Annotated in this window: 160 protein-coding genes and 1 tRNA gene; 84 read left to right on the forward strand and 77 right to left on the reverse strand. The window is 66.9% G+C overall.

The annotated features are described in order from the left end of the window. The first annotated feature begins 105 nt into the window (after window positions 1-105). Complete coding sequence (locus tag ACN6PJ_RS11045) at window positions 106-1,005, forward strand: DMT family transporter (protein WP_427996055.1); 900 nt, start codon at window positions 106-108, stop codon at window positions 1,003-1,005. A gap of 39 nt (window positions 1,006-1,044) precedes the next feature. Here the strand turns inward: ACN6PJ_RS11045 and ACN6PJ_RS11050 are convergent, their stop codons facing one another. Both ACN6PJ_RS11050 and ACN6PJ_RS11055 read right to left on the reverse strand, forming a co-directional pair. After that, window positions 1,045-1,536 carry a cupin domain-containing protein gene (locus tag ACN6PJ_RS11050; RefSeq protein ID WP_427995901.1) on the reverse strand — a complete coding sequence of 164 codons (492 nt, stop codon included), beginning with the start codon at window positions 1,534-1,536 and terminating at the stop codon, window positions 1,045-1,047. Between the two features lie 54 nt (window positions 1,537-1,590). Then, window positions 1,591-2,247 carry a GntR family transcriptional regulator gene (locus tag ACN6PJ_RS11055; RefSeq protein WP_427995902.1) on the reverse strand — a complete coding sequence of 219 codons (657 nt, stop codon included), beginning with the start codon at window positions 2,245-2,247 and terminating at the stop codon, window positions 1,591-1,593. 155 nt (window positions 2,248-2,402) lie between these two features. Between ACN6PJ_RS11055 and ACN6PJ_RS11060 the strand changes: the two genes are divergently transcribed. From ACN6PJ_RS11060 to ACN6PJ_RS11075, 4 genes are all read left to right on the forward strand, one after another. Beyond that, a complete protein-coding gene (locus tag ACN6PJ_RS11060; protein ID WP_427995903.1) occupies window positions 2,403-3,377 on the forward strand; it encodes a Bug family tripartite tricarboxylate transporter substrate binding protein in 975 nt (324 codons plus the stop codon). A gap of 24 nt (window positions 3,378-3,401) precedes the next feature. Next, entirely contained in the window at window positions 3,402-4,997 is a 1,596-nt protein-coding gene (gene ggt, locus ACN6PJ_RS11065; protein WP_427995904.1) for a gamma-glutamyltransferase, read from the forward strand. A gap of 156 nt (window positions 4,998-5,153) precedes the next feature. Further along, on the forward strand, window positions 5,154-5,876 hold the full coding sequence (locus ACN6PJ_RS11070) for a 2OG-Fe(II) oxygenase (RefSeq protein ID WP_427995905.1): 723 nt from the start codon (window positions 5,154-5,156) through the stop codon (window positions 5,874-5,876). 58 nt (window positions 5,877-5,934) lie between these two features. Next, window positions 5,935-6,633: a 2OG-Fe(II) oxygenase gene (locus ACN6PJ_RS11075; protein WP_427996056.1), complete on the forward strand. Its 699-nt coding sequence runs from the start codon at window positions 5,935-5,937 to the stop codon at window positions 6,631-6,633. A 22-nt stretch (window positions 6,634-6,655) separates the two neighbouring features. Here ACN6PJ_RS11075 and ACN6PJ_RS11080 read toward each other — a convergent pair whose 3' ends face one another. Then, window positions 6,656-8,161: a tripartite tricarboxylate transporter permease gene (locus ACN6PJ_RS11080; RefSeq protein ID WP_427995906.1), complete on the reverse strand. Its 1,506-nt coding sequence runs from the start codon at window positions 8,159-8,161 to the stop codon at window positions 6,656-6,658. A gap of 228 nt (window positions 8,162-8,389) precedes the next feature. On the opposite strand from ACN6PJ_RS11080, the gene ACN6PJ_RS11085 reads away from it, so the two are divergent. The 3 genes from ACN6PJ_RS11085 to ACN6PJ_RS11095 all read left to right on the forward strand — a co-directional run bounded on the left by ACN6PJ_RS11085 (window position 8,390) and on the right by ACN6PJ_RS11095 (window position 10,802). Further along, window positions 8,390-9,931, forward strand: a complete 1,542-nt coding sequence (locus ACN6PJ_RS11085; RefSeq protein ID WP_427995907.1) for an acetolactate synthase large subunit — start codon at window positions 8,390-8,392, stop codon at window positions 9,929-9,931. A gap of 182 nt (window positions 9,932-10,113) precedes the next feature. Then, on the forward strand, window positions 10,114-10,434 hold the full coding sequence (locus ACN6PJ_RS11090) for a BON domain-containing protein (protein WP_427995908.1): 321 nt from the start codon (window positions 10,114-10,116) through the stop codon (window positions 10,432-10,434). Between the two features lie 98 nt (window positions 10,435-10,532). Next, the gene (locus tag ACN6PJ_RS11095) at window positions 10,533-10,802 is read left to right on the forward strand and encodes a hypothetical protein (RefSeq protein WP_427995909.1); all 270 of its coding nucleotides are present in this window, start codon (window positions 10,533-10,535) and stop codon (window positions 10,800-10,802) included. An 8-nt stretch (window positions 10,803-10,810) separates the two neighbouring features. Here ACN6PJ_RS11095 and ACN6PJ_RS11100 read toward each other — a convergent pair whose 3' ends face one another. Next, window positions 10,811-12,019, reverse strand: coding sequence for a two-component system sensor histidine kinase NtrB (locus ACN6PJ_RS11100; protein WP_427995910.1), 1,209 nt, complete (start codon window positions 12,017-12,019; stop codon window positions 10,811-10,813). On the opposite strand from ACN6PJ_RS11100, the gene ACN6PJ_RS11105 reads away from it, so the two are divergent. The 3 genes from ACN6PJ_RS11105 (at window position 12,018) to ACN6PJ_RS11115 (ending at window position 13,627) form a co-directional block, all read left to right on the forward strand. After that, window positions 12,018-12,707 (forward strand): CinA family protein, encoded by a 690-nt coding sequence (locus ACN6PJ_RS11105; protein WP_427995911.1) that lies wholly within the window; start codon window positions 12,018-12,020, stop codon window positions 12,705-12,707. The genes ACN6PJ_RS11100 and ACN6PJ_RS11105 overlap by 2 nt on opposite strands. 79 nt (window positions 12,708-12,786) lie before the next feature. Beyond that, entirely contained in the window at window positions 12,787-13,347 is a 561-nt protein-coding gene (locus tag ACN6PJ_RS11110; RefSeq protein WP_427995912.1) for a DUF4142 domain-containing protein, read from the forward strand. Window positions 13,348-13,393: 46 nt separating this feature from the next. Then, a complete protein-coding gene (locus tag ACN6PJ_RS11115; protein WP_427995913.1) occupies window positions 13,394-13,627 on the forward strand; it encodes a DNA-3-methyladenine glycosylase in 234 nt (77 codons plus the stop codon). Between the two features lie 5 nt (window positions 13,628-13,632). Here ACN6PJ_RS11115 and ACN6PJ_RS11120 read toward each other — a convergent pair whose 3' ends face one another. Then, complete coding sequence (locus ACN6PJ_RS11120; protein WP_427995914.1) at window positions 13,633-13,824, reverse strand: hypothetical protein; 192 nt, start codon at window positions 13,822-13,824, stop codon at window positions 13,633-13,635. Between the two features lie 147 nt (window positions 13,825-13,971). On the opposite strand from ACN6PJ_RS11120, the gene ACN6PJ_RS11125 reads away from it, so the two are divergent. Together ACN6PJ_RS11125 and galU are read left to right on the forward strand one after the other, a co-directional pair. Then, entirely contained in the window at window positions 13,972-15,051 is a 1,080-nt protein-coding gene (locus tag ACN6PJ_RS11125) for a mechanosensitive ion channel family protein (protein WP_427995915.1), read from the forward strand. 68 nt (window positions 15,052-15,119) lie between these two features. Then, a complete protein-coding gene (galU, locus tag ACN6PJ_RS11130) occupies window positions 15,120-15,965 on the forward strand; it encodes a UTP--glucose-1-phosphate uridylyltransferase GalU (RefSeq protein WP_427995916.1) in 846 nt (281 codons plus the stop codon). Window positions 15,966-16,098: 133 nt separating this feature from the next. Here the strand turns inward: galU and ACN6PJ_RS11135 are convergent, their stop codons facing one another. The 5 genes from ACN6PJ_RS11135 to ACN6PJ_RS11155 all read right to left on the reverse strand — a co-directional run bounded on the left by ACN6PJ_RS11135 (window position 16,099) and on the right by ACN6PJ_RS11155 (window position 20,900). Then, a complete protein-coding gene (locus ACN6PJ_RS11135; protein ID WP_043541653.1) occupies window positions 16,099-16,497 on the reverse strand; it encodes a PRC-barrel domain-containing protein in 399 nt (132 codons plus the stop codon). A 56-nt stretch (window positions 16,498-16,553) separates the two neighbouring features. Next, window positions 16,554-16,883 carry a four-helix bundle copper-binding protein gene (locus tag ACN6PJ_RS11140; protein ID WP_427995917.1) on the reverse strand — a complete coding sequence of 110 codons (330 nt, stop codon included), beginning with the start codon at window positions 16,881-16,883 and terminating at the stop codon, window positions 16,554-16,556. A gap of 75 nt (window positions 16,884-16,958) precedes the next feature. Further along, window positions 16,959-17,300, reverse strand: coding sequence for a hypothetical protein (locus tag ACN6PJ_RS11145; RefSeq protein ID WP_427995918.1), 342 nt, complete (start codon window positions 17,298-17,300; stop codon window positions 16,959-16,961). A gap of 4 nt (window positions 17,301-17,304) precedes the next feature. Beyond that, window positions 17,305-19,848, reverse strand: coding sequence for a cbb3-type cytochrome c oxidase subunit I (locus tag ACN6PJ_RS11150; RefSeq protein WP_427996057.1), 2,544 nt, complete (start codon window positions 19,846-19,848; stop codon window positions 17,305-17,307). Beyond that, window positions 19,848-20,900: a cytochrome c oxidase subunit II gene (locus ACN6PJ_RS11155; RefSeq protein WP_427995919.1), complete on the reverse strand. Its 1,053-nt coding sequence runs from the start codon at window positions 20,898-20,900 to the stop codon at window positions 19,848-19,850. The genes ACN6PJ_RS11150 and ACN6PJ_RS11155 overlap by 1 nt, the downstream gene beginning before the upstream one ends. 81 nt (window positions 20,901-20,981) lie before the next feature. On the opposite strand from ACN6PJ_RS11155, the gene ACN6PJ_RS11160 reads away from it, so the two are divergent. Both ACN6PJ_RS11160 and ACN6PJ_RS11165 read left to right on the forward strand, forming a co-directional pair. Then, window positions 20,982-21,377, forward strand: a complete 396-nt coding sequence (locus ACN6PJ_RS11160) for a c-type cytochrome (RefSeq protein ID WP_427995920.1) — start codon at window positions 20,982-20,984, stop codon at window positions 21,375-21,377. A 17-nt stretch (window positions 21,378-21,394) separates the two neighbouring features. After that, complete coding sequence (locus ACN6PJ_RS11165; protein ID WP_427995921.1) at window positions 21,395-22,246, forward strand: c-type cytochrome; 852 nt, start codon at window positions 21,395-21,397, stop codon at window positions 22,244-22,246. A gap of 25 nt (window positions 22,247-22,271) precedes the next feature. Here the strand turns inward: ACN6PJ_RS11165 and ACN6PJ_RS11170 are convergent, their stop codons facing one another. Further along, entirely contained in the window at window positions 22,272-22,451 is a 180-nt protein-coding gene (locus ACN6PJ_RS11170; protein ID WP_427995922.1) for a hypothetical protein, read from the reverse strand. Between the two features lie 107 nt (window positions 22,452-22,558). On the opposite strand from ACN6PJ_RS11170, the gene ACN6PJ_RS11175 reads away from it, so the two are divergent. After that, complete coding sequence (locus ACN6PJ_RS11175) at window positions 22,559-23,092, forward strand: DUF421 domain-containing protein (RefSeq protein ID WP_427995923.1); 534 nt, start codon at window positions 22,559-22,561, stop codon at window positions 23,090-23,092. A gap of 71 nt (window positions 23,093-23,163) precedes the next feature. On the opposite strand, the gene ACN6PJ_RS11180 is transcribed toward ACN6PJ_RS11175, so the two are convergent. The 15 genes from ACN6PJ_RS11180 to ACN6PJ_RS11250 all read right to left on the reverse strand — a co-directional run bounded on the left by ACN6PJ_RS11180 (window position 23,164) and on the right by ACN6PJ_RS11250 (window position 39,052). Continuing rightward, window positions 23,164-23,796: a UdgX family uracil-DNA binding protein gene (locus ACN6PJ_RS11180; RefSeq protein WP_427995924.1), complete on the reverse strand. Its 633-nt coding sequence runs from the start codon at window positions 23,794-23,796 to the stop codon at window positions 23,164-23,166. A 16-nt stretch (window positions 23,797-23,812) separates the two neighbouring features. Continuing rightward, entirely contained in the window at window positions 23,813-24,850 is a 1,038-nt protein-coding gene (locus tag ACN6PJ_RS11185; RefSeq protein WP_427996058.1) for a UDP-glucuronic acid decarboxylase family protein, read from the reverse strand. Further along, window positions 24,850-25,824 (reverse strand): glycosyltransferase, encoded by a 975-nt coding sequence (locus ACN6PJ_RS11190; RefSeq protein WP_427995925.1) that lies wholly within the window; start codon window positions 25,822-25,824, stop codon window positions 24,850-24,852. Before ACN6PJ_RS11190 ends, ACN6PJ_RS11185 begins: the two co-directional genes overlap by 1 nt. Continuing rightward, window positions 25,821-26,882, reverse strand: coding sequence for a glycosyltransferase family 9 protein (locus tag ACN6PJ_RS11195; protein WP_427995926.1), 1,062 nt, complete (start codon window positions 26,880-26,882; stop codon window positions 25,821-25,823). Before ACN6PJ_RS11195 ends, ACN6PJ_RS11190 begins: the two co-directional genes overlap by 4 nt. Beyond that, on the reverse strand, window positions 26,879-27,868 hold the full coding sequence (locus tag ACN6PJ_RS11200; RefSeq protein ID WP_427995927.1) for a glycosyltransferase family 2 protein: 990 nt from the start codon (window positions 27,866-27,868) through the stop codon (window positions 26,879-26,881). Before ACN6PJ_RS11200 ends, ACN6PJ_RS11195 begins: the two co-directional genes overlap by 4 nt. Continuing rightward, window positions 27,865-29,601: a carbamoyltransferase family protein gene (locus ACN6PJ_RS11205; RefSeq protein ID WP_427995928.1), complete on the reverse strand. Its 1,737-nt coding sequence runs from the start codon at window positions 29,599-29,601 to the stop codon at window positions 27,865-27,867. The genes ACN6PJ_RS11200 and ACN6PJ_RS11205 overlap by 4 nt, the downstream gene beginning before the upstream one ends. Continuing rightward, a complete protein-coding gene (locus ACN6PJ_RS11210; protein ID WP_427995929.1) occupies window positions 29,589-30,707 on the reverse strand; it encodes a glycosyltransferase family 9 protein in 1,119 nt (372 codons plus the stop codon). Before ACN6PJ_RS11210 ends, ACN6PJ_RS11205 begins: the two co-directional genes overlap by 13 nt. 1 nt (window position 30,708) lies before the next feature. Beyond that, complete coding sequence (locus tag ACN6PJ_RS11215) at window positions 30,709-31,299, reverse strand: D-glycero-alpha-D-manno-heptose-1,7-bisphosphate 7-phosphatase (protein WP_427995930.1); 591 nt, start codon at window positions 31,297-31,299, stop codon at window positions 30,709-30,711. Further along, the gene (locus ACN6PJ_RS11220) at window positions 31,290-32,018 is read right to left on the reverse strand and encodes an SDR family oxidoreductase (protein ID WP_427995931.1); all 729 of its coding nucleotides are present in this window, start codon (window positions 32,016-32,018) and stop codon (window positions 31,290-31,292) included. Before ACN6PJ_RS11220 ends, ACN6PJ_RS11215 begins: the two co-directional genes overlap by 10 nt. A gap of 11 nt (window positions 32,019-32,029) precedes the next feature. Further along, entirely contained in the window at window positions 32,030-33,301 is a 1,272-nt protein-coding gene (locus ACN6PJ_RS11225) for a glycosyltransferase (protein WP_427995932.1), read from the reverse strand. After that, window positions 33,298-33,819, reverse strand: a complete 522-nt coding sequence (locus ACN6PJ_RS11230) for a BON domain-containing protein (RefSeq protein ID WP_427995933.1) — start codon at window positions 33,817-33,819, stop codon at window positions 33,298-33,300. Before ACN6PJ_RS11230 ends, ACN6PJ_RS11225 begins: the two co-directional genes overlap by 4 nt. Window positions 33,820-34,075: 256 nt before the next feature. Then, window positions 34,076-36,808 carry an ATP-binding cassette domain-containing protein gene (locus ACN6PJ_RS11235; RefSeq protein WP_427995934.1) on the reverse strand — a complete coding sequence of 911 codons (2,733 nt, stop codon included), beginning with the start codon at window positions 36,806-36,808 and terminating at the stop codon, window positions 34,076-34,078. A gap of 94 nt (window positions 36,809-36,902) precedes the next feature. Next, the gene (locus ACN6PJ_RS11240) at window positions 36,903-37,373 is read right to left on the reverse strand and encodes a hypothetical protein (RefSeq protein ID WP_427995935.1); all 471 of its coding nucleotides are present in this window, start codon (window positions 37,371-37,373) and stop codon (window positions 36,903-36,905) included. A 69-nt stretch (window positions 37,374-37,442) separates the two neighbouring features. After that, the gene (locus tag ACN6PJ_RS11245) at window positions 37,443-38,327 is read right to left on the reverse strand and encodes a glycosyltransferase family 2 protein (RefSeq protein WP_427995936.1); all 885 of its coding nucleotides are present in this window, start codon (window positions 38,325-38,327) and stop codon (window positions 37,443-37,445) included. Further along, on the reverse strand, window positions 38,324-39,052 hold the full coding sequence (locus ACN6PJ_RS11250; protein ID WP_427995937.1) for a PIG-L deacetylase family protein: 729 nt from the start codon (window positions 39,050-39,052) through the stop codon (window positions 38,324-38,326). The genes ACN6PJ_RS11245 and ACN6PJ_RS11250 overlap by 4 nt, the downstream gene beginning before the upstream one ends. A gap of 234 nt (window positions 39,053-39,286) precedes the next feature. Between ACN6PJ_RS11250 and ACN6PJ_RS11255 the strand changes: the two genes are divergently transcribed. Further along, complete coding sequence (locus tag ACN6PJ_RS11255) at window positions 39,287-39,637, forward strand: hypothetical protein (RefSeq protein WP_427995938.1); 351 nt, start codon at window positions 39,287-39,289, stop codon at window positions 39,635-39,637. A 76-nt stretch (window positions 39,638-39,713) separates the two neighbouring features. Here ACN6PJ_RS11255 and ACN6PJ_RS11260 read toward each other — a convergent pair whose 3' ends face one another. Further along, a complete protein-coding gene (locus tag ACN6PJ_RS11260) occupies window positions 39,714-39,869 on the reverse strand; it encodes a hypothetical protein (RefSeq protein WP_427995939.1) in 156 nt (51 codons plus the stop codon). Between the two features lie 118 nt (window positions 39,870-39,987). Here ACN6PJ_RS11260 and ACN6PJ_RS11265 point away from each other — a divergent pair, with 118 nt between their 5' ends. From ACN6PJ_RS11265 to ACN6PJ_RS11275, 3 genes are all read left to right on the forward strand, one after another. Further along, window positions 39,988-40,350 carry a hypothetical protein gene (locus ACN6PJ_RS11265; RefSeq protein WP_427995940.1) on the forward strand — a complete coding sequence of 121 codons (363 nt, stop codon included), beginning with the start codon at window positions 39,988-39,990 and terminating at the stop codon, window positions 40,348-40,350. A gap of 144 nt (window positions 40,351-40,494) precedes the next feature. Next, window positions 40,495-40,737 (forward strand): CrpP-related protein, encoded by a 243-nt coding sequence (locus tag ACN6PJ_RS11270; protein ID WP_427995941.1) that lies wholly within the window; start codon window positions 40,495-40,497, stop codon window positions 40,735-40,737. A 541-nt stretch (window positions 40,738-41,278) separates the two neighbouring features. After that, window positions 41,279-41,500: a CrpP-related protein gene (locus ACN6PJ_RS11275; RefSeq protein ID WP_427995942.1), complete on the forward strand. Its 222-nt coding sequence runs from the start codon at window positions 41,279-41,281 to the stop codon at window positions 41,498-41,500. A 43-nt stretch (window positions 41,501-41,543) separates the two neighbouring features. Here ACN6PJ_RS11275 and ACN6PJ_RS11280 read toward each other — a convergent pair whose 3' ends face one another. The 3 genes from ACN6PJ_RS11280 to ACN6PJ_RS11290 form a co-directional block, all read right to left on the reverse strand. Then, the gene (locus tag ACN6PJ_RS11280) at window positions 41,544-42,746 is read right to left on the reverse strand and encodes a pyridoxal phosphate-dependent aminotransferase (protein ID WP_427995943.1); all 1,203 of its coding nucleotides are present in this window, start codon (window positions 42,744-42,746) and stop codon (window positions 41,544-41,546) included. Between the two features lie 76 nt (window positions 42,747-42,822). Continuing rightward, window positions 42,823-43,797 carry a D-2-hydroxyacid dehydrogenase gene (locus ACN6PJ_RS11285; RefSeq protein ID WP_427995944.1) on the reverse strand — a complete coding sequence of 325 codons (975 nt, stop codon included), beginning with the start codon at window positions 43,795-43,797 and terminating at the stop codon, window positions 42,823-42,825. 9 nt (window positions 43,798-43,806) lie between these two features. Next, window positions 43,807-44,595: a class II aldolase/adducin family protein gene (locus ACN6PJ_RS11290; protein WP_427995945.1), complete on the reverse strand. Its 789-nt coding sequence runs from the start codon at window positions 44,593-44,595 to the stop codon at window positions 43,807-43,809. A gap of 157 nt (window positions 44,596-44,752) precedes the next feature. On the opposite strand from ACN6PJ_RS11290, the gene ACN6PJ_RS11295 reads away from it, so the two are divergent. Continuing rightward, a complete protein-coding gene (locus tag ACN6PJ_RS11295; protein ID WP_427995946.1) occupies window positions 44,753-45,757 on the forward strand; it encodes a LysR family transcriptional regulator in 1,005 nt (334 codons plus the stop codon). 48 nt (window positions 45,758-45,805) lie between these two features. Here ACN6PJ_RS11295 and ACN6PJ_RS11300 read toward each other — a convergent pair whose 3' ends face one another. The 8 genes from ACN6PJ_RS11300 to ACN6PJ_RS11335 all read right to left on the reverse strand — a co-directional run bounded on the left by ACN6PJ_RS11300 (window position 45,806) and on the right by ACN6PJ_RS11335 (window position 52,211). Continuing rightward, window positions 45,806-46,783 (reverse strand): Bug family tripartite tricarboxylate transporter substrate binding protein, encoded by a 978-nt coding sequence (locus tag ACN6PJ_RS11300; protein WP_427995947.1) that lies wholly within the window; start codon window positions 46,781-46,783, stop codon window positions 45,806-45,808. Between the two features lie 298 nt (window positions 46,784-47,081). Further along, window positions 47,082-47,158 (reverse strand) — tRNA-Arg (locus tag ACN6PJ_RS11305). 74 nt (window positions 47,159-47,232) lie between these two features. Beyond that, the gene (locus ACN6PJ_RS11310; RefSeq protein WP_427995948.1) at window positions 47,233-47,817 is read right to left on the reverse strand and encodes a helix-turn-helix domain-containing protein; all 585 of its coding nucleotides are present in this window, start codon (window positions 47,815-47,817) and stop codon (window positions 47,233-47,235) included. A gap of 12 nt (window positions 47,818-47,829) precedes the next feature. Beyond that, window positions 47,830-49,122 (reverse strand): NAD(P)/FAD-dependent oxidoreductase, encoded by a 1,293-nt coding sequence (locus ACN6PJ_RS11315; RefSeq protein WP_427995949.1) that lies wholly within the window; start codon window positions 49,120-49,122, stop codon window positions 47,830-47,832. A gap of 11 nt (window positions 49,123-49,133) precedes the next feature. Beyond that, entirely contained in the window at window positions 49,134-49,823 is a 690-nt protein-coding gene (locus ACN6PJ_RS11320; RefSeq protein WP_427996059.1) for an amino acid ABC transporter permease, read from the reverse strand. 2 nt (window positions 49,824-49,825) lie between these two features. Beyond that, a complete protein-coding gene (locus tag ACN6PJ_RS11325) occupies window positions 49,826-50,518 on the reverse strand; it encodes an amino acid ABC transporter permease (protein WP_427995950.1) in 693 nt (230 codons plus the stop codon). A gap of 4 nt (window positions 50,519-50,522) precedes the next feature. Next, on the reverse strand, window positions 50,523-51,314 hold the full coding sequence (locus ACN6PJ_RS11330; protein WP_427995951.1) for an ABC transporter substrate-binding protein: 792 nt from the start codon (window positions 51,312-51,314) through the stop codon (window positions 50,523-50,525). 147 nt (window positions 51,315-51,461) lie between these two features. After that, window positions 51,462-52,211 carry an amino acid ABC transporter ATP-binding protein gene (locus tag ACN6PJ_RS11335; protein WP_427995952.1) on the reverse strand — a complete coding sequence of 250 codons (750 nt, stop codon included), beginning with the start codon at window positions 52,209-52,211 and terminating at the stop codon, window positions 51,462-51,464. A gap of 181 nt (window positions 52,212-52,392) precedes the next feature. Between ACN6PJ_RS11335 and amaB the strand changes: the two genes are divergently transcribed. Next, window positions 52,393-53,895, forward strand: coding sequence for an L-piperidine-6-carboxylate dehydrogenase (gene amaB, locus ACN6PJ_RS11340; RefSeq protein WP_427995953.1), 1,503 nt, complete (start codon window positions 52,393-52,395; stop codon window positions 53,893-53,895). 148 nt (window positions 53,896-54,043) lie between these two features. Next, a complete protein-coding gene (locus ACN6PJ_RS11345) occupies window positions 54,044-55,336 on the forward strand; it encodes a phospholipase A (protein ID WP_427995954.1) in 1,293 nt (430 codons plus the stop codon). Window positions 55,337-55,348: 12 nt separating this feature from the next. Here the strand turns inward: ACN6PJ_RS11345 and pdxK are convergent, their stop codons facing one another. From pdxK to ACN6PJ_RS11375, 6 genes are all read right to left on the reverse strand, one after another. Beyond that, complete coding sequence (gene pdxK / locus ACN6PJ_RS11350; protein WP_427995955.1) at window positions 55,349-56,212, reverse strand: pyridoxine/pyridoxal/pyridoxamine kinase; 864 nt, start codon at window positions 56,210-56,212, stop codon at window positions 55,349-55,351. Between the two features lie 43 nt (window positions 56,213-56,255). Then, a complete protein-coding gene (locus ACN6PJ_RS11355) occupies window positions 56,256-56,621 on the reverse strand; it encodes a cupin domain-containing protein (protein ID WP_427995956.1) in 366 nt (121 codons plus the stop codon). A gap of 57 nt (window positions 56,622-56,678) precedes the next feature. Continuing rightward, window positions 56,679-57,233, reverse strand: coding sequence for a helix-turn-helix domain-containing protein (locus ACN6PJ_RS11360; protein WP_427995957.1), 555 nt, complete (start codon window positions 57,231-57,233; stop codon window positions 56,679-56,681). A gap of 123 nt (window positions 57,234-57,356) precedes the next feature. Beyond that, window positions 57,357-58,139, reverse strand: a complete 783-nt coding sequence (locus ACN6PJ_RS11365) for an aldolase (protein ID WP_427995958.1) — start codon at window positions 58,137-58,139, stop codon at window positions 57,357-57,359. A gap of 24 nt (window positions 58,140-58,163) precedes the next feature. Beyond that, complete coding sequence (locus ACN6PJ_RS11370) at window positions 58,164-58,805, reverse strand: glutathione S-transferase family protein (protein ID WP_427995959.1); 642 nt, start codon at window positions 58,803-58,805, stop codon at window positions 58,164-58,166. A 2-nt stretch (window positions 58,806-58,807) separates the two neighbouring features. After that, window positions 58,808-59,773 (reverse strand): Bug family tripartite tricarboxylate transporter substrate binding protein, encoded by a 966-nt coding sequence (locus ACN6PJ_RS11375; protein WP_427995960.1) that lies wholly within the window; start codon window positions 59,771-59,773, stop codon window positions 58,808-58,810. A gap of 424 nt (window positions 59,774-60,197) precedes the next feature. Between ACN6PJ_RS11375 and ACN6PJ_RS11380 the strand changes: the two genes are divergently transcribed. The 3 genes from ACN6PJ_RS11380 to ACN6PJ_RS11390 all read left to right on the forward strand — a co-directional run bounded on the left by ACN6PJ_RS11380 (window position 60,198) and on the right by ACN6PJ_RS11390 (window position 64,370). Then, the gene (locus tag ACN6PJ_RS11380) at window positions 60,198-60,725 is read left to right on the forward strand and encodes a sigma-70 family RNA polymerase sigma factor (RefSeq protein WP_427995961.1); all 528 of its coding nucleotides are present in this window, start codon (window positions 60,198-60,200) and stop codon (window positions 60,723-60,725) included. Between the two features lie 4 nt (window positions 60,726-60,729). After that, window positions 60,730-61,758 carry a FecR domain-containing protein gene (locus ACN6PJ_RS11385; protein ID WP_427995962.1) on the forward strand — a complete coding sequence of 343 codons (1,029 nt, stop codon included), beginning with the start codon at window positions 60,730-60,732 and terminating at the stop codon, window positions 61,756-61,758. Between the two features lie 131 nt (window positions 61,759-61,889). Further along, entirely contained in the window at window positions 61,890-64,370 is a 2,481-nt protein-coding gene (locus tag ACN6PJ_RS11390; protein ID WP_427995963.1) for a TonB-dependent siderophore receptor, read from the forward strand. Window positions 64,371-64,459: 89 nt separating this feature from the next. Here the strand turns inward: ACN6PJ_RS11390 and ACN6PJ_RS11395 are convergent, their stop codons facing one another. Beyond that, window positions 64,460-65,452 (reverse strand): AraC family transcriptional regulator, encoded by a 993-nt coding sequence (locus ACN6PJ_RS11395; RefSeq protein WP_427995964.1) that lies wholly within the window; start codon window positions 65,450-65,452, stop codon window positions 64,460-64,462. A 70-nt stretch (window positions 65,453-65,522) separates the two neighbouring features. On the opposite strand from ACN6PJ_RS11395, the gene ACN6PJ_RS11400 reads away from it, so the two are divergent. Together ACN6PJ_RS11400 and ACN6PJ_RS11405 are read left to right on the forward strand one after the other, a co-directional pair. Further along, entirely contained in the window at window positions 65,523-66,758 is a 1,236-nt protein-coding gene (locus tag ACN6PJ_RS11400; RefSeq protein WP_427995965.1) for an MFS transporter, read from the forward strand. 244 nt (window positions 66,759-67,002) lie between these two features. Continuing rightward, the gene (locus tag ACN6PJ_RS11405; protein ID WP_427995966.1) at window positions 67,003-68,331 is read left to right on the forward strand and encodes an MFS transporter; all 1,329 of its coding nucleotides are present in this window, start codon (window positions 67,003-67,005) and stop codon (window positions 68,329-68,331) included. On the opposite strand, the gene ACN6PJ_RS11410 is transcribed toward ACN6PJ_RS11405, so the two are convergent. Further along, the gene (locus tag ACN6PJ_RS11410; RefSeq protein ID WP_427995967.1) at window positions 68,306-69,088 is read right to left on the reverse strand and encodes an IclR family transcriptional regulator; all 783 of its coding nucleotides are present in this window, start codon (window positions 69,086-69,088) and stop codon (window positions 68,306-68,308) included. The two genes, ACN6PJ_RS11405 and ACN6PJ_RS11410, sit on opposite strands and share 26 nt — an antisense overlap. Before the next feature lie 119 nt (window positions 69,089-69,207). Between ACN6PJ_RS11410 and ACN6PJ_RS11415 the strand changes: the two genes are divergently transcribed. Together ACN6PJ_RS11415 and ACN6PJ_RS11420 are read left to right on the forward strand one after the other, a co-directional pair. Then, entirely contained in the window at window positions 69,208-70,857 is a 1,650-nt protein-coding gene (locus ACN6PJ_RS11415) for a N,N-dimethylformamidase beta subunit family domain-containing protein (RefSeq protein WP_427995968.1), read from the forward strand. Window positions 70,858-71,120: 263 nt separating this feature from the next. Then, the gene (locus tag ACN6PJ_RS11420; RefSeq protein ID WP_427995969.1) at window positions 71,121-71,834 is read left to right on the forward strand and encodes a phytanoyl-CoA dioxygenase family protein; all 714 of its coding nucleotides are present in this window, start codon (window positions 71,121-71,123) and stop codon (window positions 71,832-71,834) included. A gap of 203 nt (window positions 71,835-72,037) precedes the next feature. Here ACN6PJ_RS11420 and ACN6PJ_RS11425 read toward each other — a convergent pair whose 3' ends face one another. The 4 genes from ACN6PJ_RS11425 to ACN6PJ_RS11440 form a co-directional block, all read right to left on the reverse strand. Then, the gene (locus tag ACN6PJ_RS11425; RefSeq protein ID WP_427995970.1) at window positions 72,038-73,462 is read right to left on the reverse strand and encodes an MFS transporter; all 1,425 of its coding nucleotides are present in this window, start codon (window positions 73,460-73,462) and stop codon (window positions 72,038-72,040) included. Between the two features lie 176 nt (window positions 73,463-73,638). Continuing rightward, entirely contained in the window at window positions 73,639-74,862 is a 1,224-nt protein-coding gene (locus ACN6PJ_RS11430) for an MFS transporter (protein WP_427995971.1), read from the reverse strand. Window positions 74,863-74,971: 109 nt separating this feature from the next. Next, window positions 74,972-76,018, reverse strand: coding sequence for an alcohol dehydrogenase catalytic domain-containing protein (locus tag ACN6PJ_RS11435; RefSeq protein WP_427995972.1), 1,047 nt, complete (start codon window positions 76,016-76,018; stop codon window positions 74,972-74,974). A gap of 16 nt (window positions 76,019-76,034) precedes the next feature. Further along, window positions 76,035-76,808 carry an SDR family NAD(P)-dependent oxidoreductase gene (locus ACN6PJ_RS11440; RefSeq protein WP_427995973.1) on the reverse strand — a complete coding sequence of 258 codons (774 nt, stop codon included), beginning with the start codon at window positions 76,806-76,808 and terminating at the stop codon, window positions 76,035-76,037. Window positions 76,809-76,954: 146 nt separating this feature from the next. Between ACN6PJ_RS11440 and gcvA the strand changes: the two genes are divergently transcribed. Then, window positions 76,955-77,896, forward strand: coding sequence for a transcriptional regulator GcvA (gene gcvA, locus ACN6PJ_RS11445; protein WP_427995974.1), 942 nt, complete (start codon window positions 76,955-76,957; stop codon window positions 77,894-77,896). Between the two features lie 18 nt (window positions 77,897-77,914). Here gcvA and ACN6PJ_RS11450 read toward each other — a convergent pair whose 3' ends face one another. Genes ACN6PJ_RS11450 through ACN6PJ_RS11465 form a run of 4 tightly spaced genes read right to left on the reverse strand, consistent with a single transcriptional unit; the run spans window position 77,915 to window position 82,588 of the window. Further along, window positions 77,915-79,045, reverse strand: a complete 1,131-nt coding sequence (locus tag ACN6PJ_RS11450; protein WP_427995975.1) for a CaiB/BaiF CoA transferase family protein — start codon at window positions 79,043-79,045, stop codon at window positions 77,915-77,917. A 40-nt stretch (window positions 79,046-79,085) separates the two neighbouring features. Next, window positions 79,086-80,282, reverse strand: a complete 1,197-nt coding sequence (locus tag ACN6PJ_RS11455) for a thiolase family protein (protein WP_427995976.1) — start codon at window positions 80,280-80,282, stop codon at window positions 79,086-79,088. Between the two features lie 44 nt (window positions 80,283-80,326). Next, window positions 80,327-81,397, reverse strand: coding sequence for an acyl-CoA dehydrogenase family protein (locus tag ACN6PJ_RS11460; RefSeq protein ID WP_427995977.1), 1,071 nt, complete (start codon window positions 81,395-81,397; stop codon window positions 80,327-80,329). Between the two features lie 27 nt (window positions 81,398-81,424). Further along, complete coding sequence (locus tag ACN6PJ_RS11465) at window positions 81,425-82,588, reverse strand: acyl-CoA dehydrogenase family protein (protein ID WP_427995978.1); 1,164 nt, start codon at window positions 82,586-82,588, stop codon at window positions 81,425-81,427. Window positions 82,589-82,788: 200 nt separating this feature from the next. On the opposite strand from ACN6PJ_RS11465, the gene ACN6PJ_RS11470 reads away from it, so the two are divergent. Further along, window positions 82,789-83,706, forward strand: coding sequence for a LysR family transcriptional regulator (locus tag ACN6PJ_RS11470; RefSeq protein WP_427995979.1), 918 nt, complete (start codon window positions 82,789-82,791; stop codon window positions 83,704-83,706). Between the two features lie 19 nt (window positions 83,707-83,725). Here ACN6PJ_RS11470 and ACN6PJ_RS11475 read toward each other — a convergent pair whose 3' ends face one another. The 6 genes from ACN6PJ_RS11475 to ACN6PJ_RS11500 all read right to left on the reverse strand — a co-directional run bounded on the left by ACN6PJ_RS11475 (window position 83,726) and on the right by ACN6PJ_RS11500 (window position 90,062). Continuing rightward, the gene (locus ACN6PJ_RS11475; protein ID WP_427995980.1) at window positions 83,726-84,697 is read right to left on the reverse strand and encodes a Bug family tripartite tricarboxylate transporter substrate binding protein; all 972 of its coding nucleotides are present in this window, start codon (window positions 84,695-84,697) and stop codon (window positions 83,726-83,728) included. 63 nt (window positions 84,698-84,760) lie between these two features. Beyond that, on the reverse strand, window positions 84,761-85,744 hold the full coding sequence (locus ACN6PJ_RS11480; RefSeq protein ID WP_427995981.1) for a tripartite tricarboxylate transporter substrate binding protein: 984 nt from the start codon (window positions 85,742-85,744) through the stop codon (window positions 84,761-84,763). A gap of 72 nt (window positions 85,745-85,816) precedes the next feature. After that, complete coding sequence (locus ACN6PJ_RS11485; protein ID WP_427995982.1) at window positions 85,817-86,602, reverse strand: crotonase/enoyl-CoA hydratase family protein; 786 nt, start codon at window positions 86,600-86,602, stop codon at window positions 85,817-85,819. Then, window positions 86,595-87,812 carry a CaiB/BaiF CoA transferase family protein gene (locus ACN6PJ_RS11490; protein WP_427995983.1) on the reverse strand — a complete coding sequence of 406 codons (1,218 nt, stop codon included), beginning with the start codon at window positions 87,810-87,812 and terminating at the stop codon, window positions 86,595-86,597. Before ACN6PJ_RS11490 ends, ACN6PJ_RS11485 begins: the two co-directional genes overlap by 8 nt. Before the next feature lie 185 nt (window positions 87,813-87,997). Further along, window positions 87,998-88,981, reverse strand: coding sequence for a tripartite tricarboxylate transporter substrate binding protein (locus ACN6PJ_RS11495; protein WP_427995984.1), 984 nt, complete (start codon window positions 88,979-88,981; stop codon window positions 87,998-88,000). A gap of 76 nt (window positions 88,982-89,057) precedes the next feature. Beyond that, complete coding sequence (locus ACN6PJ_RS11500; RefSeq protein ID WP_427995985.1) at window positions 89,058-90,062, reverse strand: LysR family transcriptional regulator; 1,005 nt, start codon at window positions 90,060-90,062, stop codon at window positions 89,058-89,060. Between the two features lie 334 nt (window positions 90,063-90,396). On the opposite strand from ACN6PJ_RS11500, the gene ACN6PJ_RS11505 reads away from it, so the two are divergent. The 9 genes from ACN6PJ_RS11505 to ACN6PJ_RS11545 all read left to right on the forward strand — a co-directional run bounded on the left by ACN6PJ_RS11505 (window position 90,397) and on the right by ACN6PJ_RS11545 (window position 100,638). Then, the gene (locus tag ACN6PJ_RS11505) at window positions 90,397-91,314 is read left to right on the forward strand and encodes an SDR family NAD(P)-dependent oxidoreductase (protein WP_427995986.1); all 918 of its coding nucleotides are present in this window, start codon (window positions 90,397-90,399) and stop codon (window positions 91,312-91,314) included. A gap of 8 nt (window positions 91,315-91,322) precedes the next feature. Next, the gene (locus ACN6PJ_RS11510; RefSeq protein ID WP_427995987.1) at window positions 91,323-92,198 is read left to right on the forward strand and encodes a MaoC/PaaZ C-terminal domain-containing protein; all 876 of its coding nucleotides are present in this window, start codon (window positions 91,323-91,325) and stop codon (window positions 92,196-92,198) included. Next, on the forward strand, window positions 92,195-93,667 hold the full coding sequence (locus tag ACN6PJ_RS11515; RefSeq protein ID WP_427995988.1) for a 3-oxoacyl-[acyl-carrier-protein] synthase III C-terminal domain-containing protein: 1,473 nt from the start codon (window positions 92,195-92,197) through the stop codon (window positions 93,665-93,667). Before ACN6PJ_RS11510 ends, ACN6PJ_RS11515 begins: the two co-directional genes overlap by 4 nt. Then, window positions 93,648-94,853 carry an acetyl-CoA acetyltransferase gene (locus ACN6PJ_RS11520; protein WP_427995989.1) on the forward strand — a complete coding sequence of 402 codons (1,206 nt, stop codon included), beginning with the start codon at window positions 93,648-93,650 and terminating at the stop codon, window positions 94,851-94,853. The genes ACN6PJ_RS11515 and ACN6PJ_RS11520 overlap by 20 nt, the downstream gene beginning before the upstream one ends. A 42-nt stretch (window positions 94,854-94,895) precedes the next feature. After that, window positions 94,896-96,047: an acyl-CoA dehydrogenase family protein gene (locus tag ACN6PJ_RS11525; protein ID WP_427996060.1), complete on the forward strand. Its 1,152-nt coding sequence runs from the start codon at window positions 94,896-94,898 to the stop codon at window positions 96,045-96,047. Window positions 96,048-96,064: 17 nt separating this feature from the next. Further along, window positions 96,065-97,261: a CaiB/BaiF CoA transferase family protein gene (locus ACN6PJ_RS11530; RefSeq protein ID WP_427995990.1), complete on the forward strand. Its 1,197-nt coding sequence runs from the start codon at window positions 96,065-96,067 to the stop codon at window positions 97,259-97,261. A 27-nt stretch (window positions 97,262-97,288) separates the two neighbouring features. Next, window positions 97,289-98,269: a Bug family tripartite tricarboxylate transporter substrate binding protein gene (locus ACN6PJ_RS11535; protein ID WP_427995991.1), complete on the forward strand. Its 981-nt coding sequence runs from the start codon at window positions 97,289-97,291 to the stop codon at window positions 98,267-98,269. Window positions 98,270-98,425: 156 nt separating this feature from the next. Further along, a complete protein-coding gene (locus ACN6PJ_RS11540; protein WP_427996061.1) occupies window positions 98,426-99,820 on the forward strand; it encodes an NfeD family protein in 1,395 nt (464 codons plus the stop codon). 50 nt (window positions 99,821-99,870) lie between these two features. Next, the gene (locus ACN6PJ_RS11545; RefSeq protein WP_427995992.1) at window positions 99,871-100,638 is read left to right on the forward strand and encodes a slipin family protein; all 768 of its coding nucleotides are present in this window, start codon (window positions 99,871-99,873) and stop codon (window positions 100,636-100,638) included. Window positions 100,639-100,669: 31 nt separating this feature from the next. Here ACN6PJ_RS11545 and ACN6PJ_RS11550 read toward each other — a convergent pair whose 3' ends face one another. Beyond that, window positions 100,670-101,350 (reverse strand): GntR family transcriptional regulator, encoded by a 681-nt coding sequence (locus ACN6PJ_RS11550; RefSeq protein ID WP_427995993.1) that lies wholly within the window; start codon window positions 101,348-101,350, stop codon window positions 100,670-100,672. 285 nt (window positions 101,351-101,635) lie between these two features. Here ACN6PJ_RS11550 and ACN6PJ_RS11555 point away from each other — a divergent pair, with 285 nt between their 5' ends. The 17 genes from ACN6PJ_RS11555 to ACN6PJ_RS11635 all read left to right on the forward strand — a co-directional run bounded on the left by ACN6PJ_RS11555 (window position 101,636) and on the right by ACN6PJ_RS11635 (window position 118,711). Then, complete coding sequence (locus ACN6PJ_RS11555; RefSeq protein ID WP_427995994.1) at window positions 101,636-102,862, forward strand: pyridoxal phosphate-dependent aminotransferase; 1,227 nt, start codon at window positions 101,636-101,638, stop codon at window positions 102,860-102,862. Window positions 102,863-102,867: 5 nt separating this feature from the next. Then, window positions 102,868-103,614: a 5-oxoprolinase subunit PxpB gene (gene pxpB, locus ACN6PJ_RS11560; protein ID WP_427995995.1), complete on the forward strand. Its 747-nt coding sequence runs from the start codon at window positions 102,868-102,870 to the stop codon at window positions 103,612-103,614. Then, the gene (locus ACN6PJ_RS11565; RefSeq protein ID WP_427995996.1) at window positions 103,611-104,612 is read left to right on the forward strand and encodes a biotin-dependent carboxyltransferase family protein; all 1,002 of its coding nucleotides are present in this window, start codon (window positions 103,611-103,613) and stop codon (window positions 104,610-104,612) included. Before pxpB ends, ACN6PJ_RS11565 begins: the two co-directional genes overlap by 4 nt. 42 nt (window positions 104,613-104,654) lie before the next feature. Next, window positions 104,655-105,407, forward strand: a complete 753-nt coding sequence (locus ACN6PJ_RS11570; protein ID WP_427995997.1) for a LamB/YcsF family protein — start codon at window positions 104,655-104,657, stop codon at window positions 105,405-105,407. Window positions 105,408-105,482: 75 nt separating this feature from the next. Continuing rightward, window positions 105,483-107,087, forward strand: a complete 1,605-nt coding sequence (locus tag ACN6PJ_RS11575) for an ABC transporter substrate-binding protein (protein WP_427995998.1) — start codon at window positions 105,483-105,485, stop codon at window positions 107,085-107,087. A gap of 79 nt (window positions 107,088-107,166) precedes the next feature. After that, window positions 107,167-108,153: an ABC transporter permease gene (locus tag ACN6PJ_RS11580; RefSeq protein WP_427995999.1), complete on the forward strand. Its 987-nt coding sequence runs from the start codon at window positions 107,167-107,169 to the stop codon at window positions 108,151-108,153. A gap of 10 nt (window positions 108,154-108,163) precedes the next feature. Continuing rightward, window positions 108,164-109,003, forward strand: coding sequence for an ABC transporter permease (locus tag ACN6PJ_RS11585; RefSeq protein ID WP_427996000.1), 840 nt, complete (start codon window positions 108,164-108,166; stop codon window positions 109,001-109,003). Then, a complete protein-coding gene (locus ACN6PJ_RS11590) occupies window positions 108,966-110,690 on the forward strand; it encodes an ABC transporter ATP-binding protein (protein WP_427996001.1) in 1,725 nt (574 codons plus the stop codon). The genes ACN6PJ_RS11585 and ACN6PJ_RS11590 overlap by 38 nt, the downstream gene beginning before the upstream one ends. Continuing rightward, complete coding sequence (locus tag ACN6PJ_RS11595; protein WP_427996002.1) at window positions 110,687-111,973, forward strand: Zn-dependent hydrolase; 1,287 nt, start codon at window positions 110,687-110,689, stop codon at window positions 111,971-111,973. The genes ACN6PJ_RS11590 and ACN6PJ_RS11595 overlap by 4 nt, the downstream gene beginning before the upstream one ends. 12 nt (window positions 111,974-111,985) lie before the next feature. After that, the gene (locus ACN6PJ_RS11600) at window positions 111,986-112,990 is read left to right on the forward strand and encodes a hydroxyacid dehydrogenase (protein WP_427996003.1); all 1,005 of its coding nucleotides are present in this window, start codon (window positions 111,986-111,988) and stop codon (window positions 112,988-112,990) included. Beyond that, on the forward strand, window positions 112,987-113,790 hold the full coding sequence (gene hutG, locus ACN6PJ_RS11605) for an N-formylglutamate deformylase (protein ID WP_427996004.1): 804 nt from the start codon (window positions 112,987-112,989) through the stop codon (window positions 113,788-113,790). The genes ACN6PJ_RS11600 and hutG overlap by 4 nt, the downstream gene beginning before the upstream one ends. Window positions 113,791-113,803: 13 nt before the next feature. After that, window positions 113,804-114,217 carry an acetyl-CoA carboxylase biotin carboxyl carrier protein gene (locus ACN6PJ_RS11610; RefSeq protein WP_427996005.1) on the forward strand — a complete coding sequence of 138 codons (414 nt, stop codon included), beginning with the start codon at window positions 113,804-113,806 and terminating at the stop codon, window positions 114,215-114,217. A 3-nt stretch (window positions 114,218-114,220) separates the two neighbouring features. Then, window positions 114,221-114,682 carry an acetyl-CoA carboxylase biotin carboxyl carrier protein gene (locus ACN6PJ_RS11615; RefSeq protein WP_427996006.1) on the forward strand — a complete coding sequence of 154 codons (462 nt, stop codon included), beginning with the start codon at window positions 114,221-114,223 and terminating at the stop codon, window positions 114,680-114,682. Next, window positions 114,672-116,030, forward strand: coding sequence for an acetyl-CoA carboxylase biotin carboxylase subunit (gene accC / locus ACN6PJ_RS11620; RefSeq protein ID WP_427996007.1), 1,359 nt, complete (start codon window positions 114,672-114,674; stop codon window positions 116,028-116,030). The genes ACN6PJ_RS11615 and accC overlap by 11 nt, the downstream gene beginning before the upstream one ends. A 75-nt stretch (window positions 116,031-116,105) precedes the next feature. After that, entirely contained in the window at window positions 116,106-117,329 is a 1,224-nt protein-coding gene (locus tag ACN6PJ_RS11625) for a pyridoxal phosphate-dependent aminotransferase (RefSeq protein WP_427996008.1), read from the forward strand. Between the two features lie 15 nt (window positions 117,330-117,344). After that, the gene (locus ACN6PJ_RS11630) at window positions 117,345-117,728 is read left to right on the forward strand and encodes a RidA family protein (RefSeq protein WP_427996009.1); all 384 of its coding nucleotides are present in this window, start codon (window positions 117,345-117,347) and stop codon (window positions 117,726-117,728) included. A gap of 47 nt (window positions 117,729-117,775) precedes the next feature. Then, the gene (locus ACN6PJ_RS11635; RefSeq protein WP_427996010.1) at window positions 117,776-118,711 is read left to right on the forward strand and encodes a dihydrodipicolinate synthase family protein; all 936 of its coding nucleotides are present in this window, start codon (window positions 117,776-117,778) and stop codon (window positions 118,709-118,711) included. Window positions 118,712-118,728: 17 nt separating this feature from the next. Here the strand turns inward: ACN6PJ_RS11635 and ACN6PJ_RS11640 are convergent, their stop codons facing one another. Continuing rightward, complete coding sequence (locus tag ACN6PJ_RS11640) at window positions 118,729-119,637, reverse strand: LysR substrate-binding domain-containing protein (protein WP_427996011.1); 909 nt, start codon at window positions 119,635-119,637, stop codon at window positions 118,729-118,731. Window positions 119,638-119,739: 102 nt separating this feature from the next. Between ACN6PJ_RS11640 and ACN6PJ_RS11645 the strand changes: the two genes are divergently transcribed. Beyond that, window positions 119,740-120,816, forward strand: a complete 1,077-nt coding sequence (locus ACN6PJ_RS11645; protein ID WP_427996012.1) for a tartrate dehydrogenase — start codon at window positions 119,740-119,742, stop codon at window positions 120,814-120,816. Between the two features lie 7 nt (window positions 120,817-120,823). On the opposite strand, the gene ACN6PJ_RS11650 is transcribed toward ACN6PJ_RS11645, so the two are convergent. Beyond that, window positions 120,824-121,720, reverse strand: a complete 897-nt coding sequence (locus ACN6PJ_RS11650; RefSeq protein WP_427996013.1) for a LysR family transcriptional regulator — start codon at window positions 121,718-121,720, stop codon at window positions 120,824-120,826. Window positions 121,721-121,791: 71 nt separating this feature from the next. Between ACN6PJ_RS11650 and ACN6PJ_RS11655 the strand changes: the two genes are divergently transcribed. The 3 genes from ACN6PJ_RS11655 (at window position 121,792) to ACN6PJ_RS11665 (ending at window position 124,563) form a co-directional block, all read left to right on the forward strand. Then, window positions 121,792-123,039, forward strand: a complete 1,248-nt coding sequence (locus tag ACN6PJ_RS11655) for a CaiB/BaiF CoA transferase family protein (protein WP_427996014.1) — start codon at window positions 121,792-121,794, stop codon at window positions 123,037-123,039. Next, window positions 123,036-123,515, forward strand: a complete 480-nt coding sequence (locus tag ACN6PJ_RS11660) for a MaoC family dehydratase (protein ID WP_427996015.1) — start codon at window positions 123,036-123,038, stop codon at window positions 123,513-123,515. Before ACN6PJ_RS11655 ends, ACN6PJ_RS11660 begins: the two co-directional genes overlap by 4 nt. An 82-nt stretch (window positions 123,516-123,597) precedes the next feature. Further along, window positions 123,598-124,563 (forward strand): Bug family tripartite tricarboxylate transporter substrate binding protein, encoded by a 966-nt coding sequence (locus ACN6PJ_RS11665; RefSeq protein WP_427996016.1) that lies wholly within the window; start codon window positions 123,598-123,600, stop codon window positions 124,561-124,563. Window positions 124,564-124,731: 168 nt separating this feature from the next. Here the strand turns inward: ACN6PJ_RS11665 and ACN6PJ_RS11670 are convergent, their stop codons facing one another. From ACN6PJ_RS11670 to ACN6PJ_RS11690, 5 genes are all read right to left on the reverse strand, one after another. Continuing rightward, window positions 124,732-125,106, reverse strand: a complete 375-nt coding sequence (locus ACN6PJ_RS11670; RefSeq protein ID WP_427996017.1) for a tautomerase family protein — start codon at window positions 125,104-125,106, stop codon at window positions 124,732-124,734. 110 nt (window positions 125,107-125,216) lie between these two features. Continuing rightward, on the reverse strand, window positions 125,217-126,473 hold the full coding sequence (locus ACN6PJ_RS11675) for a quaternary amine ABC transporter ATP-binding protein (protein WP_427996018.1): 1,257 nt from the start codon (window positions 126,471-126,473) through the stop codon (window positions 125,217-125,219). Then, a complete protein-coding gene (locus tag ACN6PJ_RS11680; RefSeq protein WP_427996019.1) occupies window positions 126,470-127,327 on the reverse strand; it encodes an ABC transporter permease in 858 nt (285 codons plus the stop codon). Before ACN6PJ_RS11680 ends, ACN6PJ_RS11675 begins: the two co-directional genes overlap by 4 nt. A gap of 232 nt (window positions 127,328-127,559) precedes the next feature. Next, on the reverse strand, window positions 127,560-128,561 hold the full coding sequence (locus ACN6PJ_RS11685) for an ABC transporter substrate-binding protein (protein ID WP_427996020.1): 1,002 nt from the start codon (window positions 128,559-128,561) through the stop codon (window positions 127,560-127,562). Between the two features lie 471 nt (window positions 128,562-129,032). Beyond that, entirely contained in the window at window positions 129,033-130,295 is a 1,263-nt protein-coding gene (locus ACN6PJ_RS11690; protein WP_427996021.1) for a class I SAM-dependent methyltransferase, read from the reverse strand. A gap of 204 nt (window positions 130,296-130,499) precedes the next feature. Between ACN6PJ_RS11690 and ACN6PJ_RS11695 the strand changes: the two genes are divergently transcribed. The 3 genes from ACN6PJ_RS11695 to rpmG all read left to right on the forward strand — a co-directional run bounded on the left by ACN6PJ_RS11695 (window position 130,500) and on the right by rpmG (window position 132,429). Continuing rightward, window positions 130,500-131,648, forward strand: a complete 1,149-nt coding sequence (locus tag ACN6PJ_RS11695) for a Bcr/CflA family multidrug efflux MFS transporter (protein ID WP_427996062.1) — start codon at window positions 130,500-130,502, stop codon at window positions 131,646-131,648. A gap of 339 nt (window positions 131,649-131,987) precedes the next feature. Beyond that, window positions 131,988-132,224, forward strand: coding sequence for a 50S ribosomal protein L28 (rpmB, locus tag ACN6PJ_RS11700; RefSeq protein WP_043541771.1), 237 nt, complete (start codon window positions 131,988-131,990; stop codon window positions 132,222-132,224). Between the two features lie 37 nt (window positions 132,225-132,261). Next, entirely contained in the window at window positions 132,262-132,429 is a 168-nt protein-coding gene (gene rpmG, locus ACN6PJ_RS11705; RefSeq protein WP_003810296.1) for a 50S ribosomal protein L33, read from the forward strand. Between the two features lie 63 nt (window positions 132,430-132,492). On the opposite strand, the gene ACN6PJ_RS11710 is transcribed toward rpmG, so the two are convergent. Next, a complete protein-coding gene (locus ACN6PJ_RS11710; RefSeq protein ID WP_427996022.1) occupies window positions 132,493-133,902 on the reverse strand; it encodes an MFS transporter in 1,410 nt (469 codons plus the stop codon). Window positions 133,903-133,968: 66 nt separating this feature from the next. Between ACN6PJ_RS11710 and ACN6PJ_RS11715 the strand changes: the two genes are divergently transcribed. From ACN6PJ_RS11715 to ACN6PJ_RS11730, 4 genes are all read left to right on the forward strand, one after another. Then, window positions 133,969-134,391 (forward strand): helix-turn-helix domain-containing protein, encoded by a 423-nt coding sequence (locus tag ACN6PJ_RS11715; RefSeq protein ID WP_427996023.1) that lies wholly within the window; start codon window positions 133,969-133,971, stop codon window positions 134,389-134,391. A 102-nt stretch (window positions 134,392-134,493) separates the two neighbouring features. Further along, window positions 134,494-135,717 carry an ABC transporter substrate-binding protein gene (locus ACN6PJ_RS11720; protein WP_427996024.1) on the forward strand — a complete coding sequence of 408 codons (1,224 nt, stop codon included), beginning with the start codon at window positions 134,494-134,496 and terminating at the stop codon, window positions 135,715-135,717. Beyond that, window positions 135,717-137,594: an ABC transporter permease gene (locus tag ACN6PJ_RS11725; RefSeq protein ID WP_427996025.1), complete on the forward strand. Its 1,878-nt coding sequence runs from the start codon at window positions 135,717-135,719 to the stop codon at window positions 137,592-137,594. Before ACN6PJ_RS11720 ends, ACN6PJ_RS11725 begins: the two co-directional genes overlap by 1 nt. A gap of 56 nt (window positions 137,595-137,650) precedes the next feature. Continuing rightward, a complete protein-coding gene (locus tag ACN6PJ_RS11730; RefSeq protein ID WP_427996063.1) occupies window positions 137,651-138,412 on the forward strand; it encodes an ABC transporter ATP-binding protein in 762 nt (253 codons plus the stop codon). A 34-nt stretch (window positions 138,413-138,446) separates the two neighbouring features. Here the strand turns inward: ACN6PJ_RS11730 and ACN6PJ_RS11735 are convergent, their stop codons facing one another. The 4 genes from ACN6PJ_RS11735 to ACN6PJ_RS11750 all read right to left on the reverse strand — a co-directional run bounded on the left by ACN6PJ_RS11735 (window position 138,447) and on the right by ACN6PJ_RS11750 (window position 143,004). Further along, window positions 138,447-140,204 carry a SulP family inorganic anion transporter gene (locus tag ACN6PJ_RS11735; protein WP_427996026.1) on the reverse strand — a complete coding sequence of 586 codons (1,758 nt, stop codon included), beginning with the start codon at window positions 140,202-140,204 and terminating at the stop codon, window positions 138,447-138,449. Between the two features lie 126 nt (window positions 140,205-140,330). Continuing rightward, window positions 140,331-141,203 (reverse strand): phosphonopyruvate hydrolase, encoded by an 873-nt coding sequence (locus ACN6PJ_RS11740; RefSeq protein ID WP_427996027.1) that lies wholly within the window; start codon window positions 141,201-141,203, stop codon window positions 140,331-140,333. A 79-nt stretch (window positions 141,204-141,282) separates the two neighbouring features. Continuing rightward, window positions 141,283-141,831 (reverse strand): hemerythrin domain-containing protein, encoded by a 549-nt coding sequence (locus ACN6PJ_RS11745; RefSeq protein ID WP_427996028.1) that lies wholly within the window; start codon window positions 141,829-141,831, stop codon window positions 141,283-141,285. A gap of 12 nt (window positions 141,832-141,843) precedes the next feature. Beyond that, window positions 141,844-143,004, reverse strand: a complete 1,161-nt coding sequence (locus tag ACN6PJ_RS11750) for a D-alanyl-D-alanine carboxypeptidase family protein (RefSeq protein WP_427996029.1) — start codon at window positions 143,002-143,004, stop codon at window positions 141,844-141,846. A 353-nt stretch (window positions 143,005-143,357) separates the two neighbouring features. Between ACN6PJ_RS11750 and ACN6PJ_RS11755 the strand changes: the two genes are divergently transcribed. The 9 genes from ACN6PJ_RS11755 to ACN6PJ_RS11795 all read left to right on the forward strand — a co-directional run bounded on the left by ACN6PJ_RS11755 (window position 143,358) and on the right by ACN6PJ_RS11795 (window position 152,928). Beyond that, window positions 143,358-143,828 carry an HU family DNA-binding protein gene (locus tag ACN6PJ_RS11755; RefSeq protein ID WP_427996030.1) on the forward strand — a complete coding sequence of 157 codons (471 nt, stop codon included), beginning with the start codon at window positions 143,358-143,360 and terminating at the stop codon, window positions 143,826-143,828. A gap of 139 nt (window positions 143,829-143,967) precedes the next feature. Then, window positions 143,968-144,489 carry a MarR family winged helix-turn-helix transcriptional regulator gene (locus ACN6PJ_RS11760; RefSeq protein WP_427996031.1) on the forward strand — a complete coding sequence of 174 codons (522 nt, stop codon included), beginning with the start codon at window positions 143,968-143,970 and terminating at the stop codon, window positions 144,487-144,489. A gap of 44 nt (window positions 144,490-144,533) precedes the next feature. Beyond that, entirely contained in the window at window positions 144,534-145,754 is a 1,221-nt protein-coding gene (locus ACN6PJ_RS11765) for an MFS transporter (RefSeq protein WP_427996032.1), read from the forward strand. Between the two features lie 101 nt (window positions 145,755-145,855). Next, on the forward strand, window positions 145,856-148,513 hold the full coding sequence (leuS, locus tag ACN6PJ_RS11770) for a leucine--tRNA ligase (RefSeq protein WP_427996033.1): 2,658 nt from the start codon (window positions 145,856-145,858) through the stop codon (window positions 148,511-148,513). Between the two features lie 11 nt (window positions 148,514-148,524). Beyond that, window positions 148,525-149,187, forward strand: a complete 663-nt coding sequence (gene lptE / locus ACN6PJ_RS11775; protein WP_427996034.1) for an LPS assembly lipoprotein LptE — start codon at window positions 148,525-148,527, stop codon at window positions 149,185-149,187. After that, window positions 149,188-150,243 (forward strand): DNA polymerase III subunit delta, encoded by a 1,056-nt coding sequence (gene holA, locus ACN6PJ_RS11780; RefSeq protein WP_427996035.1) that lies wholly within the window; start codon window positions 149,188-149,190, stop codon window positions 150,241-150,243. It begins immediately after the preceding gene. Between the two features lie 95 nt (window positions 150,244-150,338). Next, window positions 150,339-151,619, forward strand: a complete 1,281-nt coding sequence (locus ACN6PJ_RS11785; protein ID WP_427996036.1) for a glutamate-5-semialdehyde dehydrogenase — start codon at window positions 150,339-150,341, stop codon at window positions 151,617-151,619. Between the two features lie 129 nt (window positions 151,620-151,748). Continuing rightward, complete coding sequence (locus tag ACN6PJ_RS11790; protein ID WP_427996037.1) at window positions 151,749-152,129, forward strand: hypothetical protein; 381 nt, start codon at window positions 151,749-151,751, stop codon at window positions 152,127-152,129. A 4-nt stretch (window positions 152,130-152,133) separates the two neighbouring features. Further along, complete coding sequence (locus tag ACN6PJ_RS11795; RefSeq protein ID WP_427996038.1) at window positions 152,134-152,928, forward strand: 2-keto-4-pentenoate hydratase; 795 nt, start codon at window positions 152,134-152,136, stop codon at window positions 152,926-152,928. A 30-nt stretch (window positions 152,929-152,958) separates the two neighbouring features. On the opposite strand, the gene ACN6PJ_RS11800 is transcribed toward ACN6PJ_RS11795, so the two are convergent. Together ACN6PJ_RS11800 and ACN6PJ_RS11805 are read right to left on the reverse strand one after the other, a co-directional pair. Next, window positions 152,959-154,374: an amidase family protein gene (locus ACN6PJ_RS11800; RefSeq protein WP_427996039.1), complete on the reverse strand. Its 1,416-nt coding sequence runs from the start codon at window positions 154,372-154,374 to the stop codon at window positions 152,959-152,961. An 82-nt stretch (window positions 154,375-154,456) separates the two neighbouring features. Then, a complete protein-coding gene (locus ACN6PJ_RS11805) occupies window positions 154,457-155,326 on the reverse strand; it encodes a LysR family transcriptional regulator (RefSeq protein ID WP_427996040.1) in 870 nt (289 codons plus the stop codon). Between the two features lie 109 nt (window positions 155,327-155,435). Between ACN6PJ_RS11805 and ACN6PJ_RS11810 the strand changes: the two genes are divergently transcribed. Then, a complete protein-coding gene (locus ACN6PJ_RS11810; protein WP_427996041.1) occupies window positions 155,436-156,830 on the forward strand; it encodes an MFS transporter in 1,395 nt (464 codons plus the stop codon). Between the two features lie 15 nt (window positions 156,831-156,845). Here ACN6PJ_RS11810 and ACN6PJ_RS11815 read toward each other — a convergent pair whose 3' ends face one another. Continuing rightward, window positions 156,846-157,478, reverse strand: coding sequence for a hypothetical protein (locus ACN6PJ_RS11815; protein ID WP_427996042.1), 633 nt, complete (start codon window positions 157,476-157,478; stop codon window positions 156,846-156,848). A 113-nt stretch (window positions 157,479-157,591) separates the two neighbouring features. On the opposite strand from ACN6PJ_RS11815, the gene ACN6PJ_RS11820 reads away from it, so the two are divergent. From ACN6PJ_RS11820 to ACN6PJ_RS11830, 3 genes are read left to right on the forward strand one after another with little or no spacing between them, the layout of a single operon-like run. Then, window positions 157,592-158,542 carry a 3-hydroxyacyl-CoA dehydrogenase NAD-binding domain-containing protein gene (locus ACN6PJ_RS11820; RefSeq protein WP_427996043.1) on the forward strand — a complete coding sequence of 317 codons (951 nt, stop codon included), beginning with the start codon at window positions 157,592-157,594 and terminating at the stop codon, window positions 158,540-158,542. Between the two features lie 48 nt (window positions 158,543-158,590). Beyond that, window positions 158,591-158,863: a GNAT family N-acetyltransferase gene (locus tag ACN6PJ_RS11825; protein WP_427996044.1), complete on the forward strand. Its 273-nt coding sequence runs from the start codon at window positions 158,591-158,593 to the stop codon at window positions 158,861-158,863. A gap of 23 nt (window positions 158,864-158,886) precedes the next feature. Continuing rightward, window positions 158,887-159,291: a YchJ family protein gene (locus ACN6PJ_RS11830; RefSeq protein ID WP_427996045.1), complete on the forward strand. Its 405-nt coding sequence runs from the start codon at window positions 158,887-158,889 to the stop codon at window positions 159,289-159,291. A 10-nt stretch (window positions 159,292-159,301) separates the two neighbouring features. On the opposite strand, the gene ACN6PJ_RS11835 is transcribed toward ACN6PJ_RS11830, so the two are convergent. After that, window positions 159,302-160,171, reverse strand: coding sequence for a LysR substrate-binding domain-containing protein (locus ACN6PJ_RS11835; RefSeq protein WP_427996046.1), 870 nt, complete (start codon window positions 160,169-160,171; stop codon window positions 159,302-159,304). A gap of 122 nt (window positions 160,172-160,293) precedes the next feature. Here ACN6PJ_RS11835 and ACN6PJ_RS11840 point away from each other — a divergent pair, with 122 nt between their 5' ends. Both ACN6PJ_RS11840 and ACN6PJ_RS11845 read left to right on the forward strand, forming a co-directional pair. Further along, window positions 160,294-161,010, forward strand: a complete 717-nt coding sequence (locus tag ACN6PJ_RS11840) for a haloacid dehalogenase type II (protein ID WP_427996047.1) — start codon at window positions 160,294-160,296, stop codon at window positions 161,008-161,010. 43 nt (window positions 161,011-161,053) lie between these two features. Continuing rightward, the gene (locus ACN6PJ_RS11845; protein WP_427996048.1) at window positions 161,054-161,794 is read left to right on the forward strand and encodes an aldolase; all 741 of its coding nucleotides are present in this window, start codon (window positions 161,054-161,056) and stop codon (window positions 161,792-161,794) included. Window positions 161,795-162,016: the final 222 nt, after the last annotated feature.

Genomic DNA, 162,016 nt, shown 5'->3' on the forward strand with positions numbered 1-162,016 from the left:
GAAGCCCCCAAAACCTGTTCGATGAGCGGTCACCGGGGCCGGCGCGGCGCAGTATATTGCGCACACTCGTAGCACTCGAAGCAAACCGTGACACCCAAGACATCGATGTTCGCCCTGTCCCGCCAGGAAATCGCGCTGGTGCTGGTCACCATGCTGTGGGGCAGCACCTTCCTCGTCATCCACATCGCCATGCAGCACAGCGGTCCGCTATTCTTCGTGGGCGTGCGATTCACGATCGCGGGCGGAATGTCCCTGCTGCTGTTCCGCAGGCACATGGCGGCGATCACCCGCCGCGAAATCGGCGCCGGCATCGCCATCGGTTCAGCCCTGTTCCTGGGCTACTTCCTGCAGACCTATGGCCTGCAGACCATCACCAGCAGCCAGTCGGCCTTCATCACGGCCCTTTACGTGCCCATCGTGCCGCTGCTGCAATGGGCCGTGCTGAAAAAGCCGCCCGGCCTGATGAGCTGGGTGGGCGTGGCGCTGGCCTTCACCGGCCTGATCCTGCTGGCCGGTCCCCAGGCTGGCGCGCTGAGCTTCAGCGCCGGAGAGGCCGCGACGCTGGCGGGCGCCGCGGCCATCGCCGCCGAAATCATCCTGATCGGCCTGTTCGCCAAGTCGGTGGACAGCCGCCGCGTGACCGCCGTGCAGCTGCTGACGGCGGGCCTGGTCTCTTTCGCCCTGATGCCGGCCATGGGGGAAGCGGCGCCCGCGTTCTCGTGGCTGTGGGCGGGCGCGGCCATCGGCCTGGGGCTGGCCAGCGCCGTCATCCAGCTGACCATGAACTGGGCGCAGAAGTCCGTTTCGCCCACCCGGGCCACCGTCATCTACGCGGGGGAACCGGTGTGGGGCGGCATCGTGGGGCGCCTGGCGGGCGACCGCCTGCCGGCGCTTGCCCTGGTGGGCGCGGGGCTGATCGTCGCCGGCGTTCTTGCCAGCGAAGCCAAGCTGCCTGGCCGGAAGAAGCCCCGAGCCCCAGCGCCGGGCGCGCAAGGCACGGGCTGATTGCGGCCTGTGCGAAGCTGCTTTCCGTGCGAACGGGACCTAGTGCGCCAGGCGCGCGATCAGGCCGGCCTGGGCCGGGTACAGGCGGCGCAGCTCGCTGGCGTCGGCCAGTTCGAACTCGCTGAATTCGAATCCCGGCGCGACGGTGCAGCCGGCAAGCGCATAGCCGTCCGGCTCGGTCAGCTCGGCGGCGAACCAGCTGCCGGCCGGCACGACCGCCTGGAATTCGGCGCCCGGGTCCTCCAGCGCGTTGCCCAGCCGCAGGCGCCTGTAGCCGCCCTCCGGCGCCAGCACGTGGATATGCAGCGGCGAGCCCGCGTGGAAATGCCAGAGCTCGTCGGCGCGGATGCGATGCCAGGTGGACCACGCCCCGTCGCATAACAGGTAATAGATGGCGGTGCTGGCCGCGCGGTGCGCGCCATCGGCGCGTATGACCGTGCCGGCGGCTCGATAGGTTTCTCGGTAGTGGCCGCCTTCGGGATGCGGCAGCAGGCCCAGGCGGCGGATCAGGGTGGCGGCGGATTCGGACATGGCGGGGCTCGGCTCGATGCGACGTCCCCAGTCTAAAGCAAGGCCGCCTGCGCCCTAGGCCGCCTGTTCCAGGAACGCCTGCAATGCGGGCACGGTGTTCAGGACGTGTTGCCGCATCGCGGCCTCGCAATGCGCCGGATCGCGCGTGCGCAAAGCGTCGATCAGTTCCTGGTGCGATTCGCGCACGCGCATGACTCGTCCGGGCTGGGCCGCCCACAGGCGCATGTAGGGCTCGACGACGGAATGCAACTCGGATATCTGGCGCAGCAGGCGGGGCTGCTGGCAGAAGCTGCAAAGGTACTCGTGGAATTCGCGGTGGGCGGTGGTCCAGTCCAGCGCTTCGCCCGAGCCTTGCTCCAGGAGCTCCAGGGAGTTCGACAGGCGGCGGATATGCTCGGCGTTCATGTGCAGCACCGCGTTGCGCATGGCCAGGCCTTCCAGCACGGAGCGCATTTCGAACACCTCCAGCATTTCCTGCTGGTTCAGGCCGCGCACCACCGCGCCGCGGTTGGCGCGGATTTCGACCAGCCCTTCCGACGCGAGGCGCCGCAAGGCCCCGCGCACCGGCATGCGGCTGGTGCCGATTTCGGCGGCCACGGCCTCCGGCACCAGGCGCTGGCCCGGCGCATAGCGCCCAAGCCGGATCTCCCGCTGCAGGTGCAGGTATGCCTCGTCTTCGGCGCTGATCGCTGTCTTCTGGAATTGCAGCATTGTCGTTCCACGGCTCGGAAAGCCGCCATGATAGATAAACGCAAAAATAACATAAATTGGATCCAATGATCCATGGATGCAAACACCAATGGTTGGCGCCCTTCGCTTTGCGTCTAATCCCCCCACGCTTTCCATAACGCGATCAAGGGGAATCCATGAAGTTCCGTCTCATCCAGGCGCTCGCAGGCGCCGCGGCCATGGCCTTCGCGGCCCAGGCCGGCGCCCAGGCCACCGACTGGCCGCAGCATCCCGTGCGCATCGTCGTGCCCTTCCAGGCCGGCTCCGCAACCGACCTGATCTCGCGCCAGCTGGGCGCGGCGCTATCGACGGAACTGGGCCAGCCCTTCGTCATCGAGGCGCGTCCGGGCGCCGCCGCCGCCATCGGCAGCGCCTCGGTCGCGCGCTCGGCGCCGGACGGCTACACGCTGTTGATGGGCGGTCCCGCCGCCATCGTGACCAACCGCTATCTGCAAAAGCGCCTGGCCTACGATCCCGATGCCTTCGAGCTGGTCTCGATGGTGGCCTACACACCCAACATCCTGCTGGCCAATCCGTCCCAGCCCTTCAAGACGCTTCCGGAAATGGTCGCCTATGCCCGCGCCAACCCCGGCAAGCTGACCTATGCCTCGTTCGGCACGGGCACGACCTCGCACATGGCCGGCGAAATGCTCAAGTCGGTAGCCGGGATCGACATCCTTCACGTGCCCTACAAGGGCGCGGGCGAGGCCATTCCCGCACTGCTGAGCGGCCAGGTCTCGATGTACTTCGACACCATCATGACGGGACTGCCCCAGGCCAAGAGCGGCGCGCTGCTGGCGCTGGGCATGTCCAACTCCAAGCGCTCGGCGCTGGCGCCGGACATCCCCACCATCGCCGAACAAGGCTACGCCGGCTACGACATCGCGCCCTGGTACGGCCTGGTGGCGCCCGAGGGCACGCCCGCCCCCGTGCTCGACAAACTCAACCGCGCGGTCAACAAAGTGCTTGCCGATCCCGCGCTGCGCAGTAAGCTGGCGGAAACCGGCGCCGAGCCCCGAGGCGGCACCCGCGAGGAGTTCGCGGCCTTCATCAAGGCCGAGATTCCCCGGACCAAGCAGTTGATCGACCAGGCCGGCATCACGCCGCAGTAATTTCCACGACGAGCTCCAGCACCCATGTCTTCCCCCTTCGATTGGTCTTTCCCGTACGCCTCCAAGAAGATGCCCGTCCTGGCCGCCAACGCGGTCGCGACGAGCCAGCCGCTGGCGGCGCAGGCCGGCCTGCGCATGCTGCTGGCCGGCGGCAACGCGGTCGACAGCGCCATCGCGACCGCGATCGCGCTGACGGTGCTCGAGCCCGTCATGAACGGCATCGGCGGCGACATGTTCGCCCTGGTCTGGCACGACGGCCGCCTGCATGGCCTGAATTCCAGCGGCTGCGCGCCCGCGGCGTGGACGCCTGAATACTTCGCCGGCCGCGACGCGATGCCCGGCACCGGCTGGGGCACGGTCACCGTGCCGGGCCAGGTGGCCGGCTGGAAAGCGCTGTCCGAGCGCTTCGGCAAGCTGCCCTTCGCCAAACTGTTCGAACCCGCCATCGCCTATGCCGAAGAGGGTTTCGCGGTCTCGCCCACCATCGCCCGCCAATGGGCCACGCAAGCGCCCAAGCTCGCGCAGGAACCGGGCTTTGCCGCGGCCTTCCTGCCGCAGGGCCGCGCCCCGCAAGCCGGCGAATGGTGGCGTTTCCCGGCACAGGGCAAGACGCTGCGCGAGATCGCCGAAAGCGGCGGCGAGAGCTTCTACCGCGGCGACCTCGCCCGCAAGATCGCGGACTTCGCCAGCCAGACCGGCGGCGCGCTCAGCGCCACGGACCTGGCTGAACACCGCCCCGAATGGGTCACGCCCATTTCCCAGTCGTTCCGCGGCTACGAGCTACACGAAATCCCGCCCAACGGCCAGGGCATTTCGGCGCTGATGGCGCTGGGCATGCTGGAGCAGTTCGACCTGGAGGCGATGGGCCGCGACAGCGCGGACTACTATCACGTCAGCATCGAGGCGATGAAGCTGGCCTTCGCGGACCTGCACCAGCACGTCGCCGATCCGCGCCATATGCGCACCAGCGCGGATGCGCTGCTGGACCGCTCCTATCTTGCCGAGCGCGCGCGCCTGATCTCCATGGACCGCGCCAGCGTGCCGGTGGCGGGCACGCCGGCCACCGGCGGCACGGTGTACCTGACGGCGGCCGACGCCAACGGCACCATGGTGTCCTTCATCCAATCGAACTACCACGGCTTCGGCTCCGGCGTCGTCGTGCCCGACACCGGCATCAGCCTGCACAACCGCGGCCTGAACTTCGTGCTTACGCCGGGCCACGCCAATCAGGTCGCGCCGCGCAAAAAGCCGATGCACACCATCATTCCGGCGTTCGTCACGCGCGGCGGCCAGCCCGTGATGTCGTTCGGCGTGATGGGCGGGTCGATGCAGGCGCAAGGGCATATGCAGATGGTCACGCGCCTCGCCGCGTTCGGTCAGAACCCGCAGGCCATGAGCGACGCGCCGCGCTTCCGCGTGGAAAAAGGCCCCGTGGTGAACGTGGAGACGCACTTGCCCGCGGACGTGGTCGATGCGCTGCGCGCGCGCGGCCACAACGTCGCGGTAGCGCCCGCCGACAGCCTGGAATTCGGCTCGGCGCAGTTGATCTGCCGCCTGCCCCAAGGCGGATACGTCGCCGCGTCGGATTCGCGGCGGGACGGCCAGGCCGTGGGCTTCTGATCACGGCCCGAACCGCTCGGACGGCATCGTCCAGGCCCTGCGCGGCGCCTCCCGGAAGCGCCGCGCAGGGCAAGAAGCACGAAGCAAGAAACGGAGTCCCGGCCCCCCGCCCCCGGTCTACACTGGAACTCCATTCCAATTTTCCGGCTCTAGACCATGGATTCCGGTAGTTCGCCAGACCCATGCCCCATTGAGGCGCGGGACTGGGAAGCCATCAACCGATCGCTGGACCGCCACGGCAACGCGATGCTGCCGGGGTTGCTCAGCCCCGCCCAATGCCGCGCGCTGGCGGCGCTCTATCCACGCGAAGACTGCTATCGCTCCCGGATCGTCATGGCGCGCCACGGATTCGGCCGCGGCGAATACAAGTATTTTTCCTATCCCCTGCCGCCGCTGATCGACGCCCTGCGGCATGCGCTGTACGAGCGCCTTGCCCCCGTGGCCAACCGCTGGAACCGCCTGCTCGGCATCGACGCGCGGTACCCGGACTCGCTGGACGATTTCCTCGCGCGCTGTCACCGCGCGGGACAACTCCGGCCCACGCCGCTCATCCTCGAATACCGCGAAGGCGACTACAACTGCCTGCACCAGGACCTTTACGGCGAACACGTGTTTCCGCTGCAGGCCGCGATACTCCTGTCCGAACCCGGAAAGGACTTCAGCGGCGGGGAATTCGTCATGACGGAAACGTCATCCGGCGGACAGGTCGCGCAGGTTCTGCCATTGCGCCAGGGCGACGCCCTGGTGTTTACGGTGAACCAGCGGCCGGCGCCCGGCAGCCGCGCCGGCATGCGCAAGGCCGCCATGCGGCACGGGGTCAGCCGCCTCCTGGGCGGGCGCCGGCATACGCTGGGGGTGATCTTCCATGACGCGCGCTGAAGCGATGCAGGCCGAACTGTTCACGGACTCTCCCCCTGGCCACGGCGGTCCGATCCCGATGGACGCGGACGTCGTCATCGATGGCCTGGACTGGCCCGGCATCGCCGCGCAACTCGACGCGGAAGGATATGCGCTGCTGCCGCAATGGCTGACGCCAGACCAGGCGCGCTCGCTGGGGCGGCACGCCGCCGCGCTTGAGCGCGCCTCGCTGGCGCATGCCGGGCTGGGCCAGGGCAGTCTCCACTACTTTCCCGCCGATTTGCCGGCCCCCCTGGCGGCGTGGCGTAGCGACCTCTATCGCCGCCTCGCCCCCATCGCCAACCGCTGGAGCGACCGGCTGGGTTCCGCTTACCGCTACCCCCGCGAGCTGGCGCCGTTCCTGCGGAGCGGCCGACAGGCGGGCCAGGCGCATGCGCTCACGCACCTCTGCCAATTGCGCGAGGACGATTACGTGGCGCTGCACCAGCGCAACGAAGGCGCGCACGTGTTTCCGCTGCAGCTCGTCGCCCTGCTGGCCGAACCCGGCCGCGACTTCACGGGCGGCGAGTTCGTCATGACCGAACAGCGGCCTCGCATGCAATCACGGCCCATGGTGCTGCCGCTGCGCCTCGGCGACGCGGCCCTCATCGCCACCGCGCATCGCCCCGTCCGGGGAGCCAGCGGCGCCGATTACCGCGTCAGCCTGAAGCATGCCATCAGCCGAGTGCTCGGCGGCAGCCGCATCGGCCTGGAACTGTCGTTTCACGACGCGCCGTAAGCCGCCCACCGGGCGCGCGGGCTCAGTCCTCTTCGACGAACGCCTCTTCGCGCTTCTTGCGGATGTTCGGCAACGCCACCAGGACGACGAGCACCACCGCCGCGCCCAGCAGCGCGGCGGACAGCGGCCGATCCACGAAGGTCGTGAAGTCTCCTCGCGACAGCAGAAGCGCCCGGCGGAAGTTCTCTTCCATCATGGGCCCCAGGACCAGGCCGAGCAGCAGCGGCGCGCCCTCGCAGCGCAGCTTGCTCCAGATATAGCCGACCACGCCGAAGAAAGCGGTCATGTAGAGATCGAAGGTGTTGTAGTTCAGCGAATACACGCCGATGGTGCAGAACACCAGGATCGCCGGAAACAGGATGCGATAGGGAACCTTCAGCAGCTTGACCCAGAGGCCGACGAGCGGCAGGTTGAGGATGACCAGCATGAGGTTGCCGATCCACATCGAAGCGATGAGGCCCCAGAACAGTTCCGGGTGGCTCGTCATGACTTGCGGGCCGGGCTGGATGTTGTGGATGGTCATCGCGCCGACCATCAGCGCCATTACCGCATTGCCCGGGATGCCGAGCGTCAGCAAGGGAATGAAGGAAGCCTGCGCGCCCGCGTTATTGGCGGATTCGGGCCCCGCCAGCCCGGCCGGATGGCCCTTGCCGAAACGCTCTGGCTGCCTCGACAGCTTCTTTTCGAGGGTGTAGGACGCAAACGCCGAGAGCACCGAGCCCCCGCCGGGCAGGATGCCCAGCATCGATCCGACGGCGGTGCCGCGGACGATGGCGGGCGCCGCCTCGCGCATCTCGGTCTTGTTCGGATACAGCGAACCCACCTTGTCCGTGATCTCGACGCGCTTGTCCTTCAGCTCCAGGTTGCTCATGATCTCGGCGAAGCCGAAGACGCCCATGGCGACGATGGCGAAGTTGATGCCGTCCTGCAATTCCGGGATGCCGAAATCGTAGCGGGCGACGCCGGAATTGACGTCCGTGCCGACCAGGCCCAGCAGCAGTCCGAGCAGGATCATGCAGATTGCCTTGACGAGCGAGCCCGACGCCAGCACGACCGCGCCGACCAGGCCCAGCGTCATCAGCGAAAAGTATTCCGCCGGACCGAACTTGAACGCCACCTCCGCCAGCGGCGGCGCGAATGCGGCGATCAGCATCGTGGCCACCGTGCCGGCGAAGAACGAGCCGATGGCGGCCAGCGACAGCGCCGCCCCGCCACGCCCGTTGCGCGCCATCTGGTGGCCGTCCAGCACGGTGACCACCGCGGATGTTTCCCCTGGCAGGTTGACCAGGATGGCGGTAGTGGAGCCGCCGTACTGCGTGCCATAGTAGATGCCGGCCAGCATGATCAGCCCCGCGACGGGCGGCAGCACGTAGGTGATCGGCAGCAGCATGGCGATCGTGGGCACCGGCCCCAGTCCGGGCAGCACGCCCACCAGCGTGCCCAGCACGCAGCCCAACAGCGCATACAGCAGGTTTTCGGGCGTAAACGCCACGGAAAACCCCAACATGAGATTGTCTAGCAGTTCCATCCCCGCTCCTTTTCTTGTCCGAGCCATTTTTAAATAGATCGTAATACGACATAAAAAACGGAGTAACCCGGGTTTTTACCAAGCGCGCCTCCCGGTTCATTCCGCTGGAGGCGAAGCCCGCCCGGGCGAAACAGCATGCGGGCCGGCCCGGTGTTCTTCGCGCGCGATACCGGTACCATTGCCTTCGACAAGTCGGGACGATTCACTTTTCCTTCAGGAGTTCCAGCCATGAACGGCGCCAAAAGCCTCGTCAATTCTCTTTTGAAGTCAGGGGTCGACACCTGCTTCGCCAATCCCGGCACCAGCGAAATGCACTTCGTCGCGGCGCTGGACGAGGTTCCCGGCATGCGTTGCGTGCTGGGGCTGCAGGAGAACATCGTCACCGGCATGGCCGACGGCTATTTCCGTATCGCGGGCAAGCCGGCGGCGACGCTGCTGCATTGCGGCCCCGGGCTGGCCAACGGCATGGCGAACCTGCACAATGCGCGCCGCGCCCGCAGCGGCATCGTCAACATCGTCGGCGACCAGGCCACCTATCACCGCCCCTTCGACGCGCCGCTGACGGCGGACACCGACGCCATGGCCCGCACGGTGTCGAGTTGGGTGCGCACCAGCGCCCGGGCCCAGGATGTGGGCGGCGATGCGGCCGCCGCGGTGCAGGCCGCCAGCGCCTTTCCCGGTCAGGTCGCCACCCTGATCCTGCCGTCGGACGCTTCCTGGAACGAGGGCGGCGCAGTCGCGGAAGCGCTGCCCGCCATCGGGCCCGCGCCCCTGGATCCCCATGCCGTGGAAAATGCGGCGCGCGTCCTGCGCAGCGGCAAGAATGTGTTGCTCCTGCTGGCCGGACGCGGCGTATTGGGCGACTCGCAGGCCCTCGCCTGGCGGGTGGCGCAGGCCTGCGGCGCCGATATCCGCGCCGACTATGTCACCGCGCATGTCGCGCGCGGCCGAGGCACCCTGCAATTGGAGCGCGTGCCCTACGGCACCGACCAGGCGATCGCGGCCCTGGCCCGCTATGAGCACATCATCCTGGTTTGCGCCAAGGCGCCCGTCGGCTTCTTCGCCTACCCCGGGAAGCCGTCGACGCAATACCCCGCGCACGCCCAGTTGCACGTGCTGGCGCGCCCCGACCAGGATCCGGAAGCCGCCCTGCGCGCGCTGGCTGAGAGCCTGGACGCGCCGCAAGTCGCGCTGCCCGATCCCGGCCCGCGGCCCGAGGCGGCCAGCGGCGCCCCGACGCCCGACGGCCTGGCCCGGACCGTGGCCGCGCTGATGCCCGAACACGCGATCGTCTCGGACGAGAGCATCTCGTACGGCCGGGGCTTCTACCCTCATACGCACGCGGCCCCCCGGCACGATTGGCTGCATCTGGCCGGCGGCGCCATCGGAGACGGCATGCCGGTGGCCACGGGCGCGGCGCTGGGCGCGGGCGGCAAGCGCCGCGTCATCAATCTGCAGGCCGACGGCTCGGCCATGTACTCGCTGCAATCGTTGTGGACGCAGGGACGCGAAAGGCTGCCCGTGACCACCCTCATCCTGAACAACCGCAAGTACAACATCCTGATCGGCGAGTACAAGGGCGTCGGAGCCACGCCCGGCCCGACCGCCATGAGCATGCTGGACCTCGGCAATCCGGACCTGAAGTGGGTGTCGATCGCTGACGGCATGGGCGTCGAGGCGGCCCGCGCCACCACCATGGAGCAGTGCGCCGATCTCATGGCGCGCAGCTTCCGCAGCGACGCCCCGTTCCTGATCGAACTGATGGTTTGACGCCGCAAGCCTGCCGGGCCGGATGCCGCGACGGTGGACACCTCGGGCGACCACGCAAGATGGCATCGAACCGGAGCCGGCCAGCAACGGCTGACGGATACGCCCGCCGGCTTCAGGCATGCGAGTTGCTTCGCCAGACGAAGGCGGCCACCCCGGCCGTCCTTCGAAAAGGAGCATTGTTCATGGCTAGACCCACCATACTCCAAGGTCTGGGCGCCGCGATGCTGAGCCTGGCGCTGGCGGGTTGCGCGGCCCAGGACGGGCACCGCAGCACCGGCCAATACACCGATGACGTCTCCACCACGGCCCGCGTGCGCGAGGCGCTGCTGAAAACCCCGAATCTGAGGTCCAACACCATCCAGGTGGAAACCTACCAGGGCGTGGTCCAGCTCAGCGGCTTCGCCGACAACGAAGACAGCGCGGCTTCCGCCGTGGGCGCCGCCCGGGGCGTGGCTGGCGTCAAGGAGGTCCGCAACAACATTCAGATACGCAATCCGCGGTAACAGGGCGGCGGCCGTCGGGGCGGGCGATGCGCGGCACGCGGCTTGCTGCGCGCAGGCAGTCATCCAGTCATCGCATGCAAGCCCCAAGGAGATTCGTCATGCCGCGTACTCCCGCCTCATCCCTCCCCCAGGCCGATGAGTCCGGCCGTCCGGATCTGGGCCCCAGCGACTCGTCCGATTCCGCCAGCGACCTGCCCACGGACCTGGCGCAGACCGATAGCGACGCGCAAGGAACCGGCGACCGCGAAAGCGCCAACCCGCGAGACCGCGGCCACGAAGGCGCCGATGTCGACACCGACCACGTCGCCGACGCGGAGCAGGCCGGCGTCTCGCGCAAGCCGCCCGACCCGGCGCGCAACGGCGGCTAGGCCCGCCCTCAGGCCGGCGTGGGCTTCAAGACCAGGCCGGCGTCGTCGGAGATCAACGCGTCATCCGACGCCCGCTCCGGCAGCGTGAGCGTCAATGTCGTCCCTTGCCCGATAGCGCTGCTTGCGCGCACGTCCCCGGCGGACTGCTTCACAAAGCCGAACACCTGGCTCAGCCCCAAACCCGTGCCATGGTTCAGGGGCTTGGTCGTGAAGAATGGTTCGAACGCCTTGGCCAGGACCTCGGGATCCATTCCGCACCCCGTATCCCGCAATTCGATCTCGACGTTTCCGCGCGGGCAGTCCGGGGCCCCTTCCGCCCTGCCCGGGCCGCGCTCGCGCCGCAACGTGATGGTGAAGCAGCCGCCGTCCGGCATGGCATCGCGCGAATTGACCGCGATGTTGAGCAGCGCCGTCTCCAGTTGGTGAGGGTCGGCGCATACGTAGAGAGGCCCGTCTTCATAGCGATATTCGATCGCAATGGATGACCCCATCGTCGCCGTAAAGATCTCGCGCATGCCCTCGATCGATGCCTGGACGTCAAAACACCTGGGGCGCAATGGCTGGCGCCTTGCGTAGGCCAGCAGTTGCGCCGTCAGGTGGCCCGCCCGCTCGGCGGTTTCGGCAATCGTGCCCGCCAGGTGCAGGCGCTTCTCCTCCTCCAGTCCCGGCCGGCGCAGCATGTCCGCCGCGAAGCGGATGGTTGTCAGGAAGTTATTGAAATCATGGGCAACGCCGCCCGTAAGCCGTCCCAACGCCTCCATTTTCTGCGCGTGCTGGAGCGCGTCGCGGGCGGCCTGGACCTCGTCCTGCGCCCTTTTCCTGTCGGTTATGTCCCGCGTTATTTTCGCGAAACCGATCACTGCGCCCCCGTGGTCCCTGATGGCGTCTATCACCACGCTGCACCAGAATTTTTCGCCGCCCTTGCGCACGCGCCAGCCTTCGGCCTCGAAGCGGCCTTCGCGGCGGGCGGTCTCCAGCGCCACCCGGGGCAGGCCGGCGGCCTGGTCCTCGTCGGTATAGAAGCGCGAGAAATGCGCGCCCATGATCTCTTGGGCCGAATACCCCTTGAACCGCTCAGCGCCCTTGTTCCAGCTGCTCACGTGCCCTTCGGCGTCGAGCAGGTAGATTGCATAGTCCATCACTGCCTCCACCAGCAGGCGGTACCGGTCTTCAACAGCTGCGGGAAAGGCGGGGTCGGCAGGCACGGATCCAGGCATGTCAGTCCTCCGAGGCGGCATCGGTGACGGGAATTATGTAGTAGCGATTCGCCGAATGAAAGTCTCCCGATTTTGCCATATTGGGGACGCGCTCATCGCCGCCGGGCGCGCTAGCGTCGCCCGCGCGGGCATGGCGCTTGCTCCCTCCCTCGGCATCCCGGCCCTTCCCCGATTTTCCATGACCGCCATCGAGCGCGTAGCCGCCTTCATGCACGAGCATTCCCTGACGCTGGTGACCGCCGAATCCTGCACGGCGGGGCTGATCGCCGCCACCCTGGCCGACGTGCCCGGCGCCGGAGCGCTGCTCGATTGCGCCTTCGTCGTCTATTCGCCGGACGCGAAATGCCGGTGCCTGGGCGTTTCGGCGCGGACCCTGGCCCGGCACAACCTGACCAGCGAGACAGTCGCCAGGGAAATGGCCTTGGGCGCCGCGCGAAAAAGCCCGGCGCTCGTGGCGATATCGAACACCGGCGTCACCGACTCGATAGACAGCGAGATCCCGGCGGGGACCCAGTGCTTTGCCTGGGTATTCAAATCGGGCGGCGCCGACGCCGCGCCTGCGGTCTATTCCGAAACAAGGCGCTTCTCCGGCAGCCGCAATGGCATCAGAGAAGCCAGCGCGCGATATGCCCTTGTCCGCCTGACGGAGTATTTCGACGAACGGCGGGGCGCGCCAGGCCGCCGCTAGGCGGCGTCCGGGAACAACGATTGCTGGCAATGGCTCACTCCCACAGCCTACGGCGCCACGCGCCTTTCAGGAGGTACCCATGAAAACCCAATACCTGACTGCCACCCTGCTCGCCGCGCTCGCGTTGGCCGCCGGCCATGGCGCGCAGGCGCAAACCGCGCCGCCGGCCACCCCGATGCCGGCCGAGGCGAAGCTGGACAGCGCCGACCGCGATTTTCTGGAAAACGCGGCGCAGGCCGGAAACATGGAGATCGCGGGAAGCAAGCTCGCCCTGGAAAAAGCCCGGGATCCCGACGTAAAGGCGTATGCGCAGAAGATCATCGAGGACCATGAAAAGGCGGGACAGCAGTTGGCCTCGCTTGCGCAGAGCAAGGGATACGAGGCGCCCAAGGAGCCGTCCCTCGTCCAGCAGGCAAAGCTGAAAGCCTTGAGCCTGCGCGACGACAGCTTCGACAAGGCGTACGTCGATGAAATCGGCGTATCGGCGCACAAGGACGCGGTCGAGCTTTTCGGCAAGGCCTCTAACGACGTCAAGGACGCCGACGTGAAGCAATTCGCCATACAGACCCTGCCCGTGCTCCAGCAACATCTGGACATGGCGCAAGCGCTGGCGGCGCGCGCAGACGCCGCGAAGAAGTAGGCGCATTCGCTGGAACCACCAAGGAACCTGCCCGCGGAACACGCATATGGATCGTGAGGACCTATTGGCGCAGATGATCGCCACGCCAGCGGTCGACCGGAGCTTTACCGATTGGCCGGAAGTGCTGTCCAACTACGCGGAATGCCTGGCGGCGCTCCAACCCAGGCTCGACCGGAAGGAAATGGAGCGGCTGATACGCGTCGGCGCGGACTTCTATCGCACGCTGGCCCGCGCCGAGCAATACCGGAGCAATAGCGTGTGGGAGGACCGCTCCGCCTGAGGCGGTCAGCCATAGGAGCGCCGGCGGTATGCCTGCTTTACGTACCGGGTCAGCTCCACCTCGACCGAAGACATTTCCGGGCCGGCCTCCGGATTCAACAGCCGCTGCGCCGCGGCGAGCGTGCGTTGCGCCCTGCGTTCGCCCTCGCTTGTTCCGGTGGAAGGCCCCGTTGTCGTGTCGAAATTCGATTTATCCATGACGATTCTCCCGGTAGAGGCAGGCAAGGCATGCCTGCGCAGCCTTTAGCAAGTCCCGTGCCCACCGTGCCATCCTCCCGCTGCCGCCTTCCCTCCCAGGCCGGCACACCATTTGCTGGCCTGGCCGGTTTTCACCCCGGAGGCAACATGCTCGCAGATTGGCCCGCCGGCTCACCCCTGTTCGCAGGCCACCCCGTCATGCAATGGGCGCTGGCCCTCACGGTGGGAGCAGTCCTTTTCTTTGTCATGAGCGCCGCATTGCAGCTGTTCCGGTCCCGCCTGCAACGGCGCGCCGACGTGTCCGGCCACCCGCTGGCCCAAGCCAGCGCCGAAGTGCTGCGGCGTACCAATCGGGCCGTACTCCTGATCCTGTCCCTGCTCATCGGCGCCGAGCTCATTCGGGCGCCGCTGCCATGGAGCGGGCAGAATGCGCAGCATCTCTGGTTCGTGCTCGTCGCCCTGCAGCTCGCCTTGTGGCTGGATCGCGCCGTGGACGTCGGCCTGGATCACGCCTTGGCGTCGCGCGGACGCGTCAGCACGGTCACGGCCACCCTGTTCCGCTTCCTGCTGCGCGCCGTCGTGTCCGTCGTCGCCCTGCTGGCCATGCTGGACAACCTGGGCGTGAACATCACGGCGCTGGTGGCCAGCCTGGGGATAGGCGGTGTCGCAGTCGCGCTGGCGGTGCAGACCATATTGAGCGATCTGTTCGCCTCCATTTCCATCGGATTGGACAAGCCCTTCGAGGCGGGCGATTTCATCGTGTTCGGCCAGGTGGCCGGCAGCATCGAGCACGTCGGACTGAAAACCACGCGGATCCGCAGCCTGGGCGGCGAACAGATCGTCTGCTCGAACACTGAACTGCTCAAGCAGACGATCCAGAATTACAAGCGCATGCAGCAACGGCGCATTATTTTTACCGTGCGCATCACATACATGACCGGCGTCGACCGCGCCGCATCGGTGCCGGGGCTCATACGCGCCCAGATCGAACGCCAGCCCGACACCCGCTACGATCGCGCCCACCTGGCCCGCTTCGGCGACAACGCGCTGGAGTACGAAGCCGTCTACTACGTCATGACGGCGGACTACAACCGCTACATGGATATCCAGCAGGAGATCAACTTCGGCATCATGCGCGAACTGGAGGCGGCCGGAATCGCCCTGGCGCTGCCTGAACGCATCGTGCGCCTGCACCCTGCGCGCCAGTCCAAGGACGCCCCGGCATAAACCCGCCCTCGCCGCGCGCGGGCACGGTATTTGCGATACGCCGCTACCTGACATATCAAGGGGTTCAAATGAAGCGCATCCGCATCGCCGTCTTCCCGGTGGCCGGGCTGGGCACCCGCTTTCTTCCTGCAACCAAGGCCATGCCCAAGGAAATGCTCCCGGTGGTCGACAAGCCGCTCATTCAATATGCCGTCGAAGAGGCCGTCGCCGCCGGCTTCACCGAACTGGTGTTCGTCACCGGCCGGAACAAGCGCGCGATAGAAGACCATTTCGACAGAGTCCCCGAACTCGAACAGGACCTGGAAGCCAAGAACAAGGTGGCGCTGCTCGAAACCGTCCGCAACGTGCTCCCCGCCCACGTCAATTGCGTCTACACGCGCCAGCCGGCCGCTCTGGGCCTGGGCCACGCCGTGCTGTGCGCGGCGCCCATCGTGGGCGACGAACCGTTCGCCGTGCTGCTCGCCGACGACATGATCGACGCGCCCTCGCCCGTCATCGGCGAGATGGCGAAAGTGGCGCAGGAGTTCGGCGGCAGCGTGCTCGCGCTGCAGAAAATTCCGCTTGCCAGCTCCCGGCAGTACGGCGTCGTTTCGGGATCTCCGCAAGCTCGCGGCATCCTCAGGCTGAACGGCATGGTGGAAAAGCCGGCTCCGGAGGATGCGCCTTCGGACATGGCCGTCGTGGGCCGGTACATCCTCGACCCGCGCATCTTCGCCTGCCTGCGCGAAACGCCGCCGGGAGTCGGCGGAGAGATCCAGCTGACGGACGCCATCGCCGCGCTGCTGGAAGAAACCAAGGTCTTCGGATACGAGTACGAGGGCATCCGGTATGACTGCGGCAGCAAGGCGGGCTTCTACCAGGCCACAATGGAAATCGGCAGGAAGTACCACGGACTGGGCCGCACGGACGCCTAGCGGCCCGCCACTGCGCATACGCCCGGCGGGACTGGCGCGGGAGACTCCGGAAACACCCGGACGTCTGCGCCGCGCGGCACAGAATGACCGGAAACCGGAGGCGGGCAAGGCGCCCGCCCCTGGCTTCGCCTATCTACCAGTACGGGTCCTGGTCATAGTATTTATGCAGGCTGAGCGCCCACGTCTCGTCCGCCATCCTGGGCCAGTCGTCCTTGTCGAAGCCGGGCGCGTTCTTCAGGACTTCCTTGTCGACGTTCAGAATGAAGCATTTGCGATCCGTGTCGAGCGTCAGGGCCGCCCAGGGAATGGCGAAAAGCTTGTCCCCCATGCCCAGCAGGCCGCCACGCGACAACACCGCGTAGGCGACGACGCCCCGGGGCACGTCGATCATGATGTCCTTGATGGATCCCAGCTCCTCGCCCGCCGCGTTGTAGACGTCGTTCCCCTCCAGGGTGTCCGCCGCCATGATTTCGGGACCCGGGCCGGTGGCCGAAGATTTGGGTCCGCCGACGATATTGGTTTGATGCTCCATGCGTCTCTCCTATGCAGGGCCTATCCCCACGTTGAACTTCGATTACGGCAACGCCGCTACGCCATCCTTTCGCACGCCTGCGCGCAGCGGCGGCAAGCCTCTTCGCACTCCGCCATCCCATCCAGGCCCGCGCAGCTGTCGGCGCAAGCCCGGCAGATTTCCGCGCAGGCCGCGCAGACGCGACCGTGCTGCTCGATACCGATCAACATCGTGTGCGCCGCCGTCCGGCAGATCTCCGCGCACGCCATCATCAGCCGGAAGTGCGCGGGTTCGATGTGTCCGCCGCCGGCCTCCAGGCAATGTTGCGCGGCGGTCTGCAGGCACGTCCTGTAGCAGGCCAGGCAACGGCTTGTGCATTCCTCCATGTCCTCATCGGGCCTGTGCATCGCATCCTCCTTGTCAGGTATTCCGAATCCGTTCGGTTCAGCAAGCCTCGTGCCTGGCGCGGGTACGAAAAGCCGCTAGGAACAGGCGGGCGTCGTCGCCACCGGCAGGGTTTCCCAAACGACTGCCGCAGCGGACAACAGGCAAAGCGCAACCGTCAGCCTGCCGTGAAATGCCGGAACGCGACGGACAAGGACGCGCCGGCGCTGATGCAGGCCGATCGCCGCCATGAAGGCCACCGCCAATGCGCTGGATGCCAGGATGATCCAGGACGACACGGGCAGCGCCCCCCAGGACGCTCCGGCGGAAAACCGGGCGCAAGCGATGGCGTTGACCGCATAGATGAAGAGAAAGTGCGCCAGCCAGATCACGGGCCCGGCGACCAGCATGAGCAGCTCCGTCCAGAAAGGCCGCTTCATGACCCTAGCCCGCCCAGCGTGGAAAAACATGCAGCAGGCCCAGGCTCAGGAGGCCCTGCGCCACGGTGTATTGCCAGAGAATGGCGGTGCTGTCGAAACAGGCGCGCCGCGCGGCGCTCAGTCTTCCCGCCAGAGAGCGGGCCACTGAAAACAGGCCCATCAGGCTGGACACGGCCGCAAGCATGGCCTGCAGGCCGATCACCGCATACACGGACGCCGCGTAGGCCGACGCCTGCGGCCGCAAGCCCGCGCGCCAATGCGCATGCAGTTCCAGGCCGGCCTCGGCCACGAGCAAGACAGCCGCCAAAGGCAGGCCCCATCTCAGCAAGGACTGCCTGCGCCGCGCCAGGCCGCGGCCGGCCACCGCCACCAGCGCTGCGGAACCCAGCAGCAGGCAGGCCGACATCCAGGCCCAGCGGGAATCGGGCCATGCGCCCGCCGGCCCCCATTTCTGGGGCGCGGCCGTCCACAGGAACAGGTAGGCGAAGATCAGCGCGCCGAAGATGCTGGCGCAGACCATCGCCAGCATGACCATCGCCCACCAGGAATGCGAAGCGCTGCCCGCGCAAGCCATGGGCAGCCGCAAGCCGTCCGCGACTTCCACGGAGACATCCGGGCCGGTATCCGCGTCCCACAGCCAGCGCCACAGCGCGACCAGGGCAAGCAGGCCGAAGGCGGCCGCGAGCGCGGGGAGCTTGAACGTCAATAAAAGAAAGAATCCCGCGGTGCCCAGAGCGGCGAGCAGCGGCGACCAGGCCGGACCCGGCAAGGCCAGCACATAGTCGGGGCGAGCCTCCACAGCGCTGGTCACCAGCGTCGACCGCAGCCCCGCCGGCGCGCCGGGAAGGAAATGGCGCCCGGCCTCTACCTCTTCGGCAAGGCCGGGCTGGTCCCACAGGGGCTCCCTGCTGGAAACGACAGGGACGCTGCGCAGCCCGTAGGTTCTCGCGGGCAGCCATTCCAGCGTGCCGGCGCCCCAGACATTCCCGGCGCCGCTTCCCAGCGCTGGCCGGAAATTGCGAGCCAGGTCCACCAGGAACACCAGCACGCCGGCGGCGATCAGATAGGCGCCGGCGGTGGAAGCCAGATTCAGCCCCGCCCAGCCCTGGCTCTCCGCGTAGGTGTAGACCCGTCGCGGCATGCCGGCAAGGCCGGTGAAGTGCATGGGGAAAAAGGCAAGATTGAAGCCCGTGAACATGAGCCAGAACGTCCACCGTCCCGATGATTCGGAAAGGGGCCGTATGCTGATGAAGGGCATCCAGTAGTAGAACGCGGCAAACAGCGGAAACACCATTCCGCCGAACAGCACATAGTGCAGATGGGCGACGACGAAGTACGTGTCATGTACCTGCAGGTCGAAAGGAATGACGGCCACCATGACGCCGGTAAGTCCGCCCAGTACGAACGTAAAGAAGAAACCCAGGATGTAGAGCATGGGCGTCTTGAGCGGCCGCATGCGGACCGCGGCGGCGATCGTGGCGACCCAGGCGAAAACCTGTACCGCAGTCGGCACGGACACCGCCATGCTGGCGGCCGAGGCGAAGCTCAGCGAAAGCGGCGGGATGCCGGTGGCGAACATGTGGTGCACCCATAGGCCGAAACTGAGGAACCCCGTGCCTATCACGGCGGCGACGACCAGCGGATAGCCCACCAGACGCGTTCCCGTCATGGCCGGGACGATCATGGACACCATGCCCGCCGCTGGCAGGAAAATGATGTAGACCTCCGGGTGGCCGAAGAACCAGAACAGGTGCTGCCACAGCAGCGGAGCGCCGCCTCGCTCCGCGATGAAAAACGGCATATCGAAAGCGCGCTCCAGCTCCAGCAGCGCAGTGGCGACGATGACGGCCGGAAACGCGACGATCACCATGCCGCAGAACACCAGCATTACCCAGGCGTATATCGGCATTCTGTCCAGCGTCATGCCCGGCGCGCGCATGCGCAGAATGCCTACCGCCAACTCGATCGCGCCGGCGATCGCCGATATCTCGATGAATCCGATGCCCAGCAGCCATAAGTCCGCGTTCAGCGCCGGCGAATACGCCGAACTGGTCAGAGGCGGATACATGAACCAGCCGCCGTCCGGAGCCAACCCGACGAAAATGCTGCAGAAAAAGACCATTCCCCCTATCGCGTAAGCCCAGTATGCGTAGGCCGACAGGCGCGGGAACGGCAGATCGCGCGCGCCCAGCATGTTCGGCAGCAGCAACACGGCCACCGCCTCTACCGCCGGCACCGCAAACAGGAACATCATCACCGTGCCATGCATGGTGAACAGCTGGTTGTACAGCGCATGCCCGATCAGCGGATTGTCCGGCAGGGCCAGCTGGGTCCGCATCAACAGGGCCAATAGGCCCGCAAGCAGAAAGAACAGCAGCGCGGTGCCGATGTAGAGCAGGCCGATGGAAGTATTGTTGACGACGGTCAGCGCCCGCCAGCCCCTGGGACGCCGCCAGGCGCGCTCCAGGCCCTCGACCTCGCCCGGCGGGCGTGGAAGCGGGTTCGGTAGCGCCCGGGAGCTGTAGGACGACGACCGCTGGCCCGGCATCATTTGAGGCTGTCCACGTAGGCGGCCACCGCGCGCAGCTCTTCACCGGACAGCTGTCCGAAGGCCGGCATCAGGTTTCCGGGCTTGATGTGCTGACTGCCCGCGATCCAGCCGGCCAGGGCGCCCATATTGTTGGGAAGCACGCCTGCCGCCAGTCGGGGGCGGCTGCCCAGGTGCGTCAGGTCGGGCCCGGCCGAGCCTGCTGCGGGGGTGCCGCGCACCGCATGGCACTGGGCGCAATCGCGCTGGAACAGGCGCTCTCCCGGCCTGAGCCCGGCGCTTGCCGGCTCGGCCGGCCGGCGTTGCGCCGCCATCCATTGGTCGAAATGGGCAGGCGCCAGCGCCTGCATATCGAACATCATCCTGGCATGCTGCGCGCCGCAGTACTCCGCGCATGCGCCACGAAAAACGCCGGGTTCGGGCACGAGCACGCGCAGCCGGTTTACGCGACCGGGCACCAGGTCCAGCTTCCCCGCCACGCTGGGCACCCAGAAACTGTGTATGACGTTATCGGAGCGCAGCAGTATCTCTACCGGCACGCCGGCCGGGACGCGGATGTCGTTTGCCGTCTCGAACAGGAGGTTCCCCGCCGGGCCCCGGTAACGCACCCGCCACCACCACAGCTCGCCGACGACTTCGATACGCAAGGCCGGCTCGGGGCCGCGCCCCAGGGAAGCCGCCGCCTGCAGCGCATAGACGAGCAGGGCCGTCAGAACCACGACCGGAAATGCGACTCCTGCGGCCACGATCAGGCCAGGCCGGCCCAGCAGGCGGCGCGCCCGTTTCGACCCGTGCATCGCCATGCCCAGCAGAATCGCCGTTGCAAGGAAGATGGCGGCCGCCCCCCCGTAGAGCACCCAGCCGATTTCCGCGATCCGGGCGGCGTCCTCCCCCCGCGGATGCAGAACGGATTGAGTATCCGCCCACGATGCGGCGAGCGGCGCGGCGGCAAGCGCGAAGGGAATGAACGACGCCATATGCACGAGAGTGTGGGTTCCGCGAGAGCGGCGGGTGGCGGAGTTGGCCTGGCGCCGCAGCCGTCCCCCCAGCATGCCGCATGCCCGGCGCGCCGGCGCCTCGTGCCGGCGGCGGCATGGGAATTGCTGTGCACGCGGCATCCAGGAGACTAGCCCTTGCAAGGATCCGCCCGCCCCGCCATCTTCGGCGCCGCCGCACTCTCGCTTTTGTGCGCATGCGGCGACGAGCGCCCCCCGCTTGCGCCTCCCGGGGAGACCGAAGCGCTTGCGGGAGCCGACGCCGCGCGCGGCCGGAACCTGGTCGCCGGGCAAGGGTGCGTCGCCTGCCATACGATCCCCGGCATGCGGGGCCCGCTATCCTCGGTGGGGCCTCCGCTGGACAACCTCGGACGACGCGCCTATCTGGGCGGATCGCTGCCCAATACTCCAGCCAACCTGGTGCGTTGGCTGTTGGATCCGCCCTCGGTCAATCCCGGCACCGCCATGCCGAAAGCAGGCCTGACACCGGCCGAGGCCGCCGACATCGCCGCATTTCTGCTCGGCCGCCCCTGACGTCTTGGACCACCGCCATGAAAAGCTGGAAAGTAGCTGGTCTGACAGTGCTGGCCTGCATGGCGGGAGGCGCGGTGCTGGCAGGCGCCGCCGTCTTCCATGGCTGGTATGACGTCAGCGCCACCGGCTCGCATACGCTACCCGTGCACGACCTGCTCGACGTCGCGCAGACAAGATCGGTCCAGCGCCGCGCCGCCGGCATCGCCGCGCCGGACCTGGACGACCCAGACCGAGCGCGCAACGGGGCCGGCTTGTTCCGGGCCAATTGCGTCCAGTGCCACGGCGCGCCGGGCGTTGCGCCGGAATCCTACGCATTGGGATTGAATCCCCCGCCAGCCGCCCTGGTGGCGACCGCCCGGGAACGGCCAGCCCCCGATATCTTCTGGATCATCCAGCAGGGCATCAAGATGACGGGCATGCCTGCCTGGCGATACCGTCTGACGGATGCCGAGATCTGGGATGTCGTGGCCTTCATGCGTGTCCTGCCCACCTTGTCGCCGGAAGCCTACCGGGAATGGGAAGGTGGCGAACGCACCTCGGCGCCGGCATTGCCCGGGCGTCCTGAAGCGCAGGCACGCGTGGGCAGCGCGGCGGCGGGGCGCAACGCGGTGCAGCAGTATCTTTGCGCCACCTGCCACGTCATCCCCGGCGTGGCGGGCGCCCGCCACCACGTGGGCCCCTCGCTCGCGGGCATCGCGGACCGCTCCTACGTGGCCGGCACATTGCCCAATACCGAGGCCAATATGCAGCGCTGGCTGCTGGCCCCCGGCCAAGTCAAGCCTGGCACGGCAATGCCGGACCTGGGCCTGACCGACCAGGACGCCCGCGATATCTCCGCCTTTCTCCAAACGCTGCGTCAAGCGGACTGACGCCCGGCCGGACCCGCATGCCAGGTCAGTGCTTGCTGCGCGCCCCCGCTCCCCGATTGCGCTGGCTCTGCTGATCCTGTCCGGTGCCGATCTGGCTGACGTGGCCCTCCTTCTTTGTCCGATGCTGCGCGTCGCGGTGGCTGGCCTGGGTTTCGCGCGCGGTATCGTCGCCGGCGGGGTTGGGTTTGTTGTCTTTGGGTTTCATGCGGGCGTCCTCCGTTAAGCGGTATCGATCCGCAGCAAACCACATGCCCGCCAGGCTGCCGCCCCCGTCGCGCCAGGCCGCCGGCACGCCGCTTGCTTGTCGCCGGCATGGATAAATTCATCGAGATCTTCGAACTCCAGGCAGGCTATGCGGAGATGATCATCCGCGGCACCACCATGTACTGGGTGCTTTACGCATTGTTGCGAATCTCCGGAAGGCGCGACCTGGGCTCCCTGGGAATGGCCGACATGCTGGTGCTCGTGCTGGTGGCGGACGCCGCCGGCAACGCCATGTCGGGCGATTCGTATTCCATGGGCGACGGAATGATCGTCGTTGCGACCATCGTCGGCTGGAGCTATCTGCTGGACAGGCTGGGCTACTACGTCCCTGCCTTGCGGCGCCTCCTCGAACCGCAGCGCGTCTGCCTGGTCCGGTCGGGCCGCGTGCTGGCGGGGGGCCTCAAGCGCGAGCACATCACGCGCAGCGAACTGATGGAACAGCTGAGGCTGAAGGGGGTGGCCAACCTCGCGGAGGTCGAACGGGCCTACCTGGAATCGACCGGAGAATTCAGCGTTATCCGCGCGTCCGGCTCCCCGAGGGATGGGGCCTCGACGCTGGAGGACGAAAGCCCATCCGGCTAGGGTCCCGTCGCGCAAATCTTCCATCCGTCGGTACTTTTTTCCGATGCGCGCCCGGCTTGGCGCCGGGCCGCCTAGCTTGCGCCGGCCAGACGCCGGGCCCGCGCCAGGACCCGGACGAGCGCTGCATACGCGGCGTCGCGGCCCTGCCTGTCGGGGTTGCGCAGCACATAGGACGGATGATAGGACGCCAGCACCGGAGTCTCGCCGCGCTCCAGCACCTGTCCGAGCGCAGCGTTCAAAGCATGGCCACGGCCTCCCAGCACGGCCCCCAGCGCCGTCGCGCCCAAGGCCACGATGACACGCGGCTGCAGGTCTTCGACTTCTTTGTCGAGCCAGTAGGCGCAAGCCTGGATCTCAGCCTGGGCGGGCGACTTGTGCATGCGGCGCTTGCCGCGCAATTGCCATTTGAAATGCTTGACGGCGTTGGTGAGGTACACCTCTTCCCGGTTCAGGCCGGCCTCCGCCATCGCCTTGTCCAGCAAGGCGCCCGCGGGCCCGACGAACGGCAACCCGGCCAGATCCTCCTTGTCGCCGGGCTGCTCTCCCACCAGCATGATGGCGGGATGGGGCGCGCCCGCGCCCGGCACCGGTTGGGTGGCGTTGCGCCATAGACCGCAGCGCCGGCAGGCCTTCAGCGATCTGGGGCGCTGCCCGGGGACGATATCGCCGGGTTCCGGGCCGGGACGCCTGGACGTGGAGGCCATGGCGCGCGGTCCGGTGTCACCGGCGCGCCGAAAAGGCCGGCGCGGGCTGCGGACAAGGAAACATCGTCTCGCTGGCCCGGCGGCGGTCACGCCCGCCCAGGCGCCGCTCCTCATTGAAGTACGCCACCGTGCGCGCAAGACCCTCCGCCGGGTCCACGAGCGGGATCCAGCCCAGCCAACGGCGGGCCAGGGAAATGTCCGGACAGCGCTGCATCGGATCATCCTTGGGAAGATTGCGGTGCACGAGAGGAACCTGCGCGCCCGTCAGCACGCGCACCATGTCTGCCATTTCCAGCATCGTCAGTTCGGCCGGATTGCCCAGGTTGACCGGCCTGGACACCTCGTCCGGGCTCTCCATCAGGCGCACCAGGCCGTCGATCAGGTCGTCCACAAAGCAGAAGGACCGGGTCTGCGTGCCGTCGCCATATATGGTCAAGGGCTGGCCCGCCAGCGCCTGCACGATGAAGTTGGACACCACGCGGCCATCGTCCGGGGCCATGCGCGGGCCGTATGTGTTGAAGATGCGCGCGATCTTGACGACGACGCCCTCACGCCGCGCGTACTCCATGAAAATGGTCTCGGCGCAGCGCTTGCCTTCGTCGTAGCAGGAACGCGGTCCGACGGGATTGACATGCCCCCAGTAGCCTTCCCTTTGCGGATGCTCCAGAGGGTCGCCATAGACCTCGCTGGTCGACGCCTGCAGCACGCGCGCGCCGCAGCGCCGCGCCAATTCCAGCAGTTGCATGGCCCCCAGGATGCACGTTCGCAGCGTCTTCAAGGGATCGGCCTGGTAGTGCACCGGCGACGCCGGGCAAGCCAGGTTGTAGATCCTGTCCGCGCGCATGCCGCCCAGCGATTCGATCACATCGTGGCGCATGACCGAAAAGCGGGGATGGTCGGCAAGCCCGGCGAGATTGCGCGCTCTTCCCGTCTGGAAGTTGTCCACGCAGACAACCTCCCAGCCGTCCGCCAGCAGGCGGGAGCACAGATTGGAGCCCAGAAAGCCGGCCCCGCCGGCGACCAGCGCCCGGCCCGTTCGTACAGTGTCGTCCATCATGCTGCCTCCAGGATCGTATCGAATACATCCATCCAGTCGGAAACGAAGCGGCCCATGCCGAAACGTTCCAACGCCGTCCGCCGCCCCGCGGCGCCCCAGGAGTGGGCCAACTCAGGCTGGTCCAACAGCAGGCGCGCCGCCTCGACCAGCCGGTCCGGGCGGGTGTCGACATAGCCGTTCTCGCCATTCCTGATGACCGTGGGCAATTCCGTGGCCGCAAAGCCAACCACCGGAACCCCGCAAAGCATGGCCTCCACCAGGGATAGCCCCAGGCTGGCGTAGCGGACCGGGCTGAAGAAATACCGGTAGCGCGCCAGACAGGCGCCCACCTCCATATTGGAGACCTCTCCCAACCCGCCCAGCGCTTCGGATCCCATGCCGATCAGGTCCAGCGGCGTACGGGCGCGGACGTTTTCGAACAGGTCGAGTCCGATCCGCCGTCCACGCCGCGCCAGGTGATTGATGGCGGCGATGCCGCGTTCCAGGGAACCGTCATAGGACGCCTCCGGCGGCGGCACGCCATGTTCGACCACGCGTGTCGGCATGCCGCCCGCATCCCACATCACCGCGTTGAACGGGGTGACATGCACGATCAGGCCTCGCTCGTGACGGAAAGGATGCCGCGTATCGGTCGGATGCGGTTCCGGCGGATTGTGCTCCAGATAGGCGCAGGGCAGCTTCCGCTGCGCATCGCTGAGCAACAGCCTCGCGTCGTCCAGATTCTGGCGCGACTGATACAGCACGCAATCGAACCGCAGGGAACGCAGGTCCTCGGCCGGCACCTGGACCACGTTTCCGGTCCATGGGATGCGCCGACCCAAGGGACCGTAGCCCGGCGGCCCGCCCGGCAGTCCTGGAACGATGAAATCGTGGGGAACGTGCCCCAGCGCATACAGGTAATTTCCATGTACATGCCAGGTCAGGATGCGCAGGCGGCGTCCTGGGCGCGGGATGGCGGAGTTCGGCGTCATGGATGCGCCCCTTCCAATTGCCCTTGCGCCCGCGCCAGTACCTGCTGCGCCGACACGCCGAGCGCGCAGGGGTGGCCGATGGGGCAGGTTTCGAATGCGCAGGGCCGGCATGGCGTATCGGCGGCAAGCACGGAGTGGAGACGCCGGTTCAGCGGCGCCCAGCGCCCCGCGTCGCTGCCACAGGCCACGATCACGCTGCGCGTGCCCATGGCGGCCGCCACGTGCGAGATTCCGGTGTCGTTGCAGACCAGCAGACGGCAGCGGCGGACCAGGACGGCCAGGCTGCCCAGGGTGGTCTCGCCGCTCAGGTCGGCCAGCGGCCGGGACACCCTCCGCCGCAGCTCCGCCGTCATCGAACGCTCTCCGCTCGTGCCCGTCAACGCCACCTGCCAGCCCTCGCGGGACAGCGCCTGCGCCACGTCGGCATAGCGCTCCAGGGGCCATCGCCGCGACGGCAGGCGCGCGCCTACGTGCATCAGCACCAGCCTTTCCGGATTCAATGCGTGTTGCCGGAGCAGTCGATCGGCGTCGCGCCGGTCCGCCTCCAGGCACGGAAACTCCAGGCTGTCATCGCTCGCGTCCAAGCCGCAATGGCGCAGCAGCGCCAGATAGCGCCGCGGTTCCGGCAAGGCCTCGGGCCAGGCCAGGCGCTGGCCCGGGATCTGGGCGTGCGCATCCGGCACGAAACCACCCCAGCGGCGCGCCCCCATCCGCTCGACGATGGGGTTCGAGCGGCCGCCGCTGCCGTGCATCTGCAACGCCACGTCGAATCCGCGCGCACGCATGCCGCGGAAAAAAGCGGGTAATTCCCGCGGACGCGCGGGCTGCTCAGGAAATCCAGGCATGCCGGGGAATACGATCAGCTCGTCCAGGTATGCGTCGAAGCGCTCGCGGAATTCGCGCGCCCCTGGCAGTCCTACCAGCGCGATATGCGCTTGCGGAAAGGCGCGCCGCAAGGCGCGCAGCGCGGGTATCGCGCACAACAGGTCGCCCAGCTGCAACGCGCGAAATACGGCGATCCGTCCGGGACGAAATGAAGAATTCAGCAAGGACATCATGGCCGGCCCCTTCCAAAACGGATCCAACCCACCAGCCTCCACGCGATCGACAACAGGGGAATGCACGCCGAGGTCAGGGCCAGGTCCGCCACGTCGCGGAAAGAGCGCCGGGTTCCTCGCAGGCGGCACAGGAAAAAAACCGCGCTCAGACCCGCCCATACGGCGGCCGCGGCCCAGGCCATCGGCGCGTGGCCCAGCGCAGCCAGCGCAACGGCCGCGGCGAATGCCGCGGCCACCGCCAGATAGAAGCGCCAGATGCCGGAATGTATGTGGCGGCGGTACAGCGCGGGATACTTGCTTCGCAGCAGCATGTCGAACATCGCCTTTTTCTGCATGCCCAATCCGGCGCCGAAACGCACGCCGCGCATCGGATGCAGCACGCGCGCCCGCGGTTCCCTCCTCACGGCGAGGCCGCTGTCCAACAACGCAAAATGCAGATCGGAGTCTTCACGCCACGCCATGGTGTAGCGCGGATCGAAACCGCCTACCGCTTGCAGCGCCGAACGCCGCACAAAGCAATTCGCGGTAATGAACTCGGACCGGGTGAGGCCGGCCGCGTCCCGCTCGTAGTCATTGGGCGGCTCCGGGATGGGCATCTCGGTGGCGCCGGCCACGGCCGCCACGCCCGGCGCCAGCGCGCTCACCCCGTGAGCCAACCACTCGGCTTCGGGGACGGTGTCGTCGTCGGTAAAAGCGATGATCTCGGCCTTGGCGCTGCGCCAGCCCAGATTGCGCGCGCCCGCCGGGCCTCGCGTGCCCGCGACGGGCACGTAGCGCAGGGCGGGGCGATTGTCCCAGGCCTCGCGCAACGCGCCCACCTGCTTCTTCGTGGCGCTGCTGGCTGCGTCGTCGCACACCAGCACTTCATAGCCGTCGCGTGGAAACCGCTGTCGCGCCAGGGATTCCAGACAGCGCGCCAGCAAGTCCGGCCGCCGGTACGTAGGCACGACCACGGACACCTGCAGGGATTCGGGCGGGCCGTTCATCTGGGCTTCTCGATCAGGTAGGGGCCGATGACAAGCGCATCCAGCGGTGACGTCCAGAAGCACTCCAGGGCGTCGCGCGGCGAACAGACAACGGGTTCTCCCCGCGTATTGAACGAGGTATTTACCAGCACCGGCACCCCGGTCAGGCGTTCGAAGGCCGCCAGCAAATCGTAGTAGCGCATGTTCTGGTCGCGTCGCACTGTCTGCACACGGGCGGTGCCGTCTATGTGCCGCACCGCCGGGATCTGCTGCGCCCGATGCGCCAGCACGTCGTAGACGAACAGCATGAATGGCGCGCAGATCGACGCGCCCCGGCCATCGAACCAGTCGGCCGCCCGTTCCTCCATCACCACGGGCGCCACGGGCCGGAAATCCTCGCGGTCCTTCAAGCCGTTCAGCCGGGCCTGCATGGCGCTGTCCAGAGGCGAAGCCAGGATGGACCGCGCGCCCAACGCCCGCGGCCCGAACTCCATCCTCCCCTGAAACCACCCCAGTATCTTGTCCTGCGCGAGCAGGGCCGCCGCTTCTCCCGCCACGTCGTCCAGCCTCCGAAAGTCCTGGCGCGAGGCGTAGAGAAAGCGTTCGATTTCGTCGTCGGAGTAGGACGGCCCCAGGTACGCGTCGTCCATTGCCCACTCACGCTTGCCGCCGCGCCGGTGGTAATCCACGTAGAGCGCCGCTCCCAGCGACGTTCCGGCATCGCCCGCGGCGGGCTGCACCCACACGCTCTCGAACGGGCCGTCGCGCGCGATGCGCGCGTTCATCACGCAGTTGAGCGCCACGCCGCCGGCCATGCTCAGGTTGGGCGCGCCTGTCTTGTCGTGCAGCCATTGCGCCATGTGCAGCGCGGTTTCCTCCAGCACGTACTGCAGGGAACTGGCGATGTGCTTGTGACGGTCCTCGAAAGGCGTTCCGCGCCGCCGCGGCGGGCCGAAACGCTCGGCCAGGCGCGCGGGATGCAGGGAATAGCCGCCATCCTCCTCCAAGCGCAGAATGTCGCGGAACTCGGCGCGAAACTCGGGTTTGCCGTAGGAGGCCAGCGCCATCACCTTGTACTCGTCGGACGAGTGCAGGAAACCCAGATAGCGTGTGACCTCCTCATACAACAGGCCCAGGGAATGCGGCAGGTCGATCTGCTTCAGCCGCGCATACTCGCCGCCGGAGAAATTCCCGTAGCTGGTCGTGGTGCGCTCCCCGCGCCCGTCCATGGTCAGGACGGCGGACTCCGCGCACGGCGCCGCCAGGAACGCGCTGGCTTCGTGCGATAGGTGATGGTCCAGATAGACCCAGCGCTCGGTGATGTGTTCCAGCGTCAGGTCGTCGAAACGGGGTGACTTCAGGTGGTGCGGCGCGCCATCCAGCAGTTGGCGCGGCGCGTTCACCAGGTACGACAGGAACAGCGGATCCCAGGGCGACTGGCCCTCTTCCCCCAATCCGGCGCGCGACGGCTCCAGCGGCAGGATGACGTCGGCAGACAGTTGCCCGCCCTCCGCCAACAGGGTCGGATCGTATGAATACACGATGTGGTCCACGTCCCGCAGGCGGATATCCCCCGCCGAGAGGCAGTAATCGATGGCGTGGTAGGGCAGTTGCCAGGTGGTGAACGGCACGGGGCGCTTTCCATGCTTGACGCGTGTAAAGCGCTCTTCCTCGGCGGCCGCGAGCACCACGCCGTCGCGGACCAGGGCGGCGGAACAGTCGTGGTACGCCGCGTTGATGCCTAAAGTGAACATGGGGTTTCCTCCTTGGCGGCGCGAGGTCCGGACGGAGCCATGCGCGCCTGGGACAACAATTCCCGCGCCGCCTCGGCGACGCGTCCGGGTTCGACGCCGGACAAGCAAGCCTGGTGCCCTTCCGGACACACGCTGCGATAGCAATACTTGCAAGGCACGTCCTTGTTCAGCACCCGGGCGGGCGTCTGCCATGGCGTGTGCTGCGGATTCGTCAAGGCGTACAGGTCCACGACCGGAACGCCCAGGGCGGCCGCGACATGCGCGGGTCCGCTGTTGTTGCAGATCATCAGCGCGGCCGCCTCCAGCGCCGCGCCCAGCTCTCCCAACGAGAGACGGCCCGACATATCGATCAACCCGGGCAACAGGCGGCGAGCGTCCGCCAGGGCATCCGCCAGCGCCGGGTCTTCGTGCCCGCCCAGCAGCAGCATGCGGCGGCCGTCGCCCCGCAGATCGATCAAGGCCTGCACCATCAGCCTGGCGGGATAGCGCCGCGACGAGGCGGTGGCTCCGGCGTGGACGCAGATCCAGCCGCCCGGCTCGGTGATGCCTTCATGGTGCAGTTTTTGCCGCAGGGACACCCGGTCCGCCTCGGGCACGCGAAACGACAGGCGGATATCCTCGCTGCGGGCGCCAACGCTCGCGACGAGATCCAGTTGGCGGCGCACCTCATGGCGGATGCCGGCCTGCGGCTCGGATTCCCGCAACCACTCCGTCATCAGCCGGTAGGGATTCTCCCGGCTGTGGGCCAGCACGCGCGGCACTCCGGCCAGGTGGCACAACAGCGCCGCGGGCAGCGCGCTCTGGCTGTAGGCCGTGAAGATCACCGCCGCGTCCGGCCGCAGGGCCCGCAGCCGGGCGATTGCGGCAACGTCCTCTTCGCGGCCTAGCGCGGCGTTCTTGCTCCAGGCCGCGTCATAGGCCATGACGGTGTCCACCTCCGGGATATAAGGCCCCAGAAGGGCCCCCGACGAAGACGTCAGCAAAGACAGGCGGCGCGCGCCCGACTCCTTCAATGCCCGGAACGCCGGGCTGCACATCAGCACGTCGCCCATATTGTCCAGGCGCACGCACAGTACATGAGCGCATTCGCGCCAGTCCCAGGCCATCTCACGCCCCCCCTCTTGCGCCAGAAGGCGCCTGGGCCGCCAGCACGATGCGCGCGGCCGCGTCGAGATCCGGCGCTCGGCCGTACGGAACCCTGCCCGGCCCTTCGAGCCATTCCGTCTCGTGTCCCACGTCGAGAAGAATGCTCCTGCATCCCGCCCGGTTTCCCGCTTCCACATCGTCGAGGATGTCGCCGATGAGCCAGGAGGCCTCCAGGTCCAGGGCCAGTTCGCTCGCGGCGCGCAGCAGCAGGCCGGGCCGCGGCTTGCGGCAGTCGCATTCGACCGCATAGCCTTCGACCACGCCGTCCGGATGGTGCGGGCACCAATAGAATCCTTCGAGGTGCGCGCCCGCGGCGCGGAACATCGACGCCAGCTTGAGATGCACCGGCTCCAGCGCCAAGGCGGGAAACATGCCCTTGGCGACGCCCGACTGATTGCTGATCACGACCAGCGGCAAACCGGCAGCGCCGAAGCGCGCAAGCCCGGCGAATGCCTGCGGCGCATACGCCATACGTTCGGGATCGACGTTGTACGGATCGTCCCTCAATACCGTGCCGTCCTTGTCCAGGAAGACCGCGGGCCTCAAGGCCATGACGTTTCCTTCATCGGCAGCACCATCACTTCGGGCACGACTGTCTCGCCCGGCTGGGTCAGGACGAAGCGCACGGCGCGCGCCACATTGGCCGGGTCCTGCAACGTGCCCGTGTCGATATCCGGAAAGCGGTCCAGCAGGAAAGGCGTGCGCATGCCGCCCGCGATCACCGCGCTTACCTTCAGGCCCGCGCCGCGCAACTCCGCGTGCAGGGCGTGCGACAAACCCATCAATCCCCACTTGCTGGCGTGATAGGCGCTGGCATTCGGCCAGGCGCGCCGCGCCGCCGTCGAGGCAATATTCACGATATGCCCTCCGGGGCTGAGCCGATCCTTGCCCAGCTTGGCCATCAGGAAGGGTCCCGTCAGGTTGGTGCGCAGCACCCGCTCCCAAACATCGGCGTCGAGTTGGTCGATGGGCGCCGTCACGTCCACGCCCGCGCTGTTGACTATTGCGTCGAGCTTGCCGAACTGGCGGACGGCGGCATCGAGACCGTTGCGCACGTCTCCGACGACGCCCACGTCCATGATGCATGCCATTACGTCGGCGCCGTCGCGCTTGAGCCGTTCGGCCAGCGCATGCGCGCGCTGCTCGTCGATGTCCGCCACGGCTACCCGCGCGCCCTCCGCTGCCAGCATTTCACAGAGCGCCGCGCCCAGGCCGCTGCCGCCTCCGGTCACCAGCACGACGCGCCCGTCCAGGCTTTCGAATTCATGCATGTTCCGCTCCTCTAGGCCGCAATGCGCGCGGCCTGATGTTGGGGAAGCGCCGAGCCCGCCGCCATGTGCCGGTAGATGGACAGAAGGTCCTGGCCGACGCGCTTCCAGGTGTAAAGGCGCCGAGCGCGCAGCCGTCCGGCCTCTCCCATGCGCTGGCACAATGTCGAATCCGCCGCCAGCTCGGCCAAGCGCCGAGCCAGACTGTCGGGATCGCGCGGCGGCACCAGGAAACCCGTCTTCCCATGCACGACCGTGCTGCGGATTCCACCCGTGTCGGAGCCCACTACCGGGCGGCCGCAGGCCATCGCCTCCACGGGCGTGATGCCGAACGGCTCATACCAGGGCGTCGTCACGAAGACATCGCTGGCGCTGTAGTAGGTGGCGAGTTCATCGCGATGCCGGCGTCCCGTGAACTCCACCCACGGTGTGACGCCCTCCTCTTCGGCGATCCTCCGCAGGCGCCCGATTTCCGGCGTGGCGGACTCGTCGGCGTCATCCGTGTTGCCGCCCACGACGCACAGGCGGGCGTTGACGCCGTATTCGCGCCGCAGGCGGCCCAGCGCCCGGATCACGTTGTCGACCCCCTTGCGGGGAACCATTCTTCCCAGTTGCAGCAAGGTAAAGACGCCGTCGTTCCAACCAAGCGCCTGGCGCGCTCGGGCGGCGGCTTGTGGCGCCATCTCGGCCGAGTCGTAGCCGCAGGGAACGATATCGATCCGGCGGGGATCGGCGCCATACAGGCCGACAAGGTCGCGGCGGTCCTGGGGACACTCGGCGATGATGCGGTCGGCGCGACGGATGATCTCGTCTTCGATCTCGAAGCGGCTGTCCGGAAAAAGGTCGGCTTCCTGCTGATACTGGCGCCGCACCTTTCCCAGTGCATGGAAGGTCACCGCCAGCGGAATCCCGTAGCGCTGGGAGGCGGGCAGCGAGGCCATGGCCGACATGAAGAAATTCGCATGGATAACGTCATAGCCCTGGGCCTGCCTGCCGAAGTACCGCAGCAGGTACGCTGCGAATTCGTCCATGTGCGGCAGCATGCGCTCCTTGGGCAGGTAGGAATCAGGGCCGGCCGGCACGTGGATCACGCGCACTCCCCGCATCCAGGCGTGTTCCCTCTCCAGCGCGGGATTGTCCTTGCGGGTGAATACGTCGACCAGCATGCCGGCGCGGGCGAGTTCGCGCGCCACATGCGCGACATAGACGTTCTGCCCGCCGCTGTCCACGCTGCCGGCCACGGCCAGCGGCGAGGCGTGCTCGCTGATGATGGCTATCTTCTTCATGATTCGGCTCCTTCGCTCCTGCCCGTCTCCCGGCCGGCGATCCGGATGCGGTTGTCCACGTCCCGCACGCCGGCGCACGCATCCACACTGTCCTCGATGCGATGCTTCGTCCGTCGATCGGGCGCCGTGCCCTCCAGCGTCACGCATCCCTGGGCCACGCTTACCGACACGTCGCTGACGTCCAGGCCGCTATGAGCCAGGTACTCGCATACGATTTCCCTCACACGCTCATCGGACCGCACGTAGCCCTTCGGATCGATCCGGCGCGAGCCGCCGTCGCGCCAGGACTGCAGGCCGCGGTTGTCGCTGCCGCGCTCGGCGGTGTCGAAGGACATATCGGGTTCGTCTTCCCAGACCGGACGATCGCCGTAATAGCCTCCCTCCTCGTCGCCGTATGACGCAGGGCCGCTATAGGACGGATTGCGCGATCCGTAGACCTGCTGCCGCTGGTACGACGGATCCTCATGGCTGAAGCCCCCATAGCTGCTCTGGCCCGGATCCGCGCTGCGGCTACGCATTCCGCTGCGCGTCGTGCGCGCGCCCGGGGCGCGCGGACCGCTCCCCCCCGAATCCCTGTCGTCACTGCCGCCGTGCCGGGGCGCATACCTTGGATCGTGCGTCATTGCCTTTCTCCTGTTGCGGATTCCGCGATGCCCGACATCCGCTGCGCGGCTTGCCGGCGACTCCGGGAGAAGCAAGTGATGTGCCGAAACGTCTCTCACCGTCGATTCCTTGCATATCGCCGCGGCGCCTCAAGCGGGATTCCGGCACTTCTTACTCACGCGTGTAAGAAGTGCCGGAATCGCGGCGCGGCGGTGTAGCGCCCGGCAGCAGCGAACCGATCGTCGCCAGCAGCTCGCTGGCATCCACCGGCTTGGACAGGTGCACCTGGAATCCCGCCAGCAGGCTGCGCAGCCGGGACTCCTGGCTGACATGGCCCGATAGCGCAATGGCCGGCAGCCGGTGGGCAAGGCCCGCGCCCCGTTCGGCCTCCATCGCGCGTATGCGTCCCACCACCTCGTAGCCATCGATGTCGCCCAGGGACAGGTCGCAGATCAGGACCTGCGGCCATTGCTCGACGGGCAGTGCCTCGAATGCCGCCAGCGCCTGCTCGCCGTCCTTGTGCTCGGCAACCCTTGCGCCGTTCGCGCGCAGGATCTCGGCAAGCATCTCGCGCGCTTCCGGCTGGTCGTCGACCACCATCACGAAAGCCTCTTGCAGGTTCGGAAGCCGGATGTCGGTCCGGATGGCCGTCGCTTCCACCGCCCGCACCGGGAAATCCGCGAAGTACGTCAGGCCTCCGGAAGGCGCCGGCGTGCTGTGGAAGGTTCCGCCCTGGCGCTGCACCTGCGCGGCCAACTGGGCGGGATCGAGCGCGGCCGCCGCGCGCAGCGCGTCGGGAAAATTCAACGGCATGTCAGGTTCGGCGGGCGTGTCGTCCACCGGGCGCTCCGTCCGCCCGTCCGTCACGGCCAGGCGCGCCATCGGCCCTTCGCGGTGCAGCCGGATCTCGATGCGACCGCCCGGCGGCGTGACGGCAATCGCATGCAGGCACAGATCCCACGCGACCTGCTGCAAGGTGCTTGGGTCGCCGGTAATGCGCGCCGCCTCGCTGCCGATCAATGTATAGAGATTGACCCCCTTTTCCTGGGCGGCCTCGCGCAACGCGTCCAGCACCCCGGCCACGACGGCCACGAGATTGACCGGTTGCCGCGTATCGCGGCCTCTGGCCTCTTCGAGCGCGGACTGTTGCCGCTGCAACGCCCACATCTGCGCATACATGCCCTCCCGGGACAGCAGTTCCTCGTGGCGTCCCTGCTCGACCACGCGGCCGCGGTCCAGCACCAGGATGTTGTGGGCATGCACGATGGTGGACAGCCGGTGCGCGATGATCAACGTCGTGCGCCCGCGCGATATGCGCTCCAGTTCGGCCTGGATCGCGCGCTCCGTGCGGGTGTCGAGCGCCGACGTCGCCTCGTCGAATACAAGGATGGACGGGTTCTTCAGGATCGCTCTCGCGATCGCGATGCGCTGGCGCTCGCCGCCCGACAGTTTCACGCCGCGTTCGCCCACCGGCGTTTCGTACCCGGCGGGCAGGCTTTCGATGAAATCGTGCACGCGCGCCCCGCGCGCCGCCTGGACGACCTGGTCCCGCGTGGCCTCCGGCCGGCTATACGCGATGTTGTAGGCGATCGTCTCATTGAATAACAGCGTATCCTGCGGGACGATGCCCAGGGTGCGCCGGACGCTCCGCACGTTCACGGTGCGGAGGTCTTGCCCATTGATGAGGATGCGGCCGGTATCGGCGTCGTAGAAGCGGAATAGCAGGCGCGCCAGCGTGGACTTGCCCGAGCCGCTCCCGCCCACCACCGCGAGCGTGGTGCCGGCCGGCACGGCGAAGTCGATGTCCCAGAGAATCTGGCGCCCAGGCTCATAGCCGAAGCCCACGCTTTCGAAGCGGATGTCCCCAGCGCCCGCCTCCAGCGAAGGCAGGCTGGCCTCATCGCCCGTTTCCGGCGGGTAGCGCAGCAGCTCGCACACGCGCTCGGCGTTCACGAATGCCTCCTTGGCCTGACGGAATATCAGGCCAAGGGTATTGAGCGGCAAACATATCTGGATAATGTACGCATTGACCAGCACCAGATCGCCCACCGTCATTTGCGCACTCACCACCTGCTGCCCGGCCAGCAGCATCACCGCCGCGACGCCGCAAGCGATGATGCCGCTCTGCCCGACGTGCAGTCGCGACAGAGAGCGCTGGTTGCGTATGCCGACCTCCGTCCACTCCGCCAGCACCCGGCTGAGCCGCTCGGATTCGAGCGCTTCGTTGGCGTTGAGCTTCACCGCCTCGTAGTTGAGCAGGCTGTCGACCATCCTGCCGCTCGCGCGCGAGTCCAGCTCGTTCAAGCGCCGCTGATAGGCCACACGCTTGCGCACGAGCACCGTTGTGTAGGTGAAATAGGCAATGAACGTCAAGGTGACGATGAGCGCGAACCAGATGCTGTATCCCATGACGAGGATCAGCACGACAGAGACAATCTCCACCAGCGTCGGCAAAAGCGTGAACAAGGCGGTGCCCAGCAGGAACCCCACCCCGGCGGTGCCCCGCTCCACGTCCCGCGCCAGGCTGCCCGTCTGCCTGGCGCCATGGAACCGGGCGCCCAGGCGCTGCAGCTGGTCGAATACCCTGACGGTGAAATCCGCAACGGTGCGCTGCGCCACCCGCACGAACACGACATCGCGCAGCTCGGTAAAGACACTGCCTCCGAAACGGATGAGCGCGTAGCCCAGCAGCAGGAACACGGGTAGCGCAAGCATGCCCGGCGCGCTGAGCGTATCGACGATGTGCTTCAGGACGACCGGCACCAGGACCATGAGCAGCTTTGCGGCCACCAGCAGGCCCACCGCCGCCGCCGTGCGGCGCCGGTATTTCCACAGCGCCCGCAGAATGCTGCGGGTGACCTCTTTGCGGGCAAAGTCCGTCCCGTTGTTCTCGGGTGCTTTCATGCAGTGGCCTCCCAGGCAGTGCGCGCGATGAGGGGCCGCCCAGCAAACGCCATTCCGCGCGGCGCGCCGAGGGCCGCGGTTCCGCCGCCCCTCCTCAAGAGCGGTCCTGCCGCCCCTGCACCACCGCCTTGAACAAATGCGCTATCGCTGCCGCGAACGCCTCGTCGAACCAGGGGTTTGCGCCGCTCACGGCCACCACGACGCCGTCGATGGCCACGCTGCCCCACACTCGCGAGTCCTTGGCGTGAAGCAAGTGCGGCCGCAATGCCATGATTTCGTGGCTGGACAGGCCCGTGCGCCAACTCAGGCGCGCCTTGCCTCGCGCATAGGCGCCGTAGTCCGCGTCCCATTTCTCCGGATCGCCGATGCTTTCCTCGTACAGGATGGCGGCCGGAAAGTCGCAGGCGCCGGGCCGGGCCAGTGGATTCATGACCACGATGTGGAAGAAGCCGCTTTCGCCCACGCGCTGATCGTTGCGCGCCGCTTCCAGCATCGGAAGCGCCAGCCGCACGGCCTGCGCGGCCGCGTCTCGCTCCCAATAGGCTGCCAAGGGTATGGATTGCATGACGGAAGTCCTCATTGCGGCCGCGACCGGACCGGGAAGCGGTCCGGCCGCAAATACCGTTCCCGCCGTTCAACGGCCATGCCGGGCCGACCAGACCAGCCTGAGCTTCCCGCAGATCTCCGGCTCCAGCGGACGGCGGCGCTCCCGGATGAGCCGCCAGCCGGCCCATGCATCCCGGCAGGCGCGGACCCGGGCGCGCCATCCCCTCAGCGCTCGCAAGGCGCGGAAACTCCACGCCAGCGCCATGCCGGTCGGCAAGCGCAGCCATGCCGTCCATAAGGCGTTGCGCGCCAGCATCCGGCGGCGCAGCTCGCGATCGCGCGCCAAGGATGGCCAATGATGGACGCGCAGCGTGGGCGCGTAGGCAATTCGCCCCCCCTGCGAAACAATGTCCCACGCAAGCAGGGTCTCTTCGCCGCCGATGAAGAACGGCTCCCAATAGCCGCCCGCGCGCAGGAAGGCGCTGGTGCGCATGACGCAAGCGCCTGCCATGAATCCCATCAGTTCCGGCCCGACGCCGGCGATGGCCGGCAGCGGGCTGCCGGCCATCGCCACGCACGCGGGGTCCGCCCGCTCCTCGGGCCCGACGAGGATACAGGCGTTCAGCACCGCCACGTCCGCGTGGGAGTCCAGAATGGATGCCGCAGCCTCCAGCGCCCCCGGCGCCCACCAGGTGTCGTCATCGCAAAACGCGACGTAGGGCGTCTCAACGCGCTTCACGCCCAGATTGCGCCCCGCCGCGCCCAGATTGGAGCCGGCCGGCAGCAGCACGACGCCCGGAAAATCGCGCCGGATCATCGGCACGGTTTCGTCGGCCGAACCGTTATCGACAACCACGATGGGATGGGAGCCCGGAAGCGAGCGAAGCCGCCGCAGCGTCTGGGCGGCCTCGCTGCACCGGTTATGGGTCAGCATCACGATGGACACGCGCGGAGGGAGCTGCGACGGGCTCACGCCAATGGCCTTACGCTGGCCGCCACGCGCCAGTAACGCTCCGAGCTCTCGTCATCGCCGGGGGAGCCTCCCAGCCCCCGCAGTTGCGACGCGTAGACCGAGACCGCCTCGGCCTTGCCGGAAAAGTCCGTCTCCAACCTGGCGGGAGTGGCAGCGATGCCCCGGGCACGAAGTTGGGCCAACCGTTCCTGCACCGCGCCGCTACGGTAGCGATAAGGCACATCCTCATAGAAGAACCAGGAAATGCCGGGGCATGCCTCCCTCACTTTCAGCGCCGCATCGCTGACTCTGACGTGATCGCCATGACACAGGCCCAGCGGGATCGCCACCCGTTCCGCGGCCAGGCTGGACAAGGCATGGAGCAACCGCTCCGCCAGGTTCGGCAGGTCTTCGTCCTCCCCTCCGCCGTACTGGGAGTCGATGAAGCCCAGCCCCTTCCCCCGGCTTCCGACGAGCGACAGCGCCAGGCGCTCCTCGGCCAGCCTATGTTCCATCGCCTGGGACGCATTCGAGAATCCGCAGCGGCGGTCCCAGTCCGTCGAGATATCCGAGGCGTCCGGCATCCCCGTGTAGACGGTGATGACGACGCTGCCGGGATGAGCCTGCAGCAGGCCGCCGCAACTGAAGACCGCGTCGTCCAGATGAGGAGAAACGACCACGACCGGGCCGGACTGGCGCAACGGCGGGCCGTCGGAAGAAGAACAGGAGGAGGCTGCGGCGGGCATATCGACACGGGCCTTTGGCGTTTGACGGAGACGGTCCGCCCCGCAGCAACCGCCGTGCCGAAGCGTCCGCCATGAAGACAGGAAAATGTCCGGCTGGCGGTTCGGTGACGCGATTGCACGAAAAGGTAAAAACTGCCGCTCCCGCGGCGCCTGCGCGCAAAGTCCGCCTGAAAAGCGATGGGCATGGCGCTTGCGGCTTGCCTTGCCCGACCATCCCCACGAAGGAGCGTACTTATGAAGATTCGAGCCCTTACCTATGTGCTGGCCCTGTCGGCCGGACTGGCCTCGGGCGCGGCGTTCGCGCAGTCCGCGACTCCGACCTCTCCGTCCAATACGCCGAACGACAGCACCGCCGTCCCGCCCAACCAACCCGTGCCGCCGGGCCAGAAGGCGCCCGCGCCGAACGCCACACCCAACACGCCGACCAATCCGCCCAACCTGGACAAACGCGACCAGATGAAATCGGACAGGCATTCCAAGGACAAGCCGGGCCATCATCGCGAGGCCAACGACAACGTGCCAAGCACACCGGGCAGCGGCGCAATGCCCCCGCCCGGATATCCCAACACAGGCGGCTCGAAGTAAGCGTTGAAGCCGCCCGCGCGGGCGGGGGCCGGCGCCCCCCCCCGTCCCGCATTGGACGCGTCCGGTTCGTCCCCGCTCACAGCAGCCAGCGGGCAAGGACTCCCACGAGGAACAGCACCGCGACGGCCGCCAGCCACAAAGCCAGCATGGCCCAAGGCCCTCGTTGGGTCCGGGTCCTGCTGGACCTGGCGTCGGCTTCATGCGAGGGAATTCTAGGATCTCGAGTCGTCATATCGGCCGCTCCAGGACTTGCGGGAAGAAGGTCCGGTTTGCCACAGCACGGAGCGTTCCCGGGGATCCGAATGGAACGGCGTTTGCTCGGGCTAGGACTCCCACTTGGAGACACTGCCATGAAAGCATCTCAAACCCTGATCGCCATACCCCTGGCCCTGGCGGCGCTATACCCGCCCTCCGCGCCGGTCCACGCCCAGCCCCAGCAGCAACAGGCCCAGCCAGGGCAGCCCGATGACGCCCGGAAACCGGCCACGGCGCCCGCGAAACGGGACCAATCAGAATCCGGCAATGGGACGGCGAGCCCGGCAGGCCAAGCGCCCGCCAATCCCGCCGCGGCGAGCCCCGCGGAAAAGCCGCCGCAACCCATTCGAGGCCAGGGAACCGTCAAGGGCTCCCGCGCGAACCCCGCGCCGGACGGCACGATACCCGGCGGCAAGGCCGGCAGCGGCGGCCACAAGACCAATGAGTTCGGACGCTAGGCGGGCCGAAGCGCCCGACGTCGGAAAGCGCCCCGGCAAGGCGGCGCCGCACTAATTCAAGTAGTACTGCAACACTATTGCAAGCGCCCTCTCCATACGCAATACTGCCCCTCCCATCATCTTCTTCTTTTGGAGGGTATTGCAATGCAACGCGACGACATCCAAAAGCAGGGCGCCAAAGCCGCCCGCGAAGGCTTGACTTTGTGGGATTGCCCTTACTATCGCGCCGTCAACATGCCGGGCCACACGGGAGAGCCGATCGTAAAGTGGCGGGAGAAGGTGGAAGCCTGGGAGGCCGGATGGCTCGCGGAGACAAAATCCTGGAAACCGCCCCCCGGTAAAGCACTGAGATTCGTCCCGCGCGCGCTGGAGCGACGTCGCAATTGAGCAGGCAGTCGGCGCCCCATATGGGGCGCTTTTTCATTGGGATGGCCGGCACGCGGTTTGCTGAAGGCCTATACCGAATTTCCATTCGTGCGGAACGGCACGGCAAGGAGCCGCGACATGTCAAAACCTCCCTTTCACGCCGAATCCGATAACGAGCGGCGCAATGCGCAACCTACGGCAGACCGCCCCCCGACGGAGCAGGAGAATCCCAATCCGGATACGAACTCCGGTTACCCCGCCGGCGGAAAGGACCTGCCGTCAGGTAAGGATGCCTATGGCCGAGACCGCAAGACCCAAGAGCAGGCCGGGAAGCATCCGGGTACTGGCCCCCATCGAAGCCGCTGACATTCCCGCTGAGATTCCGTTCGGCACGCCGCTTGCTCCTTGAGCCTGCCACATAGCGAACACTCCTTTGGCGCTCTCTACGGGCGCTTTTTTTTCGTTAGCCGCCCCTTATTTCGTGCGGTAACACGGCTGGACAGTAAGCGAGACGGCGAACATGCTGTGCGCTAGTGCGCATGACTACCGATGGAGTCGCAAGATGGACGATCCATTCCACCAAGCGGGTAAGGACGCGGCCAGGCATGGAGTACCCCTCTCGTCATGCCCCCTGCTAAAGACGGCCAACATGCCTGGCCATACGGGCGAGCCCTTCCGGAACTGGCGTAGCAAGTTGGCGTCTTGGGAATCTGGCTGGCACGAGGAAACCCAGGATAGGCTTGCCCGATTGAATAAGAAAAGGCTTCTCCTGCTTTCGGATTGAGGCTGCGCCGTCAGCCCGGATGCGGGCGCCGCCCCTGCCGGCATCACCCCAGTTTCGCGCACGCCCGCTTTATCCGCGCGCATCCCTCCTCCAGCTCGTCCATCGCCGCCGCGTACGAGATCCGGAAGAACGGCGACACGCCGTATGCCGCGCCCTGCAGCACCGCCAGGTTCTCTTCGTCCAGCAGGTACATGATGAAATCCTCGTCGCTCTTCAGGACCTGCCCCGACGGCGTCTTCCTTCCCAGCAAGCCCTCGCACGACGGAAACACATAAAACGCGCCTTCGGGCACGTGGCACGAAATCCCGTCGATCCGGTTCAGGCTGCCGACGATTATGTCACGACGTTCCTGGAAGATGCGGGTGCGTTCGGCCATGAAGTGCTGCGGCCCCGACAAGGCTTCCTGCGCGGCGGCCTGGCTGATCGACGACGGATTGGACGTGCTCTGCGATTGCAGCTTGGTCATCGCCTTGATCAGCGCCTCGGGCGCGGCGCCGTAGCCGATGCGCCAGCCGGTCATGGCATAAGCCTTGGAAACGCCATTGATGGTGAGCGTGCGGGCCTTGAGTTCCGGCTCCACCTGCGCCATGGTGGCGAATTGCCGGCCGTCGTACAGGATGTGTTCGTAGATATCGTCCGTCATCAGCCAGACGTGCGGATGGCGCAGCAGCACCTCGGCCAGCGCCTTCAGTTCTTCCCGCGTGTAGGCCGCGCCGCTGGGGTTGTTCGGGCCGTTCAGGATCAGCCAGCGGCTGCGCGGCGTGATTGCCTTTTCCAGGTCGGCGGGCTGCAGCTTGAAGCCCTGCGCCGGAGGGCAGGCGACGAACACCGGCGTGCCGCCCGCGAGCAGGACGATGTCGGGATAGGACACCCAGTACGGCGTGGGCACGATGACCTCGTCGCCCTCTTCGACCGTCGACAGCAGCGCATTGAAAATGATCTGTTTGCCGCCGTTGCCCACGATGATTTCGCCGGCCTTGTAGTCCAGGCCGTTGTCGCGGCGGAATTTCTCGCGGATGGCCGCCTTCAGTTCGGGCGTGCCGCCCACGTCGGTGTACTTGGTGCGCGACTGCGCCATGGCGCGCACCACGGCCTCTGTGACGTTGTCGGGCGTGTCGAAGTCGGGTTCGCCTGCCGTCAGGGCCACGATGTCGCGGCCGGCGGCGCGCAGTTCGCGCGCGCGCTGGCCGGCCATGGAACTGGGCGAGGGTTTGATGCGCTGGATGCGCGCGGCGGTCTGGAGCATGCGGGTTCCTAAAGAGTGGTGTCGGGTTGCGGTCGTTCACGGCCGGACGCGCCTGCGCCCGGGTTCAAGACAAGGATCACTGCCGCCATTCGCGCAGGTAATCCAGGAATATGCGGTCCACGCGGGCCTCGTTGCCGTCGGAATGGCCGGCGGAATGCGGGGTAACGATGACGTTCGGCAGGCTCCACAGCGGCGATTCTCCGGCCAGCGGTTCGTGCTCGAAGACGTCCAGGTAGGCGCCCGCCAGCGCCTGGGCGCGCAGCGCGCCGATCAGGTCCCGTTCGACGACGACCTCTCCGCGCGCAACGTTGACCAGCCTGGCATGCGGCGCCATGCGCGCCAGCACGCGGGCATCCACCAGGCCGCGCGTGCGGTCGCTGAGCGGGCAGGCCAGCACCAGCCAGTCGGCGCGGCCGGCGATCGTCGGCAGGTCCTCGAAAGCGTAGGTCTCCACGCCATCCGAAGCCGGGGCGGCCGCGCTGCGCACGGCGATGACATTCAGGCCCAGCATCCGCAGATACCCGGCCAGCTGTTGGCCGATGGGCCCCCACCCCACGATAACGGCGGTCTGCCCGGCCAGGTCGCGCGGCAGCAGCCCCCCGATGAGCGGCGTCCATGCGCGCGCGCGCTGCGCCTCGAACATCCGGGGGAACTCGCGCGCCAGCGCAAGAATGCCGGCCAGCGCCGTCTGGGCAACCACTTGCCCGTTGGCTCCGGAGGAGATTGTCACGCGCACGCCCCGGTCCTTCAATTCGCCGAAGATCGGCCGGTCCGCGCCCGCCGAATGGGCATGCACCCAGGCCAGGCGGGGCGATTTGCGCAGGGATACGTAAAAGGACTCCAGCGGTTCGAGCACGCGGTGCTTGGTCGACAGCCCGGTCACATCGCGCGAAATGAAGGCCAGGTCGACGTCCGACGGCTCATTGCCGTGCGTCCGCGCCGCGATGACGGGTTCGAAGGCGCGCCGCCCCAGCGCCGCCGTAACGGCATCGCCGATGCGCTCCAGGGTCTGGTCCGACATCAGGATGCGCAGGGGTTGTTGTGTCGTCATGATGGCGGCCTAGGTGCGGAAAGAGGGATCCATGCGGTCCAGCTTGCGCAGCAGCGCGGGCCACTCCATGACGCCGTACGGACGCCGAGTGCCCGGCTGATAGTTGTTCCAGGTTTCCTGCAGCACCGGCTCGGCGACGCGCGCGAGCGGCGAGTTTGCCGCCATGGCCGCCAGCTGGGAACGGCATGCCAATTCCAGGCGATGCATCCAGTTGAATGCTTCGCCCACACTGTTGCCCACCGTCAGCGCGCCGTGGTTGCGCAGGATCAGCGCTTCCCCGCCGCCCAGATCCTCGATCAGGGACTCCTGCTCGGCCACGTCCAGCACCACGCCCTGGTAGTCGTGATAGCCGATCTTCAGGAAGCGCATGGCGGTCTGGGTGATGGGCAACAGGCCGCATTCCAGCGCGGACACCGCCATGGAGGCCCAGCTATGCGTATGGATGACGCACGCCACCTCGGGGCGCGCCGCATGGATCGCGCTGTGGATCACATAGCCCGCCTTGTTGACGCCATAGCCCAGCTCCCCGAAATCGGGCTTGGACAGCACCGTGCCCGCGTGGTCCACCTTGATCAGGCTGGACGCCGTGATTTCTTCGTACATCATGCCGTAGGCATTGATGAGAAAGGCGCCGTCCTCGTCGGGCACGCGCGCCGAGATGTGATTGGCCATCATGTCAGACATGCCGTACAGGTTCACCAGCCTGTAGCACGCGGCCAGATCCACGCGCGCCTGCCACTCCGCGGCGGAACACCGGTTCCGCATCGACTCGATCTGTAATACGCCGGGACTGCTCATCGTTACGCTCCTTCCTGCATCCGATAGACGGCGGCGCGCTCCGCGCCGGCCCGAAAGAAATTCTAGGATGGTATTTTCTTCACTACAAATTGTTGATTTCTGCTTATTATTCGTTTTTTCAAATATATAAACGCATGACCCCTTCCGGAGCCTCGCGATGAAACGCAACATCACGCTGCGGCATTTCCGCAGCTTCGTGGCGGTGGCCAACACGGGTTCGTTCACCGTGGCCGCGTCGCAGCTGTTCCTGACCCAGTCTTCCCTGACCGCGACGATCCAGCAGTTCGAGGAAGCGGTGGGAGTCAAGCTCTTTGACCGGAGCACGCGCCGCGTGGCGATGACGCCCGAAGCGGCCCGCTTCAAGGCCGAGGCCGAGCGCATACTCAGCCAGTTCGACGGCGCGCTGAGCGACCTGGAAGCACTGTCGCAGGGCCGCCAGGGCCACGTCCGGATCGCCGTCGTGGCGTCGGTCACCAACTACTTTCTGGGCGACGCGATAGCCGCGTTTCGCCAGGCGTATCCGAAGATCACGTTCTCGCTGCACGATGCGGGTTCCGAGCAGGTCGAGAAGATGATCGCCAACGGAGACATCGATTTCGCGATTTCGACCTCGCACCATGGCTTCGACGAACTGGTCTACACGCCCTTGTTCGAGGACCGCTACGGCGTGATCTGCACCGCGACGTACGCGTACGCGCAGGGTTCGCGTCCGTTGAAATGGGCCGACCTGGATCCCGCCGAGTACGTGGGCTTCACGGAGGACACCGGCATCGGCGCATTCCTGCGCGCGCATGCGGGCAAGCCCGGCTTTTTTGAGCAGCAGCATGACGAAGTCTCGCGCACGTCGTCGCTGCACGCGGTGCTGCGGGGCGGCGGCCGCTATTCCATCCTGCCCGCCCTGGCGGCGAGTTCCATCGCGCCGCCCGCCACGGAGAAAGGCGCGCCCCCCGGGCAATTCGTATTCCGCGAACTGACGTCGCCGCGGCTCTCGCGCGAGGTCTGCCTGATCACGCGCCGCCTGCGATCCTTGTCGGCCAGCTCGGAATTGTTCCTGCAATACATGCGGGACGTGATCAATGAAAAGCCGGCGCCGTCGGGAGTCAAGGTGCTGGGCCGCAAGGACGGAAGGGCGTTGCGCGCCGCAAAGGCGCCGCAGGGCTGACGGCCGCGGCGGCTCGGGCGCCGGAGCGCGCGCCGCCGCGGCAAACGCCTATTGCGCGGCGATCTTCGCTTCCTTCACCAACTTGCCCCACTTGGCGCGCTCGGCCTCGATATGCCTGGAGAAGTCCTGCGGCGTGCCGCCCGTTGCCTGCGCGCCCAGCTCCGTCAGCTTCTTGCGCACGCCCTCGTCCGCAAGAATGACGTTGATTTCCTGGTTGAGCCTGTCCACGACGGGCTGCGGCGTTCCCGCGGGCGCCACCACGCCGGTCCAAGACAGGGACTCATAGCCCTGCAGCCCGGCTTCGCCGAGCGGCGGCACGCCGGGCAGGACGGAGAGCGGCGTGGCGCTGGTGACGGCCAGCGCCTTTACCTTGCCCGACTGAGCCAACGGCACCGCCGAAGGCGCATTGTCGAAGATCATGTTGATCTGGCCGCCCACAAGATCCACCAGGGCCTGGCCGCTGCCCTTGTACGGCACGTGCATCAGGTCCACGCCCGCCATGCTCTTGAAAAGCTCGCCGGACAGATGCGTGGAGCTGCCGGCGCCGGACGAGGCAAAGGAGTACTTGCCCGGATTGGCCTTGGCCAGCTTGATGAGGTCCGCCACGCTGGACACGGGCAGGTCCTTGTTCACGATCAGCACGTTGCTGATGGACGCGGTATAGGCCACCGGCCGCAGGTCGCGGTCGGCCTTGTAGCCCGGGTTGCTGTACAGGAACTCGTTGATGGCCAGGATCCCCGTGGTGCCGAATAGCAGCGTCTGGCCGTCCGGGGCGGCTTTGGCCACCATGGCCGCCCCGATGTTGCCGCCGGCGCCCGAGCGGTTCTCCACGACCACGGGCTGCTTCAGCGCCACGGCCAGCCGTTCCGCCAGCAGCCGCCCGATCACGTCGGTCGACCCGCCGGGCGCAAAAGGCACGACCAGCGTGACCGGCCCTTTCGGATAGGCCACGCCCTGCGCACATGCCGGCGATGCGATGGCCGACAACGTCACGACGGCCGCAACGGCCAATGTCCATTTCTTCATTTTTTCCCCTTGATTTTTGGATTGCCGATAACGCAACCCTGCCGATCATAGGGAGAGGGATCCTGCACAACAAATGAGAAATTTCGGCCGATTAATCGTCACAACCAATATATGCGGGTATGCCCGCATGCCGCCGCCGGGAAGGCGCGCGCGGCGCGAGCCGACGCTGCGGCGGCTGGGCCGAGTCTTCCGGTACCGGGAATGGAATTGGCGCGCGATTCCGAGGCTCACGCGAACGCGGGCACGGCCCGCCGGGCTGCGACCGGCGCCATGCAAGGAGACTCTGCCTCGGATATTCTGGCGCGGCAGGAGGGGCTCGAACCCCCGACCTCAGGCTTAGAAGGCCCGTGCTCTATCCAGCTGAGCTACTGCCGCGCGGTGTGATGTAGGCCCGGAAACGATCCGGGCGCCGCATTTTACCTTGTTGCGGACGACTTGGGAGGCCGCCCCTACTCTTCGCCGATATCCGCGTGCGTCGACACCCACAGGACGACCGCGTCTTCCTTGCTCAGGCTGATCACGCGGTGACCCATGCGGCTGTCGATGTAGAAGCTCTCCCCGGCCTTCAGGCGGGCGGGTTCGTAGAACTCGGTATAGAGCTGGACCTCGCCTTCCAGGACATAGACGAATTCCTCGCCGCGATGGCGGCTCCAGTCATGGAACTCCTCGAAGGCGCGCGCCTTCACCCGGGTATGGAAGGGCATCATGCGCTTGTGCGAGAGCGCGGTGCAGAGCAGGCGATGGTCGTAGTACGGCGTTTCGTACTGGCGCCCTTCCCCCTGCCGGCTCAGGCTGCGGCGCCCGGTGCCCATGTGGGCGTCGGAGGCCGTGAACAGCTCGGCCACGTCCAGCTCCAGGCCCGCTGCGATCTTGATCAGGTTGTCATAGGTGGGCGATAGCAGTCCGTTCTCGATCTTGGACAACGTGGACGCGGACACGCCGGTGGCCGCGGCCGCCTGCTTCAGGGTCCAGGTCCGCGCCTGGCGCAGGGCTCGCAGCCGTTGTGCCAACACGCTCTGTTTGTTGCCTTCCATCTATACACCCTGTCATGCCCGCGACCGCCGCTCCCGCCACCAGTCGCGCGCCTGGTAAGACCAATAAGTAAGTTGAACCGCCGCCGTGCCGAAGCCGCCGCCGTTCCAGGCAAGCCCGAAGGGTGCGAATAGCTTGTAGCGCTGGGTATCGCCGGTGATCCCTTCGGCGACGACCCGGCCGCCGATCGAGGTGGTATTCATGCCATGCCCGCCGAACGCCGTGCAGTACCAGACGTCCGGCGCCAACTGCCCGATCTGCGGCATCAGGTGCCGCGCGTAGGCCATGCGGCCGGACCACGCCGCCTCGACCCGCAGCCCCTTCAGCTGGGGATAGACGGACAGGAGTTCGCGGCGCAGCGACTCGGCCAGGTCGGGCGGGTCATCGACACGGGTGGTGATTCTACTGCCCCAGCCGATCCGGCCGCCCTCGAGCACGCGATAGTAGTTGCCGGCACGGCGGTCGTCGCCGATGGCGGCGGTGCTGCGGATGGCCTCGCGGACGCGGTCGCCCAGCGGTTCGGTCAGCATGATGTAGGTGGCGATCGGCAGCATCGCCCGGCGCAGCGCCGGCACCACGCCGTCCGTGTAGCCGCCGGTGGCCAGCACCACGCAACGGGCCTCGAGCTGTCCCTGGCCGGTCTTCAGGCGTTTGACCGCGCCACTGAGCTCGGCCTGCGTGACGGCGGAATCCTCATGGATGCGCACGCCCAGCCGCGCGCACTCCCGCGCCAGCGCGCGGGCATAGTTCAAGGGGTGGAAATGAAAGGACGTGGGATCCTCGATGCCTTGGAAGTAGACGTCGGACAGCAGGCGCTGGCGTACCTCGTCGCGGGTCAGGAAACGCACGTTCCGCCCGAACTCGCGCTGCTGGTCGTCGCACCATTGGCGCAAGGCGTCGGTCGCCTCGTAGCGCACCACCCGCAAGCGGCCGTCCACCTTGCGCGCGTCTTCGATGGCCAGGTCGCGGATGTTGGCGCGGATGATCTCCACGCCTTCCATGGAAAGCCGGTAGAGCTGGCGGTAGTGGTCCTCGTCCACGTGCCGGCGGATCGCGTCTGCGCCCGCGGAAAAGGCCGGGGACACCGAGCCGCCGTTGCGCCCCGACGCGCCCCAGGCGATGCGCCGCCCTTCCAGCAGGGTCACCCCGCGGCCGCGCCGCGCCAGCTCCAGCGCGGTCGACAGGCCGGCCAGCCCTCCTCCCACCACACAGACGTCGGCGCTGTCCGCGCTCGCCAACGGCGGGTAGTAGGTATCGGCATCGGCCAGCGTGCGCCGGTAGTAGGTGTCGATGTACTCGGATGCCATGATGCTCCGTGTCAGTGCAGGCTTGCGCCCTGCAGGCCGCCGGTCAGCCGTTTTTCAAGCCAGTTGGCCAGGCGCAGCAGCGGGTAGCAGTAGATGAAATAAATGGCGGCGATCATGCCGTAGATGAACAGCGACTTGGCCGGGAAGGTAATGATGAAGACCTCGCCCTGCCGCGTCAGCTCCGTGATGCCCACCACCGACAGGATGGCGGTGCTCTTGATCAGCATGACGTAGACGCCGCTCATGGGCTGCACGATCAGGCGCATGGCCTGCGGGAGGACGACCAGCCGCAGGATCTGGAACGGCTTCAGGCCCAGCGTCATCGCGCCCTCGGTCTGGCCGCGCGGCACGGCCTGGATGGCGCCCATGACGATTTCCGCCACATAGCAGGACGTATACACCGACAGCGACACGAATGCCGCGGTGGCGGAATCCCAATGCAGCAGCTCGATGCCCGAGCTGGGCAGCACGAAATAGAAAATGTAGAGCTGAACCAGGAACGGCGTGCCGCGCAGGATGTGGATGTACAGCCCCAGCAGCTGGTGCACGCCGCGGATACGGTAGCTGCGGATCACGCCGATGACGAAGCCCAGCAGGGACCCGGCGATGATCGCGACGAAGGAGATCTTCAGGGTCTCCCAGAAGCCCTTCAGCAGGAAGGGCAGCACGACGCCGGCGGTGGAAAGATAGGAATCCAGCATGCTCACCTCGCATTCCAGGCAGGGCCGGCCAGCCAGAGGCTCACGCCCCGCGACAACAGCAGCATGCAGCCGTAGATCAGCAGATAGCCCGCGGCGATGGTCAGGAAGCTCTCGTTGGGCACGATGCGGTCGCTGTTCATCTGCACGCCGGCGGCGACCAGTTCGAACACGGTGATCAGCGACAGCAGGGACGTGTCCTTGATCAGCACGGCGGTCTGGCCCAGCAGGGGCGGCAGCGTGTTGGCGAAAGCCTGCGGCAGCACGACGTAGCGCAGCCGCTGGCGGTAGTTCATGCCGCAGGCCTTGGCGCCTTCGATCTGGCCGCGGGGCACGGATTCGATCCCCACGCGGATGATCTCGCTCATGTAGGCCGCGTGATGCAGGGTCATCGCGATGATGCCCAGCAGCATCTCGCTCCAGCCCTTGGCCCCGGGGACCAGCATGGGCACCGCGTAATAGACCAGGTAGATCTGGACCAGCAGCGGCGTGGAGCGGATGAACTGCACGTAGGCCGCCACGGGACGCCATACGGCGCCCCGCGACGACATGTGCGCAAGCGCGATCGGAATACCCGCCAACACCGACAGCACCAGGCTGGCGCCCGCCGCGATGAGGGTGTTGCCCAGGCCGGTCGCGAACTGGCCCGCGTACTGGCTGACGATGCGCCAGTTATAGAAATCGATCAGCCAGTCCATGGGCTCAGTGGTCTTTCTTCCAATCGGTGGAGTACCAGTACTTCACCTGCTCGGGCAGCGTGTTGTCGGCGGTTTTCAGCGTTTGCCAGTTGTCCAGCCAGAACTTCAGGCGGAACGCGTTCGGGCCGACGGCGAAGGCCAGGGGCTCGCGCACCATGATGCCGTCGAGCACGCGCAGATTGCCGAAGTCGACCAGGAACTGGTTGGCCGTGGACAAGGACATGATGCCGGCGTCCAGCCGGCCGCTGGACAGGGCCTGCCCCACCGGGGCGCTGCCGCCAGAGAACTCCTTCATGGTGGCCTTGGGCAGCATCTTCTTGCCCACTTCCGCGTACGTGCTTGCGCCCAGCACGCCCACCGTCACGCCCTCCTTGTCGAGCTCGGCATAGGACTTGTAGGGAGAATCCTTGGGCACCACGGCCACCGTGTCGGCGTAGAACATCGGCGACGAGAACAGCACCTGGGCCGCGCGCTGCGGGGTCGGCGTCATGTCGGCCGCCACCATGTCGGCCTTGCCGGACAGCAGGGCCGGGATCAGCCCCTTCCATTCGTAGTCCTGGAGCACCAGCTTCACGCCCAGGTCGTCGGCCATGCGCTTGGCCACTTCCACGGCCAGCCCGGTGCGCTTGCCGCTCTTGTCCATGAAGCTCATCAGCGGCCCCGACGTCTGCACCGCGACGCGGAGTTCGCCGCGCTTGAGGATGTCCGCCAGCTCGTCGGCCTGCGCCGGCGCGGCGACCGCGGCGGCTGCCAGCGCGATGCCGGCCACGCTTAGCCATTGTTTGATTTTCAGCATGTCTAACCCCTTGTGGTGAATGGACTCATCTCATTCCGGGCAAAGCACATCGCGCCGGCAGCGCCCGGATCAGCCGGACCGGCCTGGTTACCCTGGGCGCCGCGACACGCGCGGACAGCCCGCTACGTTGCTTCCTTGCTGCTGGGACTACAGAATCTTCTCCAGGAACGCGCGGGTGCGCGCTTCCTTGGGGTGGCAAAAAACGTCGTCGGGCGTACCGATTTCCACGATGCGGCCTGCGTCCATGAACAGGGCGCGGTCGGCCACGTCGCGGGCGAACCCCATTTCATGCGTCACCACGGCCATGGTCATGCCGTCGCCCGCCAGGGCGCGCATCAGCTCGAGAATGCCGCCCACGGTCTCGGGATCCAGCGCCGAGGTCGCCTCGTCGAACAGCATCAGCTTGGGGTCCATGGCCAGGGCGCGGGCGATGGCCACGCGCTGCTGCTGGCCGCCGGACAGCTGGCTGGGATAGCGGTCGCCGTAGTCGGCCATGCCGACCCTGCCCAGCAGTTCGCGGGCGTAGCGTTCGGCCTCTGCCCGCGCGCGGCCGCGCACCACCCGCTGGGGTAGCGCGACGTTGTCCAGCGCGGTACGGTGTTGGAACAGATTGAAATGCTGGAACACCATGCCGACCTCGGCGCGCCAGCGATTGATGTCGGTCGCGGGGTCGGTGAGCGACACGCCGTCCACGCGGATGGCCCCGCTGTCTATGCTTTCCAAGCCGTTCAGCGTGCGCAGCAACGTGCTTTTTCCCGAGCCCGAAGGCCCGACCACCACCATGACCTCGCCCCGGCCCAGCTGGCAATCGATGCCGTCCAATGCCCGATGCGGGGCCTGCCCATCGCGCTGATAGGTCTTGGTGACTGCCTGGACAACCAACAACGGTTCCGCCACGGTTTCACCCTGGAGAGTGTGGACGCCGCACGCGGGAACGCGACCGGCGCCTGGCTGCCTTCCGCGCATCCGGCGCGGGAGGGGCGATCAAAAAGGTTTCGCATTTCAGGCTGGAGTTTCGTATAGTAAATTTTTTTCCAGACTCGCCACTTAGGCATAACCCTTAAGCGAAGGAACCGGCATGGATACTCCCCAAGACATCTTGCGCGCGCTCGGGCTGAACCCGGACTCGCTGACCGGCGGAACGCTGAGCGCACGCAGCCCGATCGACGGAGCCGAACTGGCCCGGGTCCCCGAACACACGGTCGCGCAGGCCCATTCGGCCATCACGCGCGCGCGCCAGGCCAGCCTGGCCTGGCGCGAGGTCCCCGCGCCCCGCCGCGGCGAACTGGTGCGCCTGTTCGGCGACATCCTGCGGCAGCACAAGCGCGAACTGGGCCGCCTCGTCAGCCTGGAAGCGGGCAAGATCATCGCGGAAGGCGAAGGCGAAGTGCAGGAAATGATCGACATCTGCGACTTTGCCGTGGGCCTGTCGCGCCAGTTGTACGGTTTGACGATCGCTTCCGAGCGTCCCGGCCACCGCATGATGGAAACCTGGCATCCGCTGGGGGTAGTCGGCGTGATCAGCGCGTTCAACTTCCCGGTGGCCGTATGGTCCTGGAACACCGCGCTGGCGCTGGTCTGCGGCAACGCCGTGGTGTGGAAGCCCTCTGAAAAAACGCCATTGACCGCGCTGGCCTGCCAAGCCCTGTTCGCCCAGGCCGCGCAACGCTTCGGCGACGCGCCTGCCGGGCTGTCCGAAGTGCTGATCGGCGGACGCGAGATCGGCGAGGCGCTGGTGGATTCGCATGCCGTGGCGCTGGTGTCGGCCACCGGATCGACGCGCATGGGCCGCCAGGTGGGGCCGCGCGTGGCCCAGCGCTTCGGCCGCGTGCTGCTGGAACTGGGGGGCAACAATGCCATCATCGTCGGCCCGACGGCCGATCTGGACATGGCCGCCCGCGGCATCGTGTTCGGCGCCATCGGCACGGCGGGCCAGCGCTGCACCACCACGCGCCGCCTGATCGTGCACGAAAGCGTGGCGGACGATCTGGTGCAGCGCCTGCACAAGGCCTACGCCAGCGCGCCCATCGGCAATCCGCTGGACAGCGCCAAGCTGGTCGGCCCGCTCATCGACCGCAACGCTTACGACGCCATGCAGGCGGCGCTGAACGCGGCGCGCGAGCAAGGCGGCAAGGTGACCGGCGGCGAACGCGTGCTGGCCGACGAATACCCCGACGCCTGGTACGTGCGCCCCGCCATCGCCGAGATGCCCGGACAGACCGACGTCGTGTGCCACGAAACCTTCGCGCCCATTCTCTACGTGATGCGCTATACCGATTTCAGCCAGGCGCTGGCCATGCAGAACGGCGTGCCTCAAGGCCTGTCCTCGGCCATCTTCACCAATGACCTGCGCGAAGCCGAGACCTTCCTGTCGGCGGCGGGCTCGGACTGCGGCATCGCCAACGTCAACATCGGCACGTCGGGCGCCGAGATCGGCGGCGCATTCGGCGGGGAAAAGGAAACCGGCGGGGGCCGCGAATCGGGTTCGGACGCATGGCGCAACTACATGCGCCGCGCCACCAACACGATCAACTACTCGCGGCACCTGCCGCTGGCGCAGGGCATCAAGTTCGGCGAATAAACCCTCCGACAACCCCGGCCCGCCCAGCCCCCGCGCATTGTCGACAATGCGCGGGGGCTTACGCTTTCTACATACGATTAGCCTGCCTTACAAACTGTTGCCGGGGTCGGTGCTACATTTCCTCGTCACAAAGCCAGGTTACGTCCCAATGCATATAAGCCGTCCCGCCCGACCCGTCCTGTCCATGCGCGCCTTGGCCGCCGCCCTCGCCATGGGCGTCGCCGGCACCGCTGCCGCGGGCGTGTCGTACAGGCTGGACCGTCCGTCGGCCGCCCCCGGCGAGACAGTCACCATCGAGGCGGTGTACTTCAATGAAGACACCGCCCGCGTCACGTGGGAAGCGCCTCCCGAACTGGTGCTGCAATGGCGGGGCCAGGACGGCCAGATCGTGCGCAGCCTGGCCAAGCTGCGCGGCGGCACCGCCAGTTTCAGCGTGCCGGTCAACAGCTTCGCGCGCATGGCCTGGACGGCCGTCGTGCCGGCCACGGCGCACGGCCTGCAAGCCGTATCCATCGAAGGCCAGCCTGCAATGATGGCGCTGGACGCCACCGGCCGCGACAGCGGCACGCTGGCCAGCACCCCCGCGCAGGGGCCCGTGGTGGATCCGAACAGCGGCCAGCCCGTGCCCGCGGCCGTGGTCACCGCGGTCGGCGCGTCGCCGCAGGGCGGTCCTTCGCCGGATGCGAGCGCCGTGCCCACCGTGCAGCAGCAGACCGCGTTCGACCGCTTCCGCAGTTCCATCTCCGAATACAAGCCGGTGTACTTCGACATCGGCACCCGCGGGCAGACCACCGCGCGGTTCCAGATCAGCGCCAAGTACCGCCTGTTCAGCCCCGCGGGCGGAAGGCAGCCCACCTGGGACGAGAACTTCTACCTGGCCTATACCCAGACCTCGCTGTGGGACCTGCAGGGCGACTCGATGCCCTTCATCGACACCACATTCAACCCCAGCGCCTTCTGGCTGTCCGACAACATGTGGTCTTCCGCCAGCCAGAATTGGCGCTTCGGCATGAACACGGGCGTGGAGCACAATTCCAACGGCAAGGACGGCGCCGACTCCCGCTCGCTCAACGACGGCTACATAGAGCCCCGTTTCCACTATCGCTTCGATGGCGGCAGCACGCTCACCTTCGCGCCCCGGATCAAGGCCTACTTCGGCGTGGCGGACGAGAACAGCGACTACGCCGACTATGCGGGCCACGTCGACTGGCAGCTGCGCTGGGCCCAGGACAACGGCGCCGTCGTCTCGGCCCTGTACCGCCAGGGCGACCAGAAGCGCCGCACCACGCAGCTGGATTTCGCATGGCCGCTGCAGCGCACGTGGCTGAACATGAACGGCTACCTGCACCTGCAGTACTTCAACGGCTACGGCGAAACGCTGCTGGGCTACAACCAGCGCAACGAATCGCAGTTCCGCATCGGCCTTTCGCTGGTGCCCTGAGCCCGCGGGCCGCTATTCCTCGACGGCCAGCTCTTCCCAGGCCAGCGCGCGGGTGCGCTCCAGCGCGACCGTGACCTGGGCCGCCGCCTCGCGCGCGGCCTGGACCAGGTCCGTTCCGTTCAACAGCCTGGCCGTCACGCTGGCCATGAACACGTCGCCCGTGCCATGCACCGACGGGGGAATGGCGATTTCCGGGTGCGTCACCACCGTGGCCTCGTCGCGCGTCACCACCGCCAGTTGCAGGGCGCCGGCCTCGGCCTCCATGGGGGCCGCGCTGGTCACGATGATCCAGCCGGGCCCGAGCGCGATCAGCTCGCGCGCAGCCGCCACCACCTCGTCCATGGACGACAGGGCGCGGCCCACCAGCAGTTCCAGCTCGAAATGATTGGGCGTCATGCCATCGGCCAACGGCACCAGCAGCGCGCGGTACTGCGCGACCAGCCCTTCGTCCACGTAGAGGCCGTCATTGCGGTCGCCCATGACCGGGTCGATATGCACCTTCAGCTCGGGCCGCGCAGCCCGCAGCGCGGGCAGCCAGCCGGCCAGCAGGCCCGCCTGCCCGGGCTGGCCCAGGTAGCCGCAGACCACGGCGCGCGCCACCCTGGTGACGCCGCGTTCGTCCAGCCCCTGCAACAGCCCTTCGAACCAGTCCAGCGGCGTCGCTCCGCCGTGCAGGGTCGGATAGTGCGGCGTATTGCTGAGGATGACGGTGGGCACGGCGATGGCGCGCAGGCCCGCCTTGCGGAAAACGGGCATGGCGGCGTTGTTGCCGACGTAGCCATAGACGACCTGGGACTGAATGGAAACGATGTCTACCTGCGCGGTCACGGCGGGCAGCGCTGCGCCCGGCTCGGGGGCAGCGGGAATGGCGGTCATGAGGCTTGCTCCTGGATGGAAGCGCGTTCGGGTCCGCGTGGCGCTACGCCATGCGGGCAATGAAATAGATCTTCTTGACGAACTGGTCCACTTCCCAGCGTCCGGTATAGCCTTCGGGCATGACGAAGGCCTCGCCTACGGTCAGTTGGTGCACGGTGCCGTCCGGGTCCACCAGGCGCGCCGAGCCTTCGGTGATGTAGCCGAATTCGATATAGCCGGTCGTGTTGGACTGGAAGACGCCCGCCGTGCTTTCCCACACGCCGGCTTCCGCCTTGCCGCCATTGCCTTCGAAGGCGGTCACGGTGCGGAACGCGGCATCGCCGGAAATCGGGCGGCGCGGCTTGCCCGGCACGGGGTTCTTCAGGGGGCCTGCATCAATGCGGACAAGCCGCGATTGGTCGTTTTTCATGGTGATTCCTGTCTCTTCGGTATCCGTACGGACATTATGCGGCAGACTCGGCCGGACTCAGTGCGCCGCCACCACCAGCACCTCGGCCATGGCGCGGCTGACGGTGCGCATGCGATGGGGCAGTTCCGAATCGAAGTAGACGGAATCGCCGGTTTCCAGGCGGAACTGGCGTTCGCCCACGTGGACTTCGATGGCGCCCTTGAGCACCAGCAGGAATTCCTCTCCGGGGTGCGGAAACACGGCGGTGGCATCGGGAAACTCGCGCGGCGGATGCACCACGAAAGGCTCCATCGCCTTAACCTTGCGGCGCCCGGCCAGCGATTCATAATGGTATTCGCTGCCCAGGCCGCGGCGCTGCAGCGCCTCGCGGTCGGCCACCCGGACCACGCTGACCACCTCCTCCTGCGCCGCGTCGTCCGATCCCACCAGCTGCGACACGCCCAGGCCGTAGGCCTCGGCCAACCTCAGCACGGTCGAAATGGAAGGTTCGCTCAGGCCGCGTTCCAGCTTCGAGAGGTAGCTCTTGGTCAATCCGGTGCGCTGCGCCAGCTGCTCCAGGGACAGGGCTTGCTGGCGGCGCAGGGCGCGCAAACGGTGCGGCAGGTCGATCATGGACGGTAGGGGTTGCGAAATTCAACCGCTAAGAATGCCCGAAACCTGCCCGGCCGTCGAGCCGCCCCCTCCGTCCGGCGCCCCCCCGATGCCGCCGGCGCCAGGCGGCGCGCCTCACAGGCCCTAGGCCAGCACGTCCGGATGGGCCCTCAGGGCCCGCCGCGCGTAATAGGAGAAGCCCACCTGCGACCGCTTCGGCGTCAGGATCCAGTCATGGGCCTCCCGGCCCAGCGCCGGCGGGATGGGCTGGATCTTGCCGGCGGCCATGGCCAGCAGCTGCATGCGCGCGGCGCGCTCGAACTGCAGGGCCAGCACGCAGGCCTCCTCGACCGACCCCGCCGCGACCAGCATGCCATGGTGCGACAACAGGATGGCGCGCTTGGCGCCCAGCGCCGCCGAAATGATCTCGCCCTCCTCGTTGCCCACCGGAACGCCGGGCCAATCCTTCAGGAAGGCCACGTCGTCGTACAGCGGACAGTTGTCCATGTGCGAGATCTCCAGGGGCACTTCCAGCATCGACAGCGACGCGGCATGCAGCGGATGCGTGTGGATGATGCAATTCACGTCCGGGCGCGCGCGGTAGATCCAGGAATGGAAGCGGTTGGCCGGATTCGGCATGCCCGCCCCTTCCTGCACCCGCAGGTCCTCGTCCACCAGCAACAGGTTGCTGGCGGTGATCTCGTCAAAGCCCAGGCCCAGGCGCTGCGTGAAATAGCGATCGGGCTCGGGCGCGCGCGCGGTGATCTGCCCCGCCAGGCCCGAATCGTGCCCGCCGTCGAACAGGATGCGGCAGGTCAGCGCCAGGCGTTCGCGCAGACTCCAGTCGGGCGTCTCGAACTGGCGCTGCATCTCGGCCTTCGCCCGCGCGATGAGTTCGTCTTTTCCCAGGTGCATCGTATCGGCCATCATTTCTCCATCTGATTCAGTCAATCATGCCGCTTCGATCAACGGCGTAAAACCGGGCAAGGCGCGCATGCGCGCCAGCCAGGCGTCGATATGGGCGAAGCCGGACAGGTCGTAGCCCCCCTCCGCCGCCATGCTCGTATAGGGGAACAGCGCGATGTCCGCGATGGTGGGCGCGGCCCCGACCAGATAGGCCCGGCCCGCCAGATGCGCGTCCATCCATGCCGCCGCCTTCAGGCCGATCTCGCGCCATGCCTTCATCGCGGGATCGTCCACCTGCGCCGTCCGCCGCAAATGAATCAATAGACGCGGCTGCGCGAACGCATGCATGTGCTGCGTCTGCTCGAAACTCAGCCAGCTGGCGACCCGAGCCTGCGCCAGGCGGTCCGCCGGCAGCCACGGCGTGCCCTGGCCGAGGTACCAGAGGATCGCCTGCGACTCCGCCAGCCATTCTCCTTCCGCAGTGAACAGAACAGGGACCTGGCGCCACGGATTGATGCGCGCGAACGTCTCCGTTTCCAGGTCGCCCTGGACGATATCGAACGTGCGGCGCGCGATCGGCAGGCCCATGTAACCGCAGGCCAGCCGGATCTTCCAGGCATTGCCCGAACGCAGCGTGTCGGCCAGTTCCAGCCGCTTGCCGGCCAAGGGATGGGGCGTCGGATTCATGGTCAGTCCATCTTGATGTTGGCGCGCTTCACGATATCGGCCCATTTTGCCTTCTCGCCCGCGATGAAGCGCTGGTACTCGGCGGGCGTCCCGTCATACAGCTGTGTGCCCTGCGACGCCAGCCGCTGCCTCAGCTCGGGCGACGACAAGGTTTTCTGCAAGGCGGCGCTCAATTTCTCCAGCACCTCGGCGGGCGTGCCGGCCGGCGCGAAGAACGCGTTCCAGGAACTGATCTGCAGACCGGGATCGCCCACCTCGCCGGCGGCGGGAACCTCTGGCGCGGAAGGCAGGCGCTTGTCGGCGGCCACGGCCAGCGCGCGCAGCTTGCCCGACGCCGCGTGCGGCATGATCACGGGGCTGGCGTCCATCACCACGTCGACCTGCCCGCCGATCGCGGCGTTCACCGCCTCGCTTCCGCTCTTGAACGGCACGTGCACGATGTCCACCGCGGCGGTCAGCTTCAGCAGTTCCAGGCCCAGGTGCGGCGAACTGGCATTGCCCGCCGACCCGAAATTCAGCTTCGCGGGATGCGCCTTGGCGTAGGCCACGAACTCGCCGAACGTGGCCGCCGGCACGCCCGCCCGCACTGCCAGCAGATAGGGCGAGCCGGACACCATGCCCACGGGCGCGAACCTGTCCGCATCGTAGGACAGCTTGCTGTAGATCAGCGGGTTCACCACCTGCGTGCCTACCGTGCCCATGAAGATCGTATAGCCGTCCGCCGGCGCCGAGGCGGCCACTTGCGCCGCGATCACGCCGCCCGCGCCCGGCCGGTTCTCCACCACGATGCCCTGCCCCAACGCATCGCCCATGCCCTTGCCCACCTGGCGCGCGACGATGTCCGTGATCCCCCCGGCGCCGAACGGCACGACCAGCCGGATCGGCCGCTCCGGATATGCCGCCTGGGCTCCGCCGCCCGCCATTGCCGCCGCCAGCGCCAACGCGCCCGCCATGCCCCGATACGTCATCCTGGTTCCCCTTTTTGCCGCGGATCGATTCCGCCATGACACAAAGTGTCCTATAGAGCATTGATTTTCCGCAAGAGAAATAGATCTAGGGGAATCCCTGAGCGGAAGAACAGGCCCCTCCTGGAAAGCTTCCATTCCTAAACAGGCTCACTCCGTGCTCCACGGAAGAACCCGATACATTGGCCCTGATCGTGTGCGATGCGGGGCCGGCATGGGTTACCCCGGGGCGGCTTGCCCTTCCTGCGCGTCGCGCGCCTGGCCGATATGTCACTGGTGGCGCGGTCGACAGGCGTTGGCTGTCCGCGGGACTTCGCGCAAGCCAAGGGCTACCCCATGGTGTATGATTCGCCCTTTATTGAATGCGAATTAGTTTCGTTTGCAACACCTAGACAAAGGGGCCCCGGCGCCGCGGGCTTGGACAGGAATGAAGGCTGACGAATACGGTGCGGCATCGTCCATGGACGTGATCTATTGCGATCACCACGAATGGCTCCAAGCGTGGCTGCGACGCCGCCTGGGCAATGCGGCGGACGCCGCCGACCTGGCCCATGACGCCTTTCTCCGCCTGCTCAGCAAGCCGGCCTCGCAAGGATTCAAGAGCTTTCCGGAGGCCCGTGGCTATTTGCGCGCCATGGCCAATGGGCTGTGCGCAGACTTATGGCGCCGCCGTGAAGTCGAACACGCCTGGCTGGACACGCTGGCCGCGCGCCCCGAATCGTTCGAGCCGTCTCCCGAGCAACGCGCGTTGATCATCGAAACGCTGATGGAAATCGGCACGATGCTGAGCCGCTTGCCGCACAAGGCCGCCACGGCCTTCATCATGGCGCAGGTGGACGGTGTGCCCTACCGCGAAATCGCCCAGACCCTCGGGGTGTCGGAACGCATGGTCCAGAAATACATCGCCCAAGGCATGTTGCAGTGCGCGCTGATCGATGCGGGGCTGGGGAGGTAGACGAATGGCGCTGCCTTTAAGCGATCCGCCGCCCGGCGGCGGAGCCGCGCCGTCATTGGAAAGCGCGCCGAAAGCCGATTTCGACAGCCTGCAACAGGCCGCCGACTGGTTTGCCTTGTTGCGCGCGGACGGCGCGACCGATCAGGACCGGATCGCGTGGCGGGCCTGGTTGAGCGAACGAACCGAGCATGCGAGGGCGTGGCGTCACGTCGAAGCCGTCAGCCAGCGGTTCGCGCCGCTGCGCGCGGGCGGGGCCGAGGCAGCGCTGGCAGGCGCCGCCGTGGCGCGCAAGGGCGCGCTCAAGCGGCGTCAACTGCTGGGCAGCAGCGCCATCGCGCTGGGCACGGGCGCGTTGGTTTGGCTGGGATGGCGCTATCCCCCCCTGCGCGATCAGGCGCTGGCGTTTGCGGCCGACTACGCCACGGCTACGGGAGAGCGGCGTGCCCTGCTGCTGGCAGACGGATCGAGAATCTGGTTGAACGCCGGAAGCGCCCTGAATGTGGAATACCGCGACTCGGCTCGGTGTTTGATGCTGCTGAGGGGCGAGATCCTGATCGAAACGGCACGCGACCGCGCGCAACGGCCGTTCTATGTCGAATCCCGCTTTGGACGCATGCAGGCATTGGGCACGCGTTTCAGCGTGCGCCTGACGGAAAACCTGGTCCAGCTGGACGTCTATGACGGCGAAGTGGCGATACGCAACCATGCGGGCGCGTCGGTAAACGTGACGGCAGGCGGCCAAGCCCGCTTCGACGCCGACCTCATCGTATCCACCGCAAGCGCCGACCCCGCCCGGGAAGCGTGGAGCCGGGGCGTCGTGCTCGCCGACAACCTGCCCCTGAAGGCGCTCGTCAATGAACTGGGGCGCTATCGCAAGGGCTATCTGGACGTGGCGCCGGAAGTCGCGGACATGCTCGTCATGGGCGTATTCCCCGCCGACGACTCCGATCGCGCGCTGGACATGCTGGAACGTAATCTGCCCGTGCGCGTGCAGCGGCCGCTGCCGTGGTGGACATCGATCGTCGCGCGCTGACGAGAATTTTTTTGGAAATCAGTTCGGGTTTTTGAATCTCATCCGATTTACGGAATGAGAGAAGATCAGGTCGACACGTCGATGGCCTCCCTCTCGCTGCTCACCACCACGCCTAGAGGGACTTCCGCCTTATGCTTCGCCGCCGTACCCGTTTCTGCGCCGACCGCGCGCTCAACGCCACCCCGCGCTTTACCGTCCGGCCCCTGGCGCTCACTCTGCACCTGGCCGTCGCCGGCGTGATCGGCGGCGCGGCGGCCTGGGCGCCGGCGGCGCGGGCACAAGCCACCGAGGTTCGCGACTACGCCATCCCGGCCGGCCCCCTGACCGCCGCACTGAATCAACTGGCCGCGGACGCCGGCGTATTCCTGACCGCGCCCGGCACGCTCACGCAAGGCAAGACCACCGCCGGCCTGCAAGGCCGCTACCACGTGCAGGCCGCCTTTCAGACGCTGCTCCTGGGTTCCGGCCTGCAAGCCGTCCGGCAGGGCGACAACACCTACACGCTGCGCGCCAATAGCGCCGACGCGCATGCGGCGACAGTTCTGGAACCGGTCGCCGTGTTCGGCGACTTCGACGCGCCCGTCAGCGAAGGCACCGGCAGCTACACGGTGCCGGTCAGCAGCACCGCGACGAAGATGAATCTGTCGATCAAGGAGACGCCGCAATCGATCAGCATAATCACTCGGCAGCAGATCGAGGATCAGCAGCTCAACAGCATGACCGCCGTGCTCAACCAGACGCCGGGCATCACCATGTCGCAAGACGGCGGCGAACGCTTCAACATCTATTCGCGCGGCAGCGCCATGGATACCTATCAACTGGATGGCGTGACCACCACCCAAGTGAACCAGTCGCGCACCATGCCCAGCACTTTGCTCGACATGGCGCTATACGACCGCGTGGAAGTGGTGCGCGGCGCCACCGGGCTGATGACGGGCGCCGGCAGCCCGAGTGGCACCGTCAACCTGATCCGCAAGCGGCCCACGCCCGAGTTCCAGGCCTACGCACAGGTGGCAGCCGGCTCGTGGGACCTGTATCGAGCCGAAGCCGATATCTCCGGCCCGCTTGGCGGCAACGGAAAGCTGCGTGGCCGGCTGGTGGCCGCCAAGCAGGACAACCATACCTTCATGGACGCCTACACCCAGGACAAGGACGTACTGTACGGCGTGGTCGAAGCCAATCTGACGGATACCACGCTGCTGCGTTTCGGCATCGATCACCAACGGTACAAGGCGACGGGCGCGCCCGGTGTTCCCTTGATCTTCACCAACGGCCGGCAGACGGACTTCACTCGTTCGACCAGTTCGGGCGCTCGCTGGATGTACGACGAGTTCAAGACCACCAACTACACGGCGAACTTCGAACAGGCATTGGCGCATGACTGGCAGTTCAAGGTCGCCGCCAACTACATGGACGTGGAGCGTTCCAACTTGAACGGCTCGTATCGGGTAGGCTCGGGCCGATCGTTCCTGGACCAGGCCACGGGCAACGCGGGCATGCTGGCCTACCGGGCAGGCGCGACGCAAACCCAGACGGGCGTGGACGTCACGATCCAGGGCCCCTTCGATCTGGGCGGACGGACGCATGAGTTCATTGCGGGCTTCAACTTCCAGAACTATGAGAACAAGCACAAAGGCTGGGACGTGGGCGTATCCACGGTCGATTTCTACACCTGGGGCAACAACATGGCCAGGCCGGGCGACACCGGCACCGTGGGCGAGATCTTCAACGTGAAATCACGCCAGAGCGGCAGCTATGCCGCCTTTCGCCTTAACCCCCTCGATGACGTGCATCTGATTCTGGGCGCCCGGCGGTCCGACTACAACTACGATTATCACTATGAGAGCCCGACCGACAATTTCCTGCAAACCTACACCATGCGCGCGCGCGGTGAGATCACGCCCTACGCCGGCATCGTCTACGACCTGACGCCCGAACAATCGGTCTACGCCAGCTACACCGATATCTTCCAGCCGCAATCCTCCCAGGACCGCAACGGCAACGTACTCGACCCCATCGTGGGCAAGAACTATGAAATGGGCTGGAAAGGGGAATTCCTCAACCGCCGCCTGAACACCAGCGTGGCGATATACCGGTCCCAGAAAGACAACGTCGCGGAACTGGACCCAGGTTACACGGTACCGGGGACGGAGAATGCCGCCTACCGCGCGGCCAAAGGCGCCAGAACCACGGGCATCGACCTGGAAGTGGCCGGTGAAATCCTGCCTGGCTGGAACATGCATGCGGGCTTCAGCCACGCCAAAAGCGAAGACGCGCAAGGCGCGCAATTGCTGACTCAGTTGCCGGTCAACACGCTGCGCCTGTGGACGACGTACCGGCTGGGCGGCGCCTGGAGCGGGCTGACGGTGGGTGGCGGCCTCGACTGGACGTCGAAGACTTCGTTGTACTTCAGCCGCTATGACAGCACGGTCAAACAGGATGCGTACACGGTGGTCAATCTGATGGCGCGCTACCAGTTCAACAAGCAGCTGGCGGCAACGTTGAACGTCAATAACCTGTTCGACAAATCCTACTACCAGGGCATAGGCGGAAGCTATGGGCATTACGGCTCGCCACGATTCGCGAGCGTGACGCTGCGCTACGATTTTTGATTCAGACGAGCGGCGCATTGCGCTGCCCGATGCTTGCAGCGCATTGGGGCGCGAGTGGCTGCAATGGGTCGGAAGCAGCGGTCACTGAGTCAATGCGCGCCCCGGCTGGAGCCGGGCGCGAGCCCCATGACGCGCTTGAACGCGCGACTGAATGCCGCCTGCGATGTATAGCCCAGGCGTTCGGCGACCGCATCAATCGACAGCCTGTCGTAGGTCAGCCATTGCCTGGCGAGCCGCATCTTCAACTCGGTCGCGTAGCGCAAGGGCGGAGTCCCTACCGTGGCGTGAAATCGCTCTGCAAAGACCGAACGCGAAATATGGCACTCGTCCGCCAATTCGGCCAACTTCCAGTCTCGGGCGGGCTGGCGGTGCAACGCCAGGATGGCGCGGGCAAGCCGCGGGTCCCGCAGCGCCGCGGCCAGGCCGGAGGCGTTGTCGCAGCCGCACTCGATCCATCCCCGGACGATCATCGCGGCCACCACTTCGGCGAGCCGGGCCAGGATATCCGCAAAACCCACGCGTCTGGAACAGATCTCCCCTTTCATCGAAGAGAGAATCGGAATCAGGCCAGGATAGCGATCGCTGTCTGCATCCACGCACATGACGTCCGGCATCAATTGGCCGAGGGCCCGCATGCCGCCGAGGTCGAATTCCATGCAACCGTAGAAAAAGATCGCGCTTGGCACGGCGCTGGCGCTGGGGCACGTATCCACCTCAGTCACGGAATTGCCGATCAGGTTCGCCGCGAGCGTCTCGATGTCCTGGACCTGGGCATCCTCGCCCGATAGCCATTGATGGGCTTGCCCATGAGGCAGGAACACGGCATTGCCGGCGCTCAGTTCATGCAGGCTTCCGTCGCCGGTGCGCAGCAGGGCCGATCCCACCGCCAGGTAATAGAAGTATCCGTGGCCCGCCTTGGCGTCAACACCCAGCCCAAAACTCGGCCCGGTCTGCACACGCCTGTAGTGCACGCCTCGCAGGCGCATTCCCGTAAGCAATTCGCTGATCAGGTGGGGAGGAAGCGCGTAGTCCGGGGAAGGCATGATCGGATTTTCTATCATAAATTCAGTACGGATCATCATAGATCATCCCATTCTGTCCACCTAGACTTGCACCCACTGTTTTTTTTGGATGAGTGAAATGCATAGTGATGTGGACAAATCCCAGCCTGACGGTTCGGCAGGCGCCGAGAACATCGAACCGGCTTCGCCTGCGTGGACGGCAGTGTTCTCGTTGGCGATGGGCGTATTCGGTCTCCTGACCGCGGAGTATCTGCCGGCAAGCCTGCTGACGCCCATGGCGGAGACGTTGCGCGTATCGGAAGCCATGGCGGGACAGGCGGTGACAGTCACGGCGGTGGTTGCCCTTTTCGCGGGCTTGCTGGTGCCGGGCCTGACACGCGCCCTCGATCGCCGAACCGTGCTGCTCGGCTTTTCGACTTTGATGATCGTGTCCAATCTGTTGGTCGCGGCATCGTCCAGCATGTGGGTATTGCTGCTGATGCGCGTTCTGCTGGGGATCGCCCTGGGAGGATTCTGGAGCATGGCCGCGGCTGTCGCCATGCGATTGGTGCCGGCAGCGCTCCTGCCGCGCGCGTTATCCATCATCTTCAGCGGCATCGCCGTGGGAACCGTGGTCGCCGTGCCCTTGGGGAGCTATCTGGGCGGCCAATTCGGATGGCGCAGCGCCTTTGTCGCCGCAGGGGCCGTGGGCATGATGACGCTGGCATTCCAGTGGTTCACGTTGCCGCGGATGGCGCCCCGCGGGTCCGTCCGGCTGAGAACGATCCTGGACGTGCTCTTGCGACCCGGAATCGCGGTTGGCATGCTCGGCTGCATCCTGGCTCATACGGGCCACTTCGCCCTCTTCACCTATATCCGGCCTTTCCTGGAAACCACGGTCGGCGTCAAGACGGACGGCCTTGCGCTCATGTTGCTCGGCTTCGGCATCGCAAACTTCTTCGGAACCATGCTCGCCGGCTGGTTGATGCAGCGCAGCCTGCATTTCACCCTGGCGCTGATGCCTGCGATCGTCGGCGTCGTCGCCTTGGCGATGGCCATTTTTTCCACCTCCCTGATCGGACAGGCCGTGTTGGTCGCGGCCTGGGGCCTCGCATTCGGCGGCGTGCCCGTCGCTTGGTCGAATTGGGTCGCGCGGGCCGTGCCGGATCAAGCCGAAAGTGCGGGGGGTATGGTCGTGGCCTCGGTACAGTCATCGATCGCCACGGGCGCAGCCGCAGGCGGAGCCATGTTCAGCCTGAGCAGCATTGGCGGCGTGTTCATTGCGGGAGGATGCCTCATGCTGCTGGCCGGCCTGTTCATCTCGATGCGGGTCAATGTGCCGTCGCCGTCATTCGGCGCGGCCGCACAGCCGGCGGTTCATCTCTAGCACGGCGCTCCGAAGAGGCGATTCTTCCTGCGTGGCGCGTTGGCACGATTTCCCAGCCAGCCCGAAGGCATGCGGCAGTTCCCTGCCCCATGCCTGACGCACGCAAAAGCCGAACACACGCCTAAAGTGTCATCTGTTGACACTGAATATTGTCTGTTGACACGATCCGCAAATGCATTTCAAATGCGACCTAGCTCGGAGGTGCCGAGCGATTGAACTCAATACCGATAGCTTGGGGACAACAATGAGCAGCCCGATGTCAAGAAAAGGACGCCTGAAGTCCTTGCGCGCAGTTGGTGTAGGCAACGCACTCGAATGGTTCGACTGGACGCTTTACGCCACCTTCTCCGCATTCCTGGCACGCAACCTTTTCGACAAAACCGACGCGCGCTCAGCGATGCTGTCGACCCTTGCAGTATTTGCGGCGGGCTTCATCGCGCGCCCGTTGGGCGGCCTGATATTCGGAAAACTGGCCGACCGGCTCGGACGGCAACGCATCATGCTCATCACGATGTCGCTCCTGGCCCTCAGCAGCCTTGGAATCGCGCTGATCCCGACTTACGAATCGATAGGCTTGTCCGCTTCCATAGCCCTCATGATCTTCCGGCTTTTGCAAGGGATTGCGCATGGCGGCGAGACGGGCGTTTCGTACACCTACGTGGCAGAGATCGCGCCGAGCAGGCACCGCGGCCTGTGGTCGAGCTCAATCTATCTGGGCGTCATGGCGGGCGTGATAGCCGCCACGCTGGTGGCTGCGGCGCTGACAGCGGTTCTTGAGCCCGCCGCGATGAACGACTACGGATGGCGTATCGGTTTCGCGATCGGCGGCGTGCTCGGCGTTTACGTGCTTTTCATGCGCCGCAACATCGAGGAATCCCACGTCTTCGCCGAACAGCAGGCCCAGACTTCGCCGAGCCGGAAACTGTCGCGCCGTGAAGTGTTCCGCATTGCCCGCAATCTCGTCATGCTCAACTGTTCCGCCAACGTCACCTACTACGCCTGGGTGACATTCGCGCCGGCGACCGCGATCGCCAAAGGCATGGATGCGGCAGGGGCCTATCGCGCCAGCCTGTTCGCAATGATCTTGTGCGTGCTCTGGCTGCCCGTCTGCGGGATCATTTCCGACAAGCTCGGGCGCAAGCCGATTATCGTGCTCTGGGGCATTCTCGTTGTCGTGCTCACCCATCCCATCGCCACCATGGTGACCACGGAGCCGCGCACACTCTTCTGGTCGCAGGTCGTCGGACTGGCCGCGTGGTCTCTCATCGCTTCGATCTTTCCCGCGGTGCTGTCGGAGCAGGTGCCTACACAGGCGCGCGCACAAGGCGTTGGATTTGTTTCGTCGGTGTCCGTTGCCATCTTCGGAGGAACGGCGCCTTATCTGAACGCTTATCTTGCGGGGATCGGCCTGGAGCACGTGTATACCTACTACGTGATGGCCCTGGGCGTCGTCACCATCGCCGCCGGGCTCCTGATCCGGGAAACCGCCGGTGTCGATCTTAGTGAAATCGCGAACGACGCCGTCGCCAGCTCCCCGTCCGCGGGCATCAATCAGTACGCAGGCGGGCGCTGACCTCGGCTGCCGCCGCTTGCAGCAATGCAAGCATCTCGGGCACGCCGTCTTTGATCACGATTTGAGGAGTCAAGGTTGCAATGCTTATGCTGGCCACGAGCTGGCCGTTTCGGTCCAAGACCGGTACGCCGAGGGCAGACATTCCCAGCGTATACGTGTCAACGGCAAGCTCCCAGCCACGCTTGCGGATCTGAGCGGCATCGCGCTCCAGCGCGGCCGGATCCACCACGGTACTCGTCGTCGGCCGCTCCAGCGGAGCCTGCAGGACTTTCGCACGCTCTTCTGCCGACAAATAAGCCAGCAGCACTCGAGGCCCCCCGCTGTGGTTCAAGGAAACCCGGGTACCTATGCCTGACCAGCGCGTATCGACATGCAGGTCGGGACTTTTTACGCGGTCCAGGCATAACGCGGAACCGTCAAAGTAAGTCCACAGGAAGGAAGTCGCGCCGCTGCGCTCGGCAAGGCGGGTCAACGCCGGCGCCGCGATATCACGAAGGTCGTTTCCATACTGGACGGCAGGCATGAGCATCAGGATGCCTGCTCCGAGCGAATAGGTTTTTGTCGAATCGTCGAACTCGATGAAGTCGCCGGAAGCCAGCGTCTGCAGCAAACGCCTCGTCGTGCCTTTGTCGAGGCCACTCAGCCGAGTCAATTCGGCAAGAGAAAGGCGCGTGGTTGTTGGACCGAAGGCTCGCAGAAGCGCCATCGCGCGTTCTACAGCGCGGACTTTGGACAGCGAGCCACTTGCTTCACCCATCACCGTTCCTTAAAGACAAAAAACCCATCACGAGTGTCATCTGATGACACATCATATCATTTATGTACGCGTGGCCCGTGCGCCCGCGGCATGCCGAGTATCGAGGGCCATTGAAACAAATGAAGAATATGACAATCGAGCCGCAGCACTCGCCTCAAGCTGGCGATCCCGAAATTGCAGTTCAGCAGGCATCGGGGCCACGCCAAGGCGCTCGCGAGACTTGGGTCGAAGTCCCCTCGCGAAATGGCGCGATTGCGGCCTGGTGCTATACCGACCGCCGCTCCTACCTGCCGAATGAAACTGTGCACCTACACGTTTCTTCAAATTGCGATCGCGTCGGCCTGAAGATCTACCGGGACGGCGCGAACCGGCTTCTGATGCATCAAACCGGCGTTCGCGCCGCGGGTTTCCATCCCGCTCCCGATGGCGCGTATGAATATGGATGCGACTGGCCGGTTTTCGCGCAATGGACCCTGCCTGCGGACACGCCCTCCGGCGCCTGTATCGTCGAGGTAGTCGACGCCAACGGCGCTCCCCTCGGACACCACGTATTCATCGTGCGCGCGGGTCACAAGCGCGAGCACGCGCTTGTTCTTGTGGCTGCCACCTCCACCTGGGCCGCCTACAACGACTGGGGAGGAGCCAACCATTATTTCGGCATACATCCCGGCACGCCTCGTGGACGCGCCCCCATCCTGTCCGCCCGGCGCCCGTGGGCCCGAGGTCAGGCTTGGCTGCCTTCCGATGCCCCTCGCTCGATCAATACGCGGCGCCCCGGCAGGGCCGGACCGGCCCGATACGAGTTCATTGAATGGGCGGCCGCCCACGGATTCAGCAAATACTATGCGCTGGCCGGATGGGCCTCTTACGAGCGCCTTTTTCTTATCTGGGCGGAAGAACACGGCTATGCGGTCGACATCATCACGCAAGACGATCTGCATCATGACCCCGAGGCGCTCAGCGATTATCGCTGCGCGGTCTTCGTCGGCCATGACGAGTACTGGTCGCGTGAAATGCGGGATCATGTCGACGCTTTTGTCGAAGGCGGTGGCAACGTCGCCAGATTCGCAGGGAATTTCATGTGGCAGGTTCGACTGGAGGCCGGCGGCACAAGACAGATAGCCTACAAGTACGACGCCCGAGCTCTCGACCCTTTCGCAACCGCAAAGCCCGCGCTGATGACCAGCGCATGGGAAGACCCGCTGATAAACCATCCCGGGGCTTCGACGTTCGGCGTAAACGGCCTTAGGGGAATCTACGCCGGATTCGGAGGCATGGCCCGGCGCGGCCCGCGCGGTTTCTCTGTCTTCAGGCCCGAACACTGGGCCTTCTCAGGCACGGGCCTGTGCTATGCGGATATGTTCGGCGACTCGGTCAATATCTTCGGCTACGAGGTGGACGGCCTGGACTACACCTTTGTCGACGGACGCCCGGAGCCGCTGGGCACGGATGGAGCGCCTCAAGGACTGGAAATCCTGGCCATGGGTTGGGCGACGCTTTCCGAAACCGGCCGCGCCGAAGATGCGTACTCATTCATGCTGGGTGAGCGCGATGCGCGGTTTCGAGCAACGCTGCTGGAGACAGCGGCAACCGCTGAAAACGTCCAGCGCCACAGCCGAGGCAGCGGCATGATCGTGCACTTCAAAAAAGGACGGGGCCAAGTTTTCACGGCAGCGACGTGCGAATGGGTATACGGTCTTAGCCGGGGCGACGGGACGACCGAGACGATCACGAACAACGTTCTTAAAAGGTTCATCGGCTCAGACTGACAGACCACACACGGATTTATGTGCTCGGCAGCCCTGCCATCCAATAACAAGTCGGACCGGAGCGCTCGAGAACGATCCGGCGGAAAAGGCGAACTTCCCGGCGAAGAAGCAACGGCACGCCCATAAAACTCGCGCTTTTCGGCTAAAGTTGGCTCAACACCCTTCCACACCCGCCAAATCCAAAGAGCACGCACGCTGCCCATCGGACGCGAAGGCATGCGTCGCGTGGGACGGCCTAAGCCGTCATACCGAAATTCTCGAACATGGCAGCTAGAGCGCTCAACCAATCAGAGCTCGACTTTTTTCATAGCGAAGGATACTTGCGACTGAGCCTCTTTCATTCCAAGGACACGCTGCAGCCGCTCAGGGAGAGCATCCTCCGAGAGCTATCGCGACTCAAGGTCTGGGCCGGCGGAAAGCGCCTTGGCAGATCACTGAGCGATTTATCGCCATTTCAGCAAATATCAAAGCTCTCGTCGATGGTGAAGATTGCGGGCCTGGACGAAACGCTGAACACGGCGGAGATTCGCAGCGCAATCGCTGGGCTTACCGGCAGGACACCTCACTCCAGCCAAGGTTCGCAACCCTTGCTTTCTCTTCCTCATCAGGGGCCATGGTCCTTGCGCAACCTGGCCTGGCACGTCGACGTGGCAGCGAAACCTGAAGGCGAGATCCCCGGCATCCAGGCGTTCTATCTGATCGACGACGTTGGTTCGCACGGAGGCGCGACTTTGGCGTTGGCCCGTTCTCATCGCCTGGCGGGGGAGTTGGCTGGCAGGCTGCGTGGATCGTTGAAAATGTCAGGCGATCTCGAAGCCGCCCTCCGCGCATCCAACACAGAGATCATCGAAATGTCAGGACGGGCTGGCGACGTTTTCTTGATGGACATACGCGTGCTGCATACTCCGTCCGTCAATTCGGCCAACCGTATCAGAATGATGGCCACCACCCGTTTCACGCTGCGCGCAAGCAGATAAGGGCGCAGTCTGCCCGGAGTTCCCGACGTTACCGGTCAGCGCGGTGGACCTGCCCAGGCGCCCACGTCTGTTGCGCGAGACATCGATGCCGCTGGCGATCGTCGGCGGGCTGGGAGCATTGTTCGGACTGACAATGCGGTTTGGCCGGCGGAACTGAATGGCGCCGCTTCCTGCGCAGCGGAGACGGCGCTCCCTCGCTCAAACTATGACGCGCCCTCTTCTCTTTTCAGCGCGGCGGCAACGCGAGCGGCGGCGCCGATGGCCATCAGCGGCGCGACGGCCAGCGCCGCGAACAGCCACCACGCGGCGCGCGACGTGCCCTCGATGCCGCCGGGCACGTTAAGACCGCCCAGGTTGGCGAGCATGCCCGCCAGCGCCGAGCCCAGCGCCGTGGCGAACAGCTGCACCGTGGTGATCGAGGTGGCGGCGGTGTCCTGGTCGCCGCTGGGAGCCACCTGCAGAATCCGCGTCAGCAGGTGCGGCCAGCCCAGACCGATGCCGAAACCCACCAGGGCCAGCCCCAGGCAGATGAACGCGAGGACCGTTCCATCGCCCTGCGAATGCAGGGGCGCGCTGAACGCCAGCGCCACCATCCCCGCCAGCACCAGCGCGGGGCCGCTGGCGATGGCGCGGCGGATGCCCTCATGCTTCCACCCCGAACTCCAGATCTCCGATACCGTCCATCCCGCCGCCATCAGCGCGGCCAGATAGCCGGAAACCAGGGGCGTCTGGGCGTGCAGGACCTGCAGGAAGTACGGCACGAAGGTTTCGCTGGTCATGCCCACCACCAGCAATCCGATCGTGAGATACAGGGCCAGCAACGGAGAATCCAGGCGCAGGGCGTCCTTGGGAAACAGCCGGGTTTCGCTGGTGAATTCCCTGCGCACCAATAGCAGGGTCGACCCTGCGGCCAGGGCCACGCCGGCGATATTCCACAAGGGATCCGGCGACATGCTGCCCACGCTCACCGCCAGCACGGCCAGGGTCAGCAGCAGCAATTGCGCCAACGGCAGCCTGCCCGCGCCGGCCCTGGCGTCCTGCGCGCGCGCAGGCAATACCAGCCAAACCAGCGCCACGTACACGAGCGTCATCGGCACCAGCGAGCCAAACGCGGCGCGCCAGGCATTCATTTGCGCAAACACACCGCCCACCGCCGGCCCCAGCAACGTCGCCACGCCCCACATGCCGGAGATCAGCGCCATCGCCATGGGCCACAAGCGCTCGTCGAATACCGAATAGATCATGGCGTAGCACAGGGCGAACAGGAAGCCGCCGCCCAGCCCCTGCAAGGCGCGGCCCAACAGCATTACCGGCATGCTCGGCGCCAGCGCGCAGACCAGGCTGCCCGCGATGAAAATCGCGGTTGCGACGGCGTAGGCGCCACGCGAGCCCGCGGCCGCCAGCAACCTGGCCGTCAGCGCGGAGCCAAGAATGGAAGCGACCACGAACAGCGTCGTATTCCAGGCGTAGAGCTCCAGCCCCCCGATTTCCTTGACCACCGACGGCAGCACCGTGGTGGCGATGTAGATATTGATGGCGTGCAGCGCCACCCCGCCCGCCAATGCGATGGAACGCGCCAGATTCACCCCGGAGAGCAGTCCTCCCCAACTTCCTTCCCGTGCCGACATGCGATCTCCAGACAACCAAGGCATACGCATCGTTGTCCAGGACGGGTGGATGCGCCACGCAAATAAAACAAGAATATTCTTGGATTATTATGGAGACGCTACCGATCCGTCAAGGAATCGCCTGGCGAATTCGGCAAGGGCCCGCGCGGGCGGATCGCGCGGGCGCGGCCGTGGCGTCACGCGCGCCGGCGCGCGCGCGAGGCGGTCGTGGCCAGCACCGCGACCGCCAGGACCAGCGGCACGAAAGACACCCACAGCACCGTATTCCAATCGTAGGCGGCCAGCAGCCCTCCGGAGGCAAACGAGCCGACGGCCATGGTGCCGAAGACGACGAAATCGTTGAGGGACTGCACCCGGGTTTTCTCTTCCGGACGATGGCATTCCAATACCAGCGCGGACGCGCCCACGAAGCCGAAGTTCCAGCCCACGCCAAGCAGGATCAGCGTGAGCCAGAAGTTGGCGACGTCGATGCCGGTCAGGCCGACGGCCGCGGACAATCCGGTAAGCAGCAAGCCGGCCGCCACGATGCGGCCGGCGCCGAACCTGACGATCAGGCGCCCGGTGAAGAAACTGGGCGCGTACATGGCGATGACGTGCCATTGCAGGCCCAGGTTGGCGTTCTCCTGCGAATGGCCGCAGATATGCATCGCCAGCGGGGCCGCCGTCATGAGGAAGTTCATCAGCATGTAGGAAACGGCCCCGCAGATGACGGCCGTAACAAACAGAGGCTGGCGCGCAATGACGGCCAGCGGGCGCCCCTTCGCGACTTCGGCCGCCGTCGGCGCAGGCAGTCGGACGCCCAGCAGGACGACGGCCGACAGCGCGGCGACCGCGGCCTGCACCAGGAAGGTGGCAGCGAACATGTGCGGCTGCCAGAGATACATGGTGTGCGTGACGAGCTGCGGCCCCACCACGCCCGCGACGACGCCGCCTCCCATCACGAAGGAAAGCGCGCGCGCCCGCAACGCGGGAGAAACGCCGTCCGCCGCGGCGAAGCGGAAGGAAAGCACCACCGCCGCATATGCGCCGCCGAAGAAGGTCGCCAGGCAGAACAGCCAGAACGAACTCGACACGATGGCCGCGGCCGCCAGCAATCCCACCAGCACGCCGCAAGCCGTGCCGGCCAGGAAGGCTGCCCTTCTGCCGTGGCGGCGCGCAATGGTTCCCGCGGGCATGATGCAGGCCGCCATGCCCACCACGAAAATCGAGATGGGCAAGGTCGCCAGCGCCTTGTCCGGGGCCAGCATGTCTCCGACGATCGCCCCGGTGGCGTAGACCACGACGGAGTTCGCGCCGGCCAGCGCCTGGGCGATGGTCAGCCGCGCGATGTTTCCGCGCTGCTCGCGCGACGAGAGTTCTTGGATGGGACCGCTGGCTGATGCTGGCGCGACGGAGGACAAGGCATACCTCGGTTGTAAGTAAATAATCACAGGTTATAAAGCGACACGATAACGCCTTTCCCGGTTATCGCCGGGATGTCGCCGGACTCCAGGGACGGGAAAGGCCCGCTTACGCAGGCCCGGCCGGCCCGTCGGCTCGGTCCATGGTGAGCACCATGCGGAACTTCGCCTCGCCGGATCTCATGCGCCGATAGGCCTCTTCGGCGCGATCCAGCGGCATGGTTTCGACACTGGGCAGCGCGTCGGCAAGCACGCTGAACCTCAGCGCTCTTTCGGTTTCATGCGGCGATCCGGTAAGAGATCCTGCGACCGCGCGCTCACCGCCCACCAGATGCGACGAAACGATAGGCAACGCGTCCGGGCATATCCCCAACAGCATCATCTTTCCCCGTGCCGCCAGCCCCGCCATGGCCGCGGCGACCACCGCCGCGTCTCCGATGGTGGCGATGATCGCCTGCGCGCCGCCCATCGCGGCAAGGGCCTCGGCCAGCGGTTCTGTGGCGGTATCGATGTAGACGTGGGCGCCAAGGCCGAGGGCCTCTTGCGCGATATCCGGGCCGCGCCCTGCCGCGACCACCTTGAAACCCATCCTGCGCGCGTACTGCACCGCCATGTGGCCCAACCCTCCTATTCCCAGCACCGCGACCAGGTCCCCCGCCTCGGCGCCGCATTTCCTGAGCGCGTTGAAGGTGGCGATGCCGGCGCACAGTATCGGCGCGGCTTCGTGCGAGTCCAGTTCGGGGGGAATCGACACGAGGCCGGTGCCGCGCGCGAGCATCATTTCCGCGTAGCCGCCGTCGCAGGTGGCGCCGACGACGGGCTGGCTGGCGCACAGGTTGAACAGCCCCTGGCGGCACTGCGCGCAAGCGCCGCAATGGCCGCCCAGCCGGCCGACGCCGACCCGCTGCCCGACGCTCCACATGGAGGACACGCCCGGCCCCAGCGCGGCGATGCGTCCCACCACTTCATGGCCGGGCACGCGCGGCCGGCCCGGGGACGCCCCCGCGCGTTCGATATCCGCCGCATCGGCGCCGCAAACGCCGCAGGCTTCGACGTCCAGCAGCACCTCGCCATCGCCGGGCGCGGGCGCCTGACGTTCGACGAGCTCCAGCCTGCCGGGATAAATCGCCTGTACGGCGCGATACGTGGTCGTCATGGCCGTCCGCGGTCGCTCAGTTGCGGCCGGCCATCACGCCGCCGTCCACGTCCCAGATGGCGCCCGTGACCCAGCCCGCCTTCGCAGAGAGCAGGAACACGATGGCTTCGGCAACGTCCCGCGGGGTGCCGATGCGGCCAATGGGGTGGAATCCATTAAATCCTTGCAGCGCGCCCTGCACCTTGTCCTTGGGGATGAAGCCTTCGTAGATCGGCGTCTGCACCACGGCCGGCGACACCGCGTTCACGCGGATACGGTGAGAAGCCAGCTCCATCGCCAGATGCTGCGTCAGCGCATGCAAGCCGGCCTTGGCCATCGAATAGGCGGACGACGGCGTCGCGGCGATGGCCTGCCTGGCCCACATCGAACCGATGTTGACGATCGATCCCGGACGGCCGTTGGCGGCCATGTTCGCGGCAACTTTCTGCGTGACGAAGAAGAACGCCTTGTTGAGCTTCATGTACTGCTCGTAATCCGCATCCTGGTGTTCCAGGAAGGGCTTGGGAAAGAACACCCCGGCGGCGTTGACCAGTAGATCGATATCGGTATGGCTCGCATCGATCTCCGCGAGCAGCGTGGCAAGTCCGGCCTCGGTGGAAAGATCCGCGGTCACGCCCCATACCGGGCCCTGCTGGGCCAGCTCGCTACGCGCCTGCGCCGTCTTCTCCTCGCGGCTCCCCACGATCACGACGCTCGCTCCTTCGGCGAGCGCCAGTCTTGCTGCCTCGCAGCCCATGCCGCTGGTGCCGCCCACGACCAGCAGCTTCCTGTCCTTGAATTCACCGCCCACGATGAAACCTCCCGGCGCTCGGCGCCCTAATCCATCGATAGAAAAACTGTGCGCCAGAGCGCATTCACAAACAGAATTCTTTACCTGAGCCTTCACCGCCGCAAACGAGATAAACTTCCCTTCACTGAAAGAAAATCTTTATCGATATGAAGTCACCCGTGCACCTAAACGCCTTGCGGGCGTTCGAGGCCAGCGCCCGGCACCGGAGCTTCTCCGCCGCCGCCGCGGAACTGCACGTCACGCCCGCCGCAGTGGGTCAGCTCGTACGCACCCTGGAGCAATGGCTGGGCGCACCCTTGTTCCATCGCGGCGCAAGCGGCAAAGCCCGCCTGATTCCCACCGAGGCCGCCGAGCGCGCGCTTGTCGATATCCGCGCGGGCCTGGCTAGGCTTGCGCAGGGCTTGGACCGGCTCAAGGAGGCATCCCCGAACGGGCTGCTGACCGTGGCCGTCAGTCCCGCGTTCGCGGCGAAGTGGCTGCTGCCGCGCATCGAGCGCTTCCAGGCCGCATGGCCCGATACCGACGTGCGGCTGGATACCAATCTCAAACCCGTGGACTTCGTCTCCCAACAGATCGATATTGGCGTGCGCTACGGCTTGGGTGTCTGGCCCGAGCTGGTGGCGGAAAAACTGATGGACGAAGAGGTCTACCCTGTCTGTTCGCCCGCGCTCCTGCAGCGCCGCGGCCGGCTCGACCGCCCTGCGGATCTGATGCGCGAAACGTTCATCCATGACCTGTCGATGGACGGCCGCCTAGGATTCCCGACCTGGGATATGTGGCTGGAAAAAGCCGGCGTACGGCAGCGCCCGGCTCGGCGCGCCATGAAGATCAACAATTCCGCGGCGGTGTTACAGGCGGCGATCGATGCGCACGGCGTCGCGCTGGCTCGTAGCGTCATGGCGCGCGACGATCTGGCCGCGGGGCGCCTGCTCAGGCTGTTCCCGGAGGTTGAGTTCCGATCCGCCCTGGCCTACTACGTGATCTACCGCCCCGAGACGGCCTCCCAGCCGCGGCTGAAGGCCTTCCGGGACTGGCTCTTCGACGAGGCCGTGACTTCCCCGAACGGCACGGCGGCCGAGAAGCGCTAAGGCGCATGCCGCGCGCGCTCAGCATTCCCCGGCGAACGCCGCCAGTTCGTCCGGATCCAGCCAATCGGCCAATGCCGCGGGGTCGGGCGGCTGCGGCGCCGTGGGCCTGGCGTTGGGCGTCCTGCTAAAGCGCGGCGCCGGCGCCGGCTGCGTGATGCCGTCGATGTCCAGCAGCGTTTCCCGCGCCTTGATCTGAGGATGCTCGGCGGCGTCGGCCAGCGTCTGCACGGGCGCCACGCACACATCCAGCTCGGCCAGCCTTGCGCACCATTCATCGCGGCCGCGCTGGGCGAAGGCCTCGCGCAGCACCGTCCGCAGACGAGGCCACGTGCTCCTGTCCTGGTGATCGCCCAGTGCCTGGATGGCGCTGTCGTCCAGGCCCAGGTTGCGCAGCAGCGATTCGTGGAAACGGCGCTCTATCGGGCCGACGGAAAGCCACTTACCGTCGGCGCATGGGTATACGTCGTAGAACGGCGCGCCGGAATCCAGGATGTTGGTGCCCCGCTCCGGCCGCCACGAACCGGATGCGGCCAGGCCGAAGAATGCCGTGGCCATGGAAGCCACGCCATCCATCACGGCGGCATCCACCACCTGGCCTTGCCCGGACTGGCGGGCCTCGATGATCGCGGCCAGCATGCCCAACGCGAGGTACGGGCCGCCGCCGCCGAAATCGCCTACCAATGCAAGCGGCGGCGTGGGCGGCTGGCCGGCCCGGCCGATGGCATCCAGCACGCCGGTCACGGCGATGTAGTTGATGTCATGCCCGGCCACCCGCGCCAGCGGGCCATCCTGGCCCCAGCCCGTGACGCGGCCATAGACCAGGCGCGGATTCTCCGCCAGGCATGCTTGCGGCCCCAGTCCCAGCCGCTCCGTTACGCCGGGGCGGAACCCTTCTATCAGCGCGTCGGCCTTGCGCAAGAGCCGCAGCACCAGGGCGATGGCGCGAGGATTCTTCAGGTCCAGCGCAATGGAGCGCCGGTTGCGCAGCAGCAGGTTGTATTTCAGCTCCCGTTTCACTCCCAGGTCCGCCGGCTCCTTGCGCTCGATGCGCAGAACGGTGGCGCCCATGTCGGCCAGCAGCATGGCCGCCATCGGCCCTGGACCGATACCCGCCAATTCGATGATCCTGATTCCAGCCAAAGGCCCCATGCTTACTCTCCTATGCAATGGCGGCTGGCGCGCCGCCGGATCAAAGCAGCTCGACGGCGATGGCCGTGGCTTCGCCTCCGCCCAGGCACAGGCTGGCGACTCCGCGGCGCAGCCCGCGCCGCTCCAGCGAGTGCAGCAACGTCACGATGATGCGCGCGCCAGTGGCGCCCACGGGGTGCCCCAGGGCGCAGGCGCCGCCCTCGACGTTGACGCGCTCCTGCGAAAGGCCCAGGTCGCGCAGGGCGATCAGCGTGACGACCGCAAAGGCCTCGTTGATCTCGAACAGGTCCACGGAGTCGCGGCTCCAGCCCACCCGGTCGAGCAGGCGCGCGATGGCATGCACCGGCGCCACAGGGAACTGCCCCGGGGCCAGCGCCGCGGCCGCATGCCCGACGATGCGCGCCCGCGGCGCCAGGCCCAGCGTTTCCGCATGCCCTTGCCGCGTCAGCACCAGGGCCGCCGCGCCGTCCGATATCGATGAGGCGTTGCCGGCCGTGACCGTGCCGTCGGGCGTGAACACCGGCTTCAGGCCGGCAAGCCGCGACGCGTCGCACAGACCCGGCGTCTCGTCATGGCTGACGAGGGCTCCAGGCGTCTCGCCACGGCGCGCGCGCGCCGCGATGGGCGCGATCTCGGCCGCGAAGCGTCCCGCCGCAATGCTGGCCTGGGCGCGCAGCACGCTCTGCTCGGCGTAGGCGTCCTGCTGGGCGCGGCTGAATCCATGCTCGCGCGCCGCCAGGTCGGCATAGTGCCCCATCAGATGGCCTTCGTAGGCGTCCTGCAGGCCATCGCGATACATATGGTCCAACAACTGCCCGTCGCCAAGGCGGTAGCCTTGGCGTGCCTTGGGTATCAGATGCGGCGCATTGCTCATGGATTCCATGCCCCCCGCCAGCACCAGGTCGGCCGATCCCGCGCGCAGAATGTCGTGGGCGAGGATTGCCGCCTTCATGCCGGAACCGCACATTTTGCTAAGCGTCGTCGCCTGCACCGTGGTCGGCAGCCCCGCGCCAAGCACGGCCTGACGCGCCGGCGCCTGGCCCAGGCCCGCGAACAGGCAGCATCCCATCAACGCCTCCTGCGCGGCATCCGGGGACAGCCCGGCCTGGCGCACCGCGGCGGCCAGCGCATGAGCGCCAAGCTGGGGCGCGGTGTAGTGCGACAGCGCCCCCTGGAAGGCGCCGATGGGCGTGCGCTGCGCGCCTACGATGACAACGGGATCTGAATGGTTCGACATGGTTTGATGCCTCGGTTCAAGAATGGGTTCGAGCAGCGCGGCCGCTACGCGGAAACGCAGGGCGCGTTCGCGCCGCTGCCGGCAGGCGCCGTCTCCATGATGCCCCGCACGAAGTCCAGCAACGTCTGGCTCTCGCCAGTCAGCAATTGGCGGCCGATCAGGCCGGCGCAATCGTTCTCGCTCATGCCGGCCGCGCGCCATTCATGCAGCCGCGTGGTGTAGATGCCCAGGGCCAGTTCCTCCGTTATCCCGATCGCGCCGTGAATCGCGTGCGCAATGGCGCAAACAACCGGAATGGCTTCGCAGGCCCGCAGTCTTGCGCAAGCCGCAAGCGAGGCGTGGGGGAACAAGGCGCCGCTGGCGCAGGCCAGGCGCGCCGCCATCGCGGTCGACGCTACCTGTTCGGCAAGCACGCTGATCTCCTGTTGAATCGCCTGGAAGCGCCCCAGGGCCCTGCCGAACTGCTGGCGCTCGCCAACAAAGGCGATGCAGCGGTCCAGCACCGCCTGCATGGCGCCGGCGATGCCGGCCGCGTCGGCGGCGTTGCGCCAGGCCTGCGCGGAATCGTCCGGCAAGGCGACGCGGCCGATGACCGGCGGCGACTCCGGCCATGCGGGCGCGGCGCTGGCGCGCGGCCGGAACAGACCAGGATCGGGCGAGACAGGCGCGGCCACCAGCAATAGACAGCCATCGCGCTGCACCAGCACGCTGCGCGCCAGCCCGGCTCCCGGCGTCTGGACGCAATGCAGCCCGCTGGGTCCGGACCGCGCCGGCGCCAAGGCAATGGGGCCTTCAGGCACCGCCTGGCCGGCGGCGCGCAACAGGGCGCGCGCCAGCATGGTGTCGGCCAACGGGTACGGCAAGGCCGCCTGGCCCGCGGCCCGCAACAGCCCCTGGGCGTCGGCCAGCGACAGCCCCGCCCCGCCCAGCTCCGCCGGCGTCAGGGCGTCGACATAGCCCAGCGCGTCGATGTCCTGCCAGATGCGCGCGGCGAGGCGCTCCGCATCCGGCCCGCCGTCCATGGCCTCGATCTCGCGGACACGCTCCAGCGGACACAGGCCGGCCAGCGCGCGCAGGAATTCGTCATGCAGGTCTTGCTCAATGGTTTGCGACATGCGCTTTCCTTCTGGTGTGCACAGGCCCTAGCGCAGGCCAAGTTCGCGCGCGATGATGCCGCGCAGAATATGGCGCGTGCCGCCCCGCAGCGAAAAAGTCGGATTGATGAGCGTCAGGTAGGCCAGCGTGCGCGCCAATACCTCATCCGGCGCAGGTCCCGCGCCGGCGCGCAGCGCCTGGCCTATCCATTCAGGCACGGCCTGCTCGAACTCCGTGCCCAGGTCCTTCACCAGCACCGCCGCGAGACTGGCGTCGGCGCCTTCGTTGAGGCGCTGGGTCACCGCCAGGGACATTGCGCGCAGCACGGCCAGGCGCCCGGCCAGCCGCCCGGCAAGCCGGATCTGCTCCGAATCCGGCGCGCCTCCCCCCCGGCGCAGATGGGCGAGCCAGCCGTCTATCAGCACCATGCTGGAATAGATGCGTTCGGGGCCGCTGCGCTCCAGCGCCAGTTCCGCCGTCACCTGCTGCCAGCCGCTGCCCTCCTCGCCGACCAGCGCGTCCGGAGGCAGGAGGACGTTATCGAACAGGACCTCGCAGAAATGCGCGTCTCCCGAGACGTCCCGGATCGGGCGGATCTCGATGCCGGGCAAGCTCAGGTCGAAGATCATCTGCGACAGGCCGCGATGGCGGTCTTCCGGCGAGCCGGAAGTGCGCACCAGCGCGCACATGTAATGCGAGCGGTGCGCGTTGGTGGTCCAGATCTTGCGTCCGTTCAGCCGCCAGCCTCCGGCTTCGGCCGTGGCGCGCGTGCGCACGCTGGCCAGGTCGGACCCGGTATCGGGCTCGCTCATGCCGATGGCGAAAAAGGCTTCGCCGCGAATGATGCGAGGCAAGTAGAAATCGCGCTGTTCCCGTGAGCCGTAGCGCAGGATCAATGGCGCCGTCTGGCGATCCGCGATCCAATGCGCCGACACCGGCGCGCCCGCCGCCAGCAGTTCCTCGCTCAGGACGAAACGCGCGAAATTGCTGCGCTGCGCACCGCCGTAGGCGGCCGGCAGCGTCAAGCCCAGCCACCCCTGCCGCGCGAGCGCACGGCTGAACTCCGCGTCGTAGCCCATCCAGGAGCGCGCGCGGCGGTCGGCCGGCATATCCTTCAGCGCCTCCCGCAGGAAGGCGCGCACGGACGGGCGCAAAGCCTCGTCCTGGGCGGGAATCGCGGCTAACCGCAGTGCGTCGTTGATAGCGCCCAATATAGCCCCCGGAACGTGCGGCGGCACGGCGCCGGCGCACGCATTCCAATGTTCGGAAATTGCCGTGAAAACGCTGGCCTGCGCTGTTTGCGCGGGCCTCATGGCAATCTACACGGGGGCTACATCCCGGTCTAATATTAGATGTGGACCGGGTAATACATCACAAATATCGCGAGCCCGGCGCATCGAGGGAGACACCCGTGGAGCTACGTCAGCTCAAGCAGCTGCTGGTCCTGTCCGAAACGCTCAATTTCCATCGCGCCGCGGAAAGGCTGCATATGGCGCAACCGCCCCTATCCACCGCGATCAAGAAGCTGGAGCAGGAACTCGGCGTGCAGCTTTTCGAGCGGCTGCCCGGGGGGCTGCAGCCGACCCCGGCCGCCCAGGTGGTATTGCGGTATGCGCGCACCACCCTGTTCTATGCGGAGGAAATCCGGCGCGCGGCGAGGGAAGGAGCCAGCGGTGAGCAAGGCGTCCTGAAAGTGGGCTTCGTCGGTTCGTCGACCTATTCGCTGATGCCCCGGCTGCTGTCCGAGTTCCGGAAGGATTTCCCCCGCGTCGACCTGATCATCGAGGAATCCACGACCATCGATCTGCTGCGCCGCCTGGACGCGCATACGCTGGACGTGGCGCTCGTGCGATTCCCGGTGCTCGAACCCACCGCGGCCCGCGTCACTTTGCTGCAGCCCGACCATCTGATGCTGGCCGTCCCCGCCGACAGCCGCCATGCGCGAAGCGACGACGTCGCGCTGAGCGACCTGGCGGATGAGCCGTTCATCGGCTATTCGCGCACGCATGTGCCGGGCATGCATGCGTTGGTGATGTATGCCTTCCAGCAGGCGGGCGTCGTGCCGCGCATCGCGCAGGAAGCCATCCAGGTGCAGACCATACTCAGCCTGGTCGAAAGCGGGCTGGGCGTCGCCATCGTGCCGGCGGTCGCCCGCCGGCAGGCCGGCAGCAACGTGCGCCTGGTGAACGTTTCGCAGCTGGCCGAGACGATCAAGGTGGGCATCGCTCTGGCGGTGGACCCGGACAACGCCACCCCGACCACCGCCAATTTCGTCGATATGGCATGCCGCCTGATGCCTGTGGAGCCCGCCTGCGCCGACGCGGCGTAGGCGGCCCCGCCCGGCGCGGCTACTCCTGCTGGATGTTGGCCAGTTTGGCGATGCGCCGCATGGATTCGAGCTCGTCCTTCTGGAATGCGGCCAGCGTCTCGGGGCCGCCCACGAAGGACTCTCCTCCAAGCTTGGCCATGAAGGCCCTGCCCTCGTCGCTGCGCACCAGGGCCTGGACCGCCTCCGACACGCGCGCAACGATGGCGGGGTCTACCTTCGCGGGGAAGAACGCCGCCGTCCAGGCATACGCCTCGTACCCCTTATTGCCGCTTTCCTGCATGGTGGGCACGTCCGGAAGGTCCTTGATGCGCGCGGCGCTGGTCACCGCCAGCGGCCTCAGCTTGCCGCCGCGTATCAGCGGCAGCGCCGCGCTGACGTCGGCCAGGCTGTACTGCACCACTCCCCCCGCCAGGTCTGCCAGCGCGGCCGACGTGCCTTTGTAGGGCACGTGGGTCGCCTTGATTCCGTTCTGCTCGTGGAACAGCTCCAGCACCACCTGGTAAGTCGCGGTGCCGCTGGCGAAGTTCAGCTTGCCCGGGGCCGCCCTGGCGGCCGCCACCAGATCAGCCACGCGTCGGTAAGGGGAGTTCGCGGGCACCACCAGCACCATCGGAAAGCGCGCAATGGGCGCGACGGGCGAGAAGTCCTTGATCGCGTCGTACGGCAGATGCTTGAAGACGGCGGCATTGGTCGTCATGGGCGAATTGCTGGCCACGAACATCGTATAGCCGTCTGGCGCCGCGGTGGCCACCGCCTGGGCGGCGATGAAACTGTTGGCGCCCGGGCGGTTCTCGACGATGAAAGGCTGCCCGAGCCGCTCCGCCAGGTGCTTGGACAGGAACCGCGCCGTGGTGTCGGCGCCGCTGCCCGGTGGCAGCGACACGATGATCTTCACGGGGTGAGAGGGGTAATCGGCCGCGGCGCGGGCATTGCCGCTCAGCGCCAACGCGGCGCCCAGCAATCCGGTCATGGCCAAGGTCCTGATATTCATGCGTGTCTCCGCAAGGCTGTTCCATGGGTCGCCATGGCCTTGGCGGCCATGGGACTTCCGTACTCATTCGGGCTGTATGCCCGCCATCCTGACTGCGTCGCCCCAGCGCCGGACCTCCTGCCCCAGGTACGCCTGGAATTCGGCCGGCGAGGAACTGCGCAGGTCGACGCCCTGGGCAGTGAAGGGTCCGGCGATGGCAGGATCGCGCACGGCGGCGGCCAGGGCCTGACTCAGCCGGTCGATCACGGGCTGTGGCGTGGCGGCCGGAGCCAGCACGCCCTGCCAGGTGCTCATCGTCAAGTCTTCAAGCCCCGCTTCGCGCAGCGTCGGCACCTGCGGCAGCGCGGGCGACCGTTCGGCCCCCGTCACGGCCAACGCCCTTACCCTGCCATCGCGAATATATGGCAGCGCCGAGCTTATCGCGTCCACCATGAATTGCACCTGGCCGCCCAGCATCGCCACCATGGCGGGATTGGTGCCCTTGAACGGAATGCCGACGGCGCGCGTGCCGGTGGCGTGCAGGAACAACGCCACGCTCAGATGGGTAATGTTGCCGACGCCGCCCGTGCCGTAGCTGAGCGCGTCGGGGCGCGCCTTGAGGTAATCGATGAACTGCCTGGTGTCGGTGGACGGCAGAGAATTGGCCGTCATCAGCACCAGGGGAATCGAGGCCGTCAACCCCACGGGCGCGAAATCGCGCAGCGGATCGTAGGGAAGCTGCCGGTACAGCGCCGGGCTGATGGCCAGCCCCGACGAGTGGTACAGCAATGTGTATCCGTCGGGGCGCGCGCGCGCCACCGTTTCGCCGGCGATGTTGCCGCTTGCGCCGGTCTTGTTCTCCACGATCACCGGCTGGCCCAGCTGGCGCGCCACATGCTGCGCCACGGCCCGGGCCAGCACATCGGTCGGGCCGCCCGCGGCATAGGGCAGTATCAGCCGCAAGGGCTGTGCCGGCCAGGCCGCCGTGTTCGCGTACGCGGCGCGCGCCAGCGGCAAGCCGGCCAATCCGCCCAGCGCGGCAAGCAGCTTTCTTCTCGTTGTCTGCATCGGTCTCCTCCTTGTGTCGCCTCGTTGTTGGTTGCGCTGCGGCGAGGCTGCCGTGGCTGTGGCCGTTCCGCTTCAGCCGCGCGTCTTGCTCAGGAACGCGTCCAGCGCGCCCGCGTGTTCCCGCGTATGGTGCGCCAGCGCCTGGAAACCGGCCGAGAATTCCAGCAGCGTATCCAGCCGCATGTGCTGGCCCTCGCGCAAGAGCCGCTTGGTCAGGCGCAACGCGTGGCCGGAATGCTGGGCGATCTCCTGCGCCAGCGCCATCGCCGCCGGCAGCAACGCTTCCCGGCCGACCACTTGCGACACCAGCCCCATCCCGAGCGCCTGGGCCGCATCGACGCTGCGGCCCGTGAAAGCCATTTCACAGGCGCGCGACATGCCCACGGCCCGAGGCAGCAGCCAGGCCCCGCCGTCGCCAGGGGTCAAGCCCAGCTTGACGAAGCTCTCGGCGAATCGCGCCTCTTCGGCGGCCACGCGTATATCGCACATGCAGGCCAGGTCGCAACCCGCGCCGATGGCCGGCCCGTTGACCGCCGCAATCGTCGGCACCTCCAGGTTGCACAGGGCCAGCGGCACGCGCTGTATCCCGTTGCGGTAGGCCAGGCGGCTGTGCACGGGCTCTCCGAGGCCAGCGCCCACCGTATCGGACAGGGTCTTGAGATTTCCGCCCGAGGAAAAGACGCCGTGCGCGCCGGTCAGCACCACCGCTCGCACGGACAGGTCCGCGTTGACGTCGGCGCATGCGTCGACCAGCGCGTCGATCGCATCAGGATCCGACAGCGCGTTGCGCGTCGATTCCCGGTCCATGGTCAGGAGCAGTACGGCGCCATGCCGTTCGCGTTTCAGAAAGTCAGTCATGGCTCGCTCCCGCAGGCTCCAAGGTCACCCCCTGCCGCAGCAGCGCGGCGATGGCGTCGTCCTGGTAGCCGGCCTCTTTCAGCACTTCGACACTGTGTTCTCCAAGCCGCGGGGCCTGGCGGGTGGGTTCGGGAGGCGTCCCCGACCAGCGCGACGGAACGGCCATCGTGCGCAGCTTTCCCTCGCTGGGGTGATCGACGGTATTGAAGAAACCCACCGCTTCCAGTTGCGGGTCGCGCAGCAGCGACTCCACCGTGTGCATCGGCATGGCCGGAATATCCGCCGCTTCGAACGCCGCGAGCCATTCCTGGGTCGTGCGCGTGGCGATCGCGTCCGACACCAGCCGGTAGATCGCGTGTATGTGCTGGGTGCGGGTGCCGATATCGCGGAACCGGGGATCGCTGCGCTCCCTGCCGGGCTGTCCGATCAGCTCGAAGAACGCCGCCCATTGCTTGTCCGTGTAGAGCAGCACGCAGATGTGCCCGTCCAGCGTGGCATAGGGCCGACGGTCCGCGTTCAGGATACGCGGATATCCGGGCGGCCCCAACGGCGGTTCGAATGACTGGCCCGCCATATGGTCGCCCAGAATCAGTTGCGCCATCGTCTCGAACATCGGCACATCGATGGCCTGGCCCCGGCCGGTGCGGGCCCGGTGATACAGGCCCGCGCTGACGGCGTTGGCCGCGCTGATGCCGACGATGCGGTCGGCGATGGCGCTGGGCGCGTACCGCGGCGTCTCGCTGCCGGCCTGCACGGACAGGGCCGGAATTCCCACCGCCCCCTGGATGAGATCGTCGTAAGCGGCGCGCGCCGCATAGGGGCCTCGCTGGTCGTAGCCGTAGACGCCCACATACAGAATGGCGGGATTGACCCCGGCCAGTTCCTCGTATGAAAGGCCCAGCCGCGCCATGGCCTGCGGCCGCACGTTGTAGATCAGCACGTCGCAGGTGGCCGCCAGCGTGAGCAGCGCCTCGCGGCCCTCCGGCCGCTTCAGATCCAGCACGATGCTGCGCTTGCTGCGATTGGCATGCAGGAATATGCCGCCCATGCCTGGGTGGCGCGCCGGACCGATGCCGCGCACGTTATCGCCGGACGGCGGCTCCACCTTGATCACATCCGCGCCCAGGTCGCCCAGTATCTGCGTGGCGTATGGCCCCATCAGCACCGTCGTGACGTCAAGGATGCGGACTCCTTCCAACGGCCCGCTCATGCGCCGCCCCCGCAAGCCTTCGCCCCGGCGCGCGCCGCGCGCGGCCCGGATACCCTGCAAGCACCGCTTTCGAACATGACAGCTCCCATTCCAGAATGCCTTGGTGGACATCCTAGGTAAGAACCATGCACGCCGGAAATACTATATTTGGGTCAGCCGATACATCGAAAATATTGCCCCGGCGTTCACGGCAGGCCGTCGCCGACCTGGCGCGCCAGCTCCCCGTACCGGACCGCCTCGGCCCGTATCAGCCGGGCGAACTCCTTGCTTCCCGTCCCCACGACCTCGCCGCCGCTTTGTTGCGCGAGTTGCGCCCGCAGCGCCGGATCGTCCATGACCTGCCGCATCATGCCCTCGAGCTTGCCGGCCACGGCGGGCGGTGTCTTGGCATGGATGGCAAAACCTATGAACACGTACAGCGAATAGCCCGGATAGCCCGATTCCTGCACGGTGGCCACGTCGGGCAATAGCGGATGGCGCTGGTCCCCCGCCACCGCCAAGGCCCGGATCTTTCCCGAAGCGACCAAGGGCGCGGCCCCCGCGATATCGATAAGCGCCAGATCCACCGATCCGCCGACCACGTCGGCCACCGCCTGCGCGGCCCCCTTGTACGGAACCTGGTTGAAGCGCACGCCCGCCCGCCTGGCCAGATCGAGCGCGCCCAGGCGATAGCTGTTGCCGTAGGTAGCCAGGCTGACGCCTCCCTTGTCGCGCTTGGCCGCGTCGACGACGTCGCCCAGGGTCTTGTAGGGCGAGCCCGCGGCCGCGACCAGCACGGCCACATGGCGCGTCACGTTGAGCACGGGCAGCAGGTCCTCGGGCCGGTATGGCAAGTCCTTGACGAACAGCGGATTGATCACCGTGGCGCTGGGACTGATCAGCACCACGGTATAGCCGTCGGCAGGCGCGCTCAACGCCACCTGGGTGCCCAGCGAAAGCTCGGCCCCGGGCCGGTTCTCCACCAGCGTCGCCTGGCCCGCCACCTTGCGCAGTTGCTCCGCGAAAGTGCGCGTCATCGTATCGCCGCTGCTGCCGGGGCCGATGGGCACGATGAAACGGATGGGACGCGAAGGATAGGTGTCCGCTCCGGCCCCGATCGCGGGTATCGAAACAAACAGGGCGACGCAGGCGAGCACGGCAGCGTGCCACGCGGTTCTGGCAACAGACATGGTTTCGTCTCCTCGGGTTCTTGTTGCCTGCCACGATAGCGACAAGAACTCCGGCGTGCCATGCGGGAACCGACGATCAGCTATGCACGGTCCGGGCAGCTGTCTGCCAAGCCTTGGCCCAGCGGGCCTCGCGCGTCTGCGCGGCTTGCTGCAATCGGACGAAGTGCTCCCCCAGTACCGCGACCAGGCACCGCTCCACCACCAGGCTGGCCCGGTTGATGCGATGCTTGGCGCCGGTGGCGCAGAAGGTATGCAGCGTGAGCGCCGGCTCGACGATACGGGATATCGCCAGGTCGCCTTCGTCCAGATAGTCCTCGATGCGGTGCACCTGCGTGATGGCATAGCGGCCGCAGCGGCGCACCACCTCGCGGATCATCGCCCCCGAATTGATCTCGAGTTCGGCGCGCAGCTCGAGCTGCATGTCGCGGGTCCGCTCACGCACCACCGCCTCCACCGGATTCGGCGAAGGCGGCATCACGATGGCCAGCCCGTTCAGCGCGGCCAGCGGCACGGTGGGGTTGCGCAGCAGCGGGGACTCGCGCCGGCCCAACAGCACCAGATCCGAGGAGAACAGGCGCTGCGCCTGGGCGGGCGGCTCCGCGTGGTAGCTGTTGAAAACGCCGATATCGAGCTTGCCGGCCGCCAGCCGGTCCATTACGTCGCGGCTGTAGCTTTCATGTATTACCAGATGGATCCTGGGAAACTGCGTCGATATCCGGCTCACCAGCATCGACACCGGCCCTTCGGCGGCCCAGCGCGGCAACGCGATCTCGACGGTGCCGGATGGCTGCTCGTTGGTGGAAGACGCCAGTTCCAGGAAACCGGAGGCGCCGTCCAGCAGTTCCTGCGCCACGGGCAGCAAGGCCACGCCCAGTTCGGTCAGAAGAACGCCGCGGCCGGTACGGTTGAACAGGCGCCCGCCGAGCAGGTCTTCGAGCTCGAGGACCCGCCGGCTCAACATGGATTGCGAGCATCCTCGCATCACGGCCGCTTGCGAAAAGCTGCCTGACTCCGCAGTTGCCACGAACGCGGACACGTTCTCGATCTTCAGCTCGTCGGCTGCACGGACCACCAGCTTCACTTTCTGTCTCCTGCCAGGATGGGACAGCCTGCGTTCTCTTTTTTTCGATCATATCAGGGAGAACGTCGCCCTCGCCGCCTCCCGCAACACCCCGCCGCGGCTGCTGCGTTGCGGCAAGCTCGGGCCCGGCCATGAAGGATCGGGGTCAACCCGGACGGCCGCGTCGCGCCCGCTGCTGCCTTGCAGCACGGACCGGATTACCGCAATCCGGCCTCAGCATTGCCGATCCTGCATACCTGCCATCCGCTCCGCGTGGTTACCGCGCTGGCGAGCCCTGCCTACAGTTGTCGCATCCCGTTTTCGCATGAACGGATCAACCTGCCGAGGAGACGAAATGGCTGGAATTCTGGAAGGAAAGGTCGTGCTTGTGACCGGCTCGGGTCGCGGCGTCGGCCGCGAAATTGCCTTGCTGGCGGCGCGCCAGGGCGCCGCGGTGGTGGTCAACGACCTGGGCGGCAGCCCGAACGGCGAAGGCGAGGGCACGCTCGATCCTGCCTCCGAGGTGGTCGCTGCGATCCAGCAGGAAGGCGGCCGCGCCATCGCCAACGGCGAAAGCGTGTCCGACCCCGCCGCCGCGGCGCGCATGGTGCAAGCCGCCATCGACAACTTCGGACGGCTGGACGGCGTGGTCAACAACGCCGGCATCCTGCGCGACCGCATGTTCCACAAAATGAGCAATGTCGACTGGCAGCAGGTCATCGACGTGCACCTGCAGGGCGCCTACAACGTCAGCCGGGCCGCGGCCGCAATGTTCCGGGAGCAGCAGTCCGGCGCCTATGTGCACATGACTTCCGCCGCCGGCCTGGTGGGCAATATCGGCCAGGCCAACTATTCGGCCGCCAAGCTGGGCATCGTGGGCATTTCCCGCTCCATCGCGCTGGAGATGGAGCGCTGCAACGTGCGCTCGAACTGCGTTTCCCCGTGGGCGTGGAGCCGGCTCATCGGCACCTTGCCCGACGAAACCGAGGAACAGAAGCGCCGGCTGGAACGCTTCAAGCAAATGACCGCCGACAAGATCGCGCCGATGGTCGTCTATCTGCTGTCGGATCTGGCCGCGGGCGTCAGCGGCCAGATCTTCGGCGTGCGCAAGAACGAAATCATGCTGTTCAGCCAGCCCCGGCCGGTGCGCAGCGTGCATCGCTCGGAAGGCTGGACCGTCGAGGCGATCGCGGAGCATGCGATTCCCGCCATGCGGTCCAGCCTGGTGCCGCTGGAAAGCGCGCGCGAGGCTTTCGCGTGGACCCCGGTGTGAGGCCCGCCATGACATTCGACCCCGACAAGCTGCTGCGACGCCATTTCGAGCCGGTGGAGCAGACCTACACGTCCAAGGACTCCATCCTGTACGCGCTGGGACTGGGCCTGGGCCGCGACCCGCTGGACAGGCGCGAATTGCCTTTCGTCTACGAGGAACGGCAGCGGGCGGTGCCGACCCAGGCGGCCGTGCTGGGATACCCAGGCTTCTGGATGAAGGAGCCCGACACCGGCATCGACTGGCGCAAGGTGCTGCATGCGAGCCAGTCCGTGCAGCTGCACCGCCCGCTCCAGCCGGCGGGCACCGTCATCGGCCGCACCCGGGTCAAAACGATCCTGGACAAAGGGCCTGACGTCGGCGCGCTGTTCTTCGTGGAGCGGACGCTGGAACAAAGCGACGGCGCCTTGCTCGCGACCGTGGAGCAAGCCGTCATGGCCCGCGGCAACGGCGGCTTCGGCGGCGCCAGCGGTCCTTCGCCGGCGGCGGTCAAACTCCCGGACGGCCCTCCCGAGCACGTCTGCGACCTGGCCACGCTGGCGTCCCAGGCCCTGCTGTACCGCCTGTCGGGCGACTTCAATCCCTTGCACGCCGACCCCGACGTTGCCCGCAGCGGCGGTTTCGACCGCCCCATTCTGCACGGCCTTTGCTCCTACGGCATCGCTTGTCATGCGCTGCTGCGCATGCTGTGCGACTACGACCCGGCGCGGCTCAAGCGCATCGACGTGCGCTTCAGCGCGCCGGTCTATCCCGGCGAGACCATCCGCGTCGAAGCCTGGGGCTCGCGCGGCGAGGTCCGCTTCCGGGCCACGGCGCTGGAACGCCAGAAGGTCGTGCTCAACAACGGCCTTGCCGTCATCGACGGGCCGCAAGGAGGATCCGCATGAGGGGCATACTTTCCTTCGGCGCCTACGTTCCGCGGCTGCGCCTGCGGCGCGAGGCGATCGTGCGCAGTCATTCCTGGTACGACGCATCGCTCTCGGCGCACCGCGGCGGCGAACGGGCCATGTGCAATTTCGATGAGGACGCCATCACCATGGCCGTGGAAGCCGCTCGCGATTGCCTGTCCGGACTGGACACGGCGCCGGTCGACGACCTGCTCCTGGCCTCGACCTCCCTGCCCTACGCGAGCCGCCTGAACTCCAGCATCGTGGCGCAGGCGCTGAATCTGGCGGAGAACGTCGGCGCCATCGACATTGCCTCCTCGCAACGCGGCGCCACCTCCGCATTGATACAGGCGCTGCGCGGCGGCGCGGCGCGCGGGGCATTGGTGGTTGCGAGCGACCGCCGCAAGGCCAAGGCCGCCAGCGCGCAGGAGCTTTTATATGGCGACGCCGCGGGCGCGGTGCTCGTCGGCGACGGTCCGGTCATCGCCGAGCCGTTGGCGCTGGAGAGCCGCACGATAGACATGGCCGACCACTACCGCGGCGCCGGCGCCGTCACCGATACATACTGGGAAGAGCGCTGGATACGCGAGGAAGGCCATACCGCGCAAATTCCCCAGGCGATCGCCGCGGCGCTGCGCCAGGCGGAGATACCGCCCGGCCAGGTCGACGCGCTGTGCGTGGCCCTGCCGCAGAAGAGCGCGGCGCAACGGATAGCCAAGTTGGCGGGAATCGCCCCGGATCGCGTGCGCGACACGCTGGCCGCGACGGTAGGCAACGCCGGCTGCGCCCATCCCCTGTTGATGCTGGCGCACGCGCTGGGCGCCGCCGCCCCCGGGCAGGTCCTGGTGCTGGTCGCGTTCGGCCAGGGGGTCGACGTCCTGGTGCTGCGCACCACCCCGGCCCTGGCCGCCCTGCCGCGCCGCGCGGGAGCGGAAGGCTGGATGGCGCGCGGCAAGGCCGAGGACAACTATATGAAATTCCTGGTGTTCAACGACATGCTTGCGCTGGAGCGGGGCATGCGAGCCGACAACGACAAGCTCACGCCGCTCTCCGTCGAATACCGCAACCGCAAGGCGGTGCACGGTTTCGTCGGGGGACGCTGCGGCGCTTGCGGCACGGCCCAATGGCCGCGAGCCGACGTTTGCGTCAATCCCGCCTGCGGCGCAGTCGGCGCGCAGGAGGACCTGCCGTTCGCCGACACGCCCGCCAGGGTCATGAGCTACACCGCGGATCGTCTGGCGTACTCCCCCAGCCCGCCGGCCTGCTACGGCATGGTGCAGTTCGAAGGCGGGGGCCGTTTGATGATGGACTTCACCGACGTGGACGAAGACGAACTGGCCGTCGGCCTAGCACTGCGGATGAGCTTTCGCATCAAGGCATACGACGCCGCGCGCGGCTACACCCGCTATTTCTGGAAGGCGACCGCCGCCCATCCGATGGAGAACAAGCATGCCGACGGGAATTCGTGACAAGGTGGTGATCCTGGGAATGGGCTGCTCGCATTTCGGCGAGCGCTGGGACCGCAGCGCCGACAGCCTGGCGGTGGAAGCGTTCAGCGAATGCCTGCAGGATGCCGGAATCGACAAGGGGCAGATCCAGGCTGCCTGGCTCGGGACCGGCATAGAAACCCAGCACCTGGGCAGCGGGGGCATCCCGCTGGGCGTGGCGCTGCGGCTGCCCAACATTCCGGTGTCGCGGGTCGAGAACTTCTGCGCCTCGGGGTCCGAGGCGCTGCGCGGCGCTGCCTATGCCGTGGCGTCCGGCGCCTGCGACTTCGCGCTGGCCTTCGGCGTGGAAAAACTGAAGGACACGGGCTATGGCGGCCTGCCGCAGCGCCCGCGCGGGCCGCTGAACGACATCGTATGGCCAAACATCAGCGCGCCCGGTTCGTTCGCGCAACTTGCCAGCGCCTATCGCGCCAAGCACCGCATCGATGCGCGGGACCTGAAGCGCGCAATCGCCCACGTCTCCGTGAAAAGCCACGCCAACGCGGGCCTCAATCCCAAGGCTCACCTGCGCAATCCGATCAGCATGGACGACGTGATCAACGCCCCGATGATCGCCGAGCCTCTCGGCCTGTACGACTGCTGCGGTGTCTCCGATGGCGCGGCCTGCGCCATCCTGACCACGCCGGACATCGCCCGCGGCCTGGGCAAGCGCGACCTGGTGGCGATCAAGGCGCTGCAGCTCGCGGTGTCCAGCGGCAGCGAGGCAGGCCACGACAGCTGGGACGGCAGTTACTTCCAGACCACGCGGATAGCCTCGGCCCGCGCCTACGAAGAAGCCGGGATAAGCCGGCCGCGCGAACAGATAGACCTGCTGGAGGTGCATGACTGCTTCTCCATCACCGAACTGGTCACGATGGAGGACATGCACATCTCGCCGGAAGGCCGCGGCCCGCACGACGTGCTCGACGGCTTCTACGATGCGCACGGCACGATTCCTTGCCAGATCGACGGCGGCCTCAAGTGCTTCGGCCATCCGATAGGCGCAACCGGGCTGCGCATGGCGTATGAAATGTACCTGCAGATGCAGGGACGCGCCGGCGCCCGCCAACGCGCCGGCGATCCCGCCATCGGTGTGATCCACAATCTGGGCGGCTTTCCCTGGCAGAACGTGTGCAGCGTCTCCGTGCTGGGCAGGTACGGCGCCTGACCGGCTCCACCACAATGGTCCTAGAGGAGAAACGACGTGTTGATGGACGATTATCAATCCCCCTGGCGCTCGCATGAAATCGAACAGTTCCAACAGACGGCGCGCCGCTTCTGGACGAACGAGCTTTTGCCGCGCGTGGCGGCCTGGGAGGCGCAGGGCCACATCGATCGCGACACCTGGAACCGCCTGGGGGAGATGGGATTCCTCCTGGCCGACCTGCCGTCGGAACACGGCGGCGGCGATGGCGACTACGCCCACCTCGCCGCGCTGGTGGAAGTCAGCGCGGAATGCGGCTTCGGCCCCGGCTTCGGCCCGCACTACATCGTGGCGCACTACCTGCATCACTATGGCAGCGATGCGCAGAAGCGCCGCTGGCTGCCGGGGATGGCCAGCGGAGACATCGTCGCGTCCATCGGCATGTCCGAACCCGGCGCCGGCTCCGACCTGCAAGGCATCAAGACCCGAGCGCGGCGCGATGGCGCCGACTATGTGATCAACGGCTCCAAAACATTCAACACCAACGGCCACCACGCCGACCTGGTGATGCTGGCGGTAAAGACCGATGCCAGTCTGGGCGCCAAGGGCGTTTCGCTGCTCATGGTGGAGACACGCGACCTGGCGGGTTTTCGCCGCGGCGAGCCGCTGGACAAGATCGGACTCAAGGCGCAGGACACCGTCGAACTGTTCTTCGATGACGCCAGAGTCCCGGCGGCCAATCTTCTGGGGGACCGGGAAGGCCAGGGATTCGCGCAGATGATGGCGCAACTGCCCTACGAACGCCTGTTGATCGGCATTCGCGCCGTCGGCAATATCGAACGGGCCCTGCGCTTGACGCTCGAACACGTGCACCAGCGCCAGGCTTTCGGCCAATCGCTGTTCAAGCTGCAGAACACGCGCTTCGAGCTCGCCGAGATGAAAACGGAGGCGGCGCTGGCGCGGGTGTTCATCGACCAATGCATCGCCTGGCAGCAGCAGGGGCGCCTGGACGCCGCCACCGCCGCCATGGCGAAATGGTGGGGCACGCAGAAGGAATGCGAGACGATCGACCGCTGCCTGCAGCTCTTCGGCGGCTATGGATTCATGCGCGAATACCCGATCTCGCGCATGTACATGGACTCGCGCGGCCAGAAGATCTACGGCGGCGCCAACGAGGTGATGAAGGAAATCATTGCCCGCCAGCTGGTGGCGAGATGAGCAAGGAAACCCAAGCCATGACGGGTCCCCTGAGCGGGCTCAAGGTGCTGGACATCGCCACCGTCCTCGCCGGCCCTTTTGCCGCCACCCTGCTCGCCGACTACGGCGCCGACGTCCTCAAGCTGGAGCTGCCGCGCAAAGGCGACGGCATGCGCGCGTTTCCCCCGTTCAAGGACGGCAGGAGCATATGGTGGAAAACCGCCCAGCGCGGGAAGCGCTTCGGAACCCTGGACCTGCGCATTCCCGAAGGCGCCGAGCTTTTCAGACGGCTTCTGCCCCAGTTCGACGTGCTGATCGAGAATTTCCGGCCGGGCACGCTGGACCGCTGGGGTCTGACCAAGGAAGTGCTTTGGTCGCTCAAGCCGAACCTGGTCATCCTGCGCGTGACCGGTTTCGGCCAATCCGGCCCCTACTCGGAGCGGCCCGGATTTGCACGGATCTTCGAGGCCATGGGCGGCCTGACCACCGTGACCGGCCATGCGGAGGACGAGCCCATGCACGCGGGCGTGCCGCTGGGGGACTCCATCGGAGGGCTGTTCGGCGCCATCGGCATTCTCACGGCGCTCTGGCCGCGCGCGCGCGACCCCGGCCGGCCTGGCGAGGAGATCGACCTGTCTCTGACTGAGTGCATCACGCGGCTGCTGGACTTCATGCCGGGCGTGTACCAGCAGCTGGGCACCGTGCCGACCCGCAACGGCAATCGCAGCCCCTACTCGGCGCCCTCCGCCGTCTACCGCACGCGAGACGGCCACTGGGTATCCATGGCGGGATCCATCGATTCCATGTTCGCCAACAACTGCCAGGCCATAGGCCGGCCGGAACTGGCCCAGGATCCGCGTTTCGCCAATAACGCCAGCCGCGTCCTGCACGAGCAGGAACTGAATCGCGTCTTCATAGACTGGTGCGCCGAACACGATCTGGAGGACGTCCTGGCCGCGTTCGGCCGGGCCAACGGCACGCTGGCGCCGATCTACACCATCGACCAGGTGGTCAAGGATCCTCACGTCATCGCGCGGCGATCCATCGTCGACGTCCCGGACCGCGATTTCGGCATGCTGCAAATGCCCAACGTCGTGCCGCGCTTCACCCGCGATCCCGCGGAACCCAGGCATGCGGGCGCGGAACTCGGGCAAGACAACGAAACCATCTACGGTGAACTGCTGGGGCTGCAACCGGACTGCATCGAGCGGCTCCGCGCCTCGGGCGTGATCTGAAGGCCCGCCACCTCCAGGAGACAGCAAATGCGAAATGCCGCCCGCTTGACCGCATCGATGATCGTCGCACTGGCGGCGTCCGGCCCCGGAACCGCCCGCCCGGCCGGCGCCTACCCCGAACAGCCGGTTCGGCTGATCGTGCCCTACCCGGCGGGCGGCGCCGTCGACGGCGCCGCCCGCATCCTCGCCGAACGCCTGGGCTCGGCCTGGAACCAGCCCGTCATCGTCGAGAACCGCCCCGGCGCCTCCGGCCGCATCGGCGTTGCCTTGGCGGCCAAGAGCCCCCCGGGCTACACGTTCGTCGCCGCCACCAACTCCACCGTCAACGAACAGCTGACCCGCGGGGAACCCGGCGTGCCGCCGCCCGCGGCAAGCCTGCTGCCCGTATCCACTCTCTTCACCACGCCGGTGGCGCTGCTGGTCAACCGGCAGGCGGTGCCAGTCGACAGCCTGGCGCAATACGTCGCGCTGGCCCGGGACAAGCCTGGCACCGTCAGTTTCGGCTCCAGCGGGGAAGGCACCATCACGCACTTCTTCGGCGAACTGCTCAAGCGCGGGCAAGGCATCGACATCACGCACATTCCCTTTGCCGGGGAAGGCCCCAACCTCGGCGGACTGATAGGAGGACATGTCGGCAGCGCCTTTCTCAGCGCTTCCGGCGCCACCAAGGCCGCCCAGACCGGCAAGACCCGGGTGCTCGCCGTCACCACGCCCGCGGGCTCCGCCTTGCTGCCCGGGGTGCCCAGTTTCGCGCAGTTGGGCATCGCCGGCCTGGACCGGGATACCTGGGTCGGCCTCTTCGCTCCGCCCGGCACATCCCAATCCGTGCTCGACGCGGTCACGGAAGCCACCGAGGCCGTGCTCTCATCGAGCGAGGTGCGCGAGCGTTACGCGCAACTGGGGTTGATCGCCGAAGGCGGCACATCGCGGGATCTCGCCCGCCGCATGGAGGACGACCGTGAATACTGGGAGCGAGCCGTCCGGCAGACGGGCATCACACTGCGATAGGCGGGCGCGCCACGGCCGCGCGCAAGTCTCTGAATAGATTGGCAAAAGTGGTACTCTGGACACAGCTGGCCGGGCGATGTGCAGCCCGGCGCCGCTCATCGGAGGAACCCGCTCATGGCCACCCCGATACAGAGCCAGACATCCGGAACCGGTTCGATGCTCCGCAGGCTGTGCGCCCTTGTCGCGCTGTTCGCGGCGGCCGTTCTTGCTGCGGCCGGCGCCCGCGCGCAGCCCGGCCCGGCCCCTCGCTCCGCCGTGGTGCTGTCCCTGGACGGCATCGTCGGCCCGGCCTCGGCGGACTATCTGATACGCGGCCTGGCCGCCGCGCGCGACCAGAATGCCGCCGTGGCCGTGCTGCGCATCGACACGCCCGGCGGGCTGGACGCGTCGATGCGCGACATCATTCGCGCGATTCTCGCGTCCCCCGTGCCCGTCATCGCCTACGTGGCCCCCAATGGATCGCGCGCGGCCAGCGCGGGCACCTATATTCTTTACGCGAGCCACCTCGCGGCGATGGCGCCCGCGACCAACCTGGGTGCGGCGACGCCTATTTCGCTGGGCGGCAGTCCCGCCCGGCCAGCGGAGCCGCCCCGCAAAAAGCCCGAGGCGAACGGCGAAGAGAGTCCGCCGCCATCCCCCAAGGATCCAGGCGAATCCAAGGCGGTCAACGACGCCGTGGCCTATATCCGTTCGCTGGCGGCCTTGCGCGGGCGTAACGCGGACTGGGCGGAGCAGGCGGTGCGCGCCGCCGCCAGCCTGTCGGCAGGCGAAGCGCGCGCGCAGAATGTGATCGACCTGATCGCCGACGATCTGCCGGACCTGATGGAAAAGGCCGACGGACGCAGCGTCAGGGTAGGCAATAACGAGGTGATCCTGCACACGAAGGGCCTGGCGCTGCAGGAGCGCGAGCCGGACTGGCGCACGCGCATGCTGGGCGTCATCACCAATCCCAACCTCGCGCTCATTCTGCTGATGATCGGCGTCTACGGATTGATCTTCGAGTTCATGAGCCCGGGCGCCCTGTATCCGGGCGTCGTCGGCGCGATCTGCCTGCTGGTCGGTCTGTACGCCTTGTCCGCTCTGCCCCTGACCTACGCCGGCGCCGCCCTGGCGCTGCTGGGAGCCGTGCTGATGGTGGTCGAAATCTTCACTCCGTCCCTGGGCGCCCTCGGCCTGGCGGGCGCGGTGTCCTTCATCCTGGGCGCGCTGATGCTGGTGGATACGGACATGCCGGCGTACGAGATCTCGCTGCCGCTGGTCGCGGGGGTAGCGGTGGCAAGCCTGGGCATGACCTTTCTTATCGCGCGGCTGGCGCTGCGTTCGCGCCGCGCGCCTATCGTCAGCGGCGTCGAAGCGCTGCTCGGCCAGCGGGTCAAGGTCCTGAGCTGGACCGGCGCGCAAGGCTATGTATCCGCGGCCGGAGAACGGTGGCGCGCGGCCGGGCCGGACGGCCTGGCCGCCGGCGACACCGTGGTGATCGAATCGGCGCAAGGATTGACCTTGCGCGTGCGGGCGGATGCCGGTGCGCCGCCGCGCAAGGAGCCCGCCTAGCGCCCAGCCCCGCACGGCGACGCCCCGTCCTCACTTTTCAGGAGCCTGCCATGTTGATGAACCTTGCCTTCTATGGCCCCATTCTCGTGCTGGCGCTCGCGCTGTTCGCGCTGGCGGTGCGCATCCTGCGCGAATACGAGCGCGGCGTGATATTCACGCTGGGGCGCTTCACGGGAGTGAAGGGGCCCGGCCTGATCCTGATGATTCCCGTGGTCCAGCAAATGGTGCGCGTGGACCAGCGCATGTCCGTTTTCGACGTGCCCAGCCAGGACGTGATTTCGCGCGACAACGTATCGGTAAAGGTGAACGCCGTCATTTACTTCCGCGTGATCGACCCGGAACGCTCCGTGATCCAGGTCGAGAACTTCCGGCAGGCGACCAGCGAGCTCGCGCAAACCACCCTGCGCTCCGTGCTCGGCAAGCACGATCTCGACGAGATGCTTTCCGAGCGCGACAAGCTGAACAACGACATCCAGGAAATCCTCGATTCGCAGACCGACGCATGGGGCATCAAGGTGGCGAACGTGGAGATCAAGCACATCGACCTGAACGAAGGCATGGTGCGGGTGATCGCCCGACAGGCCGAAGCCGAGCGCGAACGGCGCGCCAAGGTCATCCATGCGGAAGGCGAGCAGCAGGCCGCGCAGATGCTGCTTAACGCCGCGCGCACGCTGTCGCAGCAACCGGAGGCGATGCAGCTGCGCTACCTGAGCACGCTTGCCATGATCGGCACGCAGAACAACTCGACGATTGTCTTTCCGTTCCCGACCGAACTGGGACAGGTGCTGCGCAATCTCGCGGGGAAAGACGCCGCCTGAAGGCCGTGAAGGCGGGCCCGGGCCGGCGGCGCTACATGCCGGACAGCTTGTCGATGATGGACTGCCGTATGTTGTCGATGTGGCGCATCGTTTCGGCGGAGGCGGCCTCCGCATCCCCGCGCGCCAGCGCGTCGATCATGGCCATGTGCTCGCCACAGACCGGAACCATGCGCTTTTCGAGCCGCTTGAGCGAGAACATCCGCGTCTTCTGGCGCAGGTTGGCGATCATGCTGGCAAGCAGTTCATTGCCGCAGTATTCGGCGATCAAGCCATGCAACTCGGCGTCCAGCTGCTGGTGCAGGGGATCCGCCGGGGAATCCATGTTCATCAAGGCTTCTATGCGCTTGCGCAGGTCGGCCAGCTTGTCCGCCGGCACGTTGCCGGCCGCCCGGCCGGCGGCGTCCGACTCCAGCATCCGGCGGATGTAGAGCCCCTCCATGAGCTCCTGCAGCGTCACCTGGCGCACGAACAGCCGGTTATTCGACTTGCGTTCGAGCATGCGCTCGCCTTCGAGCCGGTGCATGGCTTCGCGCAGCGGGGTACGCGATACGCCCAGCCGCTGCGCGAGCATGCGCTCCTGCACCTGCTCGCCCTGTTTCAGCTCACGCGACAGGATCAGGTCGACCAGTGCGTCGTACGCCTGATTCGCCAATCCCTTGCCGTTGCCGTCGGCCTCCTGGCCATCTTGTTCTGTGAGTTGACCCGTAGTCATGGCTCCTGTTCGCGCCCAATTCCAAAAAATGCAGTTTGGCACATATTCGTCAAAACCCCCGCCAGCCGCAGCCAGCGGCGCTTGCATCCCGGGAACCTGTGCCTATCGGTGCCCCGAGCCGCTTGCCTCCTTGTCGGGAAAACCATGTCCCCACTTTTTCAGGCACTCAACCTTAAAGCAACTTCAATGTTAACAAATATGGGTATATAGGTGGTATACCGGATGTACTTCCTCTTGTATACCACTCAAGATCAGGTTTCCTTCCACGCCGTTCCCGGGTTCCCCATGACCACTGCCCACCTCGACTTGCGTTTGTCCGACCGTCTTTCCTCGGCCAGCCCCTCGGCCACCGGCGCCGTCAGCGAACTGGCCCGCCGCCTGGCCGGCCAAGGCCGCGCCATCATCAGCCTGAGCGAAGGGGAACTGGATTTCGATACGCCCGCGCACATCCAGCACGCGGCGATCAAAGGAATCGTGGACGGCCACACCCGCTACACCGGCGTGGGCGGTTCGCCGGCCTTGAAGGCGGCGGTCGTGCGCAAGTTCACGCGCGACAACGGGCTCGACTACACGGAATCGGAAGTGATCGCGGCCACCGGCGCCAAGCAAATCCTTTTCAACGCGATGCTGGCGACCATCAATCCCGGAGACGAGGCCATCATCGTGGCGCCGTACTGGGTCTCCTATAGCGAGATGGTCAAGATCGCGGGCGGCGAACCCATCATCGTCACCCCCGACGAAAGCCGGAACTTCAAGATCACGCCCCAGGAACTGGCATCCCGGATCACGCCGCGCACGCGCTGGCTGATCCTGAACGCGCCCTGCAACCCTTCGGGCGCGCTCTATTCGCGCGAGGAACTGCGCGCCCTGGCGGACGTCGTGCGCCAACATCCGCGGCTGATGGTCCTGTCGGACGATATCTACGAGAAGATCGTGTACGAGGGCGAATTCACCTCGTTCGCGCAGGCCGCGCCCGACATGCGCGAACGCACCCTCACCGTGAACGGCGTATCCAAGACCTACGCCATGACCGGGTGGCGCCTGGGATATGCGGGCGGGCCAGCCTGGCTGATCAAGGGGCTGGAGCTGCTGCAATCCCAAAGCACCAGCAACCCCTCGTCGGTCAGCCAGGTCGCGGCGGCCGCGGCTCTCGATGGCCCTCAGGCGTTCCTCGACGGCTGGCGCGACCGCCTCCGCGCCCGCCGGGACTTGGCCCTTTCCATCCTGCAGGAAGCGGCGCCCCTGTTGACCATCGCGCGTCCGCCCGCGGCCTTCTACCTCTTCGCCAATTGCGCCGGCGCCATCGGCGCCCGAACGCCCAAGGGCGAGCGGATATCGACCGATTCGGATCTTGCCCGCTACCTGATCGAAGAAGCCGGCGTGGCCGTCGTGCCCGGCACGGCATTCGGACTGGCGCCCTACTTGCGGCTGGCATTCGCCCTGTCCGACGAGCGCCTCAAGCTCGCGTGCGAGCGGATCGTCGCGGCCTGCGCGCTGCTCACCCGCGATTGACGAACATGGTGTCCCGCAACGCCTCCGCCATGCCCGCCACCATCCTGTCCAACGCGCGGATCGAACCGGTCGGCGACCGTTGTCTGCTGATCCGCCTGGGCGAACAGGTCGACATCGAGATCAGCCGGGCCGTGCATGCCGTCGCCGCTCTGCTCGCGGCCAGCAAGCCGCACGGCGTGATCGACGTGGTGCCCGCCTTCACCACCGTCGCGGTGCACTTCCAGCCGTCGGCCTTCCCGAAAGGCCCGCAGCTTCCCTCCGCGCAATTGACGCGCCAGCTCGAATCCCTCCTGGCCCGGGACCTGCCGGTGCTGGCCTCGGAGGGACGCGCCATCGAAATACCCGCGTGCTACGGCGGGGAATTCGGCCCGGACCTGGAGGATGTCGCGCGGCATTGCGGCCTGGGCATCGAGGAAGCGATCGAACTCCACAGCAACATCCCGGTCACGCTCTATGCCTTTTTCTTCTCGCCGGGCAATCCGTTCGCCGGGCCGCTGGACCCTCGCCTGCAAATCGGCCGCCGCAGTTCGCCGCGCACCCGCGTGGAAGCCGGATCGGTGGCCATCGCCAACGGCCTGACCTCCATCTACCAGGACGCCTCTCCGGGCGGCTGGAATGTCATCGCCCGCACTCCCTGGAACCTGTTCGACGTGCGCCGCCAGCCGCCGACACGCCTGCGCCTGGGAGACCAGCTGAAGTTCAAGCCGATCACGCCCGACGAATACCGGACCCTGCTGGAGCCGCGGCAATGAGAACCATGCTTGTCGATCGCCCCGGCATGCTCAGCACCCTGCAGGACACGGGCCGCCTGGGGCACCAGCAGTACGGTGTGTCGGTCAACGGCCCGATGGACGAATGGTCGCATCGCGCCGCCAACGCCCTCGTAGGCAATCCCGAAGACGCGGCGGTGCTGGAATGCACGCTCAACGGACCGCGCCTGTCCTTCTCCGAACACACGCTGATCGCCTTGTGCGGAGCCCCCATGGAGGTGACCGCCGACGGACAGCCCGTTCCCCATGGACGCGCGGTGCTGCTGCGCCGCGGGGTGGTGCTGGACATCGGCGCGCGCACCGCTGGCGCGCGCCTGTACCTGGCGGTGCGGGGCGGCTTGGCGCCGGACCCCGTGCTGGGCAGCCGCAGCACCAATGTGCGCGCCGGCTTCGGAGGATTCCGCGGCCGCCCGTTGCGCAAGGGCGACCACGTGCCGCTGAGCCCGCAGCGCCGGGGTTCCCCCGTGCTGCCCATCGAACGCCGGATGGTGCAGAGCGGGCTGCCCATGCTGTCCGCCCTGCCCGTGGACATATCGCCGCCCGCAAGGCCCGAAGGCTTGCTGCGCTTCATCCCCGGCCCTCACTGGACCGCCTTCACGGACACGGCGCGAACGGACTTCGAACTCGGGCCCTACAAGGTAACGCCGCAGTCCGACCGCATGGGCATGCGCCTGCAAGGTCCGGCGCTAAGGCTGCAAAACGCGATGGAACTGGTTTCGGAAGCCACCGTCTTCGGCACCATTCAAGTCCCTCCCGACGGCCAGCCGATCGTGCTGATGGCCGACCGCCAGAGCGCCGGAGGCTATCCGAAGATCGGATACGTCGCCAGCGCCGATCTCCCGCTGCTCGCCCAGGCCATGCCGGGCGACAGCCTGCATTTCAAAGCCGTCTCGCAAGCCGACGCCGAAATCGCCTGGCGGGACTTCGAAGAACGCTTGCAACACCTGCGCCAAGCCGCCGCGCGGGCGTTGGAATCCTGACGCGCCGGTTTCCACGCCCAGACGATCCCAGGAGAAACCACTATGCCATCCATCGATATCAACTGCGACATGGGCGAGAGCTTCGGCCCCTGGGTCATGGGCCAGGACCTCGAACTGTTCGCGCACGTCACGTCCGCCAACATCGCCTGCGGCTTCCATGCCGGCGATCCCGACGTCATGCTCAAGACCGTGCGCGCCGCCATAGCGGCCAATGTCGCCATCGGCGCGCATCCCGGGCTGCCCGACCTGCAGGGCTTCGGCCGCCGCGCGATGGCGATGACGCCGGAAGAGGTCTATGCGCTAGTGATCTACCAGGTCGGCGCGCTCGACGCCTTTGCGCGCTCCCAGGGAGGCCGCCTGCATCACGTCAAGACGCACGGGGCCCTCTACAACATGACCGCGCGCGACCCCGGACTGGCGAAGGCGGTCGCCCGCGCCGTCCATGACCTCGACCCCGCCCTCCCGATCTACGTCGCCAATGCCGCGATCGCGCAGGCCGCCCGGGATTTCGGCCTGCCCACGGTATTCGAGGTGTACGCAGACCGTACCTATCAGGACGACGGCACCCTCACTCCCCGCTCCCTGCCCAACGCCATGATCGAGGACGTCGACCAGGCCATCGCCCAGGTCAGGCGCATGGTGAAGGAAGGCGTGGTGCGCTCGCTTTCAGGCAAGGACGTTGCCATCGCAGCCGACACCCTATGCATCCACGGCGACCAGCCCGGCGCCGTGCAGTTCGCAAGCCAGATCCGCACCGCCCTGGAGGCCGAGGGCATCGCGGTCAAGACCATCTGACGACACGCAGCACCGGCCACACACCCCGTTCCTCCGGAAGGCGAAAGCCCCGCTCCCTCTAAAGGAAACCCCCGCATGTACTCCGTACTGGCAATTCCATCCCTGGCCCCCTCCCGCGGCAAGCGCCCCCTTGCGGCGCTGGCGCTCGCTGCCGCACTCGCCTTCGCCGGCGGCGGCGCGCAGGCGCAGACCCAAGGCGGCACGCTGCGCGCGATCGTCCAGCCCGAACCGCCCATGCTCATGCTGGGCCTCAACCAGCAGATACCCACGCAGTACGTCGCGGGCAAGATCTACGAAAGCCTGCTGACCTGGACGCCGGCCCTGGAGCCCGCGCCCGGGCTGGCCAAATCGTGGTCGGTTTCCGACGATGGCAAGGTCTACGTGTTCGAATTGCAATCCGGCGTCAAATGGCACGATGGCAAGCCCTTCAGCGCCGACGACGTCGTGTTCTCCATCGACAAATTCCTGCGCGAGGTCCACCCCCGGGCGCGCGTCATCATCAGCCAGTTCGTCGAATCCGTCACGGCGGTCAATCCCGACAAGGTGGAGATCCGCCTCAAGCAGCCCTTCGCGCCATTCCTGAAGGCCTTCGTCAGCGACAACATGCCGATGGTGCCCAAGCACATCTACGACGGCACGGACTACAAGACCAATCCCGCCAACCAGACGCCCATCGGCACCGGCCCCTTCAAGCTGAAGGAGTGGAAGCGGGGCTCGTACATCATCCTGGAGCGCAATCCCGACTACTGGCAAAAGGGCAAGCCCTACCTGGACGAGATCGTCTTCAACGTCATTCCGGACGCCGCTTCGCGCGCCGTGGCGTTCGAGCGCGGCGACGTCCAGGTGCTGCGCAGCGGCGACGCCGACAGCGTCGACGTCCGCCGCCTGAAGGCCCTGCCGAACGTGCAGTACACGACCGCCGGCTGGGAAATGTTCTCGCCCCAGGCCTACATGCAGATGAACCAGCGCAAGCCGCCCTTCGACAACGTGCTGGTGCGCCGCGCGGTAATGGCCGCCGTCAACCGCAAGTTCGTGGTCGACAACATCTTCTTTGGCCTGGGCAAGGTTGCAACCGGCCCCATTTCGTCGGGCACGCCCTTCTACGACGCCGACGTCCCGCCGTACAAGTACGACCTGAAAGCCGCCCGCGCGTTGATCAAGGAGTCCGGCGTGGACCTGTCCAAGACGCCCATCAAGATCCTCTCCTATCCCTACGGAGCGGTTTGGGACCGCCTGGGCGAGTACACCCGTCAAAGCCTGGAGCAGGTCGGCTTCAAGGTGGAGATCGAGCCCGCGGACGCCGGCACGTGGTCCAAGCGCGTCTCCGACTTCGACTTCGACCTGACCTTCAGCTTCACCTCGCAGTACGGCGATCCGGCGCTGGGCGTCTCCCGTCTCTACCTGGAGCGCAACATCGTCAAGGGCTCGGCCTTCGTCAATAACCAGGGATACAAGAATCCCGCCGTCGACGCGCTCTGGGACAAGGCGGCCACCACCACGTCCAACGAAGAGCGCCAAAAGCTCTATGGCGAGATCCAGCGCCAGCTGGTCGCGGACGTGGCCAACGGGTATCTGTTCGAGATCGAGAACCCCACGCTCTACAGCAGCAAGGTCCACAACCTCGTGAAGTCGGCCATCGGCCTGCACGACAACTTCGCGGACGTGTACCTGGACAAGTAACAACCGGCGGCCGCGGGGTCCTGCGCCTGCCGCAGGGCTCGGGACCCTCGGACGCCAGAACACCGTTGGAATCGAACGCATGCAGAAATTGTCCTTCCTGGTCTCGCGCCTGGGCAAAGCCCTATTCGTCATCCTGGGCGTGGTGATCATCAACTTCATGCTGATCCGCATGGCGCCCGGCGATCCGGCCGCCGTGCTCGCAGGCGAGTCCGGGTCCTCCGATCCGGCGTACGTCGAGCAATTGCGCCAGCAATTCGGGCTGGACAAGCCCGTTTACGTCCAGCTTGCCACCTATCTGAAGGGCGTCGCCCAGTTCAACCTCGGCTACTCCTACCGCGAACGCCTCCCGGTCTTCGACCTGATCATGGACAGACTGCCGGCGACGCTCCTGCTCATGGCCTGCGCGTTCATCTTTGCGTTGTTGTTCGGCGTGCTCTTCGGCATCGTCGCGTCGCGTTGCCGCTACCAGGGCAGGCACCCCTGGGTCGACAGCGCGTTGATGACGGCGTCCCTGCTGATCTACGCAACGCCGCAGTTCTGGCTGGCGCTTCTCGCGATCATCTTCTTTTCGCTGCAGCTGGGCTGGCTGCCGCCGTTCGGCATGGAGACGGTGGGCAGCGGCCTGGCCGGCTGGGCCCGGGTCAAGGACATCGCCACGCATCTCGTCCTTCCCACGGTCTCGCTGGGCTGCTTTTTCATGGCGGTCTATGCGCGCCTGACGCGCGCCTCGATGCTCGAAGTCCTGGGCATGGACTTCATCAAGACTGCCCGCGCCAAAGGCGTGCCCGTCAACCAGATCATCCGCCACCACGCGCTGCGAAACGCCCTGCTGCCCGTCGTCACCTTCGCCGGGATCCAGCTGGGGCAGATGGCCGGCGGCGCGGTGCTGACCGAGACCGTCTTCGGCTGGCCCGGAATCGGCCGCCTGATGTTCGATGCCCTCCTGCAGCGCGATTACCAGCTTCTGCTGGGCGTGTTCCTGATCACGTCGACCATGGTCGTGGTGTTCAACCTGCTCACCGATCTGATCTATCGCTTCGTCGATCCGCGCACCCAGGAAAACTGAGAAACCCGCCATGAAGAAATTCCTGAACAGATTCCTTGCCAATCGCGGGGCCGCCGCGGGCACGTTCCTGCTGCTGATCGTCATCGCCGTGGGCGCCTCGGCGTCGGTCCTGTACGAAGAATCGCCGTGGATGATGGTGGCCCAGCCTCTCATCAAGCCGTTCACCGACCCCGCCTACATCCTGGGCACGGACATGCTGGGCCGCGACATCGCCGCGGGGCTGGCGTATGGCGCCCGGGTTTCCCTCATGATCGGCGTCATCTCGACCCTCGTGGCCGTGTTCGTGGGCATTCTGGTGGGCGCGCTCGCCGGATACTACGGGAAGTGGGTGGACGACGCCCTGATGCGCGCGACCGAATTCTTCCAGACCGTGCCGCAGCTGGCAATGGCGATGGTGCTGGTGGCGATATTCAAGCCATCCCTCTATTCGATCGTCGGGGCGATCGCGATGGTCTCCTGGCCTCCCGTCGCCCGCCTCGTTCGCGCCGAGTTCATGACGCTGAAAACGCGCGAATTCGTGCAGGCGGCCGTGGTGATAGGCCAGCGCCCAAGCCGCATCATCCTCACGCAGATCCTGCCCAACACCGCTTCGCCCATCATCGTTACGGCGTCGCTCATGACCGCCACCGCCATCCTGACCGAATCGGCGCTGTCGTTCCTGGGCCTGGGCGATCGCAATCTCATGAGCTGGGGCTACATGATCGGCGCCGCGCGCACGATGCTGCGCGAATCCCAGTGGATGAGCCTCTGGCCGGGACTGGCCATCATGCTGACCGTGCTGGCCATCAACCTGATCGGCGAGGGCCTCAACGATGCCCTCAACCCGCAACTGCGCAAGCGTGGAGCCTGATCCCGTGACCAAGAACTCTTTGCCCCCGTCCGATCACCCCTTGCTCTCCATCCGGAACCTGAGCATCGCCCTGCCCGCCGGAGGCGACCGCGCCTACGCGGTCCGGGACATTTCCTATGACATCCACGCCGGCGAGATCCTGTGCATCGTCGGAGAGTCCGGCTCCGGTAAGTCCATGAGCGCCAATGCGATCATGGGCCTGCTTCCCCACTATCTCCGCCCCGAAAGCGGGCAAATCCTGCTCGGCGGCCGCGACCTGCTGACGCAGGACGAAGAGGTCCTGCGCGGCATGCGCGGACGCGAGATGGCCATGATCTTCCAGGAACCGCTGTCCGCGCTGAATCCGCTGCTGACCGTCGGCGAGCAGATCGCGGAAGTCATGCGCGTGCACAATGCCTACCCCGGCGAAGCCAGGGAACGACGCGTGCTGGAGCTGCTGGAACTCGTGGGCCTGCCCGATCCCGCCGCCATCCGCCATGCCTGGCCCTTCCGGCTGTCGGGAGGGCAGCGCCAGCGCGTGATGATCGCCATGGCGCTCGCCCTGGAACCGAAGCTTCTGATCGCCGACGAACCCACCACCGCGCTGGACGTGACCACGCAGGCGCAGATCCTGGCGCTGATCGCGCGCATCCAGCGGAACAAGGGCATGGGCGTGATGTTCGTTACCCACGACTTCGGCGTCGTCGCGGAAATCGCGGACCGGGTTGCGGTGATGGAAAAAGGGATACTCGTCGAACAGGGTCCGGCGGAACAGGTCCTGAACCGGCCGCAGCACCCCTATACCCGCAGGCTCATCGGCGCCGTCCCCCGGCAACGCGCGTCGGCGTCCGCCCGCCAGGCGCCGGCGGGCGGGCCGGTGCTGCAAGTCGAAAAGCTCAACAAGACCTACGCCTTGGGCGGCGGGCTGTTCCGCAAGGGCCGCGTCGTCCATGCCGTCAACGACGTCAGCTTCACGGTCAGGCGCGGCGAAACCCTGGGCATCGTCGGCGAGTCCGGCTCGGGCAAGTCCACCATCGGCAAGTGCCTGCTCAAGCTGCTGGACATCGACAGCGGCCAGATGCGCTTCGACGGCGAAGACATCGCGCCCTTGTCCGAGGCGCAGTTCCGCCCCAAGCGGCGGAACATCCAGATGATCTTCCAGGATCCCTTCGCCTCATTGAATCCGCGTCACACGGTGGGCCGGATCCTCTGCGACGGCCCGCTCGCCAGTGGCGTACCCCGCCAGCAGGCCGAGAAAAGGGCCCGCGAATTGCTGCAACTGGTGGAACTGGATCCTTCCGCGTTCAACCGCTACCCCGGGGAGTTCTCCGGCGGCCAGCGCCAGCGCGTCGGCATCGCCCGCGCCCTCGCGATGGAGCCGCGGCTGATCGTCGCCGACGAGTCCGTCTCCGCGCTGGACGTCTCGGTGCAAGCGCAAGTGCTCAAGTTGCTGCACGACGTCCAGCAGCGGCTGCAACTGGCGCTGATCTTCATCACGCACGACCTGCGCGTGGCCGCGCAGATATGCGACCACCTGCTGGTCATGCATCGCGGCCGGGTGGTCGAACAAGGCCCGCCGGCGCAGATTTTCGACGCGCCCCAGGATGCCTATACGCGGCAGCTCATCGCTGCCATGCCCGGGCGCGGCTGGGATCCCGGCGCCGCCATCCTCAACTCCGATTCCATGAACGACGCCTGCATCTCATGATAGAACCCGACATGGCCCTGGCCGCTAGCCTGTTCGAGCGGCTGCACGCGCTGAGCTTCGACGGCGTGGGCATCACCAGAGACACCTATGGCGCCGGCGAGCAAAGCGCACATGCCTTGATGGCGGACACCGCGCGGCAGCTTGGGCTGGAGGTCCGTCTCGACGCGGCCCTCAACCTGTACCTGACGCTGCCGGGGCGCCGCCGCGACAAGCCCGCCGTCATGACGGGTTCCCACCTGGACTCCGTTCCCCGGGGCGGCAACTATGACGGCGCGGCCGGGGTCGTCGCCGGCCTCGCCGTCCTCGCCGGATGGATCAAGGCTGGCGCCCGCCCGGACCGAGACGTCACCGTGATGGGCATACGGGCCGAGGAAAGCGCCTGGTTTCCCGTTTCCTACATCGGCAGCACCTCCGCTTTCGGCCTGCTGAGTCCGCAGGCCCTGTCGTGCCGCCGCGCCGGCACCGGGCGGACGCTGTCGGAGCACATCGGCGAGCTCGGCGGGCAGCCGGAGGCTATCGCCCGCGGCGAGGCCGCGCTGCGCCCCGAGGCCATCGACTGCTTCGTCGAACTGCACATCGAACAAGGTCCCGTCCTGGAGGGCAGCGGCCATGCCCTGGGCGTGGTGACCGGCATCTGCGGCAGCCACCGCTACCGGCAGGCCCAGGCCAAGGGGCGGTATGCGCATTCGGGCGCCACGCCGCGCACCCACCGACAGGACGCCGTGGTCGCGCTGGCCACCCTGATCGAACGCCTTCAGCGCGAATGGCTGGCCCTGGAGGCGGACGGGCACGAGCTCACCCTCACCTTCGGCCAGGTGAATACGGACGCCCAGCAGGCCGACTTCAGCAAGGTGCCCGGGCAGGTGAGCTTCTGCGTCGACATCCGCTCCCGGAGCGTCGACACCTTGCGGCTGATGGATTCCCTGCTGCTGAAGGCCGCGGGCGAACTGGAGTCCAGCCACGGCGTCCACTTCGAATGGGGGCCCGTCTCCGGCAGCCAGCCCGCCGTCATGGACGAAGCCCTGCAACGGGCGCTGCATGACGCCGCGCTTGCGGCGGGCGTGCAGCCGCGCCTGCTTCCGAGCGGCGCGGGGCACGATGCCGCCACCTTCTCCAACCGGGGAGTCCCCACCGCCATGCTGTTCGTGCGCAACGCGAACGGCAGCCACAATCCCGACGAGGCCATGGACATGGACGACTTCGCCGCAGGCGCGCGAAGCCTGGGCCAGGTGCTCGCCACGCGCGCCGGACTGGCCCGGCAGCAGAATTCCGCCCCCCATTGAGGATCTTTCATCATGCCGATTTGCGTCATCGCGCAACCCATCCACCCCATCGGCGCGCAAATCCTGCGCGACGCGGGCGTGGAGGTGCGCCAATCCCCCGGGCCCGGCCTGGACTCCTTGCGCGAGGTCATTGCGCAGGCCGACGCGGTCATCGTCCGCGACAGCCTTCCGGCCGCGCTCATCGACGCGGCGCCGCGCCTGAGCGTCATCGCCAACCACGGCACGGGCACGGACAAGATCGACGTCGACCATGCCGAGTCGAAAGGCATACCCGTCGTTTTCACGCCCGATGCGAACGTGCGTTCCGTCGCGGAACATGCGCTGATGCTGATGCTGGCCACCGCCCGCCAGGCCGTGCAGGCGGATACCGCGACGCGCCAAGGGCATTGGCGTTTCAAGTACGAGCAGCCCATGTTCTCGCTTTGTGGAAAAACGCTGGGCATCGTGGGCTGGGGCCGCACCGGCCGCCTGCTCTGCGGCATGGCCGCGCAGGCGCTGGACATGCAAGTCCTCGTCTGGTCGCCCAGCCTGCCGGGCGGCGGATCGCTGCCCGCAGGCGCCACGCGGGTGGAGACGCTGCACGAACTGCTGCAGGCGTCTGACGTCGTGTCGCTCCACCGCCCTCTGCGCCCGGATACCCGGCACACGCTGGACGCGGCGGCGTTGCAACGCATGAAGCCGGGGGCCATTGTCATCAATACCTCCCGGGGCGGGCTCATCGACGAGTCGGCGCTGGCCGACGCGCTGCGCGGCGGGCGCCTGTTCGGCGCGGGCCTGGACGTGTTCGAAACGGAGCCGCTGCCTGCGGGGTCCCTGGTCGCCGGGCTGCCCAACGTCGTGCTCACCCCCCATGTCGCCGGTTCCACCCAGGAGGCGCTGGCGGCGACCGCGCGCCAATGCGCTGAACAGATCCTTTCCGTGCTCGCCGGCAGGCAGCCTGCCCATCTTGTGCATCCTCGGGCATGGAACCGCCGCCGCCAGCCCGCTTCCTCCAACTTCGCCGAACGACAGCCATGAATCCTCCGATCGTCACCCTGACCCAGGGCCATCTGCCCCTGCTCGTTTCCATTCCCCACGGCGGCGAATGCCTGCCCGAACCATTCCTGAGCCGCATGACGCCGGCCGCCCACAAGATCGCGGATACCGACTGGCACCTGGCGCGCCTCTATGACTTCGCCCGCGCGATGGGCGCCTCGGTGCTGCAGGCCAACTACTCGCGCTACATCATCGACGTCAACCGGCCGGCCGACGGCGCGAGCCTTTATCCGGGAACGGCCACCACCGGCCTGTGCCCCACCGAGAGCTTTCTCGGCGAAGCCCTGTACCAAGCCGGCTCCGCGCCGCCGGACGAGCAGGAAACGGCGGAGCGTATCGTCCGGTACTGGCAGCCCTATCACGACGCGTTGCGGCAGGAACTGTCGCGCCTGCGCCAGAAGCATGCCCACGTACTGCTGTGGGAAGCCCACTCCATCGCCAACGAGCTGCCCCGCCTCTTCGAAGGAAGGCTGCCCGACCTGAACATCGGCACGTTCAGCGGCGCCGCGTGCGCCCCTGCCTTGCGCGAGGCCGCTGTCGCCGCGGCCAGCGCCAGCCCCTTCAGCTGGGTAGCCGACGCGCGCTTCAAGGGGGGCTACATCACGCGCAACTACGGCCGCCCCCAATCCGGCGTGCATGCCGTGCAGCTCGAAATGTCGCGGCACCTCTATATGGTGGAAGGAGAGCCTTACGCCTATCGCGAAGACCGGGCCGCCGCCGTGCTTCCCACCGTTGAACGCATGGTCGGGAACACCCTGCGGGCGCTGGAAGGCCTGCAATGAACGGAAGCCGGCCATGATGAATCTCTCCGATATCCGGACGTACGCGCGCCAGCTCCATCTGCGCGGGATCGAATCCGTCGAAATCCAGACGGGGGAGCGCCTGATCAGCATCCGGATCGACGTCCCCGCGTCGTCCGGCGGCGCATCCGCCTCCCCGGCCGCGCCCATCCGGGAGGCCGCTTTCATCGACGTGCGCAGCGCCACGCTGGGCCGCTTGCTGCGCAGCCACGCCGACAGGCTGCCTGTGCCGATAGAGCCGGGCGACGAGGTCATACAGGGCCAGCTGCTCGCGCTGGTGGTTCTGGATGAAAGCCTGGAGCCCGTGCGTGCGCCGGTGGACGGCGCGATCGGCGCCGTGCTCGCGGCCGAAGGCCAGATCGTGGATTACGGCATGCCCCTGTTCCAACTCAAGCCAAGGCAGCGCTGAGCGATGACCCAGAAAACCCAATTGATCCTGGACATGATCGATCTGGCCGCCGAAGAACGCATCGCGGAGCTCTACGTCAGCGAGCCCGCTTTCGGCGTCCGTATCCGGCGGCGCGCGCGCGGCGAATGCCCCGCCTCGGCCCCCGACGCCGCCGCTCTCTCCGCCGTTCCTGCGTCCGGACCGGCAGCCGCCGCCGCGGCGCCAGCCTCCCTGACGGTCTCCGCCCCCTTGGGGGGCACGTTCTACCGGGCTTCCAGCCCGGGGGGAGAGCCCTTGGCGAGCGAGGGATGCCGGGCCGAGGCGGGCGCGCCCCTGTGCGTCATCGAGGCCATGAAGATGCTGACCGAGGTGGCCGCCCCGCAAGCCGGGACGGTCGCCCGGGTGCTGTGCGAAGACGGGCAGATGGTCGAACAAGGACAGGCGCTGTTCATTCTTGAACCCGGCGAGGCCGAGCATGTTTCGTAAGATCCTCATCGCCAATCGTGGCGAAATCGCCCTGCGCATACAACGAGCTTGCCATGAGCTAGGCATCCAGACCGTCGTGGTGCACTCCGAAGCGGACCGCGACGCGTCCTACCTGCAACTGGCCGACGAGGCGCTCTGCATCGGGCCGGCGCCCTCCGCCGACAGCTACCTGAACGCCTCCGCCATCCTCGCCGCGGCCAGGCTGGCGGGAGCGCAGGCGATCCATCCCGGCTATGGCTTCCTCAGCGAGAACGGCGGCTTTGCCGAAGCCGTGGAGGCCGCGGGCATGACGTTCATCGGCCCCAGCCCGTCGACGATCCGCATGATGGGCGACAAGGTCAAGGCCAAACGGGCCATGCAAGAATCCGGGGTGCCCTGCGTGCCAGGGTCGGACGGCGTGCTTCCCGATGAGGCTCGGGCCGTCTTGCGGCAAGCTGAAGGCATCGGCTTTCCGCTGATCGTCAAGGCGGCGGGCGGCGGCGGAGGCCGCGGAATGCGCGTGGTCGAATCCGAAAGCGGCTTGCTGGCGGCGGTGGAAACCACGCGCGCCGAAGCGCTGGCGGCTTTCGGCAATCCGGATCTTTACATGGAGCGCTTCCTGCAACAGCCTCGCCACATCGAAATCCAGGTACTGGCCGACCATCACGGCCACGCCGTCTGGCTGGGCGAGCGTGACTGCTCCATGCAGCGGCGGCACCAGAAAGTGGTCGAGGAATCGCCCGCCCCCGGTATCGATCCCCAGGCGATCGAGGCGATAGGCGAACGCTGCGCCGACGCGTGCAGGTCGATCGGCTATCGGGGCGCGGGCACGTTCGAATTCCTCTACGAGGACGGGCGGTTCTACTTCATCGAAATGAACACGCGGCTGCAGGTCGAGCACCCCGTCACCGAGCTCACGACCGGCATCGACATCGTGCAGATGCAGATCCGTATCGCGGCCGGGGAGCCCTTGCCCTGGCGCCAGGAACAGATCCGGCGCCGCGGCCATGCGATCGAATGCCGGATCAATGCCGAGAGCGCCGCATCCTTCCTCCCTTCTCCCGGCCGCATCACGCACTGGCGGCCGCCGGGCGGGCCTGGCGTGAGGGTCGATTCGCATGCCCATGCCGGCTACACGGTGCCGCCGCACTACGATTCGATGATCGGAAAATTCATCGCGTTCGGCGATACGCGCGAGCAAGCGCTGGCCCGCATGCGGGTCGCGCTGCGCGAGGCCGTCGCGGAAGGCATCGACACGAATATCCCGCTGCACCGCGACCTGTTCTCGGATCCCGTGTTCTGCCTGGGCGGCGCGGGTATCCATCACCTGGAATCCTGGATAGCATCACGGCATGCCCCCCCGGTTTAGCGCCATCCAGCCGCGACGCGCAAAAGCCCTGCGGCTCTCCCGCACGTCATTTTCCCTCTACCGAAAGGAAATTCCATGAGCTTGATCGAACAGAAATTCGCCAGACTCTCCACCGACAACGCGCCTGGCCAGGAAGTCCGCCAGCGCGCGGAGGGACTGGACGCCCTGCTGAAAGGCGGCACGCTGCCCGGCACGCCGGTGGACTTTTCGCACGGCGATGTGAATGAAAACGCATTCGCGCCCACGCCCGGCTCCCTGGAAGCCTTCGTCGCCGGCGTGGAAAGCGGAGGCGAGCAGGCCTATACGGAGTATCGTGGGCGCGCCGACCTGCGCGCCCGCGTGGCGGAGCACCTGGGACGGTTCACCGGCAGCCCGGTCTCGGGCGCGGACGAACTGATCATCACTCCGGGCACCCAGGGCGCCCTGTTCCTGTCCATCGCCTCCACCGTCGCGGCCGGCGACAAGGTGGCCATCGTGCGGCCCGACTATTTCGCCAATCGCAAGCTGGTCGAGTTCATCGGCGGCGACATCGTCCCGATCGAGATGGATTACCTGAACAACACCGACCGCGCGGGCCTGGACCTGGGCCAGCTCGAATCGGCCTTCAAGGCGGGGGTGAAGACCTTCCTGTTCTCCAACCCCAACAATCCGGCCGGGGTGGTCTATTCGAAGGACGAGATCGGCCGGATCGCCGCGCTCGCCAACCAATATGGAGCCACCGTCATCGTCGACCAGCTGTACTCGCGCCTGCGCTATGCGGGCGTCGAATACACGCATCTGCGCGCCGCCGGGATCGACCCGGACAACGTCATCACCATCATGGGCCCCTCCAAGACCGAATCCCTGAGCGGCTACCGCCTGGGCGTGGCCTTTGGCGCGCCGAAACTGCTGGATCGCATGGAAAAGCTGCAGGCCATCGTATCGCTGCGGGCTCCCGGATATTGCCAGGCCGTGCTGCGCACCTGGTTCGAGGAACCCGAAGGCTATATGGAGGAACGGATCCGGCAGCACCAGGCCATCCGCGACGACCTGCTGCGCGTGCTCCGCTCCGTCGACGGCCTGGCCGCCCGCACTCCCCAGGCGGGAAGCTACCTGTTCCCCAGGTTGCCCAAGCTGACGGTGTCCCCGCAGGATTTCGTGCGCATCCTGCGCCGCCAGGCCGGCGTGACGGTAACCCCCGGCACGGAATTCAGCCCCGACGCCGGCGACAGCTTCCGCCTCAATTTCTCGCAGAACCACGCCGCGGCGCTGCACGCGATCGAGCGGACGGTCGAACTCATCGCCCGCTACCGCGCTTAACGACAGGAGATCCCCATGACACGCAAGGCATATTCCAGCGACCGCACGCCGCCGCCCGCCGGCACCTACAGCGTCGCCATCCAGGCCCAGGGCCTCATTTTCCTTTCCGGCCAGACGCCGCGCGACGTCCACAACGTGCGCCACGGCGACAAGCCTTTCGCCGAACAGGCCCGGATGGCCCTCGACAATCTCCAGGCCGCGGCCGAGGCGGCGGGCTCGTCGCTGCGCGACGCCGTCAAGGTCAACGTCTTCCTGAAGAACCCGGCGGACGCCAAGGAATTCGACGCCATCTACGCCGGCTACGTCGGAGACCCGCCTCCGGCGCGGACCCTGACCCAGTCCAACTTCGCGGGATTCGACATCGAAGTGGACGCGATACTGCTGGCCCGCCAAGCCTAGCGGCGGAGCACGGGCGGAACTTTCCTTACCTGGAGGGACTTTCAATCATGAGCGCACGCAGCGGGCTCATCAACGAGACAAGCAAGGGCGTTTACGTCATCGCCGCCACGCCGTTCTCCGACAACGGCGAACTGGACCTGGAGAGCATCGACAGCCTGACGGATTTTTATCTGGAGAAAGGCGTAACCGGCCTCACGATACTGGGCATGATGGGCGAAGCGCCCAAGCTGACGGAAGCGGAGACCACGACAGTAATGCGACGCGTGCTGAAACGCGTCGAGGGCGGCGTGCCCGTGGTTGTCGGCGTAAGCGATGCGTCGGACCGCAACGTCGAGCGCCTGTCGCGCGAAGCGATGTCGCTTGGCGCGGCCGGCGTCATGATTGCGCCCGTGCCCAACCTGAAGACGGACGAGCAGGTCTACGCGTACTACGCGAACATCGCCGCCCTGCTGGGGCGGGACATCCCGATCTGCCTGCAGGACTTCCCCCAATCAACGGGGGTGCACACGTCGGTGGCGGTGATACATCGCCTGATCGACGCCTTTCCGCAGATCGTCATGCTCAAGCACGAGGACTTTCCCGGCATGCGCAAACTGAGCCAGGTCCGCGAAAAAAGCGCCGCGGACGGCAGGCGGCGCATCAGTATCCTGGTGGGCAATGGCGGCCTGTTCCTGCCGCAGGAAATGCTGCGCGGCGCCGATGGCGCCATGACGGGATTCGCCTATCCCGAAATGCTGGTGCAGGTCTGCCGCCTGTTCCATGAAGGAAAGCCGGAAGAGGCGGAGGATCTGTTCAACATCTACCTGCCCCTGCTGCGCCACGAGTTCCAATACGGCATCGGCCTGGCCCTGCGCAAGGAAACGCTGCGCCGGCGCGGCGCGATCCGTTCGGCCTACGTGCGCCGCCCGGGCCCGGTGCTGGACGCCACGGATCACGCCGAACTGGGCCGCCTGATCGGCAGGCTGGAAGCCTCATTGGCCTGAGGCTTCGGGGGGTTCCGTCACTCACGGAACCCCTGCGCGCGCATGTGCTCGGCCAGGAACTCCACGCATGCTCGGATCTTGGCCGAGGCGCTCAGGCGCGAGGGGTACACGGCCCAGACGTTGGCCTCCTGCCGGTACGCCGGCAGCACCTGTTCCAGCCTGCCTTGCGCGATCAGGGGCCCCACGTCCCAGGCCGAGCGCAGGATGATCCCCCGGCCGTCCACCGCCCACTGCACGACCATCTCGCCGTTATTGGCCGATAGCGGCCCGCGTACCTTGACCGTATGTTCGCGGCCGCCCCGGCGCATGCGCCACACGCCGAAGGGATGGTCGCGCTCCTTGATGACCAGGCAGTCATGGGCGGCCAGGTCGGCCAGGGTGCGCGGCGCTCCCCGCGACCGCAGGTATGCCGGCGCGGCGCAGAGCACGCGATGATTGCTGGCCAGCTTGCGCGCGATGACGTGCGGCGCGATGTCGTCGCCCACGCGCACGTCCAGGTCATATCCCTCCGCCGCCACGTCGACCAGGCGGTCGAACACCTCGAAGCGGACCTGCACCGCGGGATGCTGGGCGGCGAACGCCGATAGCGCGGGCGCCACCACCCGGCGGCCGAACCCGAAGCTGCTGCAGACCCGCAGCAGTCCCCGGGGCTCACGCCGGGTGATGCCGACCTCTTCGACCAGGTGATCCACGTCGTCCAGGATGCGCTGGGCCCAGTGGTAGACGCGTTCGCCCGCTTCGCTGATCACGACGCGCCGGGTCGTGCGATGGAACAGCTTGGTGCCCAGGCTTTCCTCGAGCAGGCGGATGCGCTTGGTGACGTAGGCGGGCGACATGCCCAGGTCCTCGGCCGCCTTCGAGAAGCTGGAGGCCCGCACCACCGCGCACAGGACGCGCAAATCGGCGGGAAGAAAATCATTATTCATGATTCGTGCATAGTCATTTCACGAGATGGCCTATTGTAGATAGGACGTGAGGGCGCCTACCATCGTCTCGGTTCCGTTTCCCCTTACTCCACACAACCCATCATGTCCCAAGCATTCAAAATCGCCGCCATCGCCGGTGACGGCATCGGCAACGAAGTCATGCCCGAAGGCCTGCGCGCGGTGCACGCGGCCGCCAGGCGCTTCGACGTGCCGCTGCAGATCGACACCTTTCCCTGGGCCAACTGCGATTACTACGCGCAGCACGGCGAAATGATGCCGCCCGACTGGAAGGCGCAACTGCAGGGCTACGACGCCATCTTCTTCGGCGCGGTGGGCTGGCCCGCCACGGTCCCGGACCATGTATCCCTGTGGGGATCGCTGCTGAAGTTCCGCCGCGAGTTCGACCAGTACATCAACCTGCGCCACGTGCGGCTGTTCGATGGCGTGCCATGCCCGCTGGCCGGACGCAAGGCGGGCGACATCGATTTCTTCATCGTCCGCGAAAACACCGAGGGCGAATACACCAACCTGGGCGGGCGTCTGTTCGCCGATACGGACCGCGAAATCGTCATCCAGGAATCCGTCTTCACCCGGCACGGCACCGACCGCGTCATGCGCTATGCCTTTGAATTGGCCAACCGGCGCGAGCGCAAGGCGCTGACCGTGGCGACCAAGAGCAACGGCATCGCGGTCAGCATGCCCTGGTGGGATGAGCGGGCCGACGCCATGGCCAGGCAGTATCCGGACGTCAAGACCGACAAGCAGCACATCGACATCCTCGCCGCGCGCTTCGTGCTGCAACCGCAGCGGTTCGACGTGGTGGTGGCGTCGAATCTGTTCGGCGACATCCTGTCGGACCTGGGCCCGGCGTGCACGGGCACCATCGGCATCGCTCCGTCGGCGAACCTGAATCCGGAACGCGCCTTCCCCTCGCTATTCGAGCCCGTGCACGGATCGGCCCCGGACATCTACGGCAAGGGGATCGCCAATCCCATCGCCATGATCTGGTCGGGCGCGCTGATGCTGCAGTTCCTGGGCAGCCAGGACGCGCACGACGCGATCCTGCGGGCGATCGAACATTGCCTGAAGCATGGCCCCCGCACGCCCGACCTGGGCGGCCAGGCGAGCACCGAAGAGCTCGGACTCGCCATCGCGGCGCACATCGAGGCCTCGGCCTAGGTCGGCGTCAGGCGGCGCGCGACAGCATGCTGTCGCGCAACCGCAGTACGGACGCGCACGAGGTATCGCGGTGCGTCACGAGCGACAGCGACAGCGCGCCCCGCGCATCGGCGTCGGCCAGCGGCACGAACGCCACGTGCGGCGTGGAGTACGCCCGGGTCACGCCCGGCACCAGCGCCAGGCCCATTCCGCTGGCGACCAGGCTGACCAGGGTCTGCACCTGGATCGCTTCCTGGCTGATGCGCGGCGAAAAGCCGGCCTTGCGGCATAGCGCCAGCGCCACGCCGTACAGGCCCGGCACTTTCAGCGGCGAATACAGCACGAAGTTCTCGGCGCGCGCCCGTTCCAGCTGGACCGGCCCTCCCGCCGCCAGCGGATGCCCGGCCGGCACCGCCAGGATCAGGTCGTCCCGCTCCACCACCCAGGAATCCAGCGCCGCGTCTTCCGCCAGGGGGCCGCGCACCAGGCCGGCGTCGATATCGTTGGCGCGCAGCATCGCCACCAGCCCGACCGTGCTGTCCTCGCGCAGGTCCAGCTGCAGGTCCGGATACTGGGCGCGGAAGGCCGGCAGGCAGCGCGGCAGCAACATGTACGTGGCGGACCCCACGAAGCCCAGCCGCAGCAGGCCCCACTCGCCGAGGGCCACGCGGCGGGCCGCCTGGCGCGCCTGTTCGGAATGAAACAGCGCGCGGCGGGCGTCGGCCATCAACGCCTGGCCGGCGGGGGTCGGCGTCACGCCCTTGGGGCCGCGCACCAGCAGCGGCACCCCCACCGCATGTTCCAGCTTCTGGATCGAAACCGACAGCGCGGGCTGCGCGATGTGCAGCAGATCGGCGGCGCGCCGGTAGCTGCCCTGTTCCGCAATGGTCACGAACTGCCGAAGCTGCCGTAGATCGATAGCCATAACAAATTCCATATCGCCCAATACCTAAGCCATATTAGACGCGTATGCGCCAGGCCGATAGCATTCCCGTCATGACAGCCACTCCCTTCCCCCGAGCCGGCGCGCTGGGCGGCGTGCGCATCCTGGACCTGACGTCCGTGGTGTTCGGCCCTTACGCGTCGCAGATACTCGCCGACTACGGCGCCGATGTCATCAAGGTCGAGTCGCCCGCGGGCGACTCGACGCGCCGTACCGGCCCAGCGCAGGAACCGGGGCTGGCCGCCATCTTCCTGGGCCTGAACCGCAACAAGCGCAGCATCGTGCTCGACTTGAAGCAGGCCGGCGCGCGGCAGGCGCTGCTGACGATGGTGGATCGGGCCGACGTGCTGATGCACAGCATGCGGCCCGCCAAGATGGCCGCGCTCGGGCTGGACCCGGATACGCTGTGCGCGCGCAACCCGAGGCTGGTGTATGCCGGCCTGTATGGTTTCGGGGCGGGCGGCGCCTACGACGGCCGGCCCGCGTATGACGACATCATCCAGGGGCTGTCGGGCCTTGCCGACCTGGTCGACCGCCAGACAGGCGAGCCCCGCTACCTGCCCACCGTCGCGGCCGACAAGACCTGCGGCCTGATCGCCGCCCATGCCATCCTGGCCGCGCTGTTCCAGCGCGAGCGGACCGGCGCGGGCCAGCAACTGGAAGTGCCCATGTTCGAGAGCATGGCGTCCTATGCGCTGGTCGAGCATTACTATGGCAGGCACCTGGCCGACGAGGCGGGCCAGGCCGGCTATCCGCGCGTGCTCACGTCCTGGCGCAAGCCCTGCCGCACGGCCGACGGCCATGTCTGCCTGATGCCCTACACCGACGCCCACTGGCGCGACTTCTTCATCGCCGCCGACCGCCCGGACCTGGCGGAAGATCCGCGCTTTGCCGACATCTCCGCCAGGACGCGGCACATCGAGACACTGTACGAACTGCAGGCCGGTATCGTCGCCCGGCGCGACACCGGCTATTGGCTCGCGCTGTGCGCTCGTCTGGAGATTCCGGCCGCGCCGGTCAATCGCCTGCAGGACCTGGAAACCGATCCGCACCTGCAAAGCGTGGACTTTTTCGTTCCGCTGGAAAGCGCGTCGGGCAGCCGCTACCGCTTTCCCCGCAATCCCGTGCGCCTGCGGCACTCCCATGTGCCGGCCACGATGCCGCCGCGCCTGGGCGAGCACACGCTCGACGTGCTGCGCGAAGCAGGCCTGGACGAATCCCGCATCTCCGCGCTCCTGGAGACAGGCGCCGCGCTCGACGCATTTTCCACAACCAACGACAACAGCGAGACTCCCGCATGAACGCAGACCGCAACGCCGCCATCGCGCAGCTCGGCCAGGGCTATTACTGGCAGGATCTGACCGTGGGCCAGCGCTTCCACACGTTCCGCCGCACGGTCACCGAGACCGATATCGTGAACTTCATCAGCGTGACGGGAATGCTGGAGACGATCTTCATCGACGCCACCTATGCGCATGGCGCGATACAGGGTCGTCCCGCGCCCGGCGCGCTGACCTACGGCCTGATCGAGGGGCTGATCATGCAGGGCATGGTCCAAGGCACGGGGCTGGCGCTTTTGGAAGTCCACAAGAAAATGCTGGCGCCCGTGGTCGCGGGCGACACCATCTGGGCGGAGATCGAAGTGACCGGCGTGCGCCCGACCTCGCAGCACAACCGGGCGGTCGTCACGTCCGCCATCGAAGTCCGCAACCAGCATGGCAAGCCGGTGATGAGCTACACGGCCACGCGCATGCTGGCCGGCAGGCCCGAGGCCTGATCAGGCAGCAAGCGCCCCGCCCAGAGGGCGCTGCCGCCTGGACGCGATCCGCGTCATCCAGAAAAGCACAAGGAGACAAACCATGAAGAAAGCAGTGCTGGCGGCCAGCCTGGCCATCCTGGCATTGGGAGGCGCGGCCGGCGCCCACGCCGCCTGGCCCGAGCGTCCCGTAACGATGGTGGTGCCATTCCCGCCCGGCGGCCCCACCGACCTGGTGGCGCGCGTGCTGGCCAAGCAGCTCACCGACCAGTTGGGCCAGACCGTCGTGGTCGAGAACAAGGGCGGCGCCAACGGCAACATCGGCATGCAATACGCGGCGGCGGCCAAACCCGATGGCTATACCGTGCTCTACAACACCTCCTCCATCGCGCTCAGCCCCAATCTTTACCGGTCGCTGGCATTCGACCCGGTCAAGGACTTCGCGCCGGTGTCGTCCACGGCCGTCATCCCGCTGGTGCTGCTGGTGCATCCGTCCGTGCCGGCAAAGGACACCCAGTCGTTCGTCCAGTATGCCCGCGCGCATCCAGGCAAGCTCTCGTACGGTTCGGCTGGCGCCGGCAACGTCACCCACCTGGGCGCCCTGTTGCTGCTGCGCTCGCTCGAGATCGACGCGGTGCACGTGCCCTATCGCGGCAGCGCCCCGGCCATGACGGATCTGGTCGGCGGGCAGGTGCAGTTGATGACGAACACGCTGAACGATTCGCTCGGCTTCGTCCGGGAGGGCAAGCTGCGCGCGCTGGCCGTGACCAGCAGCGCGCGCAGCGACCAACTGCCCGACGTGCCGACCGTGGCGGAAACGGCGGTGCCCGGATTCGAGATGGGCGCGTGGCAGGGCGTGGTAGTGCCGGCCGGCACGCCCGAACCCGTGATCGAAAAGCTGAACGCCGAAATCCGCCGCGCCCTGCAATCGCCAGAAATGCAGAAGCAGCTCAAGGCGCAAGGCGCGCAGGCGCTAGGGTCCACGCCCCAGGAGTACGCGGCCTACATAAAAAGCGAAATCTCGCGCTGGGGCGAAGTGGTGAAAGCCGCCAACGTAAAGTTGGATTGACGCGCCGGGCCGCCCCACTGTGGCGCGGCCCCCTCGGCGGGGCAGCAAGCACGCTCGGCGTACGCAGCGTGGGGGCTCCGCGCCGCCGCCGGGCCGCCCCAAGGCGGCGCAGCCCCCTCGGGGGGCAGCAAGCACGCTCGGCGTGCGCAGCGTGGGGGCACACTCCACTCAGCGGCCTGCCGCCTTCGCACTGATCCCGTTGGCCACGCCCATATCCACCTTGGGCACGTCGCGGATCAACACGCGCACGTCTTCGCCCGAAATATCGATGCTGCTGCAAACCGCCTGGTTCAGCGCGGCGATCAGGGCCGCCTTCTTGGCTTCGTCGCGGCCTTCGATCAAGGCCACGTCCACGCGCGCCATGCGCTTGCCGATCTCTCCGGCCACGATCACGTTTTCCGCGGGCACTTCCTGCAGCACGATGCGCACGCTGGGCAGCGGCGCGGCGATGCTCTCGACGACGGCGTTGGACGCCGCCTTCAGCAAAGTGGCTTTCTGGGCGGCCGAGTGGCCTTGCATGATCTGGACATTCAAAATGGGCATGACGGCTTCCGATGTTCCGAATGGGGGACAAGCCGGCCGATCCGGCCGGTCGACCATCATATCCGGACTTTGCCCATGCCCAGGCACAGTCCGGATACGGGTCTTCCCTGTCAGGCGGCCTGGTCCCGATGCTCCAGTTCGGGCTCGGCTTGCTGCCCGGCGGCGGCGTCGTCGGCGGGCGCCGGCGTATCGGCCAGGGCCGGCGTGACCAGCTCCACGACCTTCTTGCGCGACAACATGCCGATGAACTCGTCGTCCTCGCCCGTCACCGCCACGGGCTGGTCGCTGTGGACCAGCTGGGCCAGCACTTCGCCCAGGCCTGCGGTGGCCGGCACCGACGCCAGGTCTTCCACGTAGCGGGAAACGTCGCGCACGCCGTCCTGGATGGCTCTTTCGGCCGCCTCGGCGGTCAGCACGCCGGCCAGACGCTTGCCGTCCAGCACCGGCGCGTACTCGTAGTCCAGGGCGCGCATGCGGTCCATGGCGTGCGCGGGACGCGAACGCATGGTCAGGGTCAGGCGCGCCGGATTCACGGCATGCGTGGCGTTGAGCACCTTGGTGCGGTTCACGTCCTGCAGGAACGACTGCACGTAATCGTTGGCGGGGTTCAGCAGAATGTCTTCCGGCGTGCCTTCCTGCACCAGTTCGCCGTCCTTCAGGATCGCGATGCGGTTGCCCAGGCGCAGGGCCTCGTCCAGATCGTGCGTGATGAAGACGATGGTCTTGTTCAGCTTGGCCTGCAATTGCAGCAGTTGGTCCTGCATCTCGCGGCGAATCAGGGGGTCCAGCGCCGAGAACGCTTCGTCCATCAACAGGATTTCGGCATCCGTGGCCAGCGCCCGCGCCAGGCCCACGCGCTGCTGCATGCCGCCCGACAGCTGGTGCGGATACTGATTCTCGAAGCCCGACAGGCCAACCTGCTCCAGCCATTCGCGGGCGCGCTTCTCGCGCTCGGCCCGGCCCACGCCCTGCACGGTCAGCCCATAGGCGGCGTTGTCCAGCACCGTGCGGTGCGGAAACAGGCCGAAGCGCTGGAACACCATGCTCATTTTCTTCTGGCGGAAGACTTCCAGGTCGCGCTTGTTCAGGCTGACCACGTCCACGCCGTCGACCAGGATGTGGCCGGCGCTGGGTTCGATCAAGCGGTTGAAGTGGCGGATCAGGGTGGACTTGCCGGAACCCGACAGCCCCATGATGACGTAGATGCTGCCTTCTTCAATCGACAGGCTGATATCGCGCAGGCCCAGCGTGTGGCCGCTTTCGGCCAGCAGCTGTTCCTTGCTCATGCCGCCCTGGGCGGCTTCCAGCCATTTCTTCGGATGCGGGCCGAAAATCTTGTAGATGTTCTTGACTTCGATCTTGCTCATCGCTGGCCTCCCATGCGCATGCGCTGTCCATACGATTGCGTGATCCGGTCGAACAGCACGGCCAGCACCACGATACCCAGCCCGGCCAGCAGGCCGCGGCCCACTTCCAGACGGTTGATTCCAAGCAGCACTTCGTAGCCCAGGCCGCGCGCGCCGATCATCGACGCGATCACCACCATCGACAGCGCCATCATGGTGGTCTGGTTGATGCCAGCCATGATGTTGGGCAGCGCCAGGGGCAGCTGCACGCCGAAAAGCTGCTGGCGCGGATTGGCTCCAAAGGCGCGCGACGCTTCGAGCACTTCGCGGTCGACCAGGCGGATGCCCAGGTCCGTCAACCGGATCAGCGGCGGCACGGCGTAGATGACCGTGGCGATGATCGCGGGGATCTTGCCCAGGCCGAACAGCATGACGACCGGAATCAGGTACACGAAGCTGGGCATGGTCTGCATCACGTCTAGCACGGGCAGCATGCCGGAACGCAGCCAGTTGACGCGCGCCATCAGCACGCCCAGGGGGATGCCGATCAGCACGGACAGGCCCGCCGCCATGATCATCAGCGCCAGCGTCTGCATGCCGGCGTCCCACAGGCCCAGCACGCCGATCACGCACAGCAGCGCGCCCATCGCCAGGCTCAGGCCGATGCGGCGGCTCACACCCCAGGCGATCGCCACCGTGACGGCGACCACCGCCCACCAGGGCGAACTGCGCAGCAGCTGCTCCAGCCACACCAAGGCATGCAGGACGGGCTGGGACAGAGTCTCCAGCGTGTCCGCGTAGTTGGTGACCAAATGATCGACGAAACCGTCGATCGCCCCCCGGACCTGCCGGGCGGGAATAATTTCAGGAAACATTCGTTCTACTCCATTCTGGCGCGCTCATCGCCCGTGCCGCCGCAAACCGCGGCATCGCGCAAGACAATGAAACCCAGGGGCTTCCAGGGCGGAAGCGGCCCGCCAAGTCGGCGGCACAAGCGCGCATCTGGCCGGGCGATCTCGCCCGGCCGGCGGCCATCCCGGCAAAGCAGTCCGGCCCGAGGGAGGGCCGGTACGCGCCATGGTGGCGCGCTGCCAGGCTCACGGCAGGTTAGAGCGCGCTTTGGACGCGCCCGGCGACGTCGGCGGGGACCCACTTGGTCCAGACGTCGGGCTTGTTCTTCAGGAACCACTTGGCCACGGCGCCGGACTCGTCGCCGGTCTCTTCCATGTGGGCCAGGGTTTCGTTGATCACCGGCAGCGGCACCGACACCTTGGACAGGAATTCGGTGAGCTTGGGGGCCTCCTCCGAGAACTTGGTGTTTACGGCGGTGAAGACGGGATTGTCAGGATAGGCGCTGGGCTCGGGATTGGCGCACTTGGGCGCCGTCAGGCACTTGTGCTTTTCCGCGTCGTAGGGCGGCATCTCCAGCTTGACCAGGTCCATCGAGCCGACCAGCGGCGTGGGCGACCAGTAGTAGAAAACCACGTTCTGCTTGCGCTTGTAGGCCGACATCAGGGCCGCCTTCTGCGCCGCGCCCGTTCCGGGCGAGTACAGCGTGTAGGTGTCGTCCAGCTTCAAGGCATGGAACAGGTTGTTGCTGGTCACTTCGCAGCCCCAGCCCGCCGGGCAGCCATAGAAACGGCCCTTGCCGGGCTCTTCCGGATCCTTGAACTCGTCCTTGAACTTCGGCAGGTCGGACGCGGACTTCAGTTTCGGCAGGCGCTCGGCCGTGTAGCGCGGGATGTACCAGGCCTCGGCGCCCATGTAGAGATCGCCGATGCGCTTGACCTTGCCGGTCTTCTCGGCGCGGTCCCAGGGTTCGGCAACGCTGTTCAGCCAGATCTCGGTGTTGATGTCCAGGTCGCCGCGCTCGAGCGCGGCCAGGGCGGGCAGGGTTTCGGTAGGCAGGGTTTCGGTTTTGCAGCCGTAGCCCTTTTCCATGATGAAACGCTCGACGTCAACGAGAACCAGGTTGGACTCCCAGTTCATGGCGCCGAAATTGACTGGACGCTTGAGCTCGCATTGGGCGGCATCGGCGGCCTGGGCCGAACCGGCAAATGCAAAGAACACGGCCGCGGCGGCCAGGGTCTTGACGGGGGTGAAACGCATTGGCTTTTGCCTCCATAGGTTCAGGGACACACGCAGGGCTGGGCCCGTGGGTGCCATGGAGCTAAGGGGGTTGTGCGGAAGACGGGCAGAACCGCCAATACAAACCGACACTAGCAACAAGACCCTCCGCGAGGAGCGGGGTCTTGCAAGACAGGAGTTTCAAAAACTCGGTTTTTGAAAACCCACAGAAAGTGAACAAACTGAACGAAGAAGCGAGCATCTTAAACGAAATTGACGCTCAACCCAAGCCCACGCCTGAACAAAACAGATACATTTCGGGAAAAATGCGTCCGGGATTACCCCGATCGACCAGAGGGAAATCGCCGTTTTCCCCTAAGGGAATTTGATTCGGAATTAATTTTACATTCCGTTAATAATTTATTCTTATTAATACATGCTGAGGGTTTCAAAACGGCCTGGAATGCCCTTTTTCGCCCCTTCCGGGAACATTCCAGGCCGTGCTTGCCCCGGCTAGCGCCTTTCTTCGTACATATAATCCCGCCGCCACGGGTAGGCGAGGTCCGCGGGGTTGTCCAGTTCATCCGGACGCCCGGTGGCCGGCGGTTGCGCCAGTATCTGGTGCAGCGCGATCCAGCCGTGTTCGAACGCCATGGCGCAGCCGGCCAGGTAGAGCCGGTACGCCCGCAGCGAGCGTTCGCCCTGTTCGCCTCCCAGGATCCGGGCGGCCTCGGGCAGGCGCGCCTCCAGCGCATCGCTCCATGACCATAAGGTGCGCGCGTAATGGGGCCGCAGGTTTTCCACGTCCACCTCTTCCAGCCCCCCGTTGGTCATGGCTTCCATGACGACGCTGATATGGGTCAGCTCACCGCCGGGGAAAATGTACTTTTCGATGAATTCGCCCATCCCGTTGCCAAGCTCGGCGTTGTAGACCCCGGCCGCGGTGATGCCGTGGTTCATGATCAGCCCGCCTGGCTTGAGCAGCCGGCGCAGCTTGGCGAAATATCCTTCCAGTTGCGCCCGCCCCACGTGTTCGAACATGCCCACCGACGCGATCTTGTCGTAAGGGGTGGATTCGTCCAGTTTCCGGTAGTCCAGCAGCTCGACGCGGACACGCCCGGCCAGGCCCTTTTCCTCGATCAGCCGGCTGACATGCGCGTGCTGGTTGCGCGACAGCGTGATGCCCGTGGCGTCCACGCCGTAGTTTTCGGCGGCCCAGAGCAGCAGCCCGCCCCACCCCGCGCCCACGTCCAGGAAGCGTTCGCCTTCGCGCAGGCGCAGCTTTCGGCAGATATGGTCCAGCTTGGCTTCCTGGGCCTGGGCCAGCGTCATGTCCGGCCGGCGGAAATAGGCGCAGGAATAGACCCGGCGCGGGTCCAGCCACAGCGCATAGAAGTCGTCGGACAGGTCGTAATGGAATTCGATCTGCTTCGCGTCGCGCTCGACCGAGTGGCGCCAGACCGACACGACCTTGCGCACCAGCTCGGTCAGCCAGCCGCCCCGGGCGGCGTCCACGGGCGAGCCCGGCAGCAGCGCCGCGGCGGCGGCCATGACGTCGCGCATATTGCCTTCGATATCGATCCGGCCTTCCACATAATCCTGCCCCAGCACGCCGACGGCGCCTTCGGCGAGGTGCGCCAGCGCGGTCTTGTCGTGGGTGACGAAACGGACGCGGGGGTCGGGCGCCCCCAGCACGGCGCCGTCGGGCAGCACCAATTGGACGGTCACGGGCAAGGCCTGCAGCTTGCGTTCCACTACAGACAACAAAGGATTCACGGCTACTCCCCTGGATGCGTACGGACGTCGACGACTTTATCGGAAAATTGCTGAAACTTGCGTGTAAGGTTATGCGTGATACAGTCGCTGACTTGGCCCAAAACATGCAACAAACCGCATCGGCGCCCTGTCCTGCGTTGTAACGCGATCCTCATGCCCCCATCACATTCTTTCCGCAGCGGTCTGCCCGGCTGGCTTATTCTCATGGGCGCGCTGACGGCCATCGGCCCGTTCGCCATCGACATGTACCTGCCCGCGTTCCCCACGATCGCGACGAACCTGGGCGTATCCCGCGGCGATGTCGAGCGCACGCTGGCGGCCTACCTCATCGGGCTGGCCATGGCGCAGGTCTTCTACGGCCCCATGGCCGACCGCTACGGGCGCAAGCCGCCGCTGCTGGTGGGCCTGACGCTGTTCATGATTGCGTCCCTGGGATGCGCGCTGTCGGGATCGGTCGAAGCGCTGACCGGCTGGCGCGTGGTGCAGGCCATGGGCGGCGCCGCGGGCATCGTGATCCCGCGCGCGGTCATCCGCGACCACTACGAAACCCATGAAGCCGCCCGCGCGCTGTCGCTGCTGATGCTCATCATGGGCCTTGCCCCCATTCTTGCGCCGCTGATCGGCGGGCAATTGCTGGCCATCACCAGCTGGCGCAGTCTGTTCTGGGTCATGCTGGCGGGCGGCGCCCTGCTGATGGCGGCGGTGCTCAAGATCATGAAGGAATCGCTCGCGCCCGAACGTGTCGTGCCGCTGCGCTTTCGCACCATCCTGCGGAACTACCGCGACCTGTTCGCGCACCGCGGCTTCATGGCGCACAGCCTGGCCGGCGGTTTCGGCCAGGCCGGCATGTTCGCCTACATCATCGGTTCGCCGCGCGTCTTCATCGAACTGTACGGCGTGCCTCCCCAGTATTACGGCCTGCTGTTCGGCACCAACGCGCTGTCGCTCATCGTCTGCTCGCAGATCAGCGCGCGGCTGCTGCGCACCTACACGCCCCGCCAGCTGCAGCGCAGCGCGCTGATCTCGCTGGCGTGCGCCAGCCTGGCGGCCGTCGCGCTGACCCTGATGGGCTGGATGACGCTGCCGTTGTTGATGCTTTGCCTGGTCTGCTACATGGGCAGCCAGGGCTTCGTGAACCCCAATTCGGCGGCCCTCGCGCTGGCGGAACAGGGCAAGCGGCTGGGAGCCGCGTCCGCGCTATTGGGGACGCTTCAATTGTCCTGCGGCGCGCTCGCCGGCTTCGCGGTCAGCGCCTGGCAGGCCGACAGCGCGTTGCCCCTGACCACCACCCTGGCGGTCTGCGCCTGCCTGTCCTGGTTCTCCGGCCGCGTGGCGCAATTGCACACCCGCTAGCATGCCTGCTTGATTTATTTACGTTTTTCGTATTAGAATCTACGTCTTCGCATGAAGTTTCCCGTGCAGGACTACTATGCTTTGTAGTTCGGCACTCTGACCCCAACCGCGTAGCGTCAAGATTCTTTCCAGGAAAACCGCCCGGAAGAATTCGCGGGTGGCAGGCAGCGGGTATAAGCACAGGGACGAACCAGAATACCGGTTCCTCCCCATCCACTAAGACTGGGTGGCCGGCAAAGCAGCACTTGCAGCAAGCAGGTGCTTTCTACAGCCCGGCGGCTGAACCCCCGTCTACCCCCCAAGCGATGCGCGACAAGAACGACACAAAGAGGTGCATCCATGGCACGCGTATGCCAAGTGACCGGCAAAGGCCCGATGGTGGGCAACAATGTTTCGCACGCGAACAACAAGACCAAGCGCCGTTTCCTGCCCAACCTGCAATCGCGCCGGTTCTGGGTTGAAAGCGAAAACCGCTGGGTCCGCCTGCGTGTTTCGGCCAAGGCCATCCGCACGATCGACAAGAACGGCATCGACGCCGTCCTGGCCGAAATGCGTGCCCGCGGCGAAATCGCCTAATCGGCCCTCCCGCCAATCTACATACTAGGAGCACGACATGGCCAAAGGTATCCGCGAAAAGATCAAGCTCGAGTCGACCGCCGGCACGGGTCATTTCTACACGACCACCAAGAACAAGCGCAACATGCCCGAGAAGATGCTGATCAAGAAGTTTGATCCCGTCGCTCGCAAGCACGTCGACTACAAGGAAACCAAGCTGAAGTAATTCGGCCGGTATTCCGGGAAGTCCCGAAGAGGCCCTGCATCCGCAGGGCCTTTTTTCGTCCGCTCACGGCGCCTGCCGGCAGCTTTGCCCGGGCCGTCCGCCGATGGCCAGGACGATGGCGAACGCAATGAGCCCGGCTCCGGCCAGGAAGGTGGCGGTGAATGCCCCGCCGACGTCCTGCGCCGTCGCCTCCCCGATCCCCTGCGGGCCCAGGACGGCGGCGAACAGGCTGGGCATGGCGGAAGCGCCGGTCATGAAGCCCAGATTGCGCGACAGTCCCAGCAATCCCGACAACATGCCGCGCTGCGCCTCGGCCGCGCCCAGCATGACGGCCGTATTGTTGGCCGCGAGGAAAAGCTGGAACCCCGGCGTAAGCAGCGTCAGGGCCGCCACGTAGCCCGCGACGCCCAGGAACCGGGGAAGCACGGCCAGGCAGACCAGGCCGGCGGCGGTCTGCAGCAAGCCCAGCAGCAACGTGCGGGGCGCGCCGAGGCGGTCGGTCATGCGCCCCGCGGGAATGCCCGAAATGGCGGCCACCAGTGGTCCCACCGCCATGACCAGTCCGGTCAGGACTTCGTTCAGGCCGAGGCCGAACGCCAGGAAGAACGGCCCGACCACCAGCGCCGCCATCATGACCGTGGACATCAGCAGATTCATCGCCAGCGAGGCGCCCGTGAACCGGTCGCGCAGCAACGCGATGGGCACCAGGGGCAGCGCCGATCGCGACTCGACCAAGATGAAAAGTCCGAGCGCCGCCACGCCCAGCGCCGCCAGCAGGCCCGGATCGAGCGCCATCCCGGTCCTGCCTCCGACCGTGGCAAGCGCATAGAACACCAGCATCATGACCAGCAGGACCGCGCCCGGCCAATCCAGCGACCGCGCCGGAACCGGCTGGCGCGGGGCCGGAGCCGGGATCGCCCACAGGGCAAGCGCGCCGGTGCTGGCGCCCAGGCAGGCCAGCAGGACGAACGCCGACCGCCAGCCCCAGGCTGCAATCAACACGCCGCCCAGGGAAGGCCCCAGCGCCGTGCCGATGGCCGACATCGTGCCGAACAGGCCCATCGCCGAACCGATACGGTCCTGGGCGACCGCCTCCCGCGCCATCGAGAGCGGCTGCGCCATGAGGATCGCGCCGCCCACGCCCTGGATCGCCCGGCCGGCGACCAGCGCCCCCAGGGTCGGGGCGGCCGCGCAGAACAGCGAGGCGGCCGCGAACACGATCAAGCCGGCCATCAGCACACGGCCGTGCCCATAGAGGTCGCCCAGCTTGCCGGCCAGCACGATCATGACGGTGATCGAAATGAGATAGGCCAGCACCACCCATTGCACGGACGGGACCGATGCGGAGAAAGCCTGCGCCAGGGTCGGCAGCGCCACGGTGACGATGCTGACGCCCAGCGATGCGAGCAGGGTCGCGCCCGCGAGCGCCGCCAGCACGGGCGGTGTCTTCTTCCTGGGAAATGGCGTTGCCATGGAGTCTCCTTGCCGGGTCGGGTAACGGCAACTACTATGCAACTTCAAGTTGACTTGAGGTCAAGCATGAATCTTCTCGATATCGGCGTGCTGTCGAAGCGCAGCGGCGTGCCTGCCTCCACGCTGCGCTACTACGAAGAAGTGGGGCTGATCCAGCCGCGGGCCAGGCACGGCCTCAGGCGCCAGTACGGAGAGGAAACGCTGACCCAGCTCATGCTGGTATTCCTGGGGAAAACAGCGGGTTTTTCCCTAGAAGAGATCCGGGAAATGTTCGACAAGGACGGCACCCCCAATTTGCCCCGCGCCCTCTTGCACGAGCGGGCAGACGCCCTGGAACACCAGATCCGCCGATTGAGCGCCCTCAAGGAGACGCTGCGGCACGTGGCCGATTGCCCCGCGCCCAGCCACATGCAGTGCCCCAATTTCCAGAAGCTCCTGCGCGTCGCGCAAAGAGAAGCCATGCCGGGGGAGCCAGGCCGCAGGAAGTGAAAACAGGCAGCGCGTTATTGCGGCACGGCAAAGACACATGCTTCAATTGGGCCGCCGCTCCTCGCCCCGAGGCGCCCGATTCCTCTCCACGCGATACCAGCCATGCTCCGTTCCTGCCTTACCCTGCTGCGCCGCTCGCTCGCGCCGGCCCTTCTGGCCCTGGCGCTGACCCCGGCCGCCTCCGCCAAAGACAAGGAGCCGCCGATCCGCATCGGTGAAATCAATAGCTACAAGGCCATCCCCGCCTTCCTCGGCCCGTATAAGAAAGGCTGGCAGCTGGCGTTGGAACAGGTCAACGCCCAGGGCGGCGTGCTGGGCAGGAAGCTGGAAGTCATTTCCCGCGACGACAACGGCAACCCCGGCGATTCGGTGCGCGCCGCCCAGGAATTGCTGGCCCGCGAAAAAGTCGAGCTCCTGTTCGGGGGATTTCTCTCCAATACCGGCCTGGCGCTGACGGACTTCGCCAAGCAGCAGCAGGTTTTCTTCCTGGCGGCCGAGCCCCTCACGGACAAGATCACCTGGCAGGACGGCAACCGCTACACCTATCGGCTGCGCCCCTCCACCTGGATGCACGTCGCGGCGCTGGCCCCCAAGGCGCTGGCCCTGCGCAAGAAGCGCTGGGCCATCGTCTACCCCAACTATGAGTACGGGCAATCGGCGGTAGCGACATTCAAGGCCATGATGACGTCCTTCCAGTCCGACGTGGAATTCGTGGCCGAGCAAGCCGTGCCGCTGGGCAAGGTGGACGCCGGCGCCGTCGTGCAGGCGCTGGCCGACGCCAAGCCCGACGCGATCTTCAACGTGCTGTTCGCCGCCGACCTGACGCGCTTCGTGCGTGAAGGCAACACGCGCGGTCTGTTCGAGAACCGCGCCGTGGTCTCGGTGCTCTCCGGCGAACCGGAATACCTGGAACCGCTGGGCGCCGACACGCCCACGGGCTGGATCGTCACCGGATACCCCTGGTACGCCATCGACACCCCAGCCAACTCCGCGTTCGTCGAGGCTTACAAGAAGCGCTACAACGAAACCCCGAAGGTGGGCTCGGTCGTCGGCTACGCCTCGCTCATGTCGATCGCCGAAGGCCTGAAGGCGGCCGGCGCGGTGGATACCGAAAAGCTCGTCGACGCATTCGCGGGCCTGAAGGTGGACACGCCCTACGGCCAGATCCAGTACCGCAAGATCGACCACCAGTCCACCATGGGCGTCTACGTGGGCGTGACCGCGGTGGAAGACGGCAAGGGCGTCATGAAGGACTTCTCCTATATCGACGGCGCCCGCCTGCAGCCGCCCGATGAACAGGTCCGCAAGATGCGTCCGGCGCACTGATGAGCTTTTCCGGACTGCTGCTGCAGCTGTTGAACGGTCTGGCGGACGCGAGCGCGCTCTTCCTCGTGGCCGCCGGCCTGTCGCTGATCTTCGGCGTGACCCGTGTGGTGAACTTCGCGCACGGCTCTTTCTACCTGCTGGGAATCTATCTCGCCTGGACCTTCACCGGCTATTTCGGCGACGGCGCGGGCTACTGGGCGGGCTTGCTTCTGGCCGCGCTGGCGACGGGACTCATCGGGGCGGCCATCGAATGGCTGGTCCTCAAGCGGCTGTACCAGGCTCCCGAACTTTTCCAGCTGCTGGCCACCTTCGCAATGGTGCTCATCATCGGCGACGCCGCGCTGGCGATCTGGGGCCCCGAGGATCTTTTCGCGGCGCGCGCGCCGGGTCTGTCCGGCGCCGTGGGGATCCTCGGCCGCCGCTATCCCGAATACGACTTGCTGCTGATCGCCGCCGGCCCCGTCGTGCTGGGCCTGCTCTGGCTGCTGCTGATGCGCACCCGCTGGGGACGGCTGTTGCGCGCCGCCGCCGAGAACCGCCAGATGCTGGCCGCGCTGGGCGTGAACCAGGCCTGGCTCTTCACCTCGGCCTTTACGCTGGGAGCCTTCCTCGCCGGACTGGGCGGCGCCCTGGCCGCCCCGCGCGTGCCCGCCACGCTCGGGCTGGACCTGGAGATCATCGCCAGCGCCTTCGTGGTCGTCGTGGTGGGCGGCCTGGGGTCCATTCCCGGCGCGTTCCTGGCGGCCCTGCTCATCTGCTCGGCCAAGGCCCTGTTCGTGTTCCTGGGTCCCGTGCAGATCGGCCCGTGGGCCTTCAACCTGTCCAAGCTCACGCTGCTGGCGGAATTCGCGGTCATGGCCGTGGTGCTGGTCGTGCGGCCCTGGGGCCTGCTGGGCAAGCCGCCCGGCCCCTCGTCCCATGCCGTCGCGGCCGAACGCCCCCTTGCTCCCGCGGGCCCGCGCCTGCGGCTTGCCTACGGCGCGCTGCTGGTCCTGCTGGCGCTCGCGCCGGTCGCGGCCATCCAATGGCCCTATCTGGGCATCCTGTTGATCGAGATCCTGATCGCGGCGCTGTTTGCCGCCAGCCTGCACTTCCTGACCGGGCTGGCCGGCATGACGTCGTTCGGCCACGCCGCCTGGTTCGGCCTGGGCGCCTATGGCGCCGCGCTGCTCCTGAAACTGGCGTCCATACCGATGGAAGCCGCGCTGCTGCTAGGCCCGTTCGTCGCCGCGTTCGGCGCCCTGCTGTTCGGCTGGTTCTGCGTGCGCCTGTCCGGCGTATACCTGGCGATGCTGACCCTGGCGGTGGCGCAGATTCTGTGGGCGCTCGCCTATCAATGGGACGACGTCACGGGCGGCAGCAACGGCTTGATCGGCCTGTGGCCATCGGCGTGGCTGGCGCGCGGCCCCTGGTTCTACTACCTGACCTTGGCGCTGTGCGCCGCCGGCGTCTGGTGGCTGCGCCGGCTGGCGTTCTCGCCGCTGGGCTACGCGCTGCGCGGCGTGCGCGATTCGTCCCTGCGCGCCGAGGCGCTGGGCATGGACACCCGCCGCGTGCAATGGGCGGGTTTCGTGGCGGCCTCCTTCGCCGCGGGCCTGGCGGGCTCGCTCTATGCGTTTTCCAAGGGCAGCATCGCGCCCGACGTGCTGGCCGTGAGCCGGTCGGTGGACGGCCTGGTCATGGTGCTGCTGGGCGGCCTGCAGACGCTGGCCGGCCCGCTCGTGGGCGCGGCGTCCTACACCTGGCTGCAGGATGCCGCCGCGCGCAGCACCGAGTATTGGCACGCCGTGCTAGGCGTGGCCATTCTGGCCCTGGTCATGGCTTTCCCCGAAGGCCTTGCGGGCGCCGCGGCGCGCCTGCGCGGGAGGCGCCCATGAGCCCGCCGGGCCGCATCAACGGCGAACACCGGAATGCGCGGCATGAAGGCAATCCGATGCCCCCCGCTCCCCTGCTGCAGGTCCGCGACCTGCGGAAATCGTTCGGCGGCATCGAGGCGCTGGCCGGCGTGTCCTTCACTCTGGACGCGGGCCAGATGCTGGCGCTGATCGGACCTAACGGCGCCGGCAAATCCACGTGCTTCAACGTGCTGGGAGGCCAGTTGCGCCCCGATTCGGGCTCGGTAAGGATGGACGGACGCGAATTGGTGGGCCTGTCCGCCGGCAGGATCTGCCGGCTGGGCGTGGGCCGCAGCTTCCAGACGGCGGCGACCTTCCGCTCCATGACGGTACGGGAGAACGTGCAAACGGCGCTGCTGTCCCGCGACCGGCTGCTCTTCAACCCCTGGCGCCGCGCCGCCCGGCATGCGGTCGATGAGGCGATGCGCCTGCTGTCCCAGGTCCAGATGGCGGACAAGGCCGCCGAGGCTTGCGGCACCCTGGCCTACGGCGACGTCAAGCGGGTAGAGCTCGCGATGGCGCTTGCGCACCGGCCGCGCCTGCTGCTGATGGACGAACCCACGGCCGGCATGGCCACTAACGAGCGCCACGCCCTGATGCGGCTGACCCGCCAGCTGGCCGATACGCAGCGCATGGCGGTCCTGTTCACGGAGCACAGCCTGGACGTCGTGTTCAAGCATGCCGACCGCATCGCCGTGCTGGTGCGCGGCGGCCTGCTGGCGGAAGGCGAACCGGCGGCGATCGCCGCGGACGAGCGGGTCAAGGCCGCCTATCTCGGCACGGACGCGCCCTCGGCCTGAGGCACGCCCGGGCGCGGCCTGCAACGTAACGGATTCAGGCCTGCCGGGAATCCCCGGGCTGGCATTCCCAAAAGATCCTGGCCTGGCAGCCCGCGCAGACGCCGCGGTCCAGCCTGGCATAGATGGTGCGCAGCGCCGTCGCCTTGTCGGGAAACACATGGTCCTCGCCCAGGCGCTCCAGGAAGCCGGTGCGGCGCCACATGGCCAGCACTTCCGGACGCGGCCGATGGAAATACAGGTCGCCGCCCATTGCGCGCCTTGCGGCCAGTTCGTCTTCCCAGACCTGGGCGCCGGCCAGATCGATGAAGTTCATGCTCTTGGCCATCACCAGAAGGTGGCGCGGCGCGTCGGGCGCCGCCCGCAGCTCGTGCAGGCGCTGCGCCACGTGCGTCGCGGCGCCGAAGTAGACGGAACCCTCCATGCGCAGCAGCTTCAACTGCGGGCATTCCGGCAAGGCCTCCGGCTGGCGCTCGAGCACCACGAAACGGCGCTCCGCCCCCCGCGCATCGAATCCCATGGTGCGCATCGCCGGACGCGACGTGCGGTGCAGATAGACCATCAGCGAAAGCACCGTGCCCAGCAGGATCGCCACCTCCATCCGGATGGTGATGGTGGCGGCAAGGGTTGCGCCGGCGATGACGCACTCGCTGGGCTGCGTCCGGATCAGTTGCCGCCAGCGCGGAATATCCAGCAGGGTCCAGGCGACCAGCAACAGCAGCCCCGAAATGGCGGCATGGGGAATCATGGCCAACAGCGGCGCCGACAGGGCCACCAGCACCATCAGCAGCAATGCCGAGAACACGGAGGCCAGCGGCGTCTTGGCGCCGGCCTCGTAGTTGGGAACCGATCGGTTCAGCGACCCGCAGGACAGATAACAGGAAAAGAAGCCGCCCACGATGTTCGACAGCCCCTGTCCCACGAATTCGCGGTTCGCGTCGATGCGCTGGCCCGAGCGCGTGGCCACGGCTTTGGCGATGGAAATCGATTGCGCCAGGGCCACGATGGTCAACGCGAAGGCCAGGCTCAGCAGGTCGGGCAAGGCGCGCCAGTCGACGCTGGGCACATGGAAGGGAGGCCAGGGCCGGGCGATGGCGCCCAGCACGGATACCGGCTCGCCGTCGGTCAGCGCATTGAACGCCGCGGCCGCCGCCACGCCCGCCGCCAGCCCGGCCAGCATGTACGGCTTGCGCTTGTCCAGCCGGCGCACCAGCATGGCCACCGCCAGGGTCGCCAGCGTCACGAGCAGCGCGCCCCAATGCGTCCGCCCCATATTCGCGCCCAGGCTTGCCAGCAAGGCGCCCGCGCCGTGAGAGTCGGGCGCGGGCAGGCCCAGCGCGTCCTTCAGGGCATGCACGGCGATCAGCAGGGCCGCGCCGCTGGTGAAACCGAACAGGGCCGACGGCGAGATGAAATGCGCCAGCGACCCCAGCCTCAGGGCACCCACCAGCCATTGCATCAATCCGACCAACACCGTCACCGCCAGCGCCAGCTGTATGTATCCCGGGCTGCCGGCGGCGGCCAGGGGCGTGAGCACGGCATAGAGCGCCAGCGAATTGGCATTGGTGGGGCCGGACATGACGTGCCGGCTGGAGCCGAACAGCGCCGCGACGATACAGGGAACGATGGCGGAATACAGGCCGTACTCGGGCGGCAGGCCCGCCAGCATCGCAAACGCGACGCCTTGCGGCAGCACCAGCAAGGCTCCCAGCAGGCCCGCTGCCAGATCGGCGCGCAAGGTACGCGCGCTGACCTCGTTGACCCACGGCCCGAACAGCCGGCCCGCAACGTTCATCCCCCCTTGCATCATCCCTTCCAGTCCCCAGGCGTCTGCTCTTGAATCGGCCCTGCCGCCGCCCCCTCGGGCGCGAGCAAGGTCGTCTAGCGTAATCGCTCGCCCCGGAGCGCGCAACGCGCCCGCCTACTTCAGGTAGCGGCGCTCCAGCTCCCGCATGCCCGCATCTCCTTGCAGGGCGATGATTTCCTTGACCGTCGGCAGGCTGGCGTCCACCTCGTGGATGCCGCCATCGCGCCGGATGCGGGCGAAGACGTCGCGCATGGCCCCTACGGCCGCGCGGATGGCATGGTTGCCGTAGATCACCAGGCCCACATTGCCCAGCGCCTGGATGTCGGACTCGCGCAGTTGCGGATACGCGGTCGGCACCAGCACCAAGGGAACACCGCCCCGCCACGCCGCCGCGAACGACAGGATCTCGTCCGGCGTGCTCTGCTTGGAATGGATCAGGATCGCGTCGGCGCCGGCAGCCTCGTAGGCCGCGGCCCGGGCCAGCGCCTCGCTCTCGCCCATCCCGGCGATCAGGGCCTCGGTCCGGGCGATCACGCAGAAATCCGGATCGCGGCGCGCGGCGCAGGCGGCTTCGACCTTGCCCTGGAACTCCTCGACCCGCACCAGCTCCTGGCGGCCGGCCGCGCGCAGGCTGGTGTCCTTGGGAAAGGTCTTGTCCTCCATCACGACGGCGGAACAGCCGGCCGCCTCGTATTGCGGCACGATGTAAGACACGTTGACCGCATTGCCGAAGCCCGTGTCGATATCGGCGATGACGGGCGCGTCCACCGCGGCCGCGATCGCCCGCATCATATCCAGGTGCTGCCCGAAAGACAGGATATTGGCGTCGGGCACCGCATGGCTCGCCGAGAGCTCGAAGCCGCTGCCCCATATCGCGTCGAACCCGGCCTCGGCCGCCAGCCTGGCGGACAGGGGGTTATGCGCCGACATGGCGTGCATCAGGACGGAAGCCTGCAATTTCTGGCGGAAACGGGCGTTGCGGTTCATGGCGGACAGGTTGCGCAAACCCGGCGCGGCGCGCGCCGGCTACGCGCATCGTAGCGCCAATCGGGCAGGCGCCGCGACCTCAGCCCGCCTCGCCCCCGCGCCGCGACTTCATGGCCTGCCCGATGGCGGCCAGCGCGTCGTCAGGGATCAGCCTGGCCGCCATGGGCAGCAATTCATCCTCTTCGCGCTGGATGTGCGCGGCGTAAGCGTCGGTGAATTCCTTGATTTCATGGGCGGGCAGCTCGGCGGTCCGGCCCAGGGCTATCTCGGCAAGCGCGCGGCGCAGCGGTTCCCAGCGCCGGGCCAATTGCCGGTGCTCGGCGACCAGCCCGTCCACCAGCGCGTGCAGGCAGACGGCGTCGGACCCGGCCATGGAATCGATCAGGGCCGGGAACAGGTCCTCTTCCTCGTCCTCGTGATGATGGACGGCCGCGGTATCGAAATACCGCAGGACGCTGGCCGCGGCGGTCTGGGCCGCGGCGTCGCTGCCGTGCGCCGGCAGGTGCGCGGCCAGCCGCCCGAGCGTGGCGCATTGGCGGGCGATGCGCCCGTGGCAGGCCGACAGCAGGGCCAGCGGATCGTCCGCTGCCGGCGCCGGCGCGGGACCTCCAGGAAAACTCACCGCCATCGCACACCTCCGTTATCCCGCGTGGCCGCGCCACCACAAGCGGATGGAATCCCACGCTCGCCCCGCGAACCCCGCCTCGGCCACAGGCTGCAGCGCCACGACCGGGAACTGCATGGCGGGCTTGCCGTCCACCAGCACGCGCATCTCGCCCACCGTGGCCTGGGCCGCGATCGGCGCCACCAGCGGGTCCTGCGGAGCCCAGATCCGCTCGACCTTGGCGCCGGCGGGCACCGTCACGTAGGCGTCGCGCTCGAATCCCGCCTTCAGGCTGTCGCTTTCGCCTTTCCAGACCTCGGGGGTTGCCACTGCCTCGCCCCGCGCGTAGAGCTTGATGGTATTGAACCCCTGAAAGCCCCACTCCAGCAACTCGCGGCTCTCCTGGGTACGCAGCTTGTCCGAGGCCGTTCCGACAACCACCGTGATCAACCGGCGCTCGTCCTTGCCGTTGGGCCGCTTCGCGCTGGCCACGATGCAATAGCCGGCAGCCTCGGTATGCCCCGTTTTCAGGCCGTCGACGCTGGGATCCAGCCACAGGAGCCGGTTGCGGTTCGGCTGCGTGATCTTGTTATAGGTGAATTGCTTCGCGGAATCGTAGCGCTGGTAAAGCTGGGGGTAGTCGCGGATGAAACGCGCGGCCAGCACGGACAGATCGCTCGCGGTGGAATACGTGCCCGGGTCCGGCAGCCCGTGCGGGCTGGCGAAATGCGTGGCGTGCAGGCCGAGCTGCGCGGCGGTGGCGTTCATCCGCGCCACGAAGGCCTCGACGCTGCCCGACACGGCCTCGGCCAGGGCGATGGCCGCGTCGTTGCCGGACTGGATCATCAGGCCCCGCAGCAGATCGTCCACCGACACCTTCGAGCCGGGCTCCAGGAACATCTTCGAGCTGCCGGCGGGCACTTTCCAGGCGCGGGTCGAGACGGTCACGAGCTGCGCGGCCGACAGTTCTTTCTTGCTCAGGGCCTCGAACACGACATAGGCGGTCATGATCTTGGTCAGGGACGCGGGCTCTATCCGGTCCGTCGCCGCGTGCGAGGCGATGACCTGCCCGCTGGTCTCGTCCAGCAGGAGCCATGCCTTCGCCGACAGCACCGGCGCAGGCATGGATTGCGCCGCCGCCCCCGAAACACACGCGGCCGCGACGATCAGGCTCGCCGCCAACTTCTTCATAAACATATAGCTGCTTCACTTTCCATGCGTTGTTTTCATTGCGCGGGAAACGCGCCAAAAACGCCTTCAGGCAGGCATCCGGCCGTATGGCGGCCTCCCGCGCCGCCCGCAATTGGAACACGCGCGGCGCGCTTGGTTCACTCGCCGCCGCGCCCATGCAAGAAAGCGCGATGAATGTCACGACATCTTGCTGAACCCCTTGTACAAGGCACTTTCTGCGTTGAAAACAACAAACAACGGCTGAAAACCCGCTGGAAAGCCGCATTTACCGCCACTCTTCCGCTATCATCGGGCGCGTGGCGTTAAATGCCGATAACCGGCACGCGCCGCTCCATGTCCTCAACATACGGATTTTGACCATGGCCACGAAAGCAAAAGCTCCTGCCAAGAAAGTCACCAAGCCCGCCGTCAAGGCACCCGCTAAGAAGGCTCCCGCCACCAAAACCGCTGCGAAGCCCGCTGTGAAGCCCGCGGCCAAGAAGGTCGTCGCCGCCAAGAAGGTCGCTGCTGCCCCCAAGGCCATCAAGGCTGCTCTGAACAAGACCCAGCTCATCGCCTACATCGTTGAGCAATCCGGCGTTGAAGCCAAGGCCGTCAAGGCCGTCCTGGCCAGCCTGGAAACCTCGGTTCTGGGTTCCGTGGACAAGAAGGGCGCCGGCGAATTCACGCTGCCCGGCCTGTTCAAGGTCTCCGTGCAGAAGGTTCCCGCCAAGGCCAAGCGCTTCGGCAAGGATCCGTTCACGGGTGAAGAGCGCTGGTTCCCCGCCAAGCCGGCTTCGGTCAAGGTGAAGGTTCGCCCGCTCAAGAAGCTGAAGGACGCCGCACAGTAATTCCGCGCGCGTATCCGGTCAAGCCGGAAGGGCCCGCCTCGCAAGAGGCGGGCCCTTCTTTTTTGCCGCGCGCATTGCGCGCGCCGGGATAGCGCTGGTAGAATTTATCTTCACGTAAAGATACTTTACCTGGAAATAAATGGCCCCCGCCAACGATCTCGTCGACCTGGTGATCTCGCAATGGACCGCGGAATGTCCCAGCCAGGACTTCTCTCCCATGGCCGTCATCACCCGCGTATTCCGCCTGAACGCCCTGGCCACGCGCAACGTCAACCGCAGTTTTCGCAACCACACCCTGCACCAGGGCGAATTCGACGTGCTGGCCACGCTGTACCGCAGCGGTCCGCCCTACGCCCTCAACCCGCAGAAGCTGGTCGCGGCCTTGCTGCTGACCTCCGGCGCAATGACCAACCGGCTCGACCGGCTGGAGCAGGCGGGGCTGCTCATGCGCAGCCCCAACCCGGACGACCGGCGTGGCGTCATCGTGTCGCTCACCGCCGAGGGCCTGCGGGTCGTGAAGGCGGTGCTGAAGGACTACCTGAACGATCTGAATGAATTGCTGGAACCGCTATCGGCCAGCGAACGCAAGCAACTGGCCGGCCTTCTGAAGAAGATGCTGGTCAGGCTGGACCAGGATACGCCTGGCGGCATCGACACCTGAGCCCTCCGCCCCGGCGCAACCCGCTATTCCCCCGCCCGAAACCCATGACTTCCGCTTCCCGTTCTCCCCAGCCGCCGGCGCTCACCGCGCCGATCATCCTGCTGATGTCCGTCGCCACCGGCCTGGCCGTCGCCAGCAATTACTATGCGCAGCCGCTGCTGCACACCATCGGCGAGCAATTCTCGCTGTCCACCGCCGCGGCCGGCTCCATCGTCACCACGGCGCAGCTGAGCTATGCGGCAGGCCTGATGCTGCTGGTGCCGCTGGGCGACATGTTCGAACGCCGCAGCCTTATCGTGCTGATGAACCTCTTGTCGTCGGTCAGCCTGCTCGTTTCCGCCTCCGCTCCCAATATCGCCGTCCTGATCGTGGGCACCGCGCTGACCGGCATGCTGTCCGTCGTGGCCCAGATCCTGGTGCCGTTCGCCGCCACGCTGGCCGCCCCGCACGAACGGGGCAAGGCGGTGGGCACGGTCATGAGCGGGCTGCTGCTGGGCATCTTGCTGGCGCGCACCATCGCGGGCGCGCTGGCCGACGTGGGCAGCTGGCGCACGGTGTACTGGGTGGCGGCCATCCTGATGCTGGCCATGTCCGCCGCCCTGTGGCGCCTGCTGCCGCGCTACAAGAGCCCCGCGGGCCTGAGCTACCCGCGCCTGCTGGCCTCCATCCTGAAAATGTTCGTCGAAGAGCCGCTGTTCCGCGCCCGCTCGCTGCTGGGCGGCCTGCTTTTCGCCGCCTTCAGCATGCTGTGGACGCCGCTGACCTTCCTCCTGGCAAGCCCTCCCTACCAATACAGCAACACCACGATCGGACTGTTCGGGCTGGCCGGCGCGGCCGGCGCCTACGCCGCCAACCGGTTCGGCCGCCTGGCCGACCGCGGCCTGGGCAACCTGGCCACCCGCGCCGGCCTGCTCCTGCTGCTGGGTTCCTGGGGGCTGATGGCGTTCGGGCAGGCGTCCGTGCTCGCCCTGCTGGCGGGCATCCTGGTGCAGGATCTGGCGATCCAGGGAGTGCACGTCACGAATAGCAGCGCGCTCTACCGGCTGCGCCCGGAGGCGCGCAGCCGGCTGACGGCCGGTTACATGACCAGCTATTTCATCGGCGGGGCGTCCGGTTCGCTGGTATCGTCCTGGCTGTACGCCCATTTTGGCTGGCCCGGCGTGGTCACGGCAGGCGCCGTTCTCGGAGGGATTACGCTGCTTTACGGCACCCTCTCGCCAAGCGCGCGCATCCCGGAAACGGCCTCGGCCCCAGCCCACGCCTAGCACCTCCTATAATCAGGGGTTTTGACCGCCACCGAGCCAGGCCGCCCCCGCGCCCGGCGCGGCCGGGCGGCTCACCCTTTTTTGCCACCGTGCACGAGCCCATGCAGGAACGTTACCTCCCCAATATCGTCGAAGCGGCCGCCCACCAAGACTGGCAGGCCCGCGACGTCTATCTGGTCCACGAACACGCCAAGAACGCCGACGGCTCCGAAAAGCCGAAGTTCTACGCCTGCTCGATGCTGCCCTACCCCAGCGGCAAGCTGCACATGGGCCACGTGCGCAACTACACCATCAACGACATGATGGCCCGCCAGTTGCGCATGCGTGGCTACAACGTCCTGATGCCCATGGGCTGGGACGCCTTCGGCATGCCGGCGGAAAACGCCGCCATCAAGTCCAAGGTGCCGCCCGCCAAGTGGACCTACGACAACATCGCCTACATGAAGAAGCAGATGAAGGCGATGGGTCTGGCGATCGACTGGACGCGCGAAATGTGCGCCTGCGATCCGCAGTACTACAAGTGGAACCAGTGGCTGTTCCTGAAGATGCTCGAAAAGGGCGTGGCTTACCGCAAGACCCAGGTCGTCAACTGGGATCCGGTCGACCAGACCGTGCTGGCCAACGAACAGGTCATCGACGGCCGCGGCTGGCGTTCGGGCGCGCTCGTTGAAAAGCGCGAAATCCCCGGTTACTACCTGCGCATCACCGACTACGCCGACGAACTGCTGGGCGCCGTCCAGAACGACCTGCCCGGCTGGCCCGAGCGCGTGCGCCTGATGCAGGAAAACTGGATCGGCAAGTCCGAAGGCCTGCGCTTTGCCTTCCCGCACCAGATCGCCGGCCAGGACGGCCAGTTGATCCAGGACGGCAAGCTGTACGTCTTCACCACCCGCGCCGACACGATCATGGGCGTGACGTTCTGCGCCGTGGCGCCGGAGCACCCGCTGGCCACGCACGCCGCGGCCGGCAATGCCCCGCTGGCCGCGTTCATCGAACAATGCAAGCTCGGCGGCACCACCGAGGCCGAAATGGCCACGCGCGAAAAAGAAGGCATGCCCACGGGCCTGTTCGTCACGCATCCCATCACGGGCGCGCAGGTCGAGGTCTGGGTCGGCAACTACGTGCTCATGACCTACGGCGACGGCGCCGTCATGGGCGTGCCGTCGCACGACGAGCGCGACTTCGCCTTCGCCAAGAAATACAACCTGCCCATCGTGCAGGTCGTGGACGTGGCCGGCAAGGACTACTCCACCGACGCCTGGCAGGAATGGTACGGCGACAAGCAGTCGGGCCGCACCATCAATTCCGGCAAGTACGACGGCCTGTCCTACAAGGAAGCCGTGGACGCCATCGCGGCCGACCTGGGCGAAAAGGGCCTGGGCGAAAAGCAGACCACCTGGCGCCTGCGCGACTGGGGCATTTCGCGCCAGCGCTACTGGGGCACCCCGATCCCCATCATCCACTGCGCGGATTGCGGCCCGGTCCCCGTGCCCGAGAAAGACCTGCCGGTGGTCCTGCCGGACGATCTCATCCCCGACGGCAGCGGCAACCCGCTGGCCAAGAACGAGGCCTTCCTGTCCTGCGCCTGCCCCAAGTGCGGCAAGCCCGCGCGCCGCGAGACGGACACGATGGACACGTTCGTGGACTCGTCCTGGTATTTCATGCGCTACACCTCGCCGGGCAACGACAACGCCATGGTCGACGCGCGCAATGACTACTGGATGCCGATGGACCAGTACATCGGCGGCATCGAGCACGCCGTGCTGCACTTGCTGTACGCCCGCTTCTGGACCAAGGTCATGCGCGACATGGGCCTGCTCAACTTCGACGAGCCCTTCACCAAGCTGCTGTGCCAGGGCATGGTGCTGAACCACATCTATTCGCGCAAGACGCCCCAGGGCGGCATCGAATACTTCTGGCCGGAAGACGTCGAAAACGTCTATGACGACCGCGGCGCCATCGTCGGCGCCAAGCTGAAGTCCGACGGCTCCGCCATCCATTACGGCGGCGTGGGCACGATGTCCAAGTCCAAGAACAACGGCGTCGACCCGCAGTCCCTGATCGACACCCTGGGCGCCGACACCGCACGCCTGTTCGTCATGTTCGCCAGCCCGCCCGAGCAGACCCTCGAATGGTCGGACTCCGGCGTGGAAGGCTCCAACCGCTTCCTGCGCCGCCTCTGGTCGATCAGCTACGCCAAGCGCGACGCCGTCGCCCGCGGCCTGGCCCATGGCGCCGACTGGACGCAGGCTCCGGCCGCCGTGAAGGATCTGCGCCGCGAGGTCTACTCGCTGCTCAAGCAGGCCGACTACGACTACCAGCGCATCCAGTACAACACCGTCGTGTCCGCCTGCATGAAGATGCTGAACGCCATCGACGACGCCAAGCTGCCCGAAGGCGCGCCCGCGGACGCCGCCTATGCCGAGACCCTGGGCGTGCTGCTGCGCGTGCTGTACCCGGTCGTGCCGCACATCACCTGGCACCTCTGGAGCGATCTCGGCTACGCGCAAGAACTGGGCGACCTGCTGGACGCGCCCTGGCCGCACGTGGACGAGGCGGCGCTGGTCGCCGACGAGATCGAACTGATGCTCCAGGTCAACGGCAAGCTGCGCGGCTCGATCCGCGTGGCCGCCAAGGCCGCCAAGGAAGACATCGAAAAGCTCGCGGCCGCGCAAGAAGAGGTCACCCGCTTCCTGGAAGGCCGTCCGCCCAAGCGCGTCATCGTGGTTCCGGGCAAACTGGTCAACGTCGTAGGCTGATGAGGTCAAGCATGCACTTCGCCGGGCAACAAACGCACTTCCCCCGCCAAACGTGGCTGCTGCGCGGCGCCTGCCTGGCGCTGTTCATGCTGCTCTCCGCCTGCGGCTTCGCCTTGCGGGGAGTCACGCCGCTGCCGTTCGATACGCTGTACATCGGAATCCCCGACAACACCCAGTTCGGCGCCGACGTGCGCCGCGCGGTGCGCGCGGCGTCGCCCGACACCAAGCTGGTGGACAACATCAAGGGCGCGCAGGCCATCCTCCAGCAAGTCTCCGATGCCCGGACCTTGCGCGAGGTCTCGCTGAACGCCCAGGGCCGTGTCGAGGAATACGAACTCGGCATCAACTACACGTTCCGTCTCATCGACGCCAAGGGCCGTGCGGTGATCCCGGACACGACGCTGTCGATCTACCGCGAAATGCCCTACGACGACCAGGTCGTGCAGGCCAAGCAGGGCCAGATCGAAACGTTGTACCGAGCCATGCAGCGCGACCTCGTGTCCCGCCTGCTGCGCCGCCTGACCGCCCCCGAGGTGCGCACCGCCTTCGAGAACGCCGAGCAGCGCGGCGAGGACGGCGAAACCCCGCTGTACGACCCGAACGCTCCCGAGCCGCAGCGCACGCCGTCGCCCTGGCACACGCCGTCCACCACCGATCCGGCCAACGTGCGCTAAATGGCACAGTCCCTGGACGCGGACCGCCTGGCCGAACACCTGCAACGGCCGGGCAACCGGCTGGCGCCGCTGTATACGGTGTCGGGCGACGAGCCCCTGCTGGTGACCGAGGCGGTGGACGTGCTGCGGGCCTCGGCCCGCAACGCCGGCTACACCGACCGGCTGTCCATGGTGATGGACGCCCGCAGCGACTGGAGCTCCGTCACCGCCGCCACGCAAAGCGTGTCGCTCTTCGGCGACCGCCGCATTCTCGAAATCAAGATCCCGACCGGCAAGCCCGGCAAGGCCGGCGCCGACACGCTGTCCCGGCTGGCCGAGCTGGCAGAGAAGCAGGCCGACCCGGATACGCTCGTCCTGATCTCGCTGCCCCGCCTGGACAAGGCCACGCGCGACAGCCGCTGGGCGCAGGCATTGAGCCGCGGCGGGATGATGGTCGACATCGCCAGCATCGAACGTGGCCGCCTGCCCGCCTGGATCGGCATGCGCCTCGCGCGCCAGAACCAGCGGGCCGACAACGCCACGCTCCAATGGATGGCGGACAAGGTCGAAGGCAACCTGCTGGCCGCCCACCAGGAAATCCAGAAGCTGGGGCTGCTCTACCCGGAGGGCCAGTTGGCGGCCGAGGACGTGGAGCGCGCGGTGCTGAACGTGGCGCGCTACGACGTCTTCGGGCTGCGCGACGCCATGCTCGCCGGCGATACGGGCCGCACCATCCGCATGATCGACGGACTGCGCGCCGAAGGCGAGGCCCTGCCCCTGGTGCTGTGGGCGGTGGGCGAGGAAATCCGCCTGCTGGCCCGCGTAGCGGAAGCCCGCGCCCTGGGGCAGGACGTGAACGGGCTGATGCGCCGCCTGCGCATTTTCGGCGCGCATGAACGCCTTGCCCTGCAGGCCTTGGGCCGGGTGCAGCCGAACGTCTGGCCGGCCGCGGTGCAGCACGCGCACGAAGTGGACCGCCTGATCAAGGGCCTGTCCGTGCCGGGCCGCCTGTCCGATCCCTGGGAAGAAATGACGCGGCTCGCGCTGCGCGTGGCCGCCGCTGGCGGACGACCGTGAAGGCGGCATAGCCGCCGCCTCCGCCCCTCCCACCGCCGGCCACGTGCCGGATATAAACTGATTCTCCAGGCGGCCAGCATGCCGCCCCATACTCCATGATCGACGCCGCCATGTCCTCGTCCTCCATCGAACAAGCCATGCTCACCCTGGGTGAGAATGCCCGCCGCGCCTCCCGCGCCATGATGCGCGCCACCGGCGCCGCCAAGAACCAGGCCCTGCTGGCCATGGCCGACGCGCTCGCCGCCAGCCATGACGAACTCAAGGCCGCCAACGAGAAAGACGTCTCCGCCGCCCGCGCCAATGGGCTGGAGCCCGCGCTGCTGGACCGTCTGACCCTGTCGGACAAGACGCTCGCGCACATGGCCGAAGGCCTGCGCCAGATCGCCGCCCTGCCGGACCCGATCGGAAGCATTACCGCCACCACGGTGCGCCCCAACGGCATGCGCGTCGCCCAGATGCGCGTGCCGCTGGGCGTGATCGGCATCATCTACGAATCCCGCCCCAACGTGACGATCGACGCCGCGGCCCTGTGCCTGAAGTCAGGCAACGCCGCCATCCTGCGCGGCGGCAGCGAGGCCCTGCACTCCAACGTCGCGCTGGGCCGCATCGTGCAAAAGGGCCTGGCCGCCGCCGGCCTGCCGCAAGACGCCGTGCAGGTCGTGGCCACCGCCGACCGCGCCGCCGTCGGCAAGCTCATCACCATGACCGAGCACATCGACGTCATCGTGCCCCGCGGCGGCAAGGGCCTGATCGCCCGCCTGGCGCAGGAAGCCCGCGTGCCGCTGATCAAGCACCTGGACGGCAATTGCCACGTCTATATCGACGCGGCGGCGGATCCGGACAAGGCCCACGCCATCGCCCTCAACGCCAAGACCTACCGCTATGGCATCTGCGGCGCCATGGAAACCCTGCTGGTCGACGCAGTGGCCGCGGTTTCCATCCTGCCCAGCCTGGCCGCGGATTTCGCCGAACACGGCGTCGAACTGCGCGGCTGCCCCCGCACGCTGGCGCTGCTGCCGCACGCCAAGCCGGCCACCGAAGAAGATTGGGCAACGGAGTACCTGGGCCCCATCCTGGCTGTGCGCATCGTCGATTCGCTGGACGACGCCATCGAACACATCGCGCGCTGGGGCTCCGGCCACACCGACGCCATCGTCACCGAGGACCTGTCCGCCGCGCAGCGCTTCCAGCGCGAGGTCGACTCCAGCTCGGTCTACGTCAACCTGCCCACCTGCTTCGCGGATGGCTTCGAGTACGGCCTGGGCGCCGAAATCGGCATTTCCACGAACCGGCTGCACGCCCGGGGCCCGGTCGGCCTGGAAGGCCTGACCACGCTGAAGTGGGTCTTGAGCGGCGAAGGCCAGGTCCGCGGCTAAGGCGCACGAGGCGCGCCTGACGCAGCCCTGAACACGGGGCTGCGGCCAGCCTTCTACAATACGGCCAGGCATTTTCTTCCGGCTTTCTTGTCATCCGAACGCGGCCCGCCGCGCAACCCGAGATCCCCCATGCATTCAGCCGCCATTTCCATGGCCTTCAGCCTTTTCGTGTTGTGCTTCATTACCTGCTCGATCAGCGGCATCGTCCTCTTCTTCGTCAAGAGCAAGCAGATCAACGCCACGCTGAAGCATCCCTACCTGCAACACCGCACTTTCGCCCAGTATCCGCTGGCGATACGGGCCGCGATCACGCTCGACTATTTCTTCCGCCTGATGTTCCCGGGCACCCGGTTCTCGCTGATCGGCAACGCCAACGACCTGCTGGGCCACGTCGATCCGAAGAAAACGCCGCTGTCCGTGAAATGGCCGATCGTCGGCTTCTGGGGCTCTTGCTGGCTGGGGCTGATCGCGATGGTCACCCTGTGGGTCATGCTGTATCTCGGAGTCTGAGCGCATGCAGATCAGAATCGAAGACTATCCCGGCTGCCTCGAGGCGGCCCGCTATCTGGTCGCGGCGCGCGAATCCGGCGTAGCCGGTCCCCGCCTGCCCGCCGAGTACCGCCCGCAGTCGCTCGGCCAGGCCTTTGCCGTGCAGCAACGCACCGCGCAGCTGCTGCTGGAACGGCGCCAGGACGGCATCGCCGCCTGGAAAAGCGCGCTGCCTTCGCCCGAGAAAACCGTCGTCGCTCCCATTTACGCCTCCACGGTCGCCTATGCCGAGGCCGGCCCGATCGCCGCGCGGACCGACGTGCTGCGCATCGAACCCGAAATCGCGTTCGAGATCGCCCGGGACCTGCCCGCGCGCGCCGAGCCCTACACGCAAGCCGAGATCGACGCCGCGATCGCCGGCGCGCGCCTGGCCCTGGAAGTCCTGGGCTGCCGCTACGCCTCCCCGGAACACGCCAGCCTGCCGGAACTCCTGGCCGACCATATGTTCAACCTGGGGCTGGTCCTGGGCCCACGCATCGCCTCGCCCCATTCCGCCCCCGGCAGCATGAGCATCATCTTGTCCGTGGACGGGGAGGAAATCGAGCAGCACGCGGGCATCCATCCGAACGACCAGCCGAAGGCCGGGTTGTACTGGCTGGCCAATTTCCTGCGCGAACAAGGGCTGGGGCTGCGGGCCGGCCAGCACGTCATCACCGGCTCGTACGCCGGTTTCCTGGACGTGCCCGCCAACCGTGACGTCGAACTCGCCTACGGCGACCTCGGCGTCCTGCGCCTGCGCTTCAGCAAGCAGGCCACGTAGATTGCAGGCAGGCCTTGGGCCTGCCGCCCTCTAACGGGCCACGGGCTCGGCGATGCCGACGGCCTCGCCGGCCGCCTCCAGGATCTCGCCGACCGCCAGGCACAGGTCCTCGCGGTAGCGTCCCGCCACGACCTGCACGCCAACCGGGCTGGGGCCCGCGCCGCTCATGGCCGTCCCCATGGCGACCGTCAGGCCGGGCAATCCCATGAACGGCACGCCGATCTGCGTCATTTGCGCGCGCCAGACGCGGGCGTAGGCCTCGTCGCCCTGCAGGTCGAGCTTGTCCGGGAAGGGAAGCTCGGCAGATACCGGCAGCAGCAGCACCGGATGATCGACAAAGAACAATTCCCACCTGCGCGTGAGCGTGGCGCGACGCGTCAGCACCGCGGAAAAACCGGCCAGGTCGGCGCCGGCCGCCTTGCCACGCTGGCCCGCCAGGGCGACAAGCGCCCCGCGGTCACCTTCTTTCTCGGCGGCGGCGACCATCGCCTCGTAGCCGTCCGCCAGCCACATGCGGATCTGCAATTCGGCCGCCTCCTGCATCGGCGGCAGCGAATCCAGGGTGTCCACCGTCCAGCCAGCCTCGCTCAGCCTGCGCGCCGCCTCCTGCAAAGCCTTGACCACGGCGGGTTCGGTGTCCATGCCGTCGGGATTCAGGCACAGCGCGGCCCGGCGCGGCGCCTCGGGCCCGGTCAAGGGCGCCGGAACCCACCAGGGATCGCGGGGATCCGGCGCAGCGAGCGCGGCCAGCCCCAACCGCAGATCGGCGATGCTGCGCCCCAGGGGCCCCGACACGGCGGTCAGCTGCGCGCCGATGGAGCGTTCGGGCAACGCCGAGTTATACGCGGCCACACGCCCCAGGGACGGCCGCAGCCCGTGGACGCCGCAGGCATAGGCGGGGTAGCGGATGGACCCCGCGATATCGGTGCCGTGCGCCAGATGCCCGATACCGGCGGCCACCGCGGAGGCCGCGCCGCCCGACGAGCCTCCCGGCGTCAACGCCGGATTGCGCGGGTTCAGCGTGTCGCCATGCAGCCGGTTGCTCGTGAACCAGCGCAGCGAAAACGCCGGCGTATTGGTGCGCCCCAGGATGACCGCGCCCGCGCGCCGCAGGTTGTCCACGACCGGACTGTTCTCGGCGGCGATCGCATCCTTTTGCAGGCTCACGCCATTGGTGGTGGCAAAACCGGCCTGGTCCACGTTGATTTTTACCGTGACTGGCACACCGGCCAACGGCCCAGGCTCCTCGCCGCGCGCCAGGGCCGCATCCACCTCGGCGGCCTGCGCGAGCACCGTTTCGGGACGATAATCCACCACGGCATTGAGAACGGGATTGACGGCTTCGAGCCGTTGCAACGCGCTCAGCGCGGCCTCGTGGGCGGACACTTCACGCTTGCGGATACGGGCGGCAAGCTCAACTGCGGACAAACGCCAAAGATCGGACACGCTCGGCTCCTGAGTCATGGTTTTGCAAGGCCAGTCCACCTTAGCGCCTGTCGCCGCCGCCCACAAGCCGGCCTCGCCGCCGTTACTTCGCCTCTTCGAAGACCTCGACGATCGCGTCGGCCACCGCGCGCACGCGGGCCGTGCGGTTCAGGTCGCCATGCATCACCAGCCACAGATCATAGGGTTCGCTGCGGCTCGGCCAGATGCGCACCAAATCCGGATAGTCGGGCGCCATGTGCGTGGGCAGCTCGCCGATCCCCAGGCCGGCCACCACGGCCTCGATGATCATCAGGCCGGAATTCACCTCCAGGCCGATGCGGCCGTTACCCGTCGGCTCGCCGCAAAACATGTCGGACCAGCCCGGCAGCAGCGCTTTCTGATATGCCACCAGCGTGTGTCCCGCGAACGCCGTTCCCGGGCGGGGCTCGCCATGCTCGGCCAGGTACGCCCGGGACGCATACAGCCCGACCTCCTTGCGCGCCAGGTGGCGGTAGATCAGGTCGGGGTTGTCCGGCCTGAGATTCCGTATCGCCAGGTCCGCCTCGCGGCGCGTCAGATTGCTCAGCTGAATCGCCGTGGACAGCGTGACGCGGATGTCGGGATGCTGGGCGTGCACGCGTCTGATGGCCTCCATGACGAAATACCTGGCCACGGTTTCCGACGTCGCCACCCTAACCACGCCCGACAGGCGATGGTCCAGCCCCTGCATCTGGCGCTGCAACTGGTCGGCGGCCTGCTCCATGCGTTCCGCCGCCGCGAACGCCAGTTCGCCGGCGGCCGTCGGCACGTATCCGCCCGGCGTGCGCAGGAACAGCCGCGCATCGAGCGAGGACTCCAATGCCGCCAGCCTGCGGCCGGCAGTGGCCTGATCGATCTGCAGCAGGGCCGCGGCGCCGCGTAGCGTGCCCACCCGGTAAATGGCCAGGAAAATCCTCGCGTTATCCCAATCCATGGACAGTCCGATTGATGCATTTATGCATCACTATAAAGCAATTATTCGGCTTTTTTGCATCACATAAAACCCCTAAGCTTGCTCCCTCGAAAGCTGCAGAGCCCACACCATGAATTCCGCCTGCCCCCGCGCCTCCTCCCTGGAAGCCCGACCCGCCGCCACCGGCTGGCTGCCGCTCGTCACATTGGCGATCGGCTTCGTCATGGCCATGCTGGACGTCACCGTCGTCAACGTCGCCCTGCCCAGCATTGCGCTGCAATTCACCGTTCCCCTGACGGACCTGGTCTGGATCGTCGATGGCTACACGCTCACCTTCGCCGCCCTGCTGCTGGTCGCGGGCGCGCTGGCCGACCGCTACGGTGCCAAAACCATCTACTTGACGGGCCTGGGCGTGTTTACTTTTGCATCCCTGCTTTGCGGCCTGGCGCCCGATGCGGACGTCCTCATCCTGGCCCGCATGCTCCAGGGCCTGGGCGCGGCCTTGTTCATGCCCAGTTCCCTTAGCCTGCTGACCCACGCCTATGACGACGAGCACACGCGCAACCGCATGCTGGCCGCCTGGTCGGCGATCGTGGCGGTGGCGGGCGCGGCCGGCCCCCTGATGGGCGGCATGCTGATCCACCAGTTTGGCTGGCGTGGAATCTTCCTCATCAATATCCCCCTGGGAATCGCCGGCCTGTGGCTGGCCCGCCGCCGCATCCAGGCCGCGCCCCGCCGGCCGCGCGCGCTCAATCCGCTGAGCCATCTTCTGGGAGTGATCGCGCTGTCGTCGCTGTGCTTCGCGCTGATCCAGGGCAACGCCTATGGCTGGACGTCCAGCCGCATCGCGAGCGCGGCCGCCTTGTTCCTGGGCAGCGCGATCCTGCTGGTCCGGCGCGAGCGCCGCCACGCCGAGCCCATCATTCCGCGCGCGCTTTTCGCGACCGCGCAATTCGCGGCGGCCAACGGCGTGGGTTTCTTGATCAACCTGGCATCCTACGGCCAGCTCTTCCTGCTCAGCCTGTTCCTGCAGCAGGCGCGCGGCGCCGACGCCCTGCAGACGGGCGTCCAGCTGGTTCCGATGCTGGCGGTGTTTTCCATCGGCAATCTGATCTCGAGCCGGATGTCGGCGCGCTGGAACGTATCGGCCTCGCTGCTGGGCGGCATGTCGCTGGCCGCCGTGATGAGCGCGGTCGCCATCTTCACGGTCACGCCTGGCGTCGCCTACTGGCCGTTCGCCGCCGTCGTCGCCCTCGCCAATCTGGGCGTAGGCATCGCCGTGCCCGCGATGACGAGCATGGTCATGCAGGTATCGGGAAAAAGCCATGCGAACAGCGCCGCGGCGACGCTGAACGCCAACCGCCAGTCGGGCGCGCTGGTCGGCGTCGCCTTGATGGGCACCATCCTGCATCTCATGCCGCAGTGGCGCGACGCCCTGCCCGTGGCGTATGTCGTCATCGCCGCAAGCTATCTGGTGGCCGTGGTTCTGGCATCGCGCCATCTGCGCCGGGCCCGGAACGCCTGAACGCGCGCGGCTCCCTCAATCGGACGCGATGGGCATGATGGCCACGCCGCGGCCGGCGAAATAGCGGTCGAAGGCGGCCAGCGGCAATTCGACATCGGCTTGCGAGCCCGGCTCGCCCGAGGGGTTGTGGAACCTCACCGAGTCGGGAGTGACGCGGGTCAACAGCACCAGGTGCCCGCCCTTCTTGGGCGGCTCCCTGTCGGGCCAGCGTATCCAGGGATGGACCGAGGCCATGAAATATTCGGCCTCGCCCATCAATGCGGGCAGTTCATCGGTCCGCAGGCCGACATGCACCCGCGCGTCCAGGCCGAAAACCTCGGCCACGTAGTGCACGAAGGGCGCGTATATCATCCCATTGATGCGCGCCCCGTCCACGGTGTAGGCGCCATAGGCCAAACTACGCCGCGCGAGCGCCAGGACCGGATGGCGGCCCGCGCCGCGCGCCGCCAACACCATGTGCAGGCAGGCCATGCCGCAGACATGGCTGGCCCAATGCGCATACTCCTCCACGTTGCGCGCGCCCGAGTCCCGCCACGCGGGGTCGTCGGCCAACGCCAGCTCCCCGTGGATGATCTTGCCGGCCAAATGCGCCGATGCCCACTGGCAGCAGTACGGCACGGCGGATCGGCGGTCGGGCGTCGCATGCATCCCTGGGCTCCTGACTATCGGGGAAAGGCATTATCTTGCCCCCGCCCGCGCCACGTGGCAACGCTCCCGCGTTTGCTTCACAATGCTCCTATCCACGCAACCAGGAGCCCCGCATGTCCAATCCCGCCACGTCGCTTCCGCCCGCCATCCGCCGCGTCGCCATCGTGGGCGCCGGCACCATCGGCGCCAGTTGGGCCGCGTTGTTTCTTGCCCGCGGCCTGGAAGTGGTCGTCAGCGATCCTGCCGCCGACGCGGAATCCCAGACGCGCGCCCGCGTGCAGGCCGCCTGGCCCGTGCTGACAGAACTGGGCCGCGTGCTTCCAGACGCCACACCCGGCGCGCTGACGTTCGAACCGGACCTGGAAACGGCGCTGGCCGGCGTGGACTTCGTCCAGGAGAACGGCCCCGAACGCGAAGACTTCAAGACGGAACTGTTCGCGCGCATGGACGCGGCGCTGCCGCCCCACGTCATCGTGGCATCGAGCTCGTCCGGCCTCATCATGAGCCGCCTGCAGTCGCGCTGCCGGCATGCCTCGCGCTTCGTCATCGGGCATCCGTTCAATCCGCCTCACCTGATTCCGCTGGTCGAGGTGGTGGGCGGCGAACAAACCTCGGCGGACACGATGGAACGCTGCATCGCCTTCTACCGAAGCATGGGCAAGTACCCGATCCGCCTGAACAAGGAAGTTCCGGGGCACATCGCGAACCGCCTTCAGGCCGCGCTCTGGCGCGAGGCCATACACCTGGCCGCCGAGAACGTCGCCAGCGTCGCCGATATCGATGCCGCTGTCTCGCAGGGCCCCGGCCTGCGCTGGGCACTGTTCGGCCCGCACATGACGTTCAACCTGGGCGGCGGCGAAGGCGGCCTGGAGAATTTCATGCATCATCTGCTCGGCCCCGTGCAGACCTGGTGGGACGACCTGGGCGCGCCGGACGTTACCCCCGAACTGCAGCAACGGCTCATCGAAGGGGTCAAGGCCGAGGCGGGAAATCGCAGCATTGCAGACCTGGTCGTGGCACGGGATGCGCAGTTGACCGCGCTGCTTAAAACGCTGCAACGCTGATCCCGTCCCCCCGTCCTCCATTCATCAACTCCCGAGGAACCCATCCGCATGATTTCCGTGACGCAAGACATCGAACGTTCCCGCTACACGGCCACCGTCGAGGGTGTGCTGTGCGTGCTCGACTACCATCTGCAGGGCGACATCATGACGATCACCCATACCGGCGTTCCCAGCCAGGTGGGCGGCCGCGGCATCGCCGCGGAACTCACCCGTCATGCGCTGGAGTCCGCCCGCGCCAACGGCTGGAAAGTACGGCCGCAGTGCTCGTATGCCGAGGTCTACATGCGCCGCCATCCCGAATACGACGACCTGCGGGCTTGAAGAAAGAAGGCGGCACGCTCATCGTGGCAAAACCTTCCCCCCAAACCGCCTCGGCCTGCCCTTGCGGCAGCTCCAAGAACTACGCTGAATGCTGCGGCCGCTGGCACGAAGGGCCGCTCGCCATGCAGGCCCCCACAGCCGAAGCGTTGATGCGCTCGCGCTACAGCGCCTTCGTGCTGGACAAGCTGCCCTATCTGCTCGCCACCTGGCATCCCAGCACTCGCCCCGCGGCGCTCGACCCCAACCCTCCCGATCTGAAGTGGCTGGGGTTGGCGGTCAAGAAAGCGCAGGTACAGGACGCGGATCACGCCACCGTGGAATTCGTCGCCCGCAGCCGCCAGGCCGGCCGGGCCCATCGTCTGCACGAGCTCAGCCGTTTCGTGCGGGAAGGCGGCCGGTGGTATTACGTGGACGGCGACCTGACCTGAACGCGGCGCGTCAGGCGGGCTCGGGCACGCCGGCGTGGCCCACGGCTTGCTTCAGCGCCGAGACCAGGTGCTGTTCCGCCGCGTTCAGCGTGCGCGGGTTTCCAACGATGGCCAGTTCCGTGGGCGGCACCGGCGCGAACCCGGCCTCCTCGTCCAGCACCTCGTGCGTGTCGAGGCGCGCGAACGCCGGCAAGAGGCTGATGCCCAGGCCGGCGGCGACTGCGGCCTGCACCCCGGACAGGCTGTGGCTGTGATACGCGATATGCCACGGCCGGCCTGCGCTCTCCAGGGCATAGATCACGCGCTTGCGGTAGATGCAGCCCTGGGGGAACAGGACCAGCGGCACCGAAGCGCACGTTGGAATCCGCCGCGCCGCGCCGACCCACACCAATTTTTCGGGCCACGCCGCCAGGCACGGCCCATCGCCCGGCTCGCGCTTGACCAGCGCCAGATCCAGCTCGCCCGAGGCCAGTCCCCGGCGCAAATCCATGCTCATGCCGCTGCACGTTTCCAGGCGCACGTCGGCGTGGCGCGTGGCAAACCCGGCCAGCAACGCGGTTAACCGCGACACGTCGAAGTCTTCCGGGATGCCCAGCCGCAGCACGCGGGTCTTGCGGGGCGCCGACAGCACGTGCTCGGCTTCGCCGGCAATGGCCAGCAGGCGGCGCGCATAAGCCACCATCAGTTCGCCGTCCTCCGTGGCAGACACATTGCCGCCTGCCCGGTCGCGCAGAAGCAGCGTCTTGCCGACGCTCTGTTCCAGCTTGCGCACCTGCTGGCTGACGGTCGACTGCGTGCGATGCACGCGGCCTGCCGCTCGCGTGAAACTGCCTTCGTCCACGACGCAGACCAGGGTCCTCAGTAGTTCCAGATCCAGCATGGCACGCTCATTATTGATTAATCAACTGAAGTGAGTTCAATAATTAATTTTACAACTTAACTGGCCGTGCCTACTCTGGGGCCTCTTTCCCATCGCTGCGCCGACTGACTCAAGGAACCGATATGCCCCTGACGCATTTGCCCCGTCCCCTGTGGCTAACCTTCGATTGCTACGGAACCCTCATTCAATGGGACGAAGGCTTGCAGGCCGCCGTTGCCCGCATCCTCTCGTCTGACCCCGACGCAAGGCAGCATGCGCCCACGCCCGCGCAGTTCCTCCATGTCTATGATGGGCATGAACACCGGCTGGAGCGCGAGCAGCCTGGACGCCGCTTCGCGGACATCGGCAGCGAAGCGCTGCGGCTGGCCATGCAGGAGTTGGAACTCGACTATCGGCCCGAATACTCGGAGATGCTGGTTTCCAGTATCTCCGCCATGCCCCCGTTTCCCGAAGTGGTGGGCGCGCTGGCGGAGCTCAAAGAGGCCGGCTTCCGGACATGCATCATCTCCAACACCGACGACGCCATCATCGCCGGCAACGTGGCGCAGCTGGGCGGCCATATCGACCGCGTCGTGACGGCCGAGCAGGCCGGCGCCTACAAGCCGTCGCGCCGGATATTCGCCCACGCCCACGCCAGCCTTGGAGTTACGACCGACGAGGTGGTGCACATTTGCGCCAGCCCCCATCTCGACCATGCAGCCGCGCGCGACATCGGCTTCCGCTGTGTCTGGATCGATCGCGGCACCGGGCGCAAGCTCTTGCCTGACTATCGGCCGGACGCTACCGTAGCAACTTTGGACCGCGTGCCCGATCTGTTCCGCGACGCCGGATGGCTATGACGGCTACGCGGCTTCCTTCCACTTCCATCCCTGAAAGGCAGCCATGAACCAAGACCCCCACTTCGCCGATGCGCTCTTCCATGCCGAACCCGTGGCGGCGCTGCGCGCCGACCTGGCTCTCGCGCTGCGGGCAGCGGCCGCCCACGGGTTGGGGGAAGGCGTCTGCAACCATTTCAGCGTGGCGCTGCCCGGCGACCCGGACCATTTCCTGCTCAATCCGCGCGGGCTGATGTGGAACGAGGTCCAGGCGGACGACATCGTGCTGGTCGACGCCCACGGCAACAAGCTCTCCGGCCGCCATGAAGTCGAGCCCACGGCCATGTTCATCCATGCCGCGATCCATCGCATCGCCGGCAAAGCCTGCGTGCTGCATACGCACATGCCGTATGCCACCGCCCTGACGCTCATCTCCGATCGGGCCCTGGACACCACCCTGTCCCAGAACGCCATGCGATTCCACGGCCGCCTGGCCATCGACGAGCACTACAACGGCCTCGCGCTGGATGCCGGCGAGGGGGAGCGCATCGCGCGCGCCATGCAGGGGGCGGACATCGTTTTCCTCGGCAATCATGGCGTGGTCGTCTGCGGCGAACGCATGGACTACGCATACGACGACCTTTTCTTCCTGGAACGCGCCTGTACCGCCCAGGTGCTCGCTCAATCCACCGGCAGGCCGCTGGTTCCGGTCCATCCTGACCTCGCCGCCCGGGTTGCCGCCCAGGTACAAGGCGAACGGCTGCAATCCGAATTGTTCTTCGCCGCACTGCGCCGCCAACTGCCCTGATCGGTCCGGGCGTCGCCGCGCCAGGAGCAGCGCAAGCTGCCAGCCTAAAACAAAAACCCCTCGCGGCAGTTCCGGCGAGGGGTTTTTTTCATGGGCACGGGCTGCCCGCGCAGTGCGGCAGCCCCAAAGACAAAACCCCACAGGTGTTACCTGTGGGGTTTTGCGGAATAAAAGCCTGACGATGACCTACTTTCACAGACGTCCGTCCACTATCATCGGCGC

Source organism: Achromobacter sp. (assembly GCF_050285585.1).
Lineage (GTDB): Bacteria > Pseudomonadota > Gammaproteobacteria > Burkholderiales > Burkholderiaceae_B > Achromobacter.

Coding starts and splice junctions, on each gene's coding strand:
- ACN6PJ_RS11045 (WP_427996055.1), top strand. CDS start 106: ATGTTCGCCCTGTCCCGCCAGGAAATCGCGCTGGTGCTGGTCACCATG.
- ACN6PJ_RS11050 (WP_427995901.1), bottom strand. CDS start 1,536: ATGTCCGAATCCGCCGCCACCCTGATCCGCCGCCTGGGCCTGCTGCCG.
- ACN6PJ_RS11055 (WP_427995902.1), bottom strand. CDS start 2,247: ATGCTGCAATTCCAGAAGACAGCGATCAGCGCCGAAGACGAGGCATAC.
- ACN6PJ_RS11060 (WP_427995903.1), top strand. CDS start 2,403: ATGAAGTTCCGTCTCATCCAGGCGCTCGCAGGCGCCGCGGCCATGGCC.
- ggt (WP_427995904.1), top strand. CDS start 3,402: ATGTCTTCCCCCTTCGATTGGTCTTTCCCGTACGCCTCCAAGAAGATG.
- ACN6PJ_RS11070 (WP_427995905.1), top strand. CDS start 5,154: ATGGATTCCGGTAGTTCGCCAGACCCATGCCCCATTGAGGCGCGGGAC.
- ACN6PJ_RS11075 (WP_427996056.1), top strand. CDS start 5,935: ATGGACGCGGACGTCGTCATCGATGGCCTGGACTGGCCCGGCATCGCC.
- ACN6PJ_RS11080 (WP_427995906.1), bottom strand. CDS start 8,161: ATGGAACTGCTAGACAATCTCATGTTGGGGTTTTCCGTGGCGTTTACG.
- ACN6PJ_RS11085 (WP_427995907.1), top strand. CDS start 8,390: ATGAACGGCGCCAAAAGCCTCGTCAATTCTCTTTTGAAGTCAGGGGTC.
- ACN6PJ_RS11090 (WP_427995908.1), top strand. CDS start 10,114: ATGGCTAGACCCACCATACTCCAAGGTCTGGGCGCCGCGATGCTGAGC.
- ACN6PJ_RS11095 (WP_427995909.1), top strand. CDS start 10,533: ATGCCGCGTACTCCCGCCTCATCCCTCCCCCAGGCCGATGAGTCCGGC.
- ACN6PJ_RS11105 (WP_427995911.1), top strand. CDS start 12,018: ATGTCAGTCCTCCGAGGCGGCATCGGTGACGGGAATTATGTAGTAGCG.
- ACN6PJ_RS11100 (WP_427995910.1), bottom strand. CDS start 12,019: ATGCCTGGATCCGTGCCTGCCGACCCCGCCTTTCCCGCAGCTGTTGAA.
- ACN6PJ_RS11110 (WP_427995912.1), top strand. CDS start 12,787: ATGAAAACCCAATACCTGACTGCCACCCTGCTCGCCGCGCTCGCGTTG.
- ACN6PJ_RS11115 (WP_427995913.1), top strand. CDS start 13,394: ATGGATCGTGAGGACCTATTGGCGCAGATGATCGCCACGCCAGCGGTC.
- ACN6PJ_RS11120 (WP_427995914.1), bottom strand. CDS start 13,824: ATGGATAAATCGAATTTCGACACGACAACGGGGCCTTCCACCGGAACA.
- ACN6PJ_RS11125 (WP_427995915.1), top strand. CDS start 13,972: ATGCTCGCAGATTGGCCCGCCGGCTCACCCCTGTTCGCAGGCCACCCC.
- galU (WP_427995916.1), top strand. CDS start 15,120: ATGAAGCGCATCCGCATCGCCGTCTTCCCGGTGGCCGGGCTGGGCACC.
- ACN6PJ_RS11135 (WP_043541653.1), bottom strand. CDS start 16,497: ATGGAGCATCAAACCAATATCGTCGGCGGACCCAAATCTTCGGCCACC.
- ACN6PJ_RS11140 (WP_427995917.1), bottom strand. CDS start 16,883: ATGCACAGGCCCGATGAGGACATGGAGGAATGCACAAGCCGTTGCCTG.
- ACN6PJ_RS11145 (WP_427995918.1), bottom strand. CDS start 17,300: ATGAAGCGGCCTTTCTGGACGGAGCTGCTCATGCTGGTCGCCGGGCCC.
- ACN6PJ_RS11150 (WP_427996057.1), bottom strand. CDS start 19,848: ATGCCGGGCCAGCGGTCGTCGTCCTACAGCTCCCGGGCGCTACCGAAC.
- ACN6PJ_RS11155 (WP_427995919.1), bottom strand. CDS start 20,900: ATGCTGGGGGGACGGCTGCGGCGCCAGGCCAACTCCGCCACCCGCCGC.
- ACN6PJ_RS11165 (WP_427995921.1), top strand. CDS start 21,395: ATGAAAAGCTGGAAAGTAGCTGGTCTGACAGTGCTGGCCTGCATGGCG.
- ACN6PJ_RS11170 (WP_427995922.1), bottom strand. CDS start 22,451: ATGAAACCCAAAGACAACAAACCCAACCCCGCCGGCGACGATACCGCG.
- ACN6PJ_RS11175 (WP_427995923.1), top strand. CDS start 22,559: ATGGATAAATTCATCGAGATCTTCGAACTCCAGGCAGGCTATGCGGAG.
- ACN6PJ_RS11180 (WP_427995924.1), bottom strand. CDS start 23,796: ATGGCCTCCACGTCCAGGCGTCCCGGCCCGGAACCCGGCGATATCGTC.
- ACN6PJ_RS11185 (WP_427996058.1), bottom strand. CDS start 24,850: ATGGACGACACTGTACGAACGGGCCGGGCGCTGGTCGCCGGCGGGGCC.
- ACN6PJ_RS11190 (WP_427995925.1), bottom strand. CDS start 25,824: ATGACGCCGAACTCCGCCATCCCGCGCCCAGGACGCCGCCTGCGCATC.
- ACN6PJ_RS11195 (WP_427995926.1), bottom strand. CDS start 26,882: ATGATGTCCTTGCTGAATTCTTCATTTCGTCCCGGACGGATCGCCGTA.
- ACN6PJ_RS11200 (WP_427995927.1), bottom strand. CDS start 27,868: ATGAACGGCCCGCCCGAATCCCTGCAGGTGTCCGTGGTCGTGCCTACG.
- ACN6PJ_RS11205 (WP_427995928.1), bottom strand. CDS start 29,601: ATGTTCACTTTAGGCATCAACGCGGCGTACCACGACTGTTCCGCCGCC.
- ACN6PJ_RS11210 (WP_427995929.1), bottom strand. CDS start 30,707: ATGGCCTGGGACTGGCGCGAATGCGCTCATGTACTGTGCGTGCGCCTG.
- ACN6PJ_RS11215 (WP_427995930.1), bottom strand. CDS start 31,299: ATGGCCTTGAGGCCCGCGGTCTTCCTGGACAAGGACGGCACGGTATTG.
- ACN6PJ_RS11220 (WP_427995931.1), bottom strand. CDS start 32,018: ATGCATGAATTCGAAAGCCTGGACGGGCGCGTCGTGCTGGTGACCGGA.
- ACN6PJ_RS11225 (WP_427995932.1), bottom strand. CDS start 33,301: ATGAAGAAGATAGCCATCATCAGCGAGCACGCCTCGCCGCTGGCCGTG.
- ACN6PJ_RS11230 (WP_427995933.1), bottom strand. CDS start 33,819: ATGCGTAGCCGCAGCGCGGATCCGGGCCAGAGCAGCTATGGGGGCTTC.
- ACN6PJ_RS11235 (WP_427995934.1), bottom strand. CDS start 36,808: ATGAAAGCACCCGAGAACAACGGGACGGACTTTGCCCGCAAAGAGGTC.
- ACN6PJ_RS11240 (WP_427995935.1), bottom strand. CDS start 37,373: ATGCAATCCATACCCTTGGCAGCCTATTGGGAGCGAGACGCGGCCGCG.
- ACN6PJ_RS11250 (WP_427995937.1), bottom strand. CDS start 39,052: ATGCCCGCCGCAGCCTCCTCCTGTTCTTCTTCCGACGGCCCGCCGTTG.
- ACN6PJ_RS11255 (WP_427995938.1), top strand. CDS start 39,287: ATGAAGATTCGAGCCCTTACCTATGTGCTGGCCCTGTCGGCCGGACTG.
- ACN6PJ_RS11260 (WP_427995939.1), bottom strand. CDS start 39,869: ATGACGACTCGAGATCCTAGAATTCCCTCGCATGAAGCCGACGCCAGG.
- ACN6PJ_RS11265 (WP_427995940.1), top strand. CDS start 39,988: ATGAAAGCATCTCAAACCCTGATCGCCATACCCCTGGCCCTGGCGGCG.
- ACN6PJ_RS11270 (WP_427995941.1), top strand. CDS start 40,495: ATGCAACGCGACGACATCCAAAAGCAGGGCGCCAAAGCCGCCCGCGAA.
- ACN6PJ_RS11275 (WP_427995942.1), top strand. CDS start 41,279: ATGGACGATCCATTCCACCAAGCGGGTAAGGACGCGGCCAGGCATGGA.
- ACN6PJ_RS11280 (WP_427995943.1), bottom strand. CDS start 42,746: ATGCTCCAGACCGCCGCGCGCATCCAGCGCATCAAACCCTCGCCCAGT.
- ACN6PJ_RS11285 (WP_427995944.1), bottom strand. CDS start 43,797: ATGACGACACAACAACCCCTGCGCATCCTGATGTCGGACCAGACCCTG.
- ACN6PJ_RS11290 (WP_427995945.1), bottom strand. CDS start 44,595: ATGAGCAGTCCCGGCGTATTACAGATCGAGTCGATGCGGAACCGGTGT.
- ACN6PJ_RS11295 (WP_427995946.1), top strand. CDS start 44,753: ATGAAACGCAACATCACGCTGCGGCATTTCCGCAGCTTCGTGGCGGTG.
- ACN6PJ_RS11300 (WP_427995947.1), bottom strand. CDS start 46,783: ATGAAGAAATGGACATTGGCCGTTGCGGCCGTCGTGACGTTGTCGGCC.
- ACN6PJ_RS11310 (WP_427995948.1), bottom strand. CDS start 47,817: ATGGAAGGCAACAAACAGAGCGTGTTGGCACAACGGCTGCGAGCCCTG.
- ACN6PJ_RS11315 (WP_427995949.1), bottom strand. CDS start 49,122: ATGGCATCCGAGTACATCGACACCTACTACCGGCGCACGCTGGCCGAT.
- ACN6PJ_RS11320 (WP_427996059.1), bottom strand. CDS start 49,823: ATGCTGGATTCCTATCTTTCCACCGCCGGCGTCGTGCTGCCCTTCCTG.
- ACN6PJ_RS11325 (WP_427995950.1), bottom strand. CDS start 50,518: ATGGACTGGCTGATCGATTTCTATAACTGGCGCATCGTCAGCCAGTAC.
- ACN6PJ_RS11330 (WP_427995951.1), bottom strand. CDS start 51,314: ATGCTGAAAATCAAACAATGGCTAAGCGTGGCCGGCATCGCGCTGGCA.
- amaB (WP_427995953.1), top strand. CDS start 52,393: ATGGATACTCCCCAAGACATCTTGCGCGCGCTCGGGCTGAACCCGGAC.
- ACN6PJ_RS11345 (WP_427995954.1), top strand. CDS start 54,044: ATGCATATAAGCCGTCCCGCCCGACCCGTCCTGTCCATGCGCGCCTTG.
- pdxK (WP_427995955.1), bottom strand. CDS start 56,212: ATGACCGCCATTCCCGCTGCCCCCGAGCCGGGCGCAGCGCTGCCCGCC.
- ACN6PJ_RS11355 (WP_427995956.1), bottom strand. CDS start 56,621: ATGAAAAACGACCAATCGCGGCTTGTCCGCATTGATGCAGGCCCCCTG.
- ACN6PJ_RS11360 (WP_427995957.1), bottom strand. CDS start 57,233: ATGATCGACCTGCCGCACCGTTTGCGCGCCCTGCGCCGCCAGCAAGCC.
- ACN6PJ_RS11365 (WP_427995958.1), bottom strand. CDS start 58,139: ATGGCCGATACGATGCACCTGGGAAAAGACGAACTCATCGCGCGGGCG.
- ACN6PJ_RS11370 (WP_427995959.1), bottom strand. CDS start 58,805: ATGAATCCGACGCCCCATCCCTTGGCCGGCAAGCGGCTGGAACTGGCC.
- ACN6PJ_RS11375 (WP_427995960.1), bottom strand. CDS start 59,773: ATGACGTATCGGGGCATGGCGGGCGCGTTGGCGCTGGCGGCGGCAATG.
- ACN6PJ_RS11380 (WP_427995961.1), top strand. CDS start 60,198: ATGAAGGCTGACGAATACGGTGCGGCATCGTCCATGGACGTGATCTAT.
- ACN6PJ_RS11385 (WP_427995962.1), top strand. CDS start 60,730: ATGGCGCTGCCTTTAAGCGATCCGCCGCCCGGCGGCGGAGCCGCGCCG.
- ACN6PJ_RS11390 (WP_427995963.1), top strand. CDS start 61,890: ATGCTTCGCCGCCGTACCCGTTTCTGCGCCGACCGCGCGCTCAACGCC.
- ACN6PJ_RS11395 (WP_427995964.1), bottom strand. CDS start 65,452: ATGATGATCCGTACTGAATTTATGATAGAAAATCCGATCATGCCTTCC.
- ACN6PJ_RS11405 (WP_427995966.1), top strand. CDS start 67,003: ATGAGCAGCCCGATGTCAAGAAAAGGACGCCTGAAGTCCTTGCGCGCA.
- ACN6PJ_RS11410 (WP_427995967.1), bottom strand. CDS start 69,088: ATGGGTGAAGCAAGTGGCTCGCTGTCCAAAGTCCGCGCTGTAGAACGC.
- ACN6PJ_RS11415 (WP_427995968.1), top strand. CDS start 69,208: ATGAAGAATATGACAATCGAGCCGCAGCACTCGCCTCAAGCTGGCGAT.
- ACN6PJ_RS11420 (WP_427995969.1), top strand. CDS start 71,121: ATGGCAGCTAGAGCGCTCAACCAATCAGAGCTCGACTTTTTTCATAGC.
- ACN6PJ_RS11425 (WP_427995970.1), bottom strand. CDS start 73,462: ATGTCGGCACGGGAAGGAAGTTGGGGAGGACTGCTCTCCGGGGTGAAT.
- ACN6PJ_RS11435 (WP_427995972.1), bottom strand. CDS start 76,018: ATGACGACCACGTATCGCGCCGTACAGGCGATTTATCCCGGCAGGCTG.
- gcvA (WP_427995974.1), top strand. CDS start 76,955: ATGAAGTCACCCGTGCACCTAAACGCCTTGCGGGCGTTCGAGGCCAGC.
- ACN6PJ_RS11450 (WP_427995975.1), bottom strand. CDS start 79,045: ATGGGGCCTTTGGCTGGAATCAGGATCATCGAATTGGCGGGTATCGGT.
- ACN6PJ_RS11455 (WP_427995976.1), bottom strand. CDS start 80,282: ATGTCGAACCATTCAGATCCCGTTGTCATCGTAGGCGCGCAGCGCACG.
- ACN6PJ_RS11460 (WP_427995977.1), bottom strand. CDS start 81,397: ATGTCGCAAACCATTGAGCAAGACCTGCATGACGAATTCCTGCGCGCG.
- ACN6PJ_RS11475 (WP_427995980.1), bottom strand. CDS start 84,697: ATGAATATCAGGACCTTGGCCATGACCGGATTGCTGGGCGCCGCGTTG.
- ACN6PJ_RS11480 (WP_427995981.1), bottom strand. CDS start 85,744: ATGCAGACAACGAGAAGAAAGCTGCTTGCCGCGCTGGGCGGATTGGCC.
- ACN6PJ_RS11485 (WP_427995982.1), bottom strand. CDS start 86,602: ATGACTGACTTTCTGAAACGCGAACGGCATGGCGCCGTACTGCTCCTG.
- ACN6PJ_RS11490 (WP_427995983.1), bottom strand. CDS start 87,812: ATGAGCGGGCCGTTGGAAGGAGTCCGCATCCTTGACGTCACGACGGTG.
- ACN6PJ_RS11495 (WP_427995984.1), bottom strand. CDS start 88,981: ATGTCTGTTGCCAGAACCGCGTGGCACGCTGCCGTGCTCGCCTGCGTC.
- ACN6PJ_RS11505 (WP_427995986.1), top strand. CDS start 90,397: ATGGCTGGAATTCTGGAAGGAAAGGTCGTGCTTGTGACCGGCTCGGGT.
- ACN6PJ_RS11510 (WP_427995987.1), top strand. CDS start 91,323: ATGACATTCGACCCCGACAAGCTGCTGCGACGCCATTTCGAGCCGGTG.
- ACN6PJ_RS11515 (WP_427995988.1), top strand. CDS start 92,195: ATGAGGGGCATACTTTCCTTCGGCGCCTACGTTCCGCGGCTGCGCCTG.
- ACN6PJ_RS11520 (WP_427995989.1), top strand. CDS start 93,648: ATGCCGACGGGAATTCGTGACAAGGTGGTGATCCTGGGAATGGGCTGC.
- ACN6PJ_RS11525 (WP_427996060.1), top strand. CDS start 94,896: ATGGACGATTATCAATCCCCCTGGCGCTCGCATGAAATCGAACAGTTC.
- ACN6PJ_RS11530 (WP_427995990.1), top strand. CDS start 96,065: ATGACGGGTCCCCTGAGCGGGCTCAAGGTGCTGGACATCGCCACCGTC.
- ACN6PJ_RS11535 (WP_427995991.1), top strand. CDS start 97,289: ATGCGAAATGCCGCCCGCTTGACCGCATCGATGATCGTCGCACTGGCG.
- ACN6PJ_RS11540 (WP_427996061.1), top strand. CDS start 98,426: ATGCTCCGCAGGCTGTGCGCCCTTGTCGCGCTGTTCGCGGCGGCCGTT.
- ACN6PJ_RS11545 (WP_427995992.1), top strand. CDS start 99,871: ATGTTGATGAACCTTGCCTTCTATGGCCCCATTCTCGTGCTGGCGCTC.
- ACN6PJ_RS11550 (WP_427995993.1), bottom strand. CDS start 101,350: ATGACTACGGGTCAACTCACAGAACAAGATGGCCAGGAGGCCGACGGC.
- ACN6PJ_RS11555 (WP_427995994.1), top strand. CDS start 101,636: ATGACCACTGCCCACCTCGACTTGCGTTTGTCCGACCGTCTTTCCTCG.
- pxpB (WP_427995995.1), top strand. CDS start 102,868: ATGGTGTCCCGCAACGCCTCCGCCATGCCCGCCACCATCCTGTCCAAC.
- ACN6PJ_RS11565 (WP_427995996.1), top strand. CDS start 103,611: ATGAGAACCATGCTTGTCGATCGCCCCGGCATGCTCAGCACCCTGCAG.
- ACN6PJ_RS11570 (WP_427995997.1), top strand. CDS start 104,655: ATGCCATCCATCGATATCAACTGCGACATGGGCGAGAGCTTCGGCCCC.
- ACN6PJ_RS11575 (WP_427995998.1), top strand. CDS start 105,483: ATGTACTCCGTACTGGCAATTCCATCCCTGGCCCCCTCCCGCGGCAAG.
- ACN6PJ_RS11580 (WP_427995999.1), top strand. CDS start 107,167: ATGCAGAAATTGTCCTTCCTGGTCTCGCGCCTGGGCAAAGCCCTATTC.
- ACN6PJ_RS11585 (WP_427996000.1), top strand. CDS start 108,164: ATGAAGAAATTCCTGAACAGATTCCTTGCCAATCGCGGGGCCGCCGCG.
- ACN6PJ_RS11590 (WP_427996001.1), top strand. CDS start 108,966: ATGCCCTCAACCCGCAACTGCGCAAGCGTGGAGCCTGATCCCGTGACC.
- ACN6PJ_RS11595 (WP_427996002.1), top strand. CDS start 110,687: ATGATAGAACCCGACATGGCCCTGGCCGCTAGCCTGTTCGAGCGGCTG.
- ACN6PJ_RS11600 (WP_427996003.1), top strand. CDS start 111,986: ATGCCGATTTGCGTCATCGCGCAACCCATCCACCCCATCGGCGCGCAA.
- hutG (WP_427996004.1), top strand. CDS start 112,987: ATGAATCCTCCGATCGTCACCCTGACCCAGGGCCATCTGCCCCTGCTC.
- ACN6PJ_RS11610 (WP_427996005.1), top strand. CDS start 113,804: ATGATGAATCTCTCCGATATCCGGACGTACGCGCGCCAGCTCCATCTG.
- ACN6PJ_RS11615 (WP_427996006.1), top strand. CDS start 114,221: ATGACCCAGAAAACCCAATTGATCCTGGACATGATCGATCTGGCCGCC.
- accC (WP_427996007.1), top strand. CDS start 114,672: ATGTTTCGTAAGATCCTCATCGCCAATCGTGGCGAAATCGCCCTGCGC.
- ACN6PJ_RS11625 (WP_427996008.1), top strand. CDS start 116,106: ATGAGCTTGATCGAACAGAAATTCGCCAGACTCTCCACCGACAACGCG.
- ACN6PJ_RS11630 (WP_427996009.1), top strand. CDS start 117,345: ATGACACGCAAGGCATATTCCAGCGACCGCACGCCGCCGCCCGCCGGC.
- ACN6PJ_RS11635 (WP_427996010.1), top strand. CDS start 117,776: ATGAGCGCACGCAGCGGGCTCATCAACGAGACAAGCAAGGGCGTTTAC.
- ACN6PJ_RS11640 (WP_427996011.1), bottom strand. CDS start 119,637: ATGAATAATGATTTTCTTCCCGCCGATTTGCGCGTCCTGTGCGCGGTG.
- ACN6PJ_RS11645 (WP_427996012.1), top strand. CDS start 119,740: ATGTCCCAAGCATTCAAAATCGCCGCCATCGCCGGTGACGGCATCGGC.
- ACN6PJ_RS11650 (WP_427996013.1), bottom strand. CDS start 121,720: ATGGCTATCGATCTACGGCAGCTTCGGCAGTTCGTGACCATTGCGGAA.
- ACN6PJ_RS11655 (WP_427996014.1), top strand. CDS start 121,792: ATGACAGCCACTCCCTTCCCCCGAGCCGGCGCGCTGGGCGGCGTGCGC.
- ACN6PJ_RS11660 (WP_427996015.1), top strand. CDS start 123,036: ATGAACGCAGACCGCAACGCCGCCATCGCGCAGCTCGGCCAGGGCTAT.
- ACN6PJ_RS11665 (WP_427996016.1), top strand. CDS start 123,598: ATGAAGAAAGCAGTGCTGGCGGCCAGCCTGGCCATCCTGGCATTGGGA.
- ACN6PJ_RS11670 (WP_427996017.1), bottom strand. CDS start 125,106: ATGCCCATTTTGAATGTCCAGATCATGCAAGGCCACTCGGCCGCCCAG.
- ACN6PJ_RS11675 (WP_427996018.1), bottom strand. CDS start 126,473: ATGAGCAAGATCGAAGTCAAGAACATCTACAAGATTTTCGGCCCGCAT.
- ACN6PJ_RS11680 (WP_427996019.1), bottom strand. CDS start 127,327: ATGTTTCCTGAAATTATTCCCGCCCGGCAGGTCCGGGGGGCGATCGAC.
- ACN6PJ_RS11685 (WP_427996020.1), bottom strand. CDS start 128,561: ATGCGTTTCACCCCCGTCAAGACCCTGGCCGCCGCGGCCGTGTTCTTT.
- ACN6PJ_RS11695 (WP_427996062.1), top strand. CDS start 130,500: ATGGGCGCGCTGACGGCCATCGGCCCGTTCGCCATCGACATGTACCTG.
- rpmB (WP_043541771.1), top strand. CDS start 131,988: ATGGCACGCGTATGCCAAGTGACCGGCAAAGGCCCGATGGTGGGCAAC.
- rpmG (WP_003810296.1), top strand. CDS start 132,262: ATGGCCAAAGGTATCCGCGAAAAGATCAAGCTCGAGTCGACCGCCGGC.
- ACN6PJ_RS11710 (WP_427996022.1), bottom strand. CDS start 133,902: ATGGCAACGCCATTTCCCAGGAAGAAGACACCGCCCGTGCTGGCGGCG.
- ACN6PJ_RS11715 (WP_427996023.1), top strand. CDS start 133,969: ATGAATCTTCTCGATATCGGCGTGCTGTCGAAGCGCAGCGGCGTGCCT.
- ACN6PJ_RS11720 (WP_427996024.1), top strand. CDS start 134,494: ATGCTCCGTTCCTGCCTTACCCTGCTGCGCCGCTCGCTCGCGCCGGCC.
- ACN6PJ_RS11725 (WP_427996025.1), top strand. CDS start 135,717: ATGAGCTTTTCCGGACTGCTGCTGCAGCTGTTGAACGGTCTGGCGGAC.
- ACN6PJ_RS11730 (WP_427996063.1), top strand. CDS start 137,651: ATGCCCCCCGCTCCCCTGCTGCAGGTCCGCGACCTGCGGAAATCGTTC.
- ACN6PJ_RS11735 (WP_427996026.1), bottom strand. CDS start 140,204: ATGAACGTTGCGGGCCGGCTGTTCGGGCCGTGGGTCAACGAGGTCAGC.
- ACN6PJ_RS11740 (WP_427996027.1), bottom strand. CDS start 141,203: ATGAACCGCAACGCCCGTTTCCGCCAGAAATTGCAGGCTTCCGTCCTG.
- ACN6PJ_RS11745 (WP_427996028.1), bottom strand. CDS start 141,831: ATGGCGGTGAGTTTTCCTGGAGGTCCCGCGCCGGCGCCGGCAGCGGAC.
- ACN6PJ_RS11750 (WP_427996029.1), bottom strand. CDS start 143,004: ATGTTTATGAAGAAGTTGGCGGCGAGCCTGATCGTCGCGGCCGCGTGT.
- ACN6PJ_RS11755 (WP_427996030.1), top strand. CDS start 143,358: ATGGCCACGAAAGCAAAAGCTCCTGCCAAGAAAGTCACCAAGCCCGCC.
- ACN6PJ_RS11760 (WP_427996031.1), top strand. CDS start 143,968: ATGGCCCCCGCCAACGATCTCGTCGACCTGGTGATCTCGCAATGGACC.
- ACN6PJ_RS11765 (WP_427996032.1), top strand. CDS start 144,534: ATGACTTCCGCTTCCCGTTCTCCCCAGCCGCCGGCGCTCACCGCGCCG.
- leuS (WP_427996033.1), top strand. CDS start 145,856: ATGCAGGAACGTTACCTCCCCAATATCGTCGAAGCGGCCGCCCACCAA.
- lptE (WP_427996034.1), top strand. CDS start 148,525: ATGCACTTCGCCGGGCAACAAACGCACTTCCCCCGCCAAACGTGGCTG.
- holA (WP_427996035.1), top strand. CDS start 149,188: ATGGCACAGTCCCTGGACGCGGACCGCCTGGCCGAACACCTGCAACGG.
- ACN6PJ_RS11785 (WP_427996036.1), top strand. CDS start 150,339: ATGATCGACGCCGCCATGTCCTCGTCCTCCATCGAACAAGCCATGCTC.
- ACN6PJ_RS11790 (WP_427996037.1), top strand. CDS start 151,749: ATGCATTCAGCCGCCATTTCCATGGCCTTCAGCCTTTTCGTGTTGTGC.
- ACN6PJ_RS11795 (WP_427996038.1), top strand. CDS start 152,134: ATGCAGATCAGAATCGAAGACTATCCCGGCTGCCTCGAGGCGGCCCGC.
- ACN6PJ_RS11805 (WP_427996040.1), bottom strand. CDS start 155,326: ATGGATTGGGATAACGCGAGGATTTTCCTGGCCATTTACCGGGTGGGC.
- ACN6PJ_RS11810 (WP_427996041.1), top strand. CDS start 155,436: ATGAATTCCGCCTGCCCCCGCGCCTCCTCCCTGGAAGCCCGACCCGCC.
- ACN6PJ_RS11815 (WP_427996042.1), bottom strand. CDS start 157,478: ATGCATGCGACGCCCGACCGCCGATCCGCCGTGCCGTACTGCTGCCAG.
- ACN6PJ_RS11820 (WP_427996043.1), top strand. CDS start 157,592: ATGTCCAATCCCGCCACGTCGCTTCCGCCCGCCATCCGCCGCGTCGCC.
- ACN6PJ_RS11825 (WP_427996044.1), top strand. CDS start 158,591: ATGATTTCCGTGACGCAAGACATCGAACGTTCCCGCTACACGGCCACC.
- ACN6PJ_RS11835 (WP_427996046.1), bottom strand. CDS start 160,171: ATGCTGGATCTGGAACTACTGAGGACCCTGGTCTGCGTCGTGGACGAA.
- ACN6PJ_RS11840 (WP_427996047.1), top strand. CDS start 160,294: ATGCCCCTGACGCATTTGCCCCGTCCCCTGTGGCTAACCTTCGATTGC.
- ACN6PJ_RS11845 (WP_427996048.1), top strand. CDS start 161,054: ATGAACCAAGACCCCCACTTCGCCGATGCGCTCTTCCATGCCGAACCC.